Origin of the sequence: Nonomuraea sp. NPDC026600 (genome assembly GCF_040638335.1) — a bacterium.
In the GTDB taxonomy this organism is placed as follows: domain Bacteria; phylum Actinomycetota; class Actinomycetes; order Streptosporangiales; family Streptosporangiaceae; genus Nonomuraea.
Map to the genome: position 1 here is coordinate 221950 of NZ_JBEZYD010000005.1, position 225104 is coordinate 447053.

The window sequence follows — 225104 nt, forward strand, 5'->3', positions numbered from 1 at the left end:
GCCCGCCTGCCGGGCCACGTCGTCGACGGTCAGGCGGCGCAGGCCGTGCTCCAGCATCCGCGCGTAGGCCGCGTCGAGGATGCGCTCCGTGGAGGTCGCCTCGGTGGAGTCGTCCCGCATGGATCAAGACTATGGGCGGTTCTCCCGAGCGCCGTACGTACATAGCGGGTTGCACAATTCTGCGCATGTCCCGACGGACCCGGATGCCTACATTGGCGGCATGACCTGGACAGAGCTGGTGCTGGGCGCCTCTCCCGTACAGGGCGAGCAGCCTGCGGTGAGCGACGTCAGAACCGGAGAGGTGCTGTCGTACTCCGCGTTCGCGCGGAAGGTCACGCACGCGGCGGCGGGGCTGCGCCGCCACGGTCTCCGTTACGGCGACCGCGTGATCGTCGACATGCCGCTCGGGGCGGGGTTCGCCGTCGCCGTCCACTCTGTCGCCTGGTCCGGTGGGGTGGCGGTGCTCGGGGACTCCGGCACGGCCCGCATGATGATCGCCCAGCGCGGCTATGACCCGCTCGCGGTGGACGTGCAGAAGGTCTTCACCTTCGAGCCGACGCCGGGGGAGCTCTCGTTCAGCGACCTGCTGGGCGAGCGGACGGTCGAGTTCGGCCCGCTGGCCGGCCCCGCGCTGAGCGTCGACGGCGAACACGTCTACGACCACGACGAGCTGGCGACGGACCTGCGCAAGCTGTCGTCACGGCTGCTGGTCAGCGAGGACGATGTCGTGCTCGCGGCGGTCAGCGATCCGCTCAAAGGACTGCGGGTGCTCGACCTGGCGCTGATGTCGGGCGCCCACGTGATCATCGCTCACGAGCCGAGCCTGATCGGCTGCCGCGTGCTCGCCCACGAGCACGAGGCCACCCTCGTGGTCGCGCCGAACGAGGTGGTCAGACGCCTGTTCGGTGATCCGACGTTGCGGGTTGTGGACGAAAGGGCCGTCGTCAGCTCGCTCACCCGGTGAAATCTGCGACACTGTGGGAGAGTGTGATCCTTCCGCGACGCAGGGTGACCACAATGTCCGAGCCCCCCAGGCATAATCTTCCAGCCGAGCCCAACAGGTTCGTGGGTCGCGAGCGCGACGTCGACGACCTGTGCGGGCTGCTGGGCGAGACCCGCGTGGTCACCCTGTGCGGGGTCGGCGGCATCGGCAAGACCCGGCTGGCCCTGCGGGTCGCCGCCCGCCTGGTGCCCTCCTATCCGGGCGGCGTGTGGCTGGTCGAGCTGGCCAGGCTCACCCGGGGCGAGCTGATCCTTCAGGAGATCGGCCACGCCCTCGGCATCCACGAAGAGGGCGCCCGCCCGCTGCTCGACACGGTGACGGCCCGCCTGCGCGACACGCACGCCCTGCTGCTGCTCGACAACTGCGAGCACCTGGTCGACCAGTGCGCGGAAGTGGCCGCCGAGCTCGTCGCGGCGTGCCGCGGTCTCGGCATCCTGGCCACCAGCCGCGAGCCGCTGCGCATCGCCAGCGAGCTGGTCTGGCGGGTGCCGCCGCTCGACCTGCCCGACGAGCGGCATCCCGACGCCGAGTCCGTGCTGCTCTTCGTCGACCGCGCCGCCGCCGCGGGCACCAGGCTGAGCCAGGCGAGCCGGTCCGACGTCGTACGGCTGTGCCGGGCACTCGACGGGCTGCCGCTCGCGCTGGAGCTGGCCGCGGCCCGCACCAGCCTGCTCAGCCCCGGGCAGATCGTCGACCGGATCGACGGCCGCTTCTCGCTGCTCACCACCGGCGGCCGTACGGCTCCGCCCCGGCAGCGCACGCTGCTGGCCGCGGTCGAATGGAGCTACGACCTGCTGTCGGCCAAGGAACAGGTGCTGCTGCGCAGATTGTCGGTATTCGCCGGGTCCTTCGACCTCGACCTGGCCGAGCAGATCTGCGCCGACCGCCCCATCTCCGAGGCCGAGATCGTCGACCTGCTCGGCGCCCTGGTCGACAAGTCCCTCGTGCTGTGCGACGAGGAACGCAGGCGCTACCGGCTGCTGGAGACCATCAAGCACTACGCGGCCGAACGGCTGGCGGAGGCGGCCGAGCGCGAGGTGCTGCGCGACCGGCACCTGGAGGTGCTGTGCGAGCTGCAGCTCCGCCACTTCGCCACGGAGATGGTCGAGCCCGACCTGCCGTGGCCGGTGCGGCTGGCCGCGCTGACCGCCAGCCGGAGCCTGGTCGACGACCAGCGGGCCGCGCTCGACTGGGCGATCGCCTCCGGTAACGCGCCGCTGGGCCTGCGCCTGTGCGCCTACAGCACCAGCCTGCTCCCGGTCAGCAGCGCCAACCCGGCCGAGATCGTCGGCTGGGTCGAGCGGCTGCTGGCACTCGACCTGACCCAGGTGTCCGACGAGCAGATCGCGCACGCCCAGGCGTACCTCGCCTATGGGCTGGAGGGCCGTGACGAGCTGGCCCGCTCGCTGGAGTACGCCAGGGCCAGCCTGGCGGGCCTGGGCGACGACAACGTCTTCACCAGCTGCGTCATGCACAGCCTGATCGTCACGGTGCTGCTGCGCATGGGACTGGCCGACGAGGCGCTGCACCACGCCGAGACCGGCCTGGCCGTGGCCACCGCCTCCGGCGACCAGTGGAACCAGGCGGCCGGGCTGGCCGGGCTGTCGGCGGTGGCGCTCACCCGCGGCCGGTTGCGCGAGGCGCAGTGCCATGGTGAGGAGGCCCTGGCCAAGGCGCGCCAGCACGGGCACCGCTGGCTGCTGGCCAGGACCGCGACGCAGCTCGGCGCGGTCGCCGAGGCGCGCGGCGACCTGGTGAAGGCACTGGCCCAGTACGAACTGGCGGTCCCGTGGCTGGAGGAGCTGAACGGCACCATCGAGCTGGCCCGCTGCCTGGCCAGGATCGGCCGGGTCGCGGCGCTGCTGCACGAGTTCGAGGTGGCCAGGGAACGGCTGGCCGCGAGCCTGTCGCTGAGCAGGCTGACCGGGCAGCGCCAGAGCGTGGCCCGCTGCCTCGTGGGCCTGTCGGTGCTGGCGGAGGCCGAAGGCGACCTGGAGAGCTCCGTGCTGGCCGCCGCCTCGGCCACCGCGCTCCGCGAGTCGATGGGCCAGCTCTCCGCGACGAGCCGCATCGAGGAGCTGCTCACCCGTGCCCGCGGCAAGCTCGGCGAGAGCCGCACCGCCGCGCTCTGGTCGCGGGGCAGGACGATGAGCCCCGACGACGCCGCCCGCCAGGTCCTCGCGGGCGAACGGCCGGTCCAGGTGGGTCCCATGGCGGCCGAGCCCGTCAGGCACTCGCTGCTGACCGCCCGCGAGCAGGAGATCGCGGCCCTGCTGACCAGAGGCCTGTCCAACCGGGCCATCGCCGAGGAACTCGTCATCAGCCCCGCCACCGTGGCCAGGCACATCGCCAACATCATGGAGAAGCTCGGCTACACCTCGCGCGCTCAGATCGCGGTGTGGGCCGCCGAACAACCGCGGAGTTCTGCATAGCGATCTGCATATTCCGCCCCATGTGTGCATGAGATGCCCTCCATAGCGTGGGCGGCATGGAGGAGCGCATCGTGATGGTGGACTCTGGCACCGGTCTGTGTCTCACCGAGGGGCAACTGGACGAGAGGTCGGCCGCCGCGAGCGTCCAGCTGCGCCGCCGGGGCGTGCGCGCGGGCGACACGGTGCTCATCTGCCTGACCGTCGGTCCCGATCTGCTCGTGGCGACCGACGCGGTGATAGCCGCCGGCGGGATCGTCTGGCCGATCCCGCCGGAGCTCGACGCGGGCCGGCTGCGAGATCGGATCATCGCCAGCCGGGCCCGTCTGATGATCTCCGACCTGCCGCAGGCGATGGACGCGGCGAAAGAGTCATGGGTCCGCATAGTGGTGAGTGTCGCGGACCTTCACTCATAACCGGCCAGTCGCGAACTGTGCACGGAAAGTGATCGCGCCAGGCGGCGAACCAAGGGAGACTGTGAGGGAGTGTGATCCTCCCGCCAACACTTGGACCTACCTCATGACTGCGCAAGTCCAGCACAACCTCCCCGCCGAACCGAACCGTTTCGTCGGACGGGCACGCGACGTGGCCGAGCTGTGCGCGCTGGTCCGCGGTGAGCGCGTGGTCACGCTCAGCGGAGTGGGCGGCATCGGCAAGACCCGCCTGTCGCTGCGGGTCGCGGCCACGGCGCTGCCCGGCTTCACCGACGGCGTGTGGCTGGTCCAGCTCGCCCGCGTCAGCGACCCCGAGCTGATCGTGAAGGAGATGGCCGACGTGCTCGGCGTCCGGGAGGAGGGCTCCGAGCGGCTGCTCGACGGCCTCCGGGTCCGGCTGCGCGGCACCAGGACGCTGCTCCTCCTCGACAACTGCGAGCACCTCGTCGAACCGTGCGCCGAGCTGGTCGCCGGCCTGATCGCCGACTGCCCCGAGCTGAGATTCCTGCTCACCAGCCGCGAGCCGCTGCGCATCCCCGGCGAGCTGATCTGGCGGGTGCCGCCGCTCGACCTGCCCGACGAGTGCCATCCCGACGCCGAGTCCGTGCTGTTCTTCGTCGAGCGGGCGGCCGCGGCCGGAGCCCGCGCGGTGACCGACAGCATGCCCGACGTCATCCGGCTGTGCCGGGCGCTCGACGGGCTGCCGCTCGCGCTGGAGCTGGCCGCGGCCCGCAGCAGCCTGCTCAGCCCCGGCCGGATCGCCGACCGGATCGGCGACCGCTTCCGGCTGCTGACCACCGGCGACCGCACCGCCCACGCCCGCCAGCGCACGCTGCTGGCCACGGTCGAGTGGAGCCACGACCTGCTCGACCACAAGGAACGCGTGCTGCTGCGCCGGCTGTCGGTGTTCGCCGGGCGCTTCGACCTCGACCTGGCCGAGCAGGTGTGCGCCGACGGCGGCCTCCTGCGCGGCAGCGAGGTGCTCGACGTGCTCAGCGGCCTGGTCGACAAGTCGCTGGTGCTCCACCACGGCGACGGCGGCCGCTACCACCTGCTGGACACCATCAGGCACTACGCCGCCGAGCGGCTGCGCGAGGCCGGCGAGGAGGCACGGCTGCGCGGCGGCCACCTCCAGGTGATCTGCGCCGAGATGGAGCGCTGTTACGAGGCCGGTTCGCTCGGCCGCCGGCTGTCGTGGCCGGCCCGCGCCGTGCACTTCGCCAGGGGCCGCACGCTGCTCGACGACTGCCGGGCGGCGATCGACTGGGCCGTCGAGTCCGGCAGCGCCGAGCTGGGGCTGCGCCTGGCCCGCGCGGCGCTGGCCATCCTCGCGGTGCGCGGCGACCTGAGGGAGAGCATCGGCTGGTACGAGCGGCTGCTGGATCTCGATCTGTCCGACGTGCCCGCCGACCTGATCGGCGTGGCCAAGGGCGGCCTCGCCTTCGGGCTCGAAACGCGCGACGAGCTGGACCGGGCCGCCGGGCTCCTCGAGGAGAGCATCGAGGAGCAGAAGCGGCACCCCTACACGCACTGGCTCGGCGTCACCTACGGCGTGGCCCTGACCGTCTTCTTCCGCACCGGCCAGAGCGACACCGCCCTGCGCCACCTGCGCGAGCTCGAAGCGGCGGCCGCCGGGCATGACGACCTGTTCAACCTGACGACCGCCCGCATCGCCCGGCTCAACCTGGCGCTGTTCCAGGGGCAGCCGCGCCAGGCCCAGCGGTTCGGCGAGGAGGCGCTGGCGCTGGCCATGGAGTCCGGCCACCACTGGACCCTCGCCAGGGCCCTGACCCACCTGGGCGCGGTGGCCGAGGCGAGGGGCGATCTGGAGGCCGCCATGCGGCACCACGCGGCGGCGCTGCCCATCCTCGAGGAGCTGGACAACCGGGTCGAGCTGGCCCGCTGCCAGGCCAAGGTCGGCAGGGTGGCGGCCCGGCTGCACGACTTCCCCGCCGCCCGGCGCAGCCTGGCCGCCAGCCTGGTGCTGAGCAGGCAGACCGGCCGGCGCAGCGGCGTCGTCCGGGCGCTGGTCGCCCTGTCCGTCCTGGCGCAGGCCGAGGGCGATCTCGACGGGGCGGTCCTCGCCGCCGCGGCGGCGAGCGCGCTGCGCGAGTCGATCGGCCAGCACGACGCCCCGGCCCGCACCCAGGAGCTGCTCTCGCTGGCCCGTGACAAGCTCGGCGAGGGGCGCGTGGCGCTGCTCTGGGCGAGCGGCACCGAACAGGAGCCCGGCGCGGTCGCCCGGCGGATCCTCGACCGGACCTCCGATGGCCGCACGTCCGATGGCCGCACGTCCGATGGCTGGACGTCCGATGCCGCTGACCTCCATGAGCCTGCCGTCCTGAGCCCTTCCCTGTCCGCCTCCCTGTTCGTGTCCTTGTCGGGCCCGGCCGTCCGCGAGCTGCGCAACGCGACGCTGACGGTGCGCGAGCGGGAGATCGCCGGGCTGCTCACCGAGGGCCTGAGCAACCGGGCCGTCGCGGCGCAACTGGTGATCAGCCCCGCGACGGTCGCCCGGCACGTCGCCAACATCATGGAGAAGCTCGGCTTCGGCTCGCGCGCCCAGATCGCGGTCTGGGCAGCCGAACACGGCCTCGACAACCGGTGACCATAAGCTCGGCGGCATGCCGCTCGCCCCGAACTTCCCGGTCATGCTCCGCACCGAGGACGGCGTCCGCATAGACGCCGCGCACACGCCCTCCGCCCGCTTCGGCCTGGGCATCGTGGTGGCGCACGGGTTCACCGGCGGGTGGCGGGACCGTGCCACGAGGCGCATCGTGCACGTGCTGAGCGGTTATGGCGGCGTGGTCGCGTTCGACTTCCGCGGGCACGGGCGTTCCGGTGGCGAGTCCACCGTGGGCGACAAGGAGATCCTCGACGTCGAGGCCGCCGTGCGGTACGCGCGGGTGATCGGCTATCCCAAGGTCGCCGTGGTCGGCTTCTCCATGGGCGCCGCCGTGGCCGTACGGCACGCCGGGCTGCTCGGCGGTGTCGACGCGGTGGTCTCGGTGAGCGGCCCGGCGCGCTGGCACTACCGCGGCACCAAGCCGATGCGCCAGGTGCACTGGGCCATCGAGCAGCCGATCGGCAGATGGGCGGCCAGGATGGCCAAGCACACCAGGATCGCCCGGGGCCGGTGGGACCCGATCCCGGCGCCGCCTCACGAGGCCGCCGCGCTGATCTCCCCGACGCCGCTGCTGATCGTCCACGGCGACGCCGACGGGTTCTTCCCGCTCGAGCACGCGTACCAGCTCTACGAGGGCGCGCGCGAGCCCAAGCGGCTCTGGGTCGAGCGGGGATACGGCCACGCGGAGTCCGCGGCCGGCCCGGAACTCATTCGTCGCATCGGAAAGTGGATCGGTTCGAACCTTTCCTGAGTAATAGACGTCTATCTAGGGCGGATGGAAGAAAGCCGCCGGGAGAAAGTCCTTGGGGAAGGAAACCGCCGAGGCGGTGGCCTTAGGACATACTTCGTGGAGTAGCGGGTTTCGCACCTAGCGTTGCGGGGGCGCGCTGGGTGTACATCCTGCGAAAAGGGGCTCCGGTACGTACCGGAGCCCCTTTTTCTCAGCCCAGGCGCGCGATCGACTTGTACTCCAGGTAGCTGTTGAGGCCCTCGGGGCCCAGCTCGCGGCCCACGCCGCTGGCCTTGTAGCCGCCGAAGGGGGCGTTCGACTCCAGCATGAAGCAGTTGACCCCGTAGGTGCCGGCGCGGACCTGGCGGGCCACGTCCATGCCGTGGTCGGCGTCGGCGGTCCAGACGGTGCCGGCCAGGCCGTAGTCGCTGTCGTTGGCGATGCGGATCGCGTCCGCCTCGTCCTCGTACGGGATCACCGCCAGCACCGGGCCGAAGATCTCCTCGCGGGCGATGCGCATCTCGTTGGTGACGCCCGCGAAGACGGTCGGGGCGACGTACCAGCCGTGGTCCATCGGCCGGTCCAGGCCGCCGACGACGACCTTGGCGCCCTCGTCCATGCCGGCCTTGATGTAGCCCTCGACGCGCTCCTGCTGCCGCTTGGCGACCAGCGGGCCGATGCCCGTGCCGGGGTCGGCAGGGTCGCCGACGGGCTGGGAGGTGACCATGTTCGCGACCGCGTCCACGACCTCGTCGTAGCGGCTCCGGGAGGCCAGGATGCGGGTCTGGGCGACGCACGCCTGGCCGTTGTTCATCAGCGAGGCGATCGCCAGCATGCCCATGCTGCCCGGCAGGTCCGCGTCGTCGAGGATGATCGCCGCCGACTTGCCGCCGAGCTCCAGGCTGACCCGCTTGAGCTGCTCGCCGCAGATGGCGGCGATGCGGCGGCCCGCGGCGGTCGAGCCGGTGAAGGCCACCTTGTCCACGCCCAGGTGGGAGACCAGGTGCTCGCCGGCCTCGCGGCCCGCGGCCACGATGTTGAGCACGCCAGCCGGGATCCCGGCCTCGGCCACCATCTCGGCCAGCAGGTACGCGTCGAGCGGCGTCTCCGGCGCGGGCTTGAGCACGATCGTACAGCCGGCCAGCAGCGCGGGCGCGATCTTCGTCATCGCGACGAACTGCGGGACGTTCCACGGCACCACGGCCGCCACCACGCCCACCGGCTCCCGCCGCACGGTCGTCGGCCCGAACAGGCCGGGCCGCTGCTCCTCCTGGGCGAACGTCTTGCCGAAGTCGGCGTAGTACTGCAGCATGCCGAGGGGCTGCGGCGCCTGCGCCAGTTGGGAGAAGGTGATCGGCGAGCCCATCTCCTCCGTGATGAGCGCGGCCATCTCGCCCTGCCGGGCGGCGTAGATCTCGGCCAGCCTGCCGATCACCTCGGCCCGCTCGGCGAACGTCATGCGCGGCCACGGGCCGTGGTCGAACGCCTGCCGCGCCGCGGCCACCGCGCGTTCCATGTCCTCAGCGGTGCCGTCGGGCACGCGGCCGATGACCTCTTCCGTGTGGGGGGAGATGACATCGATGGTTCCGGTCCCCGCCGGGGCCACCCATTCGCCCCCGATGAACAGCGTGTCGTGCTGGCGCATGTCGTGAGCCTCCTTCTTGACCGAATGCTTGCTTGCCAAAGAGTGCCTCAAGCTGACCGAACCATGTTCTGTCCACGCGCGCAAGAGGGGTCCGGCACGCGTCCCCGCGTGTCGGACCCCTCCGCCCGATCAGCCGAGCAGGTGCCGCAAGGACCGCTTGATCAGGTCCGTGCGCATGGCCTGGGTCGTCAGGCTCTCGACGCCGAACCCGAGGTAGACGGTGTCCTTGGTGGTGATGCCGCCGCCCTCCTCGAACACCTGGTCCGTACGGGCCCAGTTGTTGATCGAGGGCGAGGTGCCGGCGGGCGGCGGCGCCACGGTCCAGCCGCTCAGGTCGGACTCGAACGAGGTCTGCTCCGCCGTCGCGCCGTTCAGCGTGACGGTGAAGTCGTCGAGGAAGACGCCCGCGCCCTGGGTGCTCCAGTCGCTGACGTACGAGAGCGACAGCTCCACCTGCTCGCCCGCATAGGGGGTCAGATCGACCTTCCACTGCTGCCAGCCGGCCGAGTTGCCCGTGGCCGCGTTCCACGAGCCGGAGGTGCCGGTCGGCTCGCAGCCCGGCCCCTGGTAGCGCTGGGTGAACGGATGGATCGCGCGCCAGCCCTCGCCGCCGCTGGGCGGGTCGCAGCTGCTGCCCGTGCTCTGCGTGGTGTGACCGTTGACGTCCGGCAGCGTGGTCCAGTCGTCCCCGCCCACGGTGTGCGCCTCGACCGTGAAGAAGTCCCAATCGGTCTCGGTGTCGTAGGAGGTCCAGAACGACAGGTCGCCGCCGGCCTTGCCGGTCAGGTCGACGGTCTTGGTCAGCCGCTTCCAGGAGACGTCGGCGATGCCGCTGTAGACGTCCCAGGAGCCGGTGTGCGGGTCGAACGGCCCGCCCGGCCGGGCCCACTTGACGGGCGCGGCGCCGGCGAACCGCGGGAACCGGCCGGGCGGCAGGATCGCCGACGTCGCCACGAACGAGTTGGTGTGGCCCGGCTCCAGTGTGCCGTGGAAGCCCTGGAACCGGCCGCTCGCGCCGTCGAGCGCGAACGGTGCGCCCGTGGCCGGGTCGGTGCCCGAGTCGTCGAAGAAGACGTACGCGCCCAGCCAGTACTGCTGGAAGTCGTTGAACACCTGGATGCACGGCGGGTCGTCGGGATCCGCGCACTCGGATTGGGCCGGCTGGTCGGGCTGGTAGTAGTACGCGCCGTTGTTGTTGGCCGCGTACGACGGGTACTTGCCCGCGTGCAGGAGCTTGCCGCCCTCGTTCAGGTAGTCGCGCACGGCCAGCTCGGTGTCGACGCCGCCCTTGGAGGTGGTGCCGGGCACCTGGCCGACCGATCTGGGGATGATGTCGTCGCCCGTCTCCCAGACCACCGCCGTGTAGTGGCTGAGCACGCCGAGCGGGTGGGGAGCCTTGAGGCCCATCCTGTCCATGTCGTAGACGTCGGAGCTGTAACCGGCCTCGTCGAGTGCCTTGACGTAGTCGTCGGCGTACTTGGCCTCGGTCACGCCCTGGACGGGGCTGAGGCCCGTGACGTCCTCGGTGGCCAGCACCAGCACCTTGCCGCCGATGTCGGCGGCGACCTGGTAGGTGAAGTCCGCGCTCCTCTTGCCGATCGAGCTGAACCAGACCTTGACCTTGTCACCCGGCCGGGTGCCGGTGATCTTGCCGCGCAGCCAGTGGTAGTAGGCGTTGTAGCCCTTGCCGTAGCGCTCGCCGCCCCGCCATTCGCCGGTCGGCACGGTCTTGGTCCTGCCGCCGTTGACCTGGTAGTTCAGGAAGACCGGGCCGAGCTTGCGCTTGGCGTCCACCTGGACCACCTGGTCCCTGCCGTAGCTGACCTCGAACGGGTCGAGCACCAGGTCGGCCGGCGCGTTGCCGAGGTGGTTGACCGGCTCGGACCAGTTGGTGGCCGACTTGGCCACGTCCATGGCGAACGGGATGTTCTTCGCGAACTCCGCCTGCACCAGCGCCTCGTCGTCGGGGAAGACGAACCCGCAGCCGTCGCAGCCCTCGTCGAGCTCCGGCGTCCAGGCCAGGGTGCCGTACGTGCTGTGCGCGTGGTCGGTCGTCTCGCCGTTGGTCGTGTACAGCTCGGCGCCCAGGTCGGGGTCGAAGCCCGGGATGGCCGGTTTGGCGTCGTTGCCGGAGATGGCCTCGTAGATCGGGTTGTCCGCGGTCTTGGTGGCGACCTGCCAGCCCATCGGGTAGAGCAGCAGCGGGCCGAAGGAGTGGTAGTTCACCTGGGCCTTGAACCTGATCCGCCGGAGCAGCCCGTCCAGCGCCCTGGTCTCGGGCTCACTGGCGGGCCCCGTGCCGCGGTAGGTCTCGCTGCTCGGGATCGAGGAGGAGCCCTCCTCGTCGTAGTGGAAGTTGGTGGCGTAGTTCCGGTTCGGGTCGACGCCGTCGCCGGTGGTGATCTGCCCGTCGCCGTTGTTGTCGCGCAGGTTCTTGCGCCACAGGCGGTTGCCCTCGGTGAAGGTGAAGTCGTAGCCGTCGGGGTTGGCGACCGGCACGAACCAGAGCTCGGTCCTGTTCAGCAGGTCCCTGAGCGAGGTTCTGTTGGCGATCACGTACTTCAGCAGCCGCAGGTCGACCTCGGTGGAGATCCACTCGCGGGCGTGCTGCGTCGCCGAGTACAGCGTCGCCGGCTTGGCGCCGTCGGGCAGCACCCTGGCCAGCGTGCTGACCTTGACGGCGAGGATGTCCCGGCCCTTCAGCGACTTGCCGAGGGACTCGATCTTCACGAGGTCCTTGTTCGCGTTGGCGATGGCCTTGAGCTGGTCGGCGATCCCGCCGGGCGCGGAGTAGGACCTCCAGACGGTGTAGCCGCCGGCGGCCTGCGCCTTGGCCGCCTCCAACTGGCTCTGGCCCTGCGGATTGCGTACGGGCTCCGGCTGGAAGCCGAGCTTGCGCAGGCCGTCGAGGTCGGTCTGGGCGGCGGTCACCTCGACGTGTTCCGTGCCGCCCCGGGCGTCCTGTTGAACGACGTCGAAGCCCTTCTCCCTGAGCGCCTGGCCGGTGCCGGGAGTGCTCTCGAGCTGGTAGAGCTCGATCCTGTCACGGGGAGGTAATGGGTCCACCGTGGCCTGGGCTTCCAGGGCGACGAGGGAGGTACCGAGGCCGAGGATGACGGCCGTGGACAGGGCCAGTAATCGAGACACGGGTCTGCCCCTTCGCAGAGACGAGTTTCGTCGCCATCTCAGACCGATCCGCCGCCCCCGGCAAGGCCCAATCTTTATCTCCGGCTTAGATCGGACAATCAGCTCGATAGTTCGCCAAGGGGGCGCGACTTGTGGCGTTCAGGTGACAGCCTTCAAGATCATCTTCTATAGTTTCGCTCCGTCTATGAGGGGAGGGCAGACGTGAAAATCAGTCGCTTCGCCCTATTCGCCATCGTCTTGGCGGGGCTGTTCGCGTTCCCTCTCCCGGCCTTCGGCGATCCCAACCCGGCCGAGCTGCGCAAGCTGACCAAGCAGGCGTCCCAGCTCAACGAGCTCTATCGGGGCCAGATCCAGAGCCTGGAAGAGGTCCGGATCCAGGCGAAGAAGGCCACCGACAACTCCGGCGACCTGGAGGCCCGGCTCGCCGATGCCAAGGCCGACGTGACGTCGATCGCCCAGAACGCCTACATGATGGGCCCGATCGACGGCACCCAGCTCTTCAGCCCGACGGTCGACCCGTACACCGCGCTCGGCCAGGCGGCGAACATGACCTACCTGGCCAACGAGCGCATCAGCAAGATGCGGGGCATCCAGACGTTGATCGACAAGTCGAAGGACGCCAAGCGGGCCGCCGCCAACAAGATCGAAAAGCTCCGGAAAGAGATCAAGGAGATGCAGGGCAAGCGCCGCGAGATCGAGCGGCTGCTCGCCAAGTTCGGCTTCCAGCAGCCGGGCGGCTCCTCGGGGCTCACGCCGCGCCTGATCGCGGTACGTGCGCAGATCATGCAGAACTTCCCCATGCCGTACGGCGTGGGCTGCCTGCGTCCCGGTGACCCCGGCGAGCACGGCAAGGGCCGGGCCTGCGACTTCATGATGTCGAGCGGCGGCAGGGCGGCCTCCGGGGCCGACGCCGACCGGGGCGACGCGCTGGCCGAGTGGCTGATCAAGAATGGGCCCCGGATCGGCGTGATGTACATCATCTGGAAGCAGCGCTACTACGACATCCGGTCAGGCGGCGGCTGGGATCCCATGTCGGACCGGGGCGGCGTCACCGCCAACCACTACGACCACGTGCACGTGTCGGTCTTCTAGGGGCTCTGGGGCTTCGCGGCGGTCAGGCGGTCGCGCAGCCAGGCGTACGACGCCTTCGGGGTGCGGCGCAGCGTGTCGAAGTCCACGTGCACCAGGCCGAAGCGCTGGTGGTAGCCCTCGGCCCACTCGAAGTTGTCCAGCAGCGACCAGACGAAGTAGCCCCGCACGTCGACGCCCGCCGCCGCCTGCTCGACCGCCGTGATGTGGCCGTCGAGGAAGGCGATGCGGCCCTGGTCGTCGATCGTGCCGTCCGGGCCGGGGAGGTCCTCCTGGGAGCAGCCGTTCTCGGTGACGTACACCGGCGGGAGCGCGGCGCCGTACCTGGCGTGCAGGCCCGTCAGGAGCTCGCGCAGGCCGTCGGGGACGACCGGCCAGCCGAAGGCGGTCGTGGGGTAGCCGGTGATGCCGAGATCGGTGAAGGGCAGGGCGTCGTCCGCGGGCGCGCCGATGCGGGTGGGGTTGTAGTAGTTGATGCCCAGGCCGTCCAGGGGCGTGGAGATGACGGCCAGGTCGCCGTCGCGGACCACGTCGTCCAGGGCGCCGATGGCCTTCAGGTCCGGATACTCGCCCAGCAGGATCGGGTCGTTGAACAGGCGGTTGTGCAGGGTGTCGTACGCGTCGGCCGCGGCCAGGTCCTCGGCCGACCCGGAGGCGGGCCAGACCGGGGTGCAGTTGTTCGTGATCAGCACCTGCCGCGCCCCGGCCGCGCGCAACGCCTGTACGGCCAGGCCGTGGCCGAGCAGTTGGTGATGGGCGACGGGCAGGGCGTCGAACAGCAGGGCCTGGCCGGGGGCGTGGACGCCCATGCCGTACCCGAAGGCCATGTGCACGAACGGCTCGTTCAGCGTGATCCACATGGGGACGCGGTCGGCGAGGCGCTCGGCCACTACCGCCGCGTATTCGGCGAAGTAGTAGGAAATATCGCGGTTCATCCATCCGCCGAGGTCCTGCAGCGCCTGCGGCAGGTCCCAGTGGAACAGGGTCGGCACCGGCGCGATCCCCGCCGCCAGCAGTCCGTCGACCAGCCGGTCGTAGAAGTCCAGGCCCCTCGGCTCCACCTGGCCCGTGCCGAGCGGCAGCACCCGTGACCAGGCGATCGAGAAGCGGTAGGCGTTGACGCCGAGGTCCGCCATGAGCGCGACGTCCTCGGGCCAGCGGTGGTAGTGGTCGCACGCGACGTCACCGGTGTGCCCGTCGCGGGTACGGCCCGGCTCATGGGTGAAGGTGTCCCAGATGGAGGCACCCCTGCCGTCATCCTTGACGGCGCCCTCGATCTGGTAAGCGGCAGTGGCCGTACCCCACAGGAACATATCCGCTCCTTAGCGATTATCCGAGTGCCACTCATGTTAACTGGTGGAGGACTCCGGAACCCTACCTGGCGGTAATACGCCAAGATGGGGGGCATGACGAGTACCCTGCGCCGGCGTCCAGCCCAACGCCGCAGCGTGGAGCGAGTCGAACGGATGCTCGACGAGTGCGCACACCTGCTCGACGAGGTCGGTTACGAGGCACTGACCACCAAAGAGGTCGCGCGCCGGGCCGAGGTGCCGATAGGCACGTTCTACCAGTTCTTCTCCGACAAGCAGGGCCTGGTGCGAGCGCTGGCCCTGCGCAACCTCGACGCCTTCCTCCACCGCATCACCGAACGCCTCACCGAACGGATCGCGGAGGCCGACCTCGACCACTGGACCGACCTGGTCGACCTGTCCATCGACGAGTTCGTCGCGATGAAGCGGACCGTCCCGGGGTTCGCGGTGGTCGACTTCGGGGAGGTGCTGGTGGCGCCGGGCGGGCCGGCGATCGAGGGCACCAACCGGATGCTCGACGCGGCGCTGGAGAACAACGTCGTCGTCGCCGACCGGCTGCGGGCGCTCACGCTCGACCTGCTCGACGCGCCTACCGGGCCGGGGTTCGACCGGGCCCTGCTGGTGGCGGTCGAGGCGGCGGACGCGGTGCTCAAGCTGGCGTTCCGGGTGTGCTCCGACGGCGATTCCGACCTGATCGTCGAGTGCAAGCAACTGGTCCACCGCTACCTGGCCAACCACCTGCCCTGACCGTCCTGCCCGCCGGGCGGGTGTCAGACCGCTAGCGGGCGCGGCGGGTGCTCTGGAGGATGTCCTCGACCAGCCACAGACCGCCGCCCGCCAGCATCAGCCGTCCCTGCGGCTCCCCACGGGAGCGCTCCCGCGAATCCCGCGGCGACGGCCACAGCCGTCTCAGCGACAAGCGCGGCCGATCGCCGGGCCGTGGTGCCGGGCTCGGGCTCAGCACGCCGCGTCCATCCGGGCACCCCAATACACATCGATGTAGTCCGTCCTTAATCTCTGCGGGCTGCCCTCGGCGAACCGGTCCAGGATGGCGAAGCTGTCCTTCTCGTCGGCGGTGGTGCCGAGCGCGATGTTCATGGCCACGACTGTGGAAGCTGGAGTGCGATCCATGTCAAGTCGTGGGATCGGTTGACCTGGAGTGGGCTCCAGGTGCGATGCTTCTGCCGTGAGCGTCTACACACCCGCGGAAGTGGTCGAGGAGACCGGCTTCACCCTGGACACGTTGCGCTATTACGAGAAGATCGGCCTGCTCGAACCCGTCGGCCGTAACGCGGCCGGGCAGCGCAGGTTCAGCGAGCAGGACGTGGGCTGGCTCGGCACGATCCGGTGCCTGCGCGACACCGGCATGCCGATCGCCGAGATGCTCCGCTTCGCCGCTCTGGTCCGCGCGGGCGATCACACGATCCCGGACCGGGTCAAGCTCCTGGAGGAGCATGACGGCCGCGTCCGGGAGCAGATCGCCAACCTCACCGAGCGGCAGCGCTACATCCAGAACAAGATTTCCTACTACCGCAGAGTCGTCTAGCCCTGCCTTGGGGGTCCGGTTGTTAGACCGGGACCATGGCCGGACCCAGGGCGAGACGGATCAACATCCCGCTGCGCCGCGTCGCGCGGATGTGCGCGGCGCTGCTGTTCGTGCTGCTGGCCGACGTCACGCTCATCCAGGGGTTCGGGACGCGGGGGCTCAACGCCGATCCGCGCAACCAGCGCTCGGTCATCGCCAGGTTCGACCATCCGCGCGGCGACATCCTCACGTACGAGGGCGCGATCATCGCCACGAACCGGAAGACGGACGGCGAGCCGTACGCATATCGCCGCGTCTACACCGACGGCGAACGGTACGCGCCCGTGACCGGGGAGGCGTCGCTCAACCGGACCACGGGCATCGAGCAGGCCGCGGACGGCGTGCTGTCCGGCGACGACCCGAGGATCCGGGTCCGCTCGCTGGTCAGGCACGGCAGTGCCCAGGGCGCCGCCGTCCGGCTGACGATCAGCGAGCGCGCGCAGTGGGCCGCCTACGAGGGACTCAGGGCGGCGGGCCGGCCGGGCGCCGCGGTCGCCATCAACCCGGCGACCGGCGCGATCCTCGCCCTGGCCAGCTACCCGTCGTACGACCCGAACGCCTACACCACCACCGACCCCGCCGAACTGGCCGAGACGGACCGGCGCCTGCGCGGTGACCCCGGCAGGCCGCTGCTCAACCGGGCGGTGAACCAGAGCTACCCGCCGGGCTCCGCGTTCAAGCTGGTCACCGCGGCCGCCGCGCTGTCGTCGGGCGAGTACACCCCCACCTCGCGGGTCGACGCCCCTGCCCGGCTGCGGTTCCCCGGCGGCACGGTGACCGGCCTGCCCGGCTCCGGGCTCTGCGGACAGGCCCATCCGACGCTGCCGGACGCCTTCCGAGCCTCCTGCGACGCCGCCTTCGCCGGCATCGGCCTCCAACTGGGGCAGGACATCCTGCGCGACCAGGCGGAGGCATTCGGTTTCAACGCCGGCGACCTCACCATCCCGTTGCGGGTCACCGCCAGCACCTATCCCCTGAACATGGACCGGGCCCAGACCGCCCTGTCGGCCATCGGCCGGTACCACGACCGGGCCACTCCGCTGATGATCGCCATGCTGTCGGCCGCCGTCGCCAACCACGGCGTCCTCATGCGCCCGTACCTGGTGGAGGACGTACGCCTTCCCGACGGCTCGCTCATCGACCGGGCCAACCCGACGCCGTACCGGGTGGCCATGCCGGCCACCCTGGCCAGGCAGCTCACGTCGATGATGCTCACGGCGCCCGGCGCCGGCGGCTCCGGGACGGCGGCCTCGATCCCGGGGGTGGCGGTGGCGGCCAAGACGGGGGCGGGGGAGGATCACGCGCTGTTCACGGGGTTCGCCCCGGCGGATCGGCCGGAGGTGGCCGTGGGCGTGGTCGTGGAACACGCCGCTCCGTCAGCCGCCGCCCCCATCGCCCGCGCCGTCCTGGAGGCCGCTCTTTCCTAGCGGGTGGTTGATGGCCTGAGCGGTCTTGCAGGGGTGCATAGCCCATGCACATACCTCTCTACACATCACCGCCTTCACGCGATTACATCCTCGAATGGCCATCTCGACGCATGCGGCGTCCGGTCCGTTTGCCTAGCGTTCTGCATGTGATCGGCCACTTAGTGTGGTGGCCGGATCCGCCGGGGCGTCGCGTGTCCACGCGGAGCTTGGCCTCCTCGGAGGGGTGGGGGCCGGTTCCGGACGCGTGACAGCGGGCTCGAGCCGCGCAGGGCTCGGGCCCGCCCACCGCCGGCCGATCGCCGCGCGCTCGTCGGCTGCGTATGCGGACCTGTTATCAGCACATGCCTTGACGGCTCCAAGTGCGAAGTGGGTTGATTGCCCTACTGACAACGTTGTCAACCTTCACCACTCGGGGTTTCGAAGGGACGGTATGCGATGCGACGACGGTGGTTGGCGGCCGTCGCCATCACTATGGCGAGCGTGCTCGGCCTGGCCGGCTGCGGTGGTAGCGGCAGCGGCGGAACGGCGAGCCCGCAGGCCACGGGTGGCGGCGAGAAGAAGCAGGTCGAGGTGTTCTCCTGGTGGACAGGGCCGGGTGAGGCAGACGGCCTGAAGGCCATGCGGGCGATCTTCGAGAAGGAGAACCCGAACTACACCTTCTTCGACGCGGCGGTCGCGGGTGGCTCCGGCGACAAGGCCAAGGCGTTGCTGCAGTCGAAGCTGCAGGCGGACACCCCGCCGGACACCTTCCAGGGTCACGCGGGCGCCGAGCTGCAGGGCTACATCAAGGCGGGTGACCTGGAGGACCTCAACTCCCTCTACGACGAGCTGAAACTGAAGGACGTCTTCCCCTCCCAGCTCATCGACCAGATCAGCGTGGACGGCAAGATCTACTCGGTGCCGGTCAACATCCACCGGTCGAACGTGCTGTGGTTCAACCCGAAGGTGCTGAAGGACGCGGGGATCGCGGCCGCGCCCAAGTCGGTCGACGAGTTCATCGCCGACCTCGGCAAGGTCAAGGCCAAGGGCAAGATCCCGCTGTCCATCGGCTCGGAGTGGACCGTGGTGCACCTCATGGAGAGCGTGCTGCTCGGCTCGCTCGGCACCGACGCCTACAACGCCCTGTTCAAGCCGGGCGCCAACTGGGGCAGCCCCGAGGTGAAGAAGGCGCTGGACAGCTTCAAGACGATCATGACGTACGCGGGCGACCCGCAGGACGACTGGCAGCCCGCGGCCAAGCAGGTGGCCGACGGCGAGGCCGCGTTCAACATCATGGGCGACTGGGCCTACGGCTACTTCCACAACCCGCCCGACGGCGGCCTGGGCAAGAAGTCGAAGGAGGACTTCGACTGGGCGCCCTCTCCCGGCACCGAGGGCACCTACCTGTGGCTGTCGGACAGCTTCACGCTCCCCAAGGGCGCGAAGAACCGTGAAGGGGCCCTCGCCTGGCTCAAGGTCGCGGCCAGCAAGGAGGGGCAGGACGCCTTCAACCCGAAGAAGGGCTCCATCCCCGCCCGCAAGGACGCCGACCAGTCGCTCTACACCGACTACCTGGCGGACGCGCTGAAGGACTGGTCGAGCAACAAGCTGGCCGGCTCCATCCAGCACGGCGTGTCGGTGAACCAGCCGTGGCTGGCCTCGATCACCGAGGCGGTCGGCCTGTTCATCGGCAGCAAGGACGTCGCGGCCCTGCAGAAGGGGCTCGCGGACGCCGCGACGGCCAACGCGCAGTAAGTTCAGTCACCTGGGTACGGCAGGCGTTCGCGCCTGCCGTACTTCTTGGAGGGGATGTTGTGAGGCGGGCACGCACCTGGCTGCCTGGGTTACTCCTCGTCACGCCGTCCATCGTCGCGATCGGCGTGTTCGTGTACGGCATGCTGGGCTGGAACTTCCGGCTGGCCATGACCGACAAGCACGACGAGGTGTCCGAGGGCAAGTTCGTCGGGCTGAAGAACTTCATCGACATCTGGGACCTGCCTCGATGGCACCTCTCGGTGCAGCACACGATCATGTTCACGCTCGTGTTCGTGCTGGGTGCGCTGGTGCTCGGCTGGTTCCTGGCGTTTCTCATGGAGAAGGGGATCAGGGGCGAGGGGACGTTCCGGGCCATCTACCTGTTCCCGATGGCCATCTCGTTCGTCGCGACCGGCATCGTGTGGCGGTGGCTGATGAACTCGGGGATGGAGCAGCGGGCGGTCGGGCTGAACCGGCTGTTCGACTGGATCGGGCTGCCGCAGTGGCAGTGGTTCCGGGATCCGGACTGGGGGATGGCCGCGATGGCCCTCCCGGCAGTCTGGCAAATGTCCGGATATGTCATGGCACTGTTCCTGGCGGGGTTCCGCGGCGTGCCGGAGGAGCTGCGCGAGGCGGCGCGTGTCGACGGGTGCAACGAGTGGGGTGTCTACCGGTACGTCGTGCTGCCGATGCTCCGGCCTGTGACGCTGTCGGCGCTGATCATCCTCGGGCACATCTCGCTCAAGGTGTTCGACCTGATCGTGGCGGTGTCGGGCAAGCAGATCATCACCGACGTGCCCGCCGTGTTCATGTGGGTGGCGGTGTTCGACTCCCACGATCCGGCCAAGGGCGCCACGATCGCCTCGTACATCGTGCTCAGCGTGGCCATCTTCGTCATCCCGTACCTGATCTGGTCCGTACGTAAGGAGAGGCGTTCATGACCGCGGTCATCGGGCGCAAACGGGTGTCCTCCGGGGTGCGCCTCGCCCTGCTGATCGCCTTCGTGGTGATCTTCCTGATCCCGATCTACGTCCTCCTGGTCACCAGCTTCAAGCCGCTCACCGAGGCGGATCCGGGCCAGGCGTGGAACCTGCCGCGGACCTGGACCTTCGAGGCGTGGCGCGTGGCGTGGGAGAAGCTGGCCCCCGGCCTGTGGAACTCCGTCCTGCTGGCCGTGCCGGGCTCGTTGCTGTCCTGCGTGCTCGGCTCCCTGAACGGCTACGTGCTGTCGAAATGGCGTTTCCCGGGTGCGGACCTGCTGTTCACGCTGTTCCTGTTCGGCATGTTCATCCCGTACCAGGGCGTGATGATTCCGCTGGTGCAGCTCTTGGTGAACCTCAACGAGCTGACCGGGCTGCAGGGTGTCTTCTACGGCGGTATTCCGGGGTTGACGCTGGCGCACGTGGTCTACGGCATCCCGATCTGCACGCTGATCTTCCGCAACTACTACGTCACCATCCCCGACGAGCTCATCGAGGCGTCGCGGGTGGACGGCGCGGGGATGCTGCGCACGTACTGGTCGGTGGTGCTGCCGGTGTCCACGCCGGCGATCGCGGTGGTGATCATCTGGCAGTTCACCTCGATGTGGAACGACTTCCTGTTCGCCGTCTTCCTCACCGGGCCGACGAGCTGGCCGACGACCGTGATGCTCAACAACATCGCCGGCGCCCAGGCCACCCCGTACAGCCAGCAGATGGCGGCGGCCATCCTGGCGTCGGTGCCGACGATGCTGATCTACGTGTTGCTCGGCCGGTTCTTCATGCGCGGGCTGATGGCCGGCGCGCTCAAGGGATGAGCGCGGCCGGGTTCGCCCAGTGCTTGAGGGGCTCCTTGCGGACGTAGCGGGCCACGTCCCCGGCGACGATCGTGGCGGCGTTCATGGCCGTCTCCTTGCTGGCGCCGGCCAGGTGGGGGGTCATGATCAGGTTCGGGGTCGTGAGGAGCCGCGACCCCGCCGGGATGGGCTCCTCGGGGAAGACGTCCGTCGCGGCGCCGAACAGGTGGCCCGAGTCCAGCGCGTCGCACAGGGCGTCGTAGTCGAGCAGCGAGCCGCGCGCGCAGTTGACGATGACGGACCCGGCGGGCATCGCGGCGATCTGCGGTGCGCCGATCATGCCGATGGTCTCGGGCGTGGCCCGCGCGTGCAGGGAGAGGAACCGGGAGCGTTCGAGCAGCTCAGCCAACTCCACCTGTCCTGAAATTTCCACGTATGGGTCGTAGACCAGGACCTCCGCCCCGAAGCCCTCCAGCATGCGGGCCACCCGGCGGCCGATCGCGCCGTAGCCGATCAGGCCCGCCGTGGAGCCCTCCAGCTCGGGCCCGACGTTGTCATAGGTGTAGTAGTCGCCCCGCCAGACGCCTCCCGCCAGGTCGGCGTGCGTCTGGGGGATGCGGCGGGTGGCGGCCAGGAGCATGGCCAGCGTGTGCTCGGCGGTGGCCACGGCGTTGCGTCCCGGCGCGAACGTGACCGCGACCCCGGCCTCGGAGGCCGCGTCCAGGTTGGCGTTGACCGGGCCGCCCCGGCTCACACAGAACAGCTTGAGCTCCGGGCACGCGTCCAGCACCCGCTTCGTCAGGGGGGCCATCTGGGTCACGCAGACCTCGACACCGCGCAGCGCCTCGATCAGCTCGTCCTCCACGTCGGACGCCTCATCGACCTCGCCCACCCGGCCGAACGGCACCTCCGGCCACGGCAGCGTGAGCTCGCGGATCTCCACGTCACCGGGAACCTCGCGCCTGATGGCGTCGATGAAGAGGCGGTTCTGGACGAAGTGGTCGCCGGCGGCGAGGACTCGGATGGTCAACGAAGAGCTCCAATCGGGGAGTTGTACCGCAGGATCGCCACCTGGCCGTCCCGCGGGCGGATCTCTGTGATGGCACAGTTGTCCAGGCGCGGGAAGAGCCGCCGGTACTCACCCAGCGGCACGCCCATGAGCCGGCACAGCGCGATCCTGATGACGGTCGTGTGCGCGACGACCATCACCCGGCCGTCCGGATGGGCCGCGGCGATGTCCCGCAGGCACTCGGTGAACCGGTCGGCCGCCAGCTTCGGGTCCTCGCCGCCCGGCAGCGGGCTCGCGGCGGGGTCGGCCTCGAAGGCGGCACGGGCCTCGGGGAACCGTTCGCGCATCTCCGCGGCGGTCAACCCCTCGCCCTGGCCGAAGTCGAGCTCCCGCAGCCGGTCGTCCATCCGCAGCTCGACGCCCGCCGTCTTGGCGCTGGCGGCGGCGGTGAGCCGCGCCCGGCTCAGCGTGGACGCCCAGACGGCCGACAGCCCGGCCCGGCCGGCCCAGGAGGCCAGCTGCCCGGCCTGGTCGTGGCCGCGCGGGGTCAGCTCGATGTCGCTGAGCCCGGCGTAACGGTTCTCGGCGTGCCAGACGGACTCGCCGTGGCGCACCAGTGCGATGTCGGTCATGGTGCGGTCCTCTCACGGGCGTGGCCGGCGGCGCTCCCGGGCAGCCAGCCGCGTCCTTCCAGTTCGGCGACAAAGCGTAGATAGGCCTCGTCCAGGCGGGGCCCGGCGGGGTCCACGACCTCGCGGGTGCGGATCATCCGGGCCGGGTCGCCCGTGTCTCCCGCCGCGAGTACGGCCATGCCGAGCGCGGGCTCGGCGTTCTCCCGCAGCGTGACGGGACGCCCCAGGACGTCGGCGCGTAGCTGGGTCCAGTAGGCGCTCTTGGTGGCCCCGCCGGTCAGCACGATCTCGCCGTCCACCGGGGCACCCAGCAGGTCGAGGTAGTCGAAGCAGAGCCGCTCGACGAACGCCGCGCCGCGCAGGATCGCCACGTAGCGCTCGACGTCGTCGGCGGGATGACCGAGCGTGAACCCCTCGGCCTCGGGGGCGACGAACGGGAACCGTTCTCCGCGCGACACGAGCGGATAGGTGACGGCCAGCTCGCCGGTGGTCCCGGTGGTCCCGGGGGTGGCACGGCCGGTGGTGGCGAGGGCGGCGGTGCGGCTGAAGCGGGTGGCGGCCTGGGCGCTGAGCGCGTCGAGGTCGCGGCCCGCGAACTCGCGGGTCAGCACCCCCGCGCCCGTGCTCGACGCGCCGCCCGGCAGCCACGAGCCGTCCGGCGCGCGGTGCGAGTAGACCACGCCCAGCGGGTCGTGGATCAGCTCTCTGGTCACGCCCTTGAGCACGAGGGTGGTGCCCATGACGGAGTTCCAGCTCCCTGGCGTCATGGCTCCCGCGCCGAGCTGCGCCGCGCACCCGTCCGTGGTCCCGGCGATCACCGGGGTGCCGGCCGGGATGCCGGTGATCGCGGCCGCCTCGGCGCAGACCGTGCCGAGCGTGGTGCCCGGGCGTACGACGTCGGGCAGCGTCCCGGTGGGCACGCCCAGCGCGTCTAACACGTCGTACGGCCACCGCTCGTCGATCAGGTCCACGCCGGTCTTGAGCGCGTTGCCCAGGTCGGTGGCCACCGCACGCCCGACCAGGCGCCGGTTCACGAAGTCGTTCTGATGGGCCGGCCGCGCACCGGGCGGGGCGTCACGCAGCAGCCACAGCAGCTTGGGGAGCGCCCAGTTGGCCTGCATGCGCTGGTAGCCCAGCCGTTCCCAGACGGCCGCCCCGACCGCGTTGACCCGCTCCACCTCGGCCGTCGCCCGCCGGTCGTCGTACATCAGCCCGGGGGTCAGCGCCTGCCCGTCAGGGCCGGTGAGCAGGATCGTGCCGGAGGTCGCGGCCACGGCGACCCCGCGGATCCGCTCCGGCGGCACGTCGCGCAGCGCCTCGGTGGTGGCGGCGGCGAGCTCGCGCCACCACTGCTCCGGGTCCTGCTCGTGCCGGGGCCCGTCACGGTGGCTGGTCAGCGGCCTGCTGGCCGAGCCGAGCAGCTCACCGCCGTCCGTGACGGCCATCGCCCGGACGCTCTGCGTGCCCAGGTCCACCCCGATCCAGACGCTCATGTACGACCTCGCATCTCCGCGAGCAGCGGCCACGATCGGGCGCTGGTCTCGCGCAGGGCCAGGAAGTCCCGGTAGGCGGTGTCGTACGCGCCGGGCTCGGGGCGTACGGCGTCGCGTAGCCGTACGTACCGGCTCGCCGCGGACTCGACGCTCGTGGCCGCGCCGGTGGCGACCAGGCCGACCAGGTAGGCACCCCGGGCGCCGACCTCGGCGTCGGCCGATCTGAGGACCGGCAGGCCGGTGACGTCGGAGATCATCCGCAGCCAGAGCGCGCTGGCCGAGCCGCCGCCGCACACCCGCAGCTCGTGCGGCCGGTCACCGGAGGCGGCCAGGCAGTCCTGGATGACGAGCGTGAGTCCTTCGAGCACGGCGCGGGCGACGTGCTCGCGCCCGTGCTCGAAGGACAGGCCGAGGAAGGCGCCTCGGGCCAGCGGATCGGAGAACGGCGCGCGCTCGCCGGCGGGGGAGAAGTACGGCTGGAACGACAGCCCGCCCGCGCCCGGCGGACCGGTGGCGGCGAGCTCGCCCAGCTCGGCCGGGCCGTCCAGGCCGAGCAGGCGGCAGGCCCACTGGAGGACCTCGGTCCCGGCGAAGGTGGGGAAGGCGCGCAGGTAGCCGCCGGGCATCGCGATCGTGATGCCGACGGGCTCGCCGTCCAGGTCGGGCCGCTCGACGACGGTCTCCGTGCAGAGGGTGGTGCCCAGGATGCTGCACGCCTGGCCGGCGCCCACGGTGCCGGCGCCGAGCGCGGTGGCGGCGATGTCGTAGGGCGCCATCACGACCGGCGTCCCGGCGGGCAGCCCGAGCAGTTCGGCGGCCTCGCGCGTCAGCCCGCCCACCCGGCGGGTGTCGTCGCGGAGCTCGGGCAGCAGGTGTTCGGCCCATTCCAGGCCGAACATGGCCAGCAGGGCAGGGGAGTAGGCGCGGGTGCGCAGGTCCATGAAGGGGGCCGAGCCGTCGGACTCGTCGGCGGCGAACTCTCCGGTCATCCGGGAGAAGATCCAGCCGCCGCACGACAGGTTGGCGGCCGAGCGGGCCAGCCGGTCGGGGTCGTGCTCGTTCAGCCAGGTCAGGATCGCGTGGGGGAGCCCGGAGGCGGCGGAGGAGCCGTTGACGCGGAAGGCGTCGGCGGCCAGGCCCGAGCGGTTCCAGCCGTCGACCGTCGCGGCGGCCCGGCCGTCGTTCCACAGGATCGCCGGACCGGTGGGCCGGCCCGACGCGTCGACCAGCCAGCAGCCGTCGCCCTGGGCGGTCACGGCGAGGAAGTCGGGCGCGGAGCCGAGCTGGGCGGCGACGCCGCGGACCGTGTGCGCGACCGCCTCCCAGACGGAGTCCATGTCCTGCTCGGCCTGGCCAGGGGCGGGCCGGGAGACGCTGGTGGCGTGCCGGACGACGGCCGCCTCGGCGCCCGTCTCGTCGTAGCCCACTGCCTTGATGACCGTGGTCCCCGCGTCGACGCAGATGACCGCCATCAGGCTCGTCCGTGGGAGGTCCGCGACTTGCGGGCGATCGAGTCGACGACCACCGCGAGCAGCAGGACGATGCCCGTGACCATGAACCGGATGGAGGAGTCGAGGTTGAGCAGCGTCAGCCCGCTGGAGATCGACTGGATGACGATGATGCCGAGCAGCGCGCCGAAGGCGGTGCCGCGCCCGCCGAACAGGCTCGTCCCGCCGATCACGGCCGCGGCGATGGCGTTGAGGTTGACGTCGCCCGCGCCGCTGCTCTGGTTCGCCGCCGCCAGCCGGGCCGCGGCGAGGATGCCGCCCACCGCCGCGAACGACGAGCAGAGCACGAAGACCGAGGTGTAGACGGCCTTGACGTTGATGCCCGCCCGGCGCGCGGCCTCCACGTTGCCGCCGACCGCGTAGACGGCCCGGCCCCACTTGGTACGCGACAGCATGTAGTGCATGATCAGCACGAGGGCCACGAAGAAGACGAACATCCAGCCCACGCCGCGGGTCTGCCCGAGGTAGTAGACCACGAAGGCCAGCACGGCCAGCAGCGCCACGCTCCTGATGATCAGCGTGGACAGGCTCCTGGACGACAGCCCGGCGCGCCGCCGCTCCTGGGCGTGCAGGTAGCCGCTGGCGAACAGCCAGATGGCCGCGATCACCGCGAAGCAGTACGACAGCCACGGCGGCACGAAGTCGAGCTGCGCGAAGTTCACCAGGGCCGAGTCGAACGGCAGGTTGATCGAGCCCTTGCTGCCCAGCACGTAGAGCTGCAGCCCGAGGAAGGCCAGCAGCCCGGCCATCGTGATGACGAAACTCGGCACCCCGAACCGGTTGAACAACTGCGCGTACAGCCAGCCGATCACCGCGCCCATGATGACCGCGGCCAGGATGGCCAGCCACACCGGCAGCCCGTTGCTGACGAACAGGACGGCGAGCACGGCTCCCGCCAGGCCGCTGACCGAGCCGACCGACAGGTCGATCTGGCCGACCAGCAGCACGCAGACGATGCCCAGCGCGATGATGCCGACCGCGGCCGACTCCAGCGTGAGGTTCACCAGGTTCGCGCTGGACAGGAAGATCGGGTTGAGGATCTGCAGCACCGTCCAGATGACGATGAGCCCCACCACGACGGGGATCACGCCGAGGTCGCCGCCGCGGGCCCGCTCGACCACGTCGGCGATCGCGCCGCGCAGCCCTTCGCGCCCGCTCAGCCGCTCGTCCTGGCGATCCGTGGTGAGCGTGCTGTTCATGAGGGGAGCCCTTCCTTGCGGCGCGCCTGGCGCTGGGAGACCGCATTGTCGGTGGCGCCGGTGATGGCGGCGATGATCTCTTCGGTGGAGACCGCGCCCACGTCGAACACCCCGTTGTTGCGGCCGAGCCGGAGCACCGCCACGGTGTCGGCCACGGCCTGCACGTCGGCCATGTTGTGGCTGATCATGATGACGCCGAGGCCGTTCTCGCGGAGCCGCTCGACCAGGTTGAGCACCTCCGCCGTCTGGGCGACGCCCAGGGCGGCGGTCGGCTCGTCGAGGATGATCACCTTGGGGTCGCCGAGCAGCGACCTGGCGATGGCCACCGTCTGCCGCTGGCCGCCGGAGAGCGCGGCGACCGGCACGCGGACGCTGGGGATCTTCGCCGAGAGCTGGCGGAGCAGCTCCCAGGAGCGGGTCTCCATCGCCACGTCGTTCAGCCGGAGCGGGCGGACCTCCTGACCCAGGAACAGGTTCTGGATCACGTTGAGGTTCTCGCACAGCGCGAGGTCCTGGAACACGGTGGCGATGCCGAGCTTGTGCGCCGCCGCCGGCGTCGGGATCTCGACCTCCCGCGACTCGAACGTGATCGTTCCCGAATCGGGCGGGTGCACCCCCGACAGGATCTTGACCAGCGTCGACTTGCCCGCGCCGTTGTCGCCGACGATGGCCATGACCTGCCCTTCCGCGACATCGAGCTCGATGTCGGTCAGCGCGGCGACCGCTCCGAACGTCTTGCTGATCCCCCGCAGGGACAGAACGCTGTCCGCTTGCTCTGTAGGCGACAAGACGGCTCCTCCCTCGCCCTACTCGATGAGCCTTACTTGACGCCGAGTTCGGCGCAGCCCTTGGCGTACTCGGCGGTGCACGCGTCGGCGGCCTTCATGATGCCGCTCTGGAACAGCACCTCATTGATGTTCTCCTTGGTCACGACCGTGGGGACGAACAGCTGTGAGGGCGTGTTGTAGAGCGTGGTCTTGCCGGCGGGCTTCTGGCCCTGCATGAACTGGTAGGCGACGTCGGCCGACGCCTCCGCCACGATCTTGATCGGCTTGGAGATCGTGTTGTACTGGTCGCCCGCGATGATCCGCTGGGCGGCGGCCAGCTCGGCGTCGTTGCCCGTGACCGGCGGCACCTTCACACCGGCCGCCTTGAACGCGGCGATCGCGCCGCCGCCGGTGCCGTCGTTGGCCGCGACCACGCCGACGATCTGGTCCTTGAACTGCGTGATCTGGCCGCTGACCCAGGTCTGCGCCTTCTCCGGCTGCCAGTCGGGGGTGTCGTACTCGGCCAGCAGCTTGAAGCCGCTCGGGTCGATCGCGCTGTGGATGCCCTTCTTGATCAGGCCGGCCGCCGCGTCCGTGGGCGAGCCGTTGACCTCCAGGATGCCGCCCTTGGCGTTCTCCTTCTTGAGGTGGTCGACCAGGGACTGGGCGATCATGTTGCCGATCTTCTCGTTGTCGAACGAGATGTAGTAGTCGGCGGGCGTGGCCGGGACCGGCCGGTCGTAGGCGATGACCGGGATCTTCTGTGACTGCGCCGTCTTGACGATCGTGGCCGCGGCGGCCGAGTCGACCGGGTCGATCACGATGGCCTTGACGCCCTGAGCCATCGCCGAGTTGGCCTGTTGCTGCTGCTTGGCGGCGTCGGAGTCGGCGTTCTGGTAGATGACCGTGCAGCTCGGGCAGAGCTGCTTCATCTTGGCCTCGAAGAGCGGCTTGTCGGCCAGCTCGTACCTGGTGGAGGCGAGGTCGGGCATGAGGAAGGCCACCTTGGCGTTCTCCGCGCCGCCACCGCTGTTGCTGCTGCTGGAGCCGGTGTCACCGCCGGTGGAACCGGAGCCGCAGGCGGCCAGCGCCGACCCTGCGATGACGACAACCGCGGCGAACGCGGAGGTCCGCATCTGAACTCTCTTCACGGGTTCTTTCCTCACTCACTACGTCCTCACGGACTCGCTGATCGCGTCGCTCCCCCGAAACGCCACGGGAGACATGCCGCTCACAACCGGCCACGTCCTGTGGTGCGGCTCACGCTAGCGCGAGTTCAGAATAATTGTCCAGCAAAAATGTTCAGGGCCTTCGCCTGGGTTTGGTCAAGAACTGGGCGTCTGCCGGTCGCCTGCCGTTTGTGGGGTGTTCGTCAGGAACGCCGGGCCGCCGCGAGGAGTCCTTCGGCGGTCAGGACGTCGGTGACCAACTGGTTGAAGTAGCCGCCCCGGGCGCCCGCGATGATGGACAGCACCTTCTCGGCGCCCACCGCGACCGCGATCGACGACGGGATGCGGCGTAGTTCGTGCAGGCCGGGGGCCACCAGGCGCTCGCTGCCCGGGTAGGAGACCGGCTCTCCCGCGCGGTTGTACACGCGCATGCAGACGTCGCCCACGGCCTCGCGCAGGCTCTCCGCGTCACGCGGCATGAACGCGGGCACGACCTGCCGCATCAGCGGCGCGGAGCCGACGCCGACGATGGCGCACTTGGCGTGCGCCCACAGGTCCATGACCTTGCGCACCGACGGCTCGTGCTGGAGGGAGTAGAACAGTTCGGGCCCCGGCAGCGCGGGCGCGTACAGGTAGCTGGGCACGCCGCTGACGCGTTCGGCCAGGATGCGGGTGGTCTCGTTGGTCTGGAACCACGGCTGCGGCTCCTCCTGGCCGCCCACGGCCGGCGCGATCGTGACGCCGGGGAACTGCCCGAGGCCCTCGCGCGCGCACTCGTACACCGTGCTGCCGGACGAGACCAGCACCACGTCGCCCGACTCCAGCCCGACCCCGGCCAGGGCGCGGGCCAGCCCGGGGGCCAGCCAGGGACCCAGCGCCGGGCCGCTGACCTTGGGGACCAGGTGCACGCGCTTCAACTGCAGCGCCTCGGCCACCTCGGCGGCCAGGGGCCCTTCCTCAAGGGTGGCGGGCCGGTGCACCCTGATCTCGACGATGCCCTGCCTGCGGGCCTCGGTGAGCAGCCGGCTCACGGTCGCCCTGCTGACGCCCAGCCGCTTGGCGATGTCGGCTTGGGTGGCGTCGTCGAGGTAGTACTGCGTCGCTGCCGCGTACATCAGATCGTGCGGGAAACGGGCCTGCGCCTCCGGCGCGTCCTCGGCGGCCTTCATGCACGCACTCCCTCAGCCTGAACACTTGTGCTGGACGGATGTGACTATACCTTCGCACTCTCCGGCCGAGCGGCCAACGAGTCCGTCGAACAAAAATCGGCCGCATCCGTTGGACGGGTGGGCACGTCGTTACGGCGCAGGCGGACATCACGGCCCCTGGCCGGTGTTTCCGGTGACGAGCGCGTCGCCGAGTGCGGTGCGGGCGTACAGGACGGTGCGGCCTGTGCGGGTGCCCGTGATGAGGCCGGTGCCGCGCAGGGCGGCCAGGTGGCCGCCTGTGGTGCCGAGGCTGTGCCCGAGCAGGGCGGCGAGGTGGGTGGTGGTGGCGGGCACGGCGAGTTCGGCGAGGATGCGGGCGCGGGTGCGGCCGATCAGCACCGCCAGGTCCGCTCCGGTCGCGGGCGGCTCGGCGGCCGTGCCACGGGCCGGGTACGTGAGCGCGTACGGCCACGCGTCCTCCAGGTAGGCGCCCACGGCGGGCACGAACGCCGACGGCAGGAACAACAGCCCCTTGCCGCCCAGCCGGTGCAGCTCCTCGCCCTTGCCCATCCGGACCTCGATGTACCCGTCGCCGTGCCACCGGACCTGCTCGCTCAGGTCGTCGAGCGCCGCCGCCCAGCCGTACGCCGCCAGCCGGCCCGCCCGCTGCACCACGTCGCGTTCCAGGATCGCCTGGAAGCGCGGCCACTCCTTGGACAGGATCTCCGTCCACAGCGCCTCGTAGGCGTCGGCCAGCACCTGGACGACGCCGGGGCCGAGCAGCAGCGCCCTGGTCCACTCCGGCACGGGCGGCCGGCAGGCCAGGACCGCGGCGATCTCGGCGTGCGCCTGCCCGACCGGCGTCGTGCGCATGGCGGCCAGCTCGATCTCGAACGGCACGCTCATCCCGGCGGGTGGCGGGGCGATGAAGTCGACGTTGCCGCTGCCCTTGTTGCCGGTGATCGCCGCCAGGGCGCGCAGGGCCGGGTGGCGGCCGACGAGCTCTTTGTATGGTTCGCGCCACCTGTCCGCCCAGCGCCGATGCGCGCCCGCCGCGGTGCGGCCTTCGATCACCCACTGCGCGTGCATGGTCTCGATCAGCGGCGAGATGGCGAACCTGCTGGCCACCACGTCCTGCGGCGTGACCTCGATCCTGAACACCTTTCGTTTATATCCGAAAGTGTCGCCTCTGCCGGGAGTGTTCCCGCAGCATCGTGTCCGGCGGTCCCGAGACCTCCCTCCGGGATCGCCCTTTCTACGTGGGGGTGCGGGTTGACGGAGCGTGGAGCCACCTTCGGGCAGGTGTTCGCGGTGCGGGAGTTCCGGGTGCTGTTCGGCAGCTTCGCGCTGCTGATCTCCGGTGACTCGATCAAGATGCTGGCGCTGTCGGTGCTGGTGTACGCGGAGACGGGGTCGCCCGGGCTCTCGGCCGCGGCGTACATGGCCGGGTGGCTGCCGTACATCGTGGGCGGGATGTTCCTGCTCTCCCTGGCCGACCGGTTGCCGCCTCGGGCGGTGATGGTCGTGGGGGAACTGGTCAGGGTGGTGGTCTGCCTGCTGCTGGCCTTCGCCGGGTTGCCGGTGCCGGTGATGCTCGGGCTGGTGCTGGTGACGGGGCTGTTCTCGCCGGTGTTCGGGGCGGCGCGGAGTGCGTTGCTGCCTGACGTGCTGCCTGGGGACGCGTTCGTGCTGGCCCGGTCGCTGATGGGGGTCACGTCGGCGAGCGCCCAGATCGTGGGGCTCGCCGTCGGGGGCGCCTTCCTGGCGATGGCGGGGCCGCGCGGGGCGCTGGCGGTCACGGCGGCGCTCTCGGTGGTGGCCGCTTTGGTGCTGCGGTACGGCCTGCCGTACCGGCCCGCCCGAGGCACGGCTGCTCCGGAGGCGGTTGGGAGTGTGGTGCGGGGTGGGGCTGTGCGGGTGACGTTGCGGGTGAATCGGTTGCTGCTGGTCGATCGGCGGGTGCGGGGGCTGATGTTGGCGAGTTGGTTGCCGTGTATGTGCCTGGCGGGGGCCGAGGCGATGATCGTGCCCTATCTGGGTGGGCAGGGGCAGGCGGGGGTGGTGCTGGCGTTGGCGGCTGGTGGGATGGCGGTCGGTGAGTTCGGTGTGGGGCGGTTCGCGGCTCCGGCGCTCAGGGAGCGGTTGTCGCTGCCGCTGGCGGTGCTGATCGGGCTGCCGTGGCTGGCCTTCCTGGCGGCGCCCGGCGTGGCGTGGGCGGCGGTGATCGCTGCCGTGGCCGCCGTCGGCGTGGCCTACCAGCTCGGGTTGCAGCGGCGCTTCGTCGAGTCGGTGCCGGAGGAGGTGCGCGGGCAGGCGTTCGGGCTGCTGTCGGCCGGCCTGATGACCGGGCAGGCGATCGGCGCGGCGGCGATCGGCGCCCTGGGCGAGGCGATCGGCCCGGGACCGGCCATCGCCGCGGCGGGCCTCGCGGGCGTCCTCGTCGCCCTGGCCCTGTCCGGCGTACTACGCCCGGACACCGGCCTCACCTCCGTCCGTCCTTTCGCAGGAGACGTTCGTCCCGATGTCGCCCCAGAGGTCACGGAGACAGTTCGCCCGAGCCCCGGGGGATGAGGCGCACCGGTAGCTGGACGTGCTCCGCCGGCCCGCCGTCCCCGGCCAGGCGGCGGAACAGCAGTTCGGCGGCCACCCGTCCCATCCCGGCCGGGTCCTGTGCCACCACCGTCACCCCGGGCGTCAGCAGGTCGGCCAGTTCGAAGTCGTCGAACCCGACCAGCCCCATCCGCCGCCCGCCGAGCGCCCGCAGCGCGGTCACGGTGAGACGGCCGTTGCCGGTGAACAGGGCGGTCGGCGGCGAGTCGAGTGCCAGCATGCGTTCCAGGTCCGTACGGACCGTCTCGGGCGTGGGGGCGCGCATCGCCACCAGCCGGGGGTCGAAGAGCGGGCCGAGGGCCGAGCGGTAACCCGCCAGCCGTTCGGCCGCGGTGAAGATCGACGGATGGTCGCCGAGCATGGCGATCCGGCGGTGGCCGTGCGCCAGGAGGTGGCCGACGGCCTCCCTGGCGCCGCCCGCGTTGTCGCTGAGCACGGTGTCGACGTCCAGCCCGGGCCCGGGCGGCCGGTCCACGAACACCGCGGGCGTCCCGGCGTCGAGCTCGGGACGCAGGTAGGAGTGGTCGTCACCGGCGGGCACCACGATCAGACCGTCGACCCGGCGGGCGCAGAACGTGCGCACCAGCTCCCGCTCCCTGGCCGGCTTCTCGCCGGACGAGCCGCTCAGCAGCAGGCAGCCCTCAACGATGACCACGTCCTCGACCGCCCGGCTCAGCCCCGCGTAGAACGGGTCGGCGACGTCCTCGATGACCAGCCCGACGGTCGAGGTGCGGCCCCTGCGCAGCACTCGGGCGCTCTCGTTGCGGCTGTAGCCCAGCCGCTCGATGGCCTCACGCACCCGTTCGGCCGTCGCCGGATTGACGCCCGGCTCGCCGTTCACGACGCGCGAGACCGTCTTGAGCGCCACGCCGGCGGCCAAGGCGACGTCCTTCATCGTCGGTCTCACTCTTGGATCCTTTCCCAAGTAGGACGGCCAGACAACGTTGTCAGGGCGTTATGCGAGAGTAGGGGTTCTATGTCGCTGAGATCCGCACTGCTCGTCGCCGGGTTCGTGCTGGCCGCGCTGAACCTGCGGCCCGCGATCGCCGGGATCTCCCCGCTCCTCGACGAGACTATGAAGGACGTCGGCCTCACGCCCGCCGGCGGCGGCGGGATCACCACGGTCATGGTGGTCTGCCTGGGCGTGTTCGGGCCGATCGCGCCGCTGCTCGCGCGCCGGATCGGGCTGGATCGTACGTTACTCGCCGGGCTCCTCGTGCTGGCCGCCGGCGTGGTGCTGCGCGGCCTCGACGGCGTCCCCACCCTGTACGCGGGCGCGGCGATCGCGGCCATCGCCATCGCCGTGATGAACGTGGCCATGCCCGGCATCACCAAGCAGTACTTCCCCGACCGGATCAGCCTGATGACCGGCGTCTACAGCTCCGCGATCGCGGGCGGCGCCGCGACCGCATCGGCGCTGGTGATCCCCGTCGAGCACGCCACGGGCTACGGTTGGCGCGGCGTGTCGGCGCTGATGGCCGTACCCGCGCTACTGGCCGCGTTACTGTGGCTGCCCCAGACGCTGCGCGGGCAGGCGGGGCCGCAGAACGGGCCGCGGCCGTTCGGGATGGTGCTGCGCAGCCGGGTGACCTGGTACGTGACCGCGTTGATGGGCCTGCAGTCGTTCACCTTCTACGTGATGCTGGCCTGGCTGCCGACGATCTTCCACGACGCCGGGCTGCCCGCCGACCAGGGCGGCTACCTGCTCAGCGTGACGAACCTGGTCCAGGTGGGCACCACGCTCGCCGTGCCGATCCTGGCCGGGCGGCGGCCGTCGCAGGTGCCGTTCGTGATCGGGGCCGGGCTGATGACCGTGGCCGGATACCTCGGCATGCTGCTGGCCCCGGTCGCCGCGCCGTGGCTGTGGATGGTCGTGCTCGGCATCGGGCAGGGCGCCTCGTTCGCGCTGGCGCTGCTGCTGATCGCGCTGCGTGCGCCCGACCCGGCGTCGGTGACCGCGCTCTCGTCGGTCGCGCAGTCGGTGGGGTACGCGGTGGCCGCGCTGGGGCCGGTGCTGTTCGGGCTGCTCAGGCAGGTGTCCGGCGGGTGGACGGTGCCCTTGCTGGCGGGGCTCGGCGTGCTGGGGGCGCAGTTGCTGGCCGGCTGGTTCGCCGGGCGTCCTGCTACGTTGGGCAAGGCTTACCTGTAGCGGAGGGACTCACGTGCTGACCGAGGCGCTCCAGCGTCTGGCCGACGGGCGCGGCGGGGTGATCGGGGTCGAACCGGGCCTGGTCATCGAGCCCGACGAGACCTGGACGGCCGCCTCGGAGCTGCTGCGGCCGCCGTACACACTGCTGGGGGAGCTGGTCGAGGAGACGGCGGCGCGCTGGAACGCCCCTCGCCACGTCGGCGCCGCGCTGTTCTGGAAGACCTACGGCTACTGGCACACGATGCCGATGGCGCTCGGCTGGGCGCTCGACGGGCGGGTGCCGATCATGCGGCTGGCCGACACGTACTTCAAGGTGTCCGGGGCGGGCGTGACGATCGCGGCCACGCGCGTGAGCTGGGGGTCCGGCGCCGCGCCGATCAGGGACGCGCTGGCCGAGTCGCAGGAGCCGCTCGTACGGGTGATCAGCCGGATGGTCAAGGTGGGTGAGCGGACGCTCTGGGGTTCGACCGCGGAGGCGTTCGCCCACCCGTTGACGCAGTTCGTGACGGGTGACTACATGGCGCTGCTGGCCGAGATCGGCAAGCCGGTCGACGGGCTGATCGAGCCCGCCGACGACGGCTACTTCCGCCGGACCTGCTGCTTGTGGATCGCGCTGCCCGACGTGGAGCCCTGCGCGAGCTGCTGCGTGCTCAGGCCCTCAGCACACCGTTCCTAGACCACCACGGCGTCGTCCATGGGACGCAGCTCGTCGGCGTAGCTGACCGAGACGCGGCGCATGACGCCGGTGTCGTCGATGGAGTACTGGCCCAGCCGCCACAGCGGCGGCGAGTAGGCGTGGATCGAGACGCTGTTGTCCACGGCCCCGTTGAGCCGGTGGATGTGGTCCGGGCCGAACGAGAACGACTGGCCCTCCGTCACCACGGTCTCCAGGTGCTCGCCGCCGATGCGCGGATTGCATTCGGCCAGCGCGCCCTGCACCACGTGGACCGCGCCGGAGGAGATGTCGTGGTCGTGCCAGCCCGTGTCGTCCTCGGGCCGCCAGCACAGGAGCCAGACGTCGACGTACGCGTCACGGTAGAGCGAGGCGTAGTGCCGACCGCCGTCGGCGGGGAACTCCACCTGCTCCCGCCACTCGGCCGGGTTGGCGGCCAGCTCGTTCACCAGCTCGCGCAGCTCACGCCGGTCCAGTGTGCGCTCCGGGAGCCGAGCACAGGCACCCCCGTCCTGGGTTTGATTCGTGCCGGTGTGTTCGAGGATTTGCTCGCTCACTTACGGGTCTCCTTTCGGCTGAGTAGACGACGGGGATTGGTGACCCGGATGGCGTGGGCGGCTGCCTCGCCGAGGCCCGGGTCGGGTGCGGTGGCATAGGGGGCGTCGGAGCCGTTGACGACGACGTCGACGCCGAGCTCGCGGACGATCGCGTCGATCGCGCGCGGGCCGTATGAGGAGGTCTCCACGAAGCAGCCGGGGTCCACCAGGCCCCGGCCCGTGCCGCCCCTCGCGATCAGTCGCTCCGAGTGGAGCGGGGCCAGCCCGGCCAGCAGCGCGAAGCACACGCGCAGCCGGGGGTGGCGCGGCCTGACGACCGCGTGGAAGTAGTGCCAGGACGCGTGCATCTGCTGGACGTAGGGCACCAGCGCGGGCCACCAGGACGGCGTGCCGGGCTCGGCCGCGGCCGGGCCCGGATGGATGAACAGCGGCAGGTCCCGCTCCGTGAGCACGTCCAGCAGGCGGTCGTCGGGCAGGGCCGTCGCCGGGATCTGCAGCCCGGCGAACCCGCGGTCGAGGTCCTTGGCCAGGCGCTCGGGGTCGGGCTCGCTGTGGCAGGTCGAGGCCCACGCGCCGAACGGCTCGGGCAGCGCGAGCGCGCCCTCGTGATAGGCGTCGAGCAGTGGCCACGCCTCCTCCGGAGGCAGGAACTCGATGCCGAGCGGGCTGGACAGCGAGACCAGGGCCAGCTCCAGCCCGGTGACGTCCCGGTTCTCGTGGTCGGCGGGGTCGACCTCGTAGGGCGGCTCGCCGTCGAGGATCAACGTCCAGCCGTCGAGGTACGGAGAGGCGGTCCGGCCGCGGAGCGCTTCGACGAACGAACGGGTCCACAGATGCTGATGAATGTCGATGCTCACGACCACACCTCCCTCTATTTCCTACTAGTATTACGGGTAAACCTATCACGCTGGTGATTCGAGCTTGTGAAGCGATTCAGTGATACGGTTCAGTGAATCGCTTCACAAGACAAATGTCAACGGTCGGCCGCTTGCCCCCGGATATGGACGAACCACGCCAGCGGCCCCTTCGGCATGCGAGCTTCTGTCGGTGGCACGCAATAGGCTGGCTTAATGCCACGGAAGAGAGCGACAATCCGGGAAGTGGCCCAGGCGACCGGTCTGTCGCCGGCCGCTGTCTCCTACGCGCTGCGTGGCATGCAGGTCTCGGAGGAGACCATGGAGCGCGTACGCGCCGCCGCGGCCGAGCTGGGCTACGAGGCCGACCCCATCGCCAGGGCTCTGGCCAGCGGGCGCACCAACATGATCGGGCTGCTCTGCGGCTCCCTCGAAGACCTCTGGCAGCAGTCACTGGCCGTCGGCATCAGCAGGGGCCTGCGGGAGAAGGACCGCTACGCGCTGATCCTCGACGCGGTCGGCGACCCGGCCCGCGAGCGAGCCCTCGCCCAGCAACTGCGCTACCAGCGCGTCGACGGCATGATCGTGCAGCCCATCGATCCGGCGGCGCCGTTCTGGGCGGACCTGTGCGAGTCGCTGCCGGTGGTGGCGATCGGCGACTCACTCGCCGGCACCGCCGGCGAAGTGGTCTTCGACAACCGCCGCGGCGTCAGCGTCGCCCTCGAACATCTCCACGCCATGGGCCACCGGCGGATCACCGTCCTGACGCCGACCATGACCAGCACCCCCGACCGCCCGGCCGACGTGCTCGTCACCGCCGAAGCCGACCGCCTCGGTCTCGACATCGTGGTGGCCACCGCGCCCCACAGCCTGGCGGCGGCCACCGAGGCGGCCCACCGCACCCTGGACGCCGACCGGCCGAGCGCGGTGTTCTGCTTCGCCGACTCGATCGCCTATGGCGTCTACGCGGCGGCGGCCGAGCTGGGGTTGTCGATCCCGGGCGACGTCTCGGTCATGGGCTACGACAACCACCCGATGTCGGGCCTGATCACGCCTGGGCTCACGACAGTGGACTGGGACATCGACGGCATCGTGCGGGCGGCCGTGCGCCTCATGTCGGCGGCGGCCGACGGAGGGGCACGGCGCCGCCGGGTCGTGCAACAGCCGACGCTCCGCGAACGCGGCTCGGTGGGCAGGGCGCCGAAGTAAGAAATTGTTTGGAGATCAACGCACGTACGGCGTCGAGATCATCCGAGAGGGGCCGGTCGGGGACGTCGGAGGCTCTGGTGGCGGCGAGGCGCTCGCAGGCGAGCACGATCTCCAGCGGCTCCACGCAGCGCAGCGCATAGCGCGCGGCCTGCGTCGCGAACCCCGCGTGGTCCTCGGTCCCCCGGGAGATGACGACGGTCCCGGCCGTGACCGGGTTCGCGAGGTGGCGCAGCTCGGCCAGCGCGTCCTGGGCCACGTACTCCAGGACCATCGCCCCCGACCCGCCCGGCCGCGCCGCCAGGAACGGCAGCCGCCCCGTGTAGGCGGGCTCCATGAGCGTGGCCAGCCGGGCCGTGCTGAGCTGGGCCGTCGGCACCAGCGCCGCGCGCAGCGCGTCGAGCGCCAGCGCGACCGGGGCCGAGTGGAAGTTGCCGTTGTGCCAGGCCAGCGAGTTGGCGATGAGCGGGTTCTCGGCGGCGGCGTTCAGGTCGGTCTCGACGGCCCGCTCGGCGCGGTCGAGCGCGTCCAGCGCGGCACCGTGCACCTGGGCGAAGGCGCGGTAGCCGTACGGGTCCTGGATGCGGGCGGCGAACTCCCGCGAGAGCAGCCCGCGCAGGCGGGCGGCCGCGGCGGCCTGGCCGGGGTGCGGCCGGGCCTCCTGGACGACGGCGGCCAGCGGCTCGGCCGAGGCGGACACCGCGACGAAGCTGAACGCCGCCACGTCGACGGCGGCGTCCAGCAGGACGCGCAGCCGATGTACGGCGATGGCGGCGTCGGCCAGCGTCGCGGCCCCGGAGCTGAGGAACGGTGCCGCGTCCCCGGACGCCAGCGGATATCGGGGCACGTTCGCCGTCGGTCCCTGCCAGGACATCTCCCCCAGCAGGCAGAGCGCGGTGGTGGCGAGAGCCGTCAGATCGCCGGTGCCGATGGCGCCGTAGGTGCGGATCGGGGGAGTGAAGCCGTCGTTGATCGCCCCCGCCAGCACCGGCAGCACGCCCGGATCGACGCCCGAGCCGCCCGCCAGCAACTGGTTGAGCCGGACCACCAGCATCGCCCTGGCCCGTTCGGGCGCGACGAGTGGCCCCGCCCCGCCCGCGTGGCTGCGTAGCAGGTCGAGCCCGCCCCCCTCCACACCCACGTCCTTGTTGGCCCCGACTCCGGTGCTCTGCCCGTAGACGGGCCCGGTCAGCTCCTGGGCCGCCCCCCACGCCGCCCGGGCCCGATCCAGTGAGGAGATCGTGACCCGGGCCGCGCCGTACGCCACCGCATGGACCTGCGCGCAGGTCAGCCCGGCACCGTCGAGTTCCATCGAGCTCAATCGTTGTCGGGGATGAACAGGCCGAGCAGCCAGCTGACCACGCTGATGATGATCGCGCCCCAGAAGGCGGCCGGATAGAAGTTGCTGACATGGAAGGGGATGTCGAGCTGATCGGAGATCCAGCTCGTCAGCAGCAGCATGGCCGCGTTGATGACGAGCAGGAACAGCCCCAGCGTCAGCACGATCAGGGCACAGCCGAGCCCCTTGACGATCGGCTTCACGATGGCGTTGATGATGCCGAAGATCAGGGCGACGATGAGCAGGGTGCCCCAGTAGGTGGGGGTGTTCTGCGGGCCGGTGATCTGGATGCCATCGATGAACTGGATGGCGACCCAGAGGGCGACCGCGGCCGCGAGGGTTCTGATGATGAATCTCACGCTGGTTGATCCTCCCATTACCTATCGGTGCTCCGATAGAGGCTCACCGTGATGACCGGATATGTGTATTCCGGCCACGCACTGTGATAGGCGTTATCGATGGGCAACGATGGGCAGAGACGTGCGGGGGAGGGGAGCGCGATGGAGTCCGAGGGTTTCGAATCGCTGTCGGCCAGCGAATTGCACGACCGTGCGGTCAGTTATGCCGTGCGCCACGGCGATCTGGGTTTCCTGTGGAACCTGCTGAGGGTGATCCCGGCGGCGGAGGCCGCCAGCGGTCACGACACAGAGACCGCCAACGACCTCAGCCGGGTGTCCGCGTTGCTCAGCGATGCCCTCGCGGCAGGCGAAGGCGAGCTCGGCGAGGCGCTGCGACCGGTCTACCTTGAATACCTGAGCAAACATCCCGACGCCTGACCGCGCTTGGCCTCGTCTCAGCCCGCCAGCCGGGTTTCGGCGCCGCCGTAGTGGGCGAAGCCGGGCGTGCTGAGCTCCTGCCCGTCACGGCTGATGATCATGGTCTGGTACTGCTCGGCCTCCGCGAGTTCCATGGCGAAGCGCCTGGCCAGCACCGGGCCCATGGCGTACATCGCGGTGGCGTAGGCGTCGGCGGCGCCCAGGTCGGGGCCGAGCACGGTGACCGAGCCGAGCTTGTCCTGCTTGACGCCGGTGCGCGGGTCGACGACGTTCGCGCCGCCCGAGGTGGCGATGCCCATGTCGTGGGTGAAGACGACTTTGCGTACCAGGCCGGTGCGCGGGTCACGGACGCCGACGTGCCAGCGCTTGCCTGGGGCGGCCGAGCCGCGCACCCTGACGTCCCCGCCGGCGGTGATGCGGTGATCGACGGCACCCGCACTGCCCAGCGCGCGGGAGAGCCGTTCGAGCGCCCAGCCCTTGATGTAGCCCGAGGTGTCGATGACGCCGTTGATCCGGGATTCGAACCAGCCGCCGGTGGCCTCGCTGAGCTCGTCGCAGCGGTGCAGCACCTCGATGAGCTCCGGGATCTGCCTGATGGTCCCGCCGCGGTTCAGCCGGCTGATCTGGCTGTCCTCCCTGGCGGGGTTGAACGTCTCGTCCACCCAGCGCAGCCAGGCGAAGGCGTCATCGAGTACGGGAGCCAGCTCCCGCCGCGGCAGAGCCGTACGGATATCCACGCTGACGGGTATGCCCATGACCATCTCGACACGGGCGCTTCCGGGGAAAGTCGTCACCTTGCCTCCTTGTTCGCAGCAACCGTCCCACGGCGCGCGTAATGCCTTGTTAAACCAACGGCTTACGTTTGAAACTGGTTGTCTTGACCTGCGCTTTCGGTACGGACAGGCGGGTGAGGGCGCCCCGGACGTACCGCTGGAAGGGCCGCGGGCCGGCGACGATCACCGTGCGTTCGGCGATGTCGGGCACCTGACGGCTCAGCCCCGAGGCGCTGAGCCGCTCCTTGGCCCGGGGGTCGTGTTCCCGACCGGCGACGACCACCAGGCCGTGCTCGGCCTCCAGCTCGCGTAGCTCGTCGGTCACCCGGTCGGTCCGGTAGACGGTCACCGTGTCGCCCGTGTGGGTGGCGAGCAGGTCGCGCAGCCCAGCGGGTTCGAGGTCGGCGAGGATGAGCAGGGAGCCTCTGGTCGTGGCCCGGACGCCGTAGTGCCAGACGGCCATCACGGCCGCGATGCCGTACAGGAGGAGGGAGCCGGTGCGGCTCGCGGTGGTCACGTACGCGGTGGAGCTGAGCTGGTGTGTCACCAGCACCGTGCCCACCAGGTACCCGGCCAGGCGCAGGCGCCGCCTGGCCGGCTCCGACCGGAGGAGTTCCGGCGCCTTGACCGACAGCAGGCCGAGCGCCACCAGCAACCCGGCGACGGCCCACGCGGACGGACGCCACGGGTACCCGAACCCCGGCTGGATCGCACCGAACTCGGCGACCGCGACACCGCACCAGAACACGATGAGGGCCTGATTCGCCTTTGCCTCGCTAGCCATGGGATAGACGATGCGCGCCGAACATGAGAGCCATCTGAGTAGTGTCTGAAACATGGCTAACGTACGTGTTGAGCGGACCGAAGATGGCGGATTCCTGGCCACGAACGCCCGTGGCGCGGAGGTGCGGATCGGGGGCGGCGAGGAGGAGGGCGTGTTCACGCCCGTCGAGTTGCTGCTCGCGGCGGTGGGCGGGTGCAACATCGTGACGGTGGAGCCGCTGACCGCAAAGCGCGGGCAAAGGCTGATCCGCCTGGCGATGACCGTCGAATCGGCGAAGATCGAGCCGAACCTGCTGGGTCCCGTCACGGTGACCTACGACGTCGAAGTCCCCTCTGAGCAGGCGGAAGAGGTCTTTCGGGCGGTGGCGGAGCGGGTGCACGCGAAGTACTGCACGGTCAGTCGTTCCCTCCAGGAGGGGACGTCGGTCCGTTTGGAGATCCCTTAGCCGGATTAGGCGGACATTCGACCCCGCTATGGCATGTTCGTTGCATTCGCCTCGGTAGTGTCGAGGCAGGTCAAGAGTCCTGCGACTGACTTGCAGACTTTTACCGAAGCGGACGCGGAGGGGGACCGCTGTTCGCAGTGCGGGACCGCCGACGTTTTTGGGGGAAATCGTCGGCCTGGACCGCCCTCGGTCGGGGCCGGACAGTTGGGGGACTGTCCGGCCCCGATTCATGCGTATTGTTCGGTTCTGTGACAAAGGTCCTCATTGACTGCGATCCCGGTATCGACGACGCGCTCGCCCTGGCGCTGGTAGCGGGCACCCCGGCCCTGGAACTGGTCGGCATAACCACGGTCGGCGGCAACGTCGACCTCGCGCTGACCACGGCCAACGCGCTGGCGCTCAGGGAGTTCCTCGACCTCGGCGACGTCCCGGTCGTTCCGGGCAGCGCGGGCGCTCTGGTGCGCCACACGGTCCGCGCCGCCGACATCCACGGCCTGTCCGGCCTGGGCGACGCCGCCCTCCCACCGGCCACCCGCCCCGTTTCCGACGGCCACGCGGTGGACTTCATCGTGGAGACCCTGCGGGCCGCCCCGGGCGAGATCACGCTGGTCGCCATCGGCCCACTGACCAACATCGCGCTGGCCGTACGCCGGGAGCCACGTGTCGTGGAGTGGGCCCGCGACTTCGTGATCATGGGCGGCGCCTTCACCCGCGGCAACACCACTCCCGCGGCGGAGTTCAACATCTTCGCCGACCCGGAGGCGGCCGCGATCGTCTTCGACGCCGGCTGGACGGTGAAGATGCTCGGCCTCGACGTGACGCTCACGGCCATGGTGACCAGCGAACTCCTGGACCGGATGCGCCCACTCGGCCGGCTGTCCGAGCTCCTGGTGCCCGCCGCGCAGTTCTATGGCAAGGTCACGGCGGACCACGGACCGGCCATCCATGACGCGTGCGCGGTGGCGTACGTGATCGACCCCTCGCTGTTCACCTGCGTACCGGCACGGGTGGACGTGGAGACGGTCGGCCGGCACACGTCGGGAATGACCGTCACCGACTTCAAACTCCGCGACGGACGACCCAACGCCCTGGTGGCGACGTCGCTGGAGGTGAAGCGGTTCTGGGAGATGGTGCTGGGGGCGTACGAGGGGCTGGGTGGGCGGCTCGGATGATGTGCTGGGGGGTGTGCGGCGGCTGCTACAGTTACATCTGTTGCGGGCGCCGCTAGCTCAGTTGGTTAGAGCAGCTGACTCTTAATCAGCGGGTCCGGGGTTCGAGTCCCTGGCGGCGCACCCGATAGAAAGCCCCAGTTCACGTCTGTGAGCTGGGGCTTCTTCGGTGTGAGGGCGGCCCGCCCGCTTCGTGCGAACGTGACGACCATGCTGGACGCATGGCCTGACACGGAGAGTGACGCGGAACATACTTAGTGGATGCGTGCCCCCAAACGCCGTCGTCCGCTTCTGCGTAGCATGGTGATGCCGCCAGAAGGCGTCTGCCTGGACCAACTCGCGGAGCGCGTCTCCTATGTGGGCAGCGGTGAGCACAAGTCCTACCCTTCGTTCGCGGGCCGGCCCAGGCTGCGGGCTGATGCCAGTAAGTGCGATCCCAAGTTCACCGATCCGGCGGAGATCACGGGTTGGCTGAAGAGAACCATCGCGTGCGGGAACATCGGCGCGCCGTGGGAAGGGGATTTTCCACGGTACGCGTGGCATCGATTGGACGATGTCGTCTACGAGGCGAGGTTGGTGAACCGGGAGCTTGGCCAGTACAAGGGATATCCGCTCGATCGCAGTGAGTGGCCTGAGAAGCTCAACGAGGTCAGCGAGGACGAGGACCAATGAATGCAGTTCCGGAGTTGGCGATTCGGTGGGAGTGGGAGGCCGCACCGTCGGTCAAGGCGCCCGAGCATAGAGCCACTTGGGCGCGGATCGAGATCGTTGTCGACTCCGATCACGTCACGCTGGTCGAGGACCAGGAGTCCGGTAGTTCGCGCCGGTCGATCTACTGCCCCCTTTACCCACTCGCGGAGTGGGCTGCGTACAACTGGTGGCTCCTACGCGCGGACGCACGCCCAGCACGCAGCGTGGACATGCGGGGCCCAGAGCACTACGACTCGCGGCAATTCAGACGGCATTCGTTGCGTGGCATCGGAGACGGTTTCCTCTGGCCCAACCTTGTGATCATCCCTGAGGGGGAGCACAAGCGTCTGATCTGGCAGCGCGACCGATTTCCGACGCCAGGGAAGCCGATCAGGTTCCTGGCGGACGGTGAGGCGTTTCTTGACCGCGAATCCGTCGAGCGCGAGCTCATCTCCGTCATCTCTGCTGTCCTCACTCGTCTGGCCGAGCAGGGGGTTACCGATACGTCGCTGGAAAAAGAGTGGGCCGGGGTTCAGAGCGCGGACCCTGATGAGATCGAATTCTGCTTGGCTGCCGCACGCCTCGGTCTCGACCCTTACTCCGAGGCTGAGCCGTACCAGCATCTGATCATGCGAGCTGCGGCTGAGCTGCGGGGGAATCTTCTTGGTGACTTCCTGGACGCGGTCGAACCTGCCCGGATGGGCCAGGCCCTGGATTGGATCGGTGGCGCACGATCTGAGATCGGACGGGCACCAGAAGCGGAAGCGGAAGCGGCGAGAGTGCTGCGCGAAGAGATCCGGCGATCTCAGGCGGCGCCGGGAAACTGGTCGTGGGAGAAGGGGTGGAACCAGGCGCGAGAGGTGCGTCGGATCCTTGGACTCGCCGACCAGGAGGTGTTCGATCTCTCTTCCTATATGAACAGCGTCGACCGGCCTACCGCGGATAGAGGGCTGCAGGCCATTGGCGGATCACCTGGCGACTCTGGTCCGCTGGCCGTCATCGAGCCTGGCCGGCCAGCGAGCTCCCGGCGGTTCACGCTCTCGCGAGCGCTCTGGCACTACTTGTGGGAGTCGGAGCCCCTCTTCCTGGTGACCACCGCCTACACGGAGCGTCAGAAGGTCGAGCGGGCCTTCGCCGCCGAACTGCTGGCGCCCGCGCACGGCATCGGCGAGTTGTTGAGTGTTCCTCCTGAGATCGCGATTCAGGATGACCTCGATGGGATCGCCGCTCACTTCCAGGTGTCGCCCATGGTGATCAAGCATCAGCTGGACAACCAACTGCTCGTGAGCTAGCGATCCCTACCGAAGAGCCGGGTGCCTGAGCTATCCGAGCGGGCCGAGGAACATGCCGCCGGTGGCGTCCAGGACGTTCGCGGTGATCCAGCGGGCGTCGTCCGAGGCGAGGAAGGCGACGGCGTCGGCGATGTCGGCCGGTTGGCCGATCCGGCCGAGGGCGGTGACCGAGGTTATGGCGGCCCTGGTCTCCGGGGCGTGCAGGGCGTCGTTCACGTTGGTGTCGGTCGCGCCCGGGACCACCGCGTTCACCGTGATGCCGCGCGCGCCGAGGCTGTTGGCCAGCGTTCGGGTCATGACCTCCACGGCGCCCTTGCTCATCGCGTAGGCGATCTGGGTGGACATCGCGATCCGGGTGGACGGCGAGGAGATGTTGATGACGCGCCCGCCGTCGCGCAGCAGCGGCAGTACGGCCTGGATGAGGAAGAAGGGCGCCTTGACGTTGATCGCGAAGACCTCGTCGAACTGCTGCGGCGTCAGCCGGTCGATCGATCCGGCGAACAGCGTCTCCAGGTTCCCGCAGGCGGCGTTGTTGACCAGGATGTCCAGCGGCTGCCCGTCCAGGCCCGTCACGAGCGCGTCCACGTCGCCCGCCACGCCGAACTCGGCCTGGATCGGGAAGGCGCTGCCGCCCAGCTGTTCGATCGCGGCCACCGTCTCCTTGGCCGCCTCGGCGCTGGTGGCGTAGTGGACGGCCACTCGCGCGCCGTCGGCGGCCAGGCGCAGGGCGATGGCGCGGCCCATGCCCCGCGATGCGCCCGTGACCAGTGCGGTCTTTCCGGTGAGGTTCGGCATGGTGGACTCCAGTCAGTCGATGATCGGGTGTGCGCTCCAACCCTCGATGCGGTCACTCACCAAACGCTTACCAACCGCTGGCAGTCACGCTCGCGGCGGACCGAGAAGGGCCGCGGCCATGCCCTCCGCCGCGATGGTCGCGGCCGGCAGGTTCCCGTGGCCGAGTGCGACGATGAGGGCCTGGTGGCAGTAGGACTGCGCCAGACGGGCGTCGTTCTCGCTCTGGGCGATCCGGCTCAGGCCGATGAGGATCTGCCACCGCGTCCATCGGGTGCTCATCGACTCGCGCTCGCATCCGCCCAGTGCCCGTTCGTACAGCTCGCGGGCGTGGGCGAGATCGCCGTCCAGGCGCGCGAGGTCGGCGAGCCCTCGCTGCGCGTCGGCCTGCGCCTCGGGCAACCCGGTTCCGCGGGCGAGGTCGGCGGCGCGCTCGTAGTCCGCCCGCGCGGCGGCGGGCCGGCCGGCGGTGGCCAGCGCGTCGGCGTTCCTGACGAGCATCCGCGTCATGTCCTCCACCGCGCCCAACTGGCCGGCCAGGTCGAGGGCCTCTGTCATCAGCGGTACGAAAGCCGCTTCGTTCTCTCGCAGGCCGGTGAGCCAGGCCAGGTGGTCCAGTGCGGTCGCGATTCCCCAGCGGTCGCCGACCGCGCGGAAGCCGCCGAGCGCCGCGCGGAAGGCCCGCTCCGCCGCTGCCGGATCTCCGTCGAGCAGCCCTCTGGTGCCCGCTGCCAACCGGGCGAAGGCCTGGGACCAGGGATCGGCCCCGAACGTCTCGTCCTTGCCGGGTCCGAGCACCATGAGCCGGAGTACGGCCAGGAAGGGGTATCGCGGCCCGGCCTCGGTCAGGGTCGATGGCAGGCGTTCCAGCCGCAGGCGTAGTTCGCGGTCGTAGCCGTCACTCGACGCCGCCGCGTGCGCGAGGCACAGGGCGTACTCCTCCTCCAGGCCGGTGGGTGGCTCGGGGCCGATCACCTTGAGGAGTTGGGCGGCCATCGGGCCGCGTCCGCCGCTCAGTCCCCGCAGTTGCCCGTGCCACGACAGGGCGGTGATCAGCTTGACGGCGAGCATGGGGTCGGCGCGTACGGCCCAGCGCAGCGCGGCGTCGAGATTGCCGCGCTCGGCGTCGAGCCTGGCCAGCCAGTGCAGCTGGTCCGGGCCGCGCAGGTGGGGTTCGGCGGTCCGGGCCAGGTCGAGGAAGTACGCCGCGTGCGCCGCCCGCAACTGCTCGCCTTCCCCGGTGCCCGCGAGCCGTTCGGCGCAGAACTCGCGGACCGTCTCCAGCATGCGGTAGCGCCCGTCGGCGGTCTCGACCAGGGATTTGTCGACGAGGTCGGCCAGCCGTTCGACGACCTCGGCATCGGACAGCCCGCAGACCCGCGAGGCCGCGTGGAGCGTGGCGCCGTCGCCGAACACCGTCAGCCGCGCCGCCAGCGCCTGCTCGTCCCGGCTCAGCAGGTCCCAGCTCCAGGCCACGACCGAGCGAAGGGTCTGGTGCCGGGGCGCCGCCGTACGGTCGCCGCGGGACAGCAGCCCGAACCGGTCGTCGAGCCGTTCCGCGACGTCGTCGAGTGTCAGCGAACGCAGCCGCGCGGCGGCCAGCTCGATCGCCAGCGGCAGCCCGTCGAGCGTCCGGCAGACGCGGAGCACCAGGGAGATGTTGGCGTCGCCGACCGCGAAACCGGGACGGACGGCGGCGGCCCGGTCGGCGAACAGCCGCACCGCCGGAAGCCCGAACCCGTCCGAGGCCGCGGTCTCGGACGGCGGGACCGCGAGGGGCGCGACCGGGTACAGCGTCTCACCGGTGACATCGAGCCGCTCCCGGCTGGTGACCAGGATCCGCAGGCCACGGCAGGCGGCCAGCAGGTGGCGGGCGAGCCGGGCGACCTCGTCCAGGACGTGCTCGCAGTTGTCCAGGACGATCAGCAGCCGCCGCCCGGCCAACCCCGCGACCAGCCGGTCGATGGCGTCGAGCGGGCCGGACAGCGACGGCACCAGCCCGGCTTCCCGCAGGCCCAGCGCGCCGATCAGGGCTTGCGGGACGTCGGAGGCCGGGGCCAGGTCGACGAAGCGGACCTCTCCCGGCTCCCGCGCGGCCGCCTCGATCGCCAGCCGGGTCTTCCCGACTCCGCCCGGCCCGGTGAGCGTGACCAGCCGGCCCTTCTTGAGGAGCTCGCCGACCCGTCCGAGATCCTCGCCGCGCCCGACGAAACTGGTGAGCTGAGCGGGGACCCCGGCGCGCGGCACCTCGGCGAGCGTGCGTTCGGCGCGGAGCACCGCCAGGTGGACGTTCTGGAGCTCCGGGGAGGGATCGACGCCGAGCTCGCCGGCCAGTGTTCGCCGTGCGTCCTCGTACACTTCGAGCGCCTCGGCCTGGCGGCCGCTCCCGTACAGCGCACGCATGAGCTGGCCGCGCAGGCGTTCCCGCAACGGATGCGCGGCCATGATCCCCGGCAGCTCCGCCACCAGGTGATGGTGCTCACCCAGGCCCAGCCGCGCCTCGATGTGGTCTTCGAGCGTGGCGATCCGCAGCTCCTCCAGGCGGGCGGCCTGCGGCTCGGCGAAGGGGGCGGTCATGACGTCGTTCAACGCCGGTCCCCGCCACAGGTCCAGGGCCGCCCGCGTCAACGATGCGGCCTTGACGTGGTCGCCGGCCGCGAGCGCCCGCCGTCCCTCGGCGGCGAGCCGCTCGAACCGGTGCACGTCGACGTCCTCGGGATCGACCGCCAACCGATACCCGGCGGGACCGAACTCGACCAGCTCGCCACCCGCCGCCCGGAGCCCGCGGCGCAGGCGGGACACCTGAGTCTGCAGCGCGTGCGCGGAATCGCCCCGGCCGTACAGGCCCTCGACGAGCAGCCGCACGCTCACCTCCTGGCCCGCGTCCAGCAGCAGCATCGCCAGCAGCGAACGTACGCTCGGGCCGCCGACGGCTATCAGCCCGCCGGCGTCGGACCGCACCTCGATCGCGCCCAGGACACCGAACCACATGCAAGCGATTATCGACCTGTGCGGGGCCCATTCCTGTTCTGTACGAGGTCAGTGGGTGGCGACGGGCAGTTCGCGGTCGTCGATGACCTTGGGCACGTGGTGCAGCGTGACGAGGGCCGCGACCGCCACCAGGGCGGCGAAGCCGGCGCTGCCGAGCAGGGCGACGTGCATGCCGTTCACGAAAGCGTCCCTGGCGGCTGCGGTGAGCTGACCCGCGAGCGTTCCGGGCAGCTTGGCGGCGACCTGCATCGCCGCGCCGAGGGAGTCGCCGGCCGCGCTCCGGGCGCCGGCGGTGAGCCCGGCGGGCGGTACGAGGGTGCCTCGGTAGACGGCGTTGAGGATGCTGCCGAGTACGGCCATGCCCAGCGCGCCGCCGAGCTCGGTGGCGGTCTCGGAGATCGCCGAGGCGGCTCCGGAACGTTCCTTCGGCACCGAGGCCAGCACCGTGTCACCGGTGATGGTCAGGGCCAGGCCCATGGCGCTGCCGGAGAGGATCATCGGGATCAGCAGCACCGGGTAGTTCGACTCCACGCCGGCCAGCAGGAACAGCGCGTAGGCCGCCGCGGCGACGATCAGGCCGGTGGCGACGGCGCGGGCCCGGCCGAGCGCGTTGATCAGGACGGGCGCGAGCACGCCCCCGCCGACCATCGCGCCCAGGGCGGCGGGCAGCCCGGCCAGTCCCGAGGCCAGCGGCGTCCAGCCGAGCACGAGCTGGAAGTACTGGGAGAAGATCAGCGACTGGGCGACCAGGGCGAACATCGCGAAGAGGTTCGTGCTGATCGAACCGGTGAACGCGGCCCGCCTGAAGAGACTGACATCGATGAGCGGGTCGGCCACCCTGGCCTGCCGCACCAGGAACAGGACCAGCCCGGCGACGCCCACGATGACGGAGATCACGACGTGCGCCTCGGCGAGGCCGTACTGGGCGGCCTCCTTGACCCCGTACACGATGCCCAGCACACCGACGGCGGACAGCGGCACGCTGAGCAGATCGAGGCGGCCGAGCCGGCTCCCGCGTGCCTCGGGCAGCACGACGAGCCCGGCGACGAACGCGACGGCCATGATCGGTACGTTGATCAGGAACACCGCGCCCCACCAGAAGTGGGTCAGCAGCGCGCCGCCGAGTACCGGGCCGAGCCCGACCGCGAGCCCGCCGACCGCGCTGAAGATCCCGATCGCCGACGTACGCTCCTTCGGCTCGGTGAACACCCGGCGGATGAGGGACAGCGCGGACGGCATGAGGGTGGCCCCCGCGACGCCGAGCAGCGCCCGCGCCGCGATCAGCAGCTCCGCGTTCGGGGTGAACGCGGTCAGCGCGGAGGCGGCGGCGAACCCCACGGTGCCGATGAGCAGCAGCTTCTTGTGGCCGATGCGGTCGCCGATCCCGCCCATCGTGACCAGCAGGGCGGCCAGCGCGAAGCCGTACGCGTCGGCGATCCACAGGATCTGGGTGGCCGAGGGGTGCAGGGCGTGGTTGAGGTTGGGGATGGCCAGGTTCAGGGCGGTCATGTCGATGTTGGGGATCACCGCGACAAGGCAGGCGATGACCAGCGTGCCCCACTTTCGGGCGCTGGAGATGGGCATGGGGGCGCCTTTCGATAACTGTGTCCGACGGACACTTGGTGTACGATAGACGCAGTTTCTGGGTGGCGCAACGCGAATAGGAGCTCGGATGGCGGCGAAGAAGGACGGCGAGTTCGGGGCCAAGGATCAGGCGAGTGCCCTGGAGCTGCTCTGGGGGGCGGTCGACCGGCCGACCCGGGGGCCCAAGCCCGCGCTCAGCCCCGAGCGCATCGCGCGCGCGGCCATCGACATCGCCGACGCCGAAGGGCTCGCGATGGTCTCCATGCAACGGGTCGCCGCCGACCTCGACTTCACGAAGATGTCGCTGTACCGGTACTTTCCCGGCAAGACCGAGCTGATCGCCTTCATGATCGACACGGCTGTGGGGGAGCCGCTCGCCCTGGGCGAGGGGGGCTGGCGGTCCAAGCTGGGGGAGTGGGCGCGGCGGTTCTGGGCGGTCCACCAGCGACACCCCTGGCTGCTCCAGGTCATGGTGGGCCAGAGGGCGGTCGGCCCCAACGAGCTCGGCTGGCTGGAGTGCGCCGTCGAGGCGCTCACCGGGACCGGGCTCGACGGGGCCGAGCAGCTGGACACGGTCGTCGTGGTGACGGGTCACATTCGCAACCTCGCGCAGCAGGCGCTGACCACGGTGACGCCGGCGGGCGTGCGGGCGGGCAGCTCCGAGAAGGAGCTGACCTCGGTTCTGGCCGAGCTGCTGAAGCGGCACGGCGACCGTTTCCCCGCCCTCACGAAGGCCGTCGCGTCCGCCGCCGCCGGCTCCGCCCAGGACGACGCGCTCGACTTCGGGCTGAACCGCATCTTCGACGGCCTGGAGCTCCTGATCGCCGACCGCGCGAAGTAGCCGGGCGCTCGGCCCGCTCGACCGGATTGGCCGACTCGGTCCGGTCGGCGAGGCGAGGGGGTGCAGTCGGTGCCCGCCAGCAGTGGTACCCCGGCGCGGAAGAGGGCCAGGGCCGCGTGCGAGGCGTTCGTCACGCCTGCGGAATGCAGGGGGATGTCGCTGTACTCCCGGTTGAAGGTGGCGTGCGCGGCTTCGACCAGGACGGCGGCCAGTTCCGGGCTGAGCACGGGCAGTCGCGTCCCGCCCGACGCGCCGTCGTCGACCGCGATCTTCAGGTAGTCGGCGCCCTCCGCCAGCCGGGCCTCGACGAACGCCTTGGCCTGGCCGGAGTCGGCGACGGTGTCGATCGTGGCGTCCGTGCCCAGCATCTTCAGTACGTCGGGGGTCATGATCTGGGTCGGGTGACCGCCGGGCGCGGTGGCGATGACGCTGGAGCTGCGCAGGTCGGCGACGTCGTCGCGGTCGGCGGCCAGCCGGCGCTGGGCGGCCAGGAGGGGCGGCAGGTTGTTCAGGTCGAACTCGGTGGTCACGCCGAACCGCAGCGCCTCGGCGAGGTTTCCGTCGAAGGCGTGCGCGTGCGCGTCGATCAGGCCGGGGAGCAGGGTCTTCCCGGTGCCGTCGAGCTCGATGTCGGCGGGGCCGCCCGGCTCGCCGATGCGGTCGCCGTCGATCAGGACGTCGGCGCTGGGAATGGTCCGCTCGCCGTCGAAGACGCGGACGTTATGGATCAGGGTACGCATGTCACTCCTGAATGTGATTCGATGTCGAACTATCTTGGGGCGGAAAGCCGCCCGGCCCTAGAGCGATGATTCACCATCGAATAGTACGACGTCTAACTATCAATGTCCACTAGCATCTGGGGCGTGACTGAGGTCTTCACGAACTGGAAGTCCTGGCGGGACGCCGCGCGGCCGCTCGCCGCGGCGCTGCCGGGGGAGGCGGTCGAGGTGCTGGAGGAGGCCGTGGCCTTCGCCGTACGGCAACACGGTGATCAGCTGCGGCCGACCGGTGTGCCGTACCTGGAACATCTGCTGGAGGCGCTGGAGATCGCGGTGATCGGGGCGCAGGTGCGCGATCCCGACGTACTGGTGGCGATCGTGCTGCACGACGTGGTCGAGGACACCCCGTGCACGCGCGCGGAGATCGCCGAGCGGTTCGGGGAGCATGTCGCCGAGCTGGTCGCGTGGGTGACCAAGCCCGGCGTGGCCGCCGGGCAGGACAAGGCGGCGGTGAAGGCGGCCTACCTGCGGGCGCTGGCGGGGGCGCCGCGGCAGGCCGTGCTGGTCAAGCTGGCCGACCGGGTGAGCAACGTCCAGGAGCTGCACCGGATGCCGGTGGAGTTCCAGCGGCGATACCACCGGGAGACGGTCGCGCACATCGTGCCGCTGGCGGCGGCGTCACCGTGGTTCGCCCGCTGGTTCGCCGGATGGAGAGACGACTGGCGGGCCTTCGAGTAAGGGCTGTTCAAGAGAAGCGGGTGGGCAGGCGGGCCAGGCGGTTGCGGACGCCGTCGAAGTGGGCGAAGACCGCCGCGACCGCCGCGCTCTTGTCCCCGGTCTGTACGGCCGCGTAGATGTCGCGGTGCCGCTTCGCCACGTCCGCCGGCGGCTCGTCCGGCGCGCCGAGCCGGTCGCGAAGCTGGTGGTACACGTCCCAGAACGCCCCGAGCAGTTGGCTGACCAGCGGGTTGCCGAGCGGCCGGTAGAGCAGGTCGTGGAAGAGCCGGTCCGTCTCCGGTGACACGTCGCCGACCAGCGCCTCGCTCTCCATGCGGGCCATCACGTCGGCGACCGGCGTCAGGTCGGCCTCCGGGCCCAGATCGATGAGCCGCTGGACCAGGCCGGCCTCCAGGATCTCGCGGATCTCGGTGAGGTGGGCGAGGTGGTTCTTGCCGTCCTGGAGCGTGATGCGGCTGTGGAAGGCCAGCTCGTCGACCAGCCCGGCCAGCGACATCCGGCCCACGAACATGCCGAAGCCGTGGCGGATGTCGACGATCCCGACCGCCTGCAGCGCCTTGAGCGCCTCCCGGACGGAGTTGCGGCTGACCCGGAGCTCTTCCATGAGCTCGGATTCGGTGGGCAGGGGATCGCCCGCCACGAGCCCGCGCTGGAGGATGAGCTCTTTGACGCCCTCCTGGGCCTCGACGGCGCGGCTGGGCCGCGAGCGCGGAACTGTGGTCATGAATGATCCCTTCTTTGTATGCGCTTAGGTAACATTCCGGAAATCTCCTGTTGACCTCAACCGGGCCCGGCCCATAGCGTCCACCCTACGCACAACATAGGACATGGGACGTCCTACGTACCACCTCCAGGAGGCATCCGTGAGCTCTGGGTTCAGCCGCCGTGACTTCCTGCGCTACAGCGGGGCCACGGGTGCGGCGGCGTTAATCGCGTCCACCCTGTCCGCCTGCTCGGGCGGGCCGGCCTCGACCGGTTCGGTCGGCGCCGGATCCAACAAAGACCTGATCACCGCAGTCATCGGCTATGGCAACGACGGGAGCTGGGACCCGACGCAGACGGCCTCGGCCTTCGCGATGGCCGGCATCCAGCACATGTACGAGGGCCTGCTCGACACCGATCCGATCACCCGCGAGCCGTTCCCGGCCCTGGCGACCGCGCTGCCCACGGACGTGAACGCCACCTCGTGGAAGTTCACCCTCCGCGACGGCGCGAAGTGGCACGACGGCCAGCCGGTGACCGCCGACGACGTGGTCTTCACCTTCGAGCGCATCCTCGACCCGCAGGCGAACGTGCTGACCGGCAACTTCTTCAGGTCCTGGCTCCAGGAAGTGAAGAAGATCGACGACAAGAACGTGGAGCTGGTCTTCAAGTTCGCCTTCCCCGACGCGGCGCCCCGGCTGACCATCGCCAAGATCATGCCCAAGCACGTCTTCAGCCAGGCCGGCGCCTGGGACGCGGCCAAGACCGGCAAGGCCGTCGGCTCGGGACCGTACAAGCAGACGGCGCACAACCCCAAGAGCAACACCACCTTCGAGGCGTTCGCCGACTACAACGGGCCGCGCCCGGCCACCGTCAAGAAGATGAACTGGCTGACGATCGTGGACGCGTCGGCCCGCGTCGCGAAGATCTCCGGCGGCTCGGCCGAGGCGCAGATCGCCGACAACATCCCGTACGCCAACGTCGAGCAGCTCAAGCAGCAGGGGCTGACCGTCGAGGGTGGCGCGGGCATGAACCACATGTTCCTGATGTTCAACACCGGCACCAAGCCGTTCGACGACGTCCGCGTACGGCAGGCGCTGCACTACGCGATCGACAAGAAGAAGCTGATCGACGTGGCCCTCAAGGGGCACGGCACCGCCTCCAGCTCCTTCCTCAACGAGGGCCACCCCGACCACAAGCGGGCCTCGGTCGTCTACGACTACGACCAGGAGAAGGCCAAGGCCCTGCTCAAAGAGGCGGGCGTGACCAACCTGACGATCAACCTGATGGCCGTCAACGTGAGCTGGATCGCCGACTGCCTGCCGACCCTCGCCGCCTCCTGGGAGGCGATCGGCGTCAAGACGACGCTGGAGCCGCAGGACACGGCCGCGCTGTTCACCAAGATGGACCAGTTCCAGGACTACCAGGTGGTCGCGGCGGCCTCGAACCCCAACCAGTTCGGCATGGACGCCGACCTGATCATGCGCTACAACTTCGTGCCCGGCGGCCTGTGGATGAAGTACAGCCACTGGGGCGAGAGCAAGGACGCCAAGTCCCTGTTCGCGCAGATGGACGAGGCCACCAAAGAGCTCGACAAGGCGGCCAAAGCCGCGAAGGTCCAGAAATATCTGGATCTCATCGCCGAGCAGGCGGTCCTCTACCCCGTCGTCCACACCGAGCTGATGACCGCCTGGGACCCCAAGAAGCTGTCCGGCATCCGCGCGCAGGCTTACCCGGGCATCAACCTGCTCCAGGCCAAGCGCACCTGACATGGTCTTCATCGCCAGAATGCTCCTGCGGCGGATTCTCGTCCTGGTCCCGCTGGTGCTCGGGGTCGCCGCGTTCGTGTTCATCGTGATGCGCTTCTCCAACAGCAAGCCGGAGTACGCCTACTTCCAGGGCGCGAACCCGACCCCCGAGCAGATCCACCAGTTCCAGGTCGAGAACGGCCTGCTCGACCCGCTGCCGCTGCGCTACCTGCGCTTCATCGGCGACCTGGCCAGGGGCGACCTGGGCACCAGCGTGCTCACCAAGAAGCCGGTGCTCGAATCGGTCACGACCGCGCTGCCGCTGACGCTCCAGCTCACGCTGCTCGGCCTGCTCATCGCGGTCGTGCTGGCGCTGATCTTCGGCGTCACCGGGGCGCTGTTCCGTGACCGCTGGCCCGACCAGGTGATCCGCATCGTCTCGCTGGTCGGGGTGGCGGCCCCGGCGTTCTGGCTGGCGCTGCTGATGATCCAGTGGCTGGCCGTGGGGCAGGGCCTGTTCCCGACCGGCGGCTACATCAACCCGGCCGACTCGACGAGCGGCTGGCTGCGTTCGATGACGCTGCCCGCCCTGTCACTGTCGCTGCCGGTCGCGGCCCAGCTCACCAGGATCATCCGTACGTCGATGGTCGAGGAGCTCGACCGCGACTACGTACGCACCGCGATCGGCAGCGGGCTGCCGCCGATCGTGGTGGTGGGCCGCAACGTGCTGCGTAACGCGCTGATCAACCCGCTGACCGTGCTCGGCCTGCGCATCGGCTACCTGATCGGCGGCGCGGTGGTCATCGAGCAGATCTACGGCCTGCCGGGCATGGGCCAGCTCATGATCAACGCGGTGCGCGACGGTGACCCCGCGGTCGTGCAGGGCGTCGTGCTGACCGTCGCGGTCGGCTTCATGGTCGTCAACCTGCTGGTCGACGTCCTGTACCTGCTGGTCAACCCCAGGCTCAGGAGCGCCGCCTGATGAGACGTGGACTGACGGAACGCTTGTCCAAGCCGGGCGTCGCCTTCAAGCGCCTGCGGCCGATGTCGTGGGCCGCCGTGGGCGTCGTCGCCGTTGTCGTGCTGGCCGCGCTGTTCGCGCCGCTGATCGCGCCGCACTCGCCGCTCTTCCAGGAGGCCGCCGGCGGCGGCCCGTCCGCGAGTCACTGGATGGGACTCGACAGCGCCAACCGCGACATCCTGTCCAGGCTCCTGTACGGCGCGCGCTGGTCGCTGATCATCGGTCTCGGCGCGACCGGCCTGGCCCTGGTCGTGGGGGCCGTCATCGGCGCCGCCGCGGCCACCTCCCGCCGGGCCGTCGACGAGACGATCATGCGCCTGCTCGACGTGATCATGGCCTTCCCCGGCATCGCGCTGGCCGCCGTGCTGGTGGCGGTGTTCGGCGGCAGCATCCCGGTGCTGGTGATGGCGATGGCCTTCCTCTACATGCCGTCCGTGGCCCGTGTCGTGCGGGCCAACGTGATCGCCCAGTACGGCGAGGACTACGTCGCGGCCGAGCGGATCATCGGCGCCCGCACCCCGCACATCCTGATCCGGCACATCGCCATCAACTGCGCCGCGCCGGTGCTGGTGTTCTGCACGGTGATGGTGGCCGACGCGATCGTCTTCGAGGCGTCGCTGTCGTTCATCGGCGCCGGGGTACGGCCGCCGAACCCGTCATGGGGCAGCGTCATCGCCGACGGCAAGAACATGGTGCTCCTCGGCGGCTGGTGGGCCACGGTCTTCCCCGGCCTGCTCATCCTGATCACCGTGCTCGCCCTGAACATCCTGTCCGAAGGCATCTCCGACGCCTGGGCCGCGCCCGCCGCCCGCAAGGCGGCGATCAAGAAGGACGACGCGTTCGAGGCGGCCCGGCCGGGCTCCGGTGAGCTCGTCGAGCTGCCGGGACTGGCCGAGGCCGCCCTCAGACTGGCCGAACGGGCCCGCCCGCTGCCCTCGGGCCCGCCGATCCTCTCGGTGGAGCGGCTGCGGATCGGCTTCGCCGAGGGCGTGGACATCGTCGACGGCATCGCCTTCGACGTACGGCCGGGCGAGGTGCTCGGGCTGGTCGGCGAGTCCGGCTGCGGCAAGTCGCTGACCGCGCTGACCATCATGGGCCTGCAGCCCCGCGACGCCCGCGTCAGCGGCCACGTCCGCTTCGACCAGCAGGAGCTCCTCGCGCTGCCGCGCCGCGCCCGCCGCCGCCTGCTCGGCCACGAGATGGCGATGATCTACCAGGACGCGCTCTCCTCGCTGAACCCGGCCATGACCATCAAGTCCCAGCTCAAGCAGGTCACCCGCCGTGGTGGCCGCCGGTCACCGGCCGAACTGCTCGAACTGGTCGGCCTGGACGCCCGCCGCACCCTGTCCTCCTACCCGCACGAGCTGTCCGGCGGGCAGCGGCAGCGGGTGCTGATCGCGATGGCGCTGTCACGCGAGCCCAAGCTGATCGTCGCCGACGAGCCCACCACCGCCCTCGACGTGACCGTCCAGGCGCAGGTCATCGAGCTGCTGCTGAAGCTGCGCGAGGAGCTCGGGTTCGCGCTGATCCTCGTCTCCCACGACCTCGCGCTGATCGCCGACGTCACCGACCGCGTGGTTGTCATGTACGGCGGGCAGATCGTGGAGACCGGCGCCACGGCGACGCTGGTCGGCGCGCCCGCCCACCACTACGCCCGCGGGCTGCTCGGCTCCGTGCTGTCGCTGGAGTCGGGGGCCGAGCGGCTCACCCAGATCCCCGGCGTGGTGCCCGCACCGGCGGACTTCCCGGCCGGCTGCCGTTTCGCCGACCGGTGCCCGATGGTCACGGACGTGTGCCGTACCGACGTACCGGAGCTGGAGGGGGACGCCCGGCAGCACGCCGTGGCGTGTCACCATCCCGCTGTCGTCCTCGTGGGGAGTGATCAGCGTGCTTGAGCTCAAGGACGTTCATGTCGTGCACAAGGCCCGCTCTGGCGGGGTGTTCTCGCGGGACCGCGTCTACGCGCTGACCGCGGCGAACCTCACGATCAGCGCCGGCGAGACGGTCGGCGTCGTGGGGGAGTCGGGCTGCGGCAAGTCCACGCTGGCCAAGGTGCTGGTGGCGCTGCAACGGCCGACCTCGGGCACCGTGACCTTCCGCGGCAAGGACCTGTGGGCGCTCAAGGACGCCGAGCGGCGGGGCATGATCGGGTCGAGCGTCGGGATGATATTTCAGGACCCGTCCACGGCGCTCAACCGGCGGCTGCCCATCAGGCAGGTGCTCCGCGACCCGCTCAACGTGCACGGCCGAGGCACCCCGGCCGAGCGGGACGCCCGAGTGCGCGAGCTCCTCGACCTCGTCGGCCTGCCCGCCGGCGCGGCGGACCTGCTGCCGAGTCAGCTCTCCGGCGGGCAGCGGCAGCGTGTGGCCATCGCCAGGGCGCTCGCCCTCGAACCCGGCCTGCTCATCGCCGACGAGCCGACCAGCGCCCTTGACGTCTCGGTGCGGGCGCAGATACTCAACCTGCTGCTCGATCTGAAGGAGCGGCTCGGACTGGCGCTGGTGTTCGTCTCGCACGACATCCAGACGGTCCGGCGGATGAGCGATCGGGTGGTGACCATGTACCTGGGCAGGATCGTCGAGCAGACCCCCGCGCACGCCGTACCCCTGAACGCCCGGCACCCCTACACGCGGGCGCTGTTCTCCGCCACGCCGGGGCTGATCTCGCCGATCAACCCGATCCCGCTGGTCGGCGTCGTGCCCTCGGCCACCAGGCCGCCGAGCGGCTGCCCGTTCCGCACCCGGTGCTGGCGGGCCGACGAGGAGTGCGGCGCGGCCTGGCCCGCGGCGCGGAGCGACGCCGACCACCTGTACCACTGCCACCACCCGGTGGCGGCGGGAGCCACCGACCTCGAACTGATCCAGGAGCGCGTATGACGAAGCTGACCGGTGTGATCCCCCCGGTATGTACCCCGATGACCCCCGACGGCCAGGTGGACGCCGCGTCGCTGATCCGGTTGGTCGACCACCTGCTCGACGGTGGGGTGGACGGGTTGTTCGTGCTCGGGTCGTCGTCGGAGGTGGCCTACCTGCCCGACGCCCAGCGCCGGGTGGTGCTCGACACCGTGGTCGGCCATGTGGGCGGGCGGGTGCCGGTGCTGGCGGGGGTGATCGACATGACGACGCCACGGGTGCTCGAACACGTGCGGGTCGCGGTCGAGGCCGGGGTGTCGGGGCTGGTGGCGACGGCGCCGTTCTACACGCGCACCCATCCCACCGAGATCCGGACCCATTTCCGGATCATCAGTGCTGAGAGTGGACTGCCGGTCTATGCCTATGATCTACCGGTTGCCGTACACACCAAATTGTCCGCCGAACTGCTGCTGGGGCTGGCCGCCGAGGGGGTGCTGGCCGGGGTCAAGGATTCGAGCGGGGACGACGGCGGACTGCGGCAGGTGATCCTCGGCCGCGAGGCGCCGTTCAGTGTGCTGACCGGGTCCGAGGTGACGGTGGACTCCGCCCTGTGGATGGGCGCCGACGGCGTGGTGCCCGGCTTGGGCAATGTGGATCCCCACGGGTACGTCCGGCTTTATCAGGCTGCTCGGCGGGGCGACTGGGAGGCGGCCCGGTTGGAGCAGGAGCGGCTGGTGCGGTTGTTCGAGATCGTCACGGTCGGCGGCGACCGGATGGGCGGGAGCTCGTCGGGGCTCGGCGCCTTCAAGGCCGCGCTGCACCTGCGCGGCGTCATCGACCACCCGGCCACCGCGCTGCCGCAGGTCCCGCTGAACGACGAGGAGACCGGCCGCATCGGCAAGCATCTGGCCACCGCGGGTCTGCTGTGACGATCCGGCAGGCGCTACGCGCGCCGGTCCTTGGGCGGGAAGACCTGTAGCGCCGCCTCCAGCGCGGTGGCCTCCTCCGGGGTGAGGCGTTCGAGGAAGTGCACGAGCGTGGCGGCCTGGTTGCCGCTGCCGGCCAGGGCGCGGCGCATCAGGTCGGCGGTATAGGCCTCCTTGGAGGCGACCGGCTCGTAGACGTACGCACGGCCGACGGGCTTGCGCTTGAGCAGGCCCTTGGTGTGGAGCTTGTCCATCACGGTCATCACCGTGGTGTAGGCGATCTCCCGCTCTCCGCGCAGATCTTCGAGCACCTCCCGGACGGAGGCGGGCCTGCGGTAGGACCACATCCTGTCCATGATGGTGGACTCGAGCTCTCCCAGGCCGCGGTTCATGACCACATGCTACGGCTTGGATCAGTGGTCAATCATTTGGCAATCGGCGCCCCGCATCCTGTCATCGTGAATACTGACAGCAGTCCTGCCATCTGGGAGATGGTGGTCGTCCACCGCGTGTTCCGCCGCGAGTTCAGGCTGGCCCCCGAGCTCATCCGGCAGGTGGCTCCCGGTGACACAGAGCGGGCCGCCACGCTGGCCGCGTACCTGAGCGAGATGCTGACCGGCCTGCACCACCACCATGAGGCCGAGGACAAGTTGCTCTGGCCGGTGCTGCTCGGCCGGGTGCGGCTGGAGAGCGACCTCATCCACACGATGGAGGAGCAGCACGAGCGCGTCGCCGGGCACATCTCCGCGCTGGCGGAACTGCTGCCCGCCTGGCGCGCCGAGGCCGACGCCGACCGCCGGGACCGGCTCGCCGACACGCTGCTCGACCTGCACGACGAGCTGCTCGTCCACCTCGACCAGGAGGAGGAGCGCATCCTGCCGCTCGTGGCCGAGCACCTGACCAAGGCCGAGTGGGACACGCTCTCGGAGTACGCCCGCGCGCAGTTGCCCAAGGACCGGATGCTGATCCAGCTCGGCGCGCTGCTGGAGGACGCCACGCCGTGGGAGCAGGAGGCGTTTCTCGCCCTGATGCCAATGGCCGCCCGTGTCCTGTGGAGACTGGTCGGGCAGCGGCAATATCGGCGCGAATGTCAGAAAGTTCGGCGGAGAACTCTTGGGGTGTTTCACGCGTCGAAGCACACATGATGACGTTCAGGATCGCCGCACTCGTGGGTGGGCTGCTGCTGGCCGGCGGCGCCGCCCCCGCGCTGGCGCAGGAGACCGTACAGCAGGCCCCGGGGCGCTGCTCCGCGCCGCAGCTCCAGGTGCGGCTGGGCAGGGTGGATGCCGGGGCGGGCAATCGCAACGCGCCGCTGGTGTTCACCAACCGGTCGCGGGCCGCGTGCACCCTGCAGGGCTATCCGGGGCTGGTGATGTTCGACAAGCAGGGTGACGCCCTGCGGACCCGCGTCCGCCGGACGCCGGGAGCGCGGCCGAAGGTGACGCTCAGGCCCGGCGGGAGCGCCCGCGCGACCCTCCACTGGACCGTCGTGGAGACCGGCACCGAGACCACCTGTCCCGGCGCGGCCCGGCTGATGGTCATCCCGCCGGACGAGCGGGCTCACACGGAGATCACGTTCGCCGTCGACCGCGTGTGCGACCAGGGCCGACTCGACGTCACACCGATCAAATGACTAGCGGCTGACGCCGTCGGCGGGGCGCTGGAGCAGGTTCAGGTCGGCCCGGCTGGGCAGGCTCTCCCAGTCGCCCTGTGAGGTCACCGCGAACGCCCCCGCCGCGCAGGCCGTGCGCAGCCGCTGCTCGGCGTCCGCGCCGGCCAGCCAGTCGGCCAGCCACCCGGCCGCGAACGCGTCCCCGGCACCGACCGGGTCGACCTCGGTCACCCGGTACGGCCGAGCCTGCCGCACCGAGCCGCCGGAGAACTCCAGCGCCCCCTCGGCCCCCGACTTGACCAGCACATGCTCGGGGCCGAGCGCGGCCAGCGCCTTGGCCAGGTCCGCGGCCTCTTCGACGTCGATGATCAGCCGGCCCTCCGGCACGGTCGCGAACAGCACGTCCACGTCGCCGATCGTCTCGCGCAGCCAGGCGCCGGCCTCCTCGGGCGTCCACAGCGCCCGGCGGTAGTTGATGTCCAGCGATACGAACACCCCGGCCGCCCGGGCCACGGCGATCGCGTGCCGTACGGCCTCGCGGGCGGACGCCGACAGAGCCGGAGTGATCGCGGAGACGTGCAGCACCCGGGCGGTCTCGATGAGCGTGGGGTCGAGGTCGCCGGGCGTGATCCGGGAGGCGGCGCTCTTGGCCCGGTAGTAGCGGACGTCGACGAGATCGGCCGTCCGCCGCCCCTTGATCATCAGCCCGGTCGGCGCGTCCAGGTCGGTGACGGCCCGGACGTCGACGCCCTCGCCCTGGAGCGTGAAGCGGATCAGCTCGCCGAACTCGTCGGCCCCGACCCGGCTGATCCAGGTGGCGCTGTGGCCCAGGCGGGTGACACCGATGGCGACGTTCGACTCGGCGCCGCCGAGACCCAGGTCGAAGTCGCGGGCGAAACGCAGCGGACCGGTGCGCCGGGCCGAGAACAGCGCCATCGTCTCACCGAAGGTCACCAGATCGGTCATTGGACTTTCTCAGCCTTCCGGACATTACGCGCGGACCGGCGCAGCGTACCTCACGGCTCTCAGGTCCTGGACGGGTGGTCGAAGACGGCGAGGTCGTGCTGGTCGCCCGGCGCCAGGAACTCCAGCAGCCGGATCCCCTCCTCGATCACCGCGTCGAGACCGGAGATCGGCCGCCACTGGTGGATGCCGAGCGTCGAGGTGCCCTTGGCCCGGCTCACCGTCCAGTCGCCCACCGGGAACCCGTCCACCAGGATGATGCGCGGCACCACGTTGGTGCCGATGAAGCCGCTCAGCCCGGAGGTCGCCGCCTCGGTGATGACCCTCGACCGGTCGGCGTGCGACAGGAAGAGGTTGTCGAAGTCGTACATCAGCCGCACCGGCGCCGGCGTGTCCTCATCGGGCCGGACCGCGTCCGGCAGGTCGTACAGGAGCCGGCCCGACTCGTCGCGGAAGCGGACCAGGTCCATGGACTCCACCACCTCGCCCAGCCGGGTCAGCCCCGACCAGGCCTGCACGTCCATGACCGAGGCCGGCCCGAACGCCGTGAGGTAGCGCGCCACCAGCTCGGCCGCCGTCATCGGGGGCACCGACAGCCCGAGCCACGACTCGGCGCTGGTGTGCGCGACCGGCCCGGCCTGGCCCCACAGCCCGCGCGGCGGCACCTGCACCAGCGGCACCAGCCACCGCACCCCCTGCCCCAGCGCGTGCGGGTCGTTGCCCGGCCACCGCTCGGCCAGGGCCTTCCCGAGCTGGGCGAACGTCATCGGCTGGGCTTCGAGCAGCGCCCGGCCGGCCGTGGCGAGCTCGTCGAGGTCCACCCCCCGCAGGCGTCCGCCGAACGTGTTCCTGGTCATCCGCTCGGTGACGATCTGCACCAGCGGCCGCATGGCCAGGCAGTCACGCGCGCTCACCAGGTGGATGGTCGAGCGCTGCAACGCGATGCGGACGAGGGCCCGCGAGGCCAGGAGCTGGGAGGCGGCCATGGCCTGGAAGCCCTCGACGCGGTTCCACAGGCCGGTGTACCAGGTGTGGGGGGTCTGCGCCTGGAGCCCGCCGAGGTGCTCGACCACGTCGAGCACGGACAGGTCCGTACGGCGCAGCAGCAGCTGCCGGTCGAGGGTGGCCCGGTTGAGGGCCCGACGGCTGAGAAGGGGGTCCATGCGAGACACGGTAGGGGCTATCGCGGCCGGTCCCTGGCCGCGATAGCCCCGATGTCACCGGCACCGTCGCCGGATTATGGTCGGTGCGGTCTCCTCCCGCCGATGCCCCGCGCGTCGGCGTACTCCTTGAGGAACCTGTCCCATGCGGTGTCCCTGGCGATCTGCAGGTCCGCGTAGTACGGGGAGATCGTCCGCTCCATGGGGAAGTACGCGCTGAGGCCGCCGCAGTCCTCCACCTTGGCGCCCTGCCGGTCCTCGTGGATGACGAAACCGCCCGGGTTGTGCAGGGCGATCATCTTGTCCGCGACGGAGGCCAGCGTGGGGTCCGTCCGGGTGTCGGCGATCAGCGCCAGGCAGAGCGTACGCAGGTCGATCAGCGACCGGTCGGTGTGGAACCGGGTGGCGACCGACTGCACGCTGTCCACGACCGACCGGTTGGCGAGCACCTGCCCGCGCAGGCACTCGGCGAGGGTCTCGAACTCCCGCATGAACTCCTCGATCCGCGTCGCGTCCACCGCGCACTGCGTGACGGTCGACGGGCCGGGCCGGTAGGACCGCAGATACTCCTCGACGACGGTCCGGCCGAGGTCCCTGGCGTCCATCCGGGGGTTGCCCGCGAGCGCGGTGAGGATCTCCGTGTACGGCCAGCCCGCGTTGGGCTCCACCTCCTCCGAGCCCACCACGACGCCGACGTGCTCGCGGATCTGGTAACACACCTCCAGACCGCTCATCAGGCAGGCGTCCATGCCCAGCAGGTCGATGGGCCGGCCCAGGTCGGTGTGCAGTTGCCGCAGCACGTTGTACAGCTCGATGGTGTCCATCGAGTGCGGCGTGCCGTCGTCACCGGCGATGGCCCGGGCGTGGCCGGTGGGCAGGGTCAGGAGCCGGCGCAGGGACGTGGAGAACACGCACTTGCTGATCTCGGGCGTCTCGGTCAGCCGGGTCAGCTCGGAGAACGACGGCTCGCCTTCGGCCGGCGCGGCGCGGGGCACCCGCCGGATGTAGCCCTGCTCGACGTCCCGCCGCACGGCCCGTCCCCTGACCTGCGTGTAGAGCTGGTTCAGGTCGTCCGGGCCCCAGCCACCGCCGTGGTTCCAGATCACCAGGGCGTAGCGCTCGGCGGGTGCGTGCCTGGCGGTCCAGCGGGCGAAGTCGACGAGCGTCTGGGGATGGCCGGAGTCGACCGGGGGAGCGAGCTCCTCGACCAGGTCCTGCCTGCCTCCCGGGCTGAGCTCCATGTGCTGGGCCCGGCCCTGGATGCCGTGGCGCTTGACGAAGGCGGTGACCCGCACGCCGTTGTACGACGCGAGGGCGCGCAGCTCCGCAAGATCCCGGCCGGCCGCGTCGGACAGGCTGTTGTTGCCCGCCATGTAGACCATGAACGTCCACGGGGCCGGTCCCCGCGGCGTGCTCTCCCGTTCGGCGGGGTCGCTCCGGGTCTCCCCGAGCGCCCGCCAGGTGGCGGCACTCGCGATGCCGTCGGCGGGGATCCGATGGCGCTGCTGGAAGCCGAGCACCGCGCCGTAGGTCGAGCCGCCGAAGTAGCCGTCGGCCTGGATGCGGTAGCCGCGGCTGCGCAGCAGTTCCTGGAGCCGCCGGACCTCTTCTCCTCCGCTGCCGAGCCGCAGCGGGGTCTCGGCCATCAGCCGGCTGCCCAGTGGAAGGTGAAGCACTTGGCGTCGGGCGACAGGTCGCCGGTCGGGATGACGTACATCGGGGTGTGGACGCCGAACATCTTGGCCTTCCACAGCACGATGCAGCCGCCTGTCTGGACGGACCTGGAGTCGAACCCGGCATGGTCCGCGCCGCCGGTCTCGACGAAGCAGATCTGCCGATCGCTGTCGTCGCTGACCTGCACGCCCTTCCACCACAGGCCGTGGGGGGCGGTGCTGACGCGGACCTCGGTGGTGCCGGCCGGCGCCGGCGTCTCGGTCAGGTAGATCACGTCGCCGTCGTGCATCCGGTGGCCGTTGAGCAGGTCGTTCCTGCTGATGCGGATGAGCTGGAAGAGGCCGCGGCCGGGCATCCGCTCGTAGCGGACGGGCGAGCGCTGGTCGCCGTGCACGATGGCGAGCAGCTCGGGCAGCGCGGACACGACGGCGGGCAGCACGGCCTGCGTGATCGGCCCGAAGAAGCGCTGGTTGAGCTCCCGGTCGGTGACGCGCACCGGCTGCTCGCCGCGGCCGGCGGCCATGTTCTGCAGCAGCCCCGGCAGGAGCTGCACGACGATCGGCGCGAGCGTGCCGACGAGCTGCGGCGCGAACTGGAGGAAGCGGTCCTCCTCGTTCTGGTCGATGTCCGGCTTGGGCGGGCCGAACGAGAGCAGTTGCTCCACGAGCGGCGGCATGAGCGCCTGTACGGTCGGTACGGCCACGGAGATGAGGTCCATGTACGACCGGTCCATGGCCAGTTGCGACGGGATGGGGAACGAGGGGCCCTGCGGCTGCTGCGGCGTGAGGTTCCACTGCTCGAACGGTCTGGCCGGCGTCGTGGCCATCGGAGGCGCGCCGAACTGGTTGGCGGCCGGATGGATCAGCTGGAGGTTCTGCAGGATGGTGGGAAGGAGCACGTTGAGCATCCGTGCTTCCGTTCCCCGCTGCTCCTCAGCGATGTAGGACGGCATGTCTTCTCCCGGCGTCTTTGGCGGCATTCGTCCTCGTTGGACGCTATGAACGGTGGTCACTTCGAGCATCCGGGAACGCCCTGGGGATAACCCGGGGGCTCTTCCCTAGGGATCGAATCGGGTGACTCAGGCCAAACAGTGACTAGACGCTTGGCGGCCCAAGGCTCACCATGAGTTGGTCTGGGGGTGGGTCCATGACAGCCCGCGCCGTACTCACCGGACCAGAGCGCTCCCGCGACGAGCAGTTCGTCGGCCGGGGCCGAGAGCTGGCGGTCCTGCACGCCCAGCTCGGTCGCGCTTTCGAGAGCCGGTCTGGCCTGGTGGTGGTGGAGGGACCTGCGGGGATCGGCAAGACCGCGCTGGTGCACGAGTTCCTCGCCAACGTCGAAAGCGCGCTGGTGCTCGATGTGAGTGGAGAGGAGAGCGAGGCCGAACTGCCGTACGGCGTGCTGGGCCAGCTCGGCGCCCAGGCGCAGCCCGTACCGGAGCCGCTGGCCCAGTTGCCGTCGATGGGTGAGCCCGAGCACCCCGACCCGCTGGTGGTCGGCGCGGCGCTGCTCGACCTGCTCCGCCAGCTCCAGCGCGTGGCCCCGGTCGTCATGGTGGTCGACGGCGGCGGCTGGGCGGACCTGCTGTCGCTGCAGGCGCTGACGTTCGCGCTGCGCAGGCTGCGCAACGACCGGGTGCTCACCATCGTCATCGTCAGGGACAGCGACCATTCCCGGCTGCCCGACGGCCTGCGCCGGCTGCTGCGCGGCAGCTCCGCGCTCCGCCTGCCGCTCGGCGGGCTGAGCGTACGTGAGCTGCAGACACTGAGCGGGCGGCTCGGCCCGGTCCGCCTGACGCCCCAGGCGGCCGAGCGGCTGCACCGGCACACCAAGGGCGTCCCGCTGCACGTCCGCGCGCTGCTCCAGCAGGTACGCCCGGAGACCCTGGCCGACGTGGACGCCCCGCTGCCCGCACCCCGTTCCTATACCGCCCTGGTACGCGGCCGGCTGGCCAAGTGCGGCAAGCCGGCCCAGCGGCTGGTCACCGCGGCCGCCGTGCTCGGCACCTCGGCCCCGCTGCACCTGGTGGCCCGGATGGCCGAGCTGGACGAGCCGCTCCCCGCCCTTGAGCAGGCCGTCGCCGTCGGCCTGCTCGTCGAGTGGCGCACCGGCGCCGGTGTGTCGCTCGGTTTCCGCAATCCGCTGGTCAGGGCCGCCGTCTACGACGATCTCGGCCCGGCCACCCGGCGCCGGCTGCACCTGCTCGCCGCCGACCTCGTCGCCGACGTGGTGCACCGGCTGCACCACCGGCTCTCGGCCGCCGACCGGGTGGACGACGAACTGGTGGGCGAGGTGGCCGAGATCGGGCGCAGCCAGGCGGCGGCCGGGCTCTGGTCGAGCGCCTGCGGCTGCCTGGCGCGGGCCGTACAGCTCACCCAGGAGGGGACCGGGCGGGACCGGCTCATCGCGGAGGCCGTGGAGGCGCTGGTCGCGGCCGGTCGGCCGGGAGAGGCGGCCGCGCTGGCCGCGCAGGTGGCGCCCGCGGCCGATCCCGGGGTGCGTGACTACGCGCTCGGGTCCGTGGCGCTGGTCAACGGGCGGCTCGACGAGGCGGGCAGGCACCTCGACACCGCCTGGCCGCACGCCAAGACGCAGTGCGGCCTGGCGGCCGGGGTCGCCGGCCGGCAGGCCATGGCCGCGCTCGCGGGCGGGCGCGGCGCCGACGCGGTGCGCTGGGCCGAGCAGGCCGACGGCGACCTGGTGCGGTTCGCCGAACTCGTCGGGCTGGGACTGGCCGGCCGCGTGGAGGAGGGGCTGGCGCGCTCCGGCAATCTGCCCGCCGCCTCGCAGAGCGACTCCGGCGAGCTCGACGCGCTGCTCGGCCGGGGCATGCTGCGCCTGTGGAGCGACGACCTCTCAGGCGCGCACGAGGACCTGGCGGGCGTGCTGGCCGTGGGCAACGGACGCTCGGCGGCCTTCCAGCTACTGGTGGAGACCGCACTGGCCCAGGTGGACTACCGGCTCGGGCGGTGGGACGAGGCGGTCATGCACGCCGAGTCCGGCGCGCTGGCCGCCGACGACTTCGGCCAGCTCTGGCTGGCCGCCTACGCGCACGCCGTGGCCGCGCTGGTGCCCGCCGCCCGCGGCGAATGGGACCGCGCCACCGCCCACGTACGCGCCGCCCGCGCCGCGGGCCACCCGGACAACCTCATCGCCCAGGTCAGTACGGCCAGCGCCGACGGCCTGGCCGCCACGGCCCGCGGCGACCACGAAGCGGTGATCGCCGCGCTCACCCCGCTGACCAGGACGCACCTGCCCTGTGAACCGGCGATGGTGTTCTGGCCGGGGCTCCTGGCCGACGCCCTGGTCAACACCGGCGACCCGGACGAGGCCGAGAACGTGCTCGGGCCATGGGAGCGGCAGGCGATGGACCAGGAGCGGCGCAGCGCGCTGGCCGCCACCGCCCGTGCCAGGGCCGCGCTGCAGGCCGCCAGGCACGCCTCGGTCGAGGCCGAGTCCGCGTTCCAGACCGCGCTCGAGCACTCGGCCAAGCTCGACATGCCGTTCGAGGAGGCCAGGATCCAGCTCGCTTACGGCACGTTCCTGCGGCGCAGGGGGCGCCGGGCCGCCGCGGCCGAGCAGTTGGAGGCGGCCCAGGTCACGCTCTCGAGGCTGGGCGCGCTGCCGTACCTGGAGCAGTGCGGTCTGGAGCTGGCCGCGAGCGGCCGGTCGGCGCCGCGCGCGCGGGACACGGCGCGGCTCGGGCTGACCCCGCAGGAGCACACCGTGGCGGTGCTGATCAGCCGCGGGCTGACGAACCGGCAGGCCGCGCGGAAGCTGGTGCTCAGCGTCAAGACCGTCGAGTACCACCTGAGCCACATCTACACCAAGCTCGGCATCACCTCGCGTACCGCGCTCATCGGCCGGCTGAGCGATCCGCGCGAGTAAGGGGGTGCGTCGCCGCGCTAGCCGAAGATCTGGCGCTCGCGCCGGATGTGGCCCGGCCTGGTGGCGGCCGCCAGCAGGCGCAGCGGCCGCCCCGCCCCCTTGAGCAGCCGCGCGGTCTCCTCCGGCGTGGCGTGGCGGAACAGCCATGGCGCGGTGAAGGTCGGCTCGCGCAGCGCGGCCCGCTTGGCGACCTGCTTCTCCACCCGCACAAAAGCGTCGAACGGCACGAACCGCAAGACGATCGGGAACAGCTCGGACTCCTCCTCGGCGATGTGCTCGTCGAGCAGTCCCAGCAGCTCGCCCAGCTCCCGGCCGAGCGCGCCCAGGTCGCCGGTCAGCGCGGCGCGGCAGCGGTCCAGCAGCGGGCCGAGCGCCTGGTGGCCGTCGGTGTAGGGGGCCAGGTCGACGGCCTGGCCCGCGGCGCGCTCGATGACCGGCCACAGCAGGTCGGCCTCGTCGGCGTGGTGGTGGTCGACCTCGGTCAGCAGCGAGGCCACGTAGCCGCGCACCGCCCTGCTCCTGGCCACGCCGAGCTCGGCGGGCCGGGCCAGCAGCTCGGTGAGCCGCCGCAGGTCGGTCAGCATGGCGCGGTGGATGACGTACATCGAGGTGAGGTCGGGGCGGGGCTCGCCGTCTTCGCGGGAGGCCACAGCGGGGATCTTCCGTACGGTGCTCATGCGGCCGGCATGGGCGGGCGCTCTTTCCGTCTTCTGGCCGCCGACCTGCCGGGCGGGGGAGCCACCTGAGCGCTGCCGGGCCGCCGAGTCCTGGGCCGCCCATTTGCGCAGCCGTGGCCAGGCGCGGAAGAGCGCGGCGCTGGCCGGGGCGACCCGGTCGTCGCTGATCGCCACCAGCTTGCCCACCTCCGTCGTGGTGGGCTCGACCCGGACGCTGACCCGTACCAGGAGGCCGGCGGCCACCAGCCGGGTCAGCACGCCCCCTTCGTCGCCGTTGTCCTTGACCTCCTCGCCGTCGAGCAGGCGCAGCAGCAGGCCGGGCAGCTCGCCCTGCTGTGACGGGGTGAGCGAGGCGTACGCCTTCTCGGCCACCTCGCCCAGCGAGCGCGGCCCGGTCATCCCGACGGGCGGGCGCAGCTCGGTGGAGCGGCCGACCAGCAGCTCCGTGGCGGAGGGACGGTCCGCCGGGTTCTTCGCCAGGGCACGTCCCGCCAGGTCGCGCAGCGGCGGCGGCAGATCGCCCAGGTCCGGGTCGACCGTCAGCAGCCGGTGCAAGATCGCGCCGACGCTCTCGCCCTGGAACGGGTCGCGACCGGTGGCCGCGTAGAGCACGACCGCGCCCCAGGCGAACACGTCGGCCGCCGCCCCGGCCCGCTGCCCGGTGAGCACCTCGGGCGCCAGGTAGGTGCGCCGCCCGCCGACCGGGTCGCCGGCCGCCATGCCGTAGTCGATCACCCGTGGACCGTCCGGGGCCAGCAGGACGTTCTCGGGCTTCAGGTCGCGGTGCGCGATGCCCGCCTCGTGCAGCGTGCTGAGCGCGGTCGCCAGCGCGGTCGCCAGCGCCAGCAGTTCGTCGCCCGCGTACGGCCCGTGGACGGCCACCGCCTGCCGCAGGTCGGGCCCGTCGGCGAACTCGCTGACGATGTACGGGCTCTCGCTGTCGAGCCCGACGCCGACCACCCGGGCCAGGTAGCGCGGCTTCACCAGGCCGACGGCCTCGGCGAGCTGCCTGGTGACCTCGCCGCGCGGCACCTTGATCGCGAACCGGCGACCTTCGTCGTTGTAGGCGTCGTAGACCACGCCGCGGCCGCCCGCGCCGAGCCGCCCGGCCAGCCAATAGCCGCCAAGCTTCTCGGGGTCACCGGGCACCAAGCGCATCGTCACTGCTGCTTAGATGCACGAAATCGTGATTTGGTTGCAAGACGTCACAGGTCCCCCGCGCGCCACGGAGGACCCGTGCGTCATGATCATTATGTCAGTCTTCCGTATCGCGGCCGCCACTCCGGTCGCAGCACCGACATGGTGATGGCGTCGTGCCACTCGCCGTCCCAGAGCAGCGCGTCACGCTGCACGCCCTCCTCGACGAATCCGGCCTTCTTGTAGACGTGCCTGGCGCGGTCGTTGAAGGCGAAGACCTCCAGGCTGATCCGGTGCAGCCGGGTCGTGGTGAAGGCGTGGCGGAGCAGCAGGTCGATGGCCTCAGTGCCGTAGCCCTTGCCGAACGCGCGCGCGCCGATCAGGGCGATGCGCAGGCTGCACGCGCGGTTGCCCTCGTCGAGCTCGTTGAGCACGATCTCGCCGACAAACCCGCCGTTCGCGAGGATCGCCAGATCGAGGCGGTCGGCGTGCTGACTCCTCGTCGCATACCAGTGGCGGCTGGCCTCCCGGTCGAACTCACCGTGCGAGCCGGTCAGCCGCCGCACTTCGGGGTCGGTGACCAGCTCGAACAGGTCGTCGGCGTATTCGGGGCCGACCGGGCGCAGCGTCACTCGGTCACCCTGGAGGGTGGGCTTGTCAGCGAACATTCCCCCTGACTATCAACCCTGATCAGCCACGGCAAACTCAATTCGCCGGCGGGACGCTGAACAGGCGACTCATGGCCGTCCTGCCGGGGTCCATCAGCCTGGCCCTGACGACTGGTTTGTTTTCCGGCCTGGGGATAGAGGTTCGTCTCGTCAAGGAGGTATTTATGACCATCGCCGGAAGCATCATCCTCATCATGCTCGGCGCGATCCTGACCTGGGCCGTCGAATTCGATCTCGCCGGACTCGACATCAACGTGGTCGGCGTCATCCTCATGCTCGGGGGTGTGGTGGGGCTGCTGTTCGGGATCTACCGGATCAGCATGACCCGCAGGGCCGTGGCCCCGATCGACGAGCCGGTTCACCAGCCCGAGGCTCGCCGGACCACGGTGTACGAGGAGCGCGCCCGCCGCTACGACGAGCCGCCCCTGTAAACGCACCCCCGATGAACCCCCGCAACCGACCCCCATGACGACACAGTCGTGATCACAGCACCCGCTTGACCGCCTCGGCTATCGCGTGGCGGTCTATGCGGGCGTCTGCCAGTTGTTCCGCCGGTGTCGCCGACCCGGGCAGGTCCCGAACGGCCAGCTTCACCACGCGCGGCCCGAGCTCGCCGACGGCGTCGAGCACGGCGTCGCCCAGCCCGCCCTCCGGCCGGTGGTCCTCCACCGTGATGAGGGTGCCGGTGGTGGTGGCCGCCTCGGTCAGCGCGGCCGTGTCGATCGGCTTGATCGAGTACATGTCGAGCACACCCACCCGGATGCCCTCCCGGCCCAGCTCGTCGGCCGCGGCCAGCGCCTCGTGCACGGTCACCCCGGCCGCCACGATCGTGGCCCGGTCCTCCGCCGACTGCCGCAGCACGCACGAGCCGCCCACCGGGAAGCGCTCGCCCGGCTGGTAGATCACCGGCGTATCGCCACGGGTGGTACGCAGGTACGACACCCCGGAGATGTCGGTCAGCGCGGCGGTCAGCGCGGCGGCCTGGTTGGCGTCGCAGGGGTAGAGCACGGTGCTGCCGTACACCGTGCGCATCATGGCCAGGTCCTCCAGCCCCATCTGTGAGGGGCCGTCCTCGCCGATCGACACGCCGGCGTGCGAGCCGACCAGCCTGATCGACGCCCGGCTCACCCCGGCCATCCTGATGAAGTCGTACGCCCTGGTGAGGAAGGCCGCGAAAGTGGCGGCGTAGGGGATCCAGCCCCGCACCTGCAGCCCGACCGCCATCGCGACCAACTGCTGCTCGGCGATGTAGCACTCGACGAAGCGCTCGGGGAACTCCTTCGCGAACTCCGCGGTCCTGGTGGAGTCGGCCACCTCGCCGTCGATCACGACCACCTCGCCGCGGGCCGCGCCTACGGCGACCAGCGCCGCGCCGAACCCGGTCCGGGTGGCCACCTGGTCGCCGACCTTGTACGCGGGCAGCGTCAGGTCGCCGTCGTGGAAGCGGTACGGCTCGCCGGCGGGCTCGGGCGGGAGCACCTCGACCCGCACGTCCCGTATGCCGCCCAGCTCGCTGATGGCCTTGTCCGGGTCCTTGAGCGCCTTGCCGTGGGCGCCCTCGCGGTTCTCCACCTCCAGGACGCCCTCGCCCTTGCGCGTCTTGGCCAGGATCGCGGTCGGCCGCCTGCGCGTGTTGCAGGCGTCGTTCAGGGCGAAGTCGATCTGCCCTGGATCGTGGCCGTCGATCTCGATCGTGTGCCAGCCGAACGCGCCGAACCTGCGGGCGTACGCGCCGGTGTCCCAGCCGTGCCGGGTCGGGCCGCGCTGGCCCAGCCGGTTGATGTCCACGATCAACGTCAGGTTCGCCAGCCCCTCGGTCCCCGCGTACTCGGCGGCTTCCCAGATGGACCCCTCGGCCAGCTCGCTGTCACCGCAGAGCACCCACACCCGGTACGGCAGGCGCTCCAGCCGACCGGCCGTCGCAACCCCCACCCCGACGGGCAGCCCTTGGCCGAGCGAGCCCGTGGCCACGTCCACCCACGGCAATCCGGGCGTCGGATGGCCCTCCAGCCGGCTGCCCCGCTTCCTGAACGACAGCAGCTCCTCGTCGCTGATCGCGCCCGCGGCCTTGTACAGGGAGTAGAGCAGCGGCGAGGCGTGCCCCTTGGAGAAGATCAGGTGGTCGTTGGCGGGGTTGTCCGGAGCCTGGAAGTCATAGCGCAGATGGCAGGCGAACAGGACGGCCATCAGGTCGGCCGCCGACATCGACGAGGTCGGGTGGCCGGACCCGGCGGCGGCCGAGCTGCGTACGGAGTCCACACGTAGCTGGGCGGCGAGTTCGGACAGGAAACGCAGATCGCGTTCGGGCATCAGGTCCTCCTCGGGGTTGCCCCGCCGCCTACCCCTTCTGGGTTGCTTAACTCTGCGCGGCCTGAGGCTTCCTCAGGTTCTGGCCCGGCGGACGGCCGCGAGACCGGCCGCCGTCGCGGCGGCGGCCAGGCCGAACAGCACCACGCGCCGGTGCTGCGACATCCAGAGCTGCGGGCTGCGGGCCTTCGAACGCTCGTCGAAGCCGCCGTGCGCGCCGTAGTCGCGGTCGTCGTCCGCGGGTTCCCAGAGGTTGGCCACACCGCTGCGCGGCTTCTCGTCCGTCTGCTGGGAGTCCACGCCGGTCCGCGCCAGATAGCGATCCACCAGCGCGGGCGCGATCCGCTGCGCGAGCAGGGTGGCCGCGGTCGTGACGCCGACCCAGTACTCCTTGCGCTCCGGGTGCTCGGCGGCGTACACGATGCCGCGGGCCGCCACCTCGGGCTGGTAGATCGGCGGCACCGGCTGCGGGTGGCGGCGCAGCTTGCTGAGCACCCAGTCGAACTGGGGCGTGTTCACCGCGGGCAACTGCACCAGGGTGATCTTGATGTTGCTGTGGTCCGCCATGAGCTCGACGCGCACCGACTCGGAGAAGCCCTTGATCGCGTGCTTGGCCCCGCAGTACGCGGACTGCAAAGGGATCGCCCGATACGACAGGGCCGAGCCGGTCTGGACGATGACGCCCCTGTTGCGGGGACGCATCAGCTCAAGGGCCACTTTGGTGCCCCAGACGTAGCCGAGGTAGGTCACCTGGGTCGTCCGTTCGAACTCCTCAGGCGAGATGTCGGCGAACCGGGCGAACACCGAGGAGAACGCCACGTTGATCCACACGTCGATCGGGCCGATCTCCGCCTCGACGCGTTCGGCCGCCTGCCGTACCTGGTCATAGTCGGCCACGTCCGCCTCATAGACCTGCCCGCTCCCGCCGGCGGCGCCGACGTCCACGGCCGCGGCGCCCAGGCCGGTCGTCCCGCGGGCGATCAGCGCGACCTTGGCTCCCTTCACGCCGAGCTCGCGTACCACCGCACGGCCCACCCCGCCACTCGCGCCCGTCACCACGACCACGCGTCCGCGCAAGTCGTCCGTGATGTCCGTCCTGGTGATGAGATTCTCGGCACTCTGGGGCGCCATGAAGATCAACCCGCCTCTTCTGATCTGCCGCGTCGCTGCCGCCGGATGGCCAGCACGATGTCGATGACCACGCCGATCGCCGCCACGACCGCGATGCCGGTCATCACCGGGGCCCTGGCGATGACGCCGAGCACGGCGAACGCGAACAGGAACACCAGGATGAAGGAGCCCACCATGATGTGCGCCACGTCGCGCGGTGTCGCGGGAACCATCGCATGGGATCGCTCGTCCCGGCCCTCTTCCCAATCGTCGTTGTTCTCAGGCATGCCGCTCACCTGCCCCCGCCGTTTGCCGCTTAACGTCGCGGGTAGCGGCGTCGGGAGAAGGAGGAATCTGCGATGGAAGCTCCGCAGTACGTCGCGGCCAGGGTCCAGCGAGCGCTGGCGGAGGACGCGCGCACGCACGAGCTCGGCATCCGCGTCGACATCAGAGGCGATCAGCTGTTCCTGCGCGGCCAGGTGGACGGGGCCGAACAGCGTGAGCGACTCGGGGCGGTGGCGCACGAGACCGCGCCGGCCCTCCACCTGCACAACGAGATCAGGATCGTCGACATCACCGAGCCCGGAGAGGATGAGCACCTTGACTGACCTCCGCATAGCGGCCGTGGGCGACATCCACCTGGGCGAGGACGCCAGGGGTCGATACCGAAAACATCTGGAGGGCATCGAGGACCGCGCCGACGTACTGATGCTGGCGGGCGACCTGACCCGCCACGGCACGCTGGAGGAGGGCCGGGCGGTCGCCGACGAGTTCCGCGGCCTGCCCGTGACCGTCGTGGCCGTGCTCGGCAACCATGACTACCACTCCGACCTGCAGTACGAGATCGCCGGGGAGCTACGCGACGCCGGGGTCACCGTGCTCGACGACGACGGCGTCGTGCTCCAGTGCGGCGAGACGAAGCTCGGCGTGGTCGGCGGCAAGGGCTTCGGCGGCGGGTTCGCGGGCAAGAGCGCGAGCGAGTTCGGCGAGCGGGAGATCAAGAACTTCGTGGCGCACACCCGGTACATCGCCGAGGCGTGGAAGGTGGCGCTGAAGGAGGTCCAGGCCGATCACCGCGTGGTGCTGTCGCACTACTCGCCGGTCAAGGAGACGCTGGAGGGCGAGCCGCACGAGATCTACCCGTTTCTCGGCAGCTATCTGCTGGCCGAGGCGGTCGACACCGCCGGGGCCGACCTGTTCCTGCACGGGCACGCGCACAAGGGCACCGAGAAAGGCATGACGCCGGGCGGGATCAGGGTGCGCAACGTGGCCCTGCCGGTGCTCGGCAGAGCCTACGGGGTCTACTGCATCGACGACCGCGACTGATCGGCTACAGGACCCGGGCGGCCGCGATGCAGACGTCGTCGTCGGTGCCCCGGCCGTCCAGGTGCGACAGCACGCAGTCGATCACCTTCTCCGGGTCGGCGCAGCCGCACTTGCCCGCGGCCTGGGTCAGGGCGGCGATCCCGGCGTCGAGGTCCTGACCACGCCGTTCGATGACGCCGTCGGTGTAGAGCACGAGGACGTCGTCGGCTTCCAGTTGTGTCGTGGCCAGGCCGTACTCGGCCTTCTCGAAGGCGCCCAGCATGGTGCCGGGTACGCCTTCGAGCAGTTCGGCCTGGCCGTTCCTGATCAGGAGCGGCGGCGGATGGCCGGCGTTCGTCCAGGACAGCGTGCGGTCCGCGGGGTCGAAGTGGCCGACGATCGCGGTGCCGGTCACGGTCACGCCGTTGTTGGAGTGGACGAGCAGGTCGTTCAGCCAGGTGGCGAGCTGGTTGGCGGGCGCCTGCGTGTAGGCCAGGCCGGCCAGTGCCGAGCGCATCTGCAGCATGAGGCTCGCCGCGGCCAGCCCGTGGCCCATGGCGTCGCCGATGCCCAGCAGCACCCTGCCGTTGGGGATGGGACGGGCCTTGAACCAGTCGCCGCCCAGCCGGGCCAGTTCCTCGCCGGGCAGGTAGCGCACCCCGATGGACAGGCCGGGCATCTGCATCAGTCCCCGGCGTACCGGCAGGATCGTGTTCTGGAGCTGCACGGCGATGCGGTGCTCCTCCTCGGCCCGCTCCCGCTGCAGGGAGGCCTGCGCGTGGGCCACGGCCAGGGCCCGCTCCCTGCGGCGGTTCTTGGTCACGTCCTGGACGAGGAAGCGCACCTTGACGGGCAGCCCCTCGGCGTCGAGTACCGGCTCACTGACCACGCTGAGATGCCGCAGCCCGTGCCGGTGCTGGATGCGGAACTCGGTCTCGACCGCCTCGCTGTGCTCCAGGAGCGTGCGCAACTGGTCGTCCACGATGGGCAGGTCGTCCGGCACCACCACGAGCGGCAGGTCCTCCAGGGGCAGCGGGCCCTCGCCGCGCTCCCTGCCGAACATCTCGTACATCTGCGGCGTCCACAGCGTCTGCTGGGTGGCCAGGTTCCATTCGCCCCAGCCCAGCTCGGCCAGCCGCTGCGCCCGCTCCCAGCCGGCGACCAGCACTTCCTCGTCGTCGAGCGCGCGCCAGCTGACCAGCAGCCCGCCCTCCATGCGCACCGCGCGGACGCTCATCGTGGCCGGCCAGAGCAGGTGGTGCCGCACCTCGACGAACTCGAGCGGCCCCCGGTACAGCGTGTCACCGGTCTCGAAGACATTCAGGAAGTCGTCGAACAGCCCCGAGCAGGCGGCGCCGGGGCTGGTCTCGATGAGGCGGCGTCCGCGCAGCTCCCCGGACGTCCACCCGGCCACGTCGCCGGCGTGCTGGTTGGCCGCCGCGATCAGGAAGTCCACGACACGGCCCGTGGCGTCGCGGATGGGTGTGAGAAAACAGGCCGAGATGTGCACGGTTTCGAGGACCCCGGTGATCCAACTGGGCAGCACCGGCGGCTCCGGCGGCTGATCGGGCGGCTTGTCGATCCCCCTAGCGATCTCGACCAGCGCGAGCCCGCTGTCCTGGGCCATGCGGGAGAGCTGGTCAGCTGCTTCCGTTGGCCTGATGTTCAGCCGCGTCGCCAGCCGAGAGGTGGCCTCGTCGACGATCGCCTCGTTGCGCATTCGGCGACGCAGTCGCGTCAGCAGCTCGCGAATCCCGGCGGCCGCCGCGCCACAGTCGTAACGGCCGCCGAACGGCGGGTAATTGCTCACATCCTTCCCATTCCCTACCAGAGGACGGGAAAGAGGTGCATACGTTGCGATATTTCAGCAAAAAGTAGACGGTCCACTGGGACGGACTCGGGGACCGGCCCAGTGGAGGGGACGGGGATTCGGGGCGTCTGGCCCCTTACACATGGAAGATGCTGACCCCGCCGGGGCCCACCAGGAAGCCGAGAACGATGAGGACGATTCCCCAGAGAAGGTCGCGGCGGGCCAGGATCACGTAGATCCCGGAGATGACGAGTATTACGGCGATGATCCAGAGCAAAGTAGCCATGAGCCGCCTCTGCCCTCAGCAATAGGCCTTTAACATGCTACGTCCGGCCCTACTCTCTGCTCCAGGGCCTACTCGGCGATCGTGCGGGTAGCCAGAGCACATGAGCAGCCATGGTCACGCGGTCACCGATGCCATCCTCGACACACTCAAGCGTGCGAGTTCCGGATTGAAGGACGCCGGGGTGAAGTTCGCCCTGGCGGGCGGGTGCGCCGCTTACGCGAGAGGCGCGGCTCCCTCGTTGCACGACGTCGACTTCGTGTTGACCGAGCACGATGTGCCGGCCGCGCTGGAGGCACTGCGGGGGATCGGCTTCAAGACCGCCAAACCGCCCGAGGACTGGCTGGTCAAGGCGTACGACGAGGACCGGCTGGTCGATCTGATCTTCCGGGTGTCCGGCCAGCAGATCACGGACGAACTGCTCGACCGGGCCGAGCCGATGACGGCGTCGGCGGTCATCGTGCCGGTGCTGGAGGCCACCGACCTGGTGATCTCCTGGCTGCTGCCGCTGTCGGAGCACGCCTGCGACTATGGAGCGCTGCTGCCCCAGGTGCGGGCCCTGCGCGAGCAGGTCAACTGGCCCCGGGTGGCCGCCGTGGTGATCGGATCGCCGTACGCCACCACGTTCCTCACGCTGCTCGAACGCCTGGGCGTACTGGAGGCACCGGTGCGGCCCGAGGGCGACCCGCACTGGCCCTGATCCCCGCTCCATACGATGAGAGCCGCTCTCTCATATAGCGACTGTCAATGGCGCGTCAAGTCGTCTGCGTGACCCTCTTCATGACGAGGGGGGCAGATTCATGCGGAACAGGCTGTACGAACTCGACGGGCTCCGGTTGCTGGCGGCGCTCTGCGTGGTGTTCTTCCACTACACGTTCTCGGGGTGGGCCGGTGGTCACAGCCCGGTCGTCTTCCAGGCCGAGAGCGTCTGGTCCAAGTACGGCTACCTGGGTGTGGACCTGTTCTTCATGATCAGCGGATTCGTGGTGCTGATGAGCGCGTGGGGCAGGAGCCCGCGTGAGTTCGCGGTGTCGAGGGCGATCCGGCTCTACCCGGCGTACTGGGTGGGCATCGCCGTCACCACGCTGGTCACGGTGACGCTGGGCGCCGGGGTCTTCTCCGTCTCCTTCGGGCAGGTGCTGGCCAACCTCACGATGTTCCAGGCGGTGCCGGACGTGGCGAACGTCGACGTCGTTTACTGGACGCTGTGGGCCGAGATGCGGTTCTACCTGCTCATCCTGGTGTTCGCCTGGATCGGGATGACCCGGGGGAGGGTGCTGGCGGGGCTGTGGGCGTGGCTGGGGCTGACGCTCGCGGTCGAGGCGGGGGTGCTGCCGCCGGTGATCGACCTGGTGGTGCAGTCGGAGTTCGCGCACTACTTCATCGCCGGGATGGCGCTGTTCATGCTCTACAAGTTCGGGCCCAGCAAGCAGGTGCTGGTGCTGGTGCCGCTCTGCCTGGGCAACGCCGTCTACCGCGCCATCGGCTACGCGGCGGCGGTGGGGGAGCGCTATTCGGTCGAGTACAGCCCCGTGGTCGTCGCTCTGGTGGTCATGGCGCTCTTCGCGGTCATGACGCTGGTCGCGCTCCGGGTGACGGCGCCGCTGGCCCTGCCGTGGCTGGCGACCGCGGGCGCGCTCACGTACCCGCTGTATCTGCTGCACGCGCACGTCGGTTTCATCGTGTTCGACCGGATCGGCGGGGCGGTCGACAAGTACGTTCTGCTCTTCGGGCTCATCGCGGTGATGTGCGCGGCGGCCTACGCGGTGCACCGTTTCGTCGAACGTCCGCTGGCGCCCGCGCTCAAGCGCCTGATGGCTCCCCGGCGGCAGCCGTCGGTGCTGGTCTGAGGTTTCGGAATGGCCAGGTAGCGGATAACATCCGCGTCACAGAGAAGGGGGACAGGTGAGTCTCGGGTCCGAGTGGGCACCTCCCGGCGTGGACAGCACCACGGCGAGTGTCGCCCGCGTGCACGACGCGCTCCTGGGCGGCACCGAGAACTTCGCCGTGGACCGGGCCATCGCCCGCCGCCTGAAAGAGGCGGTGCCCGAAGTGGTGAACCTCGTCTGGTGCAACCGGGCCTTCATCGGCCGGATCGTCGACTTCCTGGTCCGCGAGGCCGGGATCCGGCAGATCATCGACCTGGGCGCCGGGCTGCCGACGATCGAGAACACCCACGAGGTCGCCCAGTTCGCCGACCCCGACGTGCGGGTCGTGTACGTCGACTGCGATCCCATGGTCGAGCCGCACGCCCGGGCGATCCTGGACGGGAACGAGCTCGCGCTGGCGATCACCGAGGACGCCAGGGACGCGGAGGCGGTGCTGCGGCATCCGAGGGTGACGCGGCTCATCGACTTCTCCCAGCCCGTCGGGCTGATGGCGATCGGGCTGCTGCACCTGTTCTCCGACAAGGAAGACCCGCATGGGCTGGTCAAGCGTTATATGGCCGCGCTGCCGCCCGGGAGTTACCTGGCGGCGTCCAACATGCTGGCCTCGGTCAGCCCGCAGGCGCAGGCGCTGGAGGCCATGCTGCACGTGACGATGGGGACGGGCTACTTCCGGCCGCGGGCGGAGATCGAGCGCTTCTTCGACGGGCTGGCGCTGGAGGAGCCCGGGGTGGTGCACTTTCCGGAGTGGCGGCCTGACGAGCGGTTGCCGGGGCCGTTGGCCACGTGGGAAGAGCTGCTGCTGGGCGGCGTGGCGCGCAAACCCGCCTGAACGCGTGTCTTTGTGCTGAGATTTTTTAGGTGAATCGGGTGGTTCGTCGGCGCTAGGGTGGTCGTCGTGCCGCATCGACTGATCTGTTCTCCTCCGCCCGCCGAGTAGCGGGCGGCTTTTCCCGATTTTTCCGGATCTGACCAGGTCTGGGAGTGGCTGCTGCCCGCCTACGGGCCCTTTCCCACCACTCCATCCGGAGAGATCAGTCATGTCGCACGTCTCCGCGCGGCGGGGCACCTTCTACGTGTCCGTCGCCGCGACCGCCTGGGGCACCGGCGGTGCCGCCGGGTCCCTGCTCTTCCAGTCGGGCGGGCTCGGCTCCGTCGACGTCTCGTTCTGGCGCTACCTTCTGGGCGCCGCCTTCCTGTACGCCACCGCCTGCCTGAGGTCGGCTCTCACGTCCACCACCGTCCGGCCCACGGCAGCCACCAACGACCTCACGTCGTCGGGTGGTGTCGGCGGGGGGTGGCGTCAGCGTTCTCTGCTGGGCCGGGTCGGCAGGGGGCGTGGTTCTCTGTCGGGCCGGGTCGACCGGCGGGTCCTGGTCGTCGGTGTCGGGATGGCCGTCTATCAGACCGCCTACTTCGGCGCGATCGCGCAATCCGGTGTGGCCGTCGCCACGGTGGTCACGATGGGCGCCACGCCGGTGTTCACCGCGCTGGGGAGCCGCTTCCTCCTGCGGGAGCACCTGGGCCGCCCCGCCCTCGCCGCGCTGGCGACGGCGCTGGGCGGCCTGTTCCTCCTCACCGGTGAGAGCGCCGTCTCCGCCGGGGACGTCGGTGCCGGCCGGCCGGCCGGGATCGCGCTGGCTCTGGTGTCCGCGGCCGGGTACGCCGCTGTCACCCTCTACTCGCGCCGCCACCACGACGACCCCCAGCGCACGGCCATGGGCGGGTTCGCCGTCGCGGCCGCCTGCCTGGCTCCGTTCGCCTTGGCGGGCGGGGTGCTGCCGGAAGCCGGAGTGACCCCTGTCGCCCTGCTGCTCTATCTCGGCGCGGTGCCGACCGCGCTCGCCTACGCCCTGTTCTTCCGAGCCCTGACAGCGCTCAACGCCACGACCGTCTCGATCATCTCGCTCGGCGAAGCCGTCGGCGCGGCGGTGCTCGGGGTGGTGCTGTTCGGCGAGCGTCTCGCGCCACTGGCATGGTGCGGGTGCGCGTTGCTGCTGGCGGCTGTGCTGGTGCTGGCCGTACAAGCAGGCCATATGGCCGATAAGGATTAGCGGTCGCGGAGCGGGGTGGCGATTGCGGCCGTCCTATGAGTTAGGGTCCGGTACGGCGATGCTTGCCGTACCGTCGCTCCGCTCCCCGATTGAGCACACTTGACACTAAATGGGAACGGCGCTGACAAAGCATGCGTTGGAGGGATTGTGGCGTCGATTTCCGGAATAGTGAGAAACCTCCTGGATCGTCCGGGCGGGGTGAACCTCGGCCCGTACAAAAAGATCGTCAAGGCGGCGGCCGAACGAGCCGAACGCATTGGCGCTCTCGAGGAGCTGCCCAAGCCGAAAATGGGTGATCTGGCGGAGTTCTGTGCTGTTGCGCGGGAGGCCGCCGACAGGACGCTCGGGCTCAGGCCGTACGACGTGCAGCTTTTGGGCACGCTCGCCCTCCTCGACGGGCAGATCGCCGAGATGGCGACCGGTGAGGGCAAGACGCTGTCGGGAGCGATGGCCGCGGCCGGGTACGCGCTGCAGGGCAAGCGGGTGCACGTGATGTCGGTCAACGACTACCTGGCCAGGCGCGACGCCGAGTGGATGGCACCGTTCTATGAGGCGATGGGTGTCACGGTGGGCTGGATCGACCAGAACTCCACCCCCGACGAGCGGCGCGCGGCCTATGCGAAGGACGTCACGTACGGACCCGTCAGCGAGATGGGCTTCGACGTGCTGCGCGACCGGCTGCGTACCGACGCGGCCGAGATCATCGTGCCCGCGCCCGAGGTGGCGCTGGTCGACGAGGCCGACTCGGTGCTCGTGGACGAGGCGCGGGTGCCGCTGGTCATGGCGGGGGCGGCCGACGAGGGCAGCGCGGTGCCCGAGATGGCGGCGCTGGTCAGGCAGCTGATCCGGGGCTATCACTACGAGATCGACGACCAGGCGCGCAACGTCTACCTGACGACCAAGGGCGCCGACAGCGTCGAGGGCATGCTGGACGTCGAGCTGTACGACGAGAACGAGCCCGGCACCCTGATCGAGCTGAACCTGGCCCTGCACGCCCACGCCCTGCTCACCCGCGACGTGGACTACATCGTGCGCGACGGCAAGGTCCAGCTCATCAACCCGTCGCGCGGCCGGGTGGCCGTACTCCAGCGCTGGCCCGACGGCCTGCAGGCGGCCGTGGAGGCCAAGGAGACGCTGCCGCCCAGCGAGAAGGGCGAGATCCTCGACTCGATCACCGTCCAGGGCTTGATCAAGCGTTATCCGCAGATTTCCGGCATGACCGGCACGGCGGTCGCGGTCAGCGAGCAGCTCGGCGAGTTCTACGGGCTCAAGGTCGCGGTGATCCCGCCCAACCGGCCGTGTGTCCGGAAGGACGCGCCGGACCGTATCTATCCGACCGTTCCGGACAAGGACGCGGCGCTGGTCGAGGAGATCCAGGAGGCGCACGCCACCGGCCGGCCCATCCTCATCGGCACGCTCGACGTGGCCGAGTCGGAGAACCTGGCCAAGCTCCTGCAGCGGCGCGGCATGGAGCCCGTCGTACTCAACGCCAAGAACGACGCGGAAGAGGCCGCGATCATCGCCAAGGCCGGCGAGCGCGCCGCCATCACCGTCTCCACGCAGATGGCCGGCCGCGGCACCGACATCCGCCTCGGCGAGGGCGTCGCCGAACTGGGTGGCCTGTACGTGATCGGCTCGGGCCGCCACGCGAGCAGCCGCCTCGACGACCAGTTGCGCGGGCGCGCGGGCCGTCAGGGCGATCCCGGCGGTTCGGTGTTCTTGGTCAGCATGCGGGATGACCTCATCACCCAGTTCGTCCCCGAGGAGCGGCCGCCCGCGGCCGACGCCGACGGCCTGGTACGCCACCGCCGCGGCGCCTACCTCGTGGGCCACGCCCAGCGGGTCGCCGAGGGCGTGAACCTGGAGATCCACCGCAACACCTGGCGCTACACCCGCCTGCTGGAGCACCAGCGCGAGCTCATCCTGGAGTGGCGCGACAAGGTCCTGCACAGCGACTCGGCGGCCAAGGCGCTGGCCGAGGCCGACCCCGAACGCTGGGATGCGCTGCCGGAGGACACCCGCGACGAGACGGCCAGGCAGATCGTGCTGCACGCGATCGACCGCTGCTGGACCGAGCACCTGGCGTTCCTGACCGACCTGCGCGAAGGCATCCACCTGCGGGCGCTCGGCCGGATGAGCCCGATCGACGAGTTCCACCGGGAGGCCGTGGCGGAGTACAAGGCGCTGCTGGCGGAGGTCGAACGCCGCTCGATGGAGTCGTTCGAGGCGCCGGAGCCCGACCTCAAGCGCCCCACCGCGACCTGGACTTATCTGGTGCAGGACAACCCGTTCGGCACGGAGTGGGACAGGATCCTCAAGCGGGTGACATCCGCCACACGTCGCGGCTAGCCGTACCTGACAGAGGGTGGCAGGTATGCCTGCCACTCTCGAACCATGACAACAACAGCGAAGCTCCTGGCCGTCACCATCGACTGCGCGGAGCCCAAGAAGATGGCCGAGTTCTGGCACCAGGTGACCGGGCTGGACGTCCAGTATTCGGAGGACGAGTACGCCGCGGTGGGCGACGGGACGACGAACATCTACTTCGGCCGTGTCCCCGACCGCAAGCCGGTGGAGTGGCCCAGCGCGGACAAGCAGTTCCATCTCGACTTCCGGGTGCCGGATGTGGAGCGGGCCGTGGAGCAGTACATTGCGCTGGGGGCCACGAAACCCGCGTTCCAGCCCGGGGTGACCGAGGAGAAGGTCGGGTGGATCGTGCTGCAGGATCCGGAGGGGCACGTGTTCTGCGTCTGTCCTGAGCAGTCCTGACTTGTCCCCCGTCAGGTGCCCGCCCTGGCGTGGAAGGGGCGGGCGTAGCTGGATGTTCCTTCATGCGGAAGACCGTGCCGGTACGGCAGGTACGTCCGTTATGAGAGGGATGTTTGGCCTAAAGGATGATTGCAGCACTTAGCTGGCCTCATAAGCTGGTGCAATGCTCTTGGAAGGATCCATGTCCCTGCGTGGGCGACGATGACCTGGGTCGGCCTCGTGATCGCGCTGGCGGGGGCACTCGGATACGCGTTCGGTGCGGCGCTGCAACAGTTCGAGGCCGTAGCGGAGGGCGCCTCCCTCAGACTGGTGAGGCGCCCTCGCTGGTGGATCGGTGGCATCATCGGCTTCACCGGCGCGTGCCTGCACGCCGTGGCGCTGAGCCTGGCGCCGCTGGTCGCCGTGCAGCCGATCAGTGTGGCCACTCTGGTGTTCGCCGTGCCGCTGGCCGCGCTGATGTACGGCCGCCGCCCGTACAAAGCGGAAATATTTGGCTCCATCGCGGTGGCCGTCGGGTTGCTCTGGCTCATGGTGCTGCTCCCGGCGCACAACGTGACGCCGAAACTCGGCGACGGGGCCGCGATCGGGTTCATCGCCGTGATCGGCGTGATCGTCCTCGCCGCCGAACTGATCGCCAACAGGCTGCGCGGACCCGGCAAGGCCCTCGTCCTGTCCGTGGGAGCCGGCGCCGTGACCGCGAGCGTGTCGACGTTCGTCCGGGCGGTCGGGGGTGGCATGCAGGGGGACTGGGGCAGGCTGTTGCACTGGTTCACACTCGCCGTGCCCGTGTTGCTGGTCTGCGCGGTCGTGCTGCTGCAACGCTCGTACGCGGTGGGCTACTTCGGCGTCGCGTACGCGGGCGTGCAGGTCGTGGACCCGATCACCTCGGTACTCGCGGGCGCCATCCTCCTCGGCGAACCCCTCCCGACCAACCCCTCCACCGCGATCCCCGCCGTGCTGGCGGCCGCGCTCACCATCGGCGGCACGATCACACTCAGCCGGTTGTCCCCTGATCACTCCCATCCTGTGCCGGTGGACGCCACCCGAGAATCTCGTTCATTGACCGCAACATCAGATCTGGTGTGAGCCGCGAAGCCACCGCCACCCCCACATTCCGCAGCCCGACGGCCACTGGGTTGCGCAGCTTGGTCACCTTGCAGACGGTCATCGCCATACGCACTATGCCGGCGGTCCGCTCCAGCCGCGCCGCCGTATAGGCAGCAAGCCCGTCTCTCACGTCGACGCGCCCACCTGTCAGCCACGCAGTTGCCGGCCCCCTGACCACCGGACCCTCACCTGCCGAACCTCCGGCTACCGGTCCCTCGCCTGACCGGTCCCCGCCTGTGAGATCCCCATCCAGGGGACTGCCAACTGGGGAAGCCGCACCGGCGTTGAGATCGCCTCGGGCCCGGAACTCGCCTCCGACCGTGAGCTCCCCGTCGGCGGCGAGGGCGAGGATGATGGCGTCCTCGATGGCCTGGCAGGCGCCCTGGCCGAGGTTCGGGGTCATGGGGTGGGCCGCGTCCCCGATGAGCGCCACCCGGCCTCGGTGCATGGCGGGCAGCGGGGTGTCGAAGTAGTAGAGGTCGTTGCGGAGGATCCGCGCGTTGTCCGACGCGCGGATCAACGCGGGGATCGGATCGTGCCAGCCGTCGAACCTGCGCAACAGCTCCTCCCGCTCGTCCGCGTGTACGGCTCCGGCGGGCGACAGGTCGGTCGCGTAGTAGTAGACGAGTTCGCCGGTCAACTGATGAGCCCCGAACAAAAGCCCCTTGCCCCACGTCTCCGTGCTCTGGATCTCCCGATCGAGCGCGGGCGCCAGCCCCCGCCAGGCGGTGACCCCCGAGTACACGGGACCGGGGTGCTCGGGGAACAGCGCGGTGCGCGTCGCCGAGTGGATGCCGTCGGCCGCCACGATCAGATCGGCCTCCATGTCGCCATCGCCAGTACGGACGACGCCCCTGTCGGCGTCCACGCCGGTGACGGTGGTGTTCAAGCGCAGCTGCTCGTGGCCCAGACCCTCCACGAGCACATCCACGAGGTCGGCGCGGAGCAGGATGACGACCGAGTCGCCGTACAGCTTCTGGGCCTTGTCCTCGGTGGTGTGTGTCAGCCAGCGCCCGTTCTGATGCCGTACACCCACCTGACCCTGAATCCTGGACAGCTTGCGCACGCGGTCGCCCAGGCCGATCACGTCGAGTGCCTTCAACGCGTTGGCGGCGACGGCCACGCCCGACCCGACAGGCTCCAGCTTGGGCGCGCGTTCGAGCACGATCACGTCCCAGCCCTTGCGACGTAACGCGATCCCCGCCGTCAGCCCGCCGATGCCGCCACCGATCACCACAGCTCTGGCCATGCCTACCTCCCCAACTACGCCTGTAGTTTCACCTTACTACGCCTGTAGTTCGCCCCCACTACCGGTGTAGTCTTGATGTTCGTGAAGCGCTCTGAGACCGTCGCGGACACGGCGATCACCCTGCTGGCGGAGCGTGGCATGCGCGGGCTCACCCACCGAGCCGTCGACGAGGCCGCCGGCCTCCCACCCGGATCGACCTCCAACCTGGCCCGCACCCGCGCGGCACTCCTGGAACTGACGCTTTCCCGCCTCACGGATCTGGAGGAACAGGCCTTGGCCTCGGCCTACCGATTCCAGGGCTCGACCACCCCGGCCTGGCCGGCCGACGCGTTCCGGGGGACTGGTCCGTCTGACGGGGCGGCTGAAGCGTTCCGGGGGACTGGTCCGTCTGACGGGGCGGCTGAAGCGATTCTGGAGTCCGATTTGCCGGGGCTGGTGGCTGAGGCGCTGCACGTTCAGCTTGCCGATCGTAGGCGCACTCTGGCCCGGTACGAGCTGGCGCTGGAGGCGACCCGGCGGCCGGAGTTGCGCAAGATCTACGACGAGGCGGGGCGGCGCTTCCGTGATCCCGTCGTCGGGTTGCTGACCGCGCTCGGGTCGCCGGATCCGGTGCGGCATGGGCGGCAGTTGGTGGCGTTCGGCGAGGGCATCATGTTCGACTCCATCGCGGGGGCAGGTGAAGCGCCCTCCCTCGACGATCTGCGGGAGGCCGTACGGGAACTCCTGCGGGGGATGCTGGGGTCGGGCGTCTGAGCGCGCTTCGCGGGACCCGCATGCTCAGCACGCCGGTCGATAAGGCACCTCGGACAGGTACTGGTTCCAGTCCGGCTGTGAGAGCCCGCCGTACCGGCCGCAGATCGACGCCGCCGAGCGGGCCGGGTCGGGTGGTGGTGTCGCGTGGGCGAGGTCGATGGTGAGGACCGTGCCGTGGTCGGCCAGTACGCGGAGCCAGCGCCCGTCCGGGGCGAGGGCGGCCTGGGCGGGGCGGTCGGTGCCGGTGGCGGGCACCTGGCGGTCCGTGAGACGGGTGCCGTCCGCGACGCGCCAGACCCGAACGCGGTCGCTGTCCGTGCTGGCCAGCAGTTGACCGTCGGTGCTGAAGCGGAGGTGGCCGGGCGACGGCCGGAGCCGCGCGGGGAGCACGGGTACGCCGTTCAGTGCGTAGATCTGCACCCCGGTCTCCTCGGCGATCGCCACCCGCTCACCCTCGGGACTGAACACCGCGTACTCCCACGGCATCCTGTCCAGCCACGGCGCCGGGGTGCGGGCGCCCGTGGACAGGCGTACGACCTCCGAACGCGTCCCCGCGAACACCAGCGCCACCCTGTCACGCGGCCCCACCACCACATATTGGCCGACGAACGCGGCTCGGCCGGTCCGCAGGTTCCAGGCCCAGCGCTCGCCCGACTGGCGGGCCGCGGCGAACAGCAGCCCGCCCCCCGGACTGAACCAGGCCGACTGCTGCCCCGGCGCGCCCAGCCCTCGGCCGAAGGGCGGTCCCACGCCTGCGCCCGAGGCCGTGTTCCACAGGTACGACCGGTCGACGCCGACGAGCGCCAGCGTCCGGCCGTCGGGGGACCAGGCCATCGCCCGTACGCTCTGGGCGGGACCGGCGGTCGTGGCCAGTTGCCTGCCGGAAAGGGTGTCGTACACCCGGAGTGTCCCGTCGGTCAGCGCGGCCAGCCGGGTGCCGTCGTCGCTGAGGGCGTCGAGCGAGCGGGCGCCGCCGTCCGGGGCGGCGAACACGTCCACCGCCGGATCGGCCGCCGAGTCCGCCAGCGCGGCACGGGCCTCCGCGACCGGGGCCAGGCGCCACGCGGCCAGGCTCAGCCTGCGCGCCGTCACGGGGTCGGCCGCCCGCAGCGCCCGCGCCCTGGACGCCGCCACCCTGGCCATGGCCTGGTCGAGCTTCCCGTCGGCCGTGCCGTTCTGCCAGACGGCGACGACGATCGCCGCCAAGACCGCGACGAGTGTCACCGAGGCCAGGACCGCCATGGCCCGGCGCCGGCCGCGAGCCCGGCCGCGCACCAGTGCGCGTCCGCCGTCCAGGAACGCCTGCTCCGCGGCGCTCAGCGTCACCCGCCGCCGCCCGCTCGCCGCCCACGCCAGCGCCCTGTCCAGCTCGTCCTCCTGGAACAGGTCGGCCTCCCGCCGCCCGCCCGTCTCCCACCGCCGCGCGGCCCTGGTCAGGTCCCGGTGTACGGCGAGACCGTCGCGTTCGGCGTCGAGCCACTCGTGCAGGCGCGGCCAGGCCCGCAGGAGCGCCGCATGGGCGATGATCACGCCGTCTCCGGGAGGGCCGCTCTGGTCGGTCGGCTCTGGCGCGGGTGTCTGGCGAGGGCCGGAGGAGTTCGGGCCGTGGCCAGGCGCGATGGAGGTCGGGTGGGGGCCGGATGAGTTCTGCGCGGCCAGGCTCGGGTGCGGGGCGGGTGCGGTCAGGCTCGGGTGCGGGGCAGGCGCGGACAGGGTCGGGTGGAGGGTGGGTGCGCTGGGGCGGTGGTTCGGTGCGGTGGGGGAGTTCGGGTCGTGGGTCTGGGTGATCAGGCCCGCTTCGGTGTACGCCTTGAGGACGTGGTCCAGGGCGGCCTGTTCCGGAGGGCGGCCGGTGACCAGTTCGGTACGGGTGGCGCGGCGGCGGGTGTCGGTGCCGTCGGGGGCCATTCCGACCAGGCGCAGGAACACCTCCGGCACCAGGTCCTGGTCCGCCCGGCCGAGCTGGAGATAGAGGCTCTCCGCCCGCGTGCCCAGCGGCGGGTCGTCCACAGGCTCCGGCGGAAGCAGACGCCCCTGCTGGGACTGCGGCACGTCGAGCAGGGACAGCAGCAGCTGATGCGCCCTCGGCCGCCGGTCCGGGTCCCGGCGGAGCGCCGCCAGCACGAGCTCCCGAAGCGGCCGATCAAGCCGATCGAGCAGCCGACCGGACTGATCAACCGGTCGCCCCCGAACAGGGGACCGAGGCGGCTCGTCCCGCGACCGGTCCGCCACGGGCGCCTGGTCCCGCGGCTGGTCCGCCAAGGGCGCCTGGTCCCGCGACCGGTCCGCCACGGGCGCCTGGTCGGGTAATCGGTCCTGCCCGTCGGGCGGTAACGCGCCGGAGGGGCCATAAGCCGCGAACACCAGCAGCCTGCCCCAGTCCCGCACATCCCCCGGCGCCCCGCTTCCATCACCCCCGAGGCCGAGCCCGACCAGCCGCGGCCCCTCAGCCCCCAGCACGACCCGGTCCGGCGTGAGCCCCCCGTGCACCGTCCCAGCCTCATGGATCGCCGCCAGCGCGGTAGCCGTGGCCGCCGCCAGCCGGTACAGGTCGTCCCCTTCGTACGGCCCGCGCCGCCCGACCACCTCCCCCAGCGTCGGCCCGGGGACGTACTCGCTGACCAGATACGGCACATCCCCGTCGAGACAGGCGTCCACCACCCGCGCGACAGACCGCGCCCGCACCTGCATGGCCGCCTTGACCTGGTGCGGAGGCCGAGAAGGGAGGAGGGTGAGCGCATACCGAGTGCCCGACTCGTCATAAGCGTCATGGACGGCGCCGCCGAGCCGGGAGCCTAACCAGTAGCCCCCCAGCCGGTCAGTCATGCGGCCCTTTCGGCTAACGATTCAGGCGAGCTCGGTGGTCTGGCCACTCCTCTTCGAGGATGCCGAAATAGACCGTGTCGCGCCAGGTGCCGTCCGGCCTCCTGCGCTGGCGCCGCAGTGTGCCCTCATGCACCCCACCGATGCGCTTGATGGCGTTCTGCGACCGCTCGTTCAGCACGTCGGTCTTGAGCATGACGCGGTTGTAGCCCAGCTTGTCGAAGGCGTGGTCGATAAGCAACAGCTTGCAGGAGGTGTTGACCGCCGTACGCCAGACCGCCCGGCCGTACCAGGTCCAGCCGATCTCGACACTCTTCTCGAACCCGGGCACGTCGCTGTACGTCGTCCAGCCGACGGCCCGCCCCGACGACCTGTGCACGACCGCGAAAGGGACGTGCTTGCCGTCCGTGAGGAGGCCGTGGGCGATCTCCGCCAGCTCCGGCTCGGCACGTGGCGGCGGGACGGGCAGCCAGCGCCAGACCTCCTCGTCCCCGCCTCCGGCGCGGAACAGGTCGGGGATGTGCTCCATGGTGAGCGGCTCAAGGCGGACGACGTCGTTCTCGAGCACCACAGGAGAGGGCAGGTTCGCGGTCATGGCGGTCACCCTAAAACAGGAATCGGACGACCCTTATGGCCACCTGACCGGTTTTACCGGCGACCACCTGTCGACACTCATACCGGCCGGTCGGTAGGGTCACGGGTATGGACTTCGCCTTCGACACCGTCACCGAGGACCTGCGCGAGCGCCTGCTGCGCTTCATGGACGAATGCGTCTACCCGGCCGAGGCCGCCTTCGAGGAGCAGGCGGCGACCAGCGGATGGAGTTCGCCGCCCCTGGTCGCCGACCTGAAGGACGAGGCCAGAAAGCGCGGCCTGTGGAACCTGTTCCTGCCGGGAGACCACGGCGCGGGGCTGACGAACCTGCAGTACGCGCCGCTGGCGGAGATCATGGGCCGCAGCCCGAGCCTCGCGCCCGTGGCCACCAACTGCGCCGCGCCGGACACCGGCAACATGGAGGTCCTCTCCATGTTCGGCAACGAGTGGCAGCGCAAGGAGTGGCTGCAGCCGCTGCTCGACGGGGAGATCCGCTCGGCGTTCGCGATGACCGAGCCCGACGTGGCCTCCTCCGACGCGACGAACATCGCCACCTCCATCGCCCGCGACGGCAACGAGTACGTCATCAACGGCCGCAAGTGGTTCATCTCCGGTGCGATGAACCCCGACTGCAAGATCTTCATCCTCATGGGCAAGACCAACCCCGACGCGCCGAAGCACCGCCAGCAGAGCATGGTGCTGGTGCCGCGTGACACGCCCGGTATGCAGATCAAGCGCGGCATGCACGTGTTCGGCTACAGCGACGCCGACCACGGCGGCCACGCCGAGATCGTGTTCGAGGACGTACGGGTGCCGGTCGACAACCTGATCGGCGAGGAGGGCGGCGGCTTCGCGATCGCCCAGGCCAGGCTAGGGCCGGGCCGCATCCACCACTGCATGCGGCTGATCGGCATGGCCGAGCGCGCCGTCGAGCTGATGTGCCGCCGCGCGCTGGAGCGTACGACGTTCGGCAAGCCCGTCGCGCAGCAGGGCGTCATCCAGGAGTGGATCGCCGAGTCCCGCATCCGGATCGAGCAACTGCGGCTGCTCGTCCTCAAGACGGCCTGGCTCATGGACACCGCCGGCAACCAGGGCGCCCACACCGAGATCCAGGCCATCAAGATCTCCACCCCGATCACCGTGGAATGGATCCTGGACAAGGCCATCCAGGTACACGGCGCGGGCGGGGTCTCGCAGGACTTCCCCCTGGCGGCGCTCTGGGCGGGAGCCAGATCGCTGCGCCTGGCCGACGGTCCCGACGAGGTGCACAAGCGCTCACTCGCCTACCGCGAACTGAAGAGGTACATGTGAACGAGGCGGACATCAAGCACCGCATAGCCGCCTTCCGCGGCGCGAACGACCCAGAGAACCGGCTGGAGTTCCTGCGGGCCAGGTTCGACGCCGGGCTGGCGTGGGTGTGGTTCCCCGAGGGGCTCGGCGGGCTGGGCGTCTCGCGGGAGCTGCAGCAGGTCGTCGAGCGGGAGCTGGCCGGCACGCCGCAGCTCAACACCGGCGTGCAGGGCATCGGCCTGGGCATGGCGGCGCCGACGATCCTGGCGTTCGGCACGGACGAGCAGCGGCGCCGCTTCCTGCAGCCGCTGTGGACGGGCGAGGAGATCTGGTGCCAGCTCTTCAGCGAGCCGGGCGCGGGGTCCGACCTGGCGACGCTGGCCACGAGGGCGGTCAGGGACGGCGACGAATGGGTCGTCGACGGCCAGAAGGTATGGACGTCCGGCGCGCACCACTCCCGGTGGGCGATCCTCGTCACCCGTACCGACCCGGACGTGCCCAAGCACCGCGGCATGACGTACTTCATCTGCGACATGCACGCGCCGGGCGTCGAGGTGCGCCCGCTGCGGCAGATCACCGGGGAGGCCGAGTTCAACGAGGTGTTCCTCACCGGCGTGCGGCTCTCCGACGACCTGCGGCTCGGTGAGGTCGGCGACGGCTGGCGCGTCGCCCAGACCACGCTGATGAACGAGCGCGTCGCGATCGGCGGCGCCCCCGTACGGCGCGGCGGCGGCATGATCGGCCCCGTGCTCGACACCTGGCGCGAGCACCCCGAGCTGCGCACGCACGACCTGCACCAGCGGCTGCTGTCGCTGTGGGTGGAGTCGGAGGTGACCCGCCTTTCCGGGGTACGGCTGCGCGAGCAGCTCGTCGCGGGGCAACCCGGGCCGGAGGGGTCGGGCATGAAGCTGTCGTTCGCCAAGCTGAACCAGGCGCTGTCGGGCCTCGACGTCGAGCTCAAGCGCGACCTCGGCTACGACGACTGGACCTTCCGCCGCTCGGAGGACGTCGACTTCTACGGGCGTGGCGCCGGCTACCGCTACCTGCGCGCCAAGGGCAACTCGATCGAGGGCGGCACCTCGGAGATCCTGCGCAACATCATCTCCGAACGGGTGCTCGGCCTGCCCTCCGAACCCCGCGTCGACAAGGACGTCCCTTGGAAGGACCTGCCCCGATGACCCTGCTGTACTCGGAGGTCGAGGAGGAGCTGCGCGCCGCCGTGCGCGGCCTGCTCGCCGACCGCTGCCCGCCCGCCGCGGTGCTCAAGCGGGTGGAGTCCGACCCCTACGACCTCGACCTGTGGAAGACGCTCGCCGGGGAGATCGGCGTGGCGGGCCTGCTCATTCCCGAGCAGTACGGAGGCGCGGGCGCCTCGGCCCGCGAGGCCGGTGTCGTGCTGGAGGAGCTCGGCCGGGGCGTCACGCCGGTCCCGTTCTTCACCAGTGCCGTCCTGGCCACCCACGCGCTGCTGGCGACGGGCTCGGCCGACCTGCTGGGCGAGCTGGCCGAGGGCCGGACGACCGCGGCCCTGGTGGTGTCGTTCGCCGCCTCGCCGTACCGGCCGTGGCGGGGTTCGTCGGTGAATCTGGCGGGCGGGACGCTGTCCGGGACCGTGTCCGCGGTCGCGGGGGCGGAGGTGGCCGACGTGCTGCTGGTGCCGGTCGGCGGGGAGCTGTACGCGGTCGAGGCCGCGGACGCCGCCGTCGAGGTCGTGTCGTCGCTGGATCTGACCCGTCCGGTCGCCACGGTCCGGTTCTCGGGGGCGCCCGCGCGGTTGCTGGGGCCGTGCGATCCGGCCGAAGTGCTGCGGTTCGGTGCGGGTCTGCTCGCCTCCGAGCAGCTCGGGGTGGCGGAGTGGTGTCTGGACACGACGCTCGCGTACGTGAAGGAGCGGCACCAGTTCGCCCGCCCGGTCGGCTCGTTCCAGGCCATCAAGCACCGGCTGGCGGATCTCTGGCTCGACGTGGTCAGGGCGAGGGCCGCCGCCCGTGCCGCCGCCGGTGACGACTCGGCCGTGACGGTCGCCGTGGCCCAGGCGTGGAACGCGGGTGTCGCCGTACACGCGGCCGAAGAGGCCCTGCAGTTGCATGGCGGGATCGGGATGACGTGGGAGCACCCCCTGCATCTCTACCTCAAGCGCGCCAAAGCCTGCGAGACGGCGCTCGGCACACCCGGAGACCACCGGGAGGCGCTGGCCTCACTCGCCGACGTGCCCGGCCCCGAGGGAGGTCACCCCGAGAGAGGTCAGCAGTAGGTCGGCGAAGTGCTTGCCCACCTGGGCGCCGGTCAGCGGTCCGTTCGTGTGGTACCAGGTGCCCAGGTGGTGCACCGAGCCGAAGAAGTAGTCGACGACGAGCTCGGCCGGGACGCGTTCGCTGAACACCCCCTCGCGCTGGCCCTCGATCACCAGGTCGCGGAAGCGCTCGTGGTAGCGGCGGCGCTCGGCCCGTACGGTCTTGCGGGTCTCTGGCGCGAGCAGGTGCATCGAACGGAAGAAGATCTTGGAGTCGTCGAGGTTCGCGGTGGTGGTCTCGATGACGTCGGCCGCCGCCGCGTGCAGCCGCTCGGCGACCGTGCCGGGGCCGTCGGCGATCTCGGTCAGGCGCTCCATCTGCATGCGCAGCACGCGGCCGTAGATCTCATGCAGCAGATCATCCTTGGAGTCGAAATAGTGGTACATGGCGCCTTTGGTGACGCCGGCGGCCAGTACGATCTCCTGCACGGAGGCGCCCTCAAAGCCCCGCTCCGCGAAAAGCCGGGTCGCTTCGCCCAGCAGCCTCCTGCGTACCGGTTCGTCCTTCACATGCCACAGCATACCGACTGGTCGGTTGATGACGTTCCGACAGGTGCTATTTCCGTCACCTTAGGGTCCCCTTGCTTCTGGTGGGGTCGGATGGGGTATTAATGAACACGGCGAGGATCTTCGGCGTGGCAGATCCTGATGGTTGCAGCGACTCATTGGGGGAGTTTGCCGTGCCTGGTGGCTCTATCTACGTGCAGCAGGACGAGAAGTTCACTGGGGCCTCGCCTCAGTGGTACTACGAGAAGTTCTGGCGCGAGGACGCCAACAACCGCAAGCGATCAAGAATGATCAAGGCGGCCGTTGGCTTCGCGGCGGGCATCGGCCTGGCGCTCCGCTTCGACCTGGGGCTCACCGCCTTCTACGGCGTCGCGTTCGCGGGCCTCGTAGCCGGCATCGACTGGTATGTCGCCTGGCGCTCCTTCCGCCTGACCGCGGTCTGGCGGGGCCGGCGGCGCGGCGAGGTGATCACCGCCCGGATGCTCCGCCGCTCGCTCGGCAAGCACGGCTACAGCGTCCTCGACGGCCGGGCCATCAGGGACCAGGCGTCCATCGACCACCTCGTGATCGGCCCCGGCGGTGTGTGGGTCATCGACAACGAGTCGTGGAGCCCCGACACCGAGATCGCCACCTACTGCGAGCGGCTCTTCTTCGGCGAGAAGTACGGCAGCAAGGTGGCCAAGTCCCTGGTCGAGACGTCCAACGCCTTCGCCGAGTTGCTGACCCGCGAGACCGGGATCCCGGTGACGATCACCCCGCTGCTCGCCGTGCACTGCGGCCTGCTGCCGCGCGGCGGCCAGGTCACCGCCGAGGGCCTCACGCTGCTCAAGCCGAGCCTGGCGGCCAAGCGCATCAAGGCGACCGCCGGAGAGGTGCTCGACGAGCAGCAGATCGAGCTGCTCACCCGCACCGCCGCTCGGGAGCTCCAGCGCGCCTGACCCGGCGAGCTCCTAAGCGAGATCCTGGATGAACGCGGTGAGCTGCGCGACGTTGCGGCACTCGTACATCGGCACGACCGCGTCGTAGTCGGTGGCGATGGAGTCGCCCGTGTCCCACTGCTGCCGGGGCTCCGGGTTCAGCCAGTAGGCGTGCCGGGCCTTGGCCGCCAGGGCGCGCAGGGTGTCGACGGCGGCCGGCTGGTAGTTGGAACGGGCGTCGCCGAGGATCAGCAGCGACGTCTTGGAGCCGATCGCGTCGCCGTAGCGCTCGGCGAACCGCTCGAAGGAATGGCCGTAGTTCGTCCGCCCGAAGCGCACCATGTCCGCCTCGTTGGCCAGCCGGGTCATCGCCTCCACCACGTCCGCGCCGGGGACGAAGAAGCGGGTGATCTCGTCGACCGTGTCCACGAACCCGAACGCCCGTACCTTGGTGAACTGCTCCCTCAGCGCGTACGTGAGCAGCAGCGTGAAGTGCGCGAACGACGAGACCGAGTCGCTGGTGTCGCAGAGGATCACCAGCTCGGGCTTGTGCGGCCGGGGCGGCTTGAAATGCGTGGTCAGCGGGACGCCGCCGCTCTGCAGCGAGGCCCGCATGGTGCGGCGGAAGTCGAGACGGCCGCGCTTGCCCTTCCGATGCTTGATCGTCAGCCTGGCCGCCAGGCGCCTGGCCAGCGGGTAGACCTCTCGCCGCAGCCTGGCCAGGTCCGCCTTGGTGATGCGGAGGAAGTCGAGCTGGTCGAGCGGGGGGCGGACGGCCGAGCGGGCGATGCGCTCGACGCCGGAGTCCTCGGCGATGCGGCGGCGCACGTCGGTGGCGACCGCGTCCTCGAAGCGCTTGATGCCGGTGTTCACCCGCTGCCGCGCGGTCTTCTCGGCTAGCCCGCCGCGCTCCTGACCGGCCAGGACCTCCTGGAGGATCCGCGCCATCAGCGTCTCGGGGGACAGCGCGCGCATGACGCTGTAGGAGAACCAGTTCTGGCGGCCGGGACCCGCCGGCTGCCGGCCGAACCGCCCGACCATGGCCCTGGCGAACTCCCGCATCTCGGCCTCACTGCCACCGGTGAGCAGCCGGGCCAGGCGCTCGCGCAGTTCGCTGACCTCGGCCGTGTCCTCATTTATCGTGCTTACTTGGTAAAGGCCGGTCGTCGAGGACGGGAACCACAGGTCGAACAGCATGTCGAACCCGGGCCGGTACCCCGGCTTCTTGACCAGCGTCGCCGCGTAGGCGGCGCGCAGCGACTCGCGCTCGGTCAGGTCGATCACCCGCAGCGCCCGCACCGCGTCGAGCCCTTCGGCCAGCGACACGGGCAGCCCCGCCTCCCGCAGCGCGTGCACGAACCCGACATGCCTGTCGACCAGCGACGTGTCACTCATGAGGGCAGCCCGAGCTCCTTGACCGCGCGAGCGTGGTCGGAGGCGTGCTTGAGCACCACGCCCAGCGTGCCCGCCACCGTCGCCTCGTCCAGCTCGTCGCGCCCCAGGGCGAGCAGGGTGTTCGCCCAGTCGACCGTCTCCGCCACCGACGGCGCCTTCTTCAGCTCCAGGGACCGCAGCGTGGCGACGGTCCTGGCCAGTTGCTCGGCCAGGTCCGCGCGGATCGTCGGCACCTGGCTGAGCACGATGTCGCGCTCGCGTTCCGGCGTCGGGTACTCGATGTGCAGGTAGAGACAGCGCCGCTTGAGCGCCTCGGACAGCTCGCGGGTCGCGTTGGAGGTCAGCACGACGTACGGCTTGCGCACCGCGCTGATGGTGCCCAGCTCGGGGATCGTCACCTGAAAGTCCGACAGGAGCTCCAGCAGCAGCCCCTCGACCTCCACATCCGCCTTGTCCGTCTCGTCGATGAGCAGCACGGTCGGCACCCCGGCCCGGATCGCCTTGAGCAGCGGCCGCTCCAGCAGGAACTCCTCGCTGAAGATGTCGTCATCGGCGCTGGTGGCCTGGATGCGCAGGAGCTGCTTCTTGTAGTTCCACTCGTACAGGGCCCTGGCCTCGTCGAGCCCCTCGTAGCACTGCAACCTGATCAGCTCGGAGCCGGTGGCCAGCGCCACGGCCTTGGCCAGCTGTGTCTTGCCCACCCCCGCGGGGCCTTCGACCAGCAGCGGCTTGCCGAGGGCGGCGGCGAGGAACACCGAGGTGGAGATGGCGTCGTCGGAGAGATAGTCAACGGCGGCGAGCCGCTCGGTCACGGCGGCGGGCGAGTCGAACATCGATGCTCCTGTCTGAATGCCGAACTTTATTCTAGCGGCTGGCGGGCAGGTGATACCGATTCGACCAGGATGCGGAGTGCCGGTATATTCCTCTCTGCAAGCGCCGTTAGCTCAGTTGGTTAGAGCAGCTGACTCTTAATCAGCGGGTCCGGGGTTCGAGTCCCTGACGGCGCACTGCGCAGAAACCCCAGCTCGGCACGCTGAGCTGGGGTTTCTCGGTTCTTGGAGAACCTCCGCCTGTCTCTGGATAGACCGAGGCGCGCCGTTGGCGTAGATCATCCACTCGCCGCTGCTGGCGCGTAGCCGGCCCCATCCGTTCGGCGTCATAGGTGTGCTCGTCAGGTCGGAAGATCTGGCTCGGAGATACGTTCGCTCAGGTCGACGTATTCGGCCGGACAGTGGGAATCGGACCTCACCCGCCCATCACCGTCACCTGGAAATCACTGGCGCCCAGGCAACCTGGAACGACGTCCCAAGCGTTTGGTTATAGCGAGTGATCATCGCCAACGGATTCGAAAAGGGAGAAGACGGAGTGCGAAAGACGACGACGAGAGCGGCGGGTGCGTTCCTGCTGGTCGCCGCGTCCATCATCGTGTTACCCGCCGCCCACGCGAGCGCCGGGGTGGCGGGGAACGCCCGCAGTGTCACCCTGATCACCGGCGACCGGGTGGTCCTCGCACCGGACGGAAGTCCCCTGATCACGCCGGGCGAGGGAAGGAAGGGTATCGACTTCCACACCTTCGGCAGCGGCGGGCGGTTGCGGGTCGTGCCGGGTGACGCGATCGAGCTCCTGCGGCAGGGGCGCCTGGATCCGCGCCTGTTCGAGGTGAGTGCGCTGGCCGAGTCCGGTTACGACGACCGGCGTCAGGACCTGCCGCTCGTCGTTACCGGCGCGCCCGCGCCCAGATCGTTGCGGGGCGGGGCGGGGCGGGGCAGCGGGCGCTGGCCGCGGTCGGCGGCTTCGCCGTGCGGCAGGACAGGGCACAGGCCGTCCGGTTCTGGCAGGACCTGCGGAACGTCGGGGGCAAGATATGGCTCGACGCGCGCGTCAAGCTGTCCCTTGACACCAGCGTCAAGCAGATCGGCGCTCCCGCGGCCTGGGCGAAGGGGCTGACCGGCGCGGGAGTCAAGGTGGCGGTGCTGGACACCGGCATCGACAGTGCCCATCCGGACCTGGCCGGAAAGGTGGTCGCGCGGGCGGACTTCACCGAGACGCCCGACGAACGGGATGTGGTCGGGCACGGCACACACGTGGCGTCCACCATCGCGGGCACCGGAGCGTCCTCCGGCGGCAGGTATCGTGGAGTGGCGCCGGATGCCCAACTGCTGGACGGCAAGGTGTGCGAACCGGGTTTCTGCACCTACTCCGCCATTCTGGCCGGGATGCAGTGGGCCGCCGACCAGGACGCCCGGGTGGTCAACCTGAGCCTGGGCGGCCCGGACGAGCCCGGTCTCGACCCGGTGGAGGAGGCCGTTCAGCGACTGAGCGAGAGCCGCGGCACGCTGTTCGTGGTCGCGGCGGGCAACGACGGGGCCGACCGTTCGGTCAGCTCCCCCGCCAGCGCGGACGCCGCCCTGGCTGTGGGGGCCGTGGACAGGACGGACCGACTGGCGGACTTCTCCAGCAAGGGCCCGCGCGTGGGCGACTCCGGGCTGAAGCCGGAGATCACCGCGCCGGGCGTGGAGATCACCGCCGCACGGAGCAAAGACAGCGCGGGCAGCGGGCCGTACGTGGCCATGTCGGGGACCTCGATGGCGACCCCGCACGTCGCGGGAACGGCCGCGCTGCTGGCGGGCGCGCACGTGAGCTGGAAGGCGGCGGAGCTGAAGGCCGCGCTCATGGGCTCGGCCAAGCCCCATCCGCAGACGGGGGTGTTCTCCCAGGGAGCGGGACGCGTGGACGCCGAGCGGGCAGCCACGCAGGCGGTGACCGCGGACCCACCCGGCCTGGGGTTCGGCCTGCAGCGCTGGCCACACGCCGACGACGAGGTGCTCACCAGGAAGCTCACCTACCACAACCACGGTGATACGCCGGTCACCCTCGACCTCGGCGTCACGTCGGGGACGACCTTCTCCGTGAGCCCGGCCACCCTGACGGTGCCCGCGGGCGGACAGGCGGAGGCGACGGTGACGGCGGACACGCGCACCGGCGAGCCCGACGGCTTCCTCGGCGCTTTCATCGAGGCCAAGGGACCGGGCGGCGTCGTGGTGCGCACGCCCGCCGCGGTGGAGAAGGAGATCGAGAGCTACGACCTGACCGTCAACCAGACCGACCGGTCGGGCAAGCCGACGGCCGACTACCAGATGGTGATCTGGCGGCTGGACGACGCGGAACCGTCACCCCAGGTGTTCTGGCCGACCGAGAGCTCGATGACCTTCCACCTGCCCAGGGGCGAGTACCTGCTGGACACCACCATTCTGAGCGAGGACGGCGTGGCGCTGCTGGTGCAGCCACGCCTGCGCCTGGACAGGGCGCGGACCGTCGAGGCGGACGCCCGGCTGGGCCGACCCACGTCGATCCGCCCGCCCACGCCCGGCGCGGTGCTGAAGGAGGGCAGCGTCGCGTACTCGTTCAGGACGCCCGGCCGGTTGAACGTCAGGGGCTGGTACCCAAGCAGCTTCGCCAGGGCGTTCACCGCGCAACTCGGCCCCGAGCAGACAGAAGACGGCATACTCACCCGGGTGAGCGCGCACTACCAGGCGGGTCAGGACAGTTACCAGCTCGCCTGGTTCGAGCGGGACCGCATGATCACCGGCTATGACCGGGCGGTGGATCCCAAGGATCTGGCGCGCGTACGTGTCGACGTCGCGGAGCATCTGCCGGGCGCCCGCGTGCTGGTGGGCCGTCAGGCCGTGCCGAGCCAGGGCGTCATGCTGACGCATGCCAGCGTGAACGAGCTCACCCCGCCGTCGACGTTGACCGAGTACGTCAACACCGACCACGGCATCCGCTGGCAGGCCGCCGTGGCCGAGTTCGGGGCCGACGGCCAGAGCACCGGGTTCTCGTCCGCTCCCGTGCGGTTGCGGCCGGGCAGCGCCACCACGGAGTTGTGGAACCGTGGCGTGTTCGGCCCCTCACTCCCGTCAGGGGACCAGCCGCGCGAGCCCGCGAGCCGCACCGGCGACGTGATCGCGGTGAATCTGCCGATGTTCGGCGACGGGCGCGGCTCGATCGGGGATTCCGGGCCGGCCACCGAGCACGTATCCCTCTATCGCGATGGCGAGCTCGTCGGCGAGAGCGACCGGCTGAGGGAGCGGTTCACCGTACCGCCGGGCGGGGGAACGTACCGGCTGGTCGCCCGCGCGGAGCGGGGAGATTCTGCGGTGTTGTCCACGCGTAACTCGGCGACGTGGACGTTCCGGTCGGAGAGCACGAACTCGCCGACCCGGCTGCCGCTGTCCGTGGTGCGGTTCACCCCGGACCTCGACGTGCGGAACTCCGCTCCGGCCGGGCGGCGCTTCGTGGTGCCGTTCACCGTGCAGCGGCTGGCCGGAAGCGCGGCGGGCCCGGCGCGTGAGGTGGTCGTGGAAGTGTCCTACGACGACGGCGTGACCTGGAGCCGGGCGAAGGTCACCGGGTCCAAGGTCGTCCTGGACCATCCCCTGCGCAGCGGGTTCGTGTCGCTTCGGGCCAGCTCGGCCGACGTTCACGGCAACATGGTGGAGCAGAGCGTGATCCGCGCCTACCGGATCACCGCGCCGTAGCGGTGCGTTCGCTCTCGGCGGTCCCTGGCGGGGCCGCCGGGAGCGTCCTTTCAGCGGTGGTAGCAGCTCTGGGGTGGGTGGCTGGTCGGGACGGCGGCCGTGTCCTCGTTGCCGATCGACTGACCTCAAGTTTGGTTGAGGTGAAAGGCTCCTGGACATGAGCGAAGACAGGATGATCATTTATGAGAAGGCCGGGGTCGAATGTGCGGTCCGGCAGGCGGCGGAGCAGGTTGGTCTCGACTGCGAGCTCGACTTCCCAGACGGCGAGGCCGAGCAACTCGCGCACCTTCTTCAAACCCAGACCGCGTGCCATGGACAACAGTGTGTCGGCGGCCTGCGACAGTTTCCCAGGCCACAGGGGTCCACCGCGGCAGTTTGCGGCTTACGGCACGAAAGCGACGCTGGTTCCTTCCCTGCCGCGCAATCGAGGCGCACGACAGATAGGTAACCATTACTGTACAGAGAGTGAAGTCCTTTAATACGACGGGTCCGTGTCGACCGGGCAAGCACTTCATGCTGCCCCCGATCCCCCGGATCCCCGAGGCGAGGGAGCTGATCGACGAGGAGAAATACTTCGTCATTCGCGGGCCACGCCAGAGCGGCAAGACGACCTCGCTCCAGGCCCTGGCCGCCGAATTGCGGAACGAGGGCGAGTATGCGGCGGTGTACATCTCCTGCGAGAGTGCCTCCACCCGGGCCGATCAGGCCGCCCCGGCGGAGGTGCGGATTCTCTCCGAGATCGCGGCCATGGCACGGGCAACGGGGCTTCCGGAGGATTGTCTCCCGCCGGATCCCTGGCCGGAGGCGCCTGGATCGACTCGGCTGCTCAGAGGGCTCTCCGCATGGGCTCGCCGCTGCCCGCGCCCCATCGTGCTGCTCGTGGACGAGATCGACTCGATCCATGGCGATGAGTTGATCAGCGTTCTCCGGCAGCTTCGCCAGGGATACAACAGCTTCCCGGTGCCGTTCCCGCACAGTGTGGCGCTGTGCGGGATGCGTGACGTGCGCGCCTACGAGACAGCTTCGAGCGGCGACTCGTCAAGGCTTGTCGGCCCCTCGCCGTTCAACATCCTCGCCGAGTCGATGCGGCTGGCGGACTTCACCTTCGAGCAGGTGGCCGAGCTGTACGGCCAGCACACCGACGCCACCGGCCAGGAGTTCACCGCGCACGCGATCCAGCGTGCCTTCCACGCCAGCCAGGGGCAGCCGTGGCTGGTCAACGCCCTCGCCCGCGAGATCATCCGCAAGATGCGCATCCCGGAGAGTCAGTCGATCACCGACGAGCACATGAACCAGGCGGTCGAGCGGCTCATCGTCGCCCGCGCCGTCCACCTGGACTCCCTGGCCGCCAAGCTGCGTGAGGATCGCGTCCAGCGCATCATCGAGCCACTGCTCACCGGCGAAGTGCGGGAGAACGTCTATGACGATGACCTCGCCTACGCCCGCGATCTCGGCCTCGTCACCCAGAAACCGCCGGTCCAGGTCGCCAACCCGATTTATCAGGAAGTCATCGTGCGCGTCCTCAGCCAGGACGTCGAGGCTGACATTCTGCTCGACCGCTCAGCCTTCCTCACCCCGGACGGGCGGCTCGACATGCCCGCGGTCCTGCAGGGGTTCCTCACCTTCTGGCGGCGCAACGGCGAGATCCTGCAGAGCCGCGAGACCTATCACGAGGCCGCCTGTCACCTGATCTTCATGGCTTGGCTGCACCGGGTGGTCAACGGCGGCGGTGTGATCGACCGTGAGTACGCCCTGGGCCGTGGTCGCATGGACATCTGCGTCCAATGGCCCTACACGGACGCCGACGGCAAGCGCGGCTGGCAGTGGGAGGCCATCGAACTCAAGGTCCATCACCCCAGACAGCCCGACCCCGTCGAAGACGGCCTGCACCAGCTCGACGGTTACCTCGATCACCTCGACCTGAGCCACGGCATCCTCATCGTCTTCGACCGCCGGCCCACCGCCCCACACCTCCTGGAGCGCACCGCCATCGAACAGGTCACCAGCCCGCGCGGTCACGCCGTCACCCTCGTCCGGGCATGAAGCGGGAGGGGCTCCGGGGTCGGCGGTCACCGGCCCCTCGGCCGGACAGGAGCACGGTGCCGCGCACGCGCACCGGCGGCAGCCCGAGCCGCCGCGCCCGCTCCGCGGAACAGACGACGATCGCGGCGGCGCCCTCGCCGATCGGCGAGCGCATCAGCAACGTCAGCGGCTCCGAGACCACCCAGCTGGACAGCACCTCCTCCACGGTCGCCGGCCGCTGGTACTGCGCCTTGGGGCGGCCGGTGAGCACACCGGCGGCGGCGTTGGCGAAGAACACCGCCCGCACGTCGGCCGCGGAAAGCCCGGCGTCGGAGAGCGCGTCGCGCACGGCTTCCTCGGCCAGCGAGCGGATCGTACTGTCCGGGAACTTGCCGAACCGCGTCATCGCCGCTCCGGCGATCTGGGCCTGTGTCATGGCAATGGCCTTCCTTTGCGAGGTCAGCGACGCTGCAGCTGGTATCCGGTCTGCGCTGTTCTAATGTGACGCGCGGGCCTGCAGGACGTGTTGGCGGGCGCCGTCGAGACCCGCCGGGATGTCGAGGGCGAGGTACCAGCTGCCGTACTGCGGGTGGTCAGCTTGGGGCAGCGTGAGCCGAGCTGGCGCCCGGTTTGTGGCTTCCCGCATCCGCCGCGCTTGTGGACATGACCAGCGACGGGCATGGCGACTCTCCGATCATGATGGAGTAATGGTGAGTGAATCGTGGGGATGTTTGCGATGATGAAGGGGGCCGAATCGAGCGAGGGAGGTGAAGCGGGTGTCCTACACTCCGAAGCTGGCGGCGGCGTTGTCGGGTGTCACGCTTCGCCAGCTCGCGCACTGGCGTAAGGCCAGTTCTGGCCGTGGCGCGGTGCTAGTGCCGGAGATCTCGCCGGTGCGTCCGGTGCTGTACTCGTTTCGAGACCTGGTCGCGTTGCGCACCTGTGTGAAGCTGCGCAACGACGCGTCCTTGCAGAAGATTCGTCGAGCGTTGGACACGCTCCGCGACGACCTGCAGGAGCGTGAGCATCTATCGGCATACCAGCTGGTGACCGATGGCTCGACGATCTACTTGGTCGAGCAGGGTCAGGCCACCGATCTGGTGCATCGCAAGGCCAACATCGTCATCCATGACATGGTCGAGGTGCTGCGGCCGTTCTACCGCGATGGACGGCACATTCCGGACCTGCTACGTCCCCGGGAGCACGTCACGGTCGACCCAGCGGTCCGCGGTGGGATGCCGGTGATCGAAGGGACCCGCGTGCCGTACGACGAGATTGCGGCGCTGCTGCGGGATGGTGTTCCGGCGGAGCGGATCGCGGAGTATTACCCGAGTGTGTCCGCCACCGCGGCGTTGGACGCCGCCGACTTCGCCGACTACGTCGACAGTTACGAACCCCCCAGGGAGCGGCGTGAGGCTGCTGCTGGATGAGAACGTCCCCTGCCCGCTGCACCAGGTCCTGACGAGCTTCGTACTCATCCACGACATCGTCCATCTACTGGATCTTCCTGGCTGGTCGGGCACACGTGACGAGACCCTGTATCCGCGAGCTGCGGATGAGGGGTTTCACGTGGTTCTCACCAATGACGGCCGTCAGATGCAGCGACCTCGGGAAGTGGCCGCGATCGCCGCATCCGGCCTCCACCGGATCGAATACCCGCACAAACACCCTGGGCTGATCGGGATGGGCATCGCGATCGCGACGGTCGCCGCTGGATTGCCGAGCGCACTGGCATTGCTGGAAGAATCCAGCGGACCACGCTTGATCACTATGCGAGGCGTCGATCCCACGGTAGCGAGTCGGCTGCGGGTGATCGATCCTGCGCTGAAGCCGCCCAAGTTCTGGCCTACATTTTCGTAGTCTGGGCGGACCGCCAGGCGTTCCAGATCTCGCGGATTCTGCCACGCGAAGCAATGAGGAGCCCCCGATCGAGCGCCCACGCTCGGATGGCCCGGGGTTCACTGCGAGCCATGTCAAGATGTTCTTGTGACCGACCATGGCCCGATCTCGGGGATCAATCGGAGGAGGTGACCATCGCCACCTGGAGTTCGGCGACGACGGCAGGGACGACGTGGTCGCTCTCAATGTGACGCGCGGGCCTGCAGGAGGTCGGCCAGGAGGTGCAGCAGGGCCGCTGCCGTGGTCGCGGACGTGATGGCCTGCTCGCTGATCAGCCGCTGGATGCCCAGCACCGGCAGCCATTCGGCCCGTTCGTGAGTCTGGTCGCCGGTCGGCGCGGCGATGAAGGTGGCCTGGAAGGCGACGAAGATCAGGTGGTCGCTGTCGGCGACGTCCTCGGCCGTGCGGATCCGGATCAGCGGCACCAGGGGCCCGGGGCGCCAGCCGGTCTGCTCCTCCACCAGACGGGCCGCGGCCCTTTCAGGGTCCTCGTCCGGGGCGATCTCGCCGAGCGGGATCTCCCACCCCCATGTGTCGGTGACAGGGCGGTGGCGCCACAGCAACAGAGCGCACCCGTCATGAACGACCACCGCTCCGGCGGCCCGCGGCGTGCGGATGAAGGGTTGCTCCACATGCTCGCCGTCGGTCAGTTCGAGGTCCACGACGCGGAGATCGACCTCGTTCGCCGCGTAGAGCAGTCTTTCCGACCGACGCATGGGATGCTCCTCATCGATTCGCCGGAGACTTCACCTTTTGAGAATACGCAGGAGGCCGCCCAGCCTCCGGGGCGCCGTGGTGGGCAGATTAGCCTGGGTAGATGCAGGGCACGGATCGTGCCGGATGTCATGGATGTCCCGACGTCTGACCGGAGGGAAAGCGATCGTGAGGTCTTTCGCGGGCGGAGGGTTGCCCTCGGATGACGTCATTGTCCGGGCCCTCCGCGCGGGTGATGAGGCGATGTTCGCGGCGCTGCTCGACACCTGGTCCCGGGGCATGTTGCGCGTGGCCAGGTCTTACGTGTCCACCGACCACTCCGCGGAAGAGGTCGTCCAGGACACCTGGCTGGCGGTGGTCGGCGGGATCGATGGCTTCGAGGGCCGTTCCTCGGTCAAGACGTGGATATTCCGCATCGTGGTCAACATGGCGAAGAAGCGCGGCGTCCGTGAGCGGCGCACGCTGCCGTGGAGCGCTTTCGAGGAAGACGGCGGCAACTCCGCGGGCCGGCACGTCGACCCGGTGCCGCCGGGCGGTTGGACGGATCCGCCCGCGGCCTGGCCGACGCCTGAGGGGGAGGCGCTGGCCTCGGAGGTGCGTGGCATGATCGGCGAGGTCCTGGCCAGGCTGCCGCCCCGCCAGCGAATCGTGATCACCCTGCGGGACGTGGAGGGGTGCACCTCCGACGAGGTGTGCGAGATCCTGAAGATCTCCGCGGCCAACCAGCGGGTCCTGCTGCATCGCGCCCGCGTCGCGGTGCGCGGCTGGCTCGCGGACTATTTCGAGTCCGTCGGACAGCCGGACTAGCTCCGTCCGCTCCGCGCAGCGGCACAATAGGTGAAACGGTTCATCCAGGAGACAAGGCGGTCGACGTCGTGAAGCGCTTCACATGCGACGAGCTGGTGGGTCTCATCACCGCCCACCTTGACGACGCCCTCGATCCGGCCGAGCGCGAGGGCGTGCACGCGCACCTGGCCTGTTGCCAGGGATGTAGCCGCTACTTCGAACAGTTCCGCGCGACCATCGTCGTCTTAGGCGACCCGCCCCCGGAGAAACTCCCCGCCGACGTGCGCGACCGGCTCATGTCCGCGTTCCGCGAGCGGCGGCGGTCATGAGGTGCGAAAGCCCTCCATCATCGCGATGAGCCGCCTCCTCCAGACCTTCCGTGAGAGCACGCCATCGCCCTCCGTGTGACCTAGTGGCCGGTCAGCAGCCTCCGATACCCGAAAAATCCGTCTGTAACGCTTGCGCCCTTCGCGGGTCTGTAGATGGGGACGCCGTTGCCTGCGGCGGATCGCTGGACGCGGACCATCAAGACCCATGCGCCACGCGAAGGGGAGATGATGATCGGGCTTACGGCCGAGAGTACGCCGCTGCGGGACGCCTCGGAGGTGGCGGACTTCGCGCGTCGCTGTTTCCATCCCGCCGCCGCGGACCGGGTGGGCGTGGAGCTGGAATTCCTGATCTTCGACCGTACGGCGGCGGCCCGGCAGGTCCCGCTGGCCAGGACCGAGCGGGCCCTGCCCGAACTGCCCGGCGGCAGCCGGGTGACCTTCGAACCGGGCGGGCAGCTCGAACTGTCCGGCCCGGCGGGCCCGCTGCCGGAGGCGCTGGCCCGCCTGGCCGGCGACGTGGCCGCCGTACGCGCCGCCCTGCGAGCGGCAGGGCTGGTGCTGGGCGGAGTCGGCCTCGATCCGGTACGCCCGGCCCGCCGCCAGCTACGTCTGCCCCGATACGACGCGATGGCCGAGTTCCTCGGCGTGCCGTACGGGCAACTCATGATGTGCTCGACCGCGTCGATCCAGGTCAACCTGGACCTGGGCGAGCGGCCGGCGGCGCGCTGGGATCGGGCGCACGCGCTCGGCCCGGTGCTGATGGCGGCCTTCGCCAACTCGCCGCTGAGCGATGGCCGGCCGTGCGGCTGGATGTCGGGCCGCCAGGCCGTCTGGGATCACCTCGACCGCACCAGAACCTCGCCCGTGCCCGCCTCGGGCGATCCTGCCGCGGACTGGGCCGAATACCTGCTGGATGCCCGGCTCATGCTGGTGCGAGAGGGTGAGCAGAGCTATCGCCCGGTCCGTGACGGCTCCACGTTCCGCGACTGGCTGACGGCCGACGGCGGGCGGCGGCCCACCGCCGAGGATCTGGCCTACCACGCCACGACGGTCTTTCCACCGGTGCGGCCCCGGGGCTGGCTGGAGATCCGTTATCTCGACGCCCAGCACCCGGCGATCTGGCCGGTCTGTGTGGCCGTGACCCATGCCCTCATCGTCGACGACCGCGCCGCCGACGCCGCGATGGCCGCCGCGGAGCCGTACCGGCGGCTGTGGGGGGTGGCGGCGCGGTGCGGGCTGGCCGACCCGCACCTGCGCCGGGTGGCCGAGGTGTGCTTCCGCGCCGCGCTGGAGGCGCTGCCGCGCTGCGGCGCGGGTCCCGGCCTGGTCGGCGAGGTGGCCGCGTTCGCCGACCGGCACGTGAGCACGGGCCGCTCACCGGCGTCCGACCTGCTGGATGTCCCGAACTGGCCGAGCGATGAGGGATGGGAATGAACGACTTCAAGGAACGTATCGCGGCTGAGCTCATCGCGGTGCGCGACCGGTCACTCACCTACACGGAGGCGGAGGACGACCTGCTGGTACGCCAGCACTCCGAGCTGATGTCGCCACTGGTGTGGGACCTGGCGCACGTGGGCAACTACGAGGAACTCTGGGTGCTGCGCGAGGCCGGGGGCATCGACCCGCTCCGGCCCGAGATCGACGACATCTACGACGCGTTCAAGACACCGCGCAAGGACCGCCCCAGCCTGCCCTTCCTGGGCCCGGCCGAGGCCCGCCGCTACATCGAGGGCGTACGCGGGCGGGTGCTCGACGTCCTCGACAAGATCGACCTGGACGGACCCGCCCCGCTGCACCGCGACGGCTTCGTGTTCGGCCTGGTGATCCAGCACGAGCATCAGCACGACGAGACCATGCTCGCCACCCTGCAACTGTCCGGGCAACCCGGGCTGGTGCGCGACGGTGACCTTCCGCCGGGCCGGAGCGAGGGGCCGGAAGAGGTCTTCGTGCCCGCGGGCTCCTTCCTCATGGGCACCGACACCCTGCCCTGGGCCTACGACAACGAACGGCCGGCCCATCGGGTGGAGCTGCCCGCGTACTGGATCGACCGGCTGCCCGTGGGCAACCGCGCCTACCAGGCGTTCATCGAGGACGGCGGTTATGACGACGCGCGCTGGTGGTCGGCGGAGGGCTGGCAGTGGAGGCAGCGGAGCGGAGTCTTCGCCCCGCTGTTCTGGGCCAGGGACGGCGGGGCCTGGTGGCGTACCCGGTTCGGGCGTACCGAGCCGGTCCCGATGGACGAGCCGGTCCAGCACGTGAGCTGGTATGAAGCCGACGCCTACGCCCGCTGGGCGGGCAAGCGGCTGCCTACCGAGGCCGAATGGGAGAAGGCCTGCGGCTGGGACCCTCGGGCCGGGAAGGCGCGCAGGTACCCATGGGGTGAGGACGCACCAGGTCCCGACCGGGCGAATCTCGGGCACCGCGCCGCCCATCCCGCGCCGCTGGGCGCCTACCCGGCCGGGGCCGGCGCCTATGGGGCCGAGCAGATGGTGGGAGACGTCTGGGAGTGGACGGCCTCCTGGTTCCAGCCCTATCCCGGCTTCCGCACTTTTCCGTACAAGGAGTACAGCGAGGTGTTCTTCGGCCAGGAATACCGGGTGCTGCGCGGCGGCTCCTGGGCGGCCGATCCGGCGGCGGTGCGGACCACGTTCAGGAACTGGGACTACCCGATCCGCCGGCAGATCTTCACCGGCTTCCGCTGCGCCCGTTCGGAGCTGGTCTGATGTGCAGGCACGCGGCCTGGCTGGGCGCCGCCCGCTCGCTCGCCCAGCTCATTCACGAGCCGGAACACGGCCTGTTGAAGCAGTCGTACGCGCCGCGGCGGCAGCGCCACGGCCTGATCAACGCCGACGGGTACGGCATGGGCTGGTATGAAAAGAGTTGTGCGGACCCGGTGCGGTATCGCCGTTCCGTGCCCATCTGGTCCGACGCCAACCTGCCCGGGCTCGCGCGGATCGCCCGCTCGACCTGCCTGCTGGCGGCCGTGCGCTCGGCCACTGTCGGCATGCCGATCGAGGAGAGCGCCACCCCGCCGTTCACCGACGGGCGGTGGCTGCTCAGCCACAACGGGCGCGTCGCGCGGGACGCGGTCAGGGACCTGGCCGACGACGCCGAGAGCGTGTGCGACGCCGCTTGGGTCGCCGCCGCCGTGTTCCAGCGCGGGCACGCCGGGCTCGGCCTGGGCGAGGCGCTCGCCGAGGTGGTCGTCCACGCCGGGGAGAAGGACCCCGGCGCTCGCCTGAACCTGCTCGCCTGCGATGGCGCGTCGCTCGCCGCCACCGTCTGGGGCGACACCCTCTTCCACCACCGACTTCACGACGGCGTGCTGGTGGCCAGCGAGCCGCTCGACGACCTGCCCGGCTGGCAGGCGGTACCCGAGCGCAGCCTGCTGACCGTCACCCGCGACGACGTACACGTCCAGCCGTTGTAATCCACTCGGGGAGGCCTCATGCCCGTCAGCCAGTCCACCGTGCATGTGATCAACCATCTTGACCGCGGATATCTACGCCAGGCACTCGAACACGACGTCAGGACCGGGTTGACGGCTGTCCCCAAGTGGCTGCCGCCCAAGTGGTTCTACGACGAGGCGGGCAGCGAGTTGTTCTCCCGCATCACCCGGTTGCCCGAGTACTACCCGACCCGGCGCGAGCTGGCCATCCTGCGCGCGCGGGCCGCGGACCTGGCCGCCGCCAGCGGTGCGGACACGCTGGTCGAGCTGGGCTCGGGCACCAGCGAGAAGACCGTCCTGCTGCTCGAGGCGCTGGCCGCGCGCGTCTACACGCCGGTGGACGTCGACGCGGTCACCCTGTCGGCGGCGGCGCACCGGCTGGCCGGGCTCTTCCCCGGGTTGCGGGTGAGGGCGGTGTGCGCCGACTTCGAGCGCCATCTGGCGTTGCTGCCGCGTACCGGGCGGCGGATGGTGGCCTTCCTCGGCGGCACGATCGGGAACCTCGAACCTGCCGCCCGCGCGGTGTTCATGAAAGACCTGCGGGCCACGCTCCGGCCCGGGGACACGTTCCTGCTCGGGGCGGACCTGGTGAAGGACACCGGGCGGCTGATCGCGGCCTACGACGACCCGGCCGGGGTGACGGCCGCCTTCAACAGGAACGTGCTGCGGGTGATCAACCGGGAACTGGACGCGGATTTCGACCCGGAGGCGTTCGAACACGTGGCGCTGTACGACGAGCGACACGAGTGGATCGAGATGCGGCTGCGGGCAAGCCGGGACATGCGGGTACGGATCGGCGGGCTGGGACTGGTCGCCGACTTCGTGGCGGGGGAGGAGGTGCGGACCGAGATCAGCGCCAAGTTCCGGCCGGAGGGGTTGCGGGCGGAGCTCGCGGACGCGGGGTTCGAGGTGTGTCGTCGCTACACGGATCCGGCCGGGGACTTCACCCTGATCCTCGCCGAGGCGTGAGCGTCGGAACCCTGTGGCGGGCCGGGCGCGGCACGGCGCCGCCTGGGCATCTCGACGCGGCCGGTTGCAACGTGCCCAGCGACCGGGTGCTCGACGCGGTCGTGACGCAGCTGCGGCTGGAACGGCAGCGCGGCGGCTACGCCGCCGTCCCGGACCTGACCGCGGCGAAGGCGGCCCTGGCCGAGCTGGTCGGCGCCGGTCCGGCGGACGTGGCCTTCCTGGAGAGCGGGACGGCGGCGATGGCGGCGCTGCTGGGCGGGTGGCGGCTCGCGCCGGGCAGCAGCGTCGGCTACACGCGCACCGAGTACGGCAGCACGCTGATGCTGCTGCGCCGCCTCGCCGAACAGCGGGACTGGAAGCTCGTCGAACTGCCGGTGGACGACGACGGCCGCCTCGACCCGGAAGGCATGCGGGCCGGGCTGGACCTGATGATCCTCTCCCACATCGGCTCCCACCGCGGCGTCGTGCAACCGGCGGCGGAGATCGGGGCGTGGTGCCGCGCGGCGGGGATCCCTTTCGTGCTGGACGTCTGCCAGTCGCTCGGGCACGTGGAGGTGCGCGGGGCGGGCGCGAGCGCGTACGTGGGGACCTCGCGCAAGTGGCTGGCCGGGCCGCGCGGCGTCGGCTTCCTGATCGTGCCCGACCTCACCCCCGCCATGGACGCCGCGGCCCCCACCCTCGGGGGACACCTCTGGAACGAGGCGTCGCCGGTGCCCCTGCCCGGCGCGGTGCGATATGAGAGCTCGGAGGGAGCGATCGCGGCGCGGGTCGGGCTCGGCGTGGCCGTACTCGAGCAGCACGAGCTCGGCCCGTCCACGGTTCAGGCGGAGCTGGCCGACCTCGGTCGTACGGCGCGTGGCCTGCTCGACGGGGCCGGGGGCTGGCGCGTGGCCGAACCGCTCGACGAGCCGTCCGCCCTCGTCACGCTCCGGCCCCCGCCGGGCGACACGGCCGAGCACGCCGCCGCCCGGGCGGCGGAGGCGTCCCTGCTGGTCAGCGTCGTGCCGACCAGCAGGGCGCCGTTGGACCTGCGCGAACCCGTGCTCCGCGTCTCCCCACCGCCCGGCACGTCTCTGGAGACCCTGCACACCCTGGCCCGCGTCCTCGCCCGCTGACGTCCGCGGAGCTCACCGAACGTGCTGGAGCAACTGTGCCCCGATCGCCGCGGACACTCTCCGGCAGAAGTCCTCGGGATTCTCGTGCGCGGGCACGGGCTCGGGCACGACTACCTGCACCACCCCGTCCGCCAGCAGCTCGTGGGAGCCGACACGCTGCCTGCGTGCCATGTCGGCCGCCAGCCGGGTGTCGCCGTGCAGGATCACGCTCGCGCCCTCCGGTGGCAGGGGCGCGAGCCACGCGTGCTCGGCGGCGATGCGCGCTCGGCTGGGGAGAAGGGCGAGGGCGCCGCCGCCGCAGCCCTCTCCCAGGAGTACCGACACGGATGGCACGGTGAGCTGGACGAGGTCGGCCAGGCAGCGGGCGATCTCGCCGGCGAGAGCCCGCTCCTCCGCCTCCGCCGAGAGCTCGGCTCCGGGGGTGTCGATCACGCAGACCAGCGGGCGCCCCAGCTGCTGGGCGAGATGAATGCCGCGGCGCGCGGTACGCAGGTCACCGGGGCCGAGCGGGCCTTCGCGAGCCTGAGCGCGCCGGTCCTGACCGATCACGACGCACGCGACCCCCTGGAAGGAGGCCAGGGCGCAGACCATGCCCCGCCCGGGCTCACCCGCACCCGTCCCCGACAAGGCGACAACATCGCCGGCCCCGATGCGCAACAGCTCACGGACTCCCGGCCGGTCAGGGTGCCGACTGAGCTGAATGGAGTCCCAGGGATCCCTCGCGAGTGCCGGCCCTGCCGTGCCGGGGGTGACGTCGGTAGCTCTGACCAGTGGCCCGGCCAGCAAGGCGAGTGCCCTCGGGGCGACGTCGGCGAGCTGGCCGGCGGTCACGACCGCGTCGATGACCCCCTTGGCGACCAGGTTCTCGGCCAGTTGGACACCGTCGGGAAACGGCCGCCCGTTGAGCGCCTCGTAGACCGAGGGGCCCAGGAAGCCGACCAAGGCGCCCGGCTCCGCCACGGTGACGTGCCCGAGCGAGCCCCACGACGCGAACACCCCTCCGGTGGTGGGGTGTCGCAGATAGACCAGGTACGGCAGCCCGGCCGCCTTGTGCTCGACGACGGCCCGGGAGATGTCCACCATCGTGACGAAGGCCGGGGTGCCTTCCTGCATCCGGGTGCCGCCGGAGGAGGGCGCGGCGATGAGGGGCAACCGCTCGGCCGTCGCGCGGCGCACGGCCGTCACGATGCGCTCGGCCGCGTCACGACCGATCGATCCGCCGAGGAAGCGGAACTCGCTCACGACGAGTGCCACGTCGTGGCCTCCGATCCGGGCCCGGCCGGTGACGACGGCCTCGTCCGTTCCGGAACGTTCCCGAGCCTTGAACAGCGCCTTCTCGTACTCGGGATCCCGGTCGACGGGTACGACGGGCACGTCCCACGACTGCCAGGAGCCCGGGTCGACGTTCGCCTCGATCACCTCGAGGGCCCCCGGCCGACGCGTCACCGGACCACGTCGCCGACCCAGCGCCGCACCGACTCCCCGTGCTGGTCGAGGACGGGTGGCGGCCGGTGCGAGGTCCGGGTGCGCTCCTGCCCGGACAGTTCGAAGAAGCGCAGCGGCGGCCCGGGCAGCGTGAGCGGCCCCAGGGTCTCATGCGTGACGTCGATGGCCAGGCCCTGGCTCAGGGTCTGATCCCAGGTGTAGACCTCGTCCAGGGTGCGCACCCTGCCCGCCGGTATGGCCAGCTCGTGCAGCCGTTCGAGCAGGTCAGCGGCGCTCCAGTTCACGAAGGCCCATTCGACCAGCTCGATGACCTGGTCACGTGACGCGACGCGTTGGGCGTTCGTGGCCATGCCCGGCTCCGCGGGGTCGAGGCCGAAGCCGGCGCAGAACTTCCGCCAGAGCCCCTCGCTCCCCACGGCGATCTGGACCGCTCCGTCGGCGCACCGGAAGAGCCCGTAGGGGGAGATGGAGGCGTGGTGATTGCCCGACGCCCGGCCGACCTCGCCGGCGACCGTCCAGCGGGTTCCCTGAAAGGCGTGGACGCCGACGGCCGCGGCCAGCAGCGAGGTGCGTACGACCTGGCCTCGCCCGGTCGACTCCCGCTGGCGCAGCGCCGCCAGGACACCGTAGGCGCCGTACATGCCGGCGAGCAGATCGCAGATCGGCGTCCCGAACCGCTGCGGGTCATCCGGCGCCGATCCGGTCAGGGACATCAGGCCACCCTCACCCTGGGCGATCTGGTCATAACCCGGCCGGCCGCCTTCGGGACCGTCGTGGCCGAAGCCGGTGATCGACAGCTGCACGAGCCGCGGGTTGAGCTCCCCGAGCACGTCGGCGCCCAGCCCGAGCCGTTCCATGACTCCGGTCCGGAAGTTCTCCACCAGCACGTCCGCCCGTCGTACCAGGGCGAGCAGGACCTCGCGGTCGGCGTCGTCCTTGAGGTCCAGGCAGATGGACTCCTTGTTGCGGTTGGCCGACAGGAAGTACGTCGACTCTCGTTCCCCCTCGTCCCCGGCGAAGGGCGGCCCCCAGCCTCGGGTGTCGTCTCCGTGCCCCGGTGCCTCGATCTTGACCACCCGGGCACCGAGGTCGCCCAGCATCATCGTCGCGTGGGGCCCCGCCAAGGCGCGCGACAGGTCGACGACGAGCACACCGTCAAGGGGCCCGAAGGCGGCACTCATGCGTTCAGCGCATCGTGGCGCTCCTGGTTGGCCACGACCGGGTTCCGCAGCACGCCGAGCCGCTCGACCTCGACCTCCACCTCGTCGCCGGGTCGCAGGAGCCACGGCGGTGTCCGGGAGTAGCCGACCCCCGACGGGGTGCCGGTGGCGAGCAGGTCGCCCGGGTGAAGGGTGAGGGTCCGGCTGATCAGCGAGAGCGTGTCGCCGACCGTGTAGACCATCTCGTCGGTACTGCCCTGCTGCACCACGGTGCCGTTGACCCGCGTCTCCACCTTGAGCCCGTCACGCAGGTCGCCCACTTCGGCAGCCGGTACGAGCGGCCCGAGCGGCCCGGAACGATCTCCGTTCTTGCCCAGCGTCCACTGGGAGGTGTACTTCTGCGCCCGGCGCGAGGTCACGTCGTTGAACGCGGAGTAGCCGACCACGGCCGCCAAGGCGTCCTCGGGGGTGGCGTCGACGAGGGTCGCACCGACCCAGGCCACCACCTCACCCTCCCAGTCCACCCCGTCCTCGCCGGACGGCACCGGGATGCCCGCACCGCCGACGGTGAGCGAGCTCGGCCACCGCGCGAACAGCGTGGGGTGCTGCGGCACACCCTCGCTCGCGTAGGAACCCTCCGCGACGTGCTTGAGGTAGTTCAGCCCGATACAGATCACCCGCGCGCCCGGCAGCACTGGAGGTACTAGCTCGACATCGTCCAGCGGCAGCGTGGCCACCACGTCCGCCGAGCCGGTCGACCAACGCCGGGGATCGGCCCAGAACTCCTCCAGAGGCGCGAGGACTCCGACCTGACCGTCGTCCATGAGGGTCCCCACGAGGACCGAGCCGTCGGTGTGGCGCAGTCCCACGATGCGCAAGGGCATTTGTTGTCTCCTTCGTCAGACCGGCAGCGCCGCGTAGGTGGTGTCGAGGTATTCCGTGATGCCTTCGAGGCCGCCTTCGCGACCGAGCCCGGACTGCTTGACGCCGCCGAAGGGCGCGGCCGCGTTCGACACGACGCCGAGGTTGACCCCGACCATGCCGCTGGCGAGGTCTCCGACCATGCGCAGCGCACGCTCCAGGTCACGCGTGTAGACGTAGCTCACCAGTCCGTAGGGAGTGCCGTTGGCCGCGGCCACCGCCACCTCCTCCTCGCGGAAGGTGGTGATCGGGGCGAGCGGACCGAAGATCTCCTCGTCGAGCAGCGCCGTCCCCGGCGCGACATCGCTCAGGACGGTGGGCTCCACGAACCGGCCCTTCGCCGGTCCGCCGCCCACCTCGATCACGGCGCCCCGGTCGAGGGCGTCGGCCACCAGCCGCTCGAACTTCGCGACCGCCGCGTCATCGATGAGCGGCCCGACCTCGGCGCCGTCCAGCCAACCGGCGGCGACCGTCATCGCTCCCATGCGGTCCGCGAGCCTGCCGGTGAACTCGGGGGCGAGCGACTCCGCGACGATGAAGCGGTTGGCCGCCGTACAGGCCTGGCCGATGTTGCGCATCTTGGCCAGCAACGCGCCCTCGACCGCGGCGTCGAGATCGGCGTCCGCGCACACGATGAAAGGAGCGTTTCCGCCCAGCTCCATCGAGGTCCTCATGACGTGGGCCGAGCATTGGGCCAGCAGGAGCTTGCCCACCTCGGTCGAGCCGGTGAAGGAGAGCTTGCGGGCCAGTCCCGACTCGATCACCGTGCTGACGACCGCGGCGGGGCGGGACGTGGTGACGACGTTGACCGCGCCGGCCGGAGCACCGGACTCCTCGATGATCTGCGCGAGGAGCAGGCTGGTCAGGGGCGTCTGCTCGGCCGGCTTGAGCACGGACGGGCAGCCGGCGGCGATCGCCGGGGCGATCTTGCGCGCTCCCATCGCCAGGGGGAAGTTCCACGGCGTGACGAGCAGGCAGGGCCCCACCGCCTTGTGCTGGACGAGGATGCGGGTCAGCCCGTTCGGCGACAGCCGGTAGTCCCCTCCGATGCGGAGGGCCTCGTCGGCGAACCAGCCGAAGAAGTCGGCGGCGTAGGCCACCTCCCCGCGGGACTCGGTGATCGGCTTGCCCATCTCCAGGGTGATGAGCAGGGCGAGCTCGTCCGTACGCTCGCGCAGCACGGCCTCGACCCGGCGCAGCAACGCCGCGCGCCGCGCGGGGGACAAGGCCGCCAAGGCGGGCTGCGCGTCGGCGGCGGCCCGGATCGCGTCCAGCGCGTCCTGCGCGTCGGCGTCCGCGACCTCGATCAGCGTCTCACCGGTCGCGGGGTTGTCCACCGGGAACGTCGCGCCACCCGCCGCCGGGCGCCAGCGCCCGCCGACCAGCAGCGTCGAGGGGATGGCCGGGAGCGAGGGGGCAAGGGTGGGCGTGGCCAACGCGGTCATCGATTCCTTCTTTCCTGCGGTTGTCGCCTCACAGCACCGCGATCCCGCCGACGGGACACCCGGACGCGCCGGTGATGGGCAACGCGGGCGCGGTGAAGAGGAACTCGTACTTCCCGTAGTGGGCGCAGGCGGTCGCGAGCTCCTGGAAGTCGAAGATCTCGCCGATGGCCAGCCCCATGTGGACCAGTGCCACGACATGGAAGGGCTGGAAGCAGTCGATCTCGTTGGGACGGACCTCGACGCCCCAGGTGTCCGAGGCGACCGCGGCGATCTCCCGCTCGTGGAACCACGGGGCGGTGTGCAGTGACACCCCTGGGGCGGCACCGCCCGCGTAGTCGCCCCACCCGTGGCGGCGAGCCTCCAGGAAGCCGGTACGGATGAGCACCGCGTCCCCGCGCCGGATCCGCACGCCCTCGGCCGCCGCGGTCGCCTCCAGCTCCTCGACGGAGATCGCGTAGCCGGGCTCGAGAGCGTCCACGCCCAGGTGCCGGGCCACGTCCAGCAGCACGCCGCGCAGCACGAACTTGCCCGCGTAGTTCTCCACGCCGTTCTTGGCCGCCCCGTTGGAGGAGACGAGGCCGGCGGAGCGCCCGTTGTACATCTTCCCTTTCCAGAAGATGTGGGAGAGCGAGTCCCACTGGGTGCCGGCCTGGTTGGGCACGATGAGAATGTCGTCGGAACGCCCGTAACCCTTGGCCGGGCCGAACCCGGCCGGAAGGATGTCCTGCGCTCCGGCCAGGTGGTCGGCTCCCGTCGCCGTCATCACGTTGCGCGGGTTGGCGCGCAGGGTGCCGGTCTGAGGGCCGCGCTGGTCGTAGGGGAGCGAGCAGGAGATGGTCACGCCGTGCTCGACGAGGGCCGCGGCGCGCCGCACTTCCTCGGGCCCGACGTGGTTCATCGTCCCGAGCGAGTCCTCCTCGCCCCAACGTCCCCAGTTCGTGCACTGCTCGATGTAGCGCTCGAGGACGTCTGCGCCGCGGAAGTCGGACATCTCTTCTCCATGGTCATGAGGGGTCAAGAAACGGTTGACGTGGCGAAGACGCCGACCAGCCGGGAGCCGAAGGTCTCGATCGCCTGGCCGGTGAGGGGCTCACCGCTCCGCGTACGCAGCACCACGAGGTAGCGGTAGCGGAAGATCTCGCCGGTGGGCGCGTTCGTGATCGTGCGCACGACCAACCCGAGCGGGGCCAGGCGCGCGAGCGTCTCGTCGAGCTCGTCACTGCCGTCGACGCGTACCGCCAGATGGTCGGCGCCGGGGGAGACCTCCAGCGCGGAGGTGAGCGCCCACCACCCGCCGACGCTGCCGTCGTCGATGTCGCGCTCGATGATGTCCAGGCCGAGCGCCCGCGCCACGGCCTCGGTGCCGATCACGGCGGTCGAGCCGTCGCCTTCGAGCACCTCTCGCGCCGCGGCCACGGAGTTCTGCCGGTGGATGTCGACCGTCGCGGCGGGCAGCCGCTCCGCCAGGAAGCGGCGGCACTGCCGGATGGAGCCGTGTCCACCCACCCGCTCGATGTCGTCCAGACGGGTGCCCGGCTTGCCCAGCAGGGCGCAGTGGTAGGGCACCACGATCTCATAGCCGATGAAGAGCTTCTCTCCGGTGAGGATTCGGGCGGCGGTCTCGGTGCACGCGGTGTTGGAGGTCTCCGACGTCAGCACTCCCAGGTCGATCCGGCCGTCGAGGACGGCGGCGACGACGTCGTCCATCGTCGGGAGGTATTCCGGCCTGCCCAGCTCGGGCCTGCGGGCGAGCAGCGACTGTGTCGCCTGCCCCGCGAACGTGAGTTCGCTGCCCAGCGTGCCGACCCGCCGCGCCGTCCGGTGGTCAGTGCCGCTCACGGCGTCCTCCTGGCAACTGGATAGTGTATTCAGTACGCGACAACATAACATGCCTCCTGGGTGACTGACGATGGGGCTTGGTGTGAGGCCGGTCTCAGAGGGCTAGGCGTGAGACCGGTCTCAGAGCCGATCTCAGGCGCCGGGGCGCTCGCTGCCGTCCTCGACCCAGCTCATGTGGACGAGCCGGTCACGGGTGTGCCCGACGTGGGCCTCTATCTCGGCGCGGATCTCGTCCTCGTCGCCCCGCTCCACGGCCTTGAGGATGGCCTGGTGCTCGGCGAGCACCTCCTTGCGCCGCGGGAGATCCGGAGCGGCCAGGTGCAGATAGCGATAGATCCGGAACCGTACCTCGTCGATGATGGTGGACACCGCGGAGCCGCGCCCGTGGAGCGAGCGATGGAACTGCATGTCCGCCTGGAACCACTCCTCGGCTGACATGTCCAGATCCATGGCACTCGCGGCGGCGCGGGCCGCCGGCAGGTCCACGTCGAGGAACTTGGGCCGTGATCGCGCACGGAGCGTGGCGAAGGTCTCCAGCGTCTGGCGCAGGTCGAAGAGCTCGAGCACCTGCTCCCGGGTGAGCTTCGTGACGACGTAGCGCTGGAAGGGATTAGCGTCGAGCAGGCGTTCGGCCTGAAGCCTTCGCAAGGCCTCACGCACCGGCACCCGGCTCACGCCGAGGTTGTTGGCGAGCTCGACCTGGTTGATCTCGGTCCCGGCCGGGATCTCTCCGCGAATGATGGCGTCATGGACGCGCTCGTAGACGCGGTCTCCGAGCGTCGTGCGTGAGACGGCATCCATGCCTGCGCCCGTGGACGTGCCGCCCATCGGAGGGGTTGTCGACTTCTTCGGCATTCCCGGAGTATATATGTAAGGCGTATACAGTTGCCAGAAACCAATCATCAAGCGGGTCACCGCGACCTGGCCGCCTACTCCGGGTTGCGCCCGACGAAGTACTCCTCGTCCGGGTCGTCCGTCACCCACAGCCCCGAGTCCACCAGCGCTCGCCGGAACGCCGCCATCTCGCCACTGTGCAGGCGGTTCGCCGGGACGCGCAGCGGCCCGCCGTTGAAGCCCGCGAGCCACGCCTGGTACTTCCACGCGGCCCGGTTCACGGAGTGGGCGTGCGGGACCGGCGCGACGTTGCCGTTGGCCCGCCAGGCGGGGGCGATCTTCCAGAGCAGATCCATGGCCTGGTCGACCTTGCCCTCCCGGGCCAGGGCCAGCATCCGCGGCGCGGTGTCGCCGTAGTACTCGGTGTTCGAGGTCGCGATCACCCGCAGGGGGACGAGCGCGGCCAGCGCGATGGCCTCCTGGATGATCGGCATGGTGATCAGCACCTTCTCCGAGAGCCGGTGCCAGGCGTGCGCGAAGCCGGCGACCGACGGGAACCCGCCTTCGGCCTTCACCGAGACGACGTTCGGCGCGGCGTCGACCAGATCGGCGAGCATGTCGACCGGCAGCGAGGCGGAGTGGAGCCGTTCGAAGCCCCAGTGCGTCATCGGGAAGAGGATGACGGCCAGGTCGGTCGCGTCGCAGAACGCCTTGGTGTAGTCGTGCAGCTCCTGCAAGGACTTCGGGTAGAAGCACGGCGGGTACGACAACAGCGCGAGGCGGGCCCCCGCGGCCGCGGCACGCCGCGCGGCGACGATGTTCTCCTCCAGCGTGTTGAACGACGCGTGGAAGATCAGGTTGAGCCGGTCCCCGGCCTCGTCGTGCGCGATCTCGGTGAAGCGGATGTACTCGTCGAGGGTGATGTTGACCTCGCTGACGAGCAGCGTGCCCGTGAACCCGAGCTCGATCACCCGTCGGACGTCATGGCGGATGCCGCGTTCGTTCAGGCGGGTCAGGTCGGCCGAGAAGCTCGGGATGACCACGTTGTTGACGCCGTGAAAGTGCTCATGGGCCCAGTCCCGCACGTCGTTCTTGCCGATAGCGCGCGTCATGTGTGATTCAGTCTCCTCGTGTTGTGAGATGCCGGGTGGTCAGCGGCGGCTCTTGGGTATGGCCAGGTCGTCCCAGTCGGTCCCGAGACCGGCCTCGACCGAGCGTCGGTACACCAGCTCGGCGGCGACGAGGTCCTGGAGAGCGGTTCCGACGGACTTGAAGATGGTGAGGTCTCCCTGCGGGTCCTCGGGCAGCGACGCCTTGCCCTGCAGCAGGTCGCTGAGGCGCAGGACGGCGCCGAGGCTGCCGCCCTCGTCGACGAACTCCCGGATGTCGCCGGACTCATCCGCGATCTGCGCCGGATCGGCGTCGAAAACCAGGGTTCCGGCACGCCTGAAGACGGCCGTGTCGAGCTCGCGCAGGTCGCGGTGGGTGGAGCCGATCGCGCTGATGTGCAGGCCGGGCCGGAGCCATGCGGACTCGCACGCGATCGGGCCTCCGTAGCCGGTGTTCGTCGCGGTGATCACATGGTCGACGTCGGCGCAGGCCGCCGCGGCCGTGGCGGCCGGCACCACCGGCAGGTCGAGCTCCTCGCGCAGGCGGCCGGCCAGTCGCTCCCGGCTCGCCGGGTTCGGGCTGAACACCTTGACCTCGTCGATCTCATTCACCGCGGCGAAGGTACGCAGGTGTGTCTCGGCCTCCAGCCCTGACCCGAGAACGCCGAGGCGGGTCGCCTTCACCCCGAGGGCTCGCGCGGCGACCGCGCTGGTCGCGGCGGTCCGCGCCGCTGTCAGGTAGCAGGCGTCCATCGTGGCCAGAACCTCGCCGGTCTCGATGGAGGCGAGCATGATCAGGTAGCGGACGCCCACGCCGTTGCCGCCGAAGAACGTCTTGAGCCCCATGACACCCGACTGGGGCACGACGGCGGGCATGACGCGGAAGAACCTGCCACCACCCGCGAGGTTCACCCGCCCGGGAATGTCGGCAGGGGCGTTCGCATCGATCCGGATGGCGCGGTCGATCGCCTCGACGAGCGAGGCCGGGTCGAGCACGCTGCTCACCGAGCGGTCATCAAGCAGAAGAGTCATGGGCGATCCCTCAGGAAGCGGCGCAGTGGTCGTATAGACGCGGCGGTCGTACAGAGCGGAGTCGGCCGATCAGCACCCGGCCTTGACGAACGCGACAACTGTATACACTCTAGTGACAACTTTGCACGCGTCAAGTCATCATTGAGCACCGAGAATCGCCCAAGTGCCTGCAAACTAGCTGTAGTAGGCAAAAACCGGAGGAACCATGGAGCAGTCAGTAGAGCGTCTTGGATACGTCGTGATGGGTGTCCCGGACCTTGCCGAGTCGACGAAGTTCTACTCGAACGTCGGCCATCTCACCGTGCACGACTCCTCGGACGCGGCCAGCTTCCTCGGCGGTGGCTACGACCACCATTGGCTGCGGTTGGAGGAGAACCAGCACCGGCGCGGGCTGATGCGCGTGGGCTTCCAACTCGCCAATGACGAGGCGTTGTCCGACGTCGCGAACCGGCTGGACGAGCGCGGCATCCGGTGGGAGGAGATCGGCGACCTGGAAGGCGACGGGGTCGACCGCGGTCTCCGGTTCGTCGACCCCGACGGGGTCGAGATCGACGCCTACACCGACATGCTGTGCCGTGCCGTGAAGCCGACCCAGGACGTCGTGCGCATGACGGAGATGCTGCACGCGGTGTGGTTCTCGGCCGACCCCGTCGCGGCGCACCGGTTCTACGCCGACGTCCTCGGGTTCCGGGCGTCGGACTGGATCAAGCGCAACGCGGTGTTCATGCGGTCGGCGAACAACTACCACCACTCGCTCGGCATCTTCCGTTCGAGCCCCCAGCGCGCCGCGTCCATGGACCACTTCTGCATCCTCGTGGAGAACATCGACGACGTGATGCGGGCCAGGAACATCGCCCTGCGTCAGGGCGCGCAGCTCCAGAAGGATGTGCTCCGGCACGCCGCGTCCGGCTCGATCAGCGTCTACATCGCCGACCCGATGACCGGCATCTCCTTCGAGTTCTGCACCGAGCACGACATCGTCGACCCGGACCACCGGCCCCGCCTGCTGGAGGGCTCGCCGATCACGCGTGACGTGTGGCAGCAGGGCAGTCCGGGTCTGGCCAAGAACGCGCCGCTGGGGGCCACCTCGGACACGCCACTCGCGCGGACGGCCAAGGAGAGCGGAGGGGAGAGCAGCGTCGCCGACCTGGCCAACTCCATCGCCTGAGGTTCGCGGCCCCCGGGCGCGGCGAGCCGTGAACACGCCGGCCGAGGATCATCACCCTCGGCCGGCGTGCGGGCCTGTGCCGGCGACCGGGTGCTCACGTACCGCGCAGGCTCTCCGCGACGAACTGTTCGACGTCCCAGTGGGTGGCCGTCAGTCCGTCCAGGTTCGACTGCCGCGCGGCCAGGTCCAGCATCGCCTTGTTGGCGGCGAACCCGTACGGGAAGGGGTCCGCCCCGAAGGCCGCGGCCTGCCAGTCCATGTCGTCATTCCCGTCGAGGAAGACGCCGCCGGCCTTGCGGTCGCGCCGGTACGCCTCCTGCTTGGCGGCTTCGAACGCCGCGAAAAGCGCCTCGGGCACCCACGGCTCCTTCTCGACGAGGCGTCGCTGTACGAGCACGGCGTGGTTGACCGGCAGAAAGCCGGTCTTCCGCGCGAAGTCCGCCATGAACCGACGGCCCCCATCCGGGAAGAGCCGCGCCACCTTGCCCGTCGAGGTGTCGATCGCGGTCCCGCCCGCGGGGAACGAAGCGTCCAGCTCTCCGGCCTGGAGCATGCGATTGACGTCGCCGTCGCCGGTCCAGTGCAGGGTGACGCCCTCGGGCGGATGCGATTCGAAGCCCATCTGCCGGCCGTGGCTCTCGTCGCCCTGCCGTCCGATGTACCACTCGATGTCCCCTGGTCGGATGCCCCAGAGCACCTCGAGCTGCGCGCGGAACCAGAGGCCCGCCGTCATGGTGTAGTCGGGGATCCCGAACTTCTTGCCCTTCAGGTCGGCGCCGCTCTCGATGCCCGCGCCGGTGTTGACCCACGTGTTCAGCCCGAGTGTGGCCTTGCTGGCGAAGACCGGGATCAGCACCCAGTCCCACAGGTCCTTCGGCCGCTCGCGGGTGACCATGAAGTTCGAGATGGAGAACTCGAACACGTCGTGCGCGCTGTCGCGGAGATGCATCGAGTGCAGGTCGCCCGCTTTGCCGCCCTCCCATGTGATCTCCATGCCCGTGGCCCGGACGGTGCCGTCGACGAGCGGTGCCACACGCCGGTTGGGGGAGAACGTGCCGCGCAGCCGCAGGGTCATTCCCGGCCTCCGATCTTAGGGGTTGACTAGTGGCAAGAGTATACAGTTGCCAGACGGCAATCTAGATGTAACTCTTGACACACGTTCCGGCGTCAGTAATCTGTATACACCTGGACCTGTTACGGCGTTGAGCTGGGCCGTTACGGAATCCGAGCAAGGGCACGGTCGCAGACTCCGGCAGCCGGCACCGCACAAGCACGAGGACAGCAACCGTTCGTGGATCCCAGGAACCTCGTATCGGAGAGGACGTTTCCCCGGCTGCTCAGGCAGACGAGGCAGGCTGAGGAGGACTGAGAATTGGGCGACGCTTCGCCTGTAGAGCCCGGCACCGAGGTGCCCGTGGTGGAGTTCAAGAATGTGACGGTGAGTTACCCCGGCAAGGGTGTCATCCGTCCTGCCGTGGTGGATGTCAACCTCACCGTGTCCAAGGGACGCTTCGTATGCGTGGTCGGACCCAGCGGGTGTGGCAAGTCCACGCTGCTGCACGTTTGCTCGGGCCTGCTGAAGGTGAGCGGTGGGGAGTTCCGGTACCAGGGCAAGGAATGGAACAAGCTCCACCAGGGGATCGGGTACGTCACCCAGCGGGAGACGCTGCTGCCCTGGAAGACGGTCCTGGGCAACATCGCGCTTCCGCTCAAGCTCAACGGCGTGTCGCGAGCGGAGCGGCGCGAGAGGGCGGCCGAGATGGCGGCGAGCGTCGGTCTCGGTGACTGGCTCAACCGCTACCCGCGAGAGCTCTCCGGAGGCATGCGGCAGCGCGTCCAGCTCGCGCGCACCCTGGTCACCGCGCCGACGCTGCTGCTCATGGACGAGCCGTTCGGTGCCCTCGACGCCGTGCTCCGGGTGCGGATGCAGGAGTTCCTGAAGTCCCGGATCGAGGGGACCGACCTCACCACGATCTTCGTGACCCACGACCTGACCGAGGCGCTGACCATCGGCGACGAGGTGGTCGCCATGGCGGGAGCGCCAGGGAGGATCGACCAGATCGACAAGCTCGAGGATCTCCCGCGCGGGGTCTCGCCTGTCGAGCTCCGGCAGTCGCCCGCGTACGCGGCGCACGAGGCCAGGTTGTGGAAGACGATCGCCGGCAACCTGTCGGACGACGGCGTCGCCCTGAGCCACTCCGCTTCGGAACACGATGGCGACCACGCCATGACTGCCGCGACCCGCGGCGGGAGGGAAATCTCATGACGACAGTGGCGCCCAAGTCGGCGTCCAGGGCGACGTCTGATGCCGCCACGGCGGACGGGCGGGACCACCGTCGGGAGCGAGTGCTCGATCAGGTCAGGCTCTGGGCCATCCGGATCGCCATCGTGGTGGTCTTCTGCTCGACCTGGCAGTTCGCCAGCGGCCGGATCTTCCCCGTGTTCATCGTCTCGAGCCCGACGCTGGTCCTCGAACGCTTCGGTGAGTTCATGCAGGGCGGCAAGCTCCTGTCGGACCTGGCCTACACCATGCAGGCCTGCGGCATCGGTTTCGCGATCGGCGCGCTGATCGGCAGCACGCTGGGCCTGCTCTTCGGCATCTACGAGTCCGTCTCGCGGGTCATCGCACCGTTCGCCGCCATGCTCTACTCGACGCCGAAGATCATGCTGTCACCGCTCATCGTGGTCTGGGTCGGCGTCGATCTCACCATGAAAGTGTTCGTCGCGACGTTCTCGTGCATGTGGGTGATCTTCTACAACGTGTGGAACGCCACCCGGCACATCGATCGCAACCTGCTCGACCAGTTCCGGTTGATGGGCGCGAGCCAGCGCCAGATCCTCACCGGTCTGTACCTTCCCGCGGCGACGACCTGGCTGCTCACCAGCCTTCGTGTCGCGTTCCCCATCGCGCTGATCGGTGCGGTGGTCGGCGAGTTCGTGGCGTCATCGGAGGGTCTGGGTCACCTGGCTCTCGACTCCGGCCAGCGCTACGACTCCGCGGGAGTGCTCGTCGCGGTGCTGACGATCACCCTCACGGCAATGATCATCGATTCGGTTCTGCGGGCGATTCAGCGCAAGGTGGCGCTGTGGCAAGGCGAAGGAGCACGAGGATGACCAGGTCAAGCACAGGGTGGACGCACCGGCTGACGCGTATCACCTCGGGCGTGTTGCTCGGGGCCATGGTGCTGACCGCCTGTGGCAGCGGCGGCGGCGGGACGATCACGGCGGACGCCAAGACCGGCAACCGGAAGATCCGGATCGCGGCGCCGTTCATCTCGACCATGAACTCGGCGATCCTGTACGCGCAGGGCACCGGCATCTTCAAGAAGTACAACATCGAGACGGAGTTCGTCGAAGTCCACGGCGCCGCCGGCCTGCAGGCGACCCTCGGCGGCAGCACCGACATGGCGATCACCTCGTCGGTGAACCCGGTGGCCGCCCTGCAGCAGGGCCAGGAGTTCCCGATCATCGCGCAGATCGGGAACGGATTCCCCGAGTCGGTCCTCGTCAGTGCCGCCGCCTGGAAGGAGAGCGGCCTGAAGGACGACTCGCCGCTGAAGGACAAGATGAAGTTCCTCGTCGGCAAGTCGTGGGGCGTCTCCAGCCCCCAGGGGTCGAGCAGCTACATGGCCAGGTACATGTTCCAGCTGGCCGGCCTGTCCGACAAGGAGTTCAAGATGAACTCGCTGGGCTCCGCCCCAGGGATTCTGGCCGCGCTCAAGAGCGAGAAGGTCGTCGCGGGCAGCATGGGTTCGCCCTACCCGCAGGTGGCCGAGGCCGAGGGTTACGCGCATGTCTTCATCGACGTCAGCGGTGGTGAGGTGCCTGAGGTGACCAACACCCTGACCTCGGTCGTCGCGGTCACCCCGGACTTCTACAAGAACAACGGCAAGCTCATCGAAGACTTCAGAAAGGCTCTCGGGGAGGCGCAGAAGCTGGTCTACGACGACTCCAAGACGGTCGACGAGTGGGTCTACAACGCGCACTTCAAGGGCAGCCCCAAGGAAGCCGTGCTGAAGGGCGTTCAGGACCAGCGCGCCGGCGACGCCATCGCGAAGCAGCCTGAGGTCAAGGCGGAGGCCGCCGAGAGGCTGGTCACCTTCATGAAGAAGACGGGTCAGCCCGTGCCGGACGACTGGCGCAAGATCTTCGTGGACCTGAAGTAGGACGTCCGCTCGTGGGTGCGGGGCCGGCCCCGCACCCACAAGCGTGGTCAGATCCCGGCTTGAAGAGAAGGAGTACAAGTGTCGGAATTCATTGATGGCCGGATGCTCATCGGCGGCGAGCTCGTGGAGAGCCGTACCTCGAACTGGTTGGAGTCGGTGAACCCGGCCAACGAGGAGGTCATCGGCCGGGTGCCCGCTGCCGGACCGGAGGACGTGGACGCGGCGGTGCGGGCCGCGCTGGGCGCCTTCGACGCGTGGGCCGGACTGTCGATGACCGAACGCGCCCACGCCCTGCGCGGCTACGCGCAGCGCCTGCGGGAAGAGGGGAAGCGGATCCTCGACGTCGAGGTCCGCGACACCGGCAACAGCATCGCCAAGCTCCGTCATGACGTCGCGAGCGCGGTGCGGGGGATCGAGTACTTCGCCGGTCTCGGGACCGAGCTCAAGGGTGAGACGGTTCCGGCCAGCGCCGATGCGCTGCACTACTCCGTCCGCGAGCCGTATGGGGTGGTGGGGCGGATCGTGCCGTTCAACCACCCGATCCTGTTCGCCGCGAAGTTCGGGGCCCCGCTCATGGCGGGCAACTGCGTGGTGATCAAGCCGTCGGAGCAGTCGCCCTTGTCGGCCACCATACTCGCCGAGATCGTCCGGGAGACGCTCCCGCCCGGGGTGGTCAACATCGTGACCGGCGACGGGGTCGGCGCGGGTGTCCCGCTGGTGCGTCACCCGCTGGTGAAGCGGATCTCCTTCATCGGCTCCGTGCCGACGGGAATGGCGATCCAGCGCGCGGCCGCCGAGGTGGCCGTCAAGCACGTCAGTCTTGAGCTGGGCGGCAAGAACCCGATGATCGTGTTCCCCGACGCCGATCCCGACGAGGTCGCCTCGAACGCGGTCGCCGGCATGAACTTCGCCTGGATGGGGCAGTCCTGCGGCTCGATGAGCCGGATCCTGCTCCCGGACTCCCTCTACGACGCCGTCCTCGAGCGCGTGGTCGCGAAGGTCGCGGCGATCGTCCAGGGAGACCCGGCCAAGGAGGAGACCGGCGCGGGCCCGATGAACTCGCGGGCGCAGTACGACAAGACCCTCAGCTACATCCAGGCGGGCATCGAGGACGGCGCGCGCCTGGTCGCCGGCGGCACCCGTCCGGAAGGTCCCGAGTTCGAGCGCGGCTACTGGATCCGCCCGACGGTCTTCGCCGACGTCACCCCGCAGATGCGCATCTTCCGGGAAGAGATCTTCGGCCCGGTGATGTCCCTGATCCGCTACCGGGACGTCGACGAGGCGATGCGGCTGGCCAACGACGTCGAATACGGCCTGACCGCGTCCATCTGGACCAACGACCTGAAGCTGGCCATGCGGGCCGCGCGCGAGGTCCGCGTCGGCTACGTCTGGGTGAACGGCGTGTCGCGGCACTTCCTCGGCACCGGGTTCGGCGGCTTCAAGAACTCCGGCACCGGGCGTGAGGAGTGCTTCGACGAGATGCTCAGCTACACCGAGACGAAGACGGTGCACGTCCGTGTGTGAGCGCGTCGAGCAGCTGCGAATGGAGTCCCTGTGAAGCCCGAAGCGCTCAACGTAGCGATCACCGAACGCCCTCCCCTGGAATGGGGCAGTGACGCCATCGCGGAACTGCTCAGCCGGCTCGACCTGCCCTACATCGCCATGGTTCCCGGCTCGAGCTACCGGGGACTGCACGACAGCCTCGTGAACTACCTCGGCAACACCGGGCCGCAGATGATCGTGTGCCTGCACGAGGAGCACTCCGTCGCCATCGCGCAGGGGTACGCCAAGGTGACCGGCCGGCCGATGCTCGTCGGACTCCACAGCAACGTGGGTCTGATGCACGCCGCGATGGCGATCTACAACGCCTACTGCGACCGCGCCCCCATGGTCCTGATCGGCGCGACCGGGCCGCTGGACGCCGCGAAGCGCCGGCCGTGGATCGACTGGGTGCACACCTCCGCCGACCAGGCGGCGATCGTCCGCCACTACGTGAAGTGGGACGACCAGCCCGGCTCGGTGGAGGCGGCGCTGGAGTCGCTGATGCGCGGCAACCTCCTCACGCGGACCGAGCCGTCCGCCCCGGTCTACATCTGCCTGGACTCGGAGATCCAGGAGTGCGAGGTCGGCGCCGCTCTCGAGATTCCGGAGCCCGACCGGTACCCGGTCGCCACGGACCCCGCGCCGGACACGGGCACGGTCGACGAGATCCTCGCGATGCTCGCCTCGGCCGAGCGGCCGCTGATCCTGCTCGGGCGGAGCGGTCGCACCGAGGAGGAGTGGAACCGGCGGGTGGCCCTGGTCGAGGCGCTGGGCGTCTGCTGCCTGACCGACATGCGCATGCCGGCCGCCTTCCCCACCGAGCATCCGAGCCACCCCGCCAAGCCCGGAGCGGGCCGGCTGAGCCAGTCCGGCGTCGAATTGGTGCGTCAGAGCGACCTGATCCTCAGCCTGAACTGGACGGAGCTCTCGGGAACCCTCGCTTCGGCGTTCGGGGACGGCCCGCGGCCCAAGGTGGTCACCTGCAAGAACTTGGGAGCCCTGCTCAACGGGTGGACCAAGGATCATTTCGCGCTGGTCTCCGCGGACCTGGAGGTCACGGCCGGCGCGGACCAGATGGTCTCGGCCCTGCTGGCCCGGGTGGGCGAGAACCCGCCGGTCGAACGGCCTGACTGGCCGCCGACGCGGCCGGCGGCGCGGCCTGGTGGCCGCCCTGAGGTCGAGGGCGACCCCATCTTGATGTCCGACCTCGCCACCGCGATCCGCGAGGCCGCCGGCAGCGGGAAGATCACCTACACCACGCTGCCGCTGGGCTGGTCCGGAGAGGACGCGCTGTTCTCCGGGCCGCTTGACTACCTGGGCCGCGACGGTGGCGGTGGTGTCGGTTCCGGGCCCGGTATCGCCGTCGGGGCCGCGCTGGCTCTGGACGGGACGGGCCGCGTGCCGGTCGCCGTGCTGGGAGACGGTGACTACCTGATGGGCAGCTCGGCACTCTGGACCGCGGCGCACTACCGGCTGCCGCTGCTGGTGATCGTCGCGAACAACCGGTCGTACTTCAACGACGAGGGACACCAGCGGCAGGTCGCGGCACGACGCTCACGTCCGGTGGAGAACCGCTCCGTGGGACAGCACCTGCGCGACCCCGACCCGGACCTGGCGACGATCGCTCGTGGCCACGGGCTGTCGGCGTACGGGCCGGTCCTGGATCCAGGTGAGCTGCAATCGGTGCTCAGTAAGGCGTTCGACGAGGTCCGCGCGGGCGGCACGGTGGTCGTGGATGTCCGGGTCAATCCGTACGGTTACGGTCGCGCTTGAGGGTGGGGTTTTCATGAAGCTGTTCATCGAGGTGGAGAAGTGCTGCGGGTTCGGCGAGTGCATCGCCCTCGCGCCCGATCTGTTCCGCATGGGTGATGACAACCGTGCTCGGCTGATCGGTGACGGGACGGTGGACCAGGCCGACGAGGAGCGTGCGGGCACCGCGGCCTTCGCCTGCCCGGCGGAGGCCATCGGAGTGGAGGAATGACCGGCCGCAGTGACGTTCTGATCGTCGGTGGTTCCATCGCCGGTATACGGACTGCCGAGGGGCTGCGCCGGCTCTCCTTCGAGGGCAGCATCACCGTCCTCGAAGCGGGCCCGGACCTCCCGTACGACCGTCCCGCGCTGTCGAAGCAGGTCCTCGCGGGGGGAGAAAGCGCCGAGTCGGTCAGGCTGCGCTCACAGGCGGACCTGGACAAGGCCCGGATCGAGCTGCGGCGGGGCTGCCGCGGCGTCGGCCTCGACGTCGACGCCCGTACGGTACGCCTGGACGATGGCACCGCGATCGAGTACTCCGACCTGGTCATCGCCACGGGCTCCGCGCCCCGGAGGCTGCCTGCGGCCCCGGTGCGCCCCGGTGTCCACTACCTGCGCACGGTGCGGGATGCCCTGGATCTTCGCGACGCCATCGACGGTCCGGTCCGGGTCGTGGTCGTGGGAGCCGGTTTCATCGGTTCGGAGGTGGCCGCCGTGGCGGCCACGAGATCGGCGAGCGTCACCGTGGTCGAGCCGTACGCGTTTCCGCTCAGCCGGGTTCTCGGTGACCTCGTCGGTAAGCGGCTCGCGCGGCTGCACGAGAGCAAGGGGGTCCAGCTCGTCCTGGGCCGCTCGGTGAGCGAGGTCGGCGATGACGGTGCAGGCGGCAAGCGCGTCGTTCTCGACGACGGCACGACGTTGGACTGTGACGTGGTGGTCGTCGGCGTCGGCGCGATCCCCCACACCGACTGGCTGGTCGGCTCAGGGCTCGACGTGGCCGACGGCGTCGTCTGCGACGAGTTCTGCCGCGCGAGCGCGCCGCACGTCTTCGCGGCCGGTGACGTCGCACGCTGGCCGAACGAACTGTTCGCCGAGTCGATGCGCATCGAGCACTGGACGAACGCCGTCGAGCAAGCGGGGGTCGTGGCGTGGAACATCCTGCATCCGGACAATCCACGCGCCTACGCGCCGGTTCCGTACGTGTGGTCGGATCAGTACGGGAGCCGGCTGCAGATCGTCGGTCGACCGCGGGCCGAGGACGAGGTGCGGATCGTGCTCGATGATCCAGCCGACGACAGCTTGGTCGCGTTGTATGTCCGCGATCAGCGTCTCGCCGGTGCCTTCGGATTGAACGCGCCGTCGCGGATGCTCGTGTTGCGTCGCTCACTGGCCGCGCGGGCGTCGCTTGACGAGGTCATGGCGACCGTTAACGAGAAAGGTTAGGTTATGGCTCATTACGCTGAACTCATTCAGCCGGGCCGTGTGCACTCCGCGGTCTTCACCAGCGAAGACATCTACGAGGCCGAGCTCGACAACATATTTTATCGCTACTGGATGTTCGTGGCGCACGAGTCGGAGATTCCGCGGCCGGGCGACTACTGCACGAAGTGGATCGGCCAGAAGCAGCTCATCGTCTCGCGAGCAGCCGACGGTGAGATCGGTGTCTTCTTCAACCGCTGCCGCCACCGCGGTGCCGCCGTGTGCATGGAGGACTATGGCAACGCCTCCTTCTTCCGCTGCCCTTACCACGGCTGGACGTACAACTCCTCGGGTGATCTGGTCGGCGTTCCCTACCCGTCCCGATACGGCGACGACTTCGACAAGAGCTCGCTCGGCCTCGGCAAGGTCCCCCGCGTCGGGTCCGTCGCGGGGTTCATCTTCGCGTCGATGGCCGAGGAAGGACCCACGCTGGCCGAGCACCTGGGCAAGGCGGCCGGCTACCTGGAGGACTTCGTCAAGGCCTCGCCTCTCGCCGCCGTGAGCCTGTCGGCGGGCACGTCCAAGTCGACGTTCTGGGGCAACTGGAAGTTCGTCGGCATGGACGGCTACCACACCAACTTCACCCACAAGACGGTTCTCGACCTGCGCCAGCGCAAGCAGGGTGCTTCGTACAGCCGAGGCGCCGGCAACTCCGACAAGTCGTCGAACGAGAGCTGGGACCTGGGCAACGGCCACTGCCGCCTGGACCTGACCGGGAAGGACAAGGTCGCCGTCGGGTCGGCGTCGAACACGTCGATCGCCGCCAACATCCCCGACACCGACGACGGCCGTGAGTACATGCGCCTGATGACCGAGACCTACGGAGACGAGGCTCCCGAGGTCATCCGCCGCTCCCGTGACGTGCACATCCACGTCTGGCCGAACCTGCAGCTGATCGGGTCCCAGGTACGCGTCATCCGCCCGCTCGCCGCGGGGCGTACCGAGGTGATGAGCTATCCGGCGATGTTGGACGGTGTCCCGGACTCCATCAACACCGAGAGGATCCGCTCCTTCGAGTGGTTCAGCGGCGTCGCCAGCTTCGGTACCCCCGACGACACCGAGGTCTTCGAGCGCAACCAGATCGGGCTGCAGTCCGACTACATCCCGTGGCTGGTCCTCGCGCGTGGGCTGACGGTCGCGCCTCAGGAGGACGGTTCGCTGGTCGGCAACGTCACCGACGAGGTCCCGCAGCGCGCCCAGATGCAGGCCTGGCTGAGAGCCATGAGCGACGGTCCCGTCGACCTCGCCGTACGGACCGAAGGCGAGGCGAAGTGACCGACATGGCGTTGCTCGGCGACGTGACCGAGTTCCTACTTCTTGAGGCCGAGCTGGCCGACGCGAACGCGTACGACGAGTGGCTCGGGCTGTGGGACGATCCGTGCACCTACTGGGTGCCCTGCAATCTTGACGACTACGACCCGGCGAAGCACGTCTCGATCATCTACGACGACCGCGCCCGCCTCGAGGAACGCTGCTTCCGGCTGACGACCGGAGGGGCTCACTCGCAGGAGCCCCAGTCGAAGGTGTGCCGGATGGTCGGTAGCATCCGCGTCGTGGACCCGCGGGGAGAGGACGACACCGTCGAGGTCACCGCCCGGGCGATCATGGTCGAGCTGCGTCTGGGCCGTAAGTCGGTCTACGCCGCCCGCTGCCACTACACCTTGTGGCGCTCGCCTTCGGGCTTCAAGCTGCGCCGTAAGAAGGTGATGTTGCTCGACGCCGACGAGCCGCTGGGCAACATGACGTTCCTGATCTGATCTTGGGGTGTGCCATGACTGGCCTCAACGGTTCGAAGCGGGCGGTCAGCCGCGCTGAGCCGCTCGATGCTTTCGTCGACGGAGTAGTGGTCGGCAACGAGTTCGCGTCGATCGAGATATCGGTCGACACGTCAGGGCGCGTACCCAGAGCGGTCCTGAGAGACATCACGTCCGGCCAGGCCCGCTACATCGATCCGCTCGTGCTCCAGGCGCTGGTCTACATGTCCGACGACGTGATGCAGTCCCTGGCGGATCCGAACCTGATCGTGTCGGACTAGCTTTCGCGTTCCCCGGATGGGGGTCACCACCGCGAGCGCCACGGGTGGGCGCGGTGGTGAAAGTTTCATCAGCGTTCTCGGTCTTGTCCAAGGTCGGTGTGGGTGCCCCGCTTCCGGGCGGGGGACGCCCTTGCGAGGTAAACCGGTTCAGCAGATTGTTGGGAGCGCTCCCAAACGCCGGGCGGCCGCTTCAAGAAGGCGGTGTACCCATCGGTTTCGTCACGGAGGACCCTCATGCCATTCCGCCGGAACTTGTGGCGCAGAGCCTTGACGGCCGCGGTCGCCGTACTGCTGGCCGGATTCGGGCTCGCCACCGTCCAGAGCGCGGCCGACGCCGCCGTGTCGTGTTCGGCCACCTATACCAAGAGCTGGGACAGCGGCAGCGGGTTCGGCGCCAACATCACGGTGACCAACACCGGCGACCCGTTGACCAGTTGGGCACTGAGCTTCGACTTCCCCAACAATCAGGTGATCACCCAGATGTGGGAGGGCGTACCCACCCCGGCGACGCCCACCCCCGCAGGCGCGGTCATCACCATCAAGCCGCTCTCCTACAACGCCAGTAAGGGCACCGGAGCGACCTGGACCGTCGGCTTCAACGGCACCTACACCGGTGGCGTCAACACCAACCCGCCCAGCGTCTCATGCACCGGCACCGGTGCCGGCGGGACGCAGCAGGCGCTGGTTGCCTCCGCCACCAGCGTGAACGTGCCCGAGGGCGGGACCGGCGGTTTCACGGTCCGCCTGCAGTCCCAGCCGGCCGGCAACGTGACGGTCACCAGCACCGCGGGCACCGGTGACAGCAACATCACCGTGACCGGCGGCGCCACCCTGACCTTCACCACGTCCAACTGGAGCACCCCGCAAACGGTGACGTTGAGCGCTTCGGAGGACAGCGACACCACGAACGGCACCCGGCCGATCACCGTGGCATCCAGCGGCTTGACGCCGGTGACGGTGAACGCCACCGAGGCCGACAACGACGGCAGCACGGGCGGCGCGGCACCCGCTCTGCACGTCTCGGGGAACCGGCTGGTCACCGCCGGCGGCGCCACCTACCGGCTGCTGGGCGTCAACCGGGCCAGCGGCGAGTTCGCCTGCGTGCAGGGCAAGGGCATGTGGGACAGCGGTCCGGTGGATCAGGCCTCGGTCGACGCGATGAAGGCCTGGAACATCCACACGGTCCGGATCCCGCTGAACGAGGAGTGCTGGAACGGCACCAACGGCACGCCCAGCGGCGCCACCTACCAGCAGAACGTCAAGGACTACGTGAACCTGCTGGTCGCCAACGGCATCACGCCGATCGTGGAGATGCACTGGAACTACGGCCTGTACACCGGCCAGGGCGCCGGTTGCTCCGACACCACGGCGACCTGCCAGAAGCCGATGCCGGATGCCCAGTACGCGCCGACGTTCTGGACCGGAGTGGCCAATGCCTTCAAGGCCAACAACGCGGTCGTCTTCGACCTGTTCAACGAGCCCTACCCGGACGCGGCCGCGAACTGGGACGCCACCGCCGGCTGGAAGTGCTGGCGCGACGGCGGCACCTGCACCGGCATCGGTTACCCGGTGGCCGGCATGCAGTCGCTGGTCAACACGGTGCGCGCCACCGGCGCCACCAATGTGATCATGCTCGGCGGACTGGCCTGGTCCAACGACCTGAGCCAGTGGCTCACCTACAAGCCGACCGATCCGACCGGCAACCTGATGGCCGCCTGGCACACCTACAACTTCAACACCTGCTCCAACACCGCCTGCTGGAACAGCCAGGTCGGCGCCGTCGCGGCACAGGTGCCGGTGCAGGCCGGAGAGATCGGCCAGAACTCCTGCGCCCATGACTACATCGACCAGGTGATGAGCTGGGCCGACGCGCACGGCGTCGGATACACGGCCTGGACCTGGAACCCATGGGGCTGCAGCCAGGGCAACGTGCTCATCACCGACTACAGCGGCACCCCCACCAGCACCTACGGCGAGGGCTTCAAGGCACACCTGCTCACCCAGAACCCACTCTCCTAGAACCGCTCGGCCGGGTCCGTCAGCCGGCGGGTCCGGTTGTGCCCTCTACCTGGAGCCAGCCATGCGTCGCAGATCCCACCTGTACGCCTTCCTCACCGCGCTCCTCGTGGCGGTCGCCTTCGGCGTCGCCCTGCCCGCACTGTCGGCGACGGCGCCCGTCCGCATCATGCCGCTCGGCGACTCCATCACCGCCGGACCCGGCTGCTGGCGCGCCCAGCTCTGGCACCACTTGCAGACCGCCGGATATACGAACATCGACTTCGTCGGCAGCGTCCCCGACGGCGGCTGCAACTACGGGTACTCGTACGACGGCGACAACGAGGGCCACGGCGGCTACGCCGCGACCGGCATCGCCGACCAGAACCAACTCCCGCCGTGGCTGAACGCGGCCAAACCCGACATCGTCCTCATGCACCTGGGCACCAACGACATGTGGGGCGGCTTCATCCCCACGACTACCGTCCTCGCCGCCTATACCAAGCTGGTCGGCCAGATGCGGGCGAACAACCCCAACATGAAGATCATCGTGGCCCAGATCATCCCCATGAACCCGTCCGGCTGCCCCACCTGCGCGGCCAGCGTGGTGGCACTCGACAACGCGATCCCGGGCTGGGCCGCCGGCCTCACGACCGCACAGTCGCCCATCGTCGTCGCCGACCTGTGGACCGGCTTCAACCCGGCCACCGACACCGGCGACGGAGTCCACCCCAACGACACCGGCTTCCAGAAGATGGCCGACCGCTGGTACCCGCCACTCGCGCAGGCCCTCAACGGCGTGACCCCGCCGACCTCCCCCACCCCGTCGGTAACCCCTCCGCCGGCCCGGTGCACCGCCACCTACAAGGTGATCTCCCAGTGGGGCGGCGCCTTCCAAGGCGAGATCACGGTGAAGAACGACTCCTCAACCGCCTCCTCCGCCTGGACGACCACCTTCACCTTCGCCAACGGCCAGCAGGTCAACCAATCCTGGAACACCACACTCACCCAGAACGGAGCCACCGTCACCGCACGCAACGCGAGCTACAACGGCAACCTGCCGGTCGGCGCGTCCACGACCTTCGGCTTCACCGCCACCTGGAACAACACCACCAACGCGCTACCCCAAGTGAGTTGCTCACTCGGTTGAGCACATCCTGGTTCGTCTCCCTGGACGTCGGCCATCTTTCGCAGACCCGGCTGCTGTCACGGTGAGTGATCGACGATAGGTGCTCATTCCAGGTCGTAGACGCTCACGGGGATGCCTTGCGCGACCAGCCGGTGGGCGATGAGCGGTTCGATCAGGTCCCAGGTCCCGCCGGCCAGACCGCAACCGATCCGTGGCATATGCAGGCTCGCGCCGAGTTCGATGGCGTTGGCGGCGACAACTTCCAAACCGTGGTCGACCGCGTCGTAGCGGATGGGCGGCCCATCTATGGTGGGCCGGATGCCGTGCTGGCCGATCATGTTCGCCACCCACAAGGACTCCTCGACCTGAACCAGTCGCACCTGGCCCAGCTCGAATCCCGCACCTGAGCGGTGCCAAGCGCGAAACTCGGCCTCGGGTTCCGGCCAACGGCGGGAGATGGCCAGGACGAATCCGCGGCCCCAGCCGCCGATGTCGTTGCACACGTTTTTCGCTGCTTTGTTGCAGCGTCTCTTTCCTAGGTGACCATGTCCTTCTCCTGTTTTCTGCAGGTCCCGTCGTACGTCTCATTCTGATGACAACAGAAGGGAACTATTCCACTACTTAGGGTCATGCTCGTACGCTCTCGACCCCGTGGAACAGGTGCTGTACAGCAGCCATGGGTGGGAGAGCTGGGACGTCGAGCACAAGCCGACGCTGCCCGAGGGGATGCCGATCCTGATCGACTCCGATCTGCGCTTCGAGGACGGCGCGGCGGCACCTCGTCCGACCATCGTGCTGAACCGATGGCTGCGCGAGCTGCACGAGCGGATCGCCGAGCAGCAGGCCAGCCTCGACATCCTCACCGCGTTGAAGACGACCGCGATTTCGCAGCTGGCCGCCCAGCATGACGAACTCCAACGGCTCCGCCTTGCGTTGTCTGGAGATCGCGAGTCCCGGGTTCATGATCTCGCCGCGTCCAATAAGCATGTCATTGGACCATGCTGATGATCAACTGCCACTCTTAGGCGTCCATTGGCCTTGCCAATCACGAATCGTCCTCAGCGGAAAGGCCTAACAACAGCAGCATTCCGGACCTGGACACTTGCAGGTTGGATCGGTAGTCATAGGTGGTGGATCTGAATCAGTGGAACGCGATCATCGGCACCGTTGGCATGGTCGCCAATGTTGCTGTCGCACTCTCGGCCTTGATCGGGCTTCGCCATGCCCAGCGGGAGGCGGAGCGCGCCCGCCATGAAGCGAGAGCAGCGGAGGAGCGCGCTGAGAAGCAAAACGCGATGTTCCAGCAGGCTAACGAAGAAATGCACCGACGTAGTGAACTCATGATGGCCTTGCAGTCCGCCTCAGAAGGCTTTGAGCAAACCAACGCGATCCCGCCTAAGATGCGCGACGAGACCGGAATGGCGAGAGCGATGATCGCGCGCGCGAGATCTGGACTGGCGACCCTACCCGAAGACTGGCTACCCGCCCTCCGTCGATGGATTGCTGAGATAGATCACACTGGCCGCACCTCTGACGAGCCAGCGACCATCTTGCGAATCCGGCAGGAACTCGAGACCGCTTTCCAAGACGTGATTAACTTTCAACAAGGATAATTGAGACACGTGTGCGTGCGACGGCCGTTCCGAGGAGATCCACTCAGAGGCGAGTGACGACACTACAAGCTTGGGACACAGTGATCGCGCGCAAAAACACGTGGCAGATGATGCGCGGCTCGTTGCCGGCGGGGTCGGTCGCGTCGCCCGTGAGATAGGTGATCACAGCCTGGACCATAGGCAGGGAGACCGACAATCCCTGTCGGACCGGCCTGGCAAGATCTCCCGCGTTGACCCCGATGTCGTGGAGACCTGATGAACGCCGACGACTATGCCTGGTTCGACGACCACGACGAAAGTCTGGCCATGGCCTTCTGCATCACGTTCGTCCGAGGGGTGACTCCGCAGGAGGCGTTCGACCGGCTGGGCATCACCGCCGATCCCGAGGCGGACATCGAGAACTTCCTCGACGAGGGGGCGGTCGCCGCGAGCGCGGTCGAGGGCGGTGCCATCCTCATTGAGCCCAACGGCTTCGCCGGGATACAGGAGTCGGTGACCAAGCCACTGTCGGCGGGGACGGTGACCGCTTCTGTGTTTCTGAACGTCAACGCCCACCAGCACTTTGTCTACGCGGCCGATGGCCAGGTGGTGACCAGGTTCGAGCCTGACTACCCCGGCTCCCGGTCGGGCACTGACGAGGATCGGCTGCTGGCGCACATGGTCGAACTCGGTATGCCTACCGAGGATGTCGACGACGACGATGAGGAGTGGGGCGACCCGATCCACACCGCGTTCGCACTGGCTGAGCGTGTTCTCGAGGCGGATGTCCGGCTCGCTTCTGGGCACGATCTCGGCTCCATGTGAGTTCGAGGCCTATGCGGCCTGATCAGAGAGACACGACCGACGGTGGAAATCCCCGTTCGGCGCGGAGGACATGAGGGACACTTGACCTCATGTCCTCGTCGGCCCAGGAGCCTCAGCCTTTCGCGCATCTGAGTGCGCCGAATGCCGCCCTCTACCGCGACGTGCTGCGCACCTTCGTCAGCGCCAAAGAGCGGTTCATCGTGCATCTGCGTCCCGAGGACGTGGCCGTCGAACTGGGGCGTGACAGTGACGAGCAGTTGGCGGGCGCGCTGGACAAGCTCGTGGAGTGGGGCAACCTGCGCGCCGACGCCGACACCGGCCGGGTGACCACGGTCGAGGAGTTTCACCGCAAACGGCTGCTGTTCCAGCTCACCCCGGCCGGTCAGGCCGCCGAACAGGCCATCGCGTTCTACGAGGAGGCGATCGGGCGGCGCGGCTCGCTGCAGTCGGTGGCGCTGGCCGACATCGCCGAGCAGTTGCAGTCGCTGGCCCTGCTGGCCAGGGAGGACGAGCCCGATCCCGCGAGGGTGCACCTGCTGTTGCTGTCGCTGGCCGAGCGGTTCTCCTCGCTGGCCGACAACGCGCAGGCGTTCATGGCGTCGCTCCGGCGGGCCATCGACTTCTCCGACGGTGACGTGGACGGGTTCGTCGCCTACAAGGAGCGGCTGATCGACTACATCAACCGGTTCATCGCCGACCTGGCCAACTCGGGTGCGCGGATCGCGGCGCTGCTCGTCGAGCTGGAGGGCAGCGATCACGAGCGGCTGCTGGTGCTGGCCGCCCGGCGCGAGGCCGCCGACGCGGTGCCGGACGGTGCGGATCAGGGGCAGGCCCAGGAGAAGGCGCTCGGCTCGTGGCAGAACCGGTGGCGCGGGCTGACGGACTGGTTCGTCTCCCAAGATGCCGGCCACCCTTCGCAGGCCCGGCTGCTGCGGCAGGCGGCGGTGACCGCGATCAAGCAGCTCATCGACACGGTCGGGCTGCTCAACGAGCGGCGGGCGGGCCGCTCCGACCGTACGGCCGACTTCCGTACGCTGGCCCGCTGGTTCGCCGAGGCGCCCGACGAGGCGTCGATGCACCGGCTCTGGCGGGCGGCGTTCGGGCTGAGCTCGGCTCGGCATCTGAGCGTCACCGCGTCCACGCTGGATGAATGGCAGGACGTCCCCGCCGCCACGCCCTGGGCGCAGGCGCCGCCGATCAGGATCTCGCCGCAGCTGCGCCGTACCGGCTCCTATGAGCGGCGGGGCAAGCCGAACAAGGTGACCGACCGCACGCGGGCCCGCCGGCTGCTGCTGGAGCAGGCCGAGCGTGAGGCGGCCGAGACCGCCGCGGCGCGGGCGCGGCTGCGTACGGACGGGCCGGTGCTGCTGTCGGAGCTGGACGTGCTCGATCCGCGCGCGTTCCGGCTCTTCCTCGGTCTGCTGGGCGACGCGCTGGCAGCGCGGCACCCGGACGACGTCGAGGTGAAGACCGTGACGAGCGACGGCTCTCTTGAGGTACGGCTGGCGCTGGTCCCCGGCGGTGACCTGGTCGAGATCCGTACCGACGACGGCGTACTGACCGGGCCGGAGCACGTCGTCGAGATCACCGACCTGATGGTGGCGCCGTGACGCCGGAGGAGGAGCAGGCCCAGCGGCGTACCGCGCTGCGCGCCCTGCTGGCCGCCCCGCTGCTGCGCGACCCGGACAAGCTGGTGCTGGTCCGGCGCCATCTGAGCGAGCTACGCGACTGGCTGACCCGCGAGACGGGCTGGCGGCTGGTCGTCGACTCCGAGAACGCGCGGCTGTTCAAGACGGCCCCGGACCCGTCCGACGCCACCCATCCCGCGCGCGGGAGGGCCGGCGAGCCGTACGGAAGGCGGCGCTATGTGGTGCTCTGTCTGGCCCTCGCCATGCTGGAACGGGCCGACGCGCAGACCACGCTCGGCGGGCTCGCCGAAGAGGTGCTGAGCGCGGCGGCGGAGCCGGAGCTGGACTTCGCCTTCACCCTGGACAGCCGCCAGGAGCGGGCCGACCTGGTGGCCGTGGTGCGCACGCTCATCGACTGGGGAGTGCTGCGCAAGGTCGCGGGCGACGAGGACGCCTACCTGTCGGCCACCGGCGACGTTCTGTACGACGTACGCAGGCCGGTGCTGGCCGCCCTGCTCACGGGCACCCGCGGCCCGTCCACCATCACCGCCGAGTCCTTCGGCGAGCGGATCGCGGAGCTGGCGGCCGAGCCGGTCGCCGACACCGACGACCTGCGCAACCAGGCGCTGCGCCGCCGCCTCACCCGGCGGCTCCTGGAGGATCCCGTCGTCTACTACACCGATCTCGACGAGGCCGAACGCGCTTACCTGACCTCCCAGCGGCACGCGATCACCCGCCGGATCGAGGAGGCCACCGGCCTGGTCGCCGAGGTCCGCGCCGAGGGCATCGCGATGGCCGATCCCGACGACGAGCTGACCGACGTACGCATGCCCGAGCAGCGTACCGACGGCCACCTCACGTTGCTGGTGGCCGAACTGCTCGCCGCGCGCGGCGAGCAGAGCATGGAGGAGCTCAGGAGTTTCGTCCGGCAGGCCGCCCGTGATCACACGTCCTTCTGGCGCAAGGGCGTGACCGAGCCGGGCGCCGAGGACGGGCTGCTGGCCACGGCGCTGGGCAAGCTGACCGCGCTGCGCCTGGCCGAAGTCCGCCACGACACGGTCGCCGGGCTGCCGGCGATCGCCCGCTACGCCCTCGACGCACCCGTTGTCAAAGGATCGTGATGCTCCCCCAGCCCACCTCAGAACGCTGGAAGCCGCTGCGTGCCGGCCTGGTCGACCTGTTCTACTACGACGTGGAGGAGTTCCACTTCCACGACGGGCGGCTGCTGCTGCGCGGCAACAACGGCACGGGCAAGTCCAAGGTGCTGGCCCTGACCCTGCCGTTCCTGCTGGACGGCGAGCTGGCCCCGCACCGGGTCGAACCCGACGGCGACCGGCAGAAGCGGATGGAGTGGAACCTCCTGCTCGGCGGCAAACACCCGCATGCCGAGCGGCTGGGCTACGCCTGGCTGGAGTTCGGCCGCCGCGCCGCCGACGGCACCCGCGAGTTCCGTACGATCGGCTGCGGGCTCAAGGCGGTCAAGGACCGTGGCATCGTCCGGCACTGGTTCTTCGTCACGCCCCAGCGGCCCGGCCTCGACCTGCACCTGCTGTCCGCCACCGGGGTGGTGCTGACCAGGGAGAAGCTGCGCGAGGCCGTCGAGGGCCAGGGCATGGTGTACGACCGGGCGGCCGACTATCGGCGGGCGGTGGACGAGGCGATGTTCGGCCTCGGCGAATACCGCTACGAGGCGCTGGTCAACCTGCTCATCCAGCTCCGCCAGCCCCAGCTGTCCAAGAAACCGGACGAGAAGCTGCTGTCCAGGGCCCTCACCGAGGCACTGCCGCCGCTCAGCCCCGCCCTGATCGCCACCGTCGCCGAGGCCTTCCGCGGCCTGGACGAGGAGCGCGACGCCCTGCGCGGGCTGGAGGAGGCCCGCGCCGCCGCGGCCGCGTTCCTCACCCATTACCGCCGGTACGCCACCATCGCCGCCAAGCGCAAGGCCGCCGGCCCCCGCCTGGCGCACAGCCGTTACGAACATCTGGGCCGTGACCTGGGCGAGGCGGAAGCCCGGCAGGCCGCCGCGGAAGCCAGGCTGGAGAACCTCGACGACCAGCTCTCGGACCTGGCCACGCGGCAGAACCAGTTGGAGGCCCGCCGGAACGCCCTCCAGGAGAGCCCGGAGATGCGCTCCGCCGAGCGGCTCAAGCAGGCCGGCGAGGAAGCCCGGCGGCTGGGCGAGCACGCGAGCCGCGCCGACCGCGATCGCGACCGCCTGACCCTGCAGGCCGACAAGATGCACGGGCGGGCGGACACGACCCAGCTCAAGGCCGACCAGGCGGCGACCGCGCTGACAGCCGCCCAGGAGCAGACGGCGCGGGCGGCCCGCGAGGCCCGGTTGCCCAGGTCGCCCAGGTCGCCCAGCGAGCCGCGCGAGGCCGGGTCGCCCAGCGAGCCGCGCGAGGCCAGGTCGCCCGGAGAGCCGCGCGAGGCCGGGTTGCCTGGTGAGTCGCTGGACAGGCCGGCGGCTGAGGCGCTCGCCACCCGGCAGGAACAGGCCGTGGCCGAGCTCGAACGGCTGCTCCACGCCGTCGCTCAGGCCGAGACCCGGCTGGCCGCGGCCCGCGCGGAAGTGGACCGGCTGACCGGCGAACTCCAGGCGTCGGCCGTACGCATCGCCGCCGCGGAAGAGGCCACGGCCACCAGGATCACCGAGCTTGTCCAGGCGTACACGCTCTACCTGGCCGGACTGACCGAGCTCCGGCTGGAGGACCCCGACGGCGTGCTCGCCGCGCTGGCGGCCTGGGCGAGCACCGCGGACGGGGCCAATCCGGCGGAAGCCGCCGTCAACGACGCCGTCCGCGCCGCCACCGCCGCGCTCGCCCGCCACGGCGCCGAACTGGACGCGGCACTGACCACGGCCCGCCAGACGGCCCGGGAACTGGGGGAGGAGATCGTCAGGCTGGAGGCGGGCGGTCACGACGCCCCGCCCGTGCCGCACACCCGCGGTGCCGCCCGCGATGGCCGTCCGGGCGCACCCCTGTGGCGGGCCGTGGACTTCGCGGACGCGGTGCCCGCCGAGCACCGGGCCGGGCTGGAGGCGGCGCTGGAAGCGGCGGGCATCCTCGACGCCTGGCTGACCCCCGCCGGAACCCTCCTGGCCGAGGACGACACGACCATCGTGGCGGGGACGCCGGTGCCCGGGCCGTCCTGCGCCGTCGTGCTGCGCCCCGCCGTCGACCGGGCCGACCCGCGGGCCGCCGCGCTGCCGGACGCCGCCGTACAGGCCGTACTGTCCGCGATCGGGCTGGGGCCGGGCGCGGCGACGTGGGTCGCGGTCGACGGCCGGTGGGGCAACGGCGTACTGGCCGGATCCTGGCACAAGGACAGCGCCGACTATATCGGCGAGGGCGCCCGGGAAGCGGCCAGGCGGGCCAGACTGGCCGCGCTCCGGGCCGAACTCGAACGGGTCGACCGGCGGATCACCGCCTTGCGCGAGGAACTGGCCGCGCTGGTCGTACGCCAGGATGACCTCGCCGCGGAGCAGCGGGCTTTGCCGCCGGACGCGGCCGTTCGCGAGGCGCACGTCAAGCTGGCCGCGGAGCACGAGCGGCGTGGCCAGTTGGCGACCGAGCACCGCGACGCCGAGCGGGTCGCGGAGGACCGGCAGGGTGAGCTGGGCGGCGCGCGGGAGCGGGCGGCGGAGTTCGCGGGTGACGTCGGCCTGCCCGTCGTCGCGGAGGAACTGGCCGCGGTCAAGGCGGGCCTGGCCGCGTACCGGCTGGCGCTGGCCGAGCTCTGGCCCGCCGCGCAGGCGGCGCGGACGGCCGCGGAGGCCGCGCGGGAGGCCGCCGACGACCTCGCGCAGGCCCGCGAATCGCTGACGGAGGCGGCCTCGGTGGCAGCCGAGGCGCGCGAGCATGCGGAAGCCGCCGCTGAGACCTACCGGGAACTGACCGCGACCGCGGGCGCCGCCGTGGAAGAGTTGTTCCGCCGGCTCGAAGAAGTACGCCTCCAACTGCGCGAACGCGCGAAACAGGAACAGCGGGCCCGAGCCGACCAGCAGCAGGCACTGACCGAGCGGGGCCGCGCCGAGGCCACCAGCGCGAGCCTGCGCCGCCAGATCAAGGAGGCGGCCGACCTTCGCGACGACGAGGTACGCGAGTTCCGGGCGTTCGCCGCGACCGGGCTGATGCGGGTCGCGCTGCCCGAGCTCGACGTTCCCGATCCGGCCGCCGAATGGGCGGCCACCCCCGCCGTGCACCTGGCCAGGACCGTCAATGCTTCGCTTGAGAGCGTCGACGACGGCGAGGGGCCCTGGGACCGGGTGCAGAAGAAGGTCGCAGAGGAGCACAAACTGCTCTCCGACGCCATGGCCAGGCACGGCCACTCGGTCGGACTGACCCTGCGCGAAGGCGTCATGGTGGTGGACGTGCTCTTTCAGGGCCGTACCCGGGAGGTGCCCGGCCTGGTGGCGGCGCTCGGCGAGGAGACCGAGCACCGCGCCCGGCTGCTGTCGGCCAAAGAGCGCGAGATCCTGGAGAACCACCTGCTCAACGAGGTCGCCGGCACGCTGCAGGAGCTGATCACCGCAGCCGAGGCCGAGGTCCGCGAGATGAACGCCGAACTGGCCGCCCGCCCCACGTCCACCGGCATGCGACTGCGCCTGCTGTGGAAGCAGGCCAGGAACGCCCCCGAAGGGCTCGATCGAGTACGGGACAAGCTGCGGCAGATCGTCGATGCCTGGTCGCTGGAGGATCGGGCGGCGGTCGGGGCGTTCCTGCAGGAGCGGATCGCCCGCGAGCACGCCGACAACCCGGCGGCGGGCTGGACCGAGGCGCTGACCAGGGCGTTGGACTATCGGACCTGGCACGAGTTCGCCATCCAGCGGCTCCAGGACGGGCAGTGGCGGCCGGCCACCGGGCCCGCGTCCGGGGGTGAGCGGGTGCTGGCCGCGTCCGTTCCGTTGTTCGCCGCCGCGTCGGCGCACTACAAGTCGGCGGGGAATCCGTACACGCCGCGGTTGGTGGCGCTGGATGAGGCGTTCGCTGGGGTGGATGATGATTCGCGGGCCAAGTGTCTGGGGCTGCTGGCTACCTTTGACATGGACGTCGTGATGACGAGTGAGCGTGAGTGGGGTTGCTATCCGTCGGTGCCGGGGTTGGCGATCTGCCAGTTGACCAGGCGGGACGGGATCGATGCCGTGCTGGTGACGCCGTGGCGGTGGGACGGACGTGAGCGGACACGGGCCGAGCGGCCTCAGGCCATGACGGATGCCGTCGAGCCTGGCTCCGCCACCTCTTCCGCTGTACAGGACAGCCTGCTTTGACAGGCGGGGATGCGACAGGCGGAGATGCGGCGGGCCGGAGTGTGACCAGCAGCGGTTTGACCGGTGAGGAGCGGCTGCGGCGGCTGTTGGGTGGTGAGGAGACGGCGTGGCTCGTCGAACGCGCCCGGCAACGCCTCGAACGCGGCCGTCCCCTCACGGGCACGGTCACCCTCTCCACCGCCTCCGCGGCGCAGCGCCGCGCGGCCGAACTGCTGCTCGGCCGCCGCGCGGGCACAGGCACCTCGCTGTCGGTCTCCCTGGAGGAAGTGGACCGGGTCCTACGTGCCAGCGGCGCCGCCCCGGACGGCCTCCATGAGGCAGTGGTACGGCTCCGCGGCCCCTTGCGCGACCTGGCCGGGGAACGGGAGGCGTCGGAGTCGGCCTGGCGGCAGGCATTCGGAGAGCTCGACGCCGCTATGGCCGCCCGCCCCGAGCTGGCCGGATGGCGGGCCTGGCTGGAGTCCACCGGCCTGGTCAGACGCCTCGCCCCGGACCCCGCCCAGGCGCGGCACCTGCTCGACCAGCTGGCTGGGGTGGTGGCGCGGCTGCCGTCGCCCGGCCTGCCCATCGGCCGCCTGGCCGCGCAGACCACCGGTGACGCCCACGCCCTGGACGAGGGGAGACCGTTGGGGACGCTCGCGCTGTCGGCGGCCAAGGCGCTCACCGGCCGCGCCTACCCCGGGGAAGGCGGCGCGGACGCGCGCCGCGCCGCGTGGGCGGCCGTCGGCGTGCACCTCGACGACCTGTCCTCGCTGGTGCTCTGCCTCGGCCTGCCGGGCGACGATCGGACGCCGACCGGGCGCATGCTGGCAGCGGCCCGTGCCGCAGGGGAGCCCTGCGTGCTGACTCTGCGCCAGCTCCGCCGCCACGACGGGCCCCTGTCCTCTGACGGGCTGGTGCGGATCTGCGAGAACCCCGTGGTGGTGGCGGGCGCCGCCGACGAACTGGGCCCGTCCTGCCCGCCGCTGGTCTGTGGTGGCGGTCGGCCCTCGGCGGCCGTCTGGCGGCTGCTCGACCTGCTGTCGGAGGGCGACGGGCGGTTCGCGTACCACGGCGATTTCGACTGGGGCGGCGTCGCTATCGCGGCCGCCGTCCACGACCGGTACGGCTTCGAGCCTTGGCGCTTCGACACCGCCGCCTACGAGGCGGCGCTCTCCGCCATGGGACTCTCCCCGACCGGGCTCTCCGCGACGGGATCCATTTCGGAGGTGCCTTCCGGGGCAGGGGTCTCTCCGGCGGCGGCCTCCCACGCGCTGGCCTCTCCGGCATCGCTCACCGGACGGCCGTGTCCGACACCGTGGGATCCCGCCCTGGCCGAGGCGATGGCACGCCACGCGGTGCGGGTGGAGGAGGAGCTTGTCCTACCCGTCCTGCTCAGCGATCTGTCGTCAGGTCCCAACGATCGAGGAACGAGGTGACGGACCTGTAGTGGACTCAGTCCAGAAGGCCGAGATAGGGACCCGGCACTATTCCTCCATGAGCTGCCAGGTCGCCTCGGCACAGTGATCAGCGAGTTGCCGGCTCTCCTCGATCAGGTCGTCGACGCCGCCGGGCTCGTCATCGGGCAGTGGATTGCGTTTGGCCCACCGGCGCAGCCGTGCCAAGCCCGAACCCAGATTGGGCAGCGGCGATCCACCGGCCAGATCGAGCCGTACTTCGCCCAGGCTCTGCTTGATCGTTTCCTGCATGGGAGGCGTCTGGTAGGTGAGGCTGTGGTATCTGGTGGTGCGGTTGGAGTGGGCGCTAAATGCCGATGTGAACGGGTTACTGAAGATGCGGAACAGCCATCCTCCCAGGTTCGGGGCAGAGAATCTCGAATCTCGCGTAGGTGGAAGGCACGACGGATGTCAGGTGACGCCGCCGTTCGCCGCGCCGGTCTCAGCGTGCTTGGCCCAGCAGGATCCGTTGGAAGAGGCAGTCGGCGGTAGCCGTGAGCAGCCAGTCCGTCTCATGTACGACCGGATTGCCGTTGCCCCGGATGGTCCTGCGGATGAACGCCTGTCCGGCCGCGTGGCAGAGCTCAAAGAGCGTCGACCGGCACTCGCAGCTGTGCTGGGTCACTCGTACGCGATGGGTGCGGTTCGCGGGTGGGTACCAGGTCAGGTGCTCGTGTACGGCCAGCGGCAGCGCCGGATGCGGTCCATGGAAAGGCCAGAGTTCGGCCACGTCACGCTGTCCGTCCCTCGAAGATTTCGACCAGGTCGCGCAGTGCCTTCATGGAGCGGTTCAGGACCAGCGTCTGTAGGTGTGGACTGCCCTTGGGGACCCGGTATCCATGCCGCTCCAGCACCTGTCGGATGTCGACGGCCAGCGCGGGCGTGAATCGTAGGTCTGTGGTTGGGTTGCTCATGGGTCGGACCTCCTATGTCCGATCAAGGGCCCGTCTCGGCGCTTGCTCCGTCGTGACGGGCCTGCCAATGCGTCACCATCCTAAATCACTTCCCCATGCCTCACCATAGGGAATTAGGGTTCCCCCTGGGTATTTCCGGTTCGGTGCGGGGATCTACCGTTCTGTGCTGTGATCGAGTGGCGTCTCAATCAGCCCAAGTGGCTTCAGGTGGCGGACATCATCAAGGAACGGATCGCCGATGGCGAGTACCTGGTGGATACACCTGTGCCCAGCGAGCATCAGATCGTTCAAGAGTTCGGCGTGGCCCGCGGTACTGCCCGCAAGGTTCTTGAACGTCTTCGCGAAGAGGGCGTCCTCTACTCGGTGCGCGGCCTGGGTACCTTTGTGGCCCCACCCCCGGACAAGCCTGCCGAGCAGTAGACGTACTTGGTCGATAGCCTTTTGAGATGGCTGCTTCCTCCGTTCCGGAAACGGATCTGGCTCGCGTCGCGCGGTGGTGTGCGGAGAAGGTACCCGAGCATGCGCGCGATCAGGTCCGGATGGAGTACGGCGTGCGTGGACGCAACGTGACGCTTGTCGAGCGACGCGTTCCCTGGGAGCCGGTGACGCCGGATGAGGAGTGGACCTCCCGCCCGGTGGCGCAGCTACGGTAGGATCCGGGCGGCTGGCTGCTGTACTGGCCGGACCGAAACGCCCGCTGGCACCTGGTCGACGACGTACCCGCCGCACGCAGCGTGGTGCCCCTGCTGGATGCGCTCGACGATCCCCGACGAGCCCTTCTTGGTTGAGCCTTGAATGGTCGGCGCAACCTGAGCTCCGGTTCGCTCGCGCTCGTCCGCTCCTTCGCCATCCGATGTGTAGGTCGATTCGACTTCCTCGCCCGCCTCGGTGACCCTGAGATGGGACGACGAATCGCTGCCGGCGTGTTCTGGGAACGAAGTGACGGCGGCGTCCTGGCGTGAGAGAGCGTGGTGCATGTTCACAGACGATCAGCGAACTGGCGTGGTCGGCGTCGGCTACCAGGGATGTGACCTCGACGGTTTCATCGGGCAGCTGGGCCGCGAGGGCGTGACCATGCTGGTCGATGTTCGTCTCACACCGATCTCCCGTAAGCGGGGGTTCAGCAAGACGGCGCTGTCCGGCGCCCTTGCCGGTGCGGGGATCGTCTATGAGCACATGCGCGAGCTGGGGAACCCGAAATGGAACCGTGCGGCCTTCGGGGGTAGTCCCGCGGAGCTCGGGACCGCTCGCGATGTCTACGCTCAGTTGCTCTATGACGACGACGCTGGTGACTGTCTTGAGCGCATTGCCCTTGTTGCCCGAGAGCAGCGATCCGCCGCGCCCCCGCACGGGGTGGCGCCTGCTGCCCGCCAGGGTCACCGCGATGTGCGTGGTGGAGTTGCAGAAGCTGCGCCACGATCGCACCGAGCTGTACACCCGCGCGGTCCAGCCCGCCCTGTGGCTGCTGATCTTCGGCGAGACCTTCACCCGCATCAAGGTGATCCCGACCGGCGGCATCCCGTACCTGGACTATCTGGCCCCCGGGATCATCGCCCAGTCCACCATGTTCATCGCCATCTTCTACGGCATCCAGATCATCTGGGAACGCGACTCGGGCGTCCTGACCAAGCTCCTGGTCACGCCGACCCCGCGTGTCGCGCTGGTCACCGGCAAGGCGTTCGCCGCCGGGGTGAAAGCGATGATCCAGGCGGTGGTCGTGGTGCTCATCGCCGCGCTGCTGGGTGTGAGCATGACCTGGAACCCACTGCGCCTGGCCGGTGTGATCGTGGTCGTGCTGCTCGGCTCGGCGTTCTTCTCCTGCCTGTCGGTGACGATCGCCGGGATCGTGCTGACCCGCGACCGGCTGATGGGGATCGGGCAGGCCATCACGATGCCGCTGTTCTTCGCGTCCAACGCCCTCTACCCGACCACGGCCATGCCCGACTGGCTGCGGTACATCAGCGTGATCAACCCGCTCAGCTACGAGGTCGACGCGCTGCGCGGGCTGCTGCTCGGCATCCCCTCGGACCTGCCGCTGGACTTCGTGGTGCTGCTCGCGGCCTCGGCGATCGGCATCACAGCCGCGTCCGGCCTGCTGGGACGGCTGGCGCGGTGACTCACCGGTCAGCTGAAGGCGCCCGGCTGCGATGAACAGTAGGCTGGGTGGTGCGCGCTCAGGGCGCCACCGATCCGCGGGAAGGGCAAAGCCCACCTGATGCTCATCGAACGACCCGGCCCGACCTCTTTTCCAGCCTGATCATGCGGACCTCAGGCCAGACGGAAAGGAGGCTTTCATGCCTGTCCATCGCCTGCCCGACAACCCCAGCCTCGAACGGCTCCGCAAGCAGGCCAAGACACTCATGCAGGACGTGCGGGCGGGAGTTCCTGAGGCGCTCGGGCTCATCACAGAGTTCCATCCCCGAACGCCGGAGACGCTCAAGCTGTCCGACGCGCAACTCGTCACCGCCCGCATGTACGGCTTCGCGAGCTGGCCCAGGTTGAAAGAGCACATCGGCACCGTCGAGCGCTATTCCCGGTCGCCGCACCGGGTCGCGCCGAGGGAAGAGTTGCCGGAGGAGTTCCTGCGGCTCGCCTGCCTCACCTACGGCACGGACTACCCGGGCCGGACCGAGGACGCCGACCTGCTGCTGGCCCGGCATCCACGGCTGCCCACCACGAACGTCTTCACGATGGCGGCCACCGGCTCAGCCGATGCGCTGGCCGATGCCTTGGCCGAGAACCCGGGGCTGGCCCGGGCACAGGGCGGCCCGTTCGAGTGGGAGCCGCTGCTGTACCTGGCCTACGCGCGCCTCGACACTCCCGGCAGCTATGTGACCGCGGCCCGGCTCCTTCTCAAGCACGGCGCCGATCCGAACGCCGGATTCCTGTGGGACGGGCTGCCCTCGCCGTTCACCGCGCTCACCGGCGCGTTCGGCGGGGGAGAGGGCCACCAGCCGCCGCATCCGCAGGGGTTGGCGCTGGCCAGGCTGCTGCTGGAGGCCGGAGCGGACCCCAACGACAGCCAGAGCCTGTACAACCTCGGGCTCGGCGGCGCCTGCCCCGACGACACCACCCACCTTGAGCTGCTGCTGGAGTTCGGACTGGGCCGCGGTGACGGCGGGCCGTGGCATGCCCGGATGGGTCCGACGTTGCAGTCCCCGCGGCAGTTGCTGCGCGACGAACTGGCCACCGCCGCACTGCGGGGCTGCCCGCAGCGGGCCCGGCTGCTTCTGGCACACGGCGCCGAGGTGAACGGCCTGGGTGGGCATCCGGCGTACGGCGGACGCACACCCTACGAGCTCGCCCTGCTGAACGGACACACCGAGGTTGCGGAGGCGCTCGCCGCGGCGGGTGGCTCGGCGGCACTGGACGAGATGGAGGCGTTCACCGCCGCCTGCATGCGCGCCGACGCCGACGCGGTGGCCGGCTTCGGCCCCGAACCGCTGGCGCGAGCGCTCGCCCGATCCCCCGGGCTGATCAGCAGCGCAGCCGAGCAGCGCAAGCCCGCGGCGGTGCGACTACTCGCCGGTCTCGGCTTCGACGTGAACCACCTGCGTCGTTCCACCCCGCTGCACGCGGCGGCCTGGAACGACGACGTCGAGACGGCCAGGACACTGATCGAGCTCGGCGCCGACCCCACGATCAAGGACATCGCGTACGACTCGACCCCGCTCGGCTGGGCCGAGCACGGCGGCAAGCACCGCGTGGCGGCGTACCTGCGAAGTCTGAACGAAATGAGAAGGAGAGACGTCTGACGGTGCTCCGGCGCCGTGCATCAAGGTGATCGCCGGTTCAGCCAGGTGAGGGCGGCGGTGACCAGGGCTTCGACGCCCATCGGCAACGTGGGGAAGATCAAGGGGGCGAAGAAGGGGGAGTGGTTGCCAGGGACGTCCTCGCCCAGGCGGCCCGCCTGCTCGGCGCGGGCGTACCGAGATGGGTCGGCGCTGCCGAGGCCCCAGAAGACGGAGGGGGCGCCGGCGGCGGTGCCGAAGACGCCGAAGTCCTCGCTGCCCATCATCGGCGCCATGTCGGCCACCCCGGCGGGGCCGAAGCGGGTGGTGAAGGCTTCGGTCAGGCGGACGGTGGCGGCGGGGTCGTTGGCGGTCAGGGGGAAGGCGTTGAGCGTGCGGAACGAGGGTGGGCGGGGCGCGCCGGACGCCGTGGCCTCGGCGTTGACGACGCGTTCGATCGCGGCCAGGAGCCTGCGGCGGACCTCGGGGGAGAACGTGCGGATGTTGAGCGTGATGGACGCCTCGTCCGCGATGACGTTCTCCTTGTGACCCGCGTGGATCTGGGCCACTGTCAGCACCGCGCGTTCGAAGGGGGACACCTCGCGGGAGACGACGGTCTGCAGGCGCATCACGATGGCGGCGGCCAGGACCACGGGGTCGACGGTACGTTCCGGCTGGGAGCTGTGCCCGCCTCTGCCGTACAGGCGGATCTCGATGCTGTCGGCGGCGCCCAGGATCTCTCCCGGCCGGATGAACACCGTGCCCGCGGGGCGGGGGAAGACATGCTGGCCGAGTACGACGGACAGCCGGCCGGTCAGGTCGAACAGCCCGTCGTCCACCATGGCCTGAGCCCCGGCGGCGATCTCCTCCGCTGGCTGGAACAGCGCCACGAGCGTGCCCTGCCACTGGTCGCGGGCCGCCGCCAGCAGGTGCGCGGCACCGGACAGGCAGGTCACGTGCATGTCGTGGCCGCAGGCGTGCATGAGGCCGTTCTCGGTGCTCGCGTACGGCAGGCCGGTCCGTTCCAGGACCGGCAGGGCGTCCATGTCGGCCCGCAGCGCGACGGCCGGGCCCTCGCCGTTGCGGAGCACGCCCACCACGCCGGTGCCGCCGACGCCGGTATGTACCTCGAATCCGGACTCGCGGAGGCGATCGGCCGCGATGCGCGCGGTGCGCTTCTCCTCGAAGGCGGGCTCGGGGTGCTGGTGCAGGTCCCGGTAGAGGGTGGCGAGCTCGGCTTGCGCCGTGTCGTCGAGCCGGGTCAGCACCGCGTCGATCCGGCTCATACCGCCCCCTCCAGCGCGACGATCTCCTTGGCGAGCGTACGTCGGACGGTGTCGAGCCGGTCGGGGGCGGGCGCCGTTCGGGGGAAGTCGCCGGGCAGTTCGCGGAGTACGGCGTTGTACAGCGCGGTACGGCGCGGCCCGCGGGCCGGCGGCGGGAGGCGGAACAGGGCGGCCACCAGGCGGTCGACGGTGCCGATGTCGAAGACGGACTCCCACGCCTGCCGTTCCGGCCCGAATCCGAAGCCCTCGCGGCGGTCGAGCAGGCGGGCCGCGGCCGTGGCGGCCTCGTCGACGGCGAGTCCGCCAGCAAGTCCGTCAGCACGGTCGTTGGCGCGGTCGTTCAGCACCACGCCGTACTCGCGGGCCGCGGCCTCGCGCGAGACCACGCCGCGTTCCACGTCGCGCAGGACGGCGGCGGGGTCCCTGGTGTACGGGTCGCCGTAGCCGCCCGCGCCCGAGGTCAGGAGGGTGACGACGTCGCCACGTTCCAGCGGCAGCACATCGATCTTGAGATGCCGGCGTTCCCGGAGCGTGCCCGGGTTGACGATCAGTTCGGTGGGCTCTCCGGGGCCGCCGCCGCGTACCCCCCACGGGCGGAAGCAGAGTCGTTCCAGCCCCCGGGCCAGCAGTTTCGAGCCGTCCTCCACTACGCGGAAGGTCAGTTCGAGACCGCAGCCGCCGCGCCAGCGACCGGCGCCGCCGGAGTCCGTTCGCAGGCCGTAGCGGAGGATCTCGACGCCGATCTCCGTCTCGACCGTCTCCACCGGATTGTTGGACAGGTTGGAGATGCCGCTGTCACGGCCGTCCACGCCGTCGGAGCCGTCGCGGGCGCCGGTTCCGCCGACCATCGGCTCCAGTACCTGGACGTTCTGCAGCTCGGCGACCACGACAGGGACCACCAGGCCGCTGGAGGCAGCCGGGAGGATCTCCGGGGCGGCGAGTCCGAGCGCGCCGCCGACGGCGTCGTTGACGCGGGACGCGGAGGCGTGGCGTACGCCCACGGCGGCCGGGCGCACCGGGTTGACCAGCGAACCCTCCGGCGTGGTGACGCTGATCGGCTGGATGAGGCCGGAGTTGAGCGCGATGCCCGGGTCCAGGGTGCAGATGAGCGCGAGCACCCGGGTGGTGATCCAGGCGTGCGGTTTGCCCAGGGTCGCGATGTTGAAGGCCGCGGCGACCTGCGGATCCGTACCGGTGAAGTCGAGGTGCAGGTTGCCCGCGTCGAGGGTCGCGGTGACCGACAGGCGTACCGGGATGCTGGAGACCGCGTCGTCGTCGAGGTAGTCGACGAACCGGTAGGTACCGTCGTCGAGCCGGGACAGGGCGGCCCGGGCCTTGCCCGCGGTGTACGCGACCAGGTCGTCCTGGGCCGCGAGCACCGTGTCCACGCCGTGCTGGGCGATGACGCCCGCGAGCCGTTCGCGGCCAGTGCGCAGGGCGGCGAGCATGGCCCGGATGTCGCCCAGGTTGGCCTCCGGCGTGCGGCTGTTGGCCGCGATCAGCGCCTCCACGTCACGACTGGGCTCGCCCGCCCGTACCAGCTTGACCGGCGGGATCTGCAGGCCCTCCTGGTAGATCTCGTCGTTGATCGGCGACAGGCTGCTCGGCACCCGGCCGCCGATGTCCGAGCAGTGGATGAACGCCCAGCCGTAGCCGACCACCGCACCTTCATGGAAGTACGGCTCGATGACCTGGATGTCGGTGAGGTGGGTGGCGAGGCCGCCGGACCGGTACGGGTCGTTGGTGATGATCACGTCGCCGGGCTCCAGGGGCTCGGCACGCCGTACGGCCTCCAGGAGGTTCAGCCCGACGAACCCCGACACCCCGATGCCACGCGGGTACGCGACGAAGCCGCCGTCGAGGCCGGCGAGCGCGCAGCAGAAGTCCGCGGTCTCCTTGACGTACAGAGACCGGCTCGTACGCTGCAGCGTCAGGCACATCTCCTCGGTCAGGGCGCTCAGCCTGTTGCCGACGATCTCCAATGTGACGGGGTCGAGCCGCACGATCAGCCCTTTCGACTTCGACGAAGATGCAGATTCCCGGTGCCGTCGACGCTGCCGGACCAGCCGGGCGGTACGACCACGGTGGTGTCGTCCTGCTCGACGATCGCCGGGCCGTCGAACGCGTCGCCCACGCCGAGGGCCGATCGCAGATGGACGTCGGCGGCGTGCCACGCGCCGGCGAGCAGGACCTGTCTGCGGCCGTGCGGGGCGGGGGTTCCCGTTCCCGGGGGTACGGTGGCGGACGGCAACTCGGCCACCGGGCCGACGACGCCTAGCCGGGCGGTGCCCAGTTCGATGGGGGCGTGCTGGTCGCGGAAGCCGTAGAGGCGTTCGTGTTCGGCGTGGAACGCCTCGGAGATCGCCTCGACCTCGAGCCGGGCCGGGTCCAGGGCGACGCGGAGCTCGTACGCCTGTCCGGCGTAGCGCATGTCGGCCGAGTGGGACAGCCGCGCTTCAGAAGCGCCGGCGCCGTTCCCGGTCGCAGCGGCGGCGGACTGTTCGGTGAGCCAGGCTTGGGCCTGGTCGGACAGTTCGGCGAGTACGCCGGACAGGCGGGCGGCGCTCGCCGGGTCGAGGCGGCGGCGCAGGCTGCGGGCGAAGTCGCGGCGCAGGTCGGCGCCCGCCGCGCCCAGGGCGCAGAAGGTGGCGGCCGTGGGCGGTACCACGATGTGGGTGATGCCGACCTCTTCGGCGAGCATCGCGGCGTGGGTCGGGCCCGCGCCACCGAACGGCACGAGGGTGAACCGCCGGGGATCGAGGCCACGCTGGGCCATGATCTTCTGAAGCTCGGTGGCCATACCCGCCGTGGCCACCCGCAACGCGCCAGCGGCAGCCCGGTGCGCCGCCCCGACAGCACCGTCCTCCACGGGAAACCCCGCGTCCGGCCCCGCGACCGCGCCTGGCCACGGCCCCGCCCCCGCGCTCAGACGGGAGTCGGGACGGACGTGGAGGTGGGAGTCAGGGTGGGTATACAGGCGGGAGTCGGGGTGGGGGCGGGAGTCCACGCGCCCGGAAAGGCGGGTGGCGATGTCGGTGAGGGATTTGGCGGCGGCGTCGGCGTCGAGTCGCATCCGGCCGCCGAGGAACGTCGCCGGGTCGATCATGCCGGTGACCAGGTAACAGTCGGTCACCGCCGGCCGGTCCCCGCCCCGGCCGTACGCCACCGGTCCAGGCTCAGCGCCGACGCTCTCGGGGCCGACCTTAAGCACCCCTTGACCGTCCACCCAGACCACCGACCCGCCGCCCGCCCCGATCGCGCTCACCGCGACGACCGGCACGATCAGGGGCAGTCCGCCGACCGTGGTGTGGGTGGCCAGTTCGGGTGAGCCGTTGACCGTCACCGCGATGTCGCTGCTGGTGCCGCCCATGTCGAAGGTGACGATGGCGCCCATGCCGAGCCGTGCGGCCGCGGCCACCCCGGCGGCCGGTCCGGACAGCACCGTCTCGATGGGGCGTTCCGCGGCGGAGCGCAGGCTCATCGAGCCGCCGTTGGAGGCGCTGATGAAGATGGGCGCGGGCACGCCCAGCGCACGCACCCGGCTCTCCAGCCGCCCGAAGTAGTCGCGCATCAGCGGCTGGATGTAGGCGTTGAGGCAGGCCACCAGCGCACGTTCGTACTCGCGGACCTCGGGCCAGACGGTCGCGGAGGCCATCAGCGGCAGCTCCGGGAGGCGTTCCCGCAGGCCGGCTGCGACGCCTTCCTCGAAGGCCGGGTCGGTGTAGCCGTGCAGGACCAGGACCGCCGCCGCGTCGGCGCCGATGGCGCGCAGGCGGGCGGCGACGCGGTCCAGTTCCGCAGCGTCCGGCGAGGACACGGGGACGCCGCCGGGGCCCAGCCGGGCGGAGATCTCGACGATCCGGTCACGGGGGACGAGCGGCTCCTCCTTGCCCGCGTACAGGTCGAAGGAGGACGGCATGCGGCTGCGGCCGATCTCCAGGATGTCCCGGTAGCCCTCGGTCACGACCAGGGCGATCCGTGCGCCGCGCCGCTGGATGATGGCGTTCAGCCCGATCGTGGTGCCGTGCGTGATGCCGCCGATCTCCTCGGGCCGCAGATCCGCCTGGGCGAGGATGACCGCCAGCCCGTCGGCGACGGCTCTGGACGGGTCGGCGGGCGTGCTCGGCTCCTTGTGGTGCACCACCAGGCCGCGTTCCGGTACGGCGGCGACGAGGTCGGTGAACGTCCCCCCGACGTCGATGCCGATCCGCGCCATCATGGGGACAGCCGTAGTCACAAAGCCTCCGAAATACGAGCGAACCTATCGGCGATCACCATCACGACCACGCTCGCCGCCATGAGGAGCGTGGACACCGCGGCCATCGACGGGTCGAGCTGGTACTGCACGGCGGAGAAGATCCGCAGCGGCACCGTCGTGGTGTTCGCGCCGGCCACCAGGGCCGTCACGGCGACCTCGCCCAGCGACGTGACCGCGGCGAGGATCGCGCCCGCGAGGATGCCGGGCCGCAGCAGCGGCAGCGTCACGGTGAAGAAGACCCGGACCCGTCCCGCGCCCAGGCTGGTCGCGGCCCGTTCGAGTGCCGGGTCGAGTTGCGCCGCGCTGACCATGACCGCGCGCACCACGAAGGGCAGCGCGATCAGCGAGTGCGCCAGCCACAGCCCGGTGACGCTGTTGATCAGGCCGACGCCGTGGAAGTAGTAGAGCAGCCCGAGCGCGGTGATGATCTCGGGGACCATCAGCGGCGACAGCGCCAGCCCTTGGAGCAGCCGCCGCCCCGGGAAGGTGCCCTGCGCCAGGCCGTACGCGGCGAGGGTGCCGATCACCACGGTCGTCGGCACGACCAGGAGCACCAGCACACCGCTCAGCCGGAACGACACCTGCCAGTCGGGCGAGCCGAGCACCTCGGCGTACCAGCGGACCGACAGCCCGGACGGCGGGAAGGCCATCGAGGCGTCCCGGTTGAACGAGCTCACGACCAGCACCACCAGCGGCGCGATCAGGAACAGGAAGACGGCCGTCGCGAACGCCCCGCCCAGCAGTCCCACGGCCCGGTCATAGCCGAACCTCCGCCGTCGCTCAGCCATGGAGCCGCCGTTCCCAGATCCTGAACACGCCCGCGAGCAGTGTCGTGGACAGCAGGGTGAGTGCCAGCAGTGCGAAGCTCAGCGCGGCGGCGACCGGATAGTTGAACACGGTCTCCACCTGGTCGTAGACGCGAATGCCGGCCAGTGGCTGGGTAACCCCGCCGACCAGTAGCGGCGTGATGTAGATCCCCATGGCGAGGGCGAAGACGATCAGCGCGCCGGTCACCACGCCAGGCAGGCTGAGCGGCACCGTGACCCGCAGGAACGTCCGCACCGGCCCGGCGCCGAGCGTCTGGGAGGCCCGGTGCAGGTTGTGGTCCAGCCCGCCGAGCGCGGTCGTGAGCGGGATGATCGCGAACGGCAGCAGCACGTGCGTGACCGCGATCACGACCGACGGGTAGCTGGTGAGCAGCCGGGCGGGCTGATCCCGCAGCCCGGTGGCGACGAGCAGCCGGTTGACGATCCCGTTGCCGGACAGCAGCACCACCCATCCGTAGGTGCGTACCACCACGCTGGTCAGCAGCGGCGAGATCACGATGACGAACAGCAGGGTGCGCATCGTCCCGGCACCGCGGCGGGCAAGGACGTAGGCGGCCGGGTACGCGAGCACGACGCACAGCGTGGCCACCAGGAGCGCGGTGGCCAGGGTCTCCAGCAGCGAGCTGTAGAAGTAGGGCTCGGTGAACACCCGCTTGTACTGGTTCAGGGTGAATCCGGGCAGCGCCGCGTTGTACGGGTCGACCGGGCTGAAGCTGAGCCTGAACAGCTCCACGAGCGGCACCAGGAACAGCGCCGCCAGGAAGACGACCAGCGGAGCCACGTACGCCAGGCCGGCCCACCGCCTGGTGGGGGTCATCCGCCCGCTCCCGGGTCTCCGGCCGCTCCCGTGTCCAGGACGATCACGTCAGCCGGGTCCCAGTGGGCGACGACGGCCGAGCCGGCGCCCGGGGGATCGGCGGAGTTCGCGCCCGTGTCGGCGACATGCACGGTCAGGGTGCGCCCGTTCGCCAGCCGCACCTCCACATGCCAGGCATCGCCCGCGAAAGCGCGATAGCCGACGGTCCCGGCCACACCCTGACCGTCCGTGCCCTGGCCGCTCGCCCCCTGGTCGTCCGCACCTTGACCGTCCGTGGCCTGGCCAGGCGTGCTCAGCCGGATGCGCTCGGGACGGATCGCGACCACCGCCCGGCCGCCCGGCCGGAGCGGCAGCGGGCCGGGGTCGAGCAGGATCCCGTCCACGTCGAGCCGGCCGTCGGCCACCGTGCCCTCCAGGACGTTGGCCGCACCGATGAACTGCGCGACGAACCGGGTCGCCGGCCGCCGGTAGACCTCGTCGGGGCTGCCGAGCTGCTCGATCCGGCCGCCGTTCATGACGGCGACCCGGTCGGAGAGGGCCAGCGCCTCTTCCTGGTCATGGGTGACGAAGACCATCGTGGTGCCGATGCGCCGCTGGATGGCCCGCAGTTCCACCCGCATCTCCGCGCGCAGCTTGGCGTCGAGGTTGGAGAGCGGCTCGTCGAGGAGCAGCACGGCGGGCCGGATGGCGAGGGCGCGGGCGAGGGCCACCCGCTGCTGCTGCCCGCCGGACAGCTGCCGGGGGCGGCGGTCCGCGTACCCCTCCAGGCCGACCAGGCGCAGGGCCTCGCGGACCCGCTCATCCCGCTCGGCCCGGTCCAGCCGCCGGATCCGCAGCCCGTACGCCACGTTGCCGGCCACGGTCATGTGCGGGAACAGCGCGTAGTTCTGGAAGACCATGCCGAGCCCACGCCGGTACGGCGGGCGGTCCGTCACGTCGGTGCCGTCGATCACGATCCGCCCGGCCGTCGGCTGCACGAAACCGGCGACGCAGTTGAGCAGGGTCGTCTTGCCGCAGCCGCTGGGCCCGAGTATGGAGAGGAACTCGCCCTTGCGGATCGACAGCCCTTCCAGATCGAGCACCCGCGCGCCCTCGTACCCGGCGACCAGCCCCTCGATCTCGACGTGTCCGGCGCCTTCCTCGGGCAGTTCGATCATCCGAAGATCTGGTTCCACCGCTGCTGCCATTCGTTCAGCTTGGGAGTGGCCACCGCGTAGTCCACCCACGTGAACTTGCGGAAGACCTCTGGGCCGTGCTGCACGCGCTGGTCGAACTCCTTGCTGTAGGTGATCGTGTCGTTCCCGGCGGCGTACCAGGTGCCCTCGGCGAACGGCTTCTGGTTGGGAGCCGCCGTCAGGTAGTCGAGGAACTTGGTGGCGAGGTCGCTCTTCGTCGTGCCGGCCGCGACGAAGTACGAGGTCAGCGCGCCCACCGGCCCGGACTTGGGATAGGTGTAGCCGATCGGGGAGCCGGCCTGGGCCATGGCGAAGGCGCGGCCGTCCCAGAAGGGCATGATCCAGGCGTCGCCGTTCTCCATGACCGTGGCCGCGTTGCCCGCGTTGGCGGGGAACGACGACACGCAGCCCTTCAGCTTCGCGAGCTGGTCGAACGCCTTGTCCACCGCGGCGGGGTCGGACAGCTTGCCGCCCTGGGAGGTGACCAGGGCGGAGAAGAACTCCAGGCCCGGGTTGTAGGTCAGGGGCGGCAGCGCGACATGGCCGCAGTACTGCTTGTCGAAGATGTCCGACCAGTCGGCGGGCGCGTTCTTGATCTTGTCGGTCCGGTACATCAGCCCGGTCGAGCCCGTGGTCAGCGGCACGCCGTACTGCTTGCCGTCGTAGGCGGACTTCTCGGCGAGCACGGGGTCCAGCTCTTTCCAGTGCGCCAGCCGATCGGTCTGGAGCGGCTGGAGCAGGCCCGCGGCGGCGGCCGGGCGTGCGGCGTCGGGGGTGAAGGCGATGACGTCGAACGGCGGAGTCTTGCCGCCGGCCGCGCGCAGCTTGGTGAGCCATTCGGCGTTCGCGCCGTAGACGAGGTTCACCTTGACGCCGGTGTCACGCTGGAACGGTTCGACGAACGACTTCTTGAACAGCTCGCCCCAGGCTCCCGCGAACGCGGTGACCGTGATCTCCTGCTTCGCCGCGTCCGTCGAGCCGCCGCCCGTGTCCACTCCGCCGCACGCCGCGAGCCCCAGCACGATCGCCACGCCCGCTGCCGCAAGGCGCGTTGTTCCGCCCCTCATCAATCCCTTTCTGTCTGAGCCGCCAGTCAGGCTCGAAGACAAAAACCGACTATACCAGTCGGAATGATGGGATAACTTTACGCTTGCCGAGTTTAGCCTGGGGCGCCCCATGCCCCACTTATTGCGATGTATGTCAGCCTGACTGGCTGTATGGGGTAGATGACGGGGTCACCGACTGAGCCGGTGGGCGAGCCGGTCCAGCGACAGGTTGATGCCGATGAAGATGGCCGCGATGAGGATGGCCGCCGGGATGATGTTCGAGAAGTTGGCCGCGATCCCGTTCAGCCCCCGGTCCACCAGCTCGTCGTAACCCACGATCAGCCCGAGCGCCGAGTCCTTCAGCAGCACCACGAACTGGCTGATCACGGCCGGCATCATGGCCCGGAACGCCTGCGGCAGCAGCACCAGCCGCATGACCTGCCCCTTGCGCAGCCCGATCGCGTGGGCCGCCTCCGCCTGGCCGCGGGGCAGGCTCAGCACCCCGGCCCGGATGATCTCGGCGATCACCGACCCGTTGTAGAAGGTCAGCCCGAACACCACGGCGGTGAAGGCCGAGACGTTCACCCCGATGAGAACGTAGGACCCGAAGAAGGCGAAGAAGATGAGCAGCAGCAGCGGCACGGCCCGGAAGAACTCGACCACGGCCGCCGCCGGCCACCGGATCCACCGGTGGTCCGAGAGGCGGGCCGTCGCGAAGACGAGCCCGAACAGGCCCGCCAGCACGACGCCCGCCACCGCCGCGGCCAGCGTTCCGGCCAGCCCCGGCAGGATGAAGGTGGTCCACACCTCCGGCCGCAGGAACGGCGTCCACTTGGCGGCCGACCACTGCTCCTTGGCGTCGAACCGTACATAGATCACATAGGCCAGCGCCAGCAGCACCAGCGCGATGACCCCGGCCAGCACCCGGTTGCGGCGCTCGCCGCGCGGCCCCGGAGCCTCGTAGAGGTTGGCGTAGCTCACCGGGCCACCGCCAGCCGCCGCGACAGCCAGCCGAACAGCAGGCCCATGGGCAGGCACAGCAGCACGAACCCGGCCGCGAACCCGAGGAAGATCTGCATCACCTGGTCCCCGTACGTCTCGATCATCTCCCGCATCCGCACCGACGCCTCGCTCACGCCCACCACGAGCGCGATCGTGGTGTTCTTGGTCAGCGCGATCAGGATGCTGCCCAGCGGCGCGACCACCGCGCGGAACGCCTGCGGCAGCGTGATCAGCCGCAGCGTCTGAAGGAAGCCGAGCCCGAGCGAGCGGGCGGCCTCGGCCTGGCCGACCGGCACCGTGTTGATGCCCGAGCGCAGCGCCTCGCAGACGAAGGCCGCGGTGTAGACGGTCAGCCCGATGCAGGCCAGCCAGAAGTTGTTGGTCGCGATGTCGGACGAGAGCTCCACGCCCAGGTTCGCGCCGACGCCGAGGCCGGTGAACAGCAGCACCAGCGTCAGCGGGGTGTTGCGGGCCACGGCCACGTAGACGGTGGCGGTACGGCGCAGGGTCGCCAGCGGCGCGACGCGCATGGCCGTCAGCAGCGTGCCGAGCACCAGCGAACCGAGCGCGCTCACCGCCGCCAGCCGCACGGTCATCCAGAAGGCCGCGACGACGGTGTCCCACTCAAGGAGCAGCGCGTCCATGATCAGTACTGCTCCAGCTTCGGGGCCTCCGGCACGGTGAAGCCGGCGCCGCCGAAGCTGGACTCCAGCGCCTTCTTCCAGCTACCGTCGGCGAACATCTTGGTCAGCGCCTCGTTGACGGCCTTGCGGCCCGCCGAGTCGTCCTTCTTGAGCCCGATGCCGTACTTCTCCGTGCTGAACGGCTTGCCGACCACCTTGAGCTTGCCGGTGTGCTGCGCGGCGTACCCGGCGAGGATCACGTTGTCCGTGGTGATCGCGTCGAGCTGGCCGCCGAGCACCCGGTCCACGCACGCGGAGTAGGTCCGCTCCTCCTGCAGCTGCACCTCCTTGGCGTAGCTCTCCTTGACCTTCTGCGCCGGGGTCGAGCCGGCGACCGAGCACAGCTTCTTGCCGTTCAGCGTGTCGGGCCCGGTCAGCGTCGTGTCGTCCGCTCTGACGAGCAGGTCCTGGCCGGCCACGAAGTACGGCCCGGCGAAGGAGACCTTCTGCTTGCGCGCGTCGGTGATGGAGTACGTCGCCACCACCATGTCCACCTGGCCCTGCTGCAGGAACGCCTCCCGGTTGGCCGACACCGTCTCCTTGAACGTGATGTCCTTGGCCTCGACGCCCAGCGACTTGGCCACGTACTTGGCGATCTCGATGTCGAACCCGGTGAAGCTGCCGTCCGGCGTCCGCAGGCCGAGCCCCGGCTGGTCGGCCTTCACTCCGATGACCAGCTTCTTGTCGTTCTTGGCCTTGTCCACGACCGAGTCGTAGCTCGCCTGGCCGCTGCCGCACGCGGTGGCGGTGGCGGTGAGGGCGACGACGGCGAACACCGTGTAAAGGGATCTTCCAAACATGACGCGTCCTTAGTGAGTGAGGATCTTGGCGAGGAACGACTTGGCGCGCTCACTGCGCGGGGTGCCGAAGAAGTCGTCGGGGGCGTTCTGCTCGACGATCTCGCCGTCGGCCATGAACACCACGCGGTCCGCGGCCCGGCGGGCGAAGCCCATCTCATGGGTGACGACGACCATGGTCATGCCCTCGCGGGCCAGCGCCGTCATCACCTCCAGCACCTCGTTGACCATCTCCGGGTCGAGGGCCGAGGTGGGCTCGTCGAACAGGAGCACCTTCGGCTCCATGGCCAGCGCGCGGGCGATCGCGACGCGCTGCTGCTGGCCACCCGACAACTGCGCGGGGAACTTGGCCGCCTGGCCGCCGATGCCGACGCGCTCCAGCAGCTCGTACGCCTTCTTCTCGGCGTCCGCCCTGCTCTTCTTCAGCACGTGGACCTGCCCGAGCACGACGTTCTCCAGAACCGTCTTGTGCGCGAACAGATTGAACGACTGGAACACCATGCCGACCTCGGCCCGCAGCCTGGCCAGTTGCCGCCCCTCTTCGGGCAGCGGTGTGCCGTCGATCAGGATGGTGCCGGAGTCGATGGTCTCCAGCCGGTTGATCGCGCGGCACAGGGTGGACTTGCCGGCGCCCGACGGGCCGATGATCACCACGACCTCGCCCCGCCGTACGCTCAGATCGACGTCCCTGAGTACGTGATGATCGCCAAAGCGTTTGTTGACTTGGTCGAGGACGACCAGCCCCTGCTCGGACACGGGTAACGCTCCTTCCGTCCGCGTTGGCGCAACGGTAGGAGCGGCATATGTCACGCAGAGGGTTGTGCGCGTTCTGCTCAGTGATCGACGGGCCGGTTATCGATTGACGGGCGGCTTGGCCTGCGTGGCGGTCGCGCCGGACAGGCCGATGGTGTCCCTGAATGCCCGATCCCACTGCCCGTCACGCAGATAGCGCCCGATCAGCCCGCTGAGGTAGTCGCGGAACACGACGTCCTCCTTGCGGACGCCCATGCCGTACGGCTCGCGGCCGAACGGCTTGCCGACCAGCCGGAGCGCGCCCGGGCGCCGTTTCACCAGGCCGAGCAGGATCGTGTCGTCGGTGCTGATCGCGTCGATGCGCCCGGCCGTGAGCGCGGGCACGCATTCGCTGGAGTTGTCGGCGATCACCAGCCGGGCGCCGGGCACGCGTTCCCGCAGCCGGTCCAGGGAGGTGGAGCCGGTGGTCGTGCACACCGCCCGGCCGTCGAGGTCCGCCACGCCGTCGATGCGCTTGTCCCCGGCCCTGACCAGCACGTCCTGCCCGGCGTAGTAATAGGGGTCGGTGAAGCCGACGATCCGGCTCCTGGCCGGCGTGATGGAGTACGTCGCGACGACGATGTCCACCACCCCCTGCCGCAGGAAGTCCTCGCGCTGCACCGGCAGGGTCTCGACGAACCGGACATTGCGCTCGCTGCCGGTCAGGTCCTTGGCGACCAGTCTGGCCATCTCCGCGTCGAACCCGGTGATCCGCCCGCTGTCCGGATCCTTGAACCCGAACAGCGGATAGTCGAACTTGATCCCCACCGTGAGCATCCCGCTGCGCTGGACGCGGGCCATCGTGGAGCCCTCGGGGAACGCGGGCTCCTCGGAGGAGCCGCAGGCCGCCAGTGCCAGGCAGGCGAGTACGGCGAGCAGCGCCCGGACCGGCTTCACCGCACCCAGTACCGGTGCTGCGGGCGGCCCGTCGGCCCGTACCTCAGCCGAGCCTCGACCTGCCCCCGCTCGACCAGGTGCTCCAGATAACGGCGGGCGGTCGCCCTGCTGACGCCGATGGCCTCGGCCAGCTCGTGCGCCGACAGGTCGTCCTCGACCGTGGCCAGCCCGTCGAGCACCGCCTGCTCGGTCGCCGCCGAGATGCTCTTCGCCCGGGGAGAGGCGTCCAGATGCAGCGAGCGGAAGATCCGGTCGATCTCCTGCTGCTCGACGAACCTGCCGTCCGAGCCGAGCTGCTCGACCGTCGCCGCGTACCGCAGCAGCGTCTGCTCCAGAATCCCGGCCCTGGTCGGCTTGACCAGGTAGTACAGGGCGCCGCGCTGCATGGCCGCGCGCACCGCGGCCGACTCCTTGTGGCCGGAGATCACGATCACGTCGGTGGGCGGCTGGTCCGGGCGCCGCAGCCGGTGCGCGACCTCAAGCCCGGGCAGGTCGGGCAGATGGAGGTCGAGCAGCACCAGCCGCGGCGCGAACCGGTGGGCGGCGGCGAGCGCCACCTGACCGGTGTGCGCGATTCCCACCACCTTGAACCCGGCGACGCGGTTCACCTGGGCGTGCAGCGCGGCGGTCACGACCGGGTCGTCGTCCACGATGAGAACGGTGATGTCCGCCGCTCCAGGCATCGCCACACTCCTAGCTCGACTGTGATCGACGCGGGCATCTTAGGGACGTTGTGTTACAACAAATCGCATTCTGCTCCTTTTGCTCAGCGCGGGGCTTCGCGCGAAGCTCTTCCCTCCTACTGTGTTCTGCGGCGACGGCCGACGAGCCGCAGGGGGAGGTGACGCCAGTGAAAGACCGCGGATGGCTCCTGGCAGTGACGGCGCTGTGGATTCTGCTCGGCCTGCTCCCGCTGGCGCTGCTGACGTCGTCCAGCATCACGCTGTCGGCGGACGCCGTCGGCGACGAGGTCGGCGACCGGGTACGGACCACCGCCTCGGTCAGCCGGGTCGTGGTGGAACAGCAGCTCGGCTCGCTCAAGCAGCTCGTCAGCGCGTTCGCCCAGCAGCCCGCGGTACGCGCCGCGGTGACCTCCGGGAAGCCGGCGAGCCGCGCCACCATGATCGAGTTCCGCGAGGAGCTGGCCAGGATGCGCGCCGGAGTCGGCGGCGTGATCGTGATCGGGCCGCGGGGCGACATCGCCGGCGCCGAGCCGACGAGCGTGCTGCCCCAGGACGTGAGCAGCACTGACTGGTACGTCTCCGTCCGCGACCGCCTGCAGCCGTACGTCTCCCAGGCCTACACGCCCACGATGCGCGGCGTGTCCAGGGCGGTCGCGGCGGCCGCGGCGATCCCGAGCGCCGACGGCAAGAGCGTGCTGGGCGTCCTGGCCGTCGTCTACAGCCTGGACGCCATCCAGGACTTCGCGTCGCAGGCCGCCGAGGCGCAGGGGATCCGGCTGCTGATCACCGACCAGTCGGGCGTGCTCGTCGCCGACCCCGGCAGGAAGCTCTACGCCCTCACCTCCCTGCGCGAGGATCCCAGGGTGGACGCGGCGCTGGCCGGCCGTACCCTCTTCACCACCCACCAGGGCCCCGACGGCAAGGTGCTGTCGGCGTCGGAGCCCATCCCCGACGTCGGCTGGACGGTCACCGCCGAGGTGCCCGCCGACGCGGCACTCGCCTCGGCCGAGCAGCTCAGGGTACGGGTGCTGTCGATCGCCGCCGTCCTGGCACTGCTGATCCTCATCGGACTGGGCCTGCAGCTCCACACCACGCGCGGCCGGCGCAGGGCGCAGCGGACACTCGCCCGGTACGCGGCCGAGCTGGCCGTCGCCCGGGACGAGGCGGTGAGCGCGTCCGGCGCCAAGTCCGAGTTCCTCGCCAAGATCAGCCATGAGATCCGCACCCCGATCAACGGCGTGCTCGGCATGAACTCCCTGCTGCTGGAGACCCGGCTCGACGGCGAACAGCGCCACTACGCGAGCACGGCCCAGGAGTCCGCGCGGAGCCTGCTCCGGCTGCTCGACGACTTCCTCGACCTGTCGAAGATCGAGGCGGGGCATCTGCAGGTGGAGTCGGTGCCGTTCGACCTGCCCCGGCTCTGCGACGAGGTGGTGGCCCCGTTCGCGCCGCACGCCTACCAGCAGGGACTCTGGCTCACCTCGCGGCTCGGCGACAGCCTGCCCCAACAGGTGATCGGCGATCCGGTACGGCTCGGGCAGGTGCTCACCAACGTCGTCGGCAACGCGCTGAAGTTCACCGTCCAGGGCGGCGTCGACCTGGAGGTGACCCTCGACGAAGGCGGTCCCGGCGACGACCAGGTCACGCTGCGGTTCACGGTGACCGATACCGGTGTGGGCGTCGGGCCGGACGACCTCGAGCGGGTCTTCGGCATCTTCCGCCAGGTCGACTCCCCGATCACCCGGCGGACCGGTGGCAGCGGTCTCGGCCTGGCCATCAGCAGGCAGCTCACCGAGCTGATGGGCGGCGAGATCGGGCTGGACAGCGTCGAGGGGGTGGGCAGCCGGTTCTGGGTCACGCTGCCGGTGGACGTCCTGACCTGGTCGGCCCCGGCCGCGCCCGCGCTGCGCGGCCGGCGAGTGCTCGTCGCCGACGCCCGGCCGGAGGACCTCGCACTGGCCGGCCGCATCCTGGACGACGCCCGGCTGGTGGTGGAGACGGCATCCGACGGCCCGGCCGCGTTGACCGCTTTGCGGGCCGCCGCCGAGGCGGGCCGGCCGTTCGACCTGGCGGTCATCGACCTCGACCTCGGGGCCGCGAATGCCGACGCTGCGCCGATTGACTCTGTGCGGACTGACGCTGCGCTGGATGACCCTTTGCGGACCGAGTCGGCGCCGACCGATTCCGCGCTGACCGGCGGGGTGTTGGCCGACGTGGTGCTGGCCGATCCGCTGCTCCGTGACGCCAGCGTCGTCGTGCTCGTCACGCCGGGTCGGCCGGGGCGCGCCTGGCCGATCTCGGTGGCCGAGCGGACCGTGCAGTCGATGACCCGGCCGCTCAGCCGCCGCCGATTGCTCGCCGCCGTGGAGAACGCGCTGGCCCCCGCCCAGGGCGCGGCGACGGTGCCGGGTTCGGCCCTGGCGCTGGACCCCGTGCAGGGCGCTGCGCTGGGGCCCGTGTCGGCGCTCGCGCTGGGGCCCGCGACCGGTTCGGCCGAGTCGCCGAGTGCGCCCGTCGCCGGTGCGGCGCCGGTCCGGATCCTGGTGGCCGAGGACGACGAGGTGAGCCGTCAGGTGGCGGCCCTCGTTCTGCGGAAGGCAGGCCACCACGTCGATTCCGTCGCCGACGGGAAGCAGGCCGTGGCGGCGGTGCTCTCGGGCGGGTACGACCTGGTCTTCATGGACTGCCAGCTGCCGGTGCTCGACGGCCTGGCCGCGACCGCCGAGATCAGGCGGCGCGAGGAGCCGCGTACGCCGATCATCGCGATGACCGCGGCGGCGATGCCGGACGACCGGCTCCGATGCCTGGAGGCGGGCATGGACGACCACCTCGCCAAGCCCGTGGACTGGCAGTACGTCCTGACCCGGGTGCCGCTGTGGGCCGCCGCCCCCGGGGCCCCGCCGGAGCTGGCGGGGTTGTCGAGGGAAGAGATCAGGGCGGTCGCCGAAGCCTTCCTCTCGACGGTCATGGGGGTCTATGACGAGCTCCTCCAGGCCGTACACGGAGAAGACCTGGCCCGGGCCGCCTCGCTCGCGCACCGGTTGAGGGGCAGCTGCGCGACCGTCGGGCTCACCGACGCGGCCGAGGTGTGCGAGCGGGTCGAGGCATCGGCCATGCGCGGGGTCGCCGAACGGGAATGGGTGAATCGGCTGGGTGGTTTATTGCGCGCACAAATTAACCGCGGCGTCGGATTTATTAACGTGTGAGTAATTTTACATCACTAGGGTGCTTATGTCCGTAAATTAACGTGTTTGTAATGGGGGAGCGTAAATGGCGGATCCGACCGAGGAGCCCAGTCCCACGGGCACTCCCAGCCCCACCGCGTCGGACACCCCAACGCCCACACCTACGGACACTTCTCCGCCAACACCCACTCCGACGGACACGCCGACCCCGACCCCGTCGGACACGCCGACCCCAACTCCGACCCCAACTCCGACCCCAACTCCGACCCCAACTCCGACCCCAACTCCGACCCCAACTCCGACCCCAACTCCGACCCCAACTCCGACCCCGTCGGACACGACAACTCCGACCCCAACTCCAACTCCGTCAGACACCTCCACGCCCACCCCCACGCCGTCGAGCCCGACGTCAAGCGCCCCTCCGTACACGCCGATCCCCACGCCGAGGCCCTCCCCGACGTACACCCCGACCCCAACCCCAACCCCCTCCCACCAGCCGGGCGCGTCGGACCGGGTGCAGATCGACTGGGCGTCCATTCGCGAGCTGGCCGGACTCTTCGACAAGCTGGGCGACGACGTCGTGGAGCGCCGCCTGAACTCCTGGAGGCTGGGGGACACCTCCGGCCTCGTCGGCGGCGACGACGAGGGCCGCGATTTCGCCGAGTGGTACCACGCCGGTTACACCGCCCTGACCCATCACATGAATGCCATCGCCGACAAGAACTTCACGACGGCCGGTAACCTCCGCGATTTCGCGAAACTCTGGAATTACCTGGAGCGGGACATCATCGCGACCCTGCCCGCGGTCCTGGACCTTCCCGACGCCCCGATCCCCGTGACCCCACCGGCCAGGGAAGGTGCCTGATGTTCGATCCGTTCCAGGCGCTCGCCTATTTCGCCCAGGTACATGTGCCGGTGGCAGATGTGTCCAACCTGCGGGCCCGCGCGACGGAGCTGCGTGAGTTCGCCAAGGCGATCGGCACGCTCGCGCAGCACACGGCGAGCGGGGTCGCGGCCGTGCGCGAGACGAACGACAGCCGGTCGGTCGATCGCTTCGCGGACGTGTGGCCCGACCAGCTCGCCCCCCGCTACGCCGCCATGGTGGCGGCGCTGAACGAGATGGCCGACGGCTGCGACGACTACGCCCACGCGGTGGAGGAACACCGGGAACAGCTCATGATCATCGGCACCCAGCTCGCCGCCATGGCGTTCACCATGATGTTCGGCTACCTCTACCCGGGGGCCAGGATCGCGGCCGAGGGGGTGTTCAAGTGGCTCGTGGCGCGGGCCAAGCTGGAGAAGACGATCTTCCAGAAGCTGATGAAGACCGTTCTGGCCGCGAAGGTGGGCAAGTTCAACGTGGGCACGTACGCGGTGCGCGAGGGGCTCGACGCCGTGGCCGACTCGGTCGTGTGGGCCACGGTGAAGACCGGCGTGCACGCGGCGAGCTCCGCCGCCACCGGCCAGCCGATGGGCAACCTGTGGGAGTACGCGGGCAAGCACTTCGTCGCCGAGCTGGCCTATGACGGCGGTATCAAGGCCCTGCGCGACGTACGTAAGTTCATCCCGGCCACCAGGTTCACCGAGACCATGCTCGGCACCGGTCCGATGGGCAATTTCTTCCGGCGGACCACGTCGGCGGCCACTCTCTACGCCCTGGTCGCCAACGGGGACATGTCCGTCCAGGGGTCGCTCCGATCCGCCCTGGCGCACGCCCCCCGGGCGTTCATCCTCCACCGATAGGGAGCCGGCATGACCATACCCAGGAGCGGCGATCCGGAGATCGACCGGGCGCTGGCCCAGCTCGCCGCGCAGACGGCGCAGTTCGAGGAGGTGGGGCGCCGTCTGGAGTCGGCCAGGGGGCGCGGCGTGGCGGCGGACGGGCAGGTGACGGTCGAGGTCCTGCCGAGCGGGGGGCTGGCGAGCGTGCGCATCGCGCCGCGCGCGATGCGGCTGGGCTCCGAGGCGCTGTCCGACGCCCTCATGGAGGCGGCCCGGCAGGCCGAGGAAGACGTGAGCGCCCAGACCTTCGCCGCCACCCAGACCCTCTTCGAGGACCCTGGCCGTTGATCTCCCGTCCTCAGGGGCGTGCTGGTGGTGCGGCGATCGGGCTGTAGTGGAGGCCCGCCAGCAGACGCCGATCTCCGTCCCTGACCGTGATCTGTGTGACGCGGAAGCGCCCGTCGGCCGATGCGCCCTGGTGTGAGGCCCGCTGCGTCAGCACGCCGATCGCCACGGCCGTCTCGCCGTACTCCCGCACGGTCACGTCCGTCCAGCTCATCTCGTGCGTGACCAGGGCGCCCTCACGGTAGCGCGACACCCACTGGTCCTTGACGAGCACGAAGCCGAGCGGCCCCACGAGCGTGAAGTCGGTGACGACGAGCGCGTCGAGGGCCTCGGCGTCGCCGCGGCGCTCCGCCTCCATCCACTGCTTGCCGAGTTCGTCGAGCTGCTGGTCGATGGTCATGATCAGGCCTCCTGCCGCTCCATGGGCTGGCCCGGGCGGTACATGCGCGGGGGCTTGCCGCCCGCCGCCTGCCCGCCGTCGATGGGCAACGTCACTCCGGTGATGAACGACGACTGGCCGGAACAGAGCCACACGACGGCCGCGGCCACCTCGTCGGAGCGGCCGATGCGCCGCATGGGCGTCGACAGCCCCGCAAGGCGCTGCGCCTCCGCGCCCGCCGCCTCCAGGTGGTGGGTGAGGATCGGCCCGGGGGCGACCACGTTGACGCGGATGCCCTGGTCGGCGTAGTCGAGCGCGGCCGCCTTCGTCAGCCCGATGATCCCGGCCTTGCCCGCGACGTACGCGGACAGGCCGGAGTGGCCCTGGATCCCGGCGAGCGAGGCCATGTTGACGATCGAGCCGCCGCCAGAGGCGAGCATGGCCGGAATCTGGTACTTCATGCCGAGGAAGGTGCCGCGCACGTTCGTGCGGATGCCCCGGTCGAACTCGTCCGGATCGATGTCGGCCAGCGGCGCGGGCATCGGCCCGTCGGTGGCGTTGTTGAAGGCCGCGTCCAGCCGGCCGAAGGTGTCCAGCGCCTGCCGCACGAACTGCTCGTTCGACGCCACGTCACCGACATCGAGGGGTACGCCGATCGCCTGCCCGCCGTCGAAGCGGATGTCCGCGGCGACCTGCTCCACTGCCTGCTTGTCGCGGGCGCCGAGCACCACGGCGGCGCCCGCCCGGGCCAGGGCGTGAGCCGTGACGGCGCCGATGCCGCGGCTGGCTCCCGCCACGACCGCGACCTTCCCACTGAGCCAAGAGTTTGGTTGCATGCCCTCGACGATAGATATCGAAGCATTAGATGTCAAACGATTAGATGCCACTGATAAACTGGGCGGCATGACGCCACCCTTTCGGACACCGATCGGCCTGCTGCTCACCAACACCGCCAGGGCGGCGAGCCGGGCCTTCGACGACGCGCTCGCCGCCGTCGGCGGGTCGGCGCCGATCTGGCAGATCCTCATCTCGATCAAGTCCCGGCAGTTGGGCAACCAGCGCGAGCTCGCCGAGGCGGTGGGCATCCAGGGGGCGACGCTGACCCACCACCTCAACGCGATGGAGACCGGCGGGCTGCTGACCCGCCGCCGGGACCCCGCCAATCGGCGGGTCCACGTGGTGGAGCTGACCGAGGAAGGGGAGCGGCTGTTCCACCGATTGCGCGAGGTGGCGGTCGCCTTCGACGCGCGCCTGCGGGCCGGGCTCAGCGAGGAGCAGATCGCCTCGTTCGAGCAGGTCCTGACCCGGCTGGCGGAGAACGTCCGCGGCTGAGGTCCCAGGTGCGGCAGATCGCGTAACAAGCCGTTCTGTGATGGCTCGCACGTGACCATCCGCTTCACCGGCACCTAGTGGCCCCCGCTGCGACGTCGTCTCCGCACCTGGGGAGGATAGGGGCATGAATACGCGACTTATCGGCCAGACCCATGTTGGCGCCATCGGGCTCGGCGCCATGCCCATGTCCGTACATGGGCACATGCCCGACGAAGCCCAGTCGATCAGGACCATCCACGCGGCGCTCGACGCCGGCGTCACCCTCATCGACACGGCCGACGCCTACACGCCGTCGTCCGACCAGGTGGGCCACAACGAGCGGATCGTGGCCAAGGCCCTGACGAGCTGGACCGGCGACACCAGTGGGGTGCTCGTGGCCACCAAGGGCGGCCACACCCGCACGGTGGACGGTGGCTGGCAGGTCAACGGCCGGCCCGACTACCTGGCCGAGGCGTGCGACCGCTCCTTGAAGGCGCTGGGGGTGGAGGCGATCGGGCTCTATCAGCACCACCGGCCCGACCCCGCCGTGCCGTACGAGGAGACGATCGGCGGCCTGCGAGACCTGCTCGACACCGGGAAGATCCTGATGGCCGGCATCTCCAACGCGAACCCGGAGCAGATCAGGCTCGCCCACGAGATCCTCGGCGGGCGGCTGGCCAGTGTGCAGAACCAGTACTCGCCGCGGTTCCGGTCCAGCGAGCCGGAGATCGACGTGTGCGCGGAACTGGGGCTGGCGTTCCTGCCGTGGTCGCCGCTGGGCGGCATCAGCTCGGCGTCGGAGCTGGGCGGCCAGCACGCGGCGTTCGCCAGGGTGGCGGCGGAGCGGGGCGTGTCTCCGCAGCAGGTCTGCCTCGCCTGGGAGCTGGCGCGCAGCCCGGTGGTGATCCCCATCCCCGGCGCCAGCAGGCCGGAGACCATCGTGGACTCGGCCGCCGCGACCGACCTCGTCCTCACCGCCGATGAGCTGGCCCTTCTCGCCTGACCGCCCCGCTGACAGCCGTCGGACGCGCCCCGGCGCAGCGGTCAGTCGCGTCCGACGGCGTCGCGTAGCTCGGCCAGGGTCTCGTCGGCCCAGGTGAGCGACGCACGGCCCTGGGCGAGACCCAGGCGGAGCGCGTACCTGCCGAATCCCGGGGTGTCCTTGGGTTTGCACTCCAGGACGGTCAGCCGCTCCGCGAACTGCGCTCTGATCCGCTCGACCACCGCGATCGCCGACTCCCGGTCGAGCAGCGTGAGCAGGAACGCCTGGAGCGCCACCTCGCTGCGCGGCGCGGAGGTCGGTTCGCGCTCGACCAGCCAGGAACGGAGCTGACTCGCGCCCTCAGGCGTGATCGCGTAGAGCTTCCGCCCGCGTGCCCCCTCCGACTCGACCGCCACCAGCCCGTCGGCGGCCATCTTCACCAGCTCCGGGTAGATCTGCGTGTGCCCGGCCTGCCAGACGTGATTGAGCGACCGCTCGAACGATTTCGTGAGGTCGTAGCCGCTGGCCGGCCCCGTGGCGTCGAGGAGTCCGAGCAGTGCGATCCGTAGGGACATGTAAGTCAGCATACCAAAGGATTGACATGTCAGTCCTTACATGTCAATCTCCACATATGACTACTGACACGAAGCGCGGAGGCGATGGCCTCCTGCTGGTCGCCGTGCTCGGCGGCATGTTCCTGGCGATGCTCGACCAGACCATCGTCGGCACGGCCCTGCCCCGGATCATCGCGGAGCTGGGCGGCGTTGATCTCTACACCTGGGTGGTCACGGCGTACCTGCTGACCTCGACCGTGACCGTGCCCCTCTATGGAAGGCTGTCGGACCAGCACGGCAGGAAGCCGCTGTTGCTCATCGGCATGTCCGTGTTCCTTGTGGGGTCCGCGCTGTGCGGGGTTGCCCAGGACATGACCCAGCTCATCCTGTTCCGCGCGCTGCAGGGCCTGGGGGCGGGCGCGCTGCTTCCGCTGTCCATCGCCCTGGTGATCGAGCTGTTCCCGCCGACCAAGGGCGGGGCCCGGGTGCAGGGGGCGATGGGCGGGGTGATGGCGCTCAGCTACCTCGCCGGGCCGTTCCTGGGCGGGCTCTTCACCGACCACGCGAGCTGGCGCTGGGCCTTCTACGTGAACGTGCCGATCGGCCTGGTGCTGATCGGGATCATCGTGCTGCGCCTGCCGCGCCAGGCGGGGCATGGTGGCGGGCGGCCGGACTACCTGGGCATCGGGGTGTTCACGGTGGCCATCAGCGCGCTGCTCATCGGCCTGACCGAGAAGGGGCTCGACGCCCACACCTGGACCAGCGTGCCGGTGGTCGGGCCGATCGTGCTGGCTCTGGTGTTGCTGGTGGTGTTCGTGGTGGTGGAGGGGCGGGCCGAGGCGCCCATCATGCCGTTGCACCTGTTCCGCAACCGTACGTACACGCTGGTCAACGTGACGTCGTTCTTCACCGCCTTCTGCATGTTCGCCGGAGTGGTGTTCCTGCCGCGCTACTTCCAGGAGGCGCTCGGCGCCACTGCGACCGAGTCGGGGCTGCGGATCTACCCGCTGACCCTGGCCATGGTGGTGGGCAGTGTCCTCATGGGCGCGCTGATGAGCCGGACGCGGGTCTACAAGCCGTGGCTGGTGGCGGCGCCGTTCCTGCTGGCCGTGGGCGCGCTGCTGTGCTCCGGCCTGACGCTGGACACGCCGCCCTGGGTGCTCGTCGGGTGGATGGCGCTGATCGGCCTCGGCATGGGCCCCATGCTCTCCGGCCTGACCGTGGCCGTGCAGTCCTCGGTGCCGCCCCAGTACATCGGCACGGCCTCGGCGAACCTGACGTTCTTCCGCCAGATCGGCGGCTCGGTCGCGCTGGCGCTGGCCGGCACCGCGTACACCTCCGAGATCACCGCCGAGGCGCCGCTGCACGGGCTGGCCGCCGCGCACGCTTCGGCCGCGGCCCTGGTCATTCCCTCGCTGGGCGTCGCGGGCGCCCTCGTGGCGCTGGTCGCCCTGATCGCCATGCCCGGCGCGCGCATCGACCGGGAGACACCACAGCCCAAGGTCGAGGCTGGTTTCGCGTCCTGAGCGCCGTCATGCGAAGCTGTCCTTGTCCCCAACACCAGGAGGTCCTCATGGCGGAAACACCGGAGCCGGAAGTCGACGAAACTCCCGAGGACGAGATGAAGCGCAAGTTCCGCGAGGCGCTCGAGCGCAAGCGCGGCCAGCACGCCGACTCGAGCGCGGGTGGCAGGGGCAACGACCCTTCCAAGATTCACGGCGCTCACGGGCCCGCCGCCAGCAAGCGTTCTTTCAGGCGGAAGAGCGGCGGTTGACAAGGGCTTTTCGGGGGGTACGGCATGCCGTACCCCCCTTTTTCTTGACCTCATAGGTAGATCTTCGCCCGATTCATGGGCTTAAGTTTGCCTTTGTCCGATTCTCTCCATATAGTCCAAGGAAGTTACCAGCCGGTGACCTGGCGCTTCAGCAGAGAGGCGTCGACCGGCAGGCGCCGAATTTCGCTCAGGCGAGAACCGGGGAACCACCGTTCCTTAGGGGTGAATCCGACCATCGGTCGGTAGGGCATCTCCACGTCCGAACCCGTCAGCTAACCCGGTAGGCGAGATGGAGAGGACTCCTACCGCATGTTTAACTCCCGTGCTGTGCCGCCCGCCCGCGTGTTGCCATCCGCCGACGACTGACCGGCACCATCCCCCAAGCTCTTCCCGCGCTCCGTCGCGTAGCGACCGTTTGGCATTCCGCCCGGCTACGCCCCTCCTTTAGCGAGCGCTCTCCTCCCTGTACCCGTATAAAGGACTTTGCTGCTTCATGTCTATTCGCTCTGCCATGCTGACTGCCGCCCTCGTCGGCGCCCTGTCCATCGGTGCCGCCACGGCCGCGCACGCCGACTCCGGCACTGACAAGAAGGTCCTGCTCAAGGGCTCGACCACGGCGTCCTACTTCTGGGACGACTCCTCCGGCCGCGCCGGGGACACCGGCTTGCCGGCCAGCGGCAAGCCCATGCAGAAGCGTCTCGCCGCCAGCCCGAGCTGGCCGCTCATGACAGAGGGCTACGTTGTCTACAAGGGCAAGAAGATGCCCTTCTTCGTCGGTGACCGCGGCCCGGGCACGCCGTCCTCCAGCGGTGTCATGCTCGACCTGGACGCCAAGACCTTCGCCGACCTGACCGGCGGCCGCTTCAACTCCAGCACGCTGGGTGTGGACGGCGTCGGCGGCCAGGGCCACATCAAGGTTGGCTACATCATCACCAAGTGGGGCAACGGCCCGGGCAAGAAGAACTACCCGGTCGCCTACTCGACCGGTGCCTACGCCCGCGTGGACCACAACCCCGCCAAGCCCCCGCAGGTCGCCGCTCCGAAGACGGTCAGCCCCAAGCCCGCTCCGGGCGCCGACCTGCCCGCGGTGCCGGTGTCCGACAAGAAGGCCGCCGAGTCGAGCGACGCTCTCAACGGCGCCGTGCTGGGGGCCGGGCTGGCGATCGTCGGTGGCGGCGTGATGGTCGGCCGCAAGCTCCTCCTCCAGCGCTGACGGTCCGTCGGTCTTTGCTTCGCGGGAAACAGAATGTCATTCTGATCCCGTGACCAAGCATGCAGTCGCCAACGGCATCCAGATCGCCTACGAGACCTTCGGCTCATCCGACGGACGTCCCCTGCTCCTCATCATGGGGCTCGGCGCCCAGCTCATCCACTGGGACGACGAGCTCTGCGAGCTCCTGGCGGAGCAGGGCCATCACGTCGTCAGATTCGACAACCGTGACTCCGGTCTCTCCACGCACCTGCACGACGAGGACGTTCCCGCATTGGGGACGTCCTCGTCGTATTTGCTGGACGACATGGCCGACGACGCCGCCGGGCTGATGGACGCCCTCGGCTGGACCGCTGCCCATGTGGTGGGCGCCTCGATGGGCGGGATGATCGCCCAGACGCTCGCCATCCGGCACCCCGAACGCGTGCTGACCCTCACCTCGATCATGTCGACCCCCGGCCCGAACGTGGCCCCGCCCACCCCGGAGGCCAGCGCGGTGCTGCTCGCACCGCCCGCGCCCGATCGGGCGGGCGTCCTCGCCCAGGCCCTGACGACCTGGTCGGTGATCGGCTCGCCCGGCTTCGACCTGGACCGGGAACGCATCGTCCGGATGTCCGGCCAGGCGTACGACCGGAGCTTCGACCCGCCGGGCACGACCCGGCAACTGGCCGCGATCCTGGTCTCCGGTGACCGCACCGAACAGCTCGGCACGCTGGGCGTGCCCGCCCTGGTCATCCACGGCGAGGCCGACCGGCTCGTCCCGGTCGTCGGCGGCCGGGCCACGGCGGCGGCGATCCCGGGCGCCAGGCTGCTGACGTTCCCCGGCATGGGTCACGATCTGCCCGAACCGCTGTGGCCGGAGATCGTCGACGCCATCACCAAGCTCACCACCGGGTGACGTACCGGAGATCGCTGGAGGACGGTGGCTCGCGTTCGCCGCGCCCGTACGCGAGCCACCGGGTCTCTCAGACCTCCAGCTTCTCCTCGATGCCGCGTAGCTGGTGCCTGGCCATCGCGAGGTTGGACCGCGCCCGGTCCAGGGCGAGATAGAGGAACAGCCCCTTGCCGCCGCGGCCGGTGATCGGCCGGATGATGTGGTACTGGCCGCCGAGCGTGATCAGGATGTCCTCGATGGATTCCTTGAGCCCCAGCGAGTCCATCGTGCGCAGCTTGGCCTTGACCACCTCCGTGTTACCCGCCGCGGCGACCTGGAGATCCAGGTCCTTCGAACCGCCGAGCGCGCCCAGAGCCATGCCGCTGCCGTGGTCGACGATCGCCGCTCCGATCGAGCCGTCGATCGTCATCATCTCCTTGAGAGAGACGTCCATGCTGGCCATGCCTTCCTCCGTTCAAGGTCAGTGAATCCGTGCTGCGATGGCGGCCACACTGGCCGCCGTCTTGCGCCCCTCCAGCCGGAGCAGCCCGAGATTGGTGCCGGGCTCAGCCAGGACTGTGAGGACGATGGTGGGGCCCGCCGCGTAGAAGGCGGCGAAGCCGGCGGTGCCGGAGATGAGCGTCTCCTCCAGTACGCCCTGGCACGTCATGATCGTCATTCGCCTGCTCAGCGCGAGCAACGCCGCCGACAGCGCGGCGGTCTGCTCGCTGCTGCCGTTGGCTTTGCCGCCGTTGTCGCAGGCGATGGTCAGGCCGTCGACCGTGCAGGCGACGCTCCCGCTGATGTCCGGGGTGCGCTCGCGCAGGAGAACCATCTCCCTGAGCACCTCTTCACACAGCTTCACCGGTGGCCTCCTTTGCGGGCGGAGGAACCTCATGTCAGCTCCTCCAGTGCCTTCTTCAGGCGCATCAGCAGGGCCAGGTCCGTGGGGTCCGCCGAGATCGGCGGGCCGAGCGGCAGGCCCGGGGCAGCGGAATCGTGTGCCGGCCGCTGATCGGCCGTGCCGGGCACCCGCCGCGGCAGCGCGCCCTGCCGGTCCCCGGCGGCTTGCGGTGCGCCGTCTTCGGTGGCTTCTGCCGCGTCGTCCGTGGCGGTGTGCGCCGGGCCGCCTGCCGCGTGCCGTGCCGTGCCTTCCTTGGTGGCCCGCGTGGTGCTCGCGCCCTTGGCCGGGTCGTGCGTGGGGGCGGTCTCTCCGGGTGGTGCCAGCAGCCCGGCCGCGGCCATCCTCCGTACGGCCAGGAGCACCGAATAGCCGGACCTGCCGATCCGTTTGGCCAGGTCAAGCGGTGTCGCCTCGGCATCGGCCCCGATGACGACCTCCCACTGGACCGAGTCCAGCGTCACCCCGTTCCCCGGCAGCCGCGGCACCGGCCGTACCGGAGCCGTGTCCAACTGGGCCGACGGCCAGATCTGCGCGAGATAGGCCCGGCGGCGCGCGCACTCGCGCATCAGCCCCGCCACGTCGAAGTACCACTGCCCGCCCAGCCAGTGCTGCTCGCCGGGCCGGAACTTCGGCCGGTTCCCGCCGACCGGCAGCAGGAAGAACGCGGCGTCCAGGACCGCCCCGAGCACGCAGTACTGCAGCTCGCCCAGCGTGACGGGCCCTTCTTCCAGCAGTCGCGCGCAGCCCCCGTCGGCCTGCAACCGGCGCAGCGCGGCCTCCGGCAGCCGCCCCCGCGCCGCCAGCACGCGCTCGACGCCGGGTGTGTGGGCGCACTCCATGTACGTGACCCGGCCCTCGCTGAGGAAGATCGTCCCGGCCCGGCCCACGCGGAGGGCGCCCGTGGAACGTTCACGGGCGAGGCCGGCCAGGAGCGTGTCCAGCGGTGCCATGGCTCAGGTCAGCAACTGGCTGGAGATGGCTTGCAGGCGATAGCGCGCCAGGGCGAGGTTCGACCGTTCCAAGTCGAGGCGCAGGTAAATGATGAGCGGCCCCTCGAATACCGTTTCCAGCATCCTGAGTAAATGATGGCCTTTGTCGGTAGTGACCAACATGTCATCAATGCGGACCGTTTCGCCGGGGCAGGAACGGGCCAGGCCGTCCATCGTCGCACGCAGCGTCTCGGTCAGGGCGGCGGCGGAGCTTTCGGCGTCCACACCTTGCGGCGGGCCGCTGACGGCCACGGCCATGCCGCTCGTCTGGTCGAGGAGCATCGCGTCCAATGCCCCTGGTATCGCCATGACCTCGGTCAGGCAGTCGTCCAGTCCCAGCACGTGCACCCTCCCACGCCGTCGTGAGGACGGGGACAGCGTAGGAGCGATGGATGGCAGCGTGGTGATCGCATAAAGCGATATATGTATGAAGTTGAAGATGTCTATGGCCAGGGTGGAGAAAAACCTAACCGCGACGGAGATTTCCTGAATTCATGGGTATTGCTCACGACATTTAAGAATCTCATTCACATTATCGTCGGAAGTAACCAGTATCCAACGGATATTCTGGAGGACATGAAGATCCTTCTCTTTGGCGCGACCGGCATGGTCGGTCAGCGCATCGCCGCCGAACTCGCGAACCATGGCCACGAGGTGACCGGTGTCAGCAGGTCAGGGCCGGTCAAGGGGGACGTGCGCGACGCCGCCACCCTCGCCCGCGGCCACGACGTGGTGATCTCCGCGATCGCTCCGGCCCGCGACGGGAGCGAGCCCGAGGAGCCGTTCCTCGACGCCCACCGCGCCCTCATCGACGGTGTCCGCGCCGCCGGGGTCCGGCGGCTCATCGTCGTCGGCGGCGCCGGCAGCCTTCAGGTGGCGCCCGATCTCGACCTGGTCGACGCGCCCGGGTTCCCGGAGATGTACAAGAAGGAGGCGCTGGCGCAGCGGGCCGCCCTGCGTCTCTACCGCGAGGTCGACGACCTCGACTGGACGTACGTCTCCCCGGCCGCCGAGATCGTGCCCGGTGAGCGTACCGGCCACTACCGGGTCGGCGGCGACCAGCTCCTCGCGGACGCCGAGGGCAACAGCCGCATCTCCGCCGAGGACTACGCGGTCGCGATCGCCGACGAGGTGGAGAAGGGCGAGCACCCGCGCCGACGGATCACGGTCGCCTACTGAAGCTCGGCGGGCTCCTCGAATAGGCCGCCCGGCTCCTCGGGCAGGAGCGCCTTCTCGTCGGGTTTGTGGACGAGCACCTTGTCCACGTACGACTTCACCGCGGCCTCGAGGCCGACATCGGCCCCGGCCGCCTCCGACAGGTACCACCGGTGGTCCAGCACCTCGTGGAACAGCTGCGCGGGCTCCAGCTTCCCGCGCAGCCGGGCCGGAATGCCCTGGACCGTCGGCTGGAACACCTCGGCCAGCCACCGGTGCGCCACGATGGCCTCGTCCTCGTGCCGCAGACCCTTGGCGACCCGGTACCCGTCGAGGTCGTTCAGCAGCCGCCTGGCCTGGTTCTCCTCGACGTCGAGGCCGGTGAGCCGGAGCAGCCGCCGCTGGTGGTGCCCCGAGTCGACCACCTTGGGCCGCACGATGAGCCGCCCGGTGCCGACCTTGCGGCGGACCATCATCTCGGCCACATCGAAGCCCAGCAGGTTGAGCCGCCTGATCCGCTGCTCCACCCGGTGCCAGTCGACCTCCTCGATGATCTCGTCCTGGGTGATCTCGTTCCACAGCCGGTGGTAGCGGGTCACGATGTCCTCGGCGGTGTCCATCGGGTCGATCGACGGGTGCAGCAGCTCGCCGGCCTCCAGGTCGAGCATCTCGCCGAAGATGTTCGTGTGCGCGGCGTCGATGTCGGCGAGCCGCTGGCCCTCACTGATCATCGGGTGCATCTCGCCGGTCTCCGCGTCCACCAGGTAGGCGGCGAACGCGCCCGCGTCCCTGCGGAACAGCGTGTTCGACAGCGAGCAGTCGCCCCAGTAGAAACCCATCAGGTGCAGCCGCACCAGCAGCACGGCCAGGGCGTCCAGCAGCCGGGTGAGCGTGTCGGGCCGCAGCGTCCCCGACATGACCGCGCGGTACGGGAGCGAGAACTGCAGATGCCGGGTGATCAGCGCCGCGTCGAGTCCCTCGTCCCGGCCGGTGACGTAGGCGATCGGCTCGACCGACGGTGCGTCGTGCCTGGCCAGGTCCCACAGCAGCTGGTACTCCCGCTTGGCGTACCGCTCGCTGATCTCCTTGATCGCGTACACCTTGCCGGACAGCCTGACGAAGCGCACCACGTGCCGCGAGATACCGCGCGGGAGATCGACCAGATGATGCGCCGGCCAGTCGGCGAGAGGGACATCCCATGGCAGGCGGATCAGGTCGGGGTCCCCGAGCGCGCCGGTGATCTGAAGTGGCATAAAGCCCAGGATATTGTGCGAACGTGGACGATTTTCTCAAGTGGTACTTTTCTGGTCGTCCCGTCGTCGCCAGCTACCTGGGAGCCGACGGCTACGATCACACGCTCGGCGACTTCACCGCCGCCGCCTTCGCCGCCCGCGAGCGGGAAGAGATCCTCTGGCTGGACCGGCTCTCCAGGCTGGAGACCGCGACGCCGGACGACGCCATCGACAGGGATCTCGTCCTGTCGCAGTTAAGGGGCTCCATCGCCCTGGCATCCTGGCCGGACTGGCGGCGCGACCCGGCCGCCTACCTGTCGGCGATCTTCACCTCCATGTTCACGCCGTTCCAGCAGCGGCTCAAGCCCGAACCCGAGCTGGTGTCCGCCGCCGTCTCCCGGCTGGCCGAGGTGCCGGACGTGCTGGCCGCCTGCCGTACCAACCTCGACCCCGATCTCGCCGCGCCGCTGCTGGTCCAGCGCGCGCTCGGACAGGCCCGCACCGGACGCAACTTCCTCACCAGAACCGTCCCGTCGATGGTGACGGACCTCGAACTACGCGCGAAGCTCGCGGACGCCGCCGAACCGGCCGCCCGCGCGTTCGACGCGTTCGTCACCTTCCTCGATGGGTTCGCGTGCGGCGGCACCTGGCGGATGGGCGAGCCGCTCTACTCCACGCTGCTGCGCGAGCGCGAGCTGCTCGGGTACGGCGCCGACGAGCTGCACCGCAAGGGCGAGGCGGCCTGGGCGTCGCTGGACGCGCGGATGCGCGAGGTCACCATGAGGCTCGACGGCACCGAGGACTGGCGGGCCGCGATGGAGTCCCTGATGGACGACCATCCCGCCACGCTGGCCGACATGCGGACCGAGTACGAGGCCGAGACCCGGCGGGCCCGCGAGTTCGTCAGGGAGCGCGACCTGGTGACCTTCCCCGAGGGGGAGGAGTGCCTGGTGCTGCCCTCGGCCGAATACACCCGGCCGATCCTCGCCGTCGCCCACTACCTGGCGCCGCCGCCGCTGAGCAGCTCGCGCACCGGCGTGTTCTTCGTGCCGTACACGCCCGACGACTTCACCGAGGAGCAGGTACGGCAGCGCCTGCGGACGAACTCGCGGGCCCAGATGCCGTCGATCGCCGTCCACGAGGCCTACCCCGGCCACCACTGGCACCTGTCGCACATGGCGAGCAACACCCGGACCGTGCGCAACGTGTTCCGCACCCCGTACTTCACCGAGGGCTGGGCCCTCTACGTCGAGAAGCTGCTGCACGAGCAGGGCTACTTCGACACGCTCGCCACCGAGCTGGCGCACCTGGACTGCCGCATGTTCCGCGCGGCCCGCATCGTGGTGGACACGGCGCTGCACTGCGAGGACATGTCGATCGAGGAGGCGGAGACGTTCATGGCGACGAAGGCGTCGCTGTCTCCCGGGACGGCGCAGGGGGAGGTCAGCCGGTACTGCGCCTGGCCCACGCAGGCGCCGTCGTACCTGACGGGGGCGATCGAGATCGACCGGATCAGGGAGTCGTACGAGGGGTCGCTGAAGTCGTTCCATGACAAGATCGCGGGCTCGGGCGGGCTGCCGCTGGGACTGGCGGAACAGGCGGCGCACCTGTAGCTCGTCTGGCTCGTCACGGCGTGCGGCGGGGGAAGGCCGGGGGGTTGAGCGCGCGGTCGACCACGGCCGCGAGCTGCTCGTCGGTCAGGATCGTGGGCTTGCCGACGCTCAGCCCCCGCACATACACCTCACACAGCCATTCCAGCAGCCGGGTGGCCTCGAAGGCCTGTTCCAGCGTGGCGCCGATGGTGACGCCGCCGTGGTTGGCCATGAGCGCCGCCTGCCTGCCCTCCAGCGCCGCCCGTACGTTGGCCGCCAGCTCCGGCGTCCCGTACGTCGCGTACTCGGCCACCCGCACCACCCCGCCCAGCAGCAGCGCGTTGTAGTGGACCGCCGGCAGCTCGGTCATCGTGGTGGCCACCACCGTCCCGAACACCGAGTGCGTGTGAACGATGGCCTGCGCGGCGGTGGTCTCGTAGACGGCCAGATGCATCGGGGTCTCGGAGGACGGCTGCAGATCGCCTTCGACCAGGTAGCCCTCGATGTCCACGATCGGGCACATCTCAGGCGTCAGCCGGTCGAGCGCGACTCCGGACGGGGTGACCGCGACCAGTTCGCCCTGACGGACGCTCAGGTTGCCCGACGTGCCGATGACCAGGCCCTGCTCGACGGCTCTCCGTCCGTACTCGCACAGCTGCTCGCGGAGGCTCATGGCGGGCAATGTAGTCGGTCGTCCGACTTGCGGCAAGAAACCGGCCGACGAGCCCACGACGGTGAACATGACGGGAGCGGCAGATGCCGATGTGGACGATCGCCGGTGGTGTTCGCCATTGCCCGGGGCATGTCGTCGGAGAAAACTCCTGGCGGGCCTGTGACATTTGAATCTGTTGCGCGGCGGCCCGCCAGTGCAGGGTGGAGATCGCCCCGTCCACGCCTCCGGCGGCAGGAAGGCGAGACCCGCGCATGACCCTTTCGCTCGCACCGACCAGGCGGCCGCCGACGGCCGGCACCACCACGCGGCCAGGACGCCTACCCTGGTCAGCCGGTACCGAAGAGCGGGTGGTGGGCGGATTGGCGGAGTTCCGGCGCTCCGAGCGCATGCTTCTGCTGGCCCCGCTGGGGGCGGTCGGCTACAGCGCCGCGCTGCCGTTGGTGCAGGTGGCGCTGGCGTTCGGCTACGGCGGCAGCGATCTGCGGACCGGGCTGTGGAGCCTGGCGGCGACCACGGTGTACCTCCCGCTGCACCTGCGGCACGTCTGGTACGCCGCGCGCGGGGTCCGGCCGCCGTCCGGCCACTGGACGCTGGCGGGGATGGCCGTCGTCATTCTCGTCGCCACGCCCTTGGCCGGGGCCATGTGGGTGCGGTCTTACACGGCTCTCATCGTGTCGGCGATGCTGGTGCTGCCCGGCCCGTGGTCGTACGTCGTCTATGCGGCGGTAGTGGTAGCGGTGGCCCCGGTGGGCCACGCGCTGGGGACGCCCTGGGACACCGCGCCGTGGCTGGTGCTCTCGGTGGTATGCGGCAGCATGGCGTTGCTGCTGCTGGTCTGGCTCCCGGCGGCGCTGGCCCGATTGCGTACGGCCAGGGAGGCGCTGGCCCAGCAGGCGGTCGCGCAGGAGCGCCGCAGGATCGACGCCGAGCTGCGCCGCACGGTCGGCGCCGCGCTGGAGTCCATCGCCGACCGTGGCCATCGGCTCGGCAGCCGCCTCGCCCAGAGTGAGCCACCAGCAGCCGCAGAGCCGAGAGAACCCGCAGAGCCGAGAGAACCCGCGGAGCCGGCAGAACCCGCCGAGTTGGCGGACGAGCTGACCGGGCTGTCCGCCGACTCCAGGCGCGCGCTCGCCGAGACGAGGCGGCGCGTGCGCGGTTACCGGCAGCCGTCGCTGCGCGCCGAACTGGAGACCGCCGCCGCGCTACTGTCCGCGGCGGGCATCGCCACGCGCCTGGACCTTCCACGCAGCGGCCTGCCCGACACCATCGCCCAGCCGTCGCGGGCCGCCCTGCGTGCGGCCATCACGCGCCTGCTGCGCGACCACGCGGTGCGGGCCTGCACGATCACGGTGACCTCCCTGGATGGCCGGGTGCGGCTGGAATTACGCGCGGACCAGGCCGCCGAGATCGTCGAGGTGGCGTCATGACCCCGTCCATGACCCGGTCGACGACCCCGTCGATCCTGCCCGCGTGGGTGCTGCGGCGCCCGCACTGGCCGCTGGTCGCGCTGCACGTGCCGCTGACCGTGCAGGCACCGGTCTACTCGATCATCGGCATGGAGGGCCGGCCCTCTGCCCCGCTCATCATGATCCCGGCGGCCGCCGCGGTGGGCGCGCTCCAGCTACGGCACAGCCTCGCCGCCGCCCGGGGCGAGCGTCCCGCGGGCTGGCGCTGGAGCTACGCGGCGTTGCTGCTGCTCGCGTACGTGCCGGTGATCTGGATCGGCGCGAACTGGGAGGCCATGGGCATCTTGGCCCTCGCCTCGACGGTGATGTTGCTGCGCCCGCGGACGGCGTGGCCGGTGTGCGCCGCGCAGATGCTGGTCCCGGTGACGTTCGAGCTCAAGTCGGTCATGGGAGCCTCGCTCCTGGAGATCGTCACCATGATGATCTACGCTGCGGTCGTCTGGCCCCTGTTCGCCGCCGCGCTGGTCGGCGGCGCCCGGCTGGTCCGGCTGGTGAACGAGCTGTACGCCACTCGCACCGAGCTGGCCGCCGCGGCGGTCGGCGAGGAACGCGTCCGGGTCTCGCGCGACCTGCACGACCTGCTCGGGCAGAGCCTGTCGGCGATCTCGCTCAAGGGTGACCTGGCGCTGCGACTGCTGGCCAAGGACGCCGCCGCCGCCCGCGGCGAGGTCGAGAGCCTGACCGGGGTGGCGCGTGAGGCACTGCGGGGCGTACGTGCGATCGCCCGCGACGAGCACGCCGTTTCGCTGCGTACCGAGATCGAGGGTGCCGCGGCCCTGCTCGGCGCGGCCGGGGTGGACACCGAGCTCGACGTGGCCGACCTGCCGCCGCTGCCCGGCCCCGCGCAGAACGCGCTGGCGTGGGCGATCCGCGAGGGCACCACCAACCTGCTGCGCCACAGCGAGGCCCAGACCTGCTCCATCACCCTGTCCCGGCACAACGGGACGGTACGGTTGGAGATCGTCAACGACGGCGTGCGGGGCGTCGCGGCTCCCGGCTCGGGGCTCGCGGGGGTGGGCGAGCGGGCCCGCGCCGTGTCCGGCACCTCCGCCACCGCCGTCCACAACGGTCGCTTCCGGCTGTCGGTCGAAGTCCCAGAGGAAGCCCTGTGATCCGCGTACTCATCGCCGAGGACATGCACATGATCAGGTCCGCCCTGGTCGCCTTGCTGTCGCTGGAGGACGACATGGAGGTCGTCGCCGAGATCGAGCGCGGCGACGAGGTGCTGGCCGCCGCCCTGCGGGTACGTCCCGACGTCGCGGTGCTCGACATCGACATGCCCGGCCTGGACGGGCTGTCGGCCGCCGAGCAGCTCTTCGAGCGCCTGCCCGGCTGCCGCACCCTCGTGCTCACCGGGCTCAGCCAACCCGGCAACCTGCTGCGCGCGCTGAAGGTCCACGTGAGGGGGTTCATCGTCAAGGACGCCCCGGCCCAGACCCTCACCGACGGGATCCGCCGCATCGCCCGCGGCGAGCGGGTGATCGACCCCGAGCTCGTCGCCGCCGCGCTCGAGACCGGCAGCAGCCCGCTCACCGCCAGGGAGACCGACGTACTGCGCGCCGCCGGTACGGGCATCAGCATCGCCGAGATCGCCGTCCACCTGTCGCTGTCGCAGGCCACTGTGCGCAACTACCTGTCCAACGCGATCGGCAAGGTCGGTGGGCGCAACCGCATCGACGCCATCCGCATCTCCCGCGACGCGGGCTGGCTCTGACCGCTCTGACCGCAGGCCGTGCACGTTGAGTGAACTCCTCACGGCCCGGATCCGGGCGCGCTGAATCCAATCGCCGGGAGCGTGCCGGGCACCGGCCAACCGGCGGACATCGCGTTCTTCCTTTTCGTCGCGCGGGGCCCGCGCGAACAGCAGCTTTGGCATGGCGCAAACCCTCCTGCCATGACAATCCGCCTGCTCAAGTCTCCTGGCCAGAGGACAATTCCACATGCTTTTCGGAACGCAGCACTAGGCCGGGCCACCGCACCACCGGCGATCCCGAAGGGCCGCGGCCCTGTGGCGAAACTCATCACCCGTCGTGTGACATTTACATCTGTTTGCTCCGAGGTCTCACGTGGAGGATCGGACTCACGTAACCCCGGGTGACACGCACGACCGACTTTCGCGGGGAACGCGGTGTCCCTGATACGGCGGTCGGTTTGATCGAAATCTCGGGGAAATCATTCAGGCGCCCACCTAGGGGCGTTGGGCCTGTGCTGGGGACCGTCCCGGCGCGGGAAGAAACAAATGGAGGCACCGGATGCGGAAGTTGATTCTGGGTTTTTACGTCTCGCTCGACGGTAAGAGCGCTGACGGCGACAACGGAATCCGGGACGTCATGATGAGCATCGACGACCCCGAGCAGGAGGAGTACTTTGTCAGCCGGCTGTGGGAGGCTGGCGCCTTCCTCATGGGCCGGAACAGCTACGAGAGCATGGCCGGATACTGGCCCACCTCCGACCACCCGTCCGCCAAGGCCATGAACGACATCCCCAAGGTCGTCTTCTCCCGCACCCTGAAATCGGCCGACGACTGGCCCGAGACCCGGATCGCCGGCGGTGACACGGCGGAGGAGATCGCCAAGCTCAAGGCCGAGCCCGGCAAGGACCTCGTCGCCGCCGGCGGCACCGAGTTCATGCACTCCCTGATCAAGCTCGGCGTGGTCGACGAGTACCGGCTGTGGGTGCTGCCCGCCGTCACCGGCAAGGGCGCGCCGCTGTTCCCCGAGCTGGATCAGCCCGTGAACCTGCGCTTGGTGAAAAGCACGGCCTTCCCGTCCGGAATCCTCGAACTGGTGTACGCGCCAGCCGACAAGTAAGACCCCAACTGCACCCGGGTCACGCTCTCGTTGCTCACCGACTTCGAGAACTGCGGCGTCTTCAAACCGGCGGCCCAGCAGGAGGACGCGCTCACCACCATGCTGGATCAGGTGATCGCCTGGGGCCAGGCGTTGCGGCCACTTCGTCACCAGCGCGCGGCCACGTAGCGATTACGAAGGACGTTCTCCACGCAGAACCGGTCCGGATCGACAAGAAAAGGATTTCACCATGACCGAACCCCATGTTTCACCGATCAGCTACGCGGCCAAGCCCCCGGTCGCCGACCGGGCCGCGTTCCAGGCCGAACTGGATCGGCTCCGGGCCCGGGAAAAGGCCCACACGCGCGAGGGCGACGCCATCGCCGCCGCCCGCCGCCGCCTGCCGATGGTCCAGGTCGATCCACAGACCCCGCTGATCGGGGCGGACGGGACGGTGCCGTTGATCGACTTGTTCGCCGGCCGGTCCCAGCTGGTCGCCTACTTCCACATGTGGCACCCCGGCCGGCCCGCCGCCGAGCAGTGCGAGGGCTGCACCTTCAGCACCTCCCACGTCACCGAGCTGGCCTACCTGCACTCCCGCGACGTCAGCTACGCGGTCTTGGCCAAGGGGTCCTACGAGGAGGCCTCGCGCTACCGCGACTTCATGGGCTACCCCGTTCCCTGGTACTCGGTGCCGTCCGAGTCCGTGGACCGGCTGATCGCCGGCCGGCACTTCGGCATCCTGGCCTGCTATCTGCGCGACGGTGACCAGGCGTATGAGACCTACTGGACCACCAGCCGCGGCAACGAAGCGATGGCACCGTCGTACGGACTGCTGGATCGCACCATCTACGGCCGGCAAGAAGACTGGGAGGACTCGCCGGACGGCTGGCCCCAGCGCTGGGGCTCCAAGGGCGGCCAGTTCCAGCAGGACGGCCGCCCGACCGCCCAATGGCCGCGCCTGCGGGCCGGCCGCGACGACGACCTCGGCCCGATGCCGGACGGCTGGACCGCGTCCACATGCCCTCTGCACACCGCACCACCGGCCGCGGCGACGCCCTGACGGACTGCGGATCCGACGGGGGCAAGGAGTGCATCATGACCCTCCTCCACGCGGTGGGAATATCGGTCGGCTGTGTCCTGGCCCTCGTGCCGGCCCTGTTGCCCTCTGTACGGCTCACCCGGAGGTGGCCGCACGTCGTCATGGCGCTCGGTATGGCGGCCGGGCATCTGGGCGGGTTGTTCCTCTTGGTCGGGGTGCTCGCGTTGCTGGCCGCCGGCTGGCTGTGCGGCTCCCCGTCCCGCCGCGCGGAGAGCGGTCATCACATCCAGGACTTCGTGGTCATGTCCGTTCTCTTGGTGTTGACGGCGTTCGGCGGACCTCCTCTCGGTGGCACTCCCGCTGGGCACGCGCATGCAGGCGGTTCGCCGGCGACGGTGGGCCTGGTCATCGGGTTGGTCTGGACCTGCGCCCGGCTCATCCGCGTTCTGCCCGAGCGGGGCGGGAAGCGAAGGGTGATCGGCCAGGATCTGTGCTCGGCCGGAATGGCGGCCAGCATGACCTTCATGGCCGCGTTGCCGTTGTGATGGGTCAGCCGGCGCTGGTGGCCTGTGAGGGCGCCGCAGCGAGGTGAGTTCGCCGGAATCAGCCTCATTGTCAACGGTGCGCCGATCCCGGTGTCCAGGTTCGCCACGCTGAGGATCGCCCGCCCGCCTGATCCCTTTTTAAGGCCATTGACGACAGCGGTGTCCGAACCTATATTCGAAATGTTGCATACCCTTGGTATGGAAGAGAGCTGGTCATGAAGGCACCGCTCATCGCCGTCTACGGAGCAAACGGGCACACCGGCCGCCTGGTCGCCACCGAACTTCTCTCGCGAGGCCAGGAGATCGTGCTGGCCGGGCGCAACGCGGAGGCCCTGCGCTCGCTCGCGGACGAACTGAACGCCCCCGGTCGGGTACGGACCCATCCGGCCGCCCTCGACGACCCGCCGGCCCTGCGCGAGCTGGCCGAGAGCGCCGCCGTGCTGATCCACTGCGCCGGGCCGTTCACCCGGACCTGCGAGCCGATCGCCACCGCGGCCGTCGCGGCAGGCTGCCACTACATCGACCACGCCATCGAGCCGCATCCGGTGAAGTACCTGTTCGACACCGTTCAGGCCCCGGCCCAGCAGGCGGGGATCGTGATGATCCCGCAGATGAGCTTCTACGGCGGCCTCGCCGACCTGCTCGCCGCCGCCGTGGCCGACGGGCTGCCCGGCGTCGACCGGGTGACGGTCGGCTACTCGGTGACGGGCTGGCGGATGACTCCCGCGGCCGTGAAGACCGCCGAACTGCTGATCGGCGAGATCGACCGCGTGACGTTCGCCGACGGCGCCCAGCGGGTCGGCCCCGTGGAGATCCGCAACACGGTCTTCCCGTTCCCGCCGCCGCTCGGACCGCGCACGATGATCGCCCCCTTCCCTTCGGGCGAGGTGGTCACGATCCCCCGGCACGTCCCCGCCAGGGTGGTGGAGTCGCAGCTCACGGCCAGTACGTTCGAGGAGGAGCAGATCTTCACCAGCCAGGACGCCACGCCCGCCGACCGGGCCAGGACCGACTTCATGATCGCGGTCCAGATCACCTCACCGGGCGGCGGCGGGCGCAACGGTCACGTGCGGGGGAGCGACATCTGGTGGGTCGGCGCCCTGGCCTCGGTGGCGGCGGCGATCCGCCTGACCAGGGGCGAAGGGCCACAGAAGACCGGCGTCCTCAGCGCGGCGGAGGCCTTCCCGGCCGAACCATTCCTCCGGCAAATGGAAGAACTGGGGGCATTCACATTGAGCCTCTGACCGAGGGCGAGGGCTGAATCGGGTGGGGCGGCTTGCCGTACAGGATGAAATGTCGTTGAAAGAGATCACAGACGGTCGAGGGCGGAGAGCATCAGGCGCTCCAGGTCCACGCGGGCCAGCCGGTCGGGATAGAGCAGCAGGTGCAGGCTGAGCCCGTCGACCAGCGCCAGGAGGCGCTCGGCGACGTCGTCGAGGTTCTCGCCGGTGGTGAGCTCTCCCGCCGCCCGCGCCTCGCCGAGCAGCCTCCGCACGGCGGTGCGGAGTTCGGCGGCCTCGGCCCGCTGGACCTCGGCGAGGTGGTCCGAGGCCAGGCTGCGGCTCCAGAAGCTGACCTCCAGACGCGTCTCCTGAGTACGTTCCGCGTCGAGGGGGAGGTTGTCCAGCAGCAGTTCGCGCAGTGCGGCGAGGCCGGTGGCGCCCTCGATCTTGCGCGTCAGCCGCTCGCGGATGCGCTGGTGCGACTGGCGCAGTGCCGACAGCAGGATCTCGTCCTTGTCGGCGAAGTAGTGCGCCAGCACGCCGTTGGAGTAGCCCGCCTCTTTGGCGATGGCGCGGGTCGTGGCGGCGTCGATGCCGTCCCTGACGATCACCCGGCGGGCGGCTGAGAGCACCTCGCGCCTGCGTTCGTCATGGTCAACGATCTTCGGCATCCGGCGGCCCCCTTCGTGTGCTGTCCCGAGCATATTGACTTTTTATTCGGACGTCTGTCTATTTAGACCCATGACCGCCCCCACCGTCGCCACTGTCGGCGTGCACATCGTCGATATCCTCGCCAGGCCCGTCTCATACATCCCGGAAGGGCAGGACACCGCCCTGGTGGACCAGATCCGGCTGACCGCCGCGGGGTCCGCGGCCGGGACGGCGGTCGACCTGGTCAAACTGGGCAACGAGGTCGTCTCCATGGGTGCGATCGGAGACGACGAACTCGGCGACTTCCTGGTGGCGGTGATGACCAAGCGCGGCGTGGACGTCTCCCGGCTCACCCGCAAGGCCGGAGAACAGACGGCGGCCTCGATCCTCCCGATCCGACCCGACGGCGGCCGCCCCAGCTTCCACGTCCCCGGCGCGAACCTCGGGGTCACGTCGTCGGACCTGGACGTGGCGCGGCTGCGTGAGGTTCGGGCCGTCCACCTGGGTGGGATGGACGTGACGTTCGGGCTGGGGGATCCGGCGTTCTTCGCGCTGCTGGACTCGCTCCGGGCGGACGGGGTGATCGTGACGATGGACCTGCTGTCCGAGATGCCGGACCTGCTGGGGATGGCACGGGCGTTCCTCCCGCATGTGGACTATGTGCTCCCGAACGGCTCCCAGGCCCTTCTCATGGCAGCCGGCCTCACCACTGGCGGCCCGGCGGGGGATGCCCCCGCTCCGGGCGGCGATTCGCCAACCGGAGACGCCACCGGAGGGTCGATCGCGGAGGTGTCGGCGGCGGCGATGGCGTTGCTGGCGGAAGGGCCGCGAGGAGTGCTCGTCACCATGGGAGGCGCGGGGAGCCTGGTGGTGACCGAGGCGGGGATCGAGCAGGTGCCCGCGCTCAAGGTCGAGGTCAGCGACACGACTGGCTGCGGGGACGCGTACTGTGCCGGGTTCATCACCGGTCTGCTGCACGGGCAGGACGTACTGGGCGCAGCCCGCTGGGGCACGGCCGCCGCCGCCCGAGTCGCCACCGGGCTCGGCTCGGACGCCGGCCTCACCGACCTCGAATCCACCCTCGCCCTCCTGACGTGACCACGACGCCGGCCGCGCCGAACTCCGGTCGTACCGGACTCCGGCCGCCCCTGACCCCCACACGCCCGGAGGCTCGGACCCCGGACCTTGGACGCCCCGAGCCCCGGTCGTACCGGACTCCGGCCGCGCAGCCCCGGCCGGGCTCAACCCCGGCGTATTGAACTTGGAGAGAGGGATTTCAGATGACAGACGCTGAACTTCGTCAGCGGGCGTTGAAGGTCGTGCCCGGCGGGATGTACGGGCACCTCAACGCGGCGATCTTCGCCCCCGGATACCCGCAGTTCTTCGAGCGGGGCGAAGGCTGCCGGCAGTGGGATGTGGACGGCCGCGAGTACATCGACTTCATGTGTAGTTGGGGCCCGGTCGTGCTCGGGCACCGGCATCCGCGCGTGGAGGAGGCGGCCGCGCGGCAGCTCGCTCTCGGCGACTGTCTCAACGGGCCGGGCGCGGTCATGGTCGAGCTGGCCGAACTGCTGGTCGACACCGTGCCCAGCGCCGACTGGGCGATGTTCTCCAAGAACGGCACCGACGCCACCACGCAGGCGCTCATGGTCGCCCGAGCCGCCACCGGCCGGACGAAGGTGCTGATGGCCCACGGCGCCTACCACGGAGCCGATCCCTGGTGCACCCCGTCGCTCGCCGGGACGACGCCGAACGAGCGGGCCGACCTGGTGGAGTTCGACTACAACTCGATCGAGTCGCTGGAGGCCGCGGCGGCCACGGTCGAGGGGGATGTCGCGGCGATCATCGTGACGCCGTTCAAACACGACTCCTTCGAGGATCAGGAACTGGTAGAGCCTGCTTTCGCGCGGGCCGCGCGGGCGCTGGCCGACCGGATCGGGGCCGCGCTGGTGATCGACGACGTGCGGGCGGGGTTCAGGATCGACCTGCGGGGCTCGTGGGAGCCGTATGGCGTACGGCCGGACCTGACGGCGTGGTCCAAGGCCATGGCGAACGGTTACCCGATAGCCGCCGTGACCGGCACGGACGCGTTGCGCGGGCCGGCTCAGTCGCTGTATTCGACGGGATCGTTCTGGTTCTCGGCGATGGCGATGGCGGCGGCGAAGGCGACGATCGAGACGCTGCGCGACACCGAGGGCATCGCGGTCATGGAGCGGGCCGGGACACTGTTGCGTGAGGGGCTGTATGGGCAGGCCAAGGCGCACGGGTTCGTGGTGAACCAGACCGGGCCGGTGACCATCCCGTGGCTGAGCTTCGACGGCGACGCCGACCTGTCGACCGCCCTGTACTGGAGCGACGCCTGCCTGCGGCACGGCGTGTACATCCACCCGTGGCACAACTGGTTCATGTCGGCGGCGCACACGGAGGAGGACGTGGCACGGGCCCTGGAGGGAACCGACCTGGCCTTCGCCGAGACCCGGGCGCACTTCGGCTGAAGTACGAGATGAGTCCCAGCAGATGAGCGAGGCGAGCCCCTGAGGGCAAGCCCCTGAGCACGAGTACAGGTACGGCTATGGGTGGCCGTTTGGGCGGCTGCCCTCTACTGTCCTTCATGTAGGACGATCGCGGCAAAAGTTACGTCTCGATTGCGCCCCTTGACGTGCGCGGGCGGCCGTTCGTACCTTCGGGCAAACGGTTAGGAAACTTTCCTAATCCGTCCTCTTCAGGAGCCCCCCATGACCCACCCGGGAGAGATCACTCGTCGTCAGCTGCTGCGCCGGATCGGTCTGACCGCGTTCGTCGCCGGTCCCGGCGCGGGCCTGCTGAGCGCCTGCGCCACCAGCGGCGCCGGCGACGAGCCCACCGCGACGCCGACCGGCTCGATCGGCGTCTCCGCCGACCCCAAGAACCCGTTCGGCGTCGACGCCAAGAAGCCGCTGGAGGTCACGATCTTCAGCGGCGGGTACGGCGACGCGTACGCCAAAGACCTGCACGAGGAGATGTACAAGAAGCGGTTCCCCGGAGCGACGGTCAAGCACAACGCGACCCAGCAGATCGGCACCCAGCTCCGCCCGCGCTTCGTCAGCGGCGACGTGCCCGATGTGGTCAACAACTCGGGCCCCGAGGCGCTCGACCTGGCCGCCATGGCCACCGAGGGCCAGCTCGCCGACCTGACCGCGCTGTTCGACGCGCCTTCGCTCGACGATCCGGCCAAGAAGGTCCGCGACACCGTGACGCCGGCCGTACTGGACAACGCGAAGATCGACGACAAGAACCTCGTCCTGAACTACACCGTCTCCCACCGCGCGCTCTGGTACAACGCGAAGCTCTTCGCCGACAAGGGGTGGACGCTCCCGAAGACGTGGGCGGAGTTCAAGGCACTCGGCGAGACGGCGAAGCAGGAGGGCATCCTGCTGTTCGCCTATCCCGGGCAGAAGGGTCCGTACTACCAGCTCTGGAACGCCCTCTACACGGCCGCCAAGATCGGCGGCAACCAGGTCATCATCGACATCGACAACCTGGTCGACAACGCCTGGAACGCCGAGCCGATGAAGCAGTCGGTGACCGCCTGGGTGGAGATCCAGACGCTGTATGGCGACAAAGCGTACTTCGGCCTCGATCACACCCAGACCCAGGTCAAGCAGCTCCAGAACAAGCTGCTCTTCTACCCGGTCGGCTCGTGGATCGAGAACGAGATGGCCAAGGACAAGCCCAAGGACTTCGAGTACGCCATCGCCCCGGTTCCCGACGTCACCGCCGCCGACAAGATGCCGTACGGGGCCATCCAGGTAGGCGTCGGCGAGAACTTCTTCGTCTCCGCCAAAGGCAAGAACCCGCAGGGCGGCCTGGAATATCTCCGCATCATGCTGTCGAAGGAAGGCGCCAAAGGCTTCACCGAGAAGACGCTGAACCTCACCGTGGTCAACGGCGCGGCCGAAGGGCTGGACCTCACTCCGGGCCTCAAGAGCGCGGCCAAGGCGCAGGACACCGCCGGGCAGAACATCATCACCGACGCCCGTTTCGAGGGCTGGTACAAGGAACTGTTCGACTACGGCACCCAGCAGATCAACGTGGTCATGGCCGGGCGCATCACGCCCGAGAAGTTCTGCCAGAACATGCAGAAGAAGGCGGACGCCATCAAGAAGGACTCGTCCGTCTCCAAGCAGACGCGAGGCCAGTAACCCATGCAGCGGTTGCGCAAGTACGGGTTCGTCGCCGGGTTTCTCGCCGTTCCGGTCGCGCTCTACTCGGTGTTCGTGATCAGTCCCTACATCCAGGCGTTCCAGATCTCCCTGACGGACTGGAACGGCTACAAGTCGAGGCTGCACTACGTCGGGTTCGACAACTTCACCCGGCTGTTCGGGGACGAGGTCTTCTGGCGGGCCCTGCGCAATCACGGAATCCTGCTGCTCGTGCTGCCGCTCGTGACGGTCGTCATCGCGTTGTTCTTCGCGTTCCTGCTGAACCTGGGCGGGGGATCGCGGGGCGCGGGAATGAAGGGCGTCTGGGGGTCGAAGTTCTATCGGGTGGTGTTCTTCTTCCCCCAGGTGCTCGCCGTGGCCGTGGTCGGAGTGCTGTTCAAGGCCGTTTACCGGCCCGACGAGAGCGGTGTGATCAACGGAGCGTTGATCAAGCTGGGTTTCGATCCCGTCGGCTGGCTCATCGAACCGAACCTGGCCCTCTGGGCGATAATCGCGGTGATGATCTGGCAGGCCGTCGGATTCTACGTGGTGCTCTTCTCGGCCGGAATGGCCGCCATCCCGAAGGACTACTTCGAGGCGGCGGCGCTCGACGGAGCGGGCCGGGTGCGGCTGTTCTTCTCGATAACGCTGCCGCTGCTGCGCGACACCATCCAGGTGGGCTGGGTGTATTTGGGGATCGCGGCGTTCGACGGGTTCGCGCTGATCCTGGTGCTCGCCGGGGACAAAGGAGAGCCCGACGGGGCCACGACCGTGTTGCCGGTGGAAATCTGGAAGACCGCGTTCACCTATTCCAAGGTCGGCTACGCCTCGGCGATGGGGGTCGTGCTGTTCTTTCTCACCGTGACGTTCGCGGTGCTGACCCTGCGCACCACGCGGCAGGAGAGGATCGAGCTCTGACATGGCCATGCCTCGTCCGGCCAGACCGCGGCCCAGTGTGCTCGGCGGCCTTTCGCATGTGGCGCTCTTCATCTGGGCGCTGCTGATCATCCTGCCGCTGCTCTGGACGTTCCTCGCGTCCTTCAAGAACAACACGGAGATCTTCGGGGACGCGCTTCAACTGCCCGGCCAGTTGCGGCTCGACGCCTGGGGGCGGGCCTGGGACAAGGCCCACGTGGGGCAGTACATGTTCAACACCGTTATCGTCGTATTTTTCAGCACTTTGGGGACGATGCTGTTCGGCTCGATGGCGGCGTATGTCCTGGCGCGCTACCAGTTTTTCGGCAATAAGGTGATTTATTACCTCTTTGTGGCCGGAATGGCGTTTCCGATCTTCCTGGCGCTGGGGCCGCTGTTCTTCGTGGTCCTCCAGCTCGGCCTGCTGAACTCCCACGTCGGGCTCATCCTGGTCTACATCGCGTACTCGCTGCCGTTCACGGTCTTCTTCATGGCCGCATTTTTCCGTACGTTGCCGGACGCCGTGGCCGAGGCGGCGGCGATCGACGGGGCCTCCCACACGCGCACGTTCTTCCAGATCATGCTCCCCATGGCCAAGCCCGGCCTGATCAGCATCACTGTCTTCAACGTGCTCGGCCAGTGGAACCAGTACCTGCTGCCCCTGGTCCTTCTCACCGACGACAAGGACAAGTGGGTCATCACCCAGGGCATCGCCGACATCTCCACCATCGCCGGGTACGAGGCGGACTGGCCCAGCCTGTTCGCCGCCCTCAGCATGGCGATCATCCCCGTGATGATCGTCTACATCATCTTCCAGCGCCAGATCCAGTCCGGGCTCGGCGCGGGGACGCTGAAGTAACGTGAACGTATGGACGTCGACAGCAAGCTCAACGACCTGCCCGAATGGCGTAGAGAAGGCGACGAGATCCGGCGCACGATCGCCGCGCCCGACTTCCCCACGGCCATCCGGATCGTCGACGAGATCGCGGTTCAGGCCGAAGAGCTGAACCACCATCCCGACATCGACATCCGGTGGCGCAAGCTCCACCTCGCGCTGACCACCCACGACAAAGGGGCCCTCACGGAGAACGACTTCATCCTGGCCGGCCTGATCGACGCGATCGCCGCCAAACACGGTGCGTAGCTAGTCGGTTACTCGCTAGAGTGGTGGCCCCGTGAGCCTGGCCCAGGCTCGTCACCGCTTTCGGGGGTTCCCATGCGCCTGCCCACACCCGCCACCGCACCGAGGATGCCCGCATCCGGCCGGTCGCCGCGCCCCGGATACCCCGGCTTCGTCGTCGAAGAGGGGTCCACCGACCTGGGCGGCACCGTACGTGCATCCGCCGTTCCCGACCGGCGGCTACGCGCCGGATACCCCGGCTTCGTCGAAGGTAGGTCCGTCGATCTGGGCGGCACCGTGCGTGGGCCCGGTCGGCTGAGGGCGCGCGTGTCGGCGTTGATGCTGGTCCTCGTGGTCGCGGGCTGCGCGCAGAGCCCGTCCGATCCAGCGGCCGACAAGGATGCCGCCCACAGCGCCAGCCCCGGCGTCGTCTCGGCGCCCACCTCGCTCACGGGCGCGGGGGAGTTCAAGCGGCACGCCACGGCGGCCATCGTCTACAACCGCAAGTTGGTGCCCAAGGGTGCCCAGGCGAGCCTGACCGCCGAGTCCGCCGGCGGCAAGACGGTGACCTCGCTGGTGGTGGAAGGGCTGCTGCCCGACCATCGGTATGGCGCCCACCTCCACGTCGCGCCCTGCGGGACCCGTCCCGGTGACGCGGGCGCGCACTTCCAGCACATAGCCGGTCGGGCTGATGCCTCCAGCGAGGTATGGCTGGACCTGAAGACGGACGACTCCGGCGCCGGGCGCGCCACCGCCCACCACGACTGGCCGCTGACGGGCACCCTGCCCCGATCCCTGGTCCTCCACGCCTCCGCCACCGCCCCGACCGCCCCGCCCGCGCCGCGTGTCGCCTGCCTCACCCTCAGCTGACGTCTTTTTGTTTTTCGGCTCGCTGTTCCACCTGCGCGTTCGTTTGAAGAGCGGTTTTCTTTTACGGCCGGCATGGGCCAGCCCCACCCGCCCCACGTGGCCGGGCTCCCTCCAGGGGCACGCTCCTCCGGTTCACGTGGCTGGGCGCCGTGACGTGCGCACTCTTGGCCGATCCCGTGGCCATTCGCAGGCCGATGCCGCGGCTGTTCGCAGGCCGCTTCCCGCGACAGTTCGCAGGCCTCTTCCGCGACACTTCGTAGGCCGCTTCCACGGCTGTTCGCAGGCCGGTTCCGCAGGCCGGTTCTGCGGGGCGGTTCGCGGGACGATAGCGTCGCCGTTCGTGGGCCGATCTCGGAGTCATCCGCGGGAAGTGGCTTGGCCATTTCGTCCAGCCCGAGCGCGGTCGGTGATCCTCGCCATGCCGCCACCGCGTTCCCCATCCCCAACCGGGCCCGTTAACCCGTACACAGCAGACCTCCAGGGCGGCATAATTACACGATTACACGTGGGAGGTACGGGTGGGTAGGAGCTGGCAGCCGCCTCGGTTACGGCTGTTCGAGGGGGTGCAGCGGCGGGCCACCTGGCTGGAGCTGCTGTATGACCTGGTGTTCGTCGTGGCCGTGGCCGAGTTGGCCGATGTGCTGGCCGAAGGGACCGAGGTCGGGCAGGTCCTGGCGTTCATCGGGTTGTTCGTTCCCGTCTGGTGGGCCTGGGCGGGATATGTGTTCTACGCGAATCGGTTCGACACCGACGACGTGAGTCATCGCCTGCTCGTACTCCCCCAAATCCTGGCCATCGGGACGATGGCCGCGAGCGTGGGCGAAATCGGGGAGCGGTCCGCGTTGTTCGCGCTCTCCTACGTGGCCGTGCGGGTCCTGCTCATCGTGGCCTACCTGCGGGCGGGGCGGCACGTGCCCGAAGGACGGCCGCTGACCAGCCGTTATGTGGCCGGATTCACGGTGTCGGCGGTCATCTGGGTGGCGTCGCTGGCCGTCGAGCCGCCACAGCGCTATGTGCTGTGGGGCGTCGCCATGGTGATCGATCTCGCCACGCCGCTGCTGGCGCGGCGCCACCAGGGCGCGTTGCCGCCGCAGAGTGAGCATTTGCCCGAGCGGTTCGGGCTCTTCGTGGTGATCGTGCTGGGCGAGGTCGTCGCCGCGGTGGTGGTCGGGTTGAAGGGGCACGCGGTCACACCGGCCACGCTGCTGATCGCCCTCGCGGGCATCGCGATCGCCATGGCCTTCTGGTGGCTGTACTTCGGCCACATCGACGAGTCCGTGGTGCTGCGTACGCAGATGGCGGGGCAGGTCTGGGTCTACTCCCATCTGCCGCTGTCGCTGGGGTTGGTCGCGTTCGGCATCGGGATCGAGCACGCGATCGCGCATCCGGGCACGGGCTGGGCCGTCGGCGTACCCGCCGCAGTGGTGTTCGTCACCCTCGGGCTCCAGCACCTGTGCTCCGGCGACCGGCTCGCCGCCGGCGTCCGCCTGGCGGGCGGCGCGCTCACGCTTGTCACGTCCGCGCTCCCGGCCGCGCTGGCGCTTCCCTTGATTCTCTTGTACGGCGCGGCGCAGGTCGCCTACGACCTTCGCCGGCCCCTGCCCGGAGGAGAGGCATGACCCTCATGGACCTGTTCGACCGCCAGCTGGCCGCGATCGCGGACCGAGACCTGGAGGCCCTGCTGGCGCAGTATCACGACGACGCCATGGTCGTCCGCTTCGACCGTGTGGCAAGGGGGCCCGTCGAGATCCGCGAGCTGTTCACCGGCTATATGGCCGCCAAGCCGGAGGTGGTTGAGGTCACGTCGCTCCAGGTGGTGGACGACGTCGTCTTCTACAGCGCTCTCATGACCATCGCCGGCAACAAGGTGACCACGTTCGGCACGCTGGTGATCAGGGACGGCAAGATCTGGCGCCAGACCGCCGCCGCCCTGCCGTCCACCTGACCACCCGTATCTGACCACCCGTGGCCGGCCGCGCACAGTTGGCTGCGGGGCAGCTGACCACGCACAAGCCGTCGGCTCAGCCCATCAGTTGCCTCATCGGCTGCCACGGCGTGGCGTCGAAGATCAGCAGGATCGAGACGATCCGGCCGTCGACGAGCTTGAAGTGCTCGGCGGTGCGCTGGGTGCCCACCGGCGTGGCGGTGTGGACGTCGTAGACGAGCGTGGCCTCCGACTCGCCGTACAGCTTGCTGATCAGGTCGACCCCGGTGACCACCTGGACGAAGCCGACGATCCCGGCCAGGTGGCCGGCGGCGTCGTCAGAGGTCATGAGCGGGCTCCGGAAGCTGAACCCGTCACCGATTAGGGCGGCGGCGGTGCTCACATCGCCCCGGAACCGCGCCTCGTGGTAACCCCGCACGACGTCACGCGTCCGCCGCTCGTCATGCGTCAGACTTTCGCCCTGCAGTTCGCCCTGCGCCCGATTCTCGCTCTGCACGGCATCACGCGTCAGGCTCTCGTCGTGCAGGTCGTCACGCGCCTGGCTTTCGCTGCTCAAGAGGCATCTTCCAAGTACTGTGCGAGCCGGTGCTGGTTGTCGGCCACCCGGAGGCAGAGGTGCCGGAACCGGGTCAGCTCGTCGGCGGTGAAATCCCGGAACATCGCCGCCATCGCCCGCTGCGACGGCTCGCTGAACGCCTTGATCCATTCCCGTCCCTCGGCGGTGATCTGGGCCAGCACGGAACGCCGATCCCGCTGGTCAGGGACCCGCCGCACCAGCCCCTCCCGCTCCAGCGTGTCGACCAACCCGGTCACGTTCCGCGAGCTGACACCGGCGGACTGGGCCAGATCCCCAATGCTCACCCCGTCGTCGTCGGAGGCGCCGAGCCGCATCAGCAGGTCCATCGCCCCAGAGCTCAACCCCCTGCCTTGGCTGCCATGGGCGCGCATACGTTCGATGGCGTGGAAGGCGGTGCGGACGGCGGCCGCGGCCTCCAACGTGGCGGTGTCGCCTCCGCCGGTGAACTGCCGCATGGCGGCCCTGGTCTTGGGATCGAAGAGGTTTCCGTCTGGATCACTGTCGAACTCTGATTTATGTACGTCCTTCATAATGAGTCGGTACATTAGTACGTACTTCACGACTTGTCGACCGAGCGGAGCCGCGGATCGCGGGCTCTTGGGCGGGCCGGGCTGTTGATCATGGGGCCAGCCGTCAACGGCGCGGCGAAAACCGGCTTGGACTTTTCATGAACTTTGCCGCGAATGTCGTCGTCTTTCCTACTGAAATGCAAACGGCAGGTGGCATGGCGAGAAAGCTGCTATCCGTCACCGCCATCGCCGGACTCGTGCCCGCCACCGTGGGCACCACTGCCGCTTCGGCGACCGTCCAGACGAGTCCCAGTGCATATCTGACCGATAGGCATGGGAATGTGTGCCACAACAAGATCATCGTCTGCGACCGCAGTACCCACCACCGTTACGCCATGGCCAAGGTCAGGTACCAAGAGCACCCCTACCAGTACGTCAACGCGTACAAGAACCAGGACTGCGTCGAGTGGACGACCAGGCACATGTCGCATGGCAAGATCGAACTGTGGGCCTGCGTGAGCGTGAAATTCGGCTACTGCGGGGCCGAGAAAACAGTAGTCCGCCCGTAATGGAATTGCCCATTCAGCACGATGGGCCGCCGTGAATTACGGCGGCCCATCGTTATGCTGCTATTTCCACTGCCGAACAATCAGGCGGCGGGAATGGATCCCAGTCGTCCTGCCTGATAGTCCTCGAAAGCCTGGACCAGCTCGGCGCGGGTGTTCATGACGAACGGACCGTAATGGGCCACCGGCTCGCCGATCGGCTGGCCGCCCAGGACGATGACCTCCATCGTGTCCTTCGCCGACAGAGTGATCGTCTCGCCCGTCGCAGCCAGGCCGGGACGGTCGCCGAAGCCGTCGAACACGGCCAGTTGGCCGCTGGCCAGCGGACGCCGGTCGGCGCCGACCGTGCCACGTCCCGACAGGACGTAGGCGAGCGCGTTGAAGTCGCTGCGCCATGGCATCGTCAGCCGCGCGCCCGGGCTGATCGTGGCGTGCAGCAGGGTGATGGGCGTCTGGGTGCTGCCAGGCCCGGCGTTCCCGGCCAGGTCGCCCGCGATGAGGCGGACCAGGGCGCCGCCGTCGTGGCTGCTGAGCAGCGCGACGCTGGAGCTTCCGATGTCCTGATATTTCGGCGCGATCATCTTCTTGGCGCCCGGTAGGTTCACCCATAGCTGGATGCCGTGGAACAGGCCGCCCTTCTGCACCAGCCACTCCGGCGGCGCTTCCTTGTGCAGGATGCCGGAGCCGGCGGTCATCCACTGGGTGTCACCGTTCGTGATCGTGCCACCGCCCCCGTTGGAGTCGAGGTGCTCCATCACGCCGTCGATCATGTAGGTGACGGTCTCGAAGCCGCGATGCGGGTGCCACGGGGTGCCCTTGGGCTCGCCGGCCGCGTAATCGACCTCTCCCATCTGATCCATCATCACGAACGGGTCGAGGTACTCCGGCTTGATCGCGGCCAGGGCGCGGCGGACCGGGAAGCCCTCACCCTCGAAGCCGCTCGGCGCGGTCTCGACCGCGAGCACCTTGCGGGCCTGCGCCCCGGCGACCGGCTCTGGCAGGCGCGGCAGGGTGAGCGGGTTCTCTACGGTGACGGCGGGCATGTCGGGCTCCCTTCGGCGGAATCTGCTCTGCTCAACCAAGTTGAGATTTCAACTATTCCACGACCCGCCCCTCCCGCGCATTCGACGACGTGACCGCCGACCGGCAAGGGCCGGCGGTGAATCGCGGGGAGCCGGTGGTGGATCGCGGGGAGCCTGCGACGTGATCACAGCCGGCTGCGGCCGGCGGTGGATCCGCCACGGCCGCAGGGCCGGATCAGGACGTCTTGAGCAGCGTGAACGCGCCCCGCGCCAGCGCGACGAGCTCCTCGTAGACCTGGTCCTCGTTGAGAGCTGCGGACGGGTCGGAGGCCATGGCCGTGACCACGAAGGTGCGTCCGGACGGCGTGCGGGCCAGGTAGCTCAGGTTGAGCACACCGGGTTCGGAGCCGCCCTTGTACCAGACCGTCGGCCACTCCTCGGCGGGCAGCTTGATCCCGCCGGTGTTCTGCGACATCACCTCGCCGATCCGCTTGTCACGACTCTTCGCCAGCTCCGCGTAGGCGCGGCAGATGTCGGCGGGGGAGCCGAACCACTCCACCGAGTCCAGCTCGCGCGGCGCGGCCCACGGGATGACGCTGGACAGCGGGAGCTTGTCGACGACCTCCGACAGGTAGGCCCGCCGCCCGGCCGTGTCGCGTGACAGGTACTCCTTGGCGTGCCGCGGATAGTCGGCGCCCTTGAGCACGAACAGCTCCCTGGTGTTCAGGAACGGGGTGTTCCGCTTCACCTGGCCGTGCCAGGACCGTACGGTGTGCTCGACCGACGTCCGGCCGGCCTGGTGGAGCAGCAGGTCCGCGCCCGTGTTGTCGCTGATGGCGATCATCAGCTTGGCCGCCTCCAGCACCGGCACCTGGCTGTTGTCGGGACGGTCCTGGAGCCGGCCGCTCGGCAGGCTCTTCAGCTCGGGTTTGATCGTCATCGGGGTGTCCCAGGAGAACCTGCCCTGCTCGATCTTCTTGGCGACGGCTCCCAGGACGTACAGCTTGAACATCGAGCCGAGCGGGCGCGCCACGCCACCGGCGATGGCGTGGGCCGGGCGGCAGGTGCCGTCGGACTTCACCTCGGCGGCGAGGAAGCCCACCTGGGGCGCCGCCTTGCGCGCCCGCCGGTCGAGCTCGTCCCAGCTCGTGGGCGAGGGCTGAGGAGGCGCCGGTACGGTGAACAGCGCGGAGTTGATCTTTCCGGTGGCGTCCACCGAGAGCGTCAGTTTGAGCGTCTGGGCGCCGACCACCACGTGGGCGATCAGAGCGGTGGGCGCGGCGCCGAGGATCCTCTCCAGCCGGATCCCGCGCAGCGAGGCCAGGGTCTCGTTGAACTTGGCCGCCGGAACCTGCTCCAGAAACGCCGGGGCGAGGTGCTCGGCCAGCTCGGCCTGTCCGAGCGGCGCCCTGGCGGGGGCGTCGAGCAGCCAGCGCAACTGCTGTCCGACGGGCGTGCCGGGAATCTCCACGGGCGGCGCGGTGGGCGCCGGAAGCGATCGTGGAACGTTCCAATCGAAGGAGCCCGCGAGAGACACCGTGAGCGGCCTCGTGGTGGCGACGTTCGTAGCGGTCACTCCCGCGCACGCGGTGAGTGACATGGTCATGGCGGTCGCCGCGACGGCAAGGGCCGGTTTCGACGGGGAGAACATGGCAGCTCCTTCGACTCGGACTCAGGCTCGGGCCCGGACTCGGTGGAACACATGCCCCCCGGCCAACCGGCCCCGTCCTACATACCGCACCCGGTGAGCCGTCGTCCTCGCATCCGCGGAGTTGCGGTCGACCGAGCGCGGGGCTCAGCCGAAGACGGCAGCGCGGGGCTCAGCCGAAGACGGCGGGGGGCGGCACCGGGGCCAGCACCGCGTCGCCGTCCTTGATCGGAGAGGCGCCCGCGACGAAGTTCGTCAGTGCCTCCCCGTGCACGCACCTGGCCTGGGTGAGGCCACCGGCCGCGCGGCGGGTCAGCAGGTCGATCGGCAGCTCCGCCCGCGAGGCGGCGACGATGAGGTTGCCGAAGCGGCGCCCGCGCATGACGCCCGGCTCGGCCAGCAGCGCGACGTGCCGGAACGTGCCCTGGACCGTCGCCACGAGCCGCCTGGCGAAGGCCAGCCCCTTGCCGTCGGCCATGTTGATCAGCAGCGTGCCCGACGGGCGCAGCACTCTGGCGATGTCGCCCATGTACTCCGTCGTGGCCAGCTCGACCGGCATGGTGGCGCCGGAGAAGGCGTCGAGGACCAGCAGGTCGGCCGAGTCGTCCCAGACCTTGGCGGTGCCCTCGCGGCCGCCCTGCACGATCACCTTCAGCCGTGGCACGGACCGCAGGTCGAGCTGCTCGCGGATCAGGTTGACCAGCAGCCCGTCGGGTTCGAGGACGATGTGCCGGGAACCGGGCCGGGTGGCCGCGACGTAACGCGGGATCGTGCACGCCCCGCCGCCCACGTGAACGCAGGCGAGCGCGCCTTCCGGAAGAAGGTCGATGACGTCTGCCATGAGACGTACGTACTCGAATTCCAGATAAGTAGGGTCTTGTAAGTCAACGTACGACTGAGGTACGCCATCCTTGGACAGCACCCAGCCGTCCTGCCTGTCCAAGTCCCGGAGCAGTTCTATCTCGCCGAACGTCACCGGGTAGAGGCCGGGCATCGGCTCCCGCTGTCCTCGTGCCACGCTGATCCCCTCCTGGGAGTAAACCGTATGCGACGACGAAGGCTGATTGTGCTGTTTATCGCCGTTGTTGCGGTAGTCGGCGCAGGTGCCTTCGCGATGGTGGTGTCCACGAGGGTCAAGGGCAGCGCCGCGCAGACCTCGGCCGCCTACTTCGCGGCGTGGAAGCGGGGGGACCTGCAGGGCATGGCGGCCCTGGTCTACCAGCCGCCGGCGGACTTCATCGCCCGGCACCGGTCGTTCTCGGAGGACCTGCACGTCGAGGACATCCAGTTGCTTCCCGGGGCCGTGAAGGGCACTGGGGAGACGGCGGCCGAGGTGCCGTTCACCGGGAGCAGGATCTTGAGCGAGTTCGGGGCGTGGCCGTTCAGCAGCACGTTGCGGCTGGCCGTACGCGACAGGACCTGGAAAGTGCTCTGGGCGCCGGAGACGCTGGACCCCCTGCTCAAGGACGGCGGCACGGTGCGGCTGACCGAGTTCGACGGGCCGGCGGTCCAACTGGTGACCAGTGAGGGGGAGAAGATCCCCAACGACAGCTACGCCGAGTCCTACCTCGCCGAGCTCAAGCCGGAGTTCGACGAGGTGGGACAGGGATGGGCGCTGGAGTCGGCGCTGCCGGGACAGCAGGCACGGCGGCTCAAGACCGTCGAGCCCAAGGTGAGCCTGGAGCGCACCACGCTGTCGCGCTCGGTGCAGGCGGCGGCCGCGCGGGCGCTCGACGGGGTGCGGAACGCGTCGATCGTCGCGATACGGCCCAGCACCGGCGAGGTGCTCGCGGTGGCCGACCGGCTGGAGGACAACTACAGCGCGTTCCGCGACTTCTTCCCGCCCGGGTCCACGTTCAAGACGGTCACGGCGGCGGCGCTGCTGGAGGCGGGCCTGGATCCGGCGGCGGAGGTGGACTGCCCCGGAACGTACACGATCCCGAACTCCAGGACGGTCAAGAACGCGGGCGAGCAGGGGCACGGTAGCGTGACGTTCGCCGACGCGTTCGCGTACTCCTGCAACACCACGTTCGTGCGCGAGGCCGTCGACCGATTATCAGCTGACAGCCTGGTCGAGACCGCCGCGAAATGGGGGTTCAACGGCGCCAAGCTGGCCACGGGCCTGGGCGGCCACTGCGGTCGGATGGATCCGCCCGACAGCGTGGACGAGCTGGCGGCCGACTCCTTCGGCCAGGGCTCGGTCGAGGCGACCCCGCTGTGCATGGCGATGGTCGCGGCGGCGGTCGAGAGCGGCTCACTGCGCGTGCCGCGCATCCTGTCGAAGGCCGCCGTGGAACGGATCGACGGCCCGCCCGCCAAGCCGGTCGAACTCGACGAGGGAACGGTCACGGCGCTGCGCGACATGATGGCCGCCGTCGTCGACCACGGTACGGCCGCTGCCGCCGGGCTTCCGGCCGGCGTGTCCGGCAAGACGGGGACGGCCGAGGCGGGGACGGGAGAGGCGGCGCGGGAGCACGGCTGGTTCATCGGTTACCGCGACGACCTGGCCTTCAGCGTCTTCGTACGGGACGGCGGCTCGGGCCGGAGCGCCGCGCTGCCGGTCGCGGCCCGCTTCCTCAACGGGTTATGACCTCCGGTAGACCGCGTTGAGAGATTCACCATAACCTACGGTACCGTAGGTTATATGACGACGATCTCCGCGAAGCCGAGGCTGAGAGGCTGGTTGCACACAGGAGCGTTGCCCGTGACGCTGGTCGCCGGGTTCGCGCTCGTGGCGCTCGGTCCCACACTGCAGGCCCGTCTCGCGTCCGCGATCTACGCGATCACCTCGGGCCTGCTCTTCGGCATCTCGGCCACCTACCACCGTGGCACGCTCGGCCCGCGCCTGGCCGAGGTGCTGCGCCGCTTCGACCACGCGAACATCTACCTGATCATCGCCGGCACCTACACACCCTTCGCGCTGCTCGCGCTCGACGGGGCCGCCCGCGTGGCCGTCCTGGCGGTCATCTGGGGCGGCGCGCTGTCCGGGGTGCTCTTCCGGGTGTTCTGGATGAGTGCGCCGCGCTGGCTCTACACGCTCCTCTATCTGGCGCTCGGCTGGACCGCGATCTTCGTGATGCCGCAGTTGCTCGACGGCGCGGGCGTGGTGGCCGTCGTGCTGGTCGCCGTCGGCGGCGCCTTCTACACCGCCGGAGCCATCGTGTACGGGCTGCGCCGCCCGGATCCGTCACCCGGCTGGTTCGGCTACCACGAGGTGTTCCACGCGTTCACGGTGGCCGCCTACGTGGTGCAGTACATCGCGGTGTCGATCGTGGTCTACTCCCACGTGTAGGAGCCCTGGTGCGCGGCAGGGTTCAGCAGCAATGATGGATAAAGGCTGCTCAGGTAGCTGATTTCGCCCGGACGGCACGGAACGGTTGGTGGCGGGTTACCGACTTTTGACCGCGCGGTGGTCTGCTTTCGTGATCGATCGGGAGATCAGACCAGTATGGAGCAAATCGCAAGTACCTGGTGGCTCGTCCTCATTCGCGGCATTTTGGCGGTGATCTTCGGCATCCTGGCGTTGATCTGGCCAGGGAAGACGCTGCTCGTGCTCGTGATCTTCTTCGGCGCGTACGCGATCGTCAGCGGGATCTTCTCGGTGTTCGCCGCCTTCAGGCACGGGGCTCAGTCTCGTGCCTGGCTCATCATCTCCGGAATCATCGGGATCCTGGCGGGGATCATAGCGTTCGTCTGGCCGGGCAAAACGGTGCTGGCCCTGCTCTTCGTGATCGCCTTCTGGGCGATCATCAGTGGGGTGTCGGAGGTCTTCGCGGGCATCCAGATGCGCAAGGTGATCGAGAACGAATGGATGCTCATCATCGGTGGCATCCTTTCCGTCATCTTCGGCGTCCTGCTGCTCGTCCAGCCCGGCGCGGGGTTGCTCACCCTGGCCTGGCTGGTCGGGATCTTCGCCATCCTGTACGGCATCGCGATGATCGTGCTGTCGTTCGAAGTGAAGAAGCTTGCGCCTACGGCCTGAAGCCCGGAAATTTTTCGCATATATCGGGCTTGGACAGGGAAATGTATGCCATGTCTGGTTCAACGTGGAGGAGACATGGACGTACACGACCGCCTTGCCCGCCATCTGCTCGTCGACGGTTACCGGCTTGTGCTCGATCTGGAGCGCAGCCAAGGCTCCTGGCTCGTCGACGCCCGAAACGGCCGCCGATACCTGGACTTCTACACGTTCTTCGCGAGCGCGCCCCTCGGCGTGAACCCGCCCTTCGAGCCGGAGTTCGTCCGGCTCCTTGGCGAGGTCGCCCGCAACAAGCCCGCCAATCCCGACATGTACACCGCACACCTCGCGGACTTCGTCGACACCTTCACCCGTGTCCTCGGCGACCCCGAGCTGCCCCACCTGTTCTTCGTCGAGGGTGGTGCACTGGCCGTCGAGAATGCGCTCAAGACCGCCTTCGACTGGAAGAGCCGCCGCAACGAGGCGGCGGGCCGGTCCCGCGACCTCGGCACCCAGGTCATGCACCTGACCAAGGCATTTCACGGCCGCACCGGCTACACCTTGAGCCTGACCAATACCGAACCGGGCAAGACCGACCGTTTCCCCCAGTTCCGCTGGCCGCGCATCGACGTACCCGCCATACACCTCGGACAGGTCGAGGCCGCCGAGCAGCACGCGCTCGCCCAGGCACGGGCCGCCTTCGAGGCGAACCCGCACGACATCGCCTGCTTCATCGCCGAGCCCATCCAGGGCGAGGGCGGCGACAACCACATGCGCCCGGAGTTCCTGCAGGCCATGCAGCATCTGTGTCACGAGTACGACGCGCTGTTCATCCTGGACGAGGTGCAGACGGGCGGCGGCACGACGGGCACCGCCTGGGCCTACCAGCAGCTCGGCCTGGCGCCGGACATCGTGGCCTTCGCGAAGAAGGTCCAGGTGGGCGGCATCATGGCCGGCCGCCGCGTGGACCTGGTCCCCGACAACGTCTTCCAGGTCAGCGGCCGGATCAACTCGACCTGGGGCGGCGGCCTGGTGGACATGGTCCGCTCACGCGGCATCCTGGAGATCGTCGAACGCGACGGCCTCATCCCGCGCGCCGCCACCCTCGGCACGCTCCTCGTCGAGCGCCTCACCAAACTGCAGGTGGAGCACCCGCACCTGGTCTCCAACCCCCGGGGCCGCGGCTTGATGTGCGCGTTCGACCTGCCCGACAGGGCCGCGCGCGACGCGCTGGTCGCGCGGCTGCGGGACGAGGCGGGCGTGCTGGTCCTGGCCTGCGGCCCGCGCTCGGTACGGCTCAGGCCCGCGCTCAACATCCCCGAATCCGACCTCGACCACGGCCTCATGGCCATCTCGGCGGCCCTCCGCTGACGACACGCGCACATCTTCACCGGCGCTGTGTACCTGCCCGGCGGCGACGGCTACGACGCGGAACGGCGATCGACCGGCACCCCGTCGCCCGTGTTCGGCTCGTCGGCGGGCGGTACGGGCGCGCGTTCTGTCGGGTCGCTCTCGCGCCTGGGAGGTCGGTTACGGCTGACCCAGTACGGCACGTACTCCGGGTTCGACGGCCGTGCGGAAAGCGGCGTCGAGTTCGGCGGGCGAGGCGGTGGCCTCGCCGTCCACCCACGCGCGCAGCAGTCCCATGAACGCGCCGACCACGCAGACCACCAGCAGGTCGAGCGCGGCCGACGCCCGCGCGCCGGCGGCGACAAGCTCGTCCCTGACGAGATCGGCCAGCAGCTGCTCCCCACGCATGTGCACCGGCCCGCCGCCTCGCCGCCCCAGCAGCGCCCTCACCAACCGCTCCTGCTCGCGGACGTGCTCGAACATCGGCAGGCTGAACCCGAACAGCTCCCCCTGCCCGCCGGTCGGCGCGGGACGCAGGAAAGCAAGCTCGTCGATGTTGCTGAGCAGCACGGCCTCCTTGTCGGTGAAATGGGAGTAGAACGTGGAGCGGCCCACGTCCGCCCGGTCGATGATGTCGGTGACGGTCACCGCCTCATAGCCCTTCTCCAGGATCAGCGCCACCAGCGCCTCCTGGATCAGCCGCCGCGTACGCCGCACTCGCCGGTCTCCGGACAATTTCCCGCTCCCTGTTCAGTACGGCACAGCGCGGCCGATCTGCTTGTTGACCCTCCCACAGTATGAACGCATCATTCATAACCGAACAGCTTGTTCGGAATTCGGGAGGTCATGCCATGGGGCTGGGGAAGCTGCTGCACCACCATGAGGAGCGCGCCGACGCGGGCGGCATCATCGATCGCCCGCGGGCCTATGAGGTCTTCGGCTCGATCGCGTTTCTTGGCGGCCGTCGCGCCGCCTTCACCCGCGTGGCCGCCGCGGCACGGCCGCGGGCCGGGGATCGGGTCTTGGACGTCGGCTGCGGCACCGGTTATCTGAGCCGGATTCTGGCCCCGGTGGTCATGCCCGGCGGCCATGTCACCGGCCTGGACCCGTCCACCGCGATGATCGAGTACGCCACCCGGCACGCCCCGGCCAACTGCGCCTACGTCGTCGGCGAGGGGCAGGACATGCCGTTCCCGGACGGCTCGTTCGACCTGGTCATCTCCAGCCTGGCCGTGCACCACATACCCGCCGGGGCCCGCCCCGAGGCGCTGCGGCAGATGTTCCGGGTGCTACGGCCGGGTGGGCGGCTGCTCATCGCGGAGTTCCGGCCGCCGGCCAACCGCCTGGCCCGGCACCTGGTCGGCGCGCTGTCCGGCCCTGCCATGCGGCATGACCCGCGTGACCTGCTCGGCACCATGATCCCGGACGCCGGGTTCGAGGTGGAGGCCGAGGGCGACCTGCCCTACCTGCTGTACTACGTCCGTGCCTCCGGCCGTAGGACGACACCAACGCCCTAAGCCGGGTGCCCGAAGGGCGGCAGTGCCGGGGCGAGCCACTCCAGTTGGTCCACGCCGGCCGCGAAGTCGGTGCCGATCGGCTGCATGAGCGTCACATGATCCGCGCCGGCGGCCAGGTGCTCGCGTACCTTGGCGGCGATGTCGGCAGGGTCGCCATGGGCGATGATCGCGTCCACCAGCCGGTCACTCACCTTGGCGATCTCCTGCTCCGAGTAGCCGAGCCGGGCCAGGGCGGCCGCGACCCAGGTCAGGCGGAGGCTGCCCGACACCTGCTCCCGTGCGAGAGCCCGCGTCCGGTCGCGGTCGGCGCCCGGGACCACGGAGAGCCCGACGACCAGCAGTTTGTCCGGGCCGAGTACCTGCCGGGCCTGCGCGGTGAACTCGGGCGGCCCCCCGGCGGGCAGCGCCCCATCGGCGATCTCGCCGGCCAACGCGAGCATCTTCGGGCCGTTCGCGGCGATGATCCGGGGATAGGCCACGTCGGGTGCGGGTGGCGAGGTCGGGCTGTCCATCCGCTCGCGGTAGTCGCGCATCGTGGCCAGCGGGCTGCCGAACACCATCCGCCGTGTGGCGGCCAGCAGCACGGCCAACTGCACAAGGGCGTCCTTTCCGCCGATGACCTCGTTGGTCCAGACGGCGTGGTAGCCGGCGCGTTCCAGCCGCTCGACGGCCTCGCGCTGCAGGTCGATGGACAGGGCGTCGGTGAACGAGACCGGCAGCGTCAGGCCGACCGGCCCCAACGCCCGGCGGGCCGCGTCGACCACGGTGGTCCCGCCTCCGGTGGACCTGGATCTGCGGCTGGTGCGCTCGTTCACCACGGTCGCCGAGCACCGGCACTTCGGTCGTGCCGCCGCCGCCCTCCATCTCACCCAGTCCTCGTTGAGCCGGCAGATCGCCCGTCTCGAACAGCAGGTTGGCGCCCGCCTGCTGGACCGCACCCCCCAGGGCAGCCGGCTCACCGACGCCGGAGAGGTCTTCCTCCCGCTCGCCCTCACGCTGCTGCGCTCCGCCACCCGAGCCGTGGCGCGGACCCGGGGCGCCGCCCAGACCAGCCGGATCGCGATCGGCTACATCGGCAACCTCGTCCTCACCCCGGCGGTGCGCGAGCTGCGCCACCGGCATCCCGGCGCCGAGGTGCGGATCATTCACCTGGCCTGGGACGAACCACGCGCTGCGCTCCTCGACCACCGGGTGGACGCGGTGGTGACCCGGCTGCCGTTCCCCACCGAAGAGCTGCACGTCACGGTCCTCTACGACGAACCCCGGGCGCTGCTGGTGCCCGTGGAGCACCGCCTGGCGGGCAAGGCGTCGGTCACCCTCGACGACATCGCCGACGAGCCGATGCCCCGGGCGCTCGACCCGGTCTGGAACGCCTTCTGGCGCGCCGACCCTCGCCCCGACGGAAGCCCGGCACCCGACGGCCCCCTCATGGAGACGGGCGAGGACAAAGTCGAACTCGTCGCCAGCGGGCAGGCTGTCGTCATCCTCCCGGCCACCGCCCGCGTCGGCAACGTGCGCCCCGACCTCACCATGATCCCTCTGGAGGGCGTCGAGCCCAGCCACGTCGTGCTGGCCACTCGAGCCGACGACCGCAGCCGCCTTGTCGCGACCTTCCGCAAATGCGCCGAAGCCCATCTCACCGGGCCGGGGTGATCCGTCCCAGCATCAGTCGCGGTGGTGACGGGACTGGAGGAATGCCGCGGTGGCGGCGTCGGCGGGCAGGAAGGCCTCCAGCTTGAGCTCGGCCAGCGTGACGTCCACCGCGGTGGCGAACGAGGTGAGCGTGGTCAGCAGCCGCAGCTCGGCATCGCCGGTACGCAACCGCAGCGGCACCGCGAACCCCAGATGGTCGTTCCCCGGCACCGCCTCGGGCACGTAGGACTCCAGCTCGGTGATGAACGCGTCGAGCCGCGGATCCTGGCTGCGGAGGAGGTCGGCCCGCAGGCTCTCGGTGATGTGCCGGCCCCAGTCCGCGAGGTTGACGACCCGAGGAGCCATGCCCTTGGGGTGCAGGGCGAGCCGCAACACGTTGATCGGCGGCTCGAGCAGCTCGGCCGCGACTCCCTCGGTGAGCACCTCGAAGGCCGCGTTGGCCGCCACCAGCTCGCCGTAGGGCCGCACCACGACCGCCGGGTACGGCAGGTGGCCGTCGAGGATGCTGTCCAGAGCCTCGCGTACCGGGCGCAGCATGGCGTCGTCCAGACCTGACTCGGGGAACAGGGGGGCGTAACCGGCCGCCAGCAGCAGGCCGTTGCGTTCGCGGAGCGACAGGTCGAGCGACTCGGCCAGGCGTACGACGATGGCCCGCCCGGGGCGGGATCGGCCGCGCTCCATGAAGCTCAGATGGCGTTGGGTGGTGCCGGCCCGGTTGGCGAGCTCGAGCTGGCTCACCCGCCGGTTGCTACGCCATCGTCGCAGCTCGCTCGCGAATCGTTCCACGCCTCCCTTTCTAGCCCACGCGCGTGACGGAGCACGATTCCCCGCAGGGAATGACACGGGCTCACGAATGCCCCCGAGACGGTCTCACCGTCTCGTAACGGCGCCCGACCACCTCCACCGGAGGAGCGTCCCCCTGGAGAGAGCCCAGCCCCGTGTGGCGGGTGGGGGTGCCCCATGCCGGCCGTAAGAGAAAGGACTGCAACGCACGCACGAATCTCCGGCCCGTCCGAAGGCCCGCCACGCGGAGATCCTGCGCGCCAGAGATCCGGCCCGAGAGAGCGTCCAGCCCGCGAGGTGGCCCGGCACGCGGAGAGCTGGCCCGCAAGAGGTACGGCACACGAGAGGCCTGGCGCGTGCGGAGGTTCGCCGCGATCAGGACACCGCGCTCAAAAAGCCGCAATCATGACACCGAGCTCAGGACGCTGCGCTCAAGACGGCGGACGCGACTGCCAGAGGCCGATCGCGGTGACGCGCGAGTCGACGCCGAGTTTGGCGTAGATGCGGTTGACGTGGTTCTTGACCGTTTTCTCGCTGAGAAACAGTCGTTGCGCGATCTGCCCATTCGACTGCCCGGTCGCGATCAGATCCATGACCTCGGTTTCGCGCTTGCTCAAGGACGTGAACACGCTATCGAACGCTGCGTCTTCGACTCTCATCCGGCCTCCGGGGGCGCGCAGACGGTCAGATCGCCGAGGCCCCCGCGCATCCGGCGTAAGCGGTAGACAGCGAGCATAACTCGCAATGTCATGTTTTGGGGACGTTGCCGTAGAAAACGACAAACGGCCGGTCCCAAAGGACCGGCCGCGTGCATGGGGTGAGTGAAGGGACTTGAACCCTCGACATCCAGGACCACAACCTGGCGCTCTACCAGCTGAGCTACACCCACCATGAACCGCCGAGGTGGCGGCACAGGAAAAGTGTAGCGGTCTTCGGGAGTCTTTACGCCACTCAATTAGCCGGTGACACGCTCGGCCACCGCTCTGGCGGTGGCCGAATCAGGCCCCGGCTGGCCGACGAAGATGGCCGCCCGGTAGTAGCGGAGCTCCCTGATGCTCTCCGTGATGTCGGCCAGCGCGCGGTGTCCGCCCTGCTTCTCCGGGGCCGCGAAGTAGACCCGGGGGTACCAGCGGCGGACCAGCTCCTTGATCGATGACACGTCGATCATCCGGTAGTGCAGATAGCCGTCGACCGCGGGCATGTCGCGCGAGATGAACGTGCGGTCGGTGCTGATGGAGTTGCCGCAGAGCGGCGCCTTCTTCGGCTCGGGGATGTGGCGGCGGATGTAGTCGAGCACGAGCGACTCCGCCTCCGCCAGCGTCACCCCGCCCGCCATCTCGGGCAGCAGGCCCGAGGCGGTGTGCATCTCGCGGACCACCTGCGACATCTGCTCCAGCGACTCGGGCGGCGGTTTGATGACCACGTCGACGCCCTCGTCCAGCTGATTGAGCTCGCTGTCGGTGATGATGCACGCCACCTCGACGAGCGCATCGCGACCCAGGTCGAGCCCGGTCATCTCGCAGTCGATCCAGACCAGCAAGTCACTCATTCGATCTCCTCGCCCAAGCGGCTCGGAGTCATCCGCCCGCCTGAATACCCCATCAGCCTAGTGCCACCAGTTATGCGGGCTTGAGCGAGCTGAGGACCTGGTTGACCACGTCGGTGCCCAGATTGTCCGGAACTGACGTGTATAGGAGGGCTGGAGGCTGGCCCTGGCCGCGATCCATCAAGACGATCGCGCCGTTTTCCTTGTTCCACTTGTAACCTTTGGCCTTCGACTCCTTCGAGAAGTCGAGCTGGAACTGGAGGACCCAGGCGTCCTTGCCGCCTATCTTGAGCGCCTTGTCCTGGACGATCTTGTTGGTGTGTGTGATCGGGTAGTACTCGGCGAAGTTCACGAACACCGCCTTGGCCGTGTTGCTCAGCCCCTCCGTCCCCGTGTAGGGGTAGAGCGGATTGAGCAGACCGCTGAAGACGTTGCCGTTCCAGTTGTCCTTGCCGTTGTACTTCTCCTGTGAGATCGCCTCCACGCCGCTCGACCAGGCCTGCTGGCGCGGGTCGGAGCCGTTGATGGAGCTGGACTCGGGCACCTTCCAGCCTTCGGGCACCTGGAAGGACAGGCCCGCCTGCGGGTCGGAGATACGGCCGTCCTGCGGCTGTGGCAGCTCTGCCGGGGCCTGCGACGGCGGCTGGGTGGTCTGGCCCTGCTCCGGCGACTGCTCCGTCTCACTGGGCGTCGGGGGCGCGGCGAGGGTGTCGGCGTTGCGGTTCACGAAGAAGATGCCGGCCACCACGATCAGGCCGACCACCACGAGCGCCGCCAGCCCGCCGAACACCCACGGCAACGGGTTGCTCTCCTTCGGCGGCGGACCGTAACCGGGTCCGGGCAGTGGGGTGTCACCCCATCGATTCTGGCCGGGCGGGCTGTAAGAGGGCTGGCCGAACGCCGGCTGCTCCTGGGTGGGCTGCGCATACGCCGGCTGGCTCTGGGCGGACGGCCCGTACGCGGGTTGCCCATAAGCGGACTGCCCGTATGTCGGCTGGCCGAACTGCTGCGTCGGGTTCGCCGGCGTGGCGGACCAGTCGGGATTCGACTGCTGCTGCTGCGGTCCGGAAGGCGGTTGCTGTTGCGCTGGCGTCCCCTGCTCCAGCGGGTGGGTGGCGTCCGTCCACTGGCCGCCGTCCCACCAACGGAGTTGGGGCGATCCGTACGGGTCGGGGTACCAGCCCGCGGGGGTCTGCGTGGTCATGTTCGTCAGCGTAGTAACAACAGCTTTGATATGCATTGCTGGCTCGGCATCAGCACTTATACGTGAAGCTCGCTTTGTCCGTCCTGAGGGGTCCGGGAGACAGCACCCGGAGGGTGGCCGTGGCCTTGACGGTGCTCTTGCCCTTGAGCGTCCACCGGAGTGGCACGTTGTAGGCGGTCTGGCCGGAGGTCGTCTGGAGTGTCTGCTTGACGATCTCCTTGTCCAGGTTCTTGCGCCACTCGTAGGTGATCTCGCCGGCCTCACCGTTCGTGACGATCTTGCCTGTGACGACGACGGCGCTGTTGCAGCCCTGCGTCTTCTTCGGCGCCACGACGTCGATCGACGTGATCGCCAGGTCCGGGGAGGCGCTCAGCCTGAGCCAGGCGAAGATCGCCCCGCCCATGACGATCGCGAACACTATCGCCGCGAGGATGGTTCGCCACCGCCTCGCCCGTGCCGCCCTGGACGGCCTGCCGGCGCCGTGCTGGACCGTTCCGACCTGCTCCCGGCCCTCCCGCCAGATCCGTTCCGCCGTGGTGCCGGCCTGCGGCGCCTGCGTGCTCACTCCCGGCCCGAAGTGCACCGGCGCCTGATGAGGATTGGGGACGGCGAGCAACGTGACGATGTCACCCTCGTCGAGCGGCGGCTGCGCCTCCACGGGCGGATGCGCGAACGCCGACCTGCCGCGGGCCGCCTGCGCCAGCCGGTCGTGCTTGATCGCCCCGCCCGGCAGCGCCGCGGGCTCGGAGAGCACGACGGACTTGGCGGCGCCCAGGCCGTGGGTGGTCGCGATGACCGCGGCCCGCTCGAAGAGGGCCGCCGCCCGCGGGGCGCTCCGCGTGACCGAGGCGGCCAGCCCCCGCGCCAGCGACGCCCACGCCGCCGCGTCCCGCTCCGGCAGGGAGATCTGCCCGCGGATGGCGTCGGACAGGCCGCGTTCCGACAGCAGCGCCGCGCCTTCGGCGGTGATGACCACGGTGCCCGGATGCACGGAACCGTGGGTGACCCCGGCCGCGTGCAGCGCGAGGAGGGTCTGCGCCGTCTCCGCCAGTACGGCCGCCGCGCCGCTCGCGTCGATCGGCCCGGCGGCCAGCAGGTCCGACAGCGTCGGGCTGACGGCCTGCGCGGTGAGCAGCCAGACCTGGTCGCCCGCCGCCACGACGTCGGCGACGGGGATCAGCCCGGTCAGCCCGGCCAGGACGAGCCGCTGGTCGGTCAGCACCGTCGCCACGACGCGCTCACGCACGCCGGGCAGTCCGATGATCTTCGAGTCGAACAGCAGGGCTCCGGCCCTGCGCCCGTCGGGTGAGATCGCGTCGATCCAGTTGCCCAGCTCGGTGATCCAGGTGTTCTCGGTGAGCCGGAAGCCGGCGATACCGTGTCGCGGGTTATCCATCGCCGTTTGCTCCATCGCCGTTTGCCCCCGACGCCTTTCTAGCGCTTCCTCCGGTGTCGTCCGCCATAAGGCGCTTTACCGCAAGTGTGACCGGAAGCGCGCCGGACGTCACCAGCGCGCGCGCCAGGACCGCGCCGCCCTCCGGCGACGGTGGGCCCGTCTATCCGCTGTTTGCACCGTCCGAAGGGGTCCTCGGCGGCGCGGAACTGGGCTCCGGGGTGCTGAGAGTACGCGTCGGTCTGACGGTCGGGGGCGCGGTCGTGGGCGGCTTCGAAGTGGCGGACGTGGCCACCGCCGGCTGGTCGTCGACATCCCTGGTGATCTCGGGCTCGGTCGACTCGGTCGGCGGCGCGGTCTTGATGGCGGTTCTGGTGGCGGTCTTCGAAGGTCTGGGCTTCGGCGTCCTGGTGATCGTCCGGGTCGGTGTGGGCGTCGGCCTGCGGGTGGTGACGGGCGGCGGCGCGGTACTCGTCGAGGTCGTCGGCTCCGGCGTGGTCTCCTCGACCGTCGGAGTGGGCTCCTCGGAAGGTTCCTCGTCCTCGGACGCGGCGGGCGGCGCCGGCTCCGTGGCAGAGGGCGTCACCTGCGAGGTCTGCGCCTGCAGGGCGGGCTCGCTGGACGCCGTCTTCACCAGGACGAGCGCGATGCCGATCAGCAGGCCGGTGCAGGCGGTGCCGATGAGGATCTTCGTGGAGCGCTTGCCGAGCACCTTGCCCGGTTCGGCGAACTGGTTCTCGGCGAGCGAGGTCTGCGCCTCCGCGGGACCCGGCGGCGGGCTGGGGAACAGTATCAGCAGCAGGCCGGACAGCCGGGCCAGGCGGTGCTTGCCGCGCTCCTCCCAGTCGGACCCGTACGCCCTGGCCGCGACCGCTTCGAGCTCCGTCAGGAACGCCTCGGCGGACGACGGGCGATCGACGGGGTTCTTGGCCAGGCCGCGCTCGACCAGGTTCCGCAGCGGCCCGGGGACCTCCTCGATGGGTGGCGGCGAGCTCTGGTGCTGGCGGGCCAGCGCCGCGAGGTTGGGCGAGCGGAAGGGGCGGGCGCCGGTCAGGCACTCGAAGAAGACGACGGTGGCGGCGTAGACGTCGGTGGAGGGCGCGGCGGAGGCGCCCGACCACTGCTCGGGCGACATGTAGGGCGGGGTGCCGGCGGCGCTCGCGTCCTCGCCGTTCCTGACCGCGATGCCGAAGTCGACGAGCTTGCTGGAGCCGTCGCCCTGGACCATGACGTTCTCGGGCTTGAAGTCGCGGTGCACGACGCCGATCGCGTGGGCCGCGGCCAGACCTTGTAACGAGCCCTTGAGCACCAGCAGCGCGGCCTCCGGGCCCGTGGGGCCCTCCGACCTGAGCAGTTCGCGCAGCGAGACCCCGTTGACGAGCTCCATGACGATGGCCGCGCCCGCGCCGGCCTCGACGTATTCGATCAGGCGGGCGTTGTGCGGGCTGCGCATGGTGCCCAGCAGCCGGGCCTCGTGCCTGAACCGGGCCACGAAGCCGACGTCGGACCGCAGCTCGTCGGAGAGGTACTTGACGGCCACCTCCACGCCGTCGTGGTCCCGCCGGGCCAGCACGACCCGCCCGGCTGATCCGGCGCCAAGCTCACGAATCTCGGTATAACCCGGGACCCCCCACGGGCCATCGTCGTACATACGGTCTCCTCCGAAGTCCTCTGGGCCCCCACGCTCATCAGACGGACCGTAGCTTAACCAGACGTAACGGCTTTCTCACAGGTTATCTCCAGACAAGTCTAAATCTGGAGGTCAGCCGATGGTTCCGGAATCGTCGGACGGCGGGGACTTGGTGTCAGGGGACGGGGTGTCCGGGGTCTTCGGCTCTTCGGTCTCGGTGTCGTCCTTCGGCGGATCCTTCTGCGGGTCCTCCTCCTCGCAGGCCGCGGTCGTGCCGCCCGAGCTGTCGCCGCCGCCGTCCGCCCTGGGCCGGGTGGCGGCCGTCACGAGCCAGGACGTCCCGCACGGCACCTTGTCGAAGGTGAAGCTCACGGTCCTGGTGTAGGAGGTCTCGCCGGACAGGGCCAGGGCCTCGGTGTGCGCGATGCGGCCGCCGAGGGAGAAGGAGACGCCGAGCCGTACCGGCTGGTCGTTGCCGGTGGTCACCGAGACGACGGCGGTGGCCACGCCGCGCGGGCTGAGCGAGGCCCGCACGATCGACACCTTCCGTACGCTCGGCGGGCAGGTCACCCTGGTCCGGGCGGTGGCCGTCCGGTCGCCCGCGCGGACCACCACCGAGACGGTGGCGTCGCACGGGCGGGACCTGAAGGCGTGGGTGAACGTCCGCGAGTAGGCCGTCTGACCGGACAGGGTGGCCGAGCGGGTGGCGACCTGGTCGCCGTTCAGCGCGAACGCGGCCTCCACGGGGACCTCGGCGGTGCCGCTGGTGGTCACCCTGACCTGGGCCTGAGCCGTACGTCCTGGCGAGGCGGCCAGGTTGAGCGACACCCGCAGGCCCGTCACCCGGGTGGGACAGGGCGGCACGTTCACCGTGGCGGTCCGCGCCCCGCCGGGAGCGGCGGGGGAGGTGGTGACGGTCAGCGTGACGCTCTTGCCGCACGGGCGCTCGTCCATGGTGTAGCTGAGCGAGCGGTCATAGGACCGGCCGCCGGTCAGCCGCAGGGTCTGGCTGTGGACGGGGGCGCCGGCCACGGACCAGGCGGCGGTCGCGGTGACCGGTCCCGTGCCGGTGGTGAGGACGGAGAGCGAGGAGCCGGCCACGTTGTCGTCGCCGACCGTCAGCCCGCCGAGCGTGAGGCCCGCGACCGAGGTCACCGGGGCCGGCGTCACTGTGGGCGTGGTCACGGTGACGACGGGCGTCGGCGTGATGGTCTTGGGCGGCTTGGGGGTGTTGGTAGGAGTCGGCTCAGCGGACTTGGTGACCTTGGGCGT

At 69.9% G+C, this 225104-nt stretch carries 217 protein-coding genes, 3 tRNA genes, 2 pseudogenes and 1 riboswitch (2 of these 223 only partly in view); of the genes and pseudogenes, 122 read left to right on the forward strand and 100 right to left on the reverse strand.

Features of this window, described 5'->3' with window-relative positions; all coding sequences use genetic code 11:
• Positions 1-120, reverse strand: partial view of a TetR/AcrR family transcriptional regulator gene (locus tag AB0F17_RS14055; protein WP_358021469.1) — the start only. It extends 453 nt beyond the left edge of the window; 120 of the gene's 573 nt are visible here — the first part of the coding sequence; it begins with the start codon at positions 118-120; its stop codon lies off the left edge, out of view.
• Between the two features lie 100 nt (positions 121-220).
• Between AB0F17_RS14055 and AB0F17_RS14060 the strand changes: the two genes are divergently transcribed.
• From AB0F17_RS14060 to AB0F17_RS14080, 5 genes are all read left to right on the forward strand, one after another.
• Positions 221-964 carry an AMP-binding protein gene (locus tag AB0F17_RS14060; protein WP_358021473.1) on the forward strand — a complete coding sequence of 248 codons (744 nt, stop codon included), beginning with the start codon at positions 221-223 and terminating at the stop codon, positions 962-964.
• Positions 965-1017: 53 nt separating this feature from the next.
• Entirely contained in the window at positions 1018-3435 is a 2418-nt protein-coding gene (locus AB0F17_RS14065) for a LuxR C-terminal-related transcriptional regulator (RefSeq protein WP_358021476.1), read from the forward strand.
• 56 nt (positions 3436-3491) lie between these two features.
• Entirely contained in the window at positions 3492-3848 is a 357-nt protein-coding gene (locus AB0F17_RS14070) for an AMP-binding protein (protein ID WP_358021479.1), read from the forward strand.
• Between the two features lie 103 nt (positions 3849-3951).
• A complete protein-coding gene (locus AB0F17_RS14075; protein WP_358021482.1) occupies positions 3952-6474 on the forward strand; it encodes a LuxR C-terminal-related transcriptional regulator in 2523 nt (840 codons plus the stop codon).
• A gap of 16 nt (positions 6475-6490) precedes the next feature.
• Positions 6491-7243, forward strand: coding sequence for an alpha/beta fold hydrolase (locus AB0F17_RS14080; protein WP_358021485.1), 753 nt, complete (start codon positions 6491-6493; stop codon positions 7241-7243).
• Positions 7244-7433: 190 nt separating this feature from the next.
• Here AB0F17_RS14080 and AB0F17_RS14085 read toward each other — a convergent pair whose 3' ends face one another.
• Both AB0F17_RS14085 and AB0F17_RS14090 read right to left on the reverse strand, forming a co-directional pair.
• Complete coding sequence (locus AB0F17_RS14085; protein WP_358021488.1) at positions 7434-8867, reverse strand: aldehyde dehydrogenase; 1434 nt, start codon at positions 8865-8867, stop codon at positions 7434-7436.
• 129 nt (positions 8868-8996) lie between these two features.
• Positions 8997-12014, reverse strand: a complete 3018-nt coding sequence (locus tag AB0F17_RS14090; RefSeq protein ID WP_358021491.1) for a M14 family zinc carboxypeptidase — start codon at positions 12012-12014, stop codon at positions 8997-8999.
• Positions 12015-12215: 201 nt separating this feature from the next.
• Here AB0F17_RS14090 and AB0F17_RS14095 point away from each other — a divergent pair, with 201 nt between their 5' ends.
• On the forward strand, positions 12216-13106 hold the full coding sequence (locus AB0F17_RS14095) for a hypothetical protein (protein ID WP_358021494.1): 891 nt from the start codon (positions 12216-12218) through the stop codon (positions 13104-13106).
• Here AB0F17_RS14095 and AB0F17_RS14100 read toward each other — a convergent pair.
• Positions 13103-14416 carry a GH1 family beta-glucosidase gene (locus AB0F17_RS14100; protein ID WP_358021497.1) on the reverse strand — a complete coding sequence of 438 codons (1314 nt, stop codon included), beginning with the start codon at positions 14414-14416 and terminating at the stop codon, positions 13103-13105. The two genes, AB0F17_RS14095 and AB0F17_RS14100, sit on opposite strands and share 4 nt — an antisense overlap.
• A gap of 93 nt (positions 14417-14509) precedes the next feature.
• On the opposite strand from AB0F17_RS14100, the gene AB0F17_RS14105 reads away from it, so the two are divergent.
• A complete protein-coding gene (locus AB0F17_RS14105) occupies positions 14510-15160 on the forward strand; it encodes a TetR family transcriptional regulator (RefSeq protein ID WP_358021500.1) in 651 nt (216 codons plus the stop codon).
• A gap of 31 nt (positions 15161-15191) precedes the next feature.
• Here the strand turns inward: AB0F17_RS14105 and AB0F17_RS14110 are convergent, their stop codons facing one another.
• Both AB0F17_RS14110 and AB0F17_RS14115 read right to left on the reverse strand, forming a co-directional pair.
• The gene (locus AB0F17_RS14110) at positions 15192-15377 is read right to left on the reverse strand and encodes a hypothetical protein (RefSeq protein ID WP_358021503.1); all 186 of its coding nucleotides are present in this window, start codon (positions 15375-15377) and stop codon (positions 15192-15194) included.
• Entirely contained in the window at positions 15371-15511 is a 141-nt protein-coding gene (locus AB0F17_RS14115) for a hypothetical protein (RefSeq protein ID WP_358021506.1), read from the reverse strand. Before AB0F17_RS14115 ends, AB0F17_RS14110 begins: the two co-directional genes overlap by 7 nt.
• A gap of 88 nt (positions 15512-15599) precedes the next feature.
• On the opposite strand from AB0F17_RS14115, the gene AB0F17_RS14120 reads away from it, so the two are divergent.
• The 5 genes from AB0F17_RS14120 to AB0F17_RS14140 all read left to right on the forward strand — a co-directional run bounded on the left by AB0F17_RS14120 (position 15600) and on the right by AB0F17_RS14140 (position 20954).
• Positions 15600-15959, forward strand: a complete 360-nt coding sequence (locus AB0F17_RS14120; protein ID WP_358021509.1) for a MerR family transcriptional regulator — start codon at positions 15600-15602, stop codon at positions 15957-15959.
• A 35-nt stretch (positions 15960-15994) separates the two neighbouring features.
• Positions 15995-17425, forward strand: coding sequence for a penicillin-binding transpeptidase domain-containing protein (locus AB0F17_RS14125; protein ID WP_358021512.1), 1431 nt, complete (start codon positions 15995-15997; stop codon positions 17423-17425).
• Between the two features lie 435 nt (positions 17426-17860).
• On the forward strand, positions 17861-19159 hold the full coding sequence (locus AB0F17_RS14130) for an extracellular solute-binding protein (RefSeq protein ID WP_358021515.1): 1299 nt from the start codon (positions 17861-17863) through the stop codon (positions 19157-19159).
• A 59-nt stretch (positions 19160-19218) separates the two neighbouring features.
• Positions 19219-20100: a sugar ABC transporter permease gene (locus tag AB0F17_RS14135; protein ID WP_358021518.1), complete on the forward strand. Its 882-nt coding sequence runs from the start codon at positions 19219-19221 to the stop codon at positions 20098-20100.
• Positions 20097-20954: a carbohydrate ABC transporter permease gene (locus tag AB0F17_RS14140; protein ID WP_358021520.1), complete on the forward strand. Its 858-nt coding sequence runs from the start codon at positions 20097-20099 to the stop codon at positions 20952-20954. The genes AB0F17_RS14135 and AB0F17_RS14140 overlap by 4 nt, the downstream gene beginning before the upstream one ends.
• On the opposite strand, the gene AB0F17_RS14145 is transcribed toward AB0F17_RS14140, so the two are convergent.
• From AB0F17_RS14145 to AB0F17_RS14185, 9 genes are all read right to left on the reverse strand, one after another.
• Complete coding sequence (locus AB0F17_RS14145) at positions 20944-21963, reverse strand: 2-hydroxyacid dehydrogenase (RefSeq protein WP_358021523.1); 1020 nt, start codon at positions 21961-21963, stop codon at positions 20944-20946. The two genes, AB0F17_RS14140 and AB0F17_RS14145, sit on opposite strands and share 11 nt — an antisense overlap.
• Positions 21960-22574, reverse strand: a complete 615-nt coding sequence (locus AB0F17_RS14150) for a histidine phosphatase family protein (protein ID WP_358021526.1) — start codon at positions 22572-22574, stop codon at positions 21960-21962. The genes AB0F17_RS14145 and AB0F17_RS14150 overlap by 4 nt, the downstream gene beginning before the upstream one ends.
• Positions 22571-24067: an FGGY family carbohydrate kinase gene (locus AB0F17_RS14155; protein WP_358021529.1), complete on the reverse strand. Its 1497-nt coding sequence runs from the start codon at positions 24065-24067 to the stop codon at positions 22571-22573. Before AB0F17_RS14155 ends, AB0F17_RS14150 begins: the two co-directional genes overlap by 4 nt.
• Positions 24064-25539 (reverse strand): FGGY-family carbohydrate kinase, encoded by a 1476-nt coding sequence (locus tag AB0F17_RS14160; RefSeq protein WP_358021532.1) that lies wholly within the window; start codon positions 25537-25539, stop codon positions 24064-24066. The genes AB0F17_RS14155 and AB0F17_RS14160 overlap by 4 nt, the downstream gene beginning before the upstream one ends.
• Complete coding sequence (locus AB0F17_RS14165) at positions 25539-26774, reverse strand: sugar ABC transporter permease (RefSeq protein WP_358021535.1); 1236 nt, start codon at positions 26772-26774, stop codon at positions 25539-25541. Before AB0F17_RS14165 ends, AB0F17_RS14160 begins: the two co-directional genes overlap by 1 nt.
• Positions 26771-27562, reverse strand: a complete 792-nt coding sequence (locus AB0F17_RS14170; protein WP_358021538.1) for an ATP-binding cassette domain-containing protein — start codon at positions 27560-27562, stop codon at positions 26771-26773. The genes AB0F17_RS14165 and AB0F17_RS14170 overlap by 4 nt, the downstream gene beginning before the upstream one ends.
• A 32-nt stretch (positions 27563-27594) precedes the next feature.
• Entirely contained in the window at positions 27595-28692 is a 1098-nt protein-coding gene (locus AB0F17_RS14175) for a sugar ABC transporter substrate-binding protein (RefSeq protein WP_358021541.1), read from the reverse strand.
• A gap of 221 nt (positions 28693-28913) precedes the next feature.
• A complete protein-coding gene (locus AB0F17_RS14180; RefSeq protein WP_358021544.1) occupies positions 28914-29879 on the reverse strand; it encodes a sugar-binding domain-containing protein in 966 nt (321 codons plus the stop codon).
• Positions 29880-30026: 147 nt separating this feature from the next.
• Positions 30027-31019 carry a winged helix-turn-helix domain-containing protein gene (locus AB0F17_RS14185; protein ID WP_358021547.1) on the reverse strand — a complete coding sequence of 331 codons (993 nt, stop codon included), beginning with the start codon at positions 31017-31019 and terminating at the stop codon, positions 30027-30029.
• A gap of 111 nt (positions 31020-31130) precedes the next feature.
• On the opposite strand from AB0F17_RS14185, the gene AB0F17_RS14190 reads away from it, so the two are divergent.
• Positions 31131-32429, forward strand: a complete 1299-nt coding sequence (locus tag AB0F17_RS14190) for an MFS transporter (protein ID WP_358021550.1) — start codon at positions 31131-31133, stop codon at positions 32427-32429.
• Here the strand turns inward: AB0F17_RS14190 and AB0F17_RS14195 are convergent.
• A complete protein-coding gene (locus AB0F17_RS14195) occupies positions 32395-33363 on the reverse strand; it encodes a LacI family DNA-binding transcriptional regulator (RefSeq protein ID WP_358022346.1) in 969 nt (322 codons plus the stop codon). The genes AB0F17_RS14190 and AB0F17_RS14195 overlap by 35 nt on opposite strands.
• Before the next feature lie 81 nt (positions 33364-33444).
• Here AB0F17_RS14195 and AB0F17_RS14200 point away from each other — a divergent pair, with 81 nt between their 5' ends.
• Together AB0F17_RS14200 and AB0F17_RS14205 are read left to right on the forward strand one after the other, a co-directional pair.
• Positions 33445-34617: an MFS transporter gene (locus AB0F17_RS14200; RefSeq protein WP_358021553.1), complete on the forward strand. Its 1173-nt coding sequence runs from the start codon at positions 33445-33447 to the stop codon at positions 34615-34617.
• Positions 34618-34630: 13 nt separating this feature from the next.
• Complete coding sequence (locus tag AB0F17_RS14205) at positions 34631-35293, forward strand: (2Fe-2S)-binding protein (protein ID WP_358021556.1); 663 nt, start codon at positions 34631-34633, stop codon at positions 35291-35293.
• Here the strand turns inward: AB0F17_RS14205 and AB0F17_RS14210 are convergent.
• Together AB0F17_RS14210 and AB0F17_RS14215 are read right to left on the reverse strand one after the other, a co-directional pair.
• Positions 35290-35847: a cysteine dioxygenase family protein gene (locus tag AB0F17_RS14210; protein WP_358021559.1), complete on the reverse strand. Its 558-nt coding sequence runs from the start codon at positions 35845-35847 to the stop codon at positions 35290-35292. The genes AB0F17_RS14205 and AB0F17_RS14210 overlap by 4 nt on opposite strands.
• A complete protein-coding gene (locus AB0F17_RS14215; RefSeq protein WP_358021562.1) occupies positions 35844-36704 on the reverse strand; it encodes an amidohydrolase in 861 nt (286 codons plus the stop codon). The genes AB0F17_RS14210 and AB0F17_RS14215 overlap by 4 nt, the downstream gene beginning before the upstream one ends.
• Before the next feature lie 243 nt (positions 36705-36947).
• Here AB0F17_RS14215 and AB0F17_RS14220 point away from each other — a divergent pair, with 243 nt between their 5' ends.
• The gene (locus AB0F17_RS14220) at positions 36948-37910 is read left to right on the forward strand and encodes a LacI family DNA-binding transcriptional regulator (RefSeq protein WP_358021565.1); all 963 of its coding nucleotides are present in this window, start codon (positions 36948-36950) and stop codon (positions 37908-37910) included.
• Here the strand turns inward: AB0F17_RS14220 and AB0F17_RS14225 are convergent.
• Both AB0F17_RS14225 and AB0F17_RS14230 read right to left on the reverse strand, forming a co-directional pair.
• A complete protein-coding gene (locus AB0F17_RS14225; RefSeq protein ID WP_358021568.1) occupies positions 37813-39219 on the reverse strand; it encodes an aromatic amino acid ammonia-lyase in 1407 nt (468 codons plus the stop codon). The two genes, AB0F17_RS14220 and AB0F17_RS14225, sit on opposite strands and share 98 nt — an antisense overlap.
• A 5-nt stretch (positions 39220-39224) precedes the next feature.
• On the reverse strand, positions 39225-39605 hold the full coding sequence (locus AB0F17_RS14230; protein ID WP_358021571.1) for a phage holin family protein: 381 nt from the start codon (positions 39603-39605) through the stop codon (positions 39225-39227).
• A gap of 141 nt (positions 39606-39746) precedes the next feature.
• Here AB0F17_RS14230 and AB0F17_RS14235 point away from each other — a divergent pair, with 141 nt between their 5' ends.
• Entirely contained in the window at positions 39747-40022 is a 276-nt protein-coding gene (locus AB0F17_RS14235; RefSeq protein ID WP_214637009.1) for a hypothetical protein, read from the forward strand.
• A gap of 17 nt (positions 40023-40039) precedes the next feature.
• On the opposite strand, the gene AB0F17_RS14240 is transcribed toward AB0F17_RS14235, so the two are convergent.
• The gene (locus AB0F17_RS14240; protein WP_358021574.1) at positions 40040-40816 is read right to left on the reverse strand and encodes an FAD:protein FMN transferase; all 777 of its coding nucleotides are present in this window, start codon (positions 40814-40816) and stop codon (positions 40040-40042) included.
• Between the two features lie 49 nt (positions 40817-40865).
• Positions 40866-41579: a hypothetical protein gene (locus AB0F17_RS14245; protein WP_358021577.1), complete on the reverse strand. Its 714-nt coding sequence runs from the start codon at positions 41577-41579 to the stop codon at positions 40866-40868.
• 52 nt (positions 41580-41631) lie between these two features.
• Here AB0F17_RS14245 and AB0F17_RS14250 point away from each other — a divergent pair, with 52 nt between their 5' ends.
• The 5 genes from AB0F17_RS14250 (at position 41632) to AB0F17_RS14270 (ending at position 45175) form a co-directional block, all read left to right on the forward strand.
• Positions 41632-42024 (forward strand): OsmC family protein, encoded by a 393-nt coding sequence (locus AB0F17_RS14250; protein WP_358021580.1) that lies wholly within the window; start codon positions 41632-41634, stop codon positions 42022-42024.
• Between the two features lie 248 nt (positions 42025-42272).
• The gene (locus AB0F17_RS14255) at positions 42273-43196 is read left to right on the forward strand and encodes a nucleoside hydrolase (protein WP_358021583.1); all 924 of its coding nucleotides are present in this window, start codon (positions 42273-42275) and stop codon (positions 43194-43196) included.
• A gap of 46 nt (positions 43197-43242) precedes the next feature.
• Positions 43243-43316, forward strand: a tRNA-Lys gene (locus tag AB0F17_RS14260).
• Between the two features lie 138 nt (positions 43317-43454).
• Positions 43455-43865, forward strand: a complete 411-nt coding sequence (locus AB0F17_RS14265; protein WP_358021585.1) for a hypothetical protein — start codon at positions 43455-43457, stop codon at positions 43863-43865.
• Positions 43862-45175: a hypothetical protein gene (locus tag AB0F17_RS14270; protein ID WP_358021588.1), complete on the forward strand. Its 1314-nt coding sequence runs from the start codon at positions 43862-43864 to the stop codon at positions 45173-45175. Before AB0F17_RS14265 ends, AB0F17_RS14270 begins: the two co-directional genes overlap by 4 nt.
• A gap of 30 nt (positions 45176-45205) precedes the next feature.
• Here AB0F17_RS14270 and AB0F17_RS14275 read toward each other — a convergent pair whose 3' ends face one another.
• The 3 genes from AB0F17_RS14275 to AB0F17_RS14285 all read right to left on the reverse strand — a co-directional run bounded on the left by AB0F17_RS14275 (position 45206) and on the right by AB0F17_RS14285 (position 50542).
• Positions 45206-45970: an SDR family oxidoreductase gene (locus AB0F17_RS14275; protein ID WP_358021591.1), complete on the reverse strand. Its 765-nt coding sequence runs from the start codon at positions 45968-45970 to the stop codon at positions 45206-45208.
• Between the two features lie 84 nt (positions 45971-46054).
• Positions 46055-48958 (reverse strand): BTAD domain-containing putative transcriptional regulator, encoded by a 2904-nt coding sequence (locus AB0F17_RS14280; RefSeq protein ID WP_358021594.1) that lies wholly within the window; start codon positions 48956-48958, stop codon positions 46055-46057.
• Between the two features lie 48 nt (positions 48959-49006).
• Positions 49007-50542: an MFS transporter gene (locus AB0F17_RS14285; RefSeq protein ID WP_358021597.1), complete on the reverse strand. Its 1536-nt coding sequence runs from the start codon at positions 50540-50542 to the stop codon at positions 49007-49009.
• A gap of 88 nt (positions 50543-50630) precedes the next feature.
• Here AB0F17_RS14285 and AB0F17_RS14290 point away from each other — a divergent pair, with 88 nt between their 5' ends.
• Together AB0F17_RS14290 and AB0F17_RS14295 are read left to right on the forward strand one after the other, a co-directional pair.
• Complete coding sequence (locus AB0F17_RS14290) at positions 50631-51383, forward strand: TetR/AcrR family transcriptional regulator (RefSeq protein WP_358021600.1); 753 nt, start codon at positions 50631-50633, stop codon at positions 51381-51383.
• 863 nt (positions 51384-52246) lie between these two features.
• The gene (locus AB0F17_RS14295; RefSeq protein ID WP_358021603.1) at positions 52247-52840 is read left to right on the forward strand and encodes an HD domain-containing protein; all 594 of its coding nucleotides are present in this window, start codon (positions 52247-52249) and stop codon (positions 52838-52840) included.
• Between the two features lie 7 nt (positions 52841-52847).
• Here AB0F17_RS14295 and AB0F17_RS14300 read toward each other — a convergent pair whose 3' ends face one another.
• Positions 52848-53564, reverse strand: coding sequence for an FCD domain-containing protein (locus AB0F17_RS14300; RefSeq protein ID WP_358021606.1), 717 nt, complete (start codon positions 53562-53564; stop codon positions 52848-52850).
• Positions 53565-53703: 139 nt separating this feature from the next.
• Here AB0F17_RS14300 and AB0F17_RS14305 point away from each other — a divergent pair, with 139 nt between their 5' ends.
• The 5 genes from AB0F17_RS14305 to AB0F17_RS14325 are packed head-to-tail and all read left to right on the forward strand — an operon-like array spanning position 53704 to position 60093.
• On the forward strand, positions 53704-55311 hold the full coding sequence (locus AB0F17_RS14305; RefSeq protein WP_358021608.1) for an ABC transporter substrate-binding protein: 1608 nt from the start codon (positions 53704-53706) through the stop codon (positions 55309-55311).
• Between the two features lies 1 nt (position 55312).
• Positions 55313-56272, forward strand: a complete 960-nt coding sequence (locus AB0F17_RS14310) for an ABC transporter permease (protein WP_358021611.1) — start codon at positions 55313-55315, stop codon at positions 56270-56272.
• Positions 56272-58206 (forward strand): dipeptide/oligopeptide/nickel ABC transporter permease/ATP-binding protein, encoded by a 1935-nt coding sequence (locus AB0F17_RS14315; RefSeq protein WP_358021614.1) that lies wholly within the window; start codon positions 56272-56274, stop codon positions 58204-58206. The genes AB0F17_RS14310 and AB0F17_RS14315 overlap by 1 nt, the downstream gene beginning before the upstream one ends.
• A complete protein-coding gene (locus AB0F17_RS14320; protein WP_358021617.1) occupies positions 58199-59188 on the forward strand; it encodes an ABC transporter ATP-binding protein in 990 nt (329 codons plus the stop codon). The genes AB0F17_RS14315 and AB0F17_RS14320 overlap by 8 nt, the downstream gene beginning before the upstream one ends.
• A complete protein-coding gene (locus tag AB0F17_RS14325; protein ID WP_358021620.1) occupies positions 59185-60093 on the forward strand; it encodes a dihydrodipicolinate synthase family protein in 909 nt (302 codons plus the stop codon). The genes AB0F17_RS14320 and AB0F17_RS14325 overlap by 4 nt, the downstream gene beginning before the upstream one ends.
• A gap of 14 nt (positions 60094-60107) precedes the next feature.
• On the opposite strand, the gene AB0F17_RS14330 is transcribed toward AB0F17_RS14325, so the two are convergent.
• Positions 60108-60482, reverse strand: a complete 375-nt coding sequence (locus tag AB0F17_RS14330; RefSeq protein ID WP_214637026.1) for a BlaI/MecI/CopY family transcriptional regulator — start codon at positions 60480-60482, stop codon at positions 60108-60110.
• Positions 60483-60548: 66 nt separating this feature from the next.
• Here AB0F17_RS14330 and AB0F17_RS14335 point away from each other — a divergent pair, with 66 nt between their 5' ends.
• Complete coding sequence (locus AB0F17_RS14335) at positions 60549-61235, forward strand: hemerythrin domain-containing protein (RefSeq protein WP_358021623.1); 687 nt, start codon at positions 60549-60551, stop codon at positions 61233-61235.
• Positions 61232-61723, forward strand: coding sequence for a DUF4232 domain-containing protein (locus tag AB0F17_RS14340; protein WP_358021626.1), 492 nt, complete (start codon positions 61232-61234; stop codon positions 61721-61723). Before AB0F17_RS14335 ends, AB0F17_RS14340 begins: the two co-directional genes overlap by 4 nt.
• On the opposite strand, the gene AB0F17_RS14345 is transcribed toward AB0F17_RS14340, so the two are convergent.
• From AB0F17_RS14345 to AB0F17_RS14360, 4 genes are all read right to left on the reverse strand, one after another.
• Positions 61724-62668 carry a sugar kinase gene (locus AB0F17_RS14345; RefSeq protein WP_358021628.1) on the reverse strand — a complete coding sequence of 315 codons (945 nt, stop codon included), beginning with the start codon at positions 62666-62668 and terminating at the stop codon, positions 61724-61726. It abuts the gene before it with no gap.
• Between the two features lie 59 nt (positions 62669-62727).
• Positions 62728-63828, reverse strand: coding sequence for a winged helix DNA-binding domain-containing protein (locus AB0F17_RS14350; RefSeq protein ID WP_358021630.1), 1101 nt, complete (start codon positions 63826-63828; stop codon positions 62728-62730).
• 74 nt (positions 63829-63902) lie between these two features.
• A complete protein-coding gene (locus tag AB0F17_RS14355) occupies positions 63903-65471 on the reverse strand; it encodes a clostripain-related cysteine peptidase (protein ID WP_358021633.1) in 1569 nt (522 codons plus the stop codon).
• Positions 65471-66451, reverse strand: coding sequence for a hypothetical protein (locus AB0F17_RS14360; RefSeq protein ID WP_358021635.1), 981 nt, complete (start codon positions 66449-66451; stop codon positions 65471-65473). Before AB0F17_RS14360 ends, AB0F17_RS14355 begins: the two co-directional genes overlap by 1 nt.
• Positions 66452-66645: 194 nt before the next feature.
• On the opposite strand from AB0F17_RS14360, the gene AB0F17_RS14365 reads away from it, so the two are divergent.
• A complete protein-coding gene (locus AB0F17_RS14365) occupies positions 66646-69387 on the forward strand; it encodes an AAA family ATPase (RefSeq protein ID WP_358021638.1) in 2742 nt (913 codons plus the stop codon).
• 17 nt (positions 69388-69404) lie between these two features.
• On the opposite strand, the gene AB0F17_RS14370 is transcribed toward AB0F17_RS14365, so the two are convergent.
• Positions 69405-71222: a hemerythrin domain-containing protein gene (locus AB0F17_RS14370; protein WP_358022349.1), complete on the reverse strand. Its 1818-nt coding sequence runs from the start codon at positions 71220-71222 to the stop codon at positions 69405-69407.
• Positions 71223-71314: 92 nt separating this feature from the next.
• A complete protein-coding gene (locus AB0F17_RS14375) occupies positions 71315-71869 on the reverse strand; it encodes a GNAT family protein (protein ID WP_358021641.1) in 555 nt (184 codons plus the stop codon).
• 164 nt (positions 71870-72033) lie between these two features.
• Here AB0F17_RS14375 and AB0F17_RS14380 point away from each other — a divergent pair, with 164 nt between their 5' ends.
• The gene (locus AB0F17_RS14380) at positions 72034-72300 is read left to right on the forward strand and encodes a hypothetical protein (RefSeq protein ID WP_358021644.1); all 267 of its coding nucleotides are present in this window, start codon (positions 72034-72036) and stop codon (positions 72298-72300) included.
• Between the two features lie 52 nt (positions 72301-72352).
• On the opposite strand, the gene AB0F17_RS14385 is transcribed toward AB0F17_RS14380, so the two are convergent.
• The 3 genes from AB0F17_RS14385 to AB0F17_RS14395 form a co-directional block, all read right to left on the reverse strand.
• A complete protein-coding gene (locus AB0F17_RS14385; RefSeq protein WP_358021647.1) occupies positions 72353-74179 on the reverse strand; it encodes a transketolase in 1827 nt (608 codons plus the stop codon).
• A gap of 72 nt (positions 74180-74251) precedes the next feature.
• Positions 74252-75307 carry an SDR family oxidoreductase gene (locus AB0F17_RS14390; protein WP_358021649.1) on the reverse strand — a complete coding sequence of 352 codons (1056 nt, stop codon included), beginning with the start codon at positions 75305-75307 and terminating at the stop codon, positions 74252-74254.
• 5 nt (positions 75308-75312) lie between these two features.
• Positions 75313-75573, reverse strand: coding sequence for a hypothetical protein (locus AB0F17_RS14395; RefSeq protein WP_358021652.1), 261 nt, complete (start codon positions 75571-75573; stop codon positions 75313-75315).
• 72 nt (positions 75574-75645) lie between these two features.
• Between AB0F17_RS14395 and AB0F17_RS14400 the strand changes: the two genes are divergently transcribed.
• Entirely contained in the window at positions 75646-75894 is a 249-nt protein-coding gene (locus AB0F17_RS14400) for a BON domain-containing protein (protein ID WP_214637041.1), read from the forward strand.
• Positions 75887-76612, forward strand: coding sequence for a metallophosphoesterase (locus AB0F17_RS14405; protein ID WP_358021655.1), 726 nt, complete (start codon positions 75887-75889; stop codon positions 76610-76612). The genes AB0F17_RS14400 and AB0F17_RS14405 overlap by 8 nt, the downstream gene beginning before the upstream one ends.
• Positions 76613-76616: 4 nt before the next feature.
• Here the strand turns inward: AB0F17_RS14405 and AB0F17_RS14410 are convergent, their stop codons facing one another.
• Both AB0F17_RS14410 and AB0F17_RS14415 read right to left on the reverse strand, forming a co-directional pair.
• Positions 76617-78401 carry a SpoIIE family protein phosphatase gene (locus AB0F17_RS14410; protein WP_358021657.1) on the reverse strand — a complete coding sequence of 595 codons (1785 nt, stop codon included), beginning with the start codon at positions 78399-78401 and terminating at the stop codon, positions 76617-76619.
• A gap of 136 nt (positions 78402-78537) precedes the next feature.
• Positions 78538-78687, reverse strand: coding sequence for a GPGG-motif small membrane protein (locus AB0F17_RS14415; protein WP_214637044.1), 150 nt, complete (start codon positions 78685-78687; stop codon positions 78538-78540).
• A gap of 100 nt (positions 78688-78787) precedes the next feature.
• Between AB0F17_RS14415 and AB0F17_RS14420 the strand changes: the two genes are divergently transcribed.
• From AB0F17_RS14420 to AB0F17_RS14450, 7 genes are all read left to right on the forward strand, one after another.
• Positions 78788-79384: a nucleotidyltransferase gene (locus tag AB0F17_RS14420; protein ID WP_358021660.1), complete on the forward strand. Its 597-nt coding sequence runs from the start codon at positions 78788-78790 to the stop codon at positions 79382-79384.
• Between the two features lie 100 nt (positions 79385-79484).
• Positions 79485-80534, forward strand: coding sequence for an acyltransferase (locus AB0F17_RS14425; protein ID WP_358021663.1), 1050 nt, complete (start codon positions 79485-79487; stop codon positions 80532-80534).
• Between the two features lie 55 nt (positions 80535-80589).
• Positions 80590-81402, forward strand: coding sequence for an SAM-dependent methyltransferase (locus AB0F17_RS14430; RefSeq protein ID WP_358021667.1), 813 nt, complete (start codon positions 80590-80592; stop codon positions 81400-81402).
• Between the two features lie 208 nt (positions 81403-81610).
• Entirely contained in the window at positions 81611-82624 is a 1014-nt protein-coding gene (locus AB0F17_RS14435) for an EamA family transporter (RefSeq protein ID WP_358021670.1), read from the forward strand.
• 168 nt (positions 82625-82792) lie between these two features.
• On the forward strand, positions 82793-84973 hold the full coding sequence (gene secA2, locus AB0F17_RS14440; RefSeq protein WP_358021673.1) for an accessory Sec system translocase SecA2: 2181 nt from the start codon (positions 82793-82795) through the stop codon (positions 84971-84973).
• Positions 84974-85018: 45 nt separating this feature from the next.
• Entirely contained in the window at positions 85019-85393 is a 375-nt protein-coding gene (locus tag AB0F17_RS14445) for a VOC family protein (RefSeq protein ID WP_358021676.1), read from the forward strand.
• Positions 85394-85594: 201 nt separating this feature from the next.
• A complete protein-coding gene (locus AB0F17_RS14450) occupies positions 85595-86479 on the forward strand; it encodes a hypothetical protein (protein WP_358021679.1) in 885 nt (294 codons plus the stop codon).
• Here AB0F17_RS14450 and AB0F17_RS14455 read toward each other — a convergent pair.
• On the reverse strand, positions 86388-87749 hold the full coding sequence (locus AB0F17_RS14455; RefSeq protein ID WP_358021682.1) for an FAD-dependent monooxygenase: 1362 nt from the start codon (positions 87747-87749) through the stop codon (positions 86388-86390). The two genes, AB0F17_RS14450 and AB0F17_RS14455, sit on opposite strands and share 92 nt — an antisense overlap.
• A 75-nt stretch (positions 87750-87824) precedes the next feature.
• On the opposite strand from AB0F17_RS14455, the gene AB0F17_RS14460 reads away from it, so the two are divergent.
• Positions 87825-88502 (forward strand): TetR family transcriptional regulator C-terminal domain-containing protein, encoded by a 678-nt coding sequence (locus tag AB0F17_RS14460; RefSeq protein WP_358022352.1) that lies wholly within the window; start codon positions 87825-87827, stop codon positions 88500-88502.
• A gap of 24 nt (positions 88503-88526) precedes the next feature.
• Here AB0F17_RS14460 and AB0F17_RS14465 read toward each other — a convergent pair whose 3' ends face one another.
• Together AB0F17_RS14465 and AB0F17_RS14470 are read right to left on the reverse strand one after the other, a co-directional pair.
• Positions 88527-91328 carry a hypothetical protein gene (locus tag AB0F17_RS14465; protein ID WP_358021685.1) on the reverse strand — a complete coding sequence of 934 codons (2802 nt, stop codon included), beginning with the start codon at positions 91326-91328 and terminating at the stop codon, positions 88527-88529.
• 13 nt (positions 91329-91341) lie between these two features.
• Positions 91342-91920: a GNAT family protein gene (locus tag AB0F17_RS14470; protein WP_358021688.1), complete on the reverse strand. Its 579-nt coding sequence runs from the start codon at positions 91918-91920 to the stop codon at positions 91342-91344.
• A gap of 107 nt (positions 91921-92027) precedes the next feature.
• On the opposite strand from AB0F17_RS14470, the gene AB0F17_RS14475 reads away from it, so the two are divergent.
• From AB0F17_RS14475 to AB0F17_RS14485, 3 genes are read left to right on the forward strand one after another with little or no spacing between them, the layout of a single operon-like run.
• Complete coding sequence (locus AB0F17_RS14475; protein ID WP_358021691.1) at positions 92028-93230, forward strand: acyl-CoA dehydrogenase family protein; 1203 nt, start codon at positions 92028-92030, stop codon at positions 93228-93230.
• Complete coding sequence (locus tag AB0F17_RS14480) at positions 93227-94387, forward strand: acyl-CoA dehydrogenase family protein (protein ID WP_358021694.1); 1161 nt, start codon at positions 93227-93229, stop codon at positions 94385-94387. The genes AB0F17_RS14475 and AB0F17_RS14480 overlap by 4 nt, the downstream gene beginning before the upstream one ends.
• Entirely contained in the window at positions 94384-95463 is a 1080-nt protein-coding gene (locus tag AB0F17_RS14485) for an acyl-CoA dehydrogenase family protein (protein WP_358021697.1), read from the forward strand. Before AB0F17_RS14480 ends, AB0F17_RS14485 begins: the two co-directional genes overlap by 4 nt.
• Here AB0F17_RS14485 and AB0F17_RS14490 read toward each other — a convergent pair.
• Positions 95407-96012: a TetR/AcrR family transcriptional regulator gene (locus tag AB0F17_RS14490; protein WP_358021700.1), complete on the reverse strand. Its 606-nt coding sequence runs from the start codon at positions 96010-96012 to the stop codon at positions 95407-95409. The genes AB0F17_RS14485 and AB0F17_RS14490 overlap by 57 nt on opposite strands.
• Positions 96013-96182: 170 nt before the next feature.
• On the opposite strand from AB0F17_RS14490, the gene AB0F17_RS14495 reads away from it, so the two are divergent.
• The gene (locus AB0F17_RS14495; protein ID WP_358021703.1) at positions 96183-96947 is read left to right on the forward strand and encodes a nuclease-related domain-containing protein; all 765 of its coding nucleotides are present in this window, start codon (positions 96183-96185) and stop codon (positions 96945-96947) included.
• Positions 96948-96959: 12 nt separating this feature from the next.
• On the opposite strand, the gene AB0F17_RS14500 is transcribed toward AB0F17_RS14495, so the two are convergent.
• Both AB0F17_RS14500 and AB0F17_RS14505 read right to left on the reverse strand, forming a co-directional pair.
• Positions 96960-98321, reverse strand: coding sequence for a VWA domain-containing protein (locus AB0F17_RS14500; protein WP_358021706.1), 1362 nt, complete (start codon positions 98319-98321; stop codon positions 96960-96962).
• Positions 98318-99154 (reverse strand): MoxR family ATPase, encoded by an 837-nt coding sequence (locus AB0F17_RS14505; protein ID WP_358021709.1) that lies wholly within the window; start codon positions 99152-99154, stop codon positions 98318-98320. Before AB0F17_RS14505 ends, AB0F17_RS14500 begins: the two co-directional genes overlap by 4 nt.
• Before the next feature lie 100 nt (positions 99155-99254).
• Here AB0F17_RS14505 and AB0F17_RS14510 point away from each other — a divergent pair.
• From AB0F17_RS14510 to AB0F17_RS14520, 3 genes are all read left to right on the forward strand, one after another.
• Positions 99255-99328: transfer RNA gene (locus AB0F17_RS14510), tRNA-Lys, on the forward strand.
• Between the two features lie 792 nt (positions 99329-100120).
• Positions 100121-102859 (forward strand): S8 family serine peptidase, encoded by a 2739-nt coding sequence (locus AB0F17_RS14515; RefSeq protein WP_358021712.1) that lies wholly within the window; start codon positions 100121-100123, stop codon positions 102857-102859.
• A gap of 465 nt (positions 102860-103324) precedes the next feature.
• Positions 103325-104902: an ATP-binding protein gene (locus tag AB0F17_RS14520; protein ID WP_358021715.1), complete on the forward strand. Its 1578-nt coding sequence runs from the start codon at positions 103325-103327 to the stop codon at positions 104900-104902.
• Here the strand turns inward: AB0F17_RS14520 and AB0F17_RS14525 are convergent.
• Together AB0F17_RS14525 and AB0F17_RS14530 are read right to left on the reverse strand one after the other, a co-directional pair.
• Positions 104883-105317 carry a hypothetical protein gene (locus AB0F17_RS14525; RefSeq protein WP_358021718.1) on the reverse strand — a complete coding sequence of 145 codons (435 nt, stop codon included), beginning with the start codon at positions 105315-105317 and terminating at the stop codon, positions 104883-104885. The two genes, AB0F17_RS14520 and AB0F17_RS14525, sit on opposite strands and share 20 nt — an antisense overlap.
• Before the next feature lie 60 nt (positions 105318-105377).
• The gene (locus tag AB0F17_RS14530; RefSeq protein WP_358021721.1) at positions 105378-105527 is read right to left on the reverse strand and encodes a hypothetical protein; all 150 of its coding nucleotides are present in this window, start codon (positions 105525-105527) and stop codon (positions 105378-105380) included.
• A 130-nt stretch (positions 105528-105657) separates the two neighbouring features.
• Between AB0F17_RS14530 and AB0F17_RS14535 the strand changes: the two genes are divergently transcribed.
• Both AB0F17_RS14535 and AB0F17_RS14540 read left to right on the forward strand, forming a co-directional pair.
• Positions 105658-106311 carry a DUF433 domain-containing protein gene (locus AB0F17_RS14535; RefSeq protein ID WP_358021724.1) on the forward strand — a complete coding sequence of 218 codons (654 nt, stop codon included), beginning with the start codon at positions 105658-105660 and terminating at the stop codon, positions 106309-106311.
• Positions 106292-106741 carry a hypothetical protein gene (locus AB0F17_RS14540; protein WP_358021727.1) on the forward strand — a complete coding sequence of 150 codons (450 nt, stop codon included), beginning with the start codon at positions 106292-106294 and terminating at the stop codon, positions 106739-106741. The genes AB0F17_RS14535 and AB0F17_RS14540 overlap by 20 nt, the downstream gene beginning before the upstream one ends.
• A gap of 221 nt (positions 106742-106962) precedes the next feature.
• On the opposite strand, the gene AB0F17_RS14545 is transcribed toward AB0F17_RS14540, so the two are convergent.
• On the reverse strand, positions 106963-107496 hold the full coding sequence (locus AB0F17_RS14545) for an NUDIX hydrolase (RefSeq protein ID WP_358021730.1): 534 nt from the start codon (positions 107494-107496) through the stop codon (positions 106963-106965).
• A gap of 166 nt (positions 107497-107662) precedes the next feature.
• Here AB0F17_RS14545 and AB0F17_RS14550 point away from each other — a divergent pair, with 166 nt between their 5' ends.
• From AB0F17_RS14550 to egtE, 7 genes are all read left to right on the forward strand, one after another.
• Entirely contained in the window at positions 107663-108301 is a 639-nt protein-coding gene (locus tag AB0F17_RS14550) for an RNA polymerase sigma factor (protein WP_358021733.1), read from the forward strand.
• 68 nt (positions 108302-108369) lie between these two features.
• A complete protein-coding gene (locus tag AB0F17_RS14555) occupies positions 108370-108609 on the forward strand; it encodes a zf-HC2 domain-containing protein (protein WP_358021736.1) in 240 nt (79 codons plus the stop codon).
• A 225-nt stretch (positions 108610-108834) separates the two neighbouring features.
• Positions 108835-110043, forward strand: a complete 1209-nt coding sequence (gene egtA, locus AB0F17_RS14560; protein WP_358021739.1) for an ergothioneine biosynthesis glutamate--cysteine ligase EgtA — start codon at positions 108835-108837, stop codon at positions 110041-110043.
• On the forward strand, positions 110040-111332 hold the full coding sequence (egtB, locus tag AB0F17_RS14565) for an ergothioneine biosynthesis protein EgtB (RefSeq protein WP_358021743.1): 1293 nt from the start codon (positions 110040-110042) through the stop codon (positions 111330-111332). Before egtA ends, egtB begins: the two co-directional genes overlap by 4 nt.
• A complete protein-coding gene (egtC, locus tag AB0F17_RS14570; RefSeq protein WP_358021746.1) occupies positions 111332-112039 on the forward strand; it encodes an ergothioneine biosynthesis protein EgtC in 708 nt (235 codons plus the stop codon). Before egtB ends, egtC begins: the two co-directional genes overlap by 1 nt.
• 18 nt (positions 112040-112057) lie before the next feature.
• A complete protein-coding gene (egtD, locus tag AB0F17_RS14575; RefSeq protein ID WP_358021749.1) occupies positions 112058-113026 on the forward strand; it encodes an L-histidine N(alpha)-methyltransferase in 969 nt (322 codons plus the stop codon).
• Positions 113023-114141: an ergothioneine biosynthesis PLP-dependent enzyme EgtE gene (gene egtE, locus AB0F17_RS14580; protein ID WP_358021752.1), complete on the forward strand. Its 1119-nt coding sequence runs from the start codon at positions 113023-113025 to the stop codon at positions 114139-114141. Before egtD ends, egtE begins: the two co-directional genes overlap by 4 nt.
• 12 nt (positions 114142-114153) lie before the next feature.
• Here egtE and AB0F17_RS14585 read toward each other — a convergent pair whose 3' ends face one another.
• The 9 genes from AB0F17_RS14585 to AB0F17_RS14625 form a co-directional block, all read right to left on the reverse strand.
• On the reverse strand, positions 114154-115587 hold the full coding sequence (locus AB0F17_RS14585; protein WP_358021755.1) for a carboxyl transferase domain-containing protein: 1434 nt from the start codon (positions 115585-115587) through the stop codon (positions 114154-114156).
• On the reverse strand, positions 115584-116768 hold the full coding sequence (locus tag AB0F17_RS14590; protein ID WP_358021757.1) for a CoA transferase: 1185 nt from the start codon (positions 116766-116768) through the stop codon (positions 115584-115586). The genes AB0F17_RS14585 and AB0F17_RS14590 overlap by 4 nt, the downstream gene beginning before the upstream one ends.
• Entirely contained in the window at positions 116765-117631 is an 867-nt protein-coding gene (locus tag AB0F17_RS14595; protein ID WP_358021760.1) for a fumarylacetoacetate hydrolase family protein, read from the reverse strand. Before AB0F17_RS14595 ends, AB0F17_RS14590 begins: the two co-directional genes overlap by 4 nt.
• Before the next feature lie 15 nt (positions 117632-117646).
• Positions 117647-119113 carry an NAD-dependent succinate-semialdehyde dehydrogenase gene (locus tag AB0F17_RS14600; protein WP_358021763.1) on the reverse strand — a complete coding sequence of 489 codons (1467 nt, stop codon included), beginning with the start codon at positions 119111-119113 and terminating at the stop codon, positions 117647-117649.
• Positions 119114-119141: 28 nt separating this feature from the next.
• Positions 119142-120104 (reverse strand): cyclase family protein, encoded by a 963-nt coding sequence (locus AB0F17_RS14605; RefSeq protein WP_358021765.1) that lies wholly within the window; start codon positions 120102-120104, stop codon positions 119142-119144.
• Between the two features lie 23 nt (positions 120105-120127).
• A complete protein-coding gene (locus AB0F17_RS14610; protein WP_358021768.1) occupies positions 120128-120952 on the reverse strand; it encodes a prephenate dehydratase domain-containing protein in 825 nt (274 codons plus the stop codon).
• Positions 120953-121084: 132 nt separating this feature from the next.
• A complete protein-coding gene (locus AB0F17_RS14615) occupies positions 121085-121807 on the reverse strand; it encodes a GntR family transcriptional regulator (RefSeq protein ID WP_358021771.1) in 723 nt (240 codons plus the stop codon).
• A gap of 74 nt (positions 121808-121881) precedes the next feature.
• On the reverse strand, positions 121882-122898 hold the full coding sequence (locus AB0F17_RS14620; protein WP_358021774.1) for a dihydrodipicolinate synthase family protein: 1017 nt from the start codon (positions 122896-122898) through the stop codon (positions 121882-121884).
• 39 nt (positions 122899-122937) lie between these two features.
• Complete coding sequence (locus AB0F17_RS14625) at positions 122938-123927, reverse strand: hypothetical protein (protein ID WP_358021777.1); 990 nt, start codon at positions 123925-123927, stop codon at positions 122938-122940.
• A 205-nt stretch (positions 123928-124132) separates the two neighbouring features.
• On the opposite strand from AB0F17_RS14625, the gene AB0F17_RS14630 reads away from it, so the two are divergent.
• Positions 124133-125095: a VOC family protein gene (locus tag AB0F17_RS14630; protein WP_358021780.1), complete on the forward strand. Its 963-nt coding sequence runs from the start codon at positions 124133-124135 to the stop codon at positions 125093-125095.
• 94 nt (positions 125096-125189) lie between these two features.
• Here the strand turns inward: AB0F17_RS14630 and AB0F17_RS14635 are convergent, their stop codons facing one another.
• The gene (locus tag AB0F17_RS14635; RefSeq protein ID WP_358021783.1) at positions 125190-126170 is read right to left on the reverse strand and encodes a hypothetical protein; all 981 of its coding nucleotides are present in this window, start codon (positions 126168-126170) and stop codon (positions 125190-125192) included.
• A 342-nt stretch (positions 126171-126512) separates the two neighbouring features.
• Here AB0F17_RS14635 and AB0F17_RS14640 point away from each other — a divergent pair, with 342 nt between their 5' ends.
• The 12 genes from AB0F17_RS14640 (at position 126513) to AB0F17_RS14695 (ending at position 139211) form a co-directional block, all read left to right on the forward strand.
• Positions 126513-127361: an ABC transporter ATP-binding protein gene (locus AB0F17_RS14640; RefSeq protein WP_358021787.1), complete on the forward strand. Its 849-nt coding sequence runs from the start codon at positions 126513-126515 to the stop codon at positions 127359-127361.
• Positions 127358-128209, forward strand: a complete 852-nt coding sequence (locus AB0F17_RS14645) for an ABC transporter permease (protein WP_358021790.1) — start codon at positions 127358-127360, stop codon at positions 128207-128209. Before AB0F17_RS14640 ends, AB0F17_RS14645 begins: the two co-directional genes overlap by 4 nt.
• A complete protein-coding gene (locus tag AB0F17_RS14650; RefSeq protein WP_358021793.1) occupies positions 128206-129261 on the forward strand; it encodes an ABC transporter substrate-binding protein in 1056 nt (351 codons plus the stop codon). The genes AB0F17_RS14645 and AB0F17_RS14650 overlap by 4 nt, the downstream gene beginning before the upstream one ends.
• A gap of 78 nt (positions 129262-129339) precedes the next feature.
• A complete protein-coding gene (locus AB0F17_RS14655; protein ID WP_358021796.1) occupies positions 129340-130785 on the forward strand; it encodes an aldehyde dehydrogenase family protein in 1446 nt (481 codons plus the stop codon).
• A gap of 30 nt (positions 130786-130815) precedes the next feature.
• Positions 130816-132576: a thiamine pyrophosphate-binding protein gene (locus tag AB0F17_RS14660; RefSeq protein ID WP_358021799.1), complete on the forward strand. Its 1761-nt coding sequence runs from the start codon at positions 130816-130818 to the stop codon at positions 132574-132576.
• A gap of 13 nt (positions 132577-132589) precedes the next feature.
• Positions 132590-132784, forward strand: coding sequence for a ferredoxin (locus tag AB0F17_RS14665; protein ID WP_358021802.1), 195 nt, complete (start codon positions 132590-132592; stop codon positions 132782-132784).
• Positions 132781-133995, forward strand: coding sequence for an FAD-dependent oxidoreductase (locus tag AB0F17_RS14670; protein WP_358021805.1), 1215 nt, complete (start codon positions 132781-132783; stop codon positions 133993-133995). Before AB0F17_RS14665 ends, AB0F17_RS14670 begins: the two co-directional genes overlap by 4 nt.
• Before the next feature lie 3 nt (positions 133996-133998).
• Complete coding sequence (locus tag AB0F17_RS14675) at positions 133999-135306, forward strand: Rieske 2Fe-2S domain-containing protein (protein ID WP_358021807.1); 1308 nt, start codon at positions 133999-134001, stop codon at positions 135304-135306.
• A 5-nt stretch (positions 135307-135311) separates the two neighbouring features.
• Positions 135312-135788: an aromatic-ring-hydroxylating dioxygenase subunit beta gene (locus AB0F17_RS14680; protein ID WP_358022355.1), complete on the forward strand. Its 477-nt coding sequence runs from the start codon at positions 135312-135314 to the stop codon at positions 135786-135788.
• Positions 135789-135802: 14 nt separating this feature from the next.
• On the forward strand, positions 135803-136066 hold the full coding sequence (locus AB0F17_RS14685; protein WP_358021809.1) for a hypothetical protein: 264 nt from the start codon (positions 135803-135805) through the stop codon (positions 136064-136066).
• Between the two features lie 234 nt (positions 136067-136300).
• The gene (locus AB0F17_RS14690; protein ID WP_358021812.1) at positions 136301-138085 is read left to right on the forward strand and encodes a cellulase family glycosylhydrolase; all 1785 of its coding nucleotides are present in this window, start codon (positions 136301-136303) and stop codon (positions 138083-138085) included.
• 61 nt (positions 138086-138146) lie between these two features.
• A complete protein-coding gene (locus AB0F17_RS14695) occupies positions 138147-139211 on the forward strand; it encodes a cellulose binding domain-containing protein (protein ID WP_358021815.1) in 1065 nt (354 codons plus the stop codon).
• Between the two features lie 83 nt (positions 139212-139294).
• Here the strand turns inward: AB0F17_RS14695 and AB0F17_RS14700 are convergent, their stop codons facing one another.
• Complete coding sequence (locus AB0F17_RS14700) at positions 139295-139693, reverse strand: Appr-1-p processing protein (protein ID WP_358021818.1); 399 nt, start codon at positions 139691-139693, stop codon at positions 139295-139297.
• 148 nt (positions 139694-139841) lie between these two features.
• Between AB0F17_RS14700 and AB0F17_RS14705 the strand changes: the two genes are divergently transcribed.
• Positions 139842-140195, forward strand: a complete 354-nt coding sequence (locus AB0F17_RS14705; RefSeq protein ID WP_358021821.1) for a hypothetical protein — start codon at positions 139842-139844, stop codon at positions 140193-140195.
• Positions 140196-140320: 125 nt separating this feature from the next.
• Complete coding sequence (locus tag AB0F17_RS14710; RefSeq protein WP_358021823.1) at positions 140321-140803, forward strand: hypothetical protein; 483 nt, start codon at positions 140321-140323, stop codon at positions 140801-140803.
• A 43-nt stretch (positions 140804-140846) separates the two neighbouring features.
• On the opposite strand, the gene AB0F17_RS14715 is transcribed toward AB0F17_RS14710, so the two are convergent.
• Entirely contained in the window at positions 140847-140969 is a 123-nt protein-coding gene (locus AB0F17_RS14715; RefSeq protein WP_358021826.1) for a hypothetical protein, read from the reverse strand.
• An 89-nt stretch (positions 140970-141058) separates the two neighbouring features.
• Between AB0F17_RS14715 and AB0F17_RS14720 the strand changes: the two genes are divergently transcribed.
• The 5 genes from AB0F17_RS14720 (at position 141059) to AB0F17_RS14740 (ending at position 149922) form a co-directional block, all read left to right on the forward strand.
• The gene (locus AB0F17_RS14720) at positions 141059-141607 is read left to right on the forward strand and encodes a DUF6461 domain-containing protein (protein WP_358021829.1); all 549 of its coding nucleotides are present in this window, start codon (positions 141059-141061) and stop codon (positions 141605-141607) included.
• An 89-nt stretch (positions 141608-141696) separates the two neighbouring features.
• Positions 141697-143217 carry a TIGR02677 family protein gene (locus tag AB0F17_RS14725; RefSeq protein ID WP_358021832.1) on the forward strand — a complete coding sequence of 507 codons (1521 nt, stop codon included), beginning with the start codon at positions 141697-141699 and terminating at the stop codon, positions 143215-143217.
• Positions 143214-144356 carry a TIGR02678 family protein gene (locus AB0F17_RS14730; protein ID WP_358021835.1) on the forward strand — a complete coding sequence of 381 codons (1143 nt, stop codon included), beginning with the start codon at positions 143214-143216 and terminating at the stop codon, positions 144354-144356. Before AB0F17_RS14725 ends, AB0F17_RS14730 begins: the two co-directional genes overlap by 4 nt.
• Positions 144356-148504, forward strand: a complete 4149-nt coding sequence (locus AB0F17_RS14735) for a TIGR02680 family protein (protein WP_358021838.1) — start codon at positions 144356-144358, stop codon at positions 148502-148504. Before AB0F17_RS14730 ends, AB0F17_RS14735 begins: the two co-directional genes overlap by 1 nt.
• Positions 148505-148545: 41 nt before the next feature.
• Entirely contained in the window at positions 148546-149922 is a 1377-nt protein-coding gene (locus tag AB0F17_RS14740) for a TIGR02679 family protein (RefSeq protein WP_358021841.1), read from the forward strand.
• Between the two features lie 48 nt (positions 149923-149970).
• Here AB0F17_RS14740 and AB0F17_RS14745 read toward each other — a convergent pair whose 3' ends face one another.
• The 3 genes from AB0F17_RS14745 to AB0F17_RS14755 form a co-directional block, all read right to left on the reverse strand.
• On the reverse strand, positions 149971-150192 hold the full coding sequence (locus AB0F17_RS14745; RefSeq protein WP_358021844.1) for a hypothetical protein: 222 nt from the start codon (positions 150190-150192) through the stop codon (positions 149971-149973).
• A 190-nt stretch (positions 150193-150382) separates the two neighbouring features.
• A complete protein-coding gene (locus AB0F17_RS14750; protein WP_358021847.1) occupies positions 150383-150670 on the reverse strand; it encodes a hypothetical protein in 288 nt (95 codons plus the stop codon).
• 1 nt (position 150671) lies between these two features.
• Complete coding sequence (locus tag AB0F17_RS14755) at positions 150672-150854, reverse strand: hypothetical protein (protein WP_358021850.1); 183 nt, start codon at positions 150852-150854, stop codon at positions 150672-150674.
• Between the two features lie 168 nt (positions 150855-151022).
• Here AB0F17_RS14755 and AB0F17_RS14760 point away from each other — a divergent pair, with 168 nt between their 5' ends.
• The 6 genes and pseudogenes from AB0F17_RS14760 (at position 151023) to AB0F17_RS14785 (ending at position 154609) form a co-directional block, all read left to right on the forward strand.
• Positions 151023-151274 carry a GntR family transcriptional regulator gene (locus AB0F17_RS14760; RefSeq protein WP_358021853.1) on the forward strand — a complete coding sequence of 84 codons (252 nt, stop codon included), beginning with the start codon at positions 151023-151025 and terminating at the stop codon, positions 151272-151274.
• A 26-nt stretch (positions 151275-151300) separates the two neighbouring features.
• The gene (locus AB0F17_RS14765; protein WP_358021856.1) at positions 151301-151507 is read left to right on the forward strand and encodes a hypothetical protein; all 207 of its coding nucleotides are present in this window, start codon (positions 151301-151303) and stop codon (positions 151505-151507) included.
• A 51-nt stretch (positions 151508-151558) separates the two neighbouring features.
• Positions 151559-151642: a hypothetical protein gene (locus AB0F17_RS14770; protein WP_358022358.1), complete on the forward strand. Its 84-nt coding sequence runs from the start codon at positions 151559-151561 to the stop codon at positions 151640-151642.
• Between the two features lie 286 nt (positions 151643-151928).
• Positions 151929-152123 (forward strand): annotated as a pseudogene (locus AB0F17_RS14775) (DUF488 domain-containing protein); the annotation flags it as partial.
• Positions 152124-152151: 28 nt separating this feature from the next.
• On the forward strand, positions 152152-152970 hold the full coding sequence (locus tag AB0F17_RS14780) for an ABC transporter permease (RefSeq protein WP_358021859.1): 819 nt from the start codon (positions 152152-152154) through the stop codon (positions 152968-152970).
• 178 nt (positions 152971-153148) lie between these two features.
• Positions 153149-154609 (forward strand): ankyrin repeat domain-containing protein, encoded by a 1461-nt coding sequence (locus tag AB0F17_RS14785; RefSeq protein WP_358021862.1) that lies wholly within the window; start codon positions 153149-153151, stop codon positions 154607-154609.
• A gap of 20 nt (positions 154610-154629) precedes the next feature.
• Here AB0F17_RS14785 and AB0F17_RS14790 read toward each other — a convergent pair whose 3' ends face one another.
• The 13 genes from AB0F17_RS14790 to AB0F17_RS14850 all read right to left on the reverse strand — a co-directional run bounded on the left by AB0F17_RS14790 (position 154630) and on the right by AB0F17_RS14850 (position 168848).
• On the reverse strand, positions 154630-155871 hold the full coding sequence (locus AB0F17_RS14790) for an amidohydrolase (RefSeq protein WP_358021865.1): 1242 nt from the start codon (positions 155869-155871) through the stop codon (positions 154630-154632).
• Positions 155868-157874, reverse strand: a complete 2007-nt coding sequence (locus tag AB0F17_RS14795; protein ID WP_358021868.1) for a hydantoinase B/oxoprolinase family protein — start codon at positions 157872-157874, stop codon at positions 155868-155870. Before AB0F17_RS14795 ends, AB0F17_RS14790 begins: the two co-directional genes overlap by 4 nt.
• A 2-nt stretch (positions 157875-157876) precedes the next feature.
• The gene (locus tag AB0F17_RS14800) at positions 157877-160108 is read right to left on the reverse strand and encodes a hydantoinase/oxoprolinase family protein (RefSeq protein WP_358021871.1); all 2232 of its coding nucleotides are present in this window, start codon (positions 160106-160108) and stop codon (positions 157877-157879) included.
• Complete coding sequence (locus AB0F17_RS14805; RefSeq protein WP_358021874.1) at positions 160105-160917, reverse strand: ABC transporter permease; 813 nt, start codon at positions 160915-160917, stop codon at positions 160105-160107. The genes AB0F17_RS14800 and AB0F17_RS14805 overlap by 4 nt, the downstream gene beginning before the upstream one ends.
• On the reverse strand, positions 160910-161773 hold the full coding sequence (locus AB0F17_RS14810) for an ABC transporter permease (protein ID WP_358021878.1): 864 nt from the start codon (positions 161771-161773) through the stop codon (positions 160910-160912). The genes AB0F17_RS14805 and AB0F17_RS14810 overlap by 8 nt, the downstream gene beginning before the upstream one ends.
• A complete protein-coding gene (locus AB0F17_RS14815) occupies positions 161770-162930 on the reverse strand; it encodes an ABC transporter ATP-binding protein (protein WP_358021881.1) in 1161 nt (386 codons plus the stop codon). The genes AB0F17_RS14810 and AB0F17_RS14815 overlap by 4 nt, the downstream gene beginning before the upstream one ends.
• The gene (locus AB0F17_RS14820) at positions 162927-163979 is read right to left on the reverse strand and encodes an extracellular solute-binding protein (protein ID WP_358021884.1); all 1053 of its coding nucleotides are present in this window, start codon (positions 163977-163979) and stop codon (positions 162927-162929) included. The genes AB0F17_RS14815 and AB0F17_RS14820 overlap by 4 nt, the downstream gene beginning before the upstream one ends.
• 204 nt (positions 163980-164183) lie before the next feature.
• The gene (locus AB0F17_RS14825) at positions 164184-164975 is read right to left on the reverse strand and encodes an amino acid ABC transporter permease (RefSeq protein WP_358021887.1); all 792 of its coding nucleotides are present in this window, start codon (positions 164973-164975) and stop codon (positions 164184-164186) included.
• Entirely contained in the window at positions 164972-165640 is a 669-nt protein-coding gene (locus AB0F17_RS14830) for an amino acid ABC transporter permease (protein ID WP_358021890.1), read from the reverse strand. The genes AB0F17_RS14825 and AB0F17_RS14830 overlap by 4 nt, the downstream gene beginning before the upstream one ends.
• Before the next feature lie 2 nt (positions 165641-165642).
• Positions 165643-166479, reverse strand: a complete 837-nt coding sequence (locus AB0F17_RS14835; RefSeq protein ID WP_358021894.1) for a glutamate ABC transporter substrate-binding protein — start codon at positions 166477-166479, stop codon at positions 165643-165645.
• A 9-nt stretch (positions 166480-166488) separates the two neighbouring features.
• On the reverse strand, positions 166489-167232 hold the full coding sequence (locus AB0F17_RS14840) for an amino acid ABC transporter ATP-binding protein (RefSeq protein ID WP_308127007.1): 744 nt from the start codon (positions 167230-167232) through the stop codon (positions 166489-166491).
• A 96-nt stretch (positions 167233-167328) separates the two neighbouring features.
• A complete protein-coding gene (locus AB0F17_RS14845) occupies positions 167329-168165 on the reverse strand; it encodes a glutamate ABC transporter substrate-binding protein (RefSeq protein ID WP_358021898.1) in 837 nt (278 codons plus the stop codon).
• Positions 168162-168848, reverse strand: coding sequence for a response regulator (locus AB0F17_RS14850; protein ID WP_358021901.1), 687 nt, complete (start codon positions 168846-168848; stop codon positions 168162-168164). Before AB0F17_RS14850 ends, AB0F17_RS14845 begins: the two co-directional genes overlap by 4 nt.
• Positions 168849-169015: 167 nt before the next feature.
• Between AB0F17_RS14850 and AB0F17_RS14855 the strand changes: the two genes are divergently transcribed.
• The 4 genes from AB0F17_RS14855 to AB0F17_RS14870 all read left to right on the forward strand — a co-directional run bounded on the left by AB0F17_RS14855 (position 169016) and on the right by AB0F17_RS14870 (position 174103).
• The gene (locus AB0F17_RS14855) at positions 169016-172054 is read left to right on the forward strand and encodes a response regulator (RefSeq protein ID WP_358021904.1); all 3039 of its coding nucleotides are present in this window, start codon (positions 169016-169018) and stop codon (positions 172052-172054) included.
• Positions 172055-172547: 493 nt separating this feature from the next.
• Positions 172548-172898 carry a hypothetical protein gene (locus tag AB0F17_RS14860; protein WP_358021906.1) on the forward strand — a complete coding sequence of 117 codons (351 nt, stop codon included), beginning with the start codon at positions 172548-172550 and terminating at the stop codon, positions 172896-172898.
• Complete coding sequence (locus AB0F17_RS14865; RefSeq protein WP_358021908.1) at positions 172898-173776, forward strand: hypothetical protein; 879 nt, start codon at positions 172898-172900, stop codon at positions 173774-173776. Before AB0F17_RS14860 ends, AB0F17_RS14865 begins: the two co-directional genes overlap by 1 nt.
• A gap of 9 nt (positions 173777-173785) precedes the next feature.
• On the forward strand, positions 173786-174103 hold the full coding sequence (locus AB0F17_RS14870) for a YbaB/EbfC family nucleoid-associated protein (RefSeq protein WP_358021911.1): 318 nt from the start codon (positions 173786-173788) through the stop codon (positions 174101-174103).
• A 10-nt stretch (positions 174104-174113) separates the two neighbouring features.
• On the opposite strand, the gene AB0F17_RS14875 is transcribed toward AB0F17_RS14870, so the two are convergent.
• Entirely contained in the window at positions 174114-174500 is a 387-nt protein-coding gene (locus AB0F17_RS14875; RefSeq protein ID WP_358021914.1) for a nuclear transport factor 2 family protein, read from the reverse strand.
• A 2-nt stretch (positions 174501-174502) separates the two neighbouring features.
• A complete protein-coding gene (locus tag AB0F17_RS14880; RefSeq protein WP_358021917.1) occupies positions 174503-175315 on the reverse strand; it encodes a glucose 1-dehydrogenase in 813 nt (270 codons plus the stop codon).
• Between the two features lie 67 nt (positions 175316-175382).
• Between AB0F17_RS14880 and AB0F17_RS14885 the strand changes: the two genes are divergently transcribed.
• The 3 genes and pseudogenes from AB0F17_RS14885 to AB0F17_RS14895 all read left to right on the forward strand — a co-directional run bounded on the left by AB0F17_RS14885 (position 175383) and on the right by AB0F17_RS14895 (position 176793).
• Entirely contained in the window at positions 175383-175811 is a 429-nt protein-coding gene (locus tag AB0F17_RS14885; RefSeq protein WP_358021920.1) for a MarR family winged helix-turn-helix transcriptional regulator, read from the forward strand.
• A 6-nt stretch (positions 175812-175817) separates the two neighbouring features.
• Positions 175818-175889 (forward strand): annotated as a pseudogene (locus AB0F17_RS14890) (CDGSH iron-sulfur domain-containing protein); the annotation flags it as partial.
• A 46-nt stretch (positions 175890-175935) separates the two neighbouring features.
• Entirely contained in the window at positions 175936-176793 is an 858-nt protein-coding gene (locus tag AB0F17_RS14895) for an aldo/keto reductase (RefSeq protein ID WP_358021923.1), read from the forward strand.
• 41 nt (positions 176794-176834) lie between these two features.
• On the opposite strand, the gene AB0F17_RS14900 is transcribed toward AB0F17_RS14895, so the two are convergent.
• Complete coding sequence (locus tag AB0F17_RS14900) at positions 176835-177347, reverse strand: PadR family transcriptional regulator (protein WP_358021926.1); 513 nt, start codon at positions 177345-177347, stop codon at positions 176835-176837.
• Positions 177348-177403: 56 nt separating this feature from the next.
• Here AB0F17_RS14900 and AB0F17_RS14905 point away from each other — a divergent pair, with 56 nt between their 5' ends.
• The 4 genes from AB0F17_RS14905 (at position 177404) to AB0F17_RS14920 (ending at position 181208) form a co-directional block, all read left to right on the forward strand.
• Positions 177404-178852, forward strand: a complete 1449-nt coding sequence (locus AB0F17_RS14905) for an MDR family MFS transporter (RefSeq protein WP_358021928.1) — start codon at positions 177404-177406, stop codon at positions 178850-178852.
• A 47-nt stretch (positions 178853-178899) separates the two neighbouring features.
• Positions 178900-179100, forward strand: coding sequence for a DUF5302 domain-containing protein (locus tag AB0F17_RS14910; protein WP_214637144.1), 201 nt, complete (start codon positions 178900-178902; stop codon positions 179098-179100).
• A 164-nt stretch (positions 179101-179264) separates the two neighbouring features.
• Positions 179265-179402: riboswitch (cyclic di-AMP (ydaO/yuaA leader) on the forward strand.
• Between the two features lie 209 nt (positions 179403-179611).
• On the forward strand, positions 179612-180313 hold the full coding sequence (locus AB0F17_RS14915; protein ID WP_358021931.1) for a hypothetical protein: 702 nt from the start codon (positions 179612-179614) through the stop codon (positions 180311-180313).
• Positions 180314-180362: 49 nt separating this feature from the next.
• Entirely contained in the window at positions 180363-181208 is an 846-nt protein-coding gene (locus AB0F17_RS14920; RefSeq protein ID WP_358021933.1) for an alpha/beta hydrolase, read from the forward strand.
• Positions 181209-181275: 67 nt separating this feature from the next.
• Here the strand turns inward: AB0F17_RS14920 and AB0F17_RS14925 are convergent, their stop codons facing one another.
• Genes AB0F17_RS14925 through AB0F17_RS14940 form a run of 4 tightly spaced genes read right to left on the reverse strand, consistent with a single transcriptional unit; the run spans position 181276 to position 183419 of the window.
• Positions 181276-181647: a hypothetical protein gene (locus AB0F17_RS14925; RefSeq protein WP_358021936.1), complete on the reverse strand. Its 372-nt coding sequence runs from the start codon at positions 181645-181647 to the stop codon at positions 181276-181278.
• A gap of 18 nt (positions 181648-181665) precedes the next feature.
• Entirely contained in the window at positions 181666-182049 is a 384-nt protein-coding gene (locus tag AB0F17_RS14930; protein ID WP_358021939.1) for a roadblock/LC7 domain-containing protein, read from the reverse strand.
• Positions 182050-182078: 29 nt separating this feature from the next.
• Entirely contained in the window at positions 182079-183038 is a 960-nt protein-coding gene (locus AB0F17_RS14935; protein ID WP_358021942.1) for a hypothetical protein, read from the reverse strand.
• A 3-nt stretch (positions 183039-183041) separates the two neighbouring features.
• The gene (locus tag AB0F17_RS14940; RefSeq protein ID WP_358021945.1) at positions 183042-183419 is read right to left on the reverse strand and encodes a roadblock/LC7 domain-containing protein; all 378 of its coding nucleotides are present in this window, start codon (positions 183417-183419) and stop codon (positions 183042-183044) included.
• Positions 183420-183653: 234 nt separating this feature from the next.
• Here AB0F17_RS14940 and AB0F17_RS14945 point away from each other — a divergent pair, with 234 nt between their 5' ends.
• A complete protein-coding gene (locus tag AB0F17_RS14945) occupies positions 183654-184256 on the forward strand; it encodes an NAD(P)-dependent oxidoreductase (RefSeq protein WP_358021948.1) in 603 nt (200 codons plus the stop codon).
• Here the strand turns inward: AB0F17_RS14945 and AB0F17_RS14950 are convergent.
• Positions 184250-185485 (reverse strand): DUF4032 domain-containing protein, encoded by a 1236-nt coding sequence (locus AB0F17_RS14950; RefSeq protein ID WP_358021951.1) that lies wholly within the window; start codon positions 185483-185485, stop codon positions 184250-184252. The two genes, AB0F17_RS14945 and AB0F17_RS14950, sit on opposite strands and share 7 nt — an antisense overlap.
• A gap of 23 nt (positions 185486-185508) precedes the next feature.
• Here AB0F17_RS14950 and AB0F17_RS14955 point away from each other — a divergent pair, with 23 nt between their 5' ends.
• Positions 185509-187077: a DUF885 domain-containing protein gene (locus AB0F17_RS14955; protein ID WP_358021954.1), complete on the forward strand. Its 1569-nt coding sequence runs from the start codon at positions 185509-185511 to the stop codon at positions 187075-187077.
• A gap of 13 nt (positions 187078-187090) precedes the next feature.
• Here AB0F17_RS14955 and AB0F17_RS14960 read toward each other — a convergent pair whose 3' ends face one another.
• Positions 187091-187729, reverse strand: coding sequence for a class II aldolase/adducin family protein (locus AB0F17_RS14960; RefSeq protein ID WP_358021957.1), 639 nt, complete (start codon positions 187727-187729; stop codon positions 187091-187093).
• 251 nt (positions 187730-187980) lie between these two features.
• On the opposite strand from AB0F17_RS14960, the gene AB0F17_RS14965 reads away from it, so the two are divergent.
• The 8 genes from AB0F17_RS14965 to AB0F17_RS15000 all read left to right on the forward strand — a co-directional run bounded on the left by AB0F17_RS14965 (position 187981) and on the right by AB0F17_RS15000 (position 194815).
• Positions 187981-189156: a hypothetical protein gene (locus tag AB0F17_RS14965; RefSeq protein WP_358021960.1), complete on the forward strand. Its 1176-nt coding sequence runs from the start codon at positions 187981-187983 to the stop codon at positions 189154-189156.
• Positions 189153-190307 carry a histidine kinase gene (locus AB0F17_RS14970; protein WP_358021963.1) on the forward strand — a complete coding sequence of 385 codons (1155 nt, stop codon included), beginning with the start codon at positions 189153-189155 and terminating at the stop codon, positions 190305-190307. Before AB0F17_RS14965 ends, AB0F17_RS14970 begins: the two co-directional genes overlap by 4 nt.
• A complete protein-coding gene (locus AB0F17_RS14975; protein ID WP_358021966.1) occupies positions 190304-190909 on the forward strand; it encodes a response regulator transcription factor in 606 nt (201 codons plus the stop codon). The genes AB0F17_RS14970 and AB0F17_RS14975 overlap by 4 nt, the downstream gene beginning before the upstream one ends.
• A 538-nt stretch (positions 190910-191447) precedes the next feature.
• Positions 191448-192005: a dihydrofolate reductase family protein gene (locus AB0F17_RS14980; RefSeq protein WP_358021968.1), complete on the forward strand. Its 558-nt coding sequence runs from the start codon at positions 191448-191450 to the stop codon at positions 192003-192005.
• 30 nt (positions 192006-192035) lie between these two features.
• Positions 192036-192173 (forward strand): hypothetical protein, encoded by a 138-nt coding sequence (locus AB0F17_RS14985; RefSeq protein WP_358021971.1) that lies wholly within the window; start codon positions 192036-192038, stop codon positions 192171-192173.
• 61 nt (positions 192174-192234) lie between these two features.
• Positions 192235-193047: a DUF899 family protein gene (locus tag AB0F17_RS14990; RefSeq protein WP_358021974.1), complete on the forward strand. Its 813-nt coding sequence runs from the start codon at positions 192235-192237 to the stop codon at positions 193045-193047.
• A 35-nt stretch (positions 193048-193082) separates the two neighbouring features.
• Positions 193083-193571 carry a hypothetical protein gene (locus tag AB0F17_RS14995; RefSeq protein ID WP_358021977.1) on the forward strand — a complete coding sequence of 163 codons (489 nt, stop codon included), beginning with the start codon at positions 193083-193085 and terminating at the stop codon, positions 193569-193571.
• Positions 193572-193786: 215 nt separating this feature from the next.
• Positions 193787-194815 (forward strand): saccharopine dehydrogenase NADP-binding domain-containing protein, encoded by a 1029-nt coding sequence (locus AB0F17_RS15000; protein ID WP_358021980.1) that lies wholly within the window; start codon positions 193787-193789, stop codon positions 194813-194815.
• 65 nt (positions 194816-194880) lie between these two features.
• Here the strand turns inward: AB0F17_RS15000 and AB0F17_RS15005 are convergent, their stop codons facing one another.
• A complete protein-coding gene (locus AB0F17_RS15005) occupies positions 194881-195465 on the reverse strand; it encodes a TetR/AcrR family transcriptional regulator (protein ID WP_358021982.1) in 585 nt (194 codons plus the stop codon).
• Positions 195466-195535: 70 nt separating this feature from the next.
• On the opposite strand from AB0F17_RS15005, the gene AB0F17_RS15010 reads away from it, so the two are divergent.
• The 9 genes from AB0F17_RS15010 to AB0F17_RS15050 all read left to right on the forward strand — a co-directional run bounded on the left by AB0F17_RS15010 (position 195536) and on the right by AB0F17_RS15050 (position 204476).
• On the forward strand, positions 195536-196543 hold the full coding sequence (locus AB0F17_RS15010) for a carbohydrate kinase family protein (RefSeq protein ID WP_358021985.1): 1008 nt from the start codon (positions 195536-195538) through the stop codon (positions 196541-196543).
• A gap of 182 nt (positions 196544-196725) precedes the next feature.
• Positions 196726-197940 carry an aminotransferase class III-fold pyridoxal phosphate-dependent enzyme gene (locus AB0F17_RS15015; protein WP_358021988.1) on the forward strand — a complete coding sequence of 405 codons (1215 nt, stop codon included), beginning with the start codon at positions 196726-196728 and terminating at the stop codon, positions 197938-197940.
• Between the two features lie 240 nt (positions 197941-198180).
• Positions 198181-199626: an N-acetylglucosamine/diacetylchitobiose ABC transporter substrate-binding protein gene (ngcE, locus tag AB0F17_RS15020; RefSeq protein ID WP_358021992.1), complete on the forward strand. Its 1446-nt coding sequence runs from the start codon at positions 198181-198183 to the stop codon at positions 199624-199626.
• Between the two features lie 3 nt (positions 199627-199629).
• On the forward strand, positions 199630-200544 hold the full coding sequence (locus AB0F17_RS15025) for a sugar ABC transporter permease (RefSeq protein WP_358021995.1): 915 nt from the start codon (positions 199630-199632) through the stop codon (positions 200542-200544).
• 1 nt (position 200545) lies between these two features.
• Positions 200546-201400, forward strand: coding sequence for a carbohydrate ABC transporter permease (locus AB0F17_RS15030; protein WP_358021999.1), 855 nt, complete (start codon positions 200546-200548; stop codon positions 201398-201400).
• A gap of 9 nt (positions 201401-201409) precedes the next feature.
• Positions 201410-201685 carry a 4a-hydroxytetrahydrobiopterin dehydratase gene (locus AB0F17_RS15035; protein ID WP_358022002.1) on the forward strand — a complete coding sequence of 92 codons (276 nt, stop codon included), beginning with the start codon at positions 201410-201412 and terminating at the stop codon, positions 201683-201685.
• A gap of 72 nt (positions 201686-201757) precedes the next feature.
• Complete coding sequence (locus AB0F17_RS15040; protein WP_358022005.1) at positions 201758-202531, forward strand: hypothetical protein; 774 nt, start codon at positions 201758-201760, stop codon at positions 202529-202531.
• A gap of 518 nt (positions 202532-203049) precedes the next feature.
• Complete coding sequence (locus AB0F17_RS15045) at positions 203050-204150, forward strand: low temperature requirement protein A (RefSeq protein WP_358022008.1); 1101 nt, start codon at positions 203050-203052, stop codon at positions 204148-204150.
• Positions 204147-204476, forward strand: coding sequence for a nuclear transport factor 2 family protein (locus AB0F17_RS15050; RefSeq protein ID WP_358022011.1), 330 nt, complete (start codon positions 204147-204149; stop codon positions 204474-204476). The genes AB0F17_RS15045 and AB0F17_RS15050 overlap by 4 nt, the downstream gene beginning before the upstream one ends.
• Positions 204477-204552: 76 nt before the next feature.
• Here AB0F17_RS15050 and AB0F17_RS15055 read toward each other — a convergent pair whose 3' ends face one another.
• Together AB0F17_RS15055 and AB0F17_RS15060 are read right to left on the reverse strand one after the other, a co-directional pair.
• A complete protein-coding gene (locus AB0F17_RS15055; RefSeq protein WP_358022014.1) occupies positions 204553-205032 on the reverse strand; it encodes a hypothetical protein in 480 nt (159 codons plus the stop codon).
• The gene (locus tag AB0F17_RS15060; RefSeq protein WP_358022017.1) at positions 205029-205583 is read right to left on the reverse strand and encodes a MarR family transcriptional regulator; all 555 of its coding nucleotides are present in this window, start codon (positions 205581-205583) and stop codon (positions 205029-205031) included. Before AB0F17_RS15060 ends, AB0F17_RS15055 begins: the two co-directional genes overlap by 4 nt.
• A gap of 194 nt (positions 205584-205777) precedes the next feature.
• Here AB0F17_RS15060 and AB0F17_RS15065 point away from each other — a divergent pair, with 194 nt between their 5' ends.
• Complete coding sequence (locus tag AB0F17_RS15065; RefSeq protein WP_358022020.1) at positions 205778-206131, forward strand: hypothetical protein; 354 nt, start codon at positions 205778-205780, stop codon at positions 206129-206131.
• An 80-nt stretch (positions 206132-206211) separates the two neighbouring features.
• Here AB0F17_RS15065 and AB0F17_RS15070 read toward each other — a convergent pair whose 3' ends face one another.
• The 3 genes from AB0F17_RS15070 to AB0F17_RS15080 form a co-directional block, all read right to left on the reverse strand.
• Positions 206212-207171: a pirin family protein gene (locus AB0F17_RS15070; protein WP_358022023.1), complete on the reverse strand. Its 960-nt coding sequence runs from the start codon at positions 207169-207171 to the stop codon at positions 206212-206214.
• A gap of 214 nt (positions 207172-207385) precedes the next feature.
• Positions 207386-208801 (reverse strand): serine hydrolase, encoded by a 1416-nt coding sequence (locus AB0F17_RS15075; protein ID WP_358022026.1) that lies wholly within the window; start codon positions 208799-208801, stop codon positions 207386-207388.
• Positions 208802-208970: 169 nt separating this feature from the next.
• Positions 208971-209816, reverse strand: coding sequence for a fused MFS/spermidine synthase (locus AB0F17_RS15080; protein WP_358022028.1), 846 nt, complete (start codon positions 209814-209816; stop codon positions 208971-208973).
• A gap of 96 nt (positions 209817-209912) precedes the next feature.
• Between AB0F17_RS15080 and AB0F17_RS15085 the strand changes: the two genes are divergently transcribed.
• The 4 genes from AB0F17_RS15085 (at position 209913) to lat (ending at position 214127) form a co-directional block, all read left to right on the forward strand.
• A complete protein-coding gene (locus tag AB0F17_RS15085) occupies positions 209913-211388 on the forward strand; it encodes a penicillin-binding transpeptidase domain-containing protein (RefSeq protein ID WP_358022031.1) in 1476 nt (491 codons plus the stop codon).
• A gap of 54 nt (positions 211389-211442) precedes the next feature.
• Positions 211443-212090: a hemolysin III family protein gene (locus AB0F17_RS15090; protein ID WP_358022034.1), complete on the forward strand. Its 648-nt coding sequence runs from the start codon at positions 211443-211445 to the stop codon at positions 212088-212090.
• A 156-nt stretch (positions 212091-212246) separates the two neighbouring features.
• Positions 212247-212780 carry an HdeD family acid-resistance protein gene (locus AB0F17_RS15095; protein ID WP_358022037.1) on the forward strand — a complete coding sequence of 178 codons (534 nt, stop codon included), beginning with the start codon at positions 212247-212249 and terminating at the stop codon, positions 212778-212780.
• Positions 212781-212855: 75 nt separating this feature from the next.
• Positions 212856-214127: an L-lysine 6-transaminase gene (lat, locus tag AB0F17_RS15100; protein WP_358022040.1), complete on the forward strand. Its 1272-nt coding sequence runs from the start codon at positions 212856-212858 to the stop codon at positions 214125-214127.
• A gap of 159 nt (positions 214128-214286) precedes the next feature.
• Here lat and AB0F17_RS15105 read toward each other — a convergent pair whose 3' ends face one another.
• The gene (locus AB0F17_RS15105) at positions 214287-214841 is read right to left on the reverse strand and encodes a TetR/AcrR family transcriptional regulator (protein ID WP_358022043.1); all 555 of its coding nucleotides are present in this window, start codon (positions 214839-214841) and stop codon (positions 214287-214289) included.
• Between the two features lie 116 nt (positions 214842-214957).
• Between AB0F17_RS15105 and AB0F17_RS15110 the strand changes: the two genes are divergently transcribed.
• Positions 214958-215623: a class I SAM-dependent methyltransferase gene (locus AB0F17_RS15110; protein ID WP_358022046.1), complete on the forward strand. Its 666-nt coding sequence runs from the start codon at positions 214958-214960 to the stop codon at positions 215621-215623.
• On the opposite strand, the gene AB0F17_RS15115 is transcribed toward AB0F17_RS15110, so the two are convergent.
• Complete coding sequence (locus AB0F17_RS15115) at positions 215620-216387, reverse strand: LLM class flavin-dependent oxidoreductase (RefSeq protein WP_358022049.1); 768 nt, start codon at positions 216385-216387, stop codon at positions 215620-215622. The genes AB0F17_RS15110 and AB0F17_RS15115 overlap by 4 nt on opposite strands.
• 16 nt (positions 216388-216403) lie before the next feature.
• On the opposite strand from AB0F17_RS15115, the gene AB0F17_RS15120 reads away from it, so the two are divergent.
• Positions 216404-217276, forward strand: coding sequence for a LysR substrate-binding domain-containing protein (locus tag AB0F17_RS15120; RefSeq protein WP_358022052.1), 873 nt, complete (start codon positions 216404-216406; stop codon positions 217274-217276).
• A gap of 12 nt (positions 217277-217288) precedes the next feature.
• On the opposite strand, the gene AB0F17_RS15125 is transcribed toward AB0F17_RS15120, so the two are convergent.
• The 8 genes from AB0F17_RS15125 to AB0F17_RS15160 all read right to left on the reverse strand — a co-directional run.
• Positions 217289-218062, reverse strand: a complete 774-nt coding sequence (locus tag AB0F17_RS15125) for a helix-turn-helix transcriptional regulator (RefSeq protein WP_358022055.1) — start codon at positions 218060-218062, stop codon at positions 217289-217291.
• A gap of 428 nt (positions 218063-218490) precedes the next feature.
• Positions 218491-218718 (reverse strand): response regulator transcription factor, encoded by a 228-nt coding sequence (locus tag AB0F17_RS15130; RefSeq protein ID WP_214637173.1) that lies wholly within the window; start codon positions 218716-218718, stop codon positions 218491-218493.
• Between the two features lie 154 nt (positions 218719-218872).
• Positions 218873-218948, reverse strand: a tRNA-His gene (locus tag AB0F17_RS15135).
• A 66-nt stretch (positions 218949-219014) separates the two neighbouring features.
• Positions 219015-219608 (reverse strand): oligoribonuclease, encoded by a 594-nt coding sequence (gene orn, locus AB0F17_RS15140; RefSeq protein ID WP_358022059.1) that lies wholly within the window; start codon positions 219606-219608, stop codon positions 219015-219017.
• 70 nt (positions 219609-219678) lie between these two features.
• A complete protein-coding gene (locus tag AB0F17_RS15145) occupies positions 219679-220809 on the reverse strand; it encodes a DUF2510 domain-containing protein (RefSeq protein WP_358022062.1) in 1131 nt (376 codons plus the stop codon).
• Between the two features lie 49 nt (positions 220810-220858).
• Entirely contained in the window at positions 220859-222205 is a 1347-nt protein-coding gene (locus AB0F17_RS15150; RefSeq protein WP_358022064.1) for a hypothetical protein, read from the reverse strand.
• A 160-nt stretch (positions 222206-222365) separates the two neighbouring features.
• On the reverse strand, positions 222366-223853 hold the full coding sequence (locus AB0F17_RS15155) for a serine/threonine-protein kinase (protein ID WP_358022067.1): 1488 nt from the start codon (positions 223851-223853) through the stop codon (positions 222366-222368).
• Positions 223854-223964: 111 nt separating this feature from the next.
• Positions 223965-225104: the 3' portion of a protein kinase gene (locus AB0F17_RS15160; RefSeq protein WP_358022070.1), read on the reverse strand. The gene runs 1278 nt beyond the window's last position; 1140 of the gene's 2418 nt are visible here — the last part of the coding sequence; the start codon falls outside the window, past its right edge; it ends in the stop codon at positions 223965-223967.

What these genes read in the sequence shown, in the direction of transcription:
- AB0F17_RS14060 (WP_358021473.1), top strand. Translation starts at nt 221, where the DNA reads ATGACCTGGACAGAGCTGGTGCTGGGCGCCTCTCCCGTACAGGGCGAG.
- AB0F17_RS14065 (WP_358021476.1), top strand. Translation starts at nt 1,018, where the DNA reads ATGTCCGAGCCCCCCAGGCATAATCTTCCAGCCGAGCCCAACAGGTTC.
- AB0F17_RS14070 (WP_358021479.1), top strand. Translation starts at nt 3,492, where the DNA reads ATGGAGGAGCGCATCGTGATGGTGGACTCTGGCACCGGTCTGTGTCTC.
- AB0F17_RS14075 (WP_358021482.1), top strand. Translation starts at nt 3,952, where the DNA reads ATGACTGCGCAAGTCCAGCACAACCTCCCCGCCGAACCGAACCGTTTC.
- AB0F17_RS14080 (WP_358021485.1), top strand. Translation starts at nt 6,491, where the DNA reads ATGCCGCTCGCCCCGAACTTCCCGGTCATGCTCCGCACCGAGGACGGC.
- AB0F17_RS14085 (WP_358021488.1), bottom strand. Translation starts at nt 8,867, where the DNA reads ATGCGCCAGCACGACACGCTGTTCATCGGGGGCGAATGGGTGGCCCCG.
- AB0F17_RS14100 (WP_358021497.1), bottom strand. Translation starts at nt 14,416, where the DNA reads ATGTTCCTGTGGGGTACGGCCACTGCCGCTTACCAGATCGAGGGCGCC.
- AB0F17_RS14105 (WP_358021500.1), top strand. Translation starts at nt 14,510, where the DNA reads ATGACGAGTACCCTGCGCCGGCGTCCAGCCCAACGCCGCAGCGTGGAG.
- AB0F17_RS14115 (WP_358021506.1), bottom strand. Translation starts at nt 15,511, where the DNA reads ATGAACATCGCGCTCGGCACCACCGCCGACGAGAAGGACAGCTTCGCC.
- AB0F17_RS14125 (WP_358021512.1), top strand. Translation starts at nt 15,995, where the DNA reads ATGGCCGGACCCAGGGCGAGACGGATCAACATCCCGCTGCGCCGCGTC.
- AB0F17_RS14130 (WP_358021515.1), top strand. Translation starts at nt 17,861, where the DNA reads ATGCGACGACGGTGGTTGGCGGCCGTCGCCATCACTATGGCGAGCGTG.
- AB0F17_RS14140 (WP_358021520.1), top strand. Translation starts at nt 20,097, where the DNA reads ATGACCGCGGTCATCGGGCGCAAACGGGTGTCCTCCGGGGTGCGCCTC.
- AB0F17_RS14150 (WP_358021526.1), bottom strand. Translation starts at nt 22,574, where the DNA reads ATGACCGACATCGCACTGGTGCGCCACGGCGAGTCCGTCTGGCACGCC.
- AB0F17_RS14155 (WP_358021529.1), bottom strand. Translation starts at nt 24,067, where the DNA reads ATGAGCGTCTGGATCGGGGTGGACCTGGGCACGCAGAGCGTCCGGGCG.
- AB0F17_RS14160 (WP_358021532.1), bottom strand. Translation starts at nt 25,539, where the DNA reads ATGGCGGTCATCTGCGTCGACGCGGGGACCACGGTCATCAAGGCAGTG.
- AB0F17_RS14165 (WP_358021535.1), bottom strand. Translation starts at nt 26,774, where the DNA reads ATGAACAGCACGCTCACCACGGATCGCCAGGACGAGCGGCTGAGCGGG.
- AB0F17_RS14180 (WP_358021544.1), bottom strand. Translation starts at nt 29,879, where the DNA reads ATGAAGGCCGCCGAGGACGCGCCGGAGGCGCAGGCCCGTTTCCCGCAC.
- AB0F17_RS14195 (WP_358022346.1), bottom strand. Translation starts at nt 33,363, where the DNA reads ATGAAGGACGTCGCCTTGGCCGCCGGCGTGGCGCTCAAGACGGTCTCG.
- AB0F17_RS14200 (WP_358021553.1), top strand. Translation starts at nt 33,445, where the DNA reads ATGTCGCTGAGATCCGCACTGCTCGTCGCCGGGTTCGTGCTGGCCGCG.
- AB0F17_RS14225 (WP_358021568.1), bottom strand. Translation starts at nt 39,219, where the DNA reads ATGGAACTCGACGGTGCCGGGCTGACCTGCGCGCAGGTCCATGCGGTG.
- AB0F17_RS14235 (WP_214637009.1), top strand. Translation starts at nt 39,747, where the DNA reads ATGGAGTCCGAGGGTTTCGAATCGCTGTCGGCCAGCGAATTGCACGAC.
- AB0F17_RS14245 (WP_358021577.1), bottom strand. Translation starts at nt 41,579, where the DNA reads ATGGCTAGCGAGGCAAAGGCGAATCAGGCCCTCATCGTGTTCTGGTGC.
- AB0F17_RS14250 (WP_358021580.1), top strand. Translation starts at nt 41,632, where the DNA reads ATGGCTAACGTACGTGTTGAGCGGACCGAAGATGGCGGATTCCTGGCC.
- AB0F17_RS14265 (WP_358021585.1), top strand. Translation starts at nt 43,455, where the DNA reads ATGCGTGCCCCCAAACGCCGTCGTCCGCTTCTGCGTAGCATGGTGATG.
- AB0F17_RS14270 (WP_358021588.1), top strand. Translation starts at nt 43,862, where the DNA reads ATGAATGCAGTTCCGGAGTTGGCGATTCGGTGGGAGTGGGAGGCCGCA.
- AB0F17_RS14275 (WP_358021591.1), bottom strand. Translation starts at nt 45,970, where the DNA reads ATGCCGAACCTCACCGGAAAGACCGCACTGGTCACGGGCGCATCGCGG.
- AB0F17_RS14280 (WP_358021594.1), bottom strand. Translation starts at nt 48,958, where the DNA reads ATGTGGTTCGGTGTCCTGGGCGCGATCGAGGTGCGGTCCGACGCCGGC.
- AB0F17_RS14285 (WP_358021597.1), bottom strand. Translation starts at nt 50,542, where the DNA reads ATGCCCATCTCCAGCGCCCGAAAGTGGGGCACGCTGGTCATCGCCTGC.
- AB0F17_RS14290 (WP_358021600.1), top strand. Translation starts at nt 50,631, where the DNA reads ATGGCGGCGAAGAAGGACGGCGAGTTCGGGGCCAAGGATCAGGCGAGT.
- AB0F17_RS14300 (WP_358021606.1), bottom strand. Translation starts at nt 53,564, where the DNA reads ATGACCACAGTTCCGCGCTCGCGGCCCAGCCGCGCCGTCGAGGCCCAG.
- AB0F17_RS14310 (WP_358021611.1), top strand. Translation starts at nt 55,313, where the DNA reads ATGGTCTTCATCGCCAGAATGCTCCTGCGGCGGATTCTCGTCCTGGTC.
- AB0F17_RS14315 (WP_358021614.1), top strand. Translation starts at nt 56,272, where the DNA reads ATGAGACGTGGACTGACGGAACGCTTGTCCAAGCCGGGCGTCGCCTTC.
- AB0F17_RS14325 (WP_358021620.1), top strand. Translation starts at nt 59,185, where the DNA reads ATGACGAAGCTGACCGGTGTGATCCCCCCGGTATGTACCCCGATGACC.
- AB0F17_RS14330 (WP_214637026.1), bottom strand. Translation starts at nt 60,482, where the DNA reads ATGAACCGCGGCCTGGGAGAGCTCGAGTCCACCATCATGGACAGGATG.
- AB0F17_RS14340 (WP_358021626.1), top strand. Translation starts at nt 61,232, where the DNA reads ATGATGACGTTCAGGATCGCCGCACTCGTGGGTGGGCTGCTGCTGGCC.
- AB0F17_RS14345 (WP_358021628.1), bottom strand. Translation starts at nt 62,668, where the DNA reads ATGACCGATCTGGTGACCTTCGGTGAGACGATGGCGCTGTTCTCGGCC.
- AB0F17_RS14350 (WP_358021630.1), bottom strand. Translation starts at nt 63,828, where the DNA reads ATGGACCCCCTTCTCAGCCGTCGGGCCCTCAACCGGGCCACCCTCGAC.
- AB0F17_RS14355 (WP_358021633.1), bottom strand. Translation starts at nt 65,471, where the DNA reads ATGGCCGAGACCCCGCTGCGGCTCGGCAGCGGAGGAGAAGAGGTCCGG.
- AB0F17_RS14360 (WP_358021635.1), bottom strand. Translation starts at nt 66,451, where the DNA reads ATGCCGTCCTACATCGCTGAGGAGCAGCGGGGAACGGAAGCACGGATG.
- AB0F17_RS14365 (WP_358021638.1), top strand. Translation starts at nt 66,646, where the DNA reads ATGACAGCCCGCGCCGTACTCACCGGACCAGAGCGCTCCCGCGACGAG.
- AB0F17_RS14370 (WP_358022349.1), bottom strand. Translation starts at nt 71,222, where the DNA reads ATGCGCTTGGTGCCCGGTGACCCCGAGAAGCTTGGCGGCTATTGGCTG.
- AB0F17_RS14375 (WP_358021641.1), bottom strand. Translation starts at nt 71,869, where the DNA reads ATGTTCGCTGACAAGCCCACCCTCCAGGGTGACCGAGTGACGCTGCGC.
- AB0F17_RS14380 (WP_358021644.1), top strand. Translation starts at nt 72,034, where the DNA reads ATGACCATCGCCGGAAGCATCATCCTCATCATGCTCGGCGCGATCCTG.
- AB0F17_RS14385 (WP_358021647.1), bottom strand. Translation starts at nt 74,179, where the DNA reads ATGCCCGAACGCGATCTGCGTTTCCTGTCCGAACTCGCCGCCCAGCTA.
- AB0F17_RS14390 (WP_358021649.1), bottom strand. Translation starts at nt 75,307, where the DNA reads ATGGCGCCCCAGAGTGCCGAGAATCTCATCACCAGGACGGACATCACG.
- AB0F17_RS14395 (WP_358021652.1), bottom strand. Translation starts at nt 75,573, where the DNA reads ATGCCTGAGAACAACGACGATTGGGAAGAGGGCCGGGACGAGCGATCC.
- AB0F17_RS14400 (WP_214637041.1), top strand. Translation starts at nt 75,646, where the DNA reads ATGGAAGCTCCGCAGTACGTCGCGGCCAGGGTCCAGCGAGCGCTGGCG.
- AB0F17_RS14415 (WP_214637044.1), bottom strand. Translation starts at nt 78,687, where the DNA reads ATGGCTACTTTGCTCTGGATCATCGCCGTAATACTCGTCATCTCCGGG.
- AB0F17_RS14420 (WP_358021660.1), top strand. Translation starts at nt 78,788, where the DNA reads ATGAGCAGCCATGGTCACGCGGTCACCGATGCCATCCTCGACACACTC.
- AB0F17_RS14425 (WP_358021663.1), top strand. Translation starts at nt 79,485, where the DNA reads ATGCGGAACAGGCTGTACGAACTCGACGGGCTCCGGTTGCTGGCGGCG.
- AB0F17_RS14435 (WP_358021670.1), top strand. Translation starts at nt 81,611, where the DNA reads ATGTCGCACGTCTCCGCGCGGCGGGGCACCTTCTACGTGTCCGTCGCC.
- AB0F17_RS14445 (WP_358021676.1), top strand. Translation starts at nt 85,019, where the DNA reads ATGACAACAACAGCGAAGCTCCTGGCCGTCACCATCGACTGCGCGGAG.
- AB0F17_RS14450 (WP_358021679.1), top strand. Translation starts at nt 85,595, where the DNA reads ATGACCTGGGTCGGCCTCGTGATCGCGCTGGCGGGGGCACTCGGATAC.
- AB0F17_RS14455 (WP_358021682.1), bottom strand. Translation starts at nt 87,749, where the DNA reads ATGGCCAGAGCTGTGGTGATCGGTGGCGGCATCGGCGGGCTGACGGCG.
- AB0F17_RS14460 (WP_358022352.1), top strand. Translation starts at nt 87,825, where the DNA reads ATGTTCGTGAAGCGCTCTGAGACCGTCGCGGACACGGCGATCACCCTG.
- AB0F17_RS14465 (WP_358021685.1), bottom strand. Translation starts at nt 91,328, where the DNA reads ATGACTGACCGGCTGGGGGGCTACTGGTTAGGCTCCCGGCTCGGCGGC.
- AB0F17_RS14470 (WP_358021688.1), bottom strand. Translation starts at nt 91,920, where the DNA reads ATGACCGCGAACCTGCCCTCTCCTGTGGTGCTCGAGAACGACGTCGTC.
- AB0F17_RS14475 (WP_358021691.1), top strand. Translation starts at nt 92,028, where the DNA reads ATGGACTTCGCCTTCGACACCGTCACCGAGGACCTGCGCGAGCGCCTG.
- AB0F17_RS14485 (WP_358021697.1), top strand. Translation starts at nt 94,384, where the DNA reads ATGACCCTGCTGTACTCGGAGGTCGAGGAGGAGCTGCGCGCCGCCGTG.
- AB0F17_RS14500 (WP_358021706.1), bottom strand. Translation starts at nt 98,321, where the DNA reads ATGAGTGACACGTCGCTGGTCGACAGGCATGTCGGGTTCGTGCACGCG.
- AB0F17_RS14505 (WP_358021709.1), bottom strand. Translation starts at nt 99,154, where the DNA reads ATGTTCGACTCGCCCGCCGCCGTGACCGAGCGGCTCGCCGCCGTTGAC.
- AB0F17_RS14525 (WP_358021718.1), bottom strand. Translation starts at nt 105,317, where the DNA reads ATGACACAGGCCCAGATCGCCGGAGCGGCGATGACGCGGTTCGGCAAG.
- AB0F17_RS14530 (WP_358021721.1), bottom strand. Translation starts at nt 105,527, where the DNA reads ATGCGGGAAGCCACAAACCGGGCGCCAGCTCGGCTCACGCTGCCCCAA.
- AB0F17_RS14545 (WP_358021730.1), bottom strand. Translation starts at nt 107,496, where the DNA reads ATGCGTCGGTCGGAAAGACTGCTCTACGCGGCGAACGAGGTCGATCTC.
- egtA (WP_358021739.1), top strand. Translation starts at nt 108,835, where the DNA reads ATGATGATCGGGCTTACGGCCGAGAGTACGCCGCTGCGGGACGCCTCG.
- egtB (WP_358021743.1), top strand. Translation starts at nt 110,040, where the DNA reads ATGAACGACTTCAAGGAACGTATCGCGGCTGAGCTCATCGCGGTGCGC.
- egtC (WP_358021746.1), top strand. Translation starts at nt 111,332, where the DNA reads ATGTGCAGGCACGCGGCCTGGCTGGGCGCCGCCCGCTCGCTCGCCCAG.
- egtD (WP_358021749.1), top strand. Translation starts at nt 112,058, where the DNA reads ATGCCCGTCAGCCAGTCCACCGTGCATGTGATCAACCATCTTGACCGC.
- AB0F17_RS14590 (WP_358021757.1), bottom strand. Translation starts at nt 116,768, where the DNA reads ATGAGTGCCGCCTTCGGGCCCCTTGACGGTGTGCTCGTCGTCGACCTG.
- AB0F17_RS14595 (WP_358021760.1), bottom strand. Translation starts at nt 117,631, where the DNA reads ATGCCCTTGCGCATCGTGGGACTGCGCCACACCGACGGCTCGGTCCTC.
- AB0F17_RS14600 (WP_358021763.1), bottom strand. Translation starts at nt 119,113, where the DNA reads ATGACCGCGTTGGCCACGCCCACCCTTGCCCCCTCGCTCCCGGCCATC.
- AB0F17_RS14605 (WP_358021765.1), bottom strand. Translation starts at nt 120,104, where the DNA reads ATGTCCGACTTCCGCGGCGCAGACGTCCTCGAGCGCTACATCGAGCAG.
- AB0F17_RS14615 (WP_358021771.1), bottom strand. Translation starts at nt 121,807, where the DNA reads ATGCCGAAGAAGTCGACAACCCCTCCGATGGGCGGCACGTCCACGGGC.
- AB0F17_RS14620 (WP_358021774.1), bottom strand. Translation starts at nt 122,898, where the DNA reads ATGACGCGCGCTATCGGCAAGAACGACGTGCGGGACTGGGCCCATGAG.
- AB0F17_RS14625 (WP_358021777.1), bottom strand. Translation starts at nt 123,927, where the DNA reads ATGACTCTTCTGCTTGATGACCGCTCGGTGAGCAGCGTGCTCGACCCG.
- AB0F17_RS14630 (WP_358021780.1), top strand. Translation starts at nt 124,133, where the DNA reads ATGGAGCAGTCAGTAGAGCGTCTTGGATACGTCGTGATGGGTGTCCCG.
- AB0F17_RS14635 (WP_358021783.1), bottom strand. Translation starts at nt 126,170, where the DNA reads ATGACCCTGCGGCTGCGCGGCACGTTCTCCCCCAACCGGCGTGTGGCA.
- AB0F17_RS14645 (WP_358021790.1), top strand. Translation starts at nt 127,358, where the DNA reads ATGACGACAGTGGCGCCCAAGTCGGCGTCCAGGGCGACGTCTGATGCC.
- AB0F17_RS14650 (WP_358021793.1), top strand. Translation starts at nt 128,206, where the DNA reads ATGACCAGGTCAAGCACAGGGTGGACGCACCGGCTGACGCGTATCACC.
- AB0F17_RS14665 (WP_358021802.1), top strand. Translation starts at nt 132,590, where the DNA reads ATGAAGCTGTTCATCGAGGTGGAGAAGTGCTGCGGGTTCGGCGAGTGC.
- AB0F17_RS14670 (WP_358021805.1), top strand. Translation starts at nt 132,781, where the DNA reads ATGACCGGCCGCAGTGACGTTCTGATCGTCGGTGGTTCCATCGCCGGT.
- AB0F17_RS14675 (WP_358021807.1), top strand. Translation starts at nt 133,999, where the DNA reads ATGGCTCATTACGCTGAACTCATTCAGCCGGGCCGTGTGCACTCCGCG.
- AB0F17_RS14680 (WP_358022355.1), top strand. Translation starts at nt 135,312, where the DNA reads ATGGCGTTGCTCGGCGACGTGACCGAGTTCCTACTTCTTGAGGCCGAG.
- AB0F17_RS14685 (WP_358021809.1), top strand. Translation starts at nt 135,803, where the DNA reads ATGACTGGCCTCAACGGTTCGAAGCGGGCGGTCAGCCGCGCTGAGCCG.
- AB0F17_RS14690 (WP_358021812.1), top strand. Translation starts at nt 136,301, where the DNA reads ATGCCATTCCGCCGGAACTTGTGGCGCAGAGCCTTGACGGCCGCGGTC.
- AB0F17_RS14695 (WP_358021815.1), top strand. Translation starts at nt 138,147, where the DNA reads ATGCGTCGCAGATCCCACCTGTACGCCTTCCTCACCGCGCTCCTCGTG.
- AB0F17_RS14720 (WP_358021829.1), top strand. Translation starts at nt 141,059, where the DNA reads ATGAACGCCGACGACTATGCCTGGTTCGACGACCACGACGAAAGTCTG.
- AB0F17_RS14725 (WP_358021832.1), top strand. Translation starts at nt 141,697, where the DNA reads ATGTCCTCGTCGGCCCAGGAGCCTCAGCCTTTCGCGCATCTGAGTGCG.
- AB0F17_RS14735 (WP_358021838.1), top strand. Translation starts at nt 144,356, where the DNA reads ATGCTCCCCCAGCCCACCTCAGAACGCTGGAAGCCGCTGCGTGCCGGC.
- AB0F17_RS14745 (WP_358021844.1), bottom strand. Translation starts at nt 150,192, where the DNA reads ATGCAGGAAACGATCAAGCAGAGCCTGGGCGAAGTACGGCTCGATCTG.
- AB0F17_RS14755 (WP_358021850.1), bottom strand. Translation starts at nt 150,854, where the DNA reads ATGAGCAACCCAACCACAGACCTACGATTCACGCCCGCGCTGGCCGTC.
- AB0F17_RS14765 (WP_358021856.1), top strand. Translation starts at nt 151,301, where the DNA reads ATGGCTGCTTCCTCCGTTCCGGAAACGGATCTGGCTCGCGTCGCGCGG.
- AB0F17_RS14785 (WP_358021862.1), top strand. Translation starts at nt 153,149, where the DNA reads ATGCCTGTCCATCGCCTGCCCGACAACCCCAGCCTCGAACGGCTCCGC.
- AB0F17_RS14790 (WP_358021865.1), bottom strand. Translation starts at nt 155,871, where the DNA reads ATGAGCCGGATCGACGCGGTGCTGACCCGGCTCGACGACACGGCGCAA.
- AB0F17_RS14805 (WP_358021874.1), bottom strand. Translation starts at nt 160,917, where the DNA reads ATGGCTGAGCGACGGCGGAGGTTCGGCTATGACCGGGCCGTGGGACTG.
- AB0F17_RS14810 (WP_358021878.1), bottom strand. Translation starts at nt 161,773, where the DNA reads ATGACCCCCACCAGGCGGTGGGCCGGCCTGGCGTACGTGGCTCCGCTG.
- AB0F17_RS14815 (WP_358021881.1), bottom strand. Translation starts at nt 162,930, where the DNA reads ATGATCGAACTGCCCGAGGAAGGCGCCGGACACGTCGAGATCGAGGGG.
- AB0F17_RS14830 (WP_358021890.1), bottom strand. Translation starts at nt 165,640, where the DNA reads ATGGACGCGCTGCTCCTTGAGTGGGACACCGTCGTCGCGGCCTTCTGG.
- AB0F17_RS14835 (WP_358021894.1), bottom strand. Translation starts at nt 166,479, where the DNA reads ATGTTTGGAAGATCCCTTTACACGGTGTTCGCCGTCGTCGCCCTCACC.
- AB0F17_RS14850 (WP_358021901.1), bottom strand. Translation starts at nt 168,848, where the DNA reads ATGCCTGGAGCGGCGGACATCACCGTTCTCATCGTGGACGACGACCCG.
- AB0F17_RS14865 (WP_358021908.1), top strand. Translation starts at nt 172,898, where the DNA reads ATGTTCGATCCGTTCCAGGCGCTCGCCTATTTCGCCCAGGTACATGTG.
- AB0F17_RS14870 (WP_358021911.1), top strand. Translation starts at nt 173,786, where the DNA reads ATGACCATACCCAGGAGCGGCGATCCGGAGATCGACCGGGCGCTGGCC.
- AB0F17_RS14875 (WP_358021914.1), bottom strand. Translation starts at nt 174,500, where the DNA reads ATGACCATCGACCAGCAGCTCGACGAACTCGGCAAGCAGTGGATGGAG.
- AB0F17_RS14880 (WP_358021917.1), bottom strand. Translation starts at nt 175,315, where the DNA reads ATGCAACCAAACTCTTGGCTCAGTGGGAAGGTCGCGGTCGTGGCGGGA.
- AB0F17_RS14885 (WP_358021920.1), top strand. Translation starts at nt 175,383, where the DNA reads ATGACGCCACCCTTTCGGACACCGATCGGCCTGCTGCTCACCAACACC.
- AB0F17_RS14895 (WP_358021923.1), top strand. Translation starts at nt 175,936, where the DNA reads ATGAATACGCGACTTATCGGCCAGACCCATGTTGGCGCCATCGGGCTC.
- AB0F17_RS14900 (WP_358021926.1), bottom strand. Translation starts at nt 177,347, where the DNA reads ATGTCCCTACGGATCGCACTGCTCGGACTCCTCGACGCCACGGGGCCG.
- AB0F17_RS14905 (WP_358021928.1), top strand. Translation starts at nt 177,404, where the DNA reads ATGACTACTGACACGAAGCGCGGAGGCGATGGCCTCCTGCTGGTCGCC.
- AB0F17_RS14910 (WP_214637144.1), top strand. Translation starts at nt 178,900, where the DNA reads ATGGCGGAAACACCGGAGCCGGAAGTCGACGAAACTCCCGAGGACGAG.
- AB0F17_RS14915 (WP_358021931.1), top strand. Translation starts at nt 179,612, where the DNA reads ATGCTGACTGCCGCCCTCGTCGGCGCCCTGTCCATCGGTGCCGCCACG.
- AB0F17_RS14925 (WP_358021936.1), bottom strand. Translation starts at nt 181,647, where the DNA reads ATGGCCAGCATGGACGTCTCTCTCAAGGAGATGATGACGATCGACGGC.
- AB0F17_RS14935 (WP_358021942.1), bottom strand. Translation starts at nt 183,038, where the DNA reads ATGGCACCGCTGGACACGCTCCTGGCCGGCCTCGCCCGTGAACGTTCC.
- AB0F17_RS14945 (WP_358021948.1), top strand. Translation starts at nt 183,654, where the DNA reads ATGAAGATCCTTCTCTTTGGCGCGACCGGCATGGTCGGTCAGCGCATC.
- AB0F17_RS14950 (WP_358021951.1), bottom strand. Translation starts at nt 185,485, where the DNA reads ATGCCACTTCAGATCACCGGCGCGCTCGGGGACCCCGACCTGATCCGC.
- AB0F17_RS14960 (WP_358021957.1), bottom strand. Translation starts at nt 187,729, where the DNA reads ATGAGCCTCCGCGAGCAGCTGTGCGAGTACGGACGGAGAGCCGTCGAG.
- AB0F17_RS14965 (WP_358021960.1), top strand. Translation starts at nt 187,981, where the DNA reads ATGACCCTTTCGCTCGCACCGACCAGGCGGCCGCCGACGGCCGGCACC.
- AB0F17_RS14970 (WP_358021963.1), top strand. Translation starts at nt 189,153, where the DNA reads ATGACCCCGTCCATGACCCGGTCGACGACCCCGTCGATCCTGCCCGCG.
- AB0F17_RS14980 (WP_358021968.1), top strand. Translation starts at nt 191,448, where the DNA reads ATGCGGAAGTTGATTCTGGGTTTTTACGTCTCGCTCGACGGTAAGAGC.
- AB0F17_RS14990 (WP_358021974.1), top strand. Translation starts at nt 192,235, where the DNA reads ATGACCGAACCCCATGTTTCACCGATCAGCTACGCGGCCAAGCCCCCG.
- AB0F17_RS14995 (WP_358021977.1), top strand. Translation starts at nt 193,083, where the DNA reads ATGACCCTCCTCCACGCGGTGGGAATATCGGTCGGCTGTGTCCTGGCC.
- AB0F17_RS15000 (WP_358021980.1), top strand. Translation starts at nt 193,787, where the DNA reads ATGAAGGCACCGCTCATCGCCGTCTACGGAGCAAACGGGCACACCGGC.
- AB0F17_RS15005 (WP_358021982.1), bottom strand. Translation starts at nt 195,465, where the DNA reads ATGCCGAAGATCGTTGACCATGACGAACGCAGGCGCGAGGTGCTCTCA.
- AB0F17_RS15010 (WP_358021985.1), top strand. Translation starts at nt 195,536, where the DNA reads ATGACCGCCCCCACCGTCGCCACTGTCGGCGTGCACATCGTCGATATC.
- AB0F17_RS15015 (WP_358021988.1), top strand. Translation starts at nt 196,726, where the DNA reads ATGACAGACGCTGAACTTCGTCAGCGGGCGTTGAAGGTCGTGCCCGGC.
- ngcE (WP_358021992.1), top strand. Translation starts at nt 198,181, where the DNA reads ATGACCCACCCGGGAGAGATCACTCGTCGTCAGCTGCTGCGCCGGATC.
- AB0F17_RS15025 (WP_358021995.1), top strand. Translation starts at nt 199,630, where the DNA reads ATGCAGCGGTTGCGCAAGTACGGGTTCGTCGCCGGGTTTCTCGCCGTT.
- AB0F17_RS15030 (WP_358021999.1), top strand. Translation starts at nt 200,546, where the DNA reads ATGGCCATGCCTCGTCCGGCCAGACCGCGGCCCAGTGTGCTCGGCGGC.
- AB0F17_RS15035 (WP_358022002.1), top strand. Translation starts at nt 201,410, where the DNA reads ATGGACGTCGACAGCAAGCTCAACGACCTGCCCGAATGGCGTAGAGAA.
- AB0F17_RS15040 (WP_358022005.1), top strand. Translation starts at nt 201,758, where the DNA reads ATGCGCCTGCCCACACCCGCCACCGCACCGAGGATGCCCGCATCCGGC.
- AB0F17_RS15050 (WP_358022011.1), top strand. Translation starts at nt 204,147, where the DNA reads ATGACCCTCATGGACCTGTTCGACCGCCAGCTGGCCGCGATCGCGGAC.
- AB0F17_RS15060 (WP_358022017.1), bottom strand. Translation starts at nt 205,583, where the DNA reads ATGAAGGACGTACATAAATCAGAGTTCGACAGTGATCCAGACGGAAAC.
- AB0F17_RS15065 (WP_358022020.1), top strand. Translation starts at nt 205,778, where the DNA reads ATGGCGAGAAAGCTGCTATCCGTCACCGCCATCGCCGGACTCGTGCCC.
- AB0F17_RS15070 (WP_358022023.1), bottom strand. Translation starts at nt 207,171, where the DNA reads ATGCCCGCCGTCACCGTAGAGAACCCGCTCACCCTGCCGCGCCTGCCA.
- AB0F17_RS15075 (WP_358022026.1), bottom strand. Translation starts at nt 208,801, where the DNA reads ATGTTCTCCCCGTCGAAACCGGCCCTTGCCGTCGCGGCGACCGCCATG.
- AB0F17_RS15085 (WP_358022031.1), top strand. Translation starts at nt 209,913, where the DNA reads ATGGTGGTGTCCACGAGGGTCAAGGGCAGCGCCGCGCAGACCTCGGCC.
- AB0F17_RS15090 (WP_358022034.1), top strand. Translation starts at nt 211,443, where the DNA reads ATGACGACGATCTCCGCGAAGCCGAGGCTGAGAGGCTGGTTGCACACA.
- AB0F17_RS15095 (WP_358022037.1), top strand. Translation starts at nt 212,247, where the DNA reads ATGGAGCAAATCGCAAGTACCTGGTGGCTCGTCCTCATTCGCGGCATT.
- lat (WP_358022040.1), top strand. Translation starts at nt 212,856, where the DNA reads ATGGACGTACACGACCGCCTTGCCCGCCATCTGCTCGTCGACGGTTAC.
- AB0F17_RS15110 (WP_358022046.1), top strand. Translation starts at nt 214,958, where the DNA reads ATGGGGCTGGGGAAGCTGCTGCACCACCATGAGGAGCGCGCCGACGCG.
- AB0F17_RS15130 (WP_214637173.1), bottom strand. Translation starts at nt 218,718, where the DNA reads ATGAGAGTCGAAGACGCAGCGTTCGATAGCGTGTTCACGTCCTTGAGC.
- orn (WP_358022059.1), bottom strand. Translation starts at nt 219,608, where the DNA reads ATGAGTGACTTGCTGGTCTGGATCGACTGCGAGATGACCGGGCTCGAC.
- AB0F17_RS15145 (WP_358022062.1), bottom strand. Translation starts at nt 220,809, where the DNA reads ATGACCACGCAGACCCCCGCGGGCTGGTACCCCGACCCGTACGGATCG.
- AB0F17_RS15150 (WP_358022064.1), bottom strand. Translation starts at nt 222,205, where the DNA reads ATGGATAACCCGCGACACGGTATCGCCGGCTTCCGGCTCACCGAGAAC.
- AB0F17_RS15155 (WP_358022067.1), bottom strand. Translation starts at nt 223,853, where the DNA reads ATGTACGACGATGGCCCGTGGGGGGTCCCGGGTTATACCGAGATTCGT.